The organism is Stenotrophomonas sp. PAMC25021, from assembly GCF_004795795.1.
GTDB classification, from domain to species: Bacteria; Pseudomonadota; Gammaproteobacteria; order Xanthomonadales; family Xanthomonadaceae; genus Stenotrophomonas; species Stenotrophomonas muris.
This window is the reverse complement of the sequence record NZ_CP039255.1, coordinates 3,282,384-3,512,296: the sequence shown is the minus strand read 5'-3', so window position 1 is coordinate 3,512,296 and position 229,913 is coordinate 3,282,384. Positions and strand designations below refer to the sequence as shown.

200 protein-coding genes, 2 tRNA genes, 1 pseudogene and 1 riboswitch (2 of these 204 cut by a window edge) are annotated in these 229,913 nt (G+C 67.4%); of the genes and pseudogenes, 85 read left to right on the top strand and 118 right to left on the bottom strand.

The genetic code is table 11. The annotated features are described in order from the left end of the window. The 10 genes from nuoF to E5790_RS16165 all read right to left on the bottom strand — a co-directional run. On the bottom strand, positions 1 to 147 hold the 5' end (the start) of the coding sequence (gene nuoF, locus E5790_RS16210; RefSeq protein ID WP_014647866.1) for an NADH-quinone oxidoreductase subunit NuoF. Its footprint begins 1,194 nt before the window's first position; the window shows 147 of its 1,341 coding nt (coding positions 1-147); the start codon lies at positions 145 to 147; its stop codon lies beyond the left edge, outside the window. 4 nt (positions 148 to 151) lie between these two features. Next, a complete protein-coding gene (gene nuoE / locus E5790_RS16205) occupies positions 152 to 679 on the bottom strand; it encodes an NADH-quinone oxidoreductase subunit NuoE (protein WP_014647867.1) in 528 nt (175 codons plus the stop codon). A gap of 97 nt (positions 680 to 776) precedes the next feature. After that, positions 777 to 2,084: an NADH-quinone oxidoreductase subunit D gene (locus E5790_RS16200; RefSeq protein WP_014647868.1), complete on the bottom strand. Its 1,308-nt coding sequence runs from the start codon at positions 2,082 to 2,084 to the stop codon at positions 777 to 779. After that, a complete protein-coding gene (locus E5790_RS16195) occupies positions 2,081 to 2,830 on the bottom strand; it encodes an NADH-quinone oxidoreductase subunit C (protein WP_014647869.1) in 750 nt (249 codons plus the stop codon). Before E5790_RS16195 ends, E5790_RS16200 begins: the two co-directional genes overlap by 4 nt. A 33-nt stretch (positions 2,831 to 2,863) precedes the next feature. Further along, positions 2,864 to 3,418: an NADH-quinone oxidoreductase subunit B gene (locus E5790_RS16190; protein WP_005417936.1), complete on the bottom strand. Its 555-nt coding sequence runs from the start codon at positions 3,416 to 3,418 to the stop codon at positions 2,864 to 2,866. Further along, positions 3,409 to 3,765: an NADH-quinone oxidoreductase subunit A gene (locus tag E5790_RS16185; RefSeq protein ID WP_008265012.1), complete on the bottom strand. Its 357-nt coding sequence runs from the start codon at positions 3,763 to 3,765 to the stop codon at positions 3,409 to 3,411. Before E5790_RS16185 ends, E5790_RS16190 begins: the two co-directional genes overlap by 10 nt. A gap of 111 nt (positions 3,766 to 3,876) precedes the next feature. Beyond that, positions 3,877 to 3,961: transfer RNA gene (locus E5790_RS16180), tRNA-Leu, on the bottom strand. 51 nt (positions 3,962 to 4,012) lie between these two features. Further along, positions 4,013 to 4,450: a preprotein translocase subunit SecG gene (gene secG, locus E5790_RS16175; protein WP_014647871.1), complete on the bottom strand. Its 438-nt coding sequence runs from the start codon at positions 4,448 to 4,450 to the stop codon at positions 4,013 to 4,015. A gap of 31 nt (positions 4,451 to 4,481) precedes the next feature. Continuing rightward, positions 4,482 to 5,237, bottom strand: coding sequence for a triose-phosphate isomerase (gene tpiA / locus E5790_RS16170; protein WP_014647872.1), 756 nt, complete (start codon positions 5,235 to 5,237; stop codon positions 4,482 to 4,484). 780 nt (positions 5,238 to 6,017) lie between these two features. After that, entirely contained in the window at positions 6,018 to 6,953 is a 936-nt protein-coding gene (locus E5790_RS16165; protein ID WP_032956201.1) for a 2-oxoglutarate and iron-dependent oxygenase domain-containing protein, read from the bottom strand. A gap of 194 nt (positions 6,954 to 7,147) precedes the next feature. Between E5790_RS16165 and E5790_RS16160 the strand changes: the two genes are divergently transcribed. From E5790_RS16160 to E5790_RS16150, 3 genes are read left to right on the top strand one after another with little or no spacing between them, the layout of a single operon-like run. After that, positions 7,148 to 9,025: a sulfatase-like hydrolase/transferase gene (locus tag E5790_RS16160; RefSeq protein WP_111206986.1), complete on the top strand. Its 1,878-nt coding sequence runs from the start codon at positions 7,148 to 7,150 to the stop codon at positions 9,023 to 9,025. 20 nt (positions 9,026 to 9,045) lie between these two features. Beyond that, positions 9,046 to 10,191, top strand: coding sequence for a glycosyltransferase family 4 protein (locus tag E5790_RS16155; RefSeq protein ID WP_014647875.1), 1,146 nt, complete (start codon positions 9,046 to 9,048; stop codon positions 10,189 to 10,191). Further along, positions 10,184 to 11,041: a polysaccharide deacetylase family protein gene (locus tag E5790_RS16150; RefSeq protein WP_049407821.1), complete on the top strand. Its 858-nt coding sequence runs from the start codon at positions 10,184 to 10,186 to the stop codon at positions 11,039 to 11,041. Before E5790_RS16155 ends, E5790_RS16150 begins: the two co-directional genes overlap by 8 nt. 78 nt (positions 11,042 to 11,119) lie before the next feature. On the opposite strand, the gene glmM is transcribed toward E5790_RS16150, so the two are convergent. The 5 genes from glmM to trpB form a co-directional block, all read right to left on the bottom strand. Then, entirely contained in the window at positions 11,120 to 12,481 is a 1,362-nt protein-coding gene (gene glmM, locus E5790_RS16145) for a phosphoglucosamine mutase (RefSeq protein ID WP_014647877.1), read from the bottom strand. Next, complete coding sequence (gene accD / locus E5790_RS16140; protein WP_111206985.1) at positions 12,481 to 13,356, bottom strand: acetyl-CoA carboxylase, carboxyltransferase subunit beta; 876 nt, start codon at positions 13,354 to 13,356, stop codon at positions 12,481 to 12,483. Before accD ends, glmM begins: the two co-directional genes overlap by 1 nt. Before the next feature lie 261 nt (positions 13,357 to 13,617). After that, positions 13,618 to 14,427 (bottom strand): tryptophan synthase subunit alpha, encoded by an 810-nt coding sequence (gene trpA / locus E5790_RS16135; RefSeq protein WP_111206984.1) that lies wholly within the window; start codon positions 14,425 to 14,427, stop codon positions 13,618 to 13,620. Between the two features lies 1 nt (position 14,428). Continuing rightward, positions 14,429 to 15,109, bottom strand: coding sequence for a hypothetical protein (locus tag E5790_RS16130; RefSeq protein WP_111206983.1), 681 nt, complete (start codon positions 15,107 to 15,109; stop codon positions 14,429 to 14,431). After that, positions 15,106 to 16,323 (bottom strand): tryptophan synthase subunit beta, encoded by a 1,218-nt coding sequence (gene trpB / locus E5790_RS16125; protein WP_032957499.1) that lies wholly within the window; start codon positions 16,321 to 16,323, stop codon positions 15,106 to 15,108. Before trpB ends, E5790_RS16130 begins: the two co-directional genes overlap by 4 nt. Positions 16,324 to 16,420: 97 nt before the next feature. Between trpB and E5790_RS16120 the strand changes: the two genes are divergently transcribed. Further along, positions 16,421 to 17,308, top strand: coding sequence for a LysR family transcriptional regulator (locus E5790_RS16120; protein ID WP_111206982.1), 888 nt, complete (start codon positions 16,421 to 16,423; stop codon positions 17,306 to 17,308). A 71-nt stretch (positions 17,309 to 17,379) separates the two neighbouring features. Here E5790_RS16120 and E5790_RS16115 read toward each other — a convergent pair whose 3' ends face one another. From E5790_RS16115 to prmB, 13 genes are all read right to left on the bottom strand, one after another. Beyond that, positions 17,380 to 18,489, bottom strand: a complete 1,110-nt coding sequence (locus tag E5790_RS16115) for a toxic anion resistance protein (protein ID WP_014647882.1) — start codon at positions 18,487 to 18,489, stop codon at positions 17,380 to 17,382. A gap of 44 nt (positions 18,490 to 18,533) precedes the next feature. Continuing rightward, on the bottom strand, positions 18,534 to 19,235 hold the full coding sequence (locus E5790_RS16110) for a hypothetical protein (RefSeq protein ID WP_014647883.1): 702 nt from the start codon (positions 19,233 to 19,235) through the stop codon (positions 18,534 to 18,536). 2 nt (positions 19,236 to 19,237) lie between these two features. Next, positions 19,238 to 24,625 carry a DNA repair ATPase gene (locus tag E5790_RS16105; RefSeq protein WP_111206981.1) on the bottom strand — a complete coding sequence of 1,796 codons (5,388 nt, stop codon included), beginning with the start codon at positions 24,623 to 24,625 and terminating at the stop codon, positions 19,238 to 19,240. An 85-nt stretch (positions 24,626 to 24,710) separates the two neighbouring features. After that, positions 24,711 to 26,729: a hypothetical protein gene (locus E5790_RS16100; RefSeq protein WP_014647885.1), complete on the bottom strand. Its 2,019-nt coding sequence runs from the start codon at positions 26,727 to 26,729 to the stop codon at positions 24,711 to 24,713. Beyond that, entirely contained in the window at positions 26,726 to 27,400 is a 675-nt protein-coding gene (locus E5790_RS16095) for a hypothetical protein (protein ID WP_014647886.1), read from the bottom strand. The genes E5790_RS16100 and E5790_RS16095 overlap by 4 nt, the downstream gene beginning before the upstream one ends. Before the next feature lie 168 nt (positions 27,401 to 27,568). Continuing rightward, positions 27,569 to 28,225: a phosphoribosylanthranilate isomerase gene (locus tag E5790_RS16090; RefSeq protein WP_014647887.1), complete on the bottom strand. Its 657-nt coding sequence runs from the start codon at positions 28,223 to 28,225 to the stop codon at positions 27,569 to 27,571. Further along, positions 28,222 to 28,992 carry a tRNA pseudouridine(38-40) synthase TruA gene (gene truA / locus E5790_RS16085; protein WP_014647888.1) on the bottom strand — a complete coding sequence of 257 codons (771 nt, stop codon included), beginning with the start codon at positions 28,990 to 28,992 and terminating at the stop codon, positions 28,222 to 28,224. The genes E5790_RS16090 and truA overlap by 4 nt, the downstream gene beginning before the upstream one ends. Before the next feature lie 32 nt (positions 28,993 to 29,024). Further along, complete coding sequence (locus tag E5790_RS16080) at positions 29,025 to 29,387, bottom strand: VOC family protein (protein ID WP_014647889.1); 363 nt, start codon at positions 29,385 to 29,387, stop codon at positions 29,025 to 29,027. Between the two features lie 26 nt (positions 29,388 to 29,413). Next, positions 29,414 to 31,426: a FimV/HubP family polar landmark protein gene (locus E5790_RS16075; protein ID WP_111206979.1), complete on the bottom strand. Its 2,013-nt coding sequence runs from the start codon at positions 31,424 to 31,426 to the stop codon at positions 29,414 to 29,416. 145 nt (positions 31,427 to 31,571) lie between these two features. Continuing rightward, a complete protein-coding gene (locus E5790_RS16070) occupies positions 31,572 to 32,600 on the bottom strand; it encodes an aspartate-semialdehyde dehydrogenase (RefSeq protein ID WP_014647891.1) in 1,029 nt (342 codons plus the stop codon). Positions 32,601 to 32,690: 90 nt separating this feature from the next. Further along, on the bottom strand, positions 32,691 to 33,728 hold the full coding sequence (locus E5790_RS16065; RefSeq protein WP_041863663.1) for a D-glycerate dehydrogenase: 1,038 nt from the start codon (positions 33,726 to 33,728) through the stop codon (positions 32,691 to 32,693). Then, positions 33,721 to 34,824 carry a chorismate synthase gene (aroC, locus tag E5790_RS16060; RefSeq protein WP_014647893.1) on the bottom strand — a complete coding sequence of 368 codons (1,104 nt, stop codon included), beginning with the start codon at positions 34,822 to 34,824 and terminating at the stop codon, positions 33,721 to 33,723. The genes E5790_RS16065 and aroC overlap by 8 nt, the downstream gene beginning before the upstream one ends. Beyond that, positions 34,821 to 35,750, bottom strand: coding sequence for a 50S ribosomal protein L3 N(5)-glutamine methyltransferase (gene prmB / locus E5790_RS16055; protein ID WP_111206978.1), 930 nt, complete (start codon positions 35,748 to 35,750; stop codon positions 34,821 to 34,823). Before prmB ends, aroC begins: the two co-directional genes overlap by 4 nt. A gap of 123 nt (positions 35,751 to 35,873) precedes the next feature. Here prmB and E5790_RS16050 point away from each other — a divergent pair, with 123 nt between their 5' ends. Both E5790_RS16050 and asd read left to right on the top strand, forming a co-directional pair. Continuing rightward, complete coding sequence (locus tag E5790_RS16050; RefSeq protein WP_014647895.1) at positions 35,874 to 36,524, top strand: SCO family protein; 651 nt, start codon at positions 35,874 to 35,876, stop codon at positions 36,522 to 36,524. After that, positions 36,521 to 37,363: an archaetidylserine decarboxylase gene (gene asd / locus E5790_RS16045; RefSeq protein WP_111206977.1), complete on the top strand. Its 843-nt coding sequence runs from the start codon at positions 36,521 to 36,523 to the stop codon at positions 37,361 to 37,363. Before E5790_RS16050 ends, asd begins: the two co-directional genes overlap by 4 nt. 111 nt (positions 37,364 to 37,474) lie before the next feature. On the opposite strand, the gene E5790_RS16040 is transcribed toward asd, so the two are convergent. Then, entirely contained in the window at positions 37,475 to 37,822 is a 348-nt protein-coding gene (locus tag E5790_RS16040) for a ribonuclease E inhibitor RraB (protein WP_046431838.1), read from the bottom strand. Positions 37,823 to 37,845: 23 nt separating this feature from the next. After that, the gene (locus tag E5790_RS16035; protein ID WP_014647898.1) at positions 37,846 to 39,456 is read right to left on the bottom strand and encodes a transglycosylase SLT domain-containing protein; all 1,611 of its coding nucleotides are present in this window, start codon (positions 39,454 to 39,456) and stop codon (positions 37,846 to 37,848) included. Positions 39,457 to 39,578: 122 nt separating this feature from the next. On the opposite strand from E5790_RS16035, the gene E5790_RS16030 reads away from it, so the two are divergent. Beyond that, positions 39,579 to 41,084 (top strand): helicase HerA-like domain-containing protein, encoded by a 1,506-nt coding sequence (locus E5790_RS16030; RefSeq protein WP_046431840.1) that lies wholly within the window; start codon positions 39,579 to 39,581, stop codon positions 41,082 to 41,084. 125 nt (positions 41,085 to 41,209) lie between these two features. Further along, positions 41,210 to 41,716 carry a transcription elongation factor GreB gene (gene greB / locus E5790_RS16025; RefSeq protein ID WP_014647900.1) on the top strand — a complete coding sequence of 169 codons (507 nt, stop codon included), beginning with the start codon at positions 41,210 to 41,212 and terminating at the stop codon, positions 41,714 to 41,716. A gap of 87 nt (positions 41,717 to 41,803) precedes the next feature. Here greB and E5790_RS16020 read toward each other — a convergent pair whose 3' ends face one another. The 11 genes from E5790_RS16020 to E5790_RS15970 form a co-directional block, all read right to left on the bottom strand. Beyond that, entirely contained in the window at positions 41,804 to 42,628 is an 825-nt protein-coding gene (locus E5790_RS16020) for a DUF3025 domain-containing protein (RefSeq protein ID WP_111206020.1), read from the bottom strand. Then, a complete protein-coding gene (rimO, locus tag E5790_RS16015; protein ID WP_049407526.1) occupies positions 42,625 to 43,986 on the bottom strand; it encodes a 30S ribosomal protein S12 methylthiotransferase RimO in 1,362 nt (453 codons plus the stop codon). The genes E5790_RS16020 and rimO overlap by 4 nt, the downstream gene beginning before the upstream one ends. 188 nt (positions 43,987 to 44,174) lie before the next feature. Next, positions 44,175 to 44,390: a hypothetical protein gene (locus E5790_RS16010; protein ID WP_069116148.1), complete on the bottom strand. Its 216-nt coding sequence runs from the start codon at positions 44,388 to 44,390 to the stop codon at positions 44,175 to 44,177. Between the two features lie 87 nt (positions 44,391 to 44,477). Beyond that, entirely contained in the window at positions 44,478 to 52,766 is an 8,289-nt protein-coding gene (locus E5790_RS16005; RefSeq protein WP_111206021.1) for a host specificity factor TipJ family phage tail protein, read from the bottom strand. Continuing rightward, a complete protein-coding gene (locus E5790_RS16000) occupies positions 52,757 to 53,152 on the bottom strand; it encodes a hypothetical protein (protein ID WP_014647904.1) in 396 nt (131 codons plus the stop codon). Before E5790_RS16000 ends, E5790_RS16005 begins: the two co-directional genes overlap by 10 nt. Next, on the bottom strand, positions 53,152 to 53,613 hold the full coding sequence (locus E5790_RS15995) for a DUF1833 family protein (RefSeq protein WP_014647905.1): 462 nt from the start codon (positions 53,611 to 53,613) through the stop codon (positions 53,152 to 53,154). The genes E5790_RS16000 and E5790_RS15995 overlap by 1 nt, the downstream gene beginning before the upstream one ends. Next, positions 53,610 to 53,963 carry a hypothetical protein gene (locus E5790_RS15990; RefSeq protein ID WP_014647906.1) on the bottom strand — a complete coding sequence of 118 codons (354 nt, stop codon included), beginning with the start codon at positions 53,961 to 53,963 and terminating at the stop codon, positions 53,610 to 53,612. Before E5790_RS15990 ends, E5790_RS15995 begins: the two co-directional genes overlap by 4 nt. Then, entirely contained in the window at positions 53,960 to 56,275 is a 2,316-nt protein-coding gene (locus E5790_RS22195) for a phage tail tape measure protein (RefSeq protein ID WP_069116152.1), read from the bottom strand. Before E5790_RS22195 ends, E5790_RS15990 begins: the two co-directional genes overlap by 4 nt. 94 nt (positions 56,276 to 56,369) lie before the next feature. Next, positions 56,370 to 56,612 carry a hypothetical protein gene (locus tag E5790_RS15980; protein ID WP_227864145.1) on the bottom strand — a complete coding sequence of 81 codons (243 nt, stop codon included), beginning with the start codon at positions 56,610 to 56,612 and terminating at the stop codon, positions 56,370 to 56,372. Between the two features lie 80 nt (positions 56,613 to 56,692). Further along, positions 56,693 to 57,037 (bottom strand): hypothetical protein, encoded by a 345-nt coding sequence (locus E5790_RS15975; protein ID WP_014647908.1) that lies wholly within the window; start codon positions 57,035 to 57,037, stop codon positions 56,693 to 56,695. Continuing rightward, positions 57,037 to 57,495 (bottom strand): hypothetical protein, encoded by a 459-nt coding sequence (locus tag E5790_RS15970; RefSeq protein WP_014037992.1) that lies wholly within the window; start codon positions 57,493 to 57,495, stop codon positions 57,037 to 57,039. Before E5790_RS15970 ends, E5790_RS15975 begins: the two co-directional genes overlap by 1 nt. A gap of 365 nt (positions 57,496 to 57,860) precedes the next feature. Between E5790_RS15970 and E5790_RS15965 the strand changes: the two genes are divergently transcribed. The 3 genes from E5790_RS15965 to E5790_RS21935 are packed head-to-tail and all read left to right on the top strand — an operon-like array spanning position 57,861 to position 59,134. Further along, a complete protein-coding gene (locus tag E5790_RS15965) occupies positions 57,861 to 58,532 on the top strand; it encodes a dienelactone hydrolase family protein (RefSeq protein ID WP_032957503.1) in 672 nt (223 codons plus the stop codon). Continuing rightward, on the top strand, positions 58,529 to 58,951 hold the full coding sequence (locus E5790_RS15960) for an HIT family protein (protein ID WP_014647910.1): 423 nt from the start codon (positions 58,529 to 58,531) through the stop codon (positions 58,949 to 58,951). The genes E5790_RS15965 and E5790_RS15960 overlap by 4 nt, the downstream gene beginning before the upstream one ends. Positions 58,952 to 58,966: 15 nt before the next feature. Further along, the gene (locus E5790_RS21935; protein ID WP_005418011.1) at positions 58,967 to 59,134 is read left to right on the top strand and encodes a DUF5668 domain-containing protein; all 168 of its coding nucleotides are present in this window, start codon (positions 58,967 to 58,969) and stop codon (positions 59,132 to 59,134) included. A 106-nt stretch (positions 59,135 to 59,240) separates the two neighbouring features. On the opposite strand, the gene dcd is transcribed toward E5790_RS21935, so the two are convergent. Further along, positions 59,241 to 59,813, bottom strand: a complete 573-nt coding sequence (gene dcd / locus E5790_RS15955; RefSeq protein WP_014037995.1) for a dCTP deaminase — start codon at positions 59,811 to 59,813, stop codon at positions 59,241 to 59,243. 78 nt (positions 59,814 to 59,891) lie between these two features. Continuing rightward, positions 59,892 to 60,746, bottom strand: coding sequence for an iron-sulfur cluster carrier protein ApbC (gene apbC / locus E5790_RS15950; RefSeq protein ID WP_014647911.1), 855 nt, complete (start codon positions 60,744 to 60,746; stop codon positions 59,892 to 59,894). Between the two features lie 213 nt (positions 60,747 to 60,959). Between apbC and E5790_RS15945 the strand changes: the two genes are divergently transcribed. The 7 genes from E5790_RS15945 (at position 60,960) to E5790_RS15915 (ending at position 76,013) form a co-directional block, all read left to right on the top strand. Continuing rightward, the gene (locus E5790_RS15945) at positions 60,960 to 63,749 is read left to right on the top strand and encodes a TonB-dependent receptor (protein WP_111206022.1); all 2,790 of its coding nucleotides are present in this window, start codon (positions 60,960 to 60,962) and stop codon (positions 63,747 to 63,749) included. Between the two features lie 387 nt (positions 63,750 to 64,136). Beyond that, on the top strand, positions 64,137 to 67,115 hold the full coding sequence (locus tag E5790_RS15940; protein ID WP_014647913.1) for a TonB-dependent receptor: 2,979 nt from the start codon (positions 64,137 to 64,139) through the stop codon (positions 67,113 to 67,115). Between the two features lie 94 nt (positions 67,116 to 67,209). Next, complete coding sequence (locus E5790_RS15935) at positions 67,210 to 69,237, top strand: prolyl oligopeptidase family serine peptidase (RefSeq protein ID WP_111206023.1); 2,028 nt, start codon at positions 67,210 to 67,212, stop codon at positions 69,235 to 69,237. Positions 69,238 to 69,409: 172 nt separating this feature from the next. Then, entirely contained in the window at positions 69,410 to 71,512 is a 2,103-nt protein-coding gene (locus tag E5790_RS15930; RefSeq protein WP_111206024.1) for a M13-type metalloendopeptidase, read from the top strand. Between the two features lie 215 nt (positions 71,513 to 71,727). Beyond that, a complete protein-coding gene (locus tag E5790_RS15925; protein ID WP_111206025.1) occupies positions 71,728 to 73,734 on the top strand; it encodes a M13 family metallopeptidase in 2,007 nt (668 codons plus the stop codon). A gap of 124 nt (positions 73,735 to 73,858) precedes the next feature. Further along, the gene (locus E5790_RS15920) at positions 73,859 to 74,353 is read left to right on the top strand and encodes a VOC family protein (protein ID WP_014647917.1); all 495 of its coding nucleotides are present in this window, start codon (positions 73,859 to 73,861) and stop codon (positions 74,351 to 74,353) included. 76 nt (positions 74,354 to 74,429) lie between these two features. After that, the gene (locus E5790_RS15915) at positions 74,430 to 76,013 is read left to right on the top strand and encodes an NAD(P)/FAD-dependent oxidoreductase (RefSeq protein ID WP_111206026.1); all 1,584 of its coding nucleotides are present in this window, start codon (positions 74,430 to 74,432) and stop codon (positions 76,011 to 76,013) included. 50 nt (positions 76,014 to 76,063) lie between these two features. On the opposite strand, the gene E5790_RS15910 is transcribed toward E5790_RS15915, so the two are convergent. From E5790_RS15910 to E5790_RS15880, 7 genes and pseudogenes are all read right to left on the bottom strand, one after another. After that, positions 76,064 to 76,735: a rhomboid family intramembrane serine protease gene (locus E5790_RS15910; RefSeq protein WP_014647919.1), complete on the bottom strand. Its 672-nt coding sequence runs from the start codon at positions 76,733 to 76,735 to the stop codon at positions 76,064 to 76,066. 93 nt (positions 76,736 to 76,828) lie between these two features. Further along, positions 76,829 to 77,167: an MGMT family protein gene (locus tag E5790_RS15905; RefSeq protein ID WP_227864151.1), complete on the bottom strand. Its 339-nt coding sequence runs from the start codon at positions 77,165 to 77,167 to the stop codon at positions 76,829 to 76,831. Beyond that, on the bottom strand, positions 77,164 to 78,084 hold the full coding sequence (locus E5790_RS15900) for a DMT family transporter (protein ID WP_014647921.1): 921 nt from the start codon (positions 78,082 to 78,084) through the stop codon (positions 77,164 to 77,166). Before E5790_RS15900 ends, E5790_RS15905 begins: the two co-directional genes overlap by 4 nt. Positions 78,085 to 78,243: 159 nt before the next feature. Continuing rightward, entirely contained in the window at positions 78,244 to 79,602 is a 1,359-nt protein-coding gene (gene gorA, locus E5790_RS15895) for a glutathione-disulfide reductase (protein WP_049442360.1), read from the bottom strand. A 14-nt stretch (positions 79,603 to 79,616) separates the two neighbouring features. Continuing rightward, positions 79,617 to 79,760 (bottom strand): annotated as a pseudogene (locus E5790_RS15890) (amino acid dehydrogenase); the annotation flags it as partial. 26 nt (positions 79,761 to 79,786) lie between these two features. Continuing rightward, positions 79,787 to 81,031: a DUF418 domain-containing protein gene (locus E5790_RS15885; protein ID WP_041863671.1), complete on the bottom strand. Its 1,245-nt coding sequence runs from the start codon at positions 81,029 to 81,031 to the stop codon at positions 79,787 to 79,789. A 99-nt stretch (positions 81,032 to 81,130) separates the two neighbouring features. Beyond that, positions 81,131 to 81,613, bottom strand: coding sequence for a peptidylprolyl isomerase (locus E5790_RS15880; protein WP_014647924.1), 483 nt, complete (start codon positions 81,611 to 81,613; stop codon positions 81,131 to 81,133). 111 nt (positions 81,614 to 81,724) lie between these two features. Between E5790_RS15880 and E5790_RS15875 the strand changes: the two genes are divergently transcribed. Next, positions 81,725 to 82,264, top strand: a complete 540-nt coding sequence (locus E5790_RS15875; RefSeq protein WP_026347086.1) for a C40 family peptidase — start codon at positions 81,725 to 81,727, stop codon at positions 82,262 to 82,264. A gap of 197 nt (positions 82,265 to 82,461) precedes the next feature. Continuing rightward, entirely contained in the window at positions 82,462 to 83,169 is a 708-nt protein-coding gene (locus tag E5790_RS15870; RefSeq protein ID WP_223224737.1) for a C40 family peptidase, read from the top strand. Positions 83,170 to 83,385: 216 nt separating this feature from the next. On the opposite strand, the gene E5790_RS15865 is transcribed toward E5790_RS15870, so the two are convergent. Next, positions 83,386 to 84,720 (bottom strand): dicarboxylate/amino acid:cation symporter, encoded by a 1,335-nt coding sequence (locus E5790_RS15865; RefSeq protein WP_014647927.1) that lies wholly within the window; start codon positions 84,718 to 84,720, stop codon positions 83,386 to 83,388. Positions 84,721 to 84,874: 154 nt separating this feature from the next. On the opposite strand from E5790_RS15865, the gene E5790_RS15860 reads away from it, so the two are divergent. From E5790_RS15860 to E5790_RS15840, 5 genes are all read left to right on the top strand, one after another. Next, positions 84,875 to 86,581: an alkaline phosphatase gene (locus tag E5790_RS15860; protein WP_014647928.1), complete on the top strand. Its 1,707-nt coding sequence runs from the start codon at positions 84,875 to 84,877 to the stop codon at positions 86,579 to 86,581. Then, a complete protein-coding gene (locus tag E5790_RS15855; protein WP_032960809.1) occupies positions 86,578 to 87,117 on the top strand; it encodes a WG repeat-containing protein in 540 nt (179 codons plus the stop codon). The genes E5790_RS15860 and E5790_RS15855 overlap by 4 nt, the downstream gene beginning before the upstream one ends. A gap of 530 nt (positions 87,118 to 87,647) precedes the next feature. After that, complete coding sequence (gene tilS / locus E5790_RS15850) at positions 87,648 to 88,934, top strand: tRNA lysidine(34) synthetase TilS (protein ID WP_229653714.1); 1,287 nt, start codon at positions 87,648 to 87,650, stop codon at positions 88,932 to 88,934. 36 nt (positions 88,935 to 88,970) lie between these two features. Next, positions 88,971 to 89,231, top strand: a complete 261-nt coding sequence (locus tag E5790_RS15845) for an exodeoxyribonuclease VII small subunit (protein ID WP_014647931.1) — start codon at positions 88,971 to 88,973, stop codon at positions 89,229 to 89,231. Then, the gene (locus E5790_RS15840) at positions 89,221 to 90,099 is read left to right on the top strand and encodes a farnesyl diphosphate synthase (protein ID WP_014647932.1); all 879 of its coding nucleotides are present in this window, start codon (positions 89,221 to 89,223) and stop codon (positions 90,097 to 90,099) included. The genes E5790_RS15845 and E5790_RS15840 overlap by 11 nt, the downstream gene beginning before the upstream one ends. A 76-nt stretch (positions 90,100 to 90,175) precedes the next feature. Here the strand turns inward: E5790_RS15840 and E5790_RS15835 are convergent, their stop codons facing one another. After that, a complete protein-coding gene (locus E5790_RS15835) occupies positions 90,176 to 90,547 on the bottom strand; it encodes a DUF4870 domain-containing protein (RefSeq protein WP_014647933.1) in 372 nt (123 codons plus the stop codon). An 87-nt stretch (positions 90,548 to 90,634) separates the two neighbouring features. Beyond that, positions 90,635 to 92,002 (bottom strand): metalloprotease PmbA, encoded by a 1,368-nt coding sequence (gene pmbA, locus E5790_RS15830; RefSeq protein WP_014647934.1) that lies wholly within the window; start codon positions 92,000 to 92,002, stop codon positions 90,635 to 90,637. Between the two features lie 68 nt (positions 92,003 to 92,070). Between pmbA and yjgA the strand changes: the two genes are divergently transcribed. After that, positions 92,071 to 92,658: a ribosome biogenesis factor YjgA gene (yjgA, locus tag E5790_RS15825; protein ID WP_014647935.1), complete on the top strand. Its 588-nt coding sequence runs from the start codon at positions 92,071 to 92,073 to the stop codon at positions 92,656 to 92,658. Between the two features lie 41 nt (positions 92,659 to 92,699). Here yjgA and tldD read toward each other — a convergent pair whose 3' ends face one another. The 4 genes from tldD to E5790_RS15805 are packed head-to-tail and all read right to left on the bottom strand — an operon-like array spanning position 92,700 to position 100,180. Continuing rightward, positions 92,700 to 94,145 (bottom strand): metalloprotease TldD, encoded by a 1,446-nt coding sequence (tldD, locus tag E5790_RS15820; protein ID WP_014647936.1) that lies wholly within the window; start codon positions 94,143 to 94,145, stop codon positions 92,700 to 92,702. A 58-nt stretch (positions 94,146 to 94,203) separates the two neighbouring features. Continuing rightward, entirely contained in the window at positions 94,204 to 98,061 is a 3,858-nt protein-coding gene (locus tag E5790_RS15815) for a YhdP family protein (RefSeq protein ID WP_049442356.1), read from the bottom strand. A 30-nt stretch (positions 98,062 to 98,091) separates the two neighbouring features. Next, a complete protein-coding gene (rng, locus tag E5790_RS15810) occupies positions 98,092 to 99,579 on the bottom strand; it encodes a ribonuclease G (RefSeq protein WP_005418079.1) in 1,488 nt (495 codons plus the stop codon). Beyond that, the gene (locus E5790_RS15805; RefSeq protein ID WP_032961948.1) at positions 99,572 to 100,180 is read right to left on the bottom strand and encodes a Maf family nucleotide pyrophosphatase; all 609 of its coding nucleotides are present in this window, start codon (positions 100,178 to 100,180) and stop codon (positions 99,572 to 99,574) included. The genes rng and E5790_RS15805 overlap by 8 nt, the downstream gene beginning before the upstream one ends. Positions 100,181 to 100,309: 129 nt before the next feature. Between E5790_RS15805 and E5790_RS15800 the strand changes: the two genes are divergently transcribed. The 4 genes from E5790_RS15800 (at position 100,310) to E5790_RS15785 (ending at position 106,499) form a co-directional block, all read left to right on the top strand. Then, on the top strand, positions 100,310 to 101,047 hold the full coding sequence (locus E5790_RS15800) for an SIMPL domain-containing protein (protein ID WP_049442355.1): 738 nt from the start codon (positions 100,310 to 100,312) through the stop codon (positions 101,045 to 101,047). Between the two features lie 219 nt (positions 101,048 to 101,266). After that, positions 101,267 to 101,917, top strand: coding sequence for an energy transducer TonB (locus tag E5790_RS15795; protein WP_100450431.1), 651 nt, complete (start codon positions 101,267 to 101,269; stop codon positions 101,915 to 101,917). A gap of 197 nt (positions 101,918 to 102,114) precedes the next feature. Then, on the top strand, positions 102,115 to 104,910 hold the full coding sequence (locus E5790_RS15790; RefSeq protein WP_014647941.1) for a TonB-dependent receptor: 2,796 nt from the start codon (positions 102,115 to 102,117) through the stop codon (positions 104,908 to 104,910). A 167-nt stretch (positions 104,911 to 105,077) separates the two neighbouring features. Continuing rightward, complete coding sequence (locus E5790_RS15785) at positions 105,078 to 106,499, top strand: basic amino acid/polyamine antiporter (RefSeq protein ID WP_032961961.1); 1,422 nt, start codon at positions 105,078 to 105,080, stop codon at positions 106,497 to 106,499. A gap of 49 nt (positions 106,500 to 106,548) precedes the next feature. Here E5790_RS15785 and E5790_RS15780 read toward each other — a convergent pair whose 3' ends face one another. The 9 genes from E5790_RS15780 to E5790_RS15740 form a co-directional block, all read right to left on the bottom strand. Then, positions 106,549 to 107,589 (bottom strand): alpha/beta hydrolase, encoded by a 1,041-nt coding sequence (locus E5790_RS15780; protein ID WP_136191775.1) that lies wholly within the window; start codon positions 107,587 to 107,589, stop codon positions 106,549 to 106,551. 2 nt (positions 107,590 to 107,591) lie between these two features. Next, a tRNA-Asn gene (locus tag E5790_RS15775) sits at positions 107,592 to 107,668 on the bottom strand. Positions 107,669 to 107,690: 22 nt separating this feature from the next. Beyond that, positions 107,691 to 108,161 carry a 23S rRNA (pseudouridine(1915)-N(3))-methyltransferase RlmH gene (gene rlmH, locus E5790_RS15770; RefSeq protein WP_014647944.1) on the bottom strand — a complete coding sequence of 157 codons (471 nt, stop codon included), beginning with the start codon at positions 108,159 to 108,161 and terminating at the stop codon, positions 107,691 to 107,693. 66 nt (positions 108,162 to 108,227) lie between these two features. After that, positions 108,228 to 108,638 (bottom strand): ribosome silencing factor, encoded by a 411-nt coding sequence (rsfS, locus tag E5790_RS15765; protein WP_005418109.1) that lies wholly within the window; start codon positions 108,636 to 108,638, stop codon positions 108,228 to 108,230. Positions 108,639 to 108,696: 58 nt separating this feature from the next. After that, complete coding sequence (gene nadD, locus E5790_RS15760; protein WP_014647945.1) at positions 108,697 to 109,362, bottom strand: nicotinate-nucleotide adenylyltransferase; 666 nt, start codon at positions 109,360 to 109,362, stop codon at positions 108,697 to 108,699. A gap of 3 nt (positions 109,363 to 109,365) precedes the next feature. Next, positions 109,366 to 110,403 (bottom strand): DNA polymerase III subunit delta, encoded by a 1,038-nt coding sequence (holA, locus tag E5790_RS15755; protein WP_032961944.1) that lies wholly within the window; start codon positions 110,401 to 110,403, stop codon positions 109,366 to 109,368. 12 nt (positions 110,404 to 110,415) lie between these two features. Continuing rightward, positions 110,416 to 110,991, bottom strand: coding sequence for an LPS assembly lipoprotein LptE (lptE, locus tag E5790_RS15750; RefSeq protein ID WP_041863673.1), 576 nt, complete (start codon positions 110,989 to 110,991; stop codon positions 110,416 to 110,418). A gap of 137 nt (positions 110,992 to 111,128) precedes the next feature. Next, entirely contained in the window at positions 111,129 to 113,771 is a 2,643-nt protein-coding gene (gene leuS, locus E5790_RS15745; RefSeq protein WP_046431889.1) for a leucine--tRNA ligase, read from the bottom strand. Between the two features lie 105 nt (positions 113,772 to 113,876). Next, positions 113,877 to 114,476, bottom strand: coding sequence for a DUF998 domain-containing protein (locus tag E5790_RS15740; RefSeq protein ID WP_075076259.1), 600 nt, complete (start codon positions 114,474 to 114,476; stop codon positions 113,877 to 113,879). Positions 114,477 to 114,799: 323 nt separating this feature from the next. Here E5790_RS15740 and trxA point away from each other — a divergent pair, with 323 nt between their 5' ends. The 5 genes from trxA to E5790_RS15715 all read left to right on the top strand — a co-directional run bounded on the left by trxA (position 114,800) and on the right by E5790_RS15715 (position 120,368). Further along, positions 114,800 to 115,657 (top strand): thioredoxin, encoded by an 858-nt coding sequence (gene trxA / locus E5790_RS15735; protein ID WP_014038035.1) that lies wholly within the window; start codon positions 114,800 to 114,802, stop codon positions 115,655 to 115,657. A gap of 107 nt (positions 115,658 to 115,764) precedes the next feature. Continuing rightward, complete coding sequence (locus tag E5790_RS15730) at positions 115,765 to 117,462, top strand: FecR domain-containing protein (protein WP_111206951.1); 1,698 nt, start codon at positions 115,765 to 115,767, stop codon at positions 117,460 to 117,462. Then, positions 117,459 to 119,084 (top strand): CHASE2 domain-containing protein, encoded by a 1,626-nt coding sequence (locus tag E5790_RS15725; protein ID WP_111206952.1) that lies wholly within the window; start codon positions 117,459 to 117,461, stop codon positions 119,082 to 119,084. Before E5790_RS15730 ends, E5790_RS15725 begins: the two co-directional genes overlap by 4 nt. Before the next feature lie 67 nt (positions 119,085 to 119,151). Further along, positions 119,152 to 119,604, top strand: coding sequence for a DUF4442 domain-containing protein (locus E5790_RS15720; protein WP_111206953.1), 453 nt, complete (start codon positions 119,152 to 119,154; stop codon positions 119,602 to 119,604). Between the two features lie 47 nt (positions 119,605 to 119,651). Further along, positions 119,652 to 120,368, top strand: coding sequence for a hypothetical protein (locus tag E5790_RS15715; RefSeq protein ID WP_111206954.1), 717 nt, complete (start codon positions 119,652 to 119,654; stop codon positions 120,366 to 120,368). Between the two features lie 8 nt (positions 120,369 to 120,376). Here E5790_RS15715 and E5790_RS15710 read toward each other — a convergent pair whose 3' ends face one another. Then, complete coding sequence (locus tag E5790_RS15710; RefSeq protein WP_111206955.1) at positions 120,377 to 121,693, bottom strand: hypothetical protein; 1,317 nt, start codon at positions 121,691 to 121,693, stop codon at positions 120,377 to 120,379. A gap of 76 nt (positions 121,694 to 121,769) precedes the next feature. Here E5790_RS15710 and E5790_RS15705 point away from each other — a divergent pair, with 76 nt between their 5' ends. The 9 genes from E5790_RS15705 (at position 121,770) to rnfB (ending at position 130,912) form a co-directional block, all read left to right on the top strand. After that, positions 121,770 to 122,453: a DUF502 domain-containing protein gene (locus E5790_RS15705; RefSeq protein ID WP_014647956.1), complete on the top strand. Its 684-nt coding sequence runs from the start codon at positions 121,770 to 121,772 to the stop codon at positions 122,451 to 122,453. Then, positions 122,450 to 123,235: a queuosine precursor transporter gene (locus tag E5790_RS15700; RefSeq protein WP_032958685.1), complete on the top strand. Its 786-nt coding sequence runs from the start codon at positions 122,450 to 122,452 to the stop codon at positions 123,233 to 123,235. Before E5790_RS15705 ends, E5790_RS15700 begins: the two co-directional genes overlap by 4 nt. 94 nt (positions 123,236 to 123,329) lie before the next feature. Continuing rightward, positions 123,330 to 125,270 carry a DUF885 family protein gene (locus tag E5790_RS15695; RefSeq protein ID WP_111207089.1) on the top strand — a complete coding sequence of 647 codons (1,941 nt, stop codon included), beginning with the start codon at positions 123,330 to 123,332 and terminating at the stop codon, positions 125,268 to 125,270. A 16-nt stretch (positions 125,271 to 125,286) separates the two neighbouring features. Beyond that, positions 125,287 to 126,357: a serine hydrolase domain-containing protein gene (locus E5790_RS15690; RefSeq protein WP_046431895.1), complete on the top strand. Its 1,071-nt coding sequence runs from the start codon at positions 125,287 to 125,289 to the stop codon at positions 126,355 to 126,357. Then, positions 126,354 to 126,758 (top strand): VOC family protein, encoded by a 405-nt coding sequence (locus E5790_RS15685; RefSeq protein WP_014647959.1) that lies wholly within the window; start codon positions 126,354 to 126,356, stop codon positions 126,756 to 126,758. Before E5790_RS15690 ends, E5790_RS15685 begins: the two co-directional genes overlap by 4 nt. A 418-nt stretch (positions 126,759 to 127,176) precedes the next feature. Continuing rightward, positions 127,177 to 127,620, top strand: a complete 444-nt coding sequence (locus E5790_RS15680) for a DUF2147 domain-containing protein (RefSeq protein ID WP_032958676.1) — start codon at positions 127,177 to 127,179, stop codon at positions 127,618 to 127,620. A 102-nt stretch (positions 127,621 to 127,722) separates the two neighbouring features. Further along, positions 127,723 to 129,804, top strand: coding sequence for a methionine--tRNA ligase (metG, locus tag E5790_RS15675; RefSeq protein ID WP_014647960.1), 2,082 nt, complete (start codon positions 127,723 to 127,725; stop codon positions 129,802 to 129,804). Between the two features lie 78 nt (positions 129,805 to 129,882). After that, a complete protein-coding gene (locus tag E5790_RS15670; protein WP_032958670.1) occupies positions 129,883 to 130,473 on the top strand; it encodes an HAD family hydrolase in 591 nt (196 codons plus the stop codon). 25 nt (positions 130,474 to 130,498) lie between these two features. Next, complete coding sequence (rnfB, locus tag E5790_RS15665) at positions 130,499 to 130,912, top strand: Rnf electron transport complex subunit RnfB (RefSeq protein WP_111207090.1); 414 nt, start codon at positions 130,499 to 130,501, stop codon at positions 130,910 to 130,912. A 50-nt stretch (positions 130,913 to 130,962) separates the two neighbouring features. On the opposite strand, the gene E5790_RS15660 is transcribed toward rnfB, so the two are convergent. Next, a complete protein-coding gene (locus E5790_RS15660; RefSeq protein WP_005418155.1) occupies positions 130,963 to 131,310 on the bottom strand; it encodes a RidA family protein in 348 nt (115 codons plus the stop codon). Positions 131,311 to 131,502: 192 nt separating this feature from the next. On the opposite strand from E5790_RS15660, the gene mprF reads away from it, so the two are divergent. Next, positions 131,503 to 134,067 (top strand): bifunctional lysylphosphatidylglycerol flippase/synthetase MprF, encoded by a 2,565-nt coding sequence (gene mprF / locus E5790_RS15655; protein ID WP_014647963.1) that lies wholly within the window; start codon positions 131,503 to 131,505, stop codon positions 134,065 to 134,067. 124 nt (positions 134,068 to 134,191) lie between these two features. Here the strand turns inward: mprF and E5790_RS15650 are convergent, their stop codons facing one another. From E5790_RS15650 to E5790_RS15635, 4 genes are all read right to left on the bottom strand, one after another. Further along, entirely contained in the window at positions 134,192 to 135,538 is a 1,347-nt protein-coding gene (locus E5790_RS15650; RefSeq protein ID WP_032958666.1) for an AcvB/VirJ family lysyl-phosphatidylglycerol hydrolase, read from the bottom strand. Between the two features lie 78 nt (positions 135,539 to 135,616). Next, positions 135,617 to 136,234: a DUF998 domain-containing protein gene (locus E5790_RS15645; RefSeq protein WP_014647965.1), complete on the bottom strand. Its 618-nt coding sequence runs from the start codon at positions 136,232 to 136,234 to the stop codon at positions 135,617 to 135,619. Further along, positions 136,231 to 136,404, bottom strand: coding sequence for an oxidoreductase-like domain-containing protein (locus tag E5790_RS15640; RefSeq protein ID WP_032958663.1), 174 nt, complete (start codon positions 136,402 to 136,404; stop codon positions 136,231 to 136,233). The genes E5790_RS15645 and E5790_RS15640 overlap by 4 nt, the downstream gene beginning before the upstream one ends. Positions 136,405 to 136,453: 49 nt before the next feature. Continuing rightward, a complete protein-coding gene (locus E5790_RS15635; RefSeq protein ID WP_014647966.1) occupies positions 136,454 to 137,056 on the bottom strand; it encodes a hypothetical protein in 603 nt (200 codons plus the stop codon). A gap of 229 nt (positions 137,057 to 137,285) precedes the next feature. On the opposite strand from E5790_RS15635, the gene E5790_RS15630 reads away from it, so the two are divergent. Next, positions 137,286 to 138,437: a tetratricopeptide repeat protein gene (locus tag E5790_RS15630; protein WP_111207091.1), complete on the top strand. Its 1,152-nt coding sequence runs from the start codon at positions 137,286 to 137,288 to the stop codon at positions 138,435 to 138,437. A 7-nt stretch (positions 138,438 to 138,444) separates the two neighbouring features. Here the strand turns inward: E5790_RS15630 and E5790_RS15625 are convergent, their stop codons facing one another. Further along, the gene (locus E5790_RS15625) at positions 138,445 to 138,780 is read right to left on the bottom strand and encodes a zinc ribbon domain-containing protein YjdM (RefSeq protein WP_049442344.1); all 336 of its coding nucleotides are present in this window, start codon (positions 138,778 to 138,780) and stop codon (positions 138,445 to 138,447) included. A gap of 192 nt (positions 138,781 to 138,972) precedes the next feature. On the opposite strand from E5790_RS15625, the gene E5790_RS15620 reads away from it, so the two are divergent. The 3 genes from E5790_RS15620 to E5790_RS15610 all read left to right on the top strand — a co-directional run bounded on the left by E5790_RS15620 (position 138,973) and on the right by E5790_RS15610 (position 141,053). Beyond that, positions 138,973 to 140,334, top strand: a complete 1,362-nt coding sequence (locus E5790_RS15620; protein WP_032958655.1) for an Hsp70 family protein — start codon at positions 138,973 to 138,975, stop codon at positions 140,332 to 140,334. Between the two features lie 273 nt (positions 140,335 to 140,607). Continuing rightward, complete coding sequence (locus tag E5790_RS15615; RefSeq protein ID WP_005410565.1) at positions 140,608 to 140,859, top strand: YkgJ family cysteine cluster protein; 252 nt, start codon at positions 140,608 to 140,610, stop codon at positions 140,857 to 140,859. Between the two features lie 11 nt (positions 140,860 to 140,870). Next, the gene (locus E5790_RS15610; protein ID WP_005410566.1) at positions 140,871 to 141,053 is read left to right on the top strand and encodes a hypothetical protein; all 183 of its coding nucleotides are present in this window, start codon (positions 140,871 to 140,873) and stop codon (positions 141,051 to 141,053) included. A gap of 49 nt (positions 141,054 to 141,102) precedes the next feature. Here E5790_RS15610 and E5790_RS15605 read toward each other — a convergent pair whose 3' ends face one another. From E5790_RS15605 to E5790_RS15595, 3 genes are read right to left on the bottom strand one after another with little or no spacing between them, the layout of a single operon-like run. Next, positions 141,103 to 141,984 carry a DUF4097 family beta strand repeat-containing protein gene (locus tag E5790_RS15605; protein WP_032958651.1) on the bottom strand — a complete coding sequence of 294 codons (882 nt, stop codon included), beginning with the start codon at positions 141,982 to 141,984 and terminating at the stop codon, positions 141,103 to 141,105. An 11-nt stretch (positions 141,985 to 141,995) separates the two neighbouring features. After that, positions 141,996 to 142,529, bottom strand: coding sequence for a hypothetical protein (locus E5790_RS15600; RefSeq protein ID WP_046431913.1), 534 nt, complete (start codon positions 142,527 to 142,529; stop codon positions 141,996 to 141,998). After that, the gene (locus tag E5790_RS15595) at positions 142,526 to 143,104 is read right to left on the bottom strand and encodes a sigma-70 family RNA polymerase sigma factor (protein ID WP_032958649.1); all 579 of its coding nucleotides are present in this window, start codon (positions 143,102 to 143,104) and stop codon (positions 142,526 to 142,528) included. The genes E5790_RS15600 and E5790_RS15595 overlap by 4 nt, the downstream gene beginning before the upstream one ends. A 126-nt stretch (positions 143,105 to 143,230) precedes the next feature. On the opposite strand from E5790_RS15595, the gene E5790_RS15590 reads away from it, so the two are divergent. Next, entirely contained in the window at positions 143,231 to 143,410 is a 180-nt protein-coding gene (locus tag E5790_RS15590; RefSeq protein WP_014647972.1) for a hypothetical protein, read from the top strand. Between the two features lie 35 nt (positions 143,411 to 143,445). Then, positions 143,446 to 144,039, top strand: coding sequence for a mechanosensitive ion channel family protein (locus E5790_RS15585; protein ID WP_080469282.1), 594 nt, complete (start codon positions 143,446 to 143,448; stop codon positions 144,037 to 144,039). Positions 144,040 to 144,245: 206 nt separating this feature from the next. Here E5790_RS15585 and E5790_RS15580 read toward each other — a convergent pair whose 3' ends face one another. After that, complete coding sequence (locus E5790_RS15580; RefSeq protein WP_014647974.1) at positions 144,246 to 144,512, bottom strand: DksA/TraR family C4-type zinc finger protein; 267 nt, start codon at positions 144,510 to 144,512, stop codon at positions 144,246 to 144,248. A gap of 170 nt (positions 144,513 to 144,682) precedes the next feature. Then, entirely contained in the window at positions 144,683 to 145,240 is a 558-nt protein-coding gene (locus E5790_RS15575) for a DUF2058 domain-containing protein (RefSeq protein WP_111207092.1), read from the bottom strand. Between the two features lie 62 nt (positions 145,241 to 145,302). Between E5790_RS15575 and E5790_RS15570 the strand changes: the two genes are divergently transcribed. The 3 genes from E5790_RS15570 to E5790_RS15560 all read left to right on the top strand — a co-directional run bounded on the left by E5790_RS15570 (position 145,303) and on the right by E5790_RS15560 (position 148,250). Further along, on the top strand, positions 145,303 to 145,803 hold the full coding sequence (locus tag E5790_RS15570) for a M48 family metallopeptidase (protein WP_111207093.1): 501 nt from the start codon (positions 145,303 to 145,305) through the stop codon (positions 145,801 to 145,803). A 47-nt stretch (positions 145,804 to 145,850) separates the two neighbouring features. Continuing rightward, positions 145,851 to 146,549, top strand: coding sequence for an RNA pseudouridine synthase (locus tag E5790_RS15565; protein ID WP_111207094.1), 699 nt, complete (start codon positions 145,851 to 145,853; stop codon positions 146,547 to 146,549). Positions 146,550 to 146,657: 108 nt separating this feature from the next. Next, on the top strand, positions 146,658 to 148,250 hold the full coding sequence (locus E5790_RS15560; RefSeq protein ID WP_049404698.1) for a phospholipase D family protein: 1,593 nt from the start codon (positions 146,658 to 146,660) through the stop codon (positions 148,248 to 148,250). A 3-nt stretch (positions 148,251 to 148,253) separates the two neighbouring features. Here E5790_RS15560 and E5790_RS15555 read toward each other — a convergent pair whose 3' ends face one another. Next, positions 148,254 to 149,330, bottom strand: coding sequence for an HDOD domain-containing protein (locus E5790_RS15555; RefSeq protein WP_046431919.1), 1,077 nt, complete (start codon positions 149,328 to 149,330; stop codon positions 148,254 to 148,256). Positions 149,331 to 149,608: 278 nt separating this feature from the next. On the opposite strand from E5790_RS15555, the gene E5790_RS15550 reads away from it, so the two are divergent. After that, positions 149,609 to 150,706 carry a Glu/Leu/Phe/Val dehydrogenase dimerization domain-containing protein gene (locus tag E5790_RS15550; protein ID WP_008264553.1) on the top strand — a complete coding sequence of 366 codons (1,098 nt, stop codon included), beginning with the start codon at positions 149,609 to 149,611 and terminating at the stop codon, positions 150,704 to 150,706. A 47-nt stretch (positions 150,707 to 150,753) separates the two neighbouring features. Here E5790_RS15550 and E5790_RS15545 read toward each other — a convergent pair whose 3' ends face one another. Next, positions 150,754 to 153,597 carry an autotransporter serine protease gene (locus tag E5790_RS15545; RefSeq protein ID WP_126411241.1) on the bottom strand — a complete coding sequence of 948 codons (2,844 nt, stop codon included), beginning with the start codon at positions 153,595 to 153,597 and terminating at the stop codon, positions 150,754 to 150,756. Between the two features lie 182 nt (positions 153,598 to 153,779). On the opposite strand from E5790_RS15545, the gene E5790_RS15540 reads away from it, so the two are divergent. From E5790_RS15540 to E5790_RS15530, 3 genes are all read left to right on the top strand, one after another. Continuing rightward, positions 153,780 to 154,955: a thiolase family protein gene (locus E5790_RS15540; protein ID WP_111206839.1), complete on the top strand. Its 1,176-nt coding sequence runs from the start codon at positions 153,780 to 153,782 to the stop codon at positions 154,953 to 154,955. Positions 154,956 to 155,079: 124 nt separating this feature from the next. Then, positions 155,080 to 155,421, top strand: a complete 342-nt coding sequence (locus E5790_RS15535) for a hypothetical protein (protein ID WP_005418203.1) — start codon at positions 155,080 to 155,082, stop codon at positions 155,419 to 155,421. A gap of 156 nt (positions 155,422 to 155,577) precedes the next feature. Continuing rightward, positions 155,578 to 155,988, top strand: a complete 411-nt coding sequence (locus E5790_RS15530) for a hypothetical protein (protein ID WP_014647982.1) — start codon at positions 155,578 to 155,580, stop codon at positions 155,986 to 155,988. 112 nt (positions 155,989 to 156,100) lie between these two features. Here E5790_RS15530 and E5790_RS15525 read toward each other — a convergent pair whose 3' ends face one another. Further along, the gene (locus E5790_RS15525) at positions 156,101 to 157,738 is read right to left on the bottom strand and encodes an acyl-CoA dehydrogenase family protein (RefSeq protein WP_046431928.1); all 1,638 of its coding nucleotides are present in this window, start codon (positions 157,736 to 157,738) and stop codon (positions 156,101 to 156,103) included. A 113-nt stretch (positions 157,739 to 157,851) separates the two neighbouring features. On the opposite strand from E5790_RS15525, the gene E5790_RS15520 reads away from it, so the two are divergent. The 4 genes from E5790_RS15520 to pdeM are packed head-to-tail and all read left to right on the top strand — an operon-like array spanning position 157,852 to position 163,541. Continuing rightward, positions 157,852 to 158,850 carry a ligase-associated DNA damage response exonuclease gene (locus tag E5790_RS15520; protein WP_046431930.1) on the top strand — a complete coding sequence of 333 codons (999 nt, stop codon included), beginning with the start codon at positions 157,852 to 157,854 and terminating at the stop codon, positions 158,848 to 158,850. Beyond that, complete coding sequence (locus E5790_RS15515) at positions 158,847 to 160,454, top strand: ATP-dependent DNA ligase (protein WP_014647985.1); 1,608 nt, start codon at positions 158,847 to 158,849, stop codon at positions 160,452 to 160,454. The genes E5790_RS15520 and E5790_RS15515 overlap by 4 nt, the downstream gene beginning before the upstream one ends. Then, positions 160,451 to 162,910, top strand: a complete 2,460-nt coding sequence (locus E5790_RS15510; RefSeq protein WP_111206838.1) for a ligase-associated DNA damage response DEXH box helicase — start codon at positions 160,451 to 160,453, stop codon at positions 162,908 to 162,910. The genes E5790_RS15515 and E5790_RS15510 overlap by 4 nt, the downstream gene beginning before the upstream one ends. Then, the gene (gene pdeM, locus E5790_RS15505) at positions 162,900 to 163,541 is read left to right on the top strand and encodes a ligase-associated DNA damage response endonuclease PdeM (protein ID WP_032959004.1); all 642 of its coding nucleotides are present in this window, start codon (positions 162,900 to 162,902) and stop codon (positions 163,539 to 163,541) included. Before E5790_RS15510 ends, pdeM begins: the two co-directional genes overlap by 11 nt. A 1-nt stretch (position 163,542) precedes the next feature. On the opposite strand, the gene E5790_RS15500 is transcribed toward pdeM, so the two are convergent. The 9 genes from E5790_RS15500 to rlmD form a co-directional block, all read right to left on the bottom strand. Beyond that, the gene (locus E5790_RS15500) at positions 163,543 to 163,812 is read right to left on the bottom strand and encodes a hypothetical protein (protein ID WP_014647988.1); all 270 of its coding nucleotides are present in this window, start codon (positions 163,810 to 163,812) and stop codon (positions 163,543 to 163,545) included. 180 nt (positions 163,813 to 163,992) lie between these two features. Then, a complete protein-coding gene (locus E5790_RS15495; protein WP_111206837.1) occupies positions 163,993 to 165,261 on the bottom strand; it encodes an NAD(P)/FAD-dependent oxidoreductase in 1,269 nt (422 codons plus the stop codon). 125 nt (positions 165,262 to 165,386) lie between these two features. Continuing rightward, on the bottom strand, positions 165,387 to 165,593 hold the full coding sequence (locus E5790_RS15490; protein WP_005410590.1) for a cold-shock protein: 207 nt from the start codon (positions 165,591 to 165,593) through the stop codon (positions 165,387 to 165,389). A gap of 88 nt (positions 165,594 to 165,681) precedes the next feature. Further along, a complete protein-coding gene (locus E5790_RS15485) occupies positions 165,682 to 166,428 on the bottom strand; it encodes an S-methyl-5'-thioinosine phosphorylase (RefSeq protein ID WP_111206836.1) in 747 nt (248 codons plus the stop codon). Between the two features lie 82 nt (positions 166,429 to 166,510). Beyond that, positions 166,511 to 167,065 (bottom strand): hypoxanthine-guanine phosphoribosyltransferase, encoded by a 555-nt coding sequence (locus E5790_RS15480; protein WP_014038078.1) that lies wholly within the window; start codon positions 167,063 to 167,065, stop codon positions 166,511 to 166,513. Continuing rightward, positions 167,065 to 168,072, bottom strand: coding sequence for a beta-N-acetylhexosaminidase (gene nagZ / locus E5790_RS15475; protein ID WP_014647990.1), 1,008 nt, complete (start codon positions 168,070 to 168,072; stop codon positions 167,065 to 167,067). The genes E5790_RS15480 and nagZ overlap by 1 nt, the downstream gene beginning before the upstream one ends. A gap of 159 nt (positions 168,073 to 168,231) precedes the next feature. Further along, on the bottom strand, positions 168,232 to 168,927 hold the full coding sequence (locus E5790_RS15470) for a DsbA family oxidoreductase (RefSeq protein ID WP_014647991.1): 696 nt from the start codon (positions 168,925 to 168,927) through the stop codon (positions 168,232 to 168,234). A gap of 115 nt (positions 168,928 to 169,042) precedes the next feature. Next, the gene (locus tag E5790_RS15465) at positions 169,043 to 169,528 is read right to left on the bottom strand and encodes a CYTH domain-containing protein (protein ID WP_100450446.1); all 486 of its coding nucleotides are present in this window, start codon (positions 169,526 to 169,528) and stop codon (positions 169,043 to 169,045) included. Between the two features lie 34 nt (positions 169,529 to 169,562). After that, a complete protein-coding gene (gene rlmD, locus E5790_RS15460) occupies positions 169,563 to 170,897 on the bottom strand; it encodes a 23S rRNA (uracil(1939)-C(5))-methyltransferase RlmD (protein WP_032959001.1) in 1,335 nt (444 codons plus the stop codon). 127 nt (positions 170,898 to 171,024) lie between these two features. Between rlmD and E5790_RS15455 the strand changes: the two genes are divergently transcribed. Further along, a complete protein-coding gene (locus tag E5790_RS15455; protein WP_014647994.1) occupies positions 171,025 to 171,753 on the top strand; it encodes a response regulator in 729 nt (242 codons plus the stop codon). Between the two features lie 517 nt (positions 171,754 to 172,270). On the opposite strand, the gene recO is transcribed toward E5790_RS15455, so the two are convergent. From recO to rpoE, 9 genes are all read right to left on the bottom strand, one after another. Beyond that, on the bottom strand, positions 172,271 to 172,990 hold the full coding sequence (recO, locus tag E5790_RS15450) for a DNA repair protein RecO (RefSeq protein WP_014647995.1): 720 nt from the start codon (positions 172,988 to 172,990) through the stop codon (positions 172,271 to 172,273). Positions 172,991 to 173,008: 18 nt separating this feature from the next. Then, complete coding sequence (gene era, locus E5790_RS15445; protein WP_005410599.1) at positions 173,009 to 173,905, bottom strand: GTPase Era; 897 nt, start codon at positions 173,903 to 173,905, stop codon at positions 173,009 to 173,011. Then, a complete protein-coding gene (gene rnc / locus E5790_RS15440) occupies positions 173,902 to 174,582 on the bottom strand; it encodes a ribonuclease III (RefSeq protein WP_046431951.1) in 681 nt (226 codons plus the stop codon). Before rnc ends, era begins: the two co-directional genes overlap by 4 nt. After that, a complete protein-coding gene (locus E5790_RS15435) occupies positions 174,572 to 174,955 on the bottom strand; it encodes a DUF4845 domain-containing protein (protein WP_014647998.1) in 384 nt (127 codons plus the stop codon). The genes rnc and E5790_RS15435 overlap by 11 nt, the downstream gene beginning before the upstream one ends. 52 nt (positions 174,956 to 175,007) lie before the next feature. After that, positions 175,008 to 175,802 carry a signal peptidase I gene (lepB, locus tag E5790_RS15430; RefSeq protein WP_014038087.1) on the bottom strand — a complete coding sequence of 265 codons (795 nt, stop codon included), beginning with the start codon at positions 175,800 to 175,802 and terminating at the stop codon, positions 175,008 to 175,010. Between the two features lie 55 nt (positions 175,803 to 175,857). Next, a complete protein-coding gene (gene lepA, locus E5790_RS15425; protein ID WP_032958997.1) occupies positions 175,858 to 177,651 on the bottom strand; it encodes a translation elongation factor 4 in 1,794 nt (597 codons plus the stop codon). Positions 177,652 to 177,831: 180 nt separating this feature from the next. After that, on the bottom strand, positions 177,832 to 179,364 hold the full coding sequence (locus E5790_RS15420) for a DegQ family serine endoprotease (protein WP_014648000.1): 1,533 nt from the start codon (positions 179,362 to 179,364) through the stop codon (positions 177,832 to 177,834). Between the two features lie 74 nt (positions 179,365 to 179,438). Beyond that, positions 179,439 to 180,320 (bottom strand): sigma-E factor negative regulatory protein, encoded by an 882-nt coding sequence (locus tag E5790_RS15415; protein ID WP_111207079.1) that lies wholly within the window; start codon positions 180,318 to 180,320, stop codon positions 179,439 to 179,441. Further along, a complete protein-coding gene (rpoE, locus tag E5790_RS15410) occupies positions 180,317 to 180,937 on the bottom strand; it encodes an RNA polymerase sigma factor RpoE (RefSeq protein WP_014038091.1) in 621 nt (206 codons plus the stop codon). Before rpoE ends, E5790_RS15415 begins: the two co-directional genes overlap by 4 nt. 235 nt (positions 180,938 to 181,172) lie before the next feature. Here rpoE and E5790_RS15405 point away from each other — a divergent pair, with 235 nt between their 5' ends. The 4 genes from E5790_RS15405 (at position 181,173) to E5790_RS15390 (ending at position 186,317) form a co-directional block, all read left to right on the top strand. Next, positions 181,173 to 183,236: a 3-hydroxyacyl-CoA dehydrogenase NAD-binding domain-containing protein gene (locus E5790_RS15405; RefSeq protein WP_111207078.1), complete on the top strand. Its 2,064-nt coding sequence runs from the start codon at positions 181,173 to 181,175 to the stop codon at positions 183,234 to 183,236. 720 nt (positions 183,237 to 183,956) lie between these two features. Beyond that, the gene (locus E5790_RS15400) at positions 183,957 to 184,820 is read left to right on the top strand and encodes a pirin family protein (protein ID WP_005410608.1); all 864 of its coding nucleotides are present in this window, start codon (positions 183,957 to 183,959) and stop codon (positions 184,818 to 184,820) included. 121 nt (positions 184,821 to 184,941) lie between these two features. Then, complete coding sequence (aqpZ, locus tag E5790_RS15395; RefSeq protein WP_049441926.1) at positions 184,942 to 185,661, top strand: aquaporin Z; 720 nt, start codon at positions 184,942 to 184,944, stop codon at positions 185,659 to 185,661. Positions 185,662 to 185,858: 197 nt separating this feature from the next. Continuing rightward, positions 185,859 to 186,317, top strand: coding sequence for a hypothetical protein (locus E5790_RS15390; RefSeq protein ID WP_049441929.1), 459 nt, complete (start codon positions 185,859 to 185,861; stop codon positions 186,315 to 186,317). A 128-nt stretch (positions 186,318 to 186,445) separates the two neighbouring features. On the opposite strand, the gene E5790_RS15385 is transcribed toward E5790_RS15390, so the two are convergent. Next, positions 186,446 to 187,297 carry a pirin family protein gene (locus tag E5790_RS15385; protein ID WP_014648005.1) on the bottom strand — a complete coding sequence of 284 codons (852 nt, stop codon included), beginning with the start codon at positions 187,295 to 187,297 and terminating at the stop codon, positions 186,446 to 186,448. Between the two features lie 215 nt (positions 187,298 to 187,512). Between E5790_RS15385 and E5790_RS15375 the strand changes: the two genes are divergently transcribed. Continuing rightward, the gene (locus tag E5790_RS15375; RefSeq protein ID WP_014648006.1) at positions 187,513 to 189,594 is read left to right on the top strand and encodes a carbon starvation CstA family protein; all 2,082 of its coding nucleotides are present in this window, start codon (positions 187,513 to 187,515) and stop codon (positions 189,592 to 189,594) included. Next, complete coding sequence (locus E5790_RS15370; RefSeq protein WP_032958992.1) at positions 189,594 to 189,818, top strand: CstA-like transporter-associated (seleno)protein; 225 nt, start codon at positions 189,594 to 189,596, stop codon at positions 189,816 to 189,818. Before E5790_RS15375 ends, E5790_RS15370 begins: the two co-directional genes overlap by 1 nt. A gap of 117 nt (positions 189,819 to 189,935) precedes the next feature. On the opposite strand, the gene E5790_RS15365 is transcribed toward E5790_RS15370, so the two are convergent. Then, the gene (locus tag E5790_RS15365) at positions 189,936 to 191,186 is read right to left on the bottom strand and encodes a DUF819 family protein (protein WP_053496043.1); all 1,251 of its coding nucleotides are present in this window, start codon (positions 191,184 to 191,186) and stop codon (positions 189,936 to 189,938) included. 157 nt (positions 191,187 to 191,343) lie between these two features. Here E5790_RS15365 and E5790_RS15360 point away from each other — a divergent pair, with 157 nt between their 5' ends. After that, entirely contained in the window at positions 191,344 to 191,733 is a 390-nt protein-coding gene (locus tag E5790_RS15360) for a VOC family protein (RefSeq protein ID WP_014648009.1), read from the top strand. 86 nt (positions 191,734 to 191,819) lie between these two features. Here the strand turns inward: E5790_RS15360 and E5790_RS15355 are convergent, their stop codons facing one another. Then, the gene (locus E5790_RS15355; RefSeq protein ID WP_032958989.1) at positions 191,820 to 193,106 is read right to left on the bottom strand and encodes a HAMP domain-containing sensor histidine kinase; all 1,287 of its coding nucleotides are present in this window, start codon (positions 193,104 to 193,106) and stop codon (positions 191,820 to 191,822) included. Next, positions 193,093 to 193,806: a response regulator transcription factor gene (locus tag E5790_RS15350; RefSeq protein WP_014648011.1), complete on the bottom strand. Its 714-nt coding sequence runs from the start codon at positions 193,804 to 193,806 to the stop codon at positions 193,093 to 193,095. Before E5790_RS15350 ends, E5790_RS15355 begins: the two co-directional genes overlap by 14 nt. 131 nt (positions 193,807 to 193,937) lie before the next feature. Between E5790_RS15350 and E5790_RS15345 the strand changes: the two genes are divergently transcribed. The 4 genes from E5790_RS15345 (at position 193,938) to E5790_RS15330 (ending at position 200,728) form a co-directional block, all read left to right on the top strand. Then, on the top strand, positions 193,938 to 195,641 hold the full coding sequence (locus E5790_RS15345; protein ID WP_050483544.1) for a glycosyltransferase family 39 protein: 1,704 nt from the start codon (positions 193,938 to 193,940) through the stop codon (positions 195,639 to 195,641). Between the two features lie 111 nt (positions 195,642 to 195,752). Continuing rightward, positions 195,753 to 196,520 (top strand): phosphatase PAP2 family protein, encoded by a 768-nt coding sequence (locus tag E5790_RS15340; protein WP_041863683.1) that lies wholly within the window; start codon positions 195,753 to 195,755, stop codon positions 196,518 to 196,520. Next, positions 196,517 to 198,166: a phosphoethanolamine--lipid A transferase gene (locus E5790_RS15335; protein ID WP_014648014.1), complete on the top strand. Its 1,650-nt coding sequence runs from the start codon at positions 196,517 to 196,519 to the stop codon at positions 198,164 to 198,166. The genes E5790_RS15340 and E5790_RS15335 overlap by 4 nt, the downstream gene beginning before the upstream one ends. 597 nt (positions 198,167 to 198,763) lie before the next feature. Beyond that, complete coding sequence (locus E5790_RS15330) at positions 198,764 to 200,728, top strand: M2 family metallopeptidase (protein WP_032960031.1); 1,965 nt, start codon at positions 198,764 to 198,766, stop codon at positions 200,726 to 200,728. A gap of 119 nt (positions 200,729 to 200,847) precedes the next feature. On the opposite strand, the gene E5790_RS15325 is transcribed toward E5790_RS15330, so the two are convergent. From E5790_RS15325 to E5790_RS15315, 3 genes are all read right to left on the bottom strand, one after another. After that, the gene (locus E5790_RS15325) at positions 200,848 to 201,240 is read right to left on the bottom strand and encodes a hypothetical protein (protein ID WP_014648016.1); all 393 of its coding nucleotides are present in this window, start codon (positions 201,238 to 201,240) and stop codon (positions 200,848 to 200,850) included. 83 nt (positions 201,241 to 201,323) lie between these two features. After that, complete coding sequence (locus tag E5790_RS15320) at positions 201,324 to 202,217, bottom strand: siderophore-interacting protein (protein WP_111206464.1); 894 nt, start codon at positions 202,215 to 202,217, stop codon at positions 201,324 to 201,326. A 140-nt stretch (positions 202,218 to 202,357) separates the two neighbouring features. After that, positions 202,358 to 203,584: a multidrug effflux MFS transporter gene (locus E5790_RS15315; protein ID WP_032960036.1), complete on the bottom strand. Its 1,227-nt coding sequence runs from the start codon at positions 203,582 to 203,584 to the stop codon at positions 202,358 to 202,360. A gap of 299 nt (positions 203,585 to 203,883) precedes the next feature. Continuing rightward, a riboswitch (glycine riboswitch) is annotated at positions 203,884 to 203,986 on the top strand. 62 nt (positions 203,987 to 204,048) lie between these two features. On the opposite strand from E5790_RS15315, the gene gcvP reads away from it, so the two are divergent. Further along, positions 204,049 to 206,916: an aminomethyl-transferring glycine dehydrogenase gene (gene gcvP, locus E5790_RS15310; protein ID WP_046431972.1), complete on the top strand. Its 2,868-nt coding sequence runs from the start codon at positions 204,049 to 204,051 to the stop codon at positions 206,914 to 206,916. A 91-nt stretch (positions 206,917 to 207,007) separates the two neighbouring features. Here gcvP and E5790_RS15305 read toward each other — a convergent pair whose 3' ends face one another. From E5790_RS15305 to E5790_RS15295, 3 genes are all read right to left on the bottom strand, one after another. Then, positions 207,008 to 207,418 carry a VOC family protein gene (locus E5790_RS15305; RefSeq protein ID WP_005418291.1) on the bottom strand — a complete coding sequence of 137 codons (411 nt, stop codon included), beginning with the start codon at positions 207,416 to 207,418 and terminating at the stop codon, positions 207,008 to 207,010. Between the two features lie 138 nt (positions 207,419 to 207,556). After that, positions 207,557 to 208,924 carry an amino acid permease gene (locus E5790_RS15300; protein WP_111206462.1) on the bottom strand — a complete coding sequence of 456 codons (1,368 nt, stop codon included), beginning with the start codon at positions 208,922 to 208,924 and terminating at the stop codon, positions 207,557 to 207,559. Positions 208,925 to 209,006: 82 nt separating this feature from the next. Then, the gene (locus tag E5790_RS15295) at positions 209,007 to 209,729 is read right to left on the bottom strand and encodes an AraC family transcriptional regulator (RefSeq protein WP_014038112.1); all 723 of its coding nucleotides are present in this window, start codon (positions 209,727 to 209,729) and stop codon (positions 209,007 to 209,009) included. Between the two features lie 114 nt (positions 209,730 to 209,843). Here E5790_RS15295 and E5790_RS15290 point away from each other — a divergent pair, with 114 nt between their 5' ends. Next, positions 209,844 to 211,934, top strand: coding sequence for a catalase (locus tag E5790_RS15290; RefSeq protein WP_111206460.1), 2,091 nt, complete (start codon positions 209,844 to 209,846; stop codon positions 211,932 to 211,934). Positions 211,935 to 211,956: 22 nt separating this feature from the next. Beyond that, a complete protein-coding gene (locus E5790_RS15285) occupies positions 211,957 to 212,460 on the top strand; it encodes a hypothetical protein (RefSeq protein WP_111206458.1) in 504 nt (167 codons plus the stop codon). An 8-nt stretch (positions 212,461 to 212,468) separates the two neighbouring features. Here the strand turns inward: E5790_RS15285 and E5790_RS15280 are convergent, their stop codons facing one another. After that, positions 212,469 to 213,089, bottom strand: a complete 621-nt coding sequence (locus E5790_RS15280; RefSeq protein ID WP_229653784.1) for an alpha/beta hydrolase — start codon at positions 213,087 to 213,089, stop codon at positions 212,469 to 212,471. A gap of 214 nt (positions 213,090 to 213,303) precedes the next feature. Here E5790_RS15280 and E5790_RS15275 point away from each other — a divergent pair, with 214 nt between their 5' ends. Continuing rightward, positions 213,304 to 213,591 (top strand): hypothetical protein, encoded by a 288-nt coding sequence (locus tag E5790_RS15275; protein WP_032960023.1) that lies wholly within the window; start codon positions 213,304 to 213,306, stop codon positions 213,589 to 213,591. Positions 213,592 to 213,677: 86 nt separating this feature from the next. Here the strand turns inward: E5790_RS15275 and E5790_RS15270 are convergent, their stop codons facing one another. Beyond that, positions 213,678 to 215,801, bottom strand: a complete 2,124-nt coding sequence (locus tag E5790_RS15270; protein ID WP_049441935.1) for a methyl-accepting chemotaxis protein — start codon at positions 215,799 to 215,801, stop codon at positions 213,678 to 213,680. Positions 215,802 to 216,034: 233 nt separating this feature from the next. Between E5790_RS15270 and E5790_RS15265 the strand changes: the two genes are divergently transcribed. The 3 genes from E5790_RS15265 (at position 216,035) to E5790_RS15255 (ending at position 219,853) form a co-directional block, all read left to right on the top strand. Next, positions 216,035 to 218,038 carry a CARDB domain-containing protein gene (locus tag E5790_RS15265; protein WP_049441936.1) on the top strand — a complete coding sequence of 668 codons (2,004 nt, stop codon included), beginning with the start codon at positions 216,035 to 216,037 and terminating at the stop codon, positions 218,036 to 218,038. Positions 218,039 to 218,208: 170 nt separating this feature from the next. Next, positions 218,209 to 219,171 carry a murein L,D-transpeptidase gene (locus tag E5790_RS15260; RefSeq protein WP_172601369.1) on the top strand — a complete coding sequence of 321 codons (963 nt, stop codon included), beginning with the start codon at positions 218,209 to 218,211 and terminating at the stop codon, positions 219,169 to 219,171. Between the two features lie 4 nt (positions 219,172 to 219,175). Beyond that, positions 219,176 to 219,853, top strand: a complete 678-nt coding sequence (locus tag E5790_RS15255) for a M23 family metallopeptidase (protein ID WP_111206450.1) — start codon at positions 219,176 to 219,178, stop codon at positions 219,851 to 219,853. Here E5790_RS15255 and E5790_RS15250 read toward each other — a convergent pair. From E5790_RS15250 to hflK, 5 genes are all read right to left on the bottom strand, one after another. Next, complete coding sequence (locus E5790_RS15250; RefSeq protein ID WP_049407584.1) at positions 219,783 to 220,445, bottom strand: hypothetical protein; 663 nt, start codon at positions 220,443 to 220,445, stop codon at positions 219,783 to 219,785. The genes E5790_RS15255 and E5790_RS15250 overlap by 71 nt on opposite strands. Before the next feature lie 116 nt (positions 220,446 to 220,561). Next, positions 220,562 to 221,854, bottom strand: a complete 1,293-nt coding sequence (locus E5790_RS15245; RefSeq protein WP_014648029.1) for an adenylosuccinate synthase — start codon at positions 221,852 to 221,854, stop codon at positions 220,562 to 220,564. A gap of 971 nt (positions 221,855 to 222,825) precedes the next feature. Next, a complete protein-coding gene (locus E5790_RS15240; RefSeq protein WP_005414170.1) occupies positions 222,826 to 223,011 on the bottom strand; it encodes a DUF2065 family protein in 186 nt (61 codons plus the stop codon). A 66-nt stretch (positions 223,012 to 223,077) separates the two neighbouring features. Next, a complete protein-coding gene (locus tag E5790_RS15235) occupies positions 223,078 to 223,941 on the bottom strand; it encodes a protease modulator HflC (protein WP_014648031.1) in 864 nt (287 codons plus the stop codon). After that, entirely contained in the window at positions 223,938 to 225,071 is a 1,134-nt protein-coding gene (gene hflK / locus E5790_RS15230; protein WP_005418335.1) for an FtsH protease activity modulator HflK, read from the bottom strand. The genes E5790_RS15235 and hflK overlap by 4 nt, the downstream gene beginning before the upstream one ends. A 153-nt stretch (positions 225,072 to 225,224) precedes the next feature. Between hflK and E5790_RS15225 the strand changes: the two genes are divergently transcribed. Further along, entirely contained in the window at positions 225,225 to 226,220 is a 996-nt protein-coding gene (locus tag E5790_RS15225; RefSeq protein WP_049441256.1) for a YhdH/YhfP family quinone oxidoreductase, read from the top strand. 88 nt (positions 226,221 to 226,308) lie between these two features. Next, positions 226,309 to 226,680 carry a twitching motility response regulator PilH gene (gene pilH, locus E5790_RS15220; RefSeq protein ID WP_014648033.1) on the top strand — a complete coding sequence of 124 codons (372 nt, stop codon included), beginning with the start codon at positions 226,309 to 226,311 and terminating at the stop codon, positions 226,678 to 226,680. Between the two features lie 98 nt (positions 226,681 to 226,778). Here the strand turns inward: pilH and E5790_RS15215 are convergent, their stop codons facing one another. Next, complete coding sequence (locus E5790_RS15215; RefSeq protein ID WP_012511838.1) at positions 226,779 to 227,666, bottom strand: DnaJ C-terminal domain-containing protein; 888 nt, start codon at positions 227,664 to 227,666, stop codon at positions 226,779 to 226,781. 260 nt (positions 227,667 to 227,926) lie between these two features. Between E5790_RS15215 and E5790_RS15210 the strand changes: the two genes are divergently transcribed. Beyond that, on the top strand, positions 227,927 to 228,409 hold the full coding sequence (locus tag E5790_RS15210; protein WP_111206448.1) for a peroxiredoxin: 483 nt from the start codon (positions 227,927 to 227,929) through the stop codon (positions 228,407 to 228,409). A 29-nt stretch (positions 228,410 to 228,438) separates the two neighbouring features. Then, complete coding sequence (locus tag E5790_RS15205) at positions 228,439 to 229,014, top strand: ferritin-like domain-containing protein (RefSeq protein ID WP_014648036.1); 576 nt, start codon at positions 228,439 to 228,441, stop codon at positions 229,012 to 229,014. 117 nt (positions 229,015 to 229,131) lie between these two features. Here the strand turns inward: E5790_RS15205 and pbpC are convergent, their stop codons facing one another. Continuing rightward, on the bottom strand, positions 229,132 to 229,913 hold the 3' portion of the coding sequence (pbpC, locus tag E5790_RS15200) for a penicillin-binding protein 1C (protein ID WP_111206446.1). It continues 1,600 nt past the right edge of the window; the window shows 782 of its 2,382 coding nt (coding positions 1,601-2,382); its start codon lies off the right edge, out of view; its stop codon occupies positions 229,132 to 229,134.

Here is a 229,913-nt window from a genome sequence, read left to right as displayed (position 1 = left end):
GAGGATCTTGCGCAGGGCGGCGTAGCCACCGGTCTTCAGGTAGCTTTCGTACGACCACGGGGTGTCGTAATGCAGGGTGGTGTAGACCACCTGGTGCGGCAGCGGCGCGGGGCCGACCGGACCCTTGGATTCGTGGTGATGTGCCATGCCCTTACTCCAGCCCGTCCAGCAGCTCGTCGACCTTTTCCAGGGTCAGACGCTCATGGTAGTGACCGTTGATGACCATCATCGGCGCGCCGCCACAACCGGCCAGGCACTCTTCCTCGCGCTTGAGGTAGACGCGGCCATCCGGGGTCGATTCACCGTGCTTGATGCCCAGCTTCTTCTCGCAATGGCGGACGATGTCCTCGGCGCCATTGAGCCAGCAGCTGATGTTGGTGCAGATGGCCACGTTGTTGCGGCCCACCTTCTCGGTCTCGAACATCGAGTAGAAGCTGGCGACCTCGTAGGCCCACACCGGCGGCAGGTCGAGGTACTTGGCGACGGCGGCGATCAGCTCGTCGGTCAGCCAGCCCTGGTTCTGCTCCTGGGCCGCATGCAGGCCCTGCAGCACGGCAGAGCGCTTGCGGTCCGGCGGGAACTTGGACAGCCAGTGATCGATGTGAGCGCGGGTCTTGTCGCTCAGCACCACCATCGGGTCGACGTCGCGCGCCGCCTCGAAATTACCTGTCGCCTTCATCGGCCGACCTCAGCGAAATGCATAACGTGAAATTCCAGAAACTGCGGCGCCGGCTTGCGCCGGCTGCCTGCAGCGGGCGTTGGCGTGGCGGACGGCATTACCGGTCAACCTCGCCGAACACCAGGTCATAGGTACCGATCATCGCCACCACGTCGGCCAGCATGTGGCCGCGCACGATCGAATCGATCGAGGACAGGTGGGCGAAGCCCGGTGCGCGCAGGTGCACGCGGAAGGGCTTGTTGGCGCCATCGGAGACCAGGTAGCAGCCGAATTCGCCCTTGGGCGCTTCCACGGCCGCATAGGTTTCACCCGCCGGTACGCAATAGCCTTCGCTGAACAGCTTGAAGTGGTGGATCAGCGCTTCCATGTCGTCCTTCATGTCCTCGCGCTTGGGCGGAGCGACCTTGAAGTTCTTGACCATGACCGGGCCGGGGTTGGCCTTCAGCCACGCCACGCACTGCTTGATGATGCGGTTGGATTCGCGCATTTCGGCGACGCGGACCAGGTAGCGGTCGTAGCAGTCGCCTTCCTTGCCCAGCGGGATGTCGAAATCGACAGCATCGTACTTGGCGTACGGGCGCTTCTTGCGCAGGTCCCAGGCCACGCCCGAGCCACGCAGCATCACGCCGGTCATGCCCCACTGGTGCGCCAGTTCCGGAGTGACCACGCCGATGCCGACGGTACGCTGCTTCCAGATGCGGTTGTCGGTCAGCAGGGTTTCGTATTCGTCGACGCGCTTGGGGAACTCGACGGTGAAGTTCTCCAGGAAGTCCAGCAGCGAGCCTTCGCGTGAAGCATTGAGCTGCTTCAGCGCCTTGCCCTTGTGCCAGCGCGATTCCTTGTACTTCGGCATGTGGTCCGGCAGGTCGCGGTAGACACCGCCCGGGCGGTAGTACGCCGCGTGCATGCGCGCGCCGGAGACCGCTTCATAGCAGTCCATCAGCTCTTCGCGCTCACGGAAGGCATACAGCATCACGGCCATCGCACCCAGGTCGAGCGCGTTGGAGCCCAGCCACATCAGGTGGTTGAGGATGCGGGTGATCTCGTCGTACATGGTGCGGATGTACTGCGCACGCTCCGGCGCCTCGATGCCCATCAGGGTCTCGATCGCGCGCACGTAGGCGTGCTCGTTGCACATCATCGACACGTAGTCGAGGCGATCCATGTAGCCGATCGACTGGTTGAACGGCTTGGACTCGGCCAGCTTCTCGGTGCCACGGTGCAGCAGACCCACGTGCGGGTCGGCACGCATGATGGTTTCGCCGTCCATTTCCAGGATCAGGCGCAGCACACCGTGAGCGGCCGGATGCTGCGGGCCGAAGTTCATGGTGTAGTTGCGGATTTCCTGCCGGCTTTCGGCGGCGTTGCTGGCGAACGCTTCGCCGGCCTGGTGTACGTGGCTCACTTCACTGCCTCCTGCGCGCGCTCACCGGCTGCGGTCTGCAGACGGGCGTCGTCACGGATCACGCGCGGCACGCCGACACGCGGCTCCACCGAGGTGACCGGTTCGTAGATCACGCGCTTCTTTTCTTCGTCGTAGCGGACTTCGACATTGCCGATCAGCGGGAAGTCCTTGCGGAACGGATGGCCGACGAAACCGTAGTCGGTCAGGATCCGGCGCAGGTCCGGGTGGCCTTCGAAGATCACGCCGTACAGGTCGAACGCTTCGCGCTCGAACCAGTTCAGGCCCGGCCACACGCTGGTCAGCGAGGACACCACCGGCAGCGCTTCGTCAGGGGCGAAGCAGCGCAGGTGCATCATCAGGTTGTGCTGGTACGAGCGCAGCTGGGCGACCACGGCGAAACGCTGGGTCGGCATGTGCTGCGGGCGGGCACCGTCGGCACCGTTTTCCTCGGTGGGGAACTCGCCCCACGCGAAGCGGCCCTGGGCCTTGCCTTCGACGCCACGGCTGAAGCCCTGCGAGGACACGTCGGCGGTGTCCCATTCGTCGGAGCCATAACCGAGGTAGTCGACGCCGCACAGATCCACGGCCTGCTCGAAACCAAACTCGTCACGCAGCGCCAGGGCGGTGGCGTGCCACTCGGCGGCAGGCACTTCCAGCGTCACTTCGCCGCGGGGTTCGACCACGATGACCTTCGCACCAGCGAAACGTGCGGAGAGTCGGTCGATGAAGGATGCTTGCTCTGCCATGGGGGCTTGGCGCGCTCTTGTCAGGTGAAGGGGTCAGCGGGCGATGGTCTGTGTACGCCAGATCTTCTTCTGCAGCTGCAGGATCCCGTACACCAGCGCCTCGGCGGTCGGCGGGCAGCCCGGGACGTAGACGTCCACCGGCACCACGCGATCACAGCCGCGCACGACAGAATAGGAGTAGTGGTAATAGCCACCACCGTTGGCACAGCTACCCATCGAGATGACCCACTTCGGGTCCGGCATCTGGTCGTAGACCTTGCGCAGCGCCGGGGCCATCTTGTTGACCAGGGTACCGGCCACGATCATCACGTCGGACTGACGCGGCGACGGGCGGAACACCACGCCGTAACGGTCAAGGTCCAGGCGCGCGGCGCCGGCGTGCATCATCTCGACCGCGCAGCAGGCCAGGCCGAAGGTCATCGGCCACATCGAGCCGGTGCGCGCCCAGTTCAGCAGTGCGTCGACGCTGGTGGTGACGAAGCCCTTTTCCAGCAGCGGGTTGTCGCCTTCCGGCCGCAGGATGTCATCAACCCGGCCTTCCGGCGACGGATTGTTCATGAGGCCATCGAGAGTCTGAATCACTCCCATTCCAGCGCTCCCTTCTTCCAGACGTAAATGAAACCGAGGAACAGCATGCCGACGAACAGGCCCATGGTGATGAGCGAACGGGCGCCCAGCTCCATGAAGACCTGGGTCCACGGCACGATGAAGATGATTTCCAGGTCGAAGACGATGAACTGGATCGCGATCAGGTAGTAGCGCACGTCGAACTTCATGCGCGCGTCTTCGAAGGCCTCGAAGCCGCACTCGTACGGCGACAGCTTTTCCAGATCGGGGCGGCGGGGACCGAGGAATCGACCAACCAGCATCAGCGTAATGCCGATACCGGTGGCAACGATCAGAAACAGCAGAGAAGGCAAATATTCGGCCAGCACAGCGATTCTCTCTTGCCTCTGCCGCCGCGCCTGCAGGCGCTTTGGCATGGGGGAGTGGACGGGAACCTGCCTGGCGCATTGCGCGCCAGGCGAACCCGCTTTACTTACAAATGGTGCCCAAGAGGGGACTCGAACCCCTACGACTTGCGTCGCTACCACCTCAAGGTAGTGCGTCTACCAATTCCGCCACCTGGGCAAACGATCACATCAGACTATCTTCCCGATGCGCCGCGTATTGTAACCGGCTTCAGTGTTTCTGGGAGCCTTCCGAAGGCTTTTCTTCACCAGAAACCGAAGATTCCGCCTGAGCCGGCACATTCGCCGCCGGAACCGGGGCGGCCGGGACCGGATCGGCCTTCGGAACGGCCGGCAGTTCGCCCGCCGGAGCCGCCGGCGCGCTGGCCGCCGGGGCGGACATCAGGCCCAGGTCCTGGTCGGCCGCCGGACGGGTGCCGTGACCGGCATACCAGGCCATGAAGAGACTGATGCCGAAGAACACGACTGCCAGCCACTTGGTCGACTTGGACAGGAAGTTCGAGGCGCCACGCGCACCGAACACCGTGCCCGAGGCGCCGGCACCAAAGCCCGAACCCGCCGCCGCACCCGAGCCACGCTGCATCAGGATCAGCGCGATCATGGCCACAGCGACCAGCACGTAGACGACATTGAGGATCAACATCAGCATTGGAAACCGCCCTCGGACAATACTTCTAGGATTAGTTCGCGGCCGCCGCCCGTGCGATGGCCAGGAAGTCCGCGGCCACCAGGGAGGCGCCGCCGACCAGCCCACCATCGACATCCGGCTGCGCGAACAGTTCCCCGGCATTGTCGGGCTTCACGCTACCGCCGTAAACAATGGGCAGTGAATCAGCAATTCTAGCATCGAAGCGCGCAACTTCGCCACGGATGAACGCGTGCACCTGCTGTGCCTGCTCCTTTGTAGCGGTACGGCCGGTACCGATGGCCCAGACCGGCTCGTAGGCGACCACGGCCTTGGCAAAGCCGGCCGCGCCGACCAGTTCAAGCACCGGCGCCAGCTGGCTGGCGATGACCGCTTCGGTCTGCCCGGCCTCGCGCTGCTCCAGGGTCTCGCCCACGCACAGCACCGGCACCAGGCCGGCATGCTGGGCGGCGGCGAACTTGCGCGCGACCAGCTCGCTGCTTTCATGGTGATACTGGCGGCGCTCGGAATGGCCGACCAGGCCATAGCGGGCCCCGACCTCGACCAGCATGGCCGCGCAGACCTCGCCGGTATAGGCGCCCTTCTCGTTGCTGCTCACGTCCTGCGCGCCGAAGGCCAGGCTGGTCTCGCCGAAGTCCTCGACCAGCTCGCCCAGGTACGGCAGCGGCGGCAGGATCACCACGTCCACCCCCTCCAGCGGCAGCCCGGCAGCCACCTGCCCCAGCAGTTCATTGGCGAATTGACGGCTGCCATGCAGCTTCCAGTTTCCGGCGACGATCTTGCGGCGCATGAGCGGGTGGCTCCTGTGTGAAGTCAGCCGGTCATGATACCCGTTGCGGCAAAATCCGTTTCATTGTAAGCGGTTACATGGATTTTCAGCCAACGGCGCAGCCCCTCGTGGCGGAGGGGGGGGCGGGGTTTGGTTGGTCGCGGAGAGCCCGGCTAGATCTGGGGCTTGGCCGGGCGGGTGGGACTGCGCAGGGGGCGCTGCAAGTACGTCCATGTAAGCTCGATCGCCGCTTGCTCGTGTGCGCTGTCCTGCGCACACGGCAAGACCGGGATTGGGCGTCCTGCCCAACCCGCCCGAGGCATGCCTCGGGCCCATGCGGCTCACGCCCCTGCGCAGCCCCACCCGCCCGGCCTCTGACACAGTCCGGCGGTTCCGCCCGCCACGGGAAGAAAAAAGAAGAGCAAGAGCAAAAGACAAAAGCTGCATTCCGGGTTGATGCTGGCTGGACCAACCCCCTACCCCACTTCGATCCGAGAGATCTCATCCACGCATGGCGTGGATCTACCGTGTCGAGCAAGGTCGACACCCACCAACCGTCACCGGGAAACTGTCGAAGGCGGGGAGGTGTCGGATGGCGGGGTGTCCGCGGCATGGATGCCGCGGCCAAGCCCCCAGGGATGGGTTTACGGCGTCCCCGCCATCCGACACCTCCCCGCCTCCCCACGGAACACCCCAGAGCCGCTTTGGCTTTGGACTTGCCGGCCAGCGGCCGGCACTACCGCGGGTGCAGGGTGCAACCCTGCAAAGAAAAAGGCCGCCTTTCGGCGGCCTCACTTTTCTTTACTTCAGCTTGATCTCGCGCAGGCGTTCCTCGAGGAAGCCGTGGGCGGTGATCGCCTCCGGATACCGGCTCGGGTTCTCCGGAGTGATGCACGAGGGCAGCACGTCGATCAGGAAGTCCGGGTTCGGGTGCAGGAAGAACGGCACCGAGTAGCGCGGCTGGCGCGCCAGGTCACCCGGGGGGTTGACCACGCGGTGGATGGTCGACGGATACACGTGGTTGGTCAGGCGCTGCAGCATGTCGCCGATGTTGACCACGATCGTGTCCGCATCTGACGTAAATGGCACCCACTCGCCGTCATGCGACTGCACTTCCAGGCCTGCGGCACTGGCGCCGACCAGCAGGGTGATGAAGTTGATGTCGCCATGGGCACCGGCACGCACGTTCGGGATGTCGTCAGTGGTGATCGGCGGGTAGTGGATCGGGCGCAGGATCGAGTTGCCGAAGTTGGTCTTGTCGGCGAAGAAGTCTTCCGGCAGGCCAATGTGCAGGGCCAACGCGGACAACACGCGCGACCCCAGGTTGTCCAGCGCCTGATACAGGCCGTAACCGCGCTCACGGAAACCTTCGACCTCGGCCGGCCACAGGTTCGGCGCCATCACGTCCCGGTACTTGGAATCGTCGGCGATCTCGCGGCCGATGTGCCAGAACTCCTTCAGGTCGAAATGCTTGGAGCCCTTGGCGGTTTCCACGCCGAACGGGGTGTAGCCGCGGGCGCCGCCGCTGCCGGCCACGTGGTACTTGCGCTTGACCTCTTCCGGCAGGGCGAAGAAAGCCTTGAAGGCATCGTAGGCCGCGTCGATGTCGGCCTGCGGGATGCCGTGGTTACGGATGCCCGCGAATCCCCATTGGCGGTAGGCCGCGCCCAGCTCGGCCACGAAGGCCTCGCGGTCGCTGTCGAAACGGGTGATGTCGAGGGTAGGGATCTGGCTCACAGCGGTTCCTGGCTTGTCGTTGGGTCTGAGGGGGCCAACGCATTCATGGCCCGCCTGAACATTGTGACAGATCGCCCGGGGGACGCCACTCGATACACGGAAACAAACCGATACAATGCGCGACCCGCGCGCGGAGCAACGCTTCCGTCACGTTGGCCCCGCCCCTCTCCTGCACCCCCTGAACCTGCCCCACCATGCCCGCAGCTGCCCCTGCCGCCCCTGCCATTGAAGGTTCCGCCCGGCGCTGGCGGCGGCTGGCCTGGTGGTCGCTGTTCATCGCCGGCAATGCGGTACTGGCCGCGGCGATTGCGCTGGGCAATGTACCGCTGCGTGACAATCCGGGCGGCGGCGCCGGCCTGGCCTATCTGGCGGTCGCCCTGCCCGGCCACCTGCTCGCGTTCGGTGCGCTGGCCGGCCTGCTGCCGCTGCTGCTGGGCCTGTGGCCACGCAGCGCGCGTACGCTGAGCATCAGCGCGGCCGTGCTGCAGGGCCTGTGGCTGTGCCTGCTGCTGGTCGACGCCAAGGTCTTCACCCTGTACCGCTTCCACCTCAATGCCATGGTCGTGAACATGGTGTTCGGCGGCGCCCTGCAGGACCAGGTTGCCCTGTCCTGGAAGACCTGGCTGCAGGTCGGCCTGCTGGTTGCCGCGGTCTTCACCGCCGAGGGCCTGCTGGCCTGGGCGTGCTGGAAACTGCTGCCGGCCGCGCCGCGCCGTCGACGGGTGCTGCAGGCCTGGGCGGTGGTCGCGCTGCTGATGGCCGGCGGCCAGGTCGCCACGGCCTACTACGACGCCCGCGGCGACCGTGATGTGATCGCGCAGTGGAACTACCTGCCGTGGGCGCAGCCGATCACGGCCAAGAGCTTCATGCGGCGCCTGGGCGTGGTCAGCCAACAGCACGCCGGCCTGCCCGACCCGCGCCATGCGCAGCTGCTGTACCCGCTGCATCCGCTGCGCTGCCAGAGCCCACATCGTCCCAACGTACTGATGGTGGTACTGGAGTCGCTGCGCCACGATGTGCTGACACCGCAGCTGATGCCCAACACGTCGACGCTGGCGCAGGATGCGCGCGTCTTCGACCACCATTTCAGCACCGGCAATGCCACCCGCTACGGCCTGTTCGGGCTGCTCTACGGCCTGCCCGGCGGCTATTGGCCGAGCATGCTTGACGAGCAGCGTGGCTCGCAGCTTTTCCAGGTGCTGGGCCAGCAGGGCTACGACCTGCACCTGTACGGCAGTGCGCCGTTGTACAGCCCGGAGTTCGATCGCACGGTGTTCGCCGATGTCCGCGACCAGCTGCACCAGGGGCCGGCAGCGCTGAAGTCAGACGGCCGCGACCGCGCGATCATCAGTGCGCTGCAGCAGGACATCCGCGCCAGCCAGGCCGCGCAGCGCCCGTGGTTCGGCTTCGTGTTCCTCGACTCCACCCATGCGCCCTACCACATGCCCGAGGGCTATCCGGCGGTGGCCACACCGATGGCCGCCGATATCGATTTCCTCAAGTTCGGCCCGGAGCATGACCCGACGCCGGAACTCAACCGCTACCGCACCGCCGTGCACTATGCCGACAGCCTGATCGGCTCGCTGCTGGACGACCTGCGCGCACAGGGCCTGGCCGAGGACACCATCGTGCTGGTCACCGGTGACCATGCCGAAGAGTTCAACGACCTCAAGCTGAACTACTGGGGCCACAACGGCAACTTCTCCGACTATCAGCTGCAGGTCCCGTTCGTGCTGCATTGGCCGGGCAAGGCCGCTGGCCACGACGCACGCACCAGCTCGCACGAAGACTGGGTGCCGACACTGATGCGCCACGCACTGGGTTGCGAGAACGCACTGGCCGATTACAGCACCGGCCAGGACCTGCTGGCCGAGCCGCAGGGCACGCGTGCGCTGGTGGTCGAAAGCTGGTCGCAGCGCGCGGTGCGCCATGGCGATGCCATCTATGTGTTCGACAAGTTCGGCAACGCCACCGCCCTGGACCTGCGCTACCGGCCGCTGCCACAGCAGGCGCCCGATGCGGCCGCCGTACGCACTGCATGGGAAGCGCTGACCCGCTTCCGCAACCGCTGACCCTCAAGGATCGATCCTGCATGAACCGTCCGCTGCGCATCCTGCACACTGAAGCCGCCAAGGGAATGGGCGGGCAGGAGATCTACATCTTCCGCCACATGCAGGTGATGCGCGCGCGTGGCCACGAGGTGGCGCTGCTGTGCCAGCCCGAAGCGCGACTGGCCCAGCTGGCACGCGATGATGGTTTCACCGTGCATACCCTGCGCATGGGTGGCCTGCTGCGCCTGCTGCGCGGCATCTGGTCGGTCTCGCGCCTGGTGCGCCGCGAACGCTATGACGTGGTCAACACCACCAGCCGCCGTGACGCACTGATCGCCGCCGCCGGTGCACGCCTGGGCGGCACGCCGCTGGTGGTGCGCTCGCGCCACCTGATGAGCCCGGTCAACTCGCTGCTGACCTATACCGGCCTGCCGCACCGGGTGCTGACCGTCAGCAGCTTCGTCAAGCAGTTGCTGGCCGCGCGCGGCATTCCGGCCGAACACATCGGTATCGTGCCGCCCATCGCGGTCCCGCCGCGCTGGAGCGAAATCCGCAAGGACGACCCCTGGCAATGCCTGCAGGAGGTACGCGCGGACGTGCGCGCCGAACTCGGCTTCGGCGAACAGGACATCGTGGTCGGTTGCGTGGCGGTGCTGCGCGAACCCAAGGGTCATGCCGACCTGCTGCAGGCGATGGTACCGCTGTGCAAGACGCACCCGAACCTGCACCTGGTGGTGGTCGGCGATGGCCAGCCGGTCATGGACCGGCTGCAGGCGCTGCGCGACGAGCACGGGCTGCAGCAGCAGGTCCATCTGCTTGGCTATCGCGATGGCGCATGCCGGCTGATGGCTGGCTTCGACATCTTCGCGCTGGCATCGCACAAGGAAGCGGCCGGTACCGTCTTCCTGGAGGCCGCCTATGTCGGGGTGCCGATCGTGGCCACGCGGGTGGGTGGCGTGCCGGAGATGGTGGTGGATGGCAGCAATGCGATCCTCACCCGGCTGGGCGACAATGCAGCCCTGACAGGGGCCCTGCGCCTGCTGGTGGACGATCCGGAACGGCGGCGGCAGATGGGCCGCGCCGGGTGGGACTGGATGCGCAGCGCGCACCGGTTCACTCCCGACGGCCACGGTGAGACCACCGAACACTATTACCACCAGTGGCTGAAGGAGCTGGGACATGGCTGATGCCCGAACCGTACCGGTGCTGATGCACCACCACGTCAGTCCGTCGCCGGGCATGATCACCGTGTCACCGGAGAATTTCGAAAGCCAGATCGCGTGGCTGGCCGGCAACGGCTGGACGTCGCTGACACTGGACCAGTACGCCGGCTTCCTGGCCGGCAAGCCGGTGCCGCGCAAGTCGATCGTGATCACCTTCGACGATGGCTACCTGGACAACTGGGTGTATGCGCACCCGATCCTGCAGAAGTACGGCATGCACGCGGTGGTGTTCGTGGTCACCGGCTGGATGGGCGAAGGCCCGGAGCGGCCCCACGCCGGGCTTGCCGGGGCAACGTTGCCTGCCACGCCGGACCATCGCGGCTGCGAAGCGGCGATCTACGAGCAGAACCGCAGCGACGACGTGATGATGCGCTGGAGCGAAGCGCGCGCGGCCATCGCCGCCGGCACCTTCGAAGTGCATTGCCATACCCATACCCACACCCGCTGGCTGCGCCGCGACGACCTGGACCGCGCACAGCGCCGTGCCGGCCTGAGCCACGACCTGGCAGTCTCGCGCGACGTCCTGCAGGACAAGCTTGGCGAGGTGTCCGATACGCTGTGCTGGCCCTACGGCGATTTCGACCAGGACCACATCGAGGTGGCGCGCGAGCACGGCTTCCGCTACCTGCATACCACCCACCCGTTCGGACGCAATGTGGTGGGCGGCGACCCGGAGCGCATCTATCGTTTCGCGATCCGCAACCGCCCGGCCAGCTGGCTGCGAAAGCGCATCGCACAGAGCTACAACCCGCTGATCGCACCGCTGTTCAATGGCTTCAAGGCACGCCAGAAGAAGATGGTGCCGGGGCCGTAGGCAACCCACCGCCCTGCCCCTTCAACGAAAACGCCCCGGCATTCCGGGGCGTTTTCGTTGGGCGGATGTGCAGCGGCCTCAGGCGGCGGCTTCACGTACCGCCGCGGACAGTCGATCCAGCGTGTCCTGCATCAGCGTCGCATCATCGGCCTCGACCGTGACCCGCACCACCGGCTCGGTACCGGACGGGCGCAGGAACGCACGGCCACGACCGGCCACCGACTGCTGCGCGACAGCCAGCGCGGCCTGCACGCTGCCGGCCTGCACCGTGGCCTTGGCCGAGACATTGCCCAGCCGCACGTTGACCGTCTTCTGTGGCACCCGCACCAGTCCTTCCAGCGCCTGGCGCAGGGTCTGCCCGCTGTTGCGCAATGCCACCAGCACCTGCAGCGCGCTGACGATGCCGTCGCCGGTGGTGGCCCGATCCAGGCACAGCAGGTGGCCGGAGGCTTCACCGCCGAGCACGCCGCCGCCTTCCATCAGCGCCTGGTGCACGTAGCGATCGCCGACATTGCTGCGCACGAACGGAATCTGCAGGTCGGCAAATGCCTTCTCGACGCCGTAGTTGCTCATCAGCGTGCCGACCACCGGGCCGCGCAGGCGGCCTTCGGCTTTCCATGCACGGGCCAGGATATACAGCAGGTCATCGCCGTCGACCGGGTTGCCCTGGTCGTCGGCCATCAGCACGCGGTCGCCATCCCCATCGAAGGCGATGCCGAGATCGGCGCGGGTTTCGCGGACCTTGGCCGCCAGGTTGTCGATGTGGGTGGAACCCACGCCGGCGTTGATGTTGACGCCGTTGGGCTCGGCACCAATGCCGATCACCTCGGCGCCCAGTTCACGGAACAGCAGCGGCGCGATCTGGTAGGTGGCGCCGTGCGCGCAGTCCAGCACCAGGCGCACGCCACGCAGGTCGAACGCGCGCGGCACGCTGGCCTTGCAGAACTCGATGTAGCGGCCGACCGCTTCGCGCGCACGCGACGCCTTGCCCAGCTTTTCCGATTCGGCGGTGGTGAACGGGATGTCCAGCGCCGCTTCCAGGGCCAGCTCGGTGGCATCGTCGAGCTTCTCGCCCTGGGCGGAGAAGAACTTGATGCCGTTGTCGTAGTGCGGGTTGTGCGAGGCGCTGATGACGATGCCAGCGTCCACGCCAAGCGTACGGGTCAGGAACGCCACCGCCGGGGTCGGCATCGGCCCCAGCAACTGCACGTCCGCACCGGCGGCGACCAGGCCGGCTTCCAGTGCCGCTTCGAACATGTAACCGGAGATGCGGGTGTCCTTGCCGATCACCACGATCGGCCGGCGCCCGTCCTGGCCGCGCTGGTCGACCAGGACACGGCCCAGGGCGTTGCCCAGGCGCAGCACGAAGTCGGCCGAGATCACGCCCTGGCCGACCCGTCCACGGATGCCATCAGTACCGAAGTACTTGCGGCCTCCCATCAAGCCACCTCCGGCGCCGGCTGACGGCCCAGCAGTGCCAGCAGATCGGACAGGCGGTCGCGCATTTCGCGACGGTCGCAGATCTGGTCGATGGCGCCGTGCTCCAGCAGGAATTCCGAGCGCTGGAAGCCTTCCGGCAGCTTCTCGCGCACGGTCTGCTCGATCACGCGCGGGCCGGCGAAGCCGATCAGCGCCTGCGGCTCGGCGATGTTGATGTCACCCAGCATCGCGAAGGAAGCCGACACGCCGCCGGTGGTCGGATGGGTCAGCACCGAGATGTACGGCAGGCCGGCTTCACGCAGCTTGCCCAGCGCGGCCGAGGTCTTGGCCATCTGCATCAGCGAGAACAGGCCTTCCTGCATGCGGGCGCCACCGCTCTGCGAGAAGCACACGTAGGGCGCACCGATCTCGACCGCGGTTTCCGCGGCCAGTGCGAAACGCTCGCCGACCACCGAGCCCATCGAGCCGCCCATGAAGGCGAAGTCGAACGACGATGCCACCAGCGCACGGCCCTTGAGCAGGCCGCGCATGGCGATCAGCGCGTCGTACTCGCCGGTGTTCTTCTGCGCGATCTTGATGCGCTCGCTGTACTTCTTCTGGTCCTTGAACTTGAGCAGGTCGGTCGGCCCCAGGCGCGCACCGATCTCGGTGGTGCTGTCGGCATCGAACAGGGCGGCCAGGCGCGCACGCGCACGGATCGCCATGTGATGGCCGCACTTCGGGCAGACTTCCAGGTTCTCTTCCAGTTCCGGACGGTACAACGCGCTGCCGCAGTTGCTGCACTTTTCCCACAGGCCCTCGGGGACACTGCGCTTCTTGCTGGGGGTGTTGTCGGTGCGGATGCCGGACGGCATCAACTTGCTGAGCCAACTCATGCGGGAGGACACTTCCGTTCAGGGCGGCCCGGGGGCCGCAAAGGCGGACAGTCTAGCTCCGCTTTCCCCGCCCGTGCACCCCCTTGCCAGCCACGGGGCAGCCGGAAAAAACCATGCTGGGACGTACGTTTAGGTGCTGGGGCGGTGCCCGCCGCTGGCCGGCAGCCCTTGCGTGCAGACCGATGGGTAGTGCCGGCCGCTGGCCGGCAGCCCTTGCACGCGAGCCCTCAGGAGGATGCCGGCCAGCGGCCGGCACTACCGTTACGCGTCCAGCGCCTGCCGCAGCGGGGCGAGGAAGGTCCGGGCGTGCTGCGCGGCCTCTTCCGCCGAGCCCGCTTCGGCCAGCGCCGCCACCAGCGCGCTGCCCACCACCACGCCGTCGGCCTGCCGGGCCATGGCCGCGGCACTGGCGGCATCCTTGATGCCGAAGCCCGCCACCACCGGCACCGACGCACGCGCGCGCAACGCCTGCAGGCGGGCACTGGCGGCATCGCTGTCCAGGCGCTCGGACGCGCCGGTGACACCGGCAAAGCTGACGTAGTAGAGATAGCCACGGGCCAGCGCCAACAGCTTGTCGGCTCGCGCCTCACTGGTGGTCGGCGACGCCAGCAGTACCAGCGCAAGGCCGGCTGCGTCGAACGCCTGCTGGGCGTCGCCCGCTTCTTCCGGCGGCAGGTCGACCAGCAGCACGCCGTCCACGCCGGCGTCGACGGCGGCCTTGGCGAAGGCCGCGTAACCGTGGATCTCCACCGGGTTCAGGTAGCCCATCAGCACCACGGGGGTCTGCGCATCGCGCTCGCGGAACTGCGCCACGGCCTGCAGGACGTAGCGGCTGCCGGCGCCGCGCGCCAGCGCGCGCTCGGAGCTGCGCTGGATGGTCGGGCCATCGGCCATCGGGTCGGAGAACGGCACGCCCAGTTCAATCACGTCGGCGCCGGCGTCGACCAGTGCGTGCATGACCGGCACGGTGGCCTCCAGCGAGGGATCACCGGCCGTGACGAAGGGGATCAGCGCCTTGCGCTGCTGTTCGCGCAGACGCAGGAAACAGGCATCGAGTCGGGATACGGGCATTTCAGGCACATCCTTCAATCAGTTCAATCGCATCGCTGGTTCCCCAGTACATCTGGGTGACCCGCCCTTCAAACAGTTCCACGCGGATACCCAGGTCCGAACCCGGGTCCTGCCAGGTGAGGTACTCGCCCTGGTCACCGTCGTAGGCATGCGGGCTGGATACCGGCGGCTTCGGGAACTGGGCCATGGCCTGGGCGCGGGTCATGCCGACACGCAGGCCGAACGGACCGGGCTGCTGGGTCGGCGCCCCGCTGTCCGGATCCAGGCCGAGATCGAAACGGACGACGCGATCTTCATCGGTCATCATCGACACGCCGGGCGGCAGCCCCTTGCCGTCGTAGTACTCGCAACTGCCGCCGATGGCTTCGACCGCCCCTTGCGCGGTCCACGGCCCGAGTGCCTTCAGATCGCTCATGTGCTGGCCGATCAGCACCTCGCCGGCATGGTCCAGCGCCACCGAGACCACCGCGGGCGCGCCATCGCTGTCCATATCTTCCGCGGACGGCGGATCGACGATCGGCGCACGTGCCATCGGGTCGAGGTCATCATTCGCGGCCGCCTGCTGTGCCGGCTGCGTGGTGGCCTTGGCGGCCGGTGCCAGCAGCGGCGGCTCCGGCGGCTGGCACGCGGCCAACCCCAGCGCCAGCAGCAGCACGCCACTGTTGCGCAGCAGCGCGCTCACAGCACCAGCCCTTCGCGCGCGGCGATGGTATGCACATCCTTGTCGCCACGGCCGGACAGATTGCACAGCACGATCTGGTCACGCGGACGCTCACGCGCCAGCTTGATCGCCTGCGCCAGCGCATGGCTGGACTCCAGCGCCGGCAGGATGCCCTCGGTATGCGCCAGCAGGTGGAAGGCCTGCAGTGCTTCGTCATCGGTGATGCCGAGGTAGCGCGCGCGGCCGGTATCGGCCAGGAATGCGTGTTCGGGGCCGACGCCCGGATAGTCCAGGCCGGCCGACACCGAATGGGTCTCGATGATCTGGCCGTCGTCGTCGCACAGTACATAGGTGCGGTTGCCATGCAGCACGCCCGGGCGACCGGCGGCGATCGATGCAGCATGGCGACCGGTGCTGATGCCATCACCTGCGGCCTCGGCGCCGACGATCTCGACCTGGCGGTCGTTGAGGAAGGCATGGAACAGGCCGATGGCATTGCTGCCGCCGCCGACGCAGGCAGTGATCGCATCGGGCAGGCGGCCGTACTCGGCCAGCATCTGCTCGCGTGCCTCGCGGCCGACGATGGCGTTGAAGTCGCGCACCATGCGCGGGTAGGGATCCGGACCGGCGACCGTACCGATGATGTAGAAGGTGTCCTGCACATTGGTCACCCAGTCGCGCATCGCTTCGTTGAGCGCGTCCTTCAAAGTGGCCGAACCGGAGGTGACCGGCACCACCGTCGCGCCGAGCAGCTTCATGCGGTAGACGTTGATCTTCTGCCGCTCGATGTCGGTGGCGCCCATGTACACCACGCATTCCAGGCCCAGCCGCGCGGCAACCGTGGCGCTGGCCACGCCGTGCTGGCCGGCACCGGTCTCGGCGATGATGCGCTTCTTGCCCATCCGCGCCGCCAGCAGCGCCTGGCCGATGGTGTTGTTGATCTTGTGCGCGCCGGTGTGGTTCAGGTCTTCGCGCTTGAGCAGGATCTGCGCGCCGCCGACATGGTCGCTCAGCCGCTGGGCGTGGTAGATCGGGCTCGGCCGGCCCACGTAGTGGGCCAGGTCGCGGTCGTAGGCGGCCTGGAAGGCCGGATCCTGGCGGGCCTGGTCATAGGCCTGGGCGAGTTCCTGCAGCGGGCCGACCAGGGTTTCGGCAACGAAGCTGCCACCGTAGCGGCCGAAATGGCCCTGGGCATCCGGGAAGGCGTGGTAGTCGGCAATGGGGGAGGCAGACATGGAAGCGACCGCTGGTTCGAGACAGGTGGATACTCTAGCGCACGGGTCGTGACCGGATAATGGATATTATCTGGCATATACCGTCAGGAAATCTCACATGAGCCGTTCGATGTTGCCACCGCTCAATGCGCTGCGCGCGTTCGAGGCCACCGCCCGCCTGGGCGGGGTTGGCCGCGCCGCGCAGGACCTGCACGTGACCCACGGCGCGGTCAGCCGCCAGCTGAAGCTGCTGGAAGACCACCTCGGCCTGGCGCTGTTCCAGCGGGCCGGTCGCGGCCTGCGCCTGACCGCTGCGGGCACGCGCCTGCAGGCAGCGTGCAGCGAGGCCTTCAGCGGCATCGAAGACTGCGTGCGCGAACTGCGCCGGCCGACGGCGGCCCCGGCGCTGGTGCTGGGCTGCAGCGGCAGCGTGCTGGCGCGCTGGATGATTCCGCGCCTGCCCGCACTTCAGGCCGCCCTGCCCGGCGTACGCCTGCAGTGGTCGGCGCTGGATGGCAGCTTCACCGAGGCGCAGGCCGCACTGGACGCGGTGCTGCTGCTGGCGCAGGGGCCGTGGCCCCGGGGCTGGCAGGTGCGTGAGCTGGCGCCGGAACGGGTCGGCGTGGTGGTGGCCCCCTCGCATCCGGCCGCGCAGCGCCTGCGGCACGTGCCGCCCTCGGCGCTGCTGCAGGAGACGCTGCTGCACACCAGCTCACGGCCGCAGGCATGGCCGGCGTGGGCGCAAGCGCACGGTCTGGACACCTCGAAGCTGCAGCTGGGTACTGCCTTCGAACACCTGTACTACCTGCTGGAGGCAGCGGTGGCCGGGCTGGGCCCGGCGATCGCACCCGAGCCACTGGTGGCCGAGGACCTGGCCGCCGGGCGACTGGTCGCGCCGTGGGGGTTTGCCGCCACCGGTGGCTTCTGGGTGCTGGCGCGACCGGATGGACCGGCAGATGGGCGCGTGGATGCGCTGGCCGACTGGCTGGGCCAGCAACTGCGCTGACAACAAAAAGGGGACGGAGGGGATTAAGTCGCAAGTGGCACAAACGACTTAATCCCCTCCGTCCCCTTTTTTCAGCTGGCAGTCGGGGTGGCCAGTCGCTGCTGCAGGTCTTCGCGCAGGCGCGACAGCTCGACTTCGGCCTGCTGCCGCTGCTGCATTCCTTCGCGATGGATGCTGCGCACTTCCTCGACCGTGGCGATCAACTGGTCGTGCACGTGGCGCAGCGTCGCCACGTCGATCACGCCGCGCTGGTTGCTGCGCGCGGTATCCACCGAGGCCTGGCGCAGCAGGTCGGCGTTGCGGCGCATCAGCTCGTTGGTGGCATCGTCGATGGCGGTGGACAGCTCGACCGCGGCCTTCTGCTCACCCAGCGAAAGCTGGATGGCGAACTGGCGCTTCCACGACGGGATGGTGATCTCGCGCACCGTGTTGAACTTCTCGATCAGCTGCAGCGCGTTGGCCTGGATCAGGCGGATCATCGGCAGCGACTGGTCGGCCGCATGCTGCATCAGCTGCAGGTCGGACACGCGCTTTTCGAGGAGGCGGATCGCGTTGTCGACTTCGCTCTGGCGGATGCGCTGCTGCGGATCCTCACTGCCCTGCCCGGCCTGCTGCTCGGCCTGCAGTTCGGCCAGGCGCTGCTTGCCGGCCGCAGCATACAGGCCCAGCGCATGGCGTTCTTCGCGGACGATGTCATGCATGCGGTCGAACTCGCCCACGCGCTTGCCCATCAACGCCTGCTGCACACCGACATCACCCAGCAGCTGCTCGATCTGCGCATTGGTGTCGCTGAACTTCTGCACCAGCTCGCCCTTGGATACGCGCAGGCGGTCGATCAGGCCACCGATCACCGGTACCTTCGACCGCTGCGCGAAGCCGTCCAGCTTCAGGCTGCGTGCGATGCGCACCACTTCGCCCAGTTTCTCGCCGCTGGCATCGAGGTCACGATTGCGCACCTGGTCCAGCAACTGGCTGGAAAACGCCGCGGTGCGCGTGGCCGCTTCGCGACCGAAGACCTGCAGGTTGCCCGGGCGCAGGTCATCCAGCTCCAGACGGATCTCGGCGATGCGCGGCAGATCCTCGCGGACCAGGCCAAGCGCCTGCAATGCGCCTTCATCGAGCGGAACGGCGGTAGTCGTGCCGGGCACGAGGGCACCGGGGGTCTGGCTGTCCTGGGTCATCGGGCAGTCTCCTTGCAGTTGGGTAAGCGGCAGCGGCGGCCGGCTCAAGGCAGTCTAGCCTGAGCCGCCGCGACCTCGTCATCGATCTGTGCGTGCAGCGTGGCGGCCTTCGCCGCCAATGTGGCGCCGGCCGCGGCCTGGCCCGCCGCGGCGGCCTGCCGCCAGGCTGGCAACAGGACGTCATGGATGCGCGCGAAGCGTTGCAGCAGCACGTTGTCCTGGTCCTGCAGGAGCTGCCACTGGCCGGCCTCGAGACGGCGCAGCGTGGCCAGCCGGCGCAGGTGATCGAGCCGTTGCGACAGCGCGGCCTGGCCGGCGGTATCCAGCGACGCCAGCCGCACCGCTGCCAGCTCGACCCAGGCGTCCAGCGCTGCGGCCGCCGCTGAATGTCCGGCGATGGCCATGGCCCGCAGCTGCAGCTGCTGCTGCAGCTGCTGGGCCTGCTCGCGCGCCTGCAGGGCCAGCACGCCCAGCTGCGACTGCAGCGCACGTCCTTCCGCCTCGCGATCGACATCGCGCCCCAGCAGGCGGCCCCACCAGCCCGCCTGCTGCCGGATCTGCGCCGGGTTATCGGCCTGCAGGGCCAGCGCGATGCGTGCCAGTGCGGCCACCAGCCCTGCGCCCGCGCCCGGCGGCAACGGTGTTTCGCGCCGTGCCAGCGCCTGCAGCAACGGCGCACCATAGTCGGCCAGCGCGGCGACATCGGCCGTGTCCGGCAAGCTCGGTGGCGGCAGTGGCGCCTGCATGGTCACGGCAGCGGCGGCGGCTTCGGTGTCGTCGCTGGAATCTCCTCACCGTCGTCCGGCGGCAACGACTCGCCGTAGAAGTGACGCATCAGCGCCTCATCCAGCGCGCGCTCCTCCGGCGTCGTGGCACGGCGCACACGCGCACGCTGCGCCACCGCACTGTTCGGCACCCCACGCTCGACCTGCTGCCGCGCCCAGCCGGCGAACGCGGCCAGGGTCTGCGACACCTGTGCCTGCTGCGCCTGCGATGCCGCCAACAGTTCCACCAACGGTGCCAGGCCAGCCTGCAGGTCGTCGGCCAGGACCGTCGTCGGCACACTGGCGGCTGCCGCGACCGGCACCGGCGCGGCGGCCGGACGTGTTTCAGAAAGACGATGCAGGGCCTCCAGCAACGCCGGCCACGGTGCCGGGTCGGCAACGGCAATCGGTTCCGGCGTCGGCGGTGGAAGCTGCAGGGCGGTGGCGATGTCGGCCAGCTGCGCGACCACGCGCCCGCCGACATCGCTGTCGTCGGCCCCCATGGCCTTGTTGCGCAGGAAGTCGCGCTTGATCTGCGTCCAGCGTTGCGCCTGCGTGTCGTCCAGCACGCCGCGCAGCTCGGCCAGCTTCAACAGGTTTTCTTCGGCGCCGGTGGTCAGCAGCTGTGCCTCGCCCAGGTAGTGGTCGGAGATCAACTGCTGCAGCTCGTCCTCGTTCATCACCGGCGAGATCTTCTCGGCCAGCTTGTTCATGTTGCGGTAGCTACCCTGCAGCCGGAACGGCGGCTCGGTGCGGTAGCGATCGTCCTGCGCGGCACTGGCGATGTACTGCTGGTTGACGCGGTAGACCACGTCGCGCACGCGCAGCATGCGCTGCAGGGTGGCGGTGATTTCGTTGATCTCCGCGCTGCTGTAGGCGTGGCTGAGGCCGTTGGTCGAGACCTCCTTGCCCATCGCCCGGTCGACCAGCGTGTACAGGTCAGCCATGTCGCGCGTAGCCAGCGGCGCCAGCACCGGGTTGGAAGTCAGGCTGTTCTCGATGTAGCTGAGGGTAAAGGCCGCCTCCATGCCACCGAGCACATCACCCAGGTTGTAGATGTCGGCACGGTTGGCCAGCATGTCCGGAATCTTGAACACCTCGCCGGACTCGGTATACGGGTTGCCGGCCATCACCACGCAGAATTTCTTGCCGCGCATGTCGTAGGTGCGGGTGCGACCGCGCCACACACCTTCGATACGGCGGGTGCCATCGCACAGCGAGATGAACTTCTGCAGGAACTCCGGATGGGTGTGCTGGATGTCGTCCACATACAGCATGGTGTTGTTGCCCATTTCCAGCGCCAGGTTGAGCTTCTCCAGCTCCTGCCGCGAGGTCGCGTCCGGTGCCTGGGCCGGGTCCAGCGACCGCACCTCGTGACCCAGCGCCGGGCCGTTGATCTTCATGAAGACCAGGCCCAGGCGGTGCGCCACGTATTCCATCAGCGTGGTCTTGCCGTAGCCGGGCGGCGAAATCATCATCAGCAGGCCCATCAGGTCGCTGCGCTTGTTCTCGCCGACCGTGCCCATCTGCTTGGCCAGGTTGTCACCGATCACGCCCAGGTAGACATCATTGATCAGCTTGTTGCGTACGAACGAGGACAGCGGCCGCGCCTTGAACTCGGAAAGCCGCAAGGTCTCGCGCTCGCGGCCGATGATGCCCTGGCGCAGCGCCTGGTAGGCATGGAACGCTGGCACGAAATGACGCAGGTGCTGCTTCAGGCGCGCCAGGAAATCATCCAGCGATACCACCAGCGTGCCGTTGCTGATGCGTGCGTGTTCACCCAGCAGGCCACTGACCTCCGCCTGCAGCGCGGCGTCGCTGGCACGGGTACGCAGCTGGCGCTGCACCAGCAGCAGTGCTGCAGCCTCGTCGACGTAGCCGGCATGCGGGGCATGCGCCGGCATCCGCGCCAGCGCCCGCAGCCACTGACCGGCCAGCGCCCAGCGCGTGGCCAGCGGATCCTGGCTGCGCTGCAGGGCGCGTTCGACCGCCTCGCGTTGCCCGGCCTGTTCCAGCTGCCGAGCCAGTGCCTCCAGCAGCGCTACCGCATGGCGGCTGCTGCTGAACACCGGTTCGCCGGCCGCCAGTTCCTCGCCCAGATAAGCGGCCGCGGCCTCTGCGGCATCGGCATCGAACGGCAACGCGTGGGATTGCGCATACGCCAGCAGTGCCTCGGCCATTTCCGCACGCAACGCCAGGCGCCCTTCGTCGGACCCCAGCAGGCGTGCCAGCGCTTCAGCACCCATCTGGCGGGCCGGCCATTGCGCCACCGCTTCGCGCCGCTGCTCGGCAGCCCAGAACAGCACCGCCAGCGCACGCACCCGTGGTGCATGCCGCAGGCTGCCGGCCGCCTGCTGCAAGGGCAGCAACGCACGCAGGATCAGCGCGGCATCATGGTCATGGATGCCGCGCTCGTAGCCTTCGCGGTAGCGCGGTGCGGCAAACGCACGCACGCGCTGGTCCAGTGCTTCGGGCGTGGCGACGTCGTGCTGCAGCGTGGCCAGGTCAAGCCCGTCGCTCCCCTCCTGCGCGGCCATCAACAGGCTGCCGGCAAGATACTCGCCGCGATACAGTGCAGGTGATTCGGAGTCCAGGGTGACCGGCCAGAACGGCTTCAGCGCATCCAGCTCCGGATCGTGCAGGGTCTCCAGGAAGTCGGTGCCGGTCAGATGGATCGCCAGCGTGTCACCACGCGGCAGCAGGGTCAGGTCCAGCGCCTGGGTGTTGACGCTGAAGCGATGGCGCGGCCCCAGCCGCACCACGTTGCCGCCCGCCTCGTACAGATCACTGCGGTCACGCAGCTGGCGCACCGCCTGGTCACGCACGCCCTTCAGGCGCGCTTCGATGTCGTCGGCCTTGACGTTGTCATGCAACGCGCGCAGGCGTTCGGCCAGCTCACGCAGCTTGAGGATCAGCGGATCGCCGGCAAAGAACGCATTGAGCTCATCGGCGGTGGCGAAGCGCTCGGTGCGCTTGGCCAGGCCATCGAGGATGCGGCTGGCCGCATCCAGCACCGAACGTGCCTTGCGCTGGCGGTCATCCAGCAGCGCCTGCTTGTGCGTTTCGAAGGCTTCAACCAGCTCTTCGCGCTTGCTCAGGATGTCGCCGAGGAACTGCTCGTGTTCGCCGAACTGGCTCTCCAGCTCCTCCAGCTGCACCAGCAGGCGCGACAACTGCTCGTCGGCACGCTCCGGGTCCGTGGCCAGCGCCAGCGCGCTGGTGATCGACTGCGAGAACAGCGCGAACTGCGCGGCGAACTGCGCCACGGCCTCGGCTGAGCCGAGCGACCTGCGGCGCTGATCGGCACGCGCGCGGGCCTGGTTGAGGCGGCCGTACAGCACCGAAATGGACTCGACCACGCGGGTGCGGGCGGTGGCATCGTCCACCTTCAGGCCGGCCATCAGTTCAGACAGCATATCCAGATCGGCCGCCATCCCGCGCAGCCCCTCCAGCTGCTCATCCAGCTGGCGGGCACTCTGCGCCTGCTGCGCAGCTTCATCCAGCGCCTGCAGGCGCGTGGTCAGCGGCACCAGCGCGGCATCGCCGGCGAGGAAGTCACCCGTGGCGGCGCCGACATGATCCTGCGCCTCCACCAGCTCGGCCGTCATCGTCTCGATGCGCGCGGTGTCGATGTAGCGCAGCTCGCGGATGGTCAGCAGCCGTCCGCGCAATGCGGTGACCGCATTGAGGGCCTCGACGAAGGCCTGCACCTCGCTCCAGTTCTGCGGCTGCAGCCGGCCCAGCAGCGCCTTGTGCGCGGCCTCTGCCTCGACCATCGCCTGCGCCGACTGCTGGCGGATCGACTGCACCTTCTCGTACTCGTCCAGCACCGATTCGCCGGTGGCGCTGATCTGCCGCAGCAGCGCCTCGGCGCCATCGCAGGCCGCGTCGCCCAGCCAGTGGTGGGCATCGAACAGGCGCCGGGTGTCGGCCACCAGGCGCTGGTAGCGCTGCACCGACACGTCCTGGCCATCGATCTCGCGCGCCAGGTTGAACAGGTTGGAGATGCCCCGCACCAGTTCGGCGTTGCCGATGCGTCCCATGAAGGTGTTGCCGGGTGGCCGGCTTGCAGCAAACTCGTCACTGCTGAACGGGGTCTGCCAGACCTGCATCGGATGGATGCGGGTCGGTTCGCTGCCTTCGGCATGGAACAGCACCATGCGCCCGTCCTGCATCAAGGCGTAGCCATGGCCGAACACCGGGTTCTGCAGCACGCGCTGGATGGTGTTGTAGACGAACAGCGCCGAGCGCCCGCCTTCGCGCTCGTAGAAGATGTACAGCACGTCCTCGCCGTTGGGCGAACGGATGCTGCGCTTGAACTGCATGCCGGCCATCGAGGCGTCGAACGCCTTGTGCTCGCCGCCCTGCAGGTAATAGCCACCCGGGAAGATCACGCCGTGGTCTTCGGGCAGCTGCACGCAGGCCTGCACGATCGCATCGTTGCGCACGATGCCGCCGGTCAGCGTGTTGTAGATCAGCCCGCGCCACTCCGTCTCGCGGTACGGCAGCACTTTCAGCAGCACCAGCGAGCCGACCCGGGCGAACTCGAACTGGGCGTCGTCCAGCGACTGCGTGCTGTCCTCCACCGGTTCGCTGTAGATGCCCTGCCCTGTCTCGGTGTTGTTCTCGACCTTGATCGTGAGGTCGCCGCCGGTGGTCTCCACGAACAGGGTATCGAGGATGTTCAGGTGCGAATGGCGGCCATTGACCGCCAGGTCGCGGGTCGCCCGGGTCCATTCGAAGTCGAACGGCGGCGGCAGTGCGATATCGCGCTCACCGCGCGCATCCAGATAGGTCAGTTCCCCATCGCGCGACAGCGCCCAGCGGAACACGCGCACGTCGCTGCTGCGCTCACCGATCTGGAACGACGCCAGCAGCTTGTCCCCCACCACGATCAGCTGCAGCAGGCGCGCGTGCTTGTAGTAGGCGTACAGCTCGTTGAAGTCGTGCACGAAGCCGGGCTGGTCGAGGAAGCTGCCCTTCAGCTCCAGCGCCGCCACGTCGTAGCCGTCGCTGCCCTGCACCAGCCGGTACAGGCCGAACACGTCCTCGATGCGGGTCTGGGTCTTCAGCCCGATGAACACGTTGTAGCCGAACAGCAGGCGGTCCGGCCCGACCTGCACGATGTCACGGCCGACGCAGTTGTTTTCGCTGCGGATGCGGAAGCGCCCGACCACCTCCAGGCGGCTGTCGCCGAACTCGGCCAGGCGCTGGCGGTTGAGCGTTTCGGCCAGGCCCTGCAGGCGCTGGCCCTGCTCGGCCAGGCGGCGGCGCAGGACTTCATAGGCACCGCCCTGGGCAACGGCTTGGTCGACGGTAGTGCCGCCGGCCTCCGGTGCAGTGGATTCGGCGGACGGATGGGTATCAGACATCAGCAGGCTTCCGGCTCACGGGCGGACGGCCGCGGTTGCGGCCGGCGCGGGCGGGCGATGGCCGCAGCAGCCATCGCCCGATGCATCAACGGGCGCTGTCGACCACGGTGGCCGACACGGTCGGCACCGCTTCGGCATCCTCGGCGATCTGGCGCGGCGCCGGTTCGGCCACGGCCACGCCCAGGTAGCGCTGCATCAGCTCCTGCACGATCGGGCTCTTGCCGGCAAAGCCTTCGATCGACTTGCCCAGCGACACCGCCTTGACCAGGTTCTCGAACATGCCGCCGTCGCCACCGACCAGATCGATATCGGCGTTGCGCAGCGCGCTGGCGATGACGTTGGCGTTCTCGCGCGAGACTTCCTTGCCGGCTTCGATCGAGGCCAGCGCCTGCTTCAGGCTGTTGTCCAGCATCATGCGGAACTCTTCGTGGCCACGTGCCTGGTCGCTCAGCGAAGCGATCGCTTCGAACTTGCGCACCAGGCCTTCGGCCTCGGCCAGCAGCTTCTTCTGCACCACGCCGGCTTCGGCGTTGCCCAGCGATTCGGTGGCGGTGGCACGGGCCAGGCCCATCTTCTCCTCACCCTGCGCCTGCGCCTGCAGGGTCTCGGCCAGCACGCGGGCTTCGTTGCTGCCCTGCTTCAGGCTGGCTTCGGCCTTGGCTTCGATCACGCGGGCCTCGGCGATGCCGACCTTCTCGATGGCCAGTGCCGAAGCTTCACGCACCTGCGCTTCGGCCAGGCCCGGTGCGGCCTGCTCGGCGCGCAGCGCGTCGGCCAGCAGGCGCTTGGCTTCGGCCTGCTTGCCGGCTGCTTCGTGTTCGGCCTGGGCCAGCGTGGTCAGTTCCACTGCGCGGTGCTTGGAAGCGGTCTCGCGTGCCTGCGCTTCCTTTACCTCGCGCACCAGCGATTCCTGCGCCTTGGCCTCGGCTTCCAGGATCAGCACCTGCTTCTGGCGGTCGGCCTCGGAGACCTCGCGCACTTCCTTGATGCGCTCTTCCTCCTGCGCCACGGTCTTGTCGATGGAGATGCGTTCGCGGGTGATGTTGGCCACGTCCATCTTGCCCTGCTCGACCACCTTGTCGCGCTCCACGCCCTGCAGCTGCACTTCGCGGTCGGTGGTGACCTGCTCAAGCTGGCGTGCGCGCTCCACGCGCTCGGCCTCGATGGCCACGGCGCGCTGGCGGTTCTGCTCGGCCACTTCCACTTCGCGCAGGCGGTTCTGGTCGCGGATCTCGATCAGCTGCTGTGCTTCGATGCGGGCGTTCTCGGACAGCTGGCGCTGCTCTTCCTGCACCTTGGCGGTCTCGGCCTCCTCGCGCGCGCGGATGGTCTCGATCTCGCGCTTCTGGCGTGCTTCGGCTTCGGCCTGCTGGCGTTCCAGCGCCAGCAGCGCTTCACGCGCTTCCACGTTCTTCTTGGTGATGGCGAGCTTCTCGTTCTGCTCCAGCTCGTTGGTCACCACGTTCTGCGCGGCGGTCAGCTCGGTGATCTTGCGGATACCCTGCGCGTCAAGGATGTTGAACTGGTCCAGCAGCGCCTTCGGGGTCTGCTCCAGGTAATCGATCGCCACGTCTTCCAGCACATAGCCGTTGAGGTCGTTGCCGATCACCGCGATGATCTCGTCGCGGAACTCCTGGCGCTTCTCGAACAGTTCGGTGAAGTCGAACTTCTTGCCGACCGTCTTCAACGCTTCGGAGAACTTGGCGTTGAACAGCTCATCGACGGCATGCTTGTCCGACGCACGGTCGGCACCGATGGCCTTGGCCACGCGCAGCACGTCGGCCTGGGTCTCGTTCACCCGCAGGTAGAAGGCCACGGCGATGTCGGCACGCATGTTGTCGCGGCAGATCAGGCCTTCCTTGCCACGGCGGTCGATCTGCAGGGTGATCAGGCTGATCCGCATCAGCTCGGCGCGGTACAGCACCGGGATGATCAGCGCGCCGGTGAAGTGCACCTTGGGCGTGGAGCTCATGTCGTTGACGATCAGGGCCACGCCCTGGTCGACCTTGCGGTAGAAGGCCTTGAACAGCCCGGCCACGCCCAGCAGCAGGACGAGCAGGCCGCCGGCGACGGCCAGGAACGGTAAGAGGGATGCCAACGTCATTGATGAGTCTCCTTGTTGCCCGGAAGCAGGTTGTCCTGGAAATCGAGGGCGATCGCGTCGGCGCGGACCACCCGGTAATAGTGTTGTTCGGCCATGTGCTCGACCAGCACGATGCGCTCGCCACGCTGCAGTTCGATGTCGCTGCGGATCTGCAGCACCAGCCCGGCGCCGCCATCATCGACCGTGGCATGACCGCTGCGTGCGTCCACCTTCGGCGATGCGACCACGCCGGCCCGGCCGAGCAGCGATGCCTGCGGCACCGGCCGCAGGCGCAGCAGGAAGCGCCGGACCGGGCGCAGGATCAGCGCGATGAGCGGTACCGCTGGCAGCGGTGCCAGCACCGCCACGAGCGTACCCAGGCCCCAGCGCAGCAGGTCCGGCAGCGGCAGCAGTACGAACAGATGGATGAAATAGGTGATGAGCCAGCCGAACAGGCTCAGCAGGGTGACCACCACCATGATCGGGACGCCACCCAGGCCCCAGCGCGCCAGCATGGCTGACAGGCCACTGAGGTCGGTCCCCGCCTCGAGCGCGCCATCGGCGCCGAGATTGCCAAAACCGTCATCGACCAGGCCGAACGCCGCAACCGCCCAATACATCACCGACACCAACAGCAGAATGCTGTACGGCAGCGTCGGGTAACCGAGTACGACGGTGAGAAACTCCTGCATCGCTTGCCTTCCTGGGCTGTGGGCGGCGGCCGCCCGTTCGGGGCGCGCCGCGCGCGTCCCGTCGATCCCCGCGCCAGCCCTCATGGCAGGCGCGCTTGGGACCATCCTATGTGAAGAATGCGTGCAGGCTCAAATCCAGGTCCAAATCACGGCAAATAATGACGCCACTCACTCGAGAACCGTGCAATCGGCGCGGCGCACTTCCTCGACGAAGGTGCGCATCTTGTAGCCGTCCTTGATGCCCGGCTCCAGTTCGATGCCACTGGAGACATCCACGCCCCACGGCAGGGTACCCAGCACCGCGTCGTAGACGTTTTCCGGGTTCAGGCCGCCGGCCAGCAGGAACGGGCGATGCAGGCCGGTCGGGATCCGGCCCCAGTCAAAGGCCACGCCGGTGCCGCCACCGCCACCCGGCGCGTGGCTGTCGAACAGGAAGCCGGCGGCGCTGGGATAGCGCAGCTGCAGGGTGCGGGCGTTGATCTCTTCACGGCCGCCCATGGCGATCGCCTTCAGGTACGGCATGTTGAAGCTGCGGCAGAAGCTCTCGTCTTCCTCGCCGTGGAACTGCAGCAGGGTCGGTCGTACCGTGCGCAGCACCTCGCGCACTTCTTCCTTGCTGTTGTTGCGGAACAGCGCCACCACGTCGACCATGGGCGCGATCGCCTGGCGCATCGCGCGTGCCTCGGCCGGAGCGACCCGGCGGCTGCTTTCACGGGCGAAGATGAAACCCACCGCGTCCACGCCCAGCTCACCGGCCAGGCGGACGTCGCCGGCCCGGGTCATGCCACAGAACTTGATGCGCGTGCGGTAGTAGGAGCGGCTCATAGCGTGACCTCGGCGGGCAGATGCCAGTTGTCGGGGTACAGGGGCCCAAGGAACACCAGGCCCTGCGGCGGTGCGGTGGGACCGGCTACGGTGCGATCGCGCCCGGCCAGCAGTTCGGCGATCCATTCCACCGGCTTCTCGCCACTGCCCACCAGGATCAGCGATCCGACGATATTGCGGACCATGTGATGAAGGAATGCATTGCCCTGCACGGCGACCTCGATCACCTCGCCCTGGCGGCTGACCTGCAGTGACTGCAGTTCACGCCGTGCATGCAGCGCCTGGCACTGCACCGAGCGGAACGCGCTGAAGTCGTTCTCGCCTAGCAGGGCCTGGCCGGCGGCATGCATCAGGCCCGCGTCCAGCGCACGGCGCTCCCAGCTGAGGGTCTGCCGCTGCAGCGCCGGCCGCACTTCGCGGTTGAGCAGGCGATAACGGTAACGGCGTGCCCGCGCCGAGAAGCGGGCGTGGAAATCATCGGCCACGGGCACGCACCAGCGCACCGCGATCGAGCGCGGCAGGCGGGTGGTGGTGCCCAGCATCCAGGCGCGCGGATCGCGCACCACGTCGGTGTCGAAATGCACGACCTGGCACTGGCCGTGCACGCCGGCATCGGTGCGACCGGCACAGACCACCTGCAGCGGCGCATCGGCCACCGACGACAGGGCCTGCTCAAGGCTGGCCTGCACGCTGGGACCACCCTCGCCCAGGTTCTGCCAGCCCCTGAAATCGCTGCCGTCGTACTCGACGCCAAGCGCGTAACGCATGTGCTACCTCGATGTTGCGGGAGGGGCGGCGCTCAGGCCGGATCGCGTTCGGACCAGACCGCCAGTTCGTTGCCACCGGGCTCGACGAACTGGAAGCGGCTGCCACCGGGGAAAGAAAACACCGGCCGTACGATCTCGCCGCCAGCGTCGCGCACCGCTGCCTCGATGGGCGCCAGCTGGTCGGCATACAGCACCAGCAGCGGCGCGCCGCTGTCACTGGCTCGTTGCGGCTGGCCGCGGAAGAAGCCACCCTGCAGGCGGCCATCGTCGAAGGCGGTGTAGTCGCTGCCATAGTCGACGAACGACCACCCGAACACCTTTTCGAAGAAGGCGCGGCTGTCGGCCGGGTCACTGGAGGCGAATTCAACGTAGTCGATACGGCGCTCGCGGCTCATGGCACGGTCCTTGTCGGCGGGTTCGGTCACGGCAGGCGGGCCAGCAGTTCGCGAGCCTGGGCCTGGCAGTGCAGGTCGCCGCCCTCGGCCACTTCCAGCAGCAACGTCCGTGCGGTCTGCGCATCGCCCAGGTCGAGGTAGGCGATGGCCAGTTCCAGGCGTTCCTGCCCGGCGCGCGGCGCCCAGCCGGCATCGCTGGCCGGCGCGGCAGTACCGTCTTCATGCGCGGCCGCGGCCAGCGCGTCGTGCGGCGCCGCGCTCGAATCCCCGCCGTCATGATGCTCGGCCGGCAGGTCGAACACGCCGCGGAACTGCGGCTGCTGTTCGGCGTGCAGCGCGTAGTCCGGTACTGCGATCTCGTCAGGGACCGCCTGCGCGGGCGGCTCATCCTGCACGGGGGTGTCCTGCATGGCCACCGGCTCGTCCCAGCGCGGCAGGTCGGTCACGGCCCCGGGCAGCTCCACCACTTCGTCATCGCGCAGCGTCTGCGCCTGCCAGTCAGTCTGGGCGGCGACGTCGGCGACCGCTTCGGCAGCCACGTCATCCTGCACCTCGGCTTCGGTCGCCCAGGCAGGCATCGCCGGTTCCTGGCGGCCACTGTCGGACACCGCCGTCGACCACGAAGACTGCTCGGCCAGCGTATCCAGCGCCGCGCCGGCCGGTACCGCAGCGGCCAGGCCGGCGGCGTCGCCTTCCTCGCGCAGCGGCGGCAGTGGCGACGGCTTGCGACGACGCAGCAGCCAGGCCGCGCCGGCCGCCAGCAACAGCACCGGCAGACCCAGCCAGTACCACGGCGTTGCCGCATCGCGGGCAGCCGGTGCCTGCGCCAGGCGCTGCTGCGCCGCGGCCAGGTCGTTGTCCTTCATCGCGATCAGCGACTGCTGCTGTTCCTTGAGTTTTTCCAGGTCGGCCACCCGCTGCTTCAGCTCGCCGATCTCGGCATCGCGGGTCGCGATGTCCTCGCGTGCCTGGCGCAGTTGTTCGTTGCCCAGCATGTCACCCTCGCTGCCGGCTGCAGTGCCGGTGGTTGTGCCCGCGTGCGCGGCGTCGGAGGCCAGCGCCGGAGCGATTTCAAGTCGTGCCCCAGTGGCCGCAGCCGGGGAAGAAGCGTTCGTGGTTCCCGCCGTGGCGACCGGGGCGACAGTACCCGCCGGTTGCGGCACGGTGCGCGCCTGACGCCACTGTGCGGCATGCTCGCGCACCAGCGCGGCGGCCTCGGCGGCATCGACCGCCGCCAGTGCATCGCTGCCGGGCATGCGCAGCACGGCGCCCTGCTTGAGCAGGTTGACGTTGCCACGGATGAAGGCCTCCGGGTTGGCCCGCAGCAGCGCAATCATTGCGCGGTCGCGGCTGACCTGGTTGCCGCGGGCCACCACGCTGGCGATCTGCGACAAGGTCTGCCCACGCTGGACAATAACGCTGCCATCGGCTGCCGGTGCGGCAGCGGGTGCAGCCACTGCACGCGGGCGAGCCGGTGCGGGTGCCGGCGTGGTGGCGGTGGACGGCGCAGGCGCGCTCACGCTCTCCGCGGCGGCGGGCGCCGGGGCGGCCTCACGGGCGATGGTGTTGGAGAGCGTACCTGCGGGTGCAACGATTTCCGGCTCGGCCACGGCCAGTGCGCTGGACGGTGCATCGACCAGCGCCGAGTACTCGCGCACCAGGCGGCCCTGGCCCCAGTCCGCCTCGATCAGGAAGCTCAGCGACGGGGTCTCGACCGGCGTCTGCGAGGTCACCCGCACCACTGCCCTGCCCTGCGCATTGCGGGTCAGTTCGAACTGCAGTTCGCCGACCAGCCCGGTCGGCCGCTGCAGGCCGACGCGCTCGAAGGTGACCGGTGAGGCCAACGCGACACGCAGGTTCTCCAGCTCGGACGGATCGGCCGAGACCACCGGGATTTCGGCCAGCAGGGGCTGGCCCGGCTTGGACAGGACACGGATGTCGCCCAAGCCCAGGGCAAGCGCCGAACTGCTGGCCAGGGCCAGCAGCGCGGTGGAAAGATAGAGGAGGGGGCGCTTTGCGCCCCTGGCCCGTTTATTCATGGCGACACTATAAAGCGTGCGGACCGCGGTCCGCACCCACCCATGGGGACCTTCGGTAGTGCCGGCCGCTGGCCAGCAGATACGCACGTGCCATCACGGCAATGCCGGCCAGCGGCCGGCACTACCGGTGAGGCAACCGCTGTGATCAGCGCTGCTCGGCGGCGACCAGCTCGGCCAGCTGCACGGCATTCAGGGCGGCGCCCTTGCGCACGTTGTCCGATACGATCCACAGGTTCAGGCCGCGCGGGTGCGACAGGTCCTCACGGATGCGGCCGACGTACACCGCGTCGGTGCCCGAGGCGTGGGTGACAGGGGTCGGGTAGCCACCGGCCTCGTGGCGGTCCACCACTTCGATGCCCGGCGACTGCTCCAGCAGCGCACGTGCTTCGGCCACGGTGACCTTGTCGCGGGTTTCGATCGCCACCGACTCGGAATGGCCGTAGAACACCGGCACGCGCACTGCGGTCGGGTTCACCAGGATGCTGTCGTCGCCGAGGATCTTGCGGGTCTCCCAGATCAGCTTCATTTCTTCCTTGGTGAAGCCGTTGTCCTGGAAATCGTCGATGTGCGGGATCAGGTTGAAGGCGATCTGCACCGGGAAGCGCTGCGGATCGATCTCCTGGAAGCTCAGCAGCTGGCCGGTCTGCTTGCCCAGCTCCTCGGTGGCCGAACGACCACCGCCGGACACCGACTGGTAGGTGGAGACGTTGATGCGCTCGATGCCGTACTTGCGGTGCAGCGGCGCCAGCGCCACCAGCATCTGCATGGTCGAGCAGTTCGGATTGGCGATGATGCCGCGCGGACGGTTGGCGACCTGTTCCGGGTTGACTTCGGACACCACCAGCGGCACGTCATCGTCGTAACGGAAGGCCGAGGAGTTGTCGATCACCACCGCACCTGCGGCGGCGAACTTCGGTGCGTATTCCTTGGACACGCTGCCACCGGCCGAGAACAGCGCGATCTCGACGCCGGCCGGATCGAAGGTGGCCAGGTCCTGGACCGTGACCTTCTGGCCGTTGAACTCGATCTCGCCACCGGCCGAACGCTCGGAGGCCAGGACGCTCAGGGTACCGACCGGGAAATCACGCTCGGCCAGGATCGACAACATGGTCTCGCCGACGGCGCCGGTGGCACCGACGACGGCGACGTGGAAACTGCGCTGTGCATTGCTCATGGGGGAACTCTCACGAAAACGGGAATGGGGAAAAACACGCACGACAGCTGGGTTCGGGGAACCTCCTCAAGCGGGGCGCGCGGAGGTTCCCTATCGTTTCCCGGTTTTTTTGCCCAGCGTCACGCGCGCGGCCATCGCCGCGTCAGCGTTGATCGCGCTCGGCATCCGCGACGGGCCGCCGTCCAGGCCGAGCCCGGCAAGCAGATTATCCACGGCCAGCTGTACCATCGCCGTGCGCGTGGCCAGCGAGGCGCTGCCGATATGCGGAGTGAGCACGACGTTGCGCAGCGCCAGCAGTTCCGGGCGTACCGTTGGCTCGCCTTCGTACACATCCAGACCCGCCGCAGCCAGGCGACCGTTGGCCAGCGCATCGGCCAGCGCGATCTCATCGACCAGGCCACCGCGGGCGATATTCACCAGCGTCGCCGACGGCTTCATCTTCGCCAGTGCGGCGGCATCGATCAGATGATGCGAGGCCGGCGTGTACGGCAGCACCAGCAGCAGGTGGTCGGACTGTGCCAGCAGCGTATCCAGGTCCACATAGGTCGCGCCCACTTCCGCCTCGGTCGCCGCCGGCAGCTGCGACCGGTTGTGGTACAGCACCTTCATGCCGAAACCGTGCGCGCCGCGACGGGCGATGCCCTGGCCGATGCGGCCCATGCCAAGGATGCCCAGCGTGCTGCCGTGGATATCGGCACCGAGCATGGTCTGGAACGACCACTGCTGCCACTGCCCTTCGCGCAGCCAGCGCTCGGACTCGGTGATGCGGCGCGCGGTGGCCATCAGCAGGGCGAAACCGAGATCGGCGGTGGTTTCGGTCAGGACGTCCGGTGTGTTGCTGGCCAGGATGCCGGCCGCGCTGAGCGCGTCGACGTCCAGGTTGTTGTAGCCCACCCCGACATTGGCGATCACCCGCAGCTGCGCGGCGCCGGCCACCTGGGCCGCGCCGATGCGCTCGTTGAGCGTGATGATCGCGCCGTCGGCGCTGGCCAGTTGTCCGGCGATCTGGTCCGGGGCCCAGGCGGTGACGGTGTCGGTGCTGCGCAGCTGCACGCGATCGCGCAGCGGCGCGATGGCCGCGTCGATCAGCGGCTGGCTCACCCACACGGTCGGCCGCGTGTCAGCCATCGATCTGCCCGGGAATGCGCGGGGTGATCGTGCCCACATCGCCGCACTGCGCGCGGTGACGCAGCGCCTGGTCCATCAGCACCATCGCTACCATCGCCTCGGCGATCGGGGTGGCGCGGATGCCGACGCAGGGGTCGTGGCGGCCGGTGGTGACCACCTCGACCACGTTGCCGGACGTATCCAGCGACGGGCCCGGCAGGCGCAGGCTGGAGGTCGGCTTCAACGCGATCGAGGCGACCACCGGCTGGCCGGTGGAAATGCCACCGAGGATGCCACCCGCATGATTGCTGGCGAAGCCCTGCGGGGTCAGCAGGTCGCGGTGTTCGGTGCCCTTCTGCGCGGCGCTGGCGAAACCGTCGCCGATCTCCACGCCCTTCACTGCGTTGATGCTCATCAGCGCGGCAGCCAGTTCACCGTCGAGTTTGCCGTAGATCGGCTCACCCCAGCCCGGCGGCACATTGTCGGCGACCACGTCCACGCGCGCGCCGACCGAATCTCCGGACTTGCGCAGCGCGTCCATGTACGCCTCCAGTTCGGGCACCTGTGCAGCGTGCGGCCAGAAGAACGGGTTGTCTTCCACCGCCGACCAGTCGAAACCGGCCGGGGTGATGTCGCCCAGCTGCGACAGGTAGCCACGCACGGTGACGCCGAAGCGCTCGGCCAGCCACTTCTTGGCGACCACGCCAGCGGCCACGCGCATGGTGGTCTCGCGTGCCGAGGAACGGCCGCCACCGCGCGGGTCGCGGATGCCGTACTTGTGCCAGTAGCTGTAGTCGGCATGGCCCGGCCGGAACTGCTGGCCGATGTTGGCGTAATCCTTGCTGCGCTGGTCGGTGTTGCGGATCAGCAGCGCGATCGGGGTGCCGGTGGTCAGGCCCTCGTACACGCCGGACAGGATCTCGACCTCGTCGGCCTCGCGCCGCGCCGAAGTATGCCGGCTCTTGCCGGTGGCGCGGCGCTGCAGGTCGTGGGCGAATTCGGCCGCGTCCAGCGCCAGCCCCGGCGGGCAGCCATCGATCACGCAGCCGATGGCCGGCCCGTGCGACTCGCCGAACGTGGTGACGGTGAACAGCTTGCCGAACGAATTGGAGCTCACGGGCGCTGCGCCGCCAGTTCGGTGATGCGTGCGCTGTGGGCGATCAGCTCGCGGCATTCAACCGCGAAGATACCCATCTGGCCGACCTTGAATTCGATCCAGGCGAAATCGACTTCCGGCAGCAGCTTGACCAGATGCTGCTCGGATTCGCCCACTTCACAGATCAGCAGGCCATCCTCGCTCAGGTGCAGCGGGGCATCGCGCAGGATCTTCAGCACCAGGTCCAGGCCGTCGTCGCCGGCACGCAGGCCCATCTCCGGCTCGTAGGAGTATTCCTGCGGCAGGGCATCGGTCTCGTCGTTGGTGACGTATGGCGGATTGGTGACGATCAGGTCGTAGTGGCGGCCGGACAGGCCGTGGAACAGGTCCGACTTGATCAGGGTGACGTTGTGCGCCTGCAGGCGCTCCTTGTTTTCTTCGGCCAGCGACAGTGCATCGTCGCTCAGGTCGACGCCGTCCACCTGCCAGTTCGGGTAGTAGTGGCCCATGGCGATGGCGATGCAGCCCGAACCGGTGCACAGGTCCAGTGCACGGTACACGTCGCGGCCGGCCAGCCACGGCTCGAAGCCGCATTCGATCAGTTCGGCGATCGGCGAGCGCGGTACCAGGGCGCGCTTGTCGCTCTTGAAGCTCAATCCTGCAAACCAGGCCTCACCGGTCAGGTAGGCGGCCGGGATGCGTTCATCGATGCGGCGCTGGAACAGCTCCAGCACGCGCAGCTTTTCGGCCTGCAGCAGGCGCGCCTGGCCGTAGGCCGGGCCGAGGTCGTGCGGCAGGTGCAGGCTGTGCAGCACCAGCTGGGTGGCCTCGTCCAGCGCGTTGTCGTAGCTGTGCCCGAAGGTCAGCCCGGCTTCGTTGAAACGGCTGGTGCCGTAGCGGATCAGATCGATGATCGTGTGGAGTTCGGCGGCCGTTTCAGCGGTCATGGCGGTACTGCGGGCAAAGTGGCCCCCGATTATAGGGGCTGGCGCCCGTGGCGGCATCCGTTGCGGCGGAAACGATTCGGGCCACAGCCGGTATGATGGGGCCCACTTCGCGCGGGAGCCCCCATGTTCAATCGCAACGCCGGCATCATCCTGCTGATCGCCCTGGCGGCGGGTCTCGGCCTGCTGGCCGCCCAGCAGGTGTTCGCGCCGAAGCCGCCGGCCAATGCCCCGGCCACCGAAGCGATCACGCTGTACCCGCAGCCGCGCGAACTGCCTGACTTCAACCTGGCCCAGTCCGACGGCACCCGCCTGATCCCGGGCGAACTGAAGGGCCACTGGACCCTGGTGTTCCTGGGCTTCACCTTCTGCCCGGACGTCTGCCCGACCACGCTGGCCGCGCTGGCCGGCGCGCAGAACCAGTGGGAAGCCCTGCCCGACAGCCTGCGCCCACGCGTGCTGTTCATCTCGGTCGACCCCGACCGCGACAGCGCCACCCGGCTGGGCGAGTACGTGCACGGCTTCCACAAGGACACCCTGGCCGCCACCGCTGACGTTCCCTCGCTGGAGCGCTTCGCCACCTCGTTGGGCTTCGTGTTCCAGAAGGTGCCGGGCAAGCATTTCGACGAGAACCCCGAGGATTACACCGTCGAGCATTCGGCCAGCCTGGCCGTGCTCGACCCGCAGGGCCGCCTTGCCGGCCTGGTACGCCCCCCGTTCAACGCGCCGGCGATCGCCCGCGACCTGCAGAAGCTGACCGAGAAAACCGCCCCATGAGCCTCACCACCGCCCTGACGTATGCCCTGCCCCACCGCCTGCTGTCCTCGATGGCGCGTTCGCTGGCGTACTCGGACGATCCGCGCGTGTCGCGCTGGCTGATCGACACGGTCACCCGCAAGTTCAACGTCAACCTGGACGAAGCGGCCAACCCGGACCCGCGCAGCTATTCGACCTTCAACCAGTTCTTCACCCGTGCGCTGAAGCCGGGCGCACGCGTGGCCGATGCCGATCCGCGCAGCCTGGTGATGCCGGCCGACGGCCGCATCAGCCAGCTCGGCAGGATCGAGGCCGGCCGCATTTTCCAGGCCAAGGGCCAGTCGTTCACCGCCGCCGAACTGCTGGGCGGCGACGAGGATGCCAAGCCGTACAACGACGGCCTGTACGCCACCGTGTACCTGTCCCCGCGCGACTACCACCGCGTGCACATGCCCTGGACCGGCACCCTGCGTGAAACCGTGCACGTGCCAGGGCGCCTGTTCAGTGTCGGCCCGGCGGCCGTCAACGGCGTACCGCGCCTGTTCGCACGCAACGAACGCCTGGTCTGCCATTTCGATACCAGCTTCGGCCCGATGGTCAGCGTGATGGTCGGTGCACTGCTGGTGTCCGGCGTGGAAACCGTGTGGAGCGGCGAGGAGATTCCGCACTACGGCGACCGCATCACCCGCAAGGACTACCGCGGCCAGGGCATCAGGCTGGAGCGCTTCGCCGAGATGGCACGCTTCAACTACGGCTCGACCGTGATCGTGCTGCTGCCGCCGGGCGTGGCCGAATTCGCCCCGCAGCTGGGCGCCGAAAGCCCGGTACAGCTGGGCCAGGCCCTGGCGAAGCTGCGCTGATAAAAAGGGGACGGAGGGGATTAAGTCGTTTATGCATAAACGACTTAATCCCCTCCGTCCCCTTTTCCACAACGGGATGCCGGCCAGCGGCCGGCACTACCGGTACGCGCGTTACTGCAGGGCCGGGGCCGGGCCGACGTCCATGCCGTCGTAGTCTTCCACGCCCTTCTCCGCGGCCAGCGCTGCGAATTCCTGGTTGCGACGGTCCAGCGAGGCTTCGTCGTGGATCTCCACGCGCTCCACATGCAGCACGTGGAACGGCGCGTCACCCTCTTCCGGATCTTGTTCGAACAGTTCCACGAAGGTGTAGCCCTGCGCCTGCAGGTGCTCTGCCAGTGCCTGCAACGGCTCAGCAGTGGAGTGCACGAAGAAGTACCCCCACAGCAACGGGCCGTTGATGTCCCAGTCGGTGTTTTCGCGGAGGTTGGCGAACAGGTTGCGGGTGTCTTCGAGATCCATGCGGGTTCCAGGGGTCGGGGGAATTACTTGTCGCAGCCCTGCAGCTTCAGCGTCTGGCCGTGACGCAGGCTGTAGGCCGGGGCCTTCAGGCCGTTGGCGCGGGCCAGGGTCGGCACGTCGCACTGGAACTTCGCCGCGATGGCGCCCAGGGTCTCGCCCTTGCCCACCTTGTGGCTGCGCACCGGCTTCGGGCGCGCGGCCGGCGCCGGGCGAGGCGTCGCCACCGCCGCCACCGGCGTGGTCGGCACACTGGTGGAGGCCGCAGCGTCGGCCACCGGCACCACGCCGCCCACGGCGACGCTGCCGGTGTAGCTGGCCGCGGTCGGGCGCTTGATCGCCGCGTTCAGATCGGCGGTGATCAGGGTGCGGGCCAGGTCGGCACGCGGGCCACTGACGCAGTTGCGCTGGTACAGCCCGGCGATGCGGGTGGTGGCGTTGATCAGGGTGCCGGCCGGAATCCAGCCATCGGCTTCATAGCGCGGGTTGAGGTTGCGCAGCGCGCGCATGTAGCCATCACGGGTGCCGTGGCTGCCCAGGCAGATGGTCAGTTCATAGATGGTGGTGGACTTGGCCAGGCGCAGCGTGGCCGGCTGCGCGCTGATCTTCGGGAACTCCACGCCATACTGCTGCGGGTGCAGGAAGATCCAGGCCGCGGCAATCACCATCGGCACATAGTCCTTGGTCTCGCCCGGGAACTGGTTGTAGACACTGTCGGTCCAGAAGCTCTGGCCGGCGCTCTGCTTGAACACGCGTGCGGCACGGCCTTCGCCACCGTTGTAGGCGGCCACCGACATTTCCACGTTGTTGTTCAGTTCGCGCAGGCGTTCGTTGAGGTAGCTGGCGCTGGCCTCGGCGGCGCTGCGCGCATCGAAGCGCGTGTCGAAGCCGGTGCCATCCGGGCCGAGGCCGAAGCGACGGCCAGTGGCCGGCATGAACTGCATCAGGCCGGCGGCGCCGGCACGCGAGGAAGCGTGCACGCGGCCGTTGGATTCCTTGGCCATGATGCCGAACAGCAGCGCCTCGGGCAGGCCACGCTTCTCCCACTCCGGCCACATCACCGCGCGCAGGTTCTGGTAGTTCTCGTAGCTGGTCAGCAGCGCAGGACGCATGTCGGTCAGCCAGCGACGGATGCCGGCCTGCACCGCCGGGTTGTACTCGACCATGCTGTCGAAGGCGTGCCGCTTGTCGTTCAGCAGCGCGGCAGCGCGCGCGGCCTCGGGCACATCCGCGGTCAGCGGGCCGATGTGATCCGGGTCGGCTTCCAGGCGGTCACCCCCCTCGTCGGCCACGTCATCGCTGGCAGCGGCATCGGCGTCGTGCTTGAGCAGGCGCTTGTAGCTGGCCAGCAGGGTGCCCATCTGGCAGCCCTTCTGCTTCACGCAGTCGTTGAGGACATCTTCCATGTCCTCCAGCGCGGCGTCGGCCTCGTTGCTGCCCTTGGGGTCGGCATTGGCGACCAGCAGCAGGGCGTCGCTGTAGCGCTTTTCGGCGACGGTCATGCGCTGCTGCAGCGCATCCACCTTCACCTTGTCCCGGGCCGAAACCCGCTGCGCATGGGCGTCGGGCGCCAGGGAAACCAGGCCGGCCAGGGCCAGCAGCGGCCAACCGCGGGAAATCAGGACAGGAACGGGCATTGATGGCACTGTGTGCGAAACAGGCAGGCAGAGTAGCGGCGCCGCCAAGGTCCGGGCAAGCCGACCTTCGGACCGTCACTGCCGGCGGTTAACATTGGGCTATTCATCACAAGGGCTGGACCATGGATCCGATTCTGCTCGGCAAAGGCATTACCGACGATATTGCCGTCACCCTGCTGCCGAAACTCGGCAACCGCCACGGCCTGGTGGCCGGCGCCACCGGTACCGGCAAGACCGTGACCCTGATGACGCTGGCCGAGGGCTTCTCGCGACTGGGCGTGCCGGTGTTCCTGGCCGATGTGAAGGGCGATGTCTCCGGCCTGGCCGTGCCCGGCAGCGGCGCCGAGAACCTGCTCCAGCGTGCCGCCGAGATCGGCGTGGCCGACTATGCGCCGGCCGCCAGCCCCACCCTCTTCTGGGACCTGTACGGCAAGCTGGGCCACCCGGTGCGCACCACCGTCAGCGAAATGGGCCCGACCCTGCTGGCGCGCATCCTCGAGTTGAACGACACCCAGTCCGGCGTGCTCGACATCGTGTTCAAGCTGGCCGACGACCGCGGCCTGCTGCTGCTGGACATGGACGACCTGCGCGCCCTGCTCGGCCTCGTCGCCGAGGAGCGCAAGGACATCTCCACCGAGTACGGCCTGGTCAGCGCGCAGTCGATCGCCGCGATCCAGCGTTCGGTGCTGCGCCTGGCGCAGGACGGTGGCGAGCACTTCTTCGGCGAACCTGCGCTGGAGCTGGCCGACATCATGCGCGTCAACCACGACGGCCGCGGCATGATCGGCATCCTCGCCGCCGACCAGCTGGTACTCAAGCCCAAGCTGTACTCCACCTTCCTGCTGTGGCTGCTGTCGGAGCTGTTCGAGCAGCTGCCGGAAGTGGGCGACCTGGACAAGCCGAAGCTGGTCTTCATCTTCGACGAGGCACACCTGCTGTTCGACGATGCGCCGCCATCGCTGGTGCAGCGCATCGAGCAGGTGGTGCGCCTGATCCGCTCCAAGGGCGTGGGCGTGTATTTCTGCTCGCAGTTCCCCGACGACGTGCCAGGCAACATCCTCGGCCAGCTCGGCAACCGCGTGCAGCACGCACTGCGCGCGTTCACCCCGCGCGACCAGAAGGCGGTGAAGACCGCGGCCGAAACCTTCGTGCCGAACCCGAAGCTGGACGTGGCCAAGGTACTGAGCCAGCTCGGCACTGGTGAGGCCCTGGTCTCCACGCTGCAGGACAAGGGCATCCCGATGCCGGTGCAGCAGACCATGATCGCGCCGCCACGCTGCCGGATGGGGCCGATCACCGAAGCCGAACGCGCCCAGGTGCGTGCCGGCAGCCCGGTCGGCAGTCGCTACGACACCGCGATCAACCGCGAATCGGCCGCCGAACTGCTGGCCCAGCGTGCACAGAAGACTGTCGAACAGGCGCAGGCGCCGGCCGCGCGCAGCCGCGAGCAGGACGAAGCGCAGGAAGGCGGTTTCGGCCAGGCGATCAAGGATGCGATCTTCGGCACCAAGCGCCGCCAGGGCATGATCGAGACGATGGCCAAGCAGACCACGCGCACCGTCGGCACCAAGCTGGGCAACCAGATCGTGCGCGGCATCCTGGGTGGCATCTTCGGCGGAAAGCGTTGATCTGCCACGGCCGGGGTCAGAGCCCTTTCCGCTGGAAAGGGATCTGACCCCAGGGTCGGATCCCCCCGCCAGGGAGGGCTCCGACCCCGCTCCCCGTTCGTCATCCAGAAAAGAAGTCGTATTGCATGTCGCGTTGGCGTCCCCCCGCAGAAAAAAGCACGGCCCTGATCACCGCCTCCGGGCATGCCCGGCTGAAGGCCGAACTGGATGAGCTGTGGCGTGTGCGCCGCCCGGAGGTGGTGAAGGCACTGGCCGCGGCCGCCGCGGAAGGTGACCGCTCCGAGAACGCCGAATACACCTATCGCAAGAAGCAGCTGGGCGAGATCGATCGTCGCGTGCGCTACCTGACCAAGCGGCTGGAATCACTGCGCGTGGTCGACACCACGCCGACCGACCCGCTGGCGGTGTTCTTCGGCGCATGGGTGGAACTGGAGAATGTGGACAGTGGCGAGACCAGCCGCTATCGCATTGTCGGGCCGGATGAGACCGATGCCGGGCTGGGCTGGATCAGCATCGATTCGCCGTTGGCGCGGGCGCTGCTGAAGAAGCGACTGGATGACGAATTCTCGGTGGAGCTGCCCGGCGGGCAGTTCACCTTTGCGGTGATCGGGGTGGAGTACGCGCCGTTGTAGAGTCGAGTCATGCCCGACCTCGCTGCCGTTGTAGAGCCGAGCCCATGCTCGGCTGATGGGCAAACGCAGCCGAGCATGGGCTCGGCTCTACAACGGCGGCGGGTATGTGCGCCCTGCGCGCAACGGGCGGAAATACCCGGCATTGCGATAGAAGGCGGAATCCTGCACGCCGTGCCAGCCAGGAACACCGGCCAACGGCAGGGGCCGCAGCTGCAGCGGATCGGTCACTGCCCTGCCTTCGGCAATGGCCGCAGTCACCGCGTCGACGCAGGCAGCATCGGCATCCCCCTGCACCACCACGCACTTGCCCACCAGCAATCGCCCCGGCAGCAGTGCCTGTTCCATCAACGCGTGCCCGAATACCGTGGCAATGGCGATGTCACCGCTCTGCCAGCGCGTTGGCTCGAACAACGCAGGCCAGTCATGCCCATCCCACGCGCGCAGCAACGTGACATCATCCACACGCACGATCACGCCGGTTTCGTCGAACTGGGTCAAGGCGGCCTGCGCGCGGTTGCGCTGGCCGGGTGGCATGGCTTCGATATGCCGGCACTGCTGCACGTTGAGTGCCCGCTTGAGCTTTGGGTGGGAGGCCCACACCAGCGCGTTGAACAGGTCGTGCCAGTTGTCGGCACGGGTGGCGATGCGCCCCTGCGCGATGCGGGCCTCGTAGTGCAGGCCATCGGCCAGCAACGCGGCATCCTGTTCGACCAGCTGCCAACCCGGCAGGGACAGGCGTGCGTCAAGCGCCGCGATGGACGGCCAGTGGGAGCCAACCAGCAGATCACGGAAATCCTGCAGCCCGGCAAACAGCGGCTGCGCGAACACCTGCGGATCGATCGCCGCACGTGGCGGCGGTACGAAGCGCCGGACGCCGCCCCCGTCATTGGCGGCGGTCGTCGCTGCGGTCACAGCATCTTGAGGTCGAATGCCGGGCGGGTAGCGGCGGGCAGCGCGTCACCGTACAGGTCGTGCTCGTCGCTCTCGGTGATTTCCACGTCGACGAATTCGCCCACGCGCAGCGGCACCTGGTCGGCGTTCTGGATGTGCACCAGTCCGTCGATCTCCGGCGCATCGGCCCTGGAACGGGCCACGGCGATATCGCCTTCGATGGCGTCGACCAGGCACTGCTGCACGGTGCCGATCTTGGCCTCCAGGCGTGCGGCGGAGATCTGCGCCTGCTTCTCCATGAAGCGGGCCAGACGCTCCTGCTTCACTTCCTCCGGCACAGCATCGGGCAGATCGTTGGCGGTGGCCCCCTCGACCGGCGAATAGGCGAACGCGCCCACGCGATCCAGCTGCGCTTCGTCGAGGAACGACAGCAGTTCTTCGAACTCGGACTCGGTCTCGCCCGGGAAGCCGACGATGAAGGTCGAACGCACGGTGATGTCCGGCGCGATACGGCGCCAGTTCTGCACGCGCTCCAGGGTCTTCTCGACCGCACCGGGGCGCTTCATCAGGCGCAGGATGCGCGGACTCGCATGCTGGAACGGGATGTCCAGGTACGGCAGGATGCGGTTCTCGGCCATCAGCGGCACCACTTCGTCCACGTGCGGATACGGGTAGACGTAGTGCATGCGCACCCACGCATCCAGCTCGGACAGGCCTTCGCACAGCGCCTTCAGGCGGGTCTGGTAGGCCTTGTCGCGCCACATCTTCTCGGCGTACTTCACGTCCACGCCGTAGGCCGAGGTGTCCTGCGAAACCACCAGCAGCTCACGCACGCCACCACGCACCAGGCGCTCGGCTTCGCGCAGCACCTCATCCACCGGGCGCGAGACCAGCTTGCCGCGCATCGACGGAATGATGCAGAAGCTGCACTTGTGGTTGCAGCCTTCGGAAATCTTCAGGTAGGCGTAATGGCGCGGGGTCAGCTTGATGCCGTAGTCGGGCACCAGATCCACGAACGGATCGTGCTTGGGCGGCAGTGCTTCATGCACCGCTTCCATCACGCTCTGGTAATCCTGCGGGCCGGACACCGCCAGCACGTTGGGGTACGCCTCGCGGATCTGCTCAGGGCGCTTGCCCAGGCAGCCGGTGACGATGACCTTGCCGTTCTGGTTCATCGCCTCGCCAATGGCATCCAGCGACTCGGTCACCGCCGAATCGATGAAGCCACAGGTGTTGACCACCACCACGTCGGCCGAATCGTAGGACGGGACGATGTCGTAGCCTTCCGAGCGGAGCTGGGTGAGGATGCGCTCGGAATCGACGAGGGCCTTCGGGCAGCCAAGGCTGACGAAGCCGACTTTGGGGTTCAGCTGGGACATGGAATCGCGGGACTCTGGGGGCCTGGGCCCCTGCCGGCATGGCAGGGGTTCCTGGGGGCCGGGGCCTGAAAGGGCGCCAGTATACCGGGCTTCGGGCCAGCGCCCTGAATCGCCGCTGCCGCCTGCGGCGCCTGGCCCGTGAAGGGTCAGTACCCGGTCATATCCAGCACCACTGCAACCGCCCGGTCTCAGCCAGCGGCTGTTTCAATGGGCAGCGCTTCTTCCACCTCGATCGCCTCGAACCGGTACAGTGCCCCGAACTTCAAGGCATACGCATCCAGCGGCGATACCGGGATCACCATCTGCGGAAGAAGGTTCTCGCCCTCCGGCCGGAAATGCAGATTGACCACCCCCGACTGCTCCACTGCGCGGGTCAGCAGGACAAGACGTGCGTTGAACTTCATGTTGGATCTCCAAAAAAAGGGCCGCATCCACCGGCGGCCCGAACGGTTTTCATGCAGGGCACCCACCGCGACGGGCAGGTGCACGGGTCACCACACGCCCATGCGCACGCGCAGGCGTCCGGCTTCGTCATAGACCCGCCAGTTGCCATCGCTGTACTCGGTACGACGCCCGCCACCGGGGGCACTGACACTGAACGCGTCGGCCACCACATCGAAACGCGAGACCTGGCCGCTGGACGCCAGTTGCACGCCCCCTACCCGGCCATCTGCACGGACGTTGACCGACCACTGCGCAGAAGACTCGGTGCCTCCGGCCGACCAGGTGGGCGGGGCGGTTGCTGCCGCGTCCACCTGGCTGAGCATCGGGCGGAACATCCAGAAATAGGGCGTGTTTCCACCGGTGCCGATCACGATCACGCGAAAGCGAGCGAAGGTCGCCGTGGCGGGCGCCTTGGTGATCAGGAACGTGCGCGTCAAGCGGTCGAGCGTGATCGGGGTTCCGGTATCGCTCCTCACGCCCGGGCTGTGCACCAGCCCCAGGTGATTGCCGGCCGCATCGAAGAACGTCATCTCCAGCTTGGCTTCCACGCGATGGGTATTGATCCAGGCGGACGCGCAATAGGTCTTGCCGCCTTCGATGGCGATGTCGTACTCGGTTCCCCACCATGCCATTTCGCCTGCTGCGACGACGCCGGGCGTCACCGCGCCCAGCCCGAAGATCCCCTGCGGATGCCAGTTGTCATCGCCGGTGGGGTTGCCCAGTTCGGTCCACCGCCCGTTCGGATTACTGCCCCAGCCCCACCCCGAGCGCTGCCAGAAGGGGAACGTGGTGTTCATCAGCAGGTTGCCACCGGCGCCCAGATTCTTGACCTGCGCCTGCATGCTGGTGACCACGGCTGCATCCGCCTTGCCACCCAGTGAGGCCTGCACGCCATCGATCCGCCCGGACAGCGCAGTCAGTTGCCTACCCTGCTGGCTGACCTGGCTGTTCAGCTGCGAGAAGCCGCTGGCCGATACATCGCCCACCTGGGTCTTGAGCTGGGTCAGGTCACGCGCGGTGGTGTCCAGCTTGGTGCCCTGCTGGCTTACCGAGGTGCTCAGCCCCGTGATGGCCGAGGCATTGGCATCGTTGGCCACCTGGTCGGTGATGTCATAGACCTGGACGCTGTCCACCCGCACCTGACCGTTGTCGGGATGAACATAGAGGTTCAAGCGCCAGGCATCGATGCCGCTGTTGAAGGCATCGAAGTCGAACGATCGGGTCTCGAACGCCTCCACCGCGAACACGGCACGCAGATCCTGGTAGGACTGCTGGCCTGCCGCATTCTTGCGATACATCCGCACCAGCAGATTGTTGGCGCCGCCAGCACCGCAGGCGCGGACGATCACCCGCAGGCGGCGCGCGCCGTTGATCGGCACCCATTTGCCACCGTTGGCCTGCAGGGTCGGATTCACGTTCGTGTAGCGGTTGAGCAGCACACCTGGGCGTCCGTCGCCGTTGACCGTACTCCACACCGCCCCATTGGCCGCCGCCGATGCCGTCCACCCCCCCAGCCCTTCGGCGAAGTCGGGATTGGGCAGCAGGCCGCTTCCGGTGTTGAGCACGCCCTTCAGCCCGCTGGACAGGTCGGTGAGCTGCTGCGCCTGCGCGTCGACCTTCGTGCCCTGCTGATCGACTTTGGTGGTCAGCGCGGTCACCGCGGTGGCCGTGGCAGCGGCGCTCTGCTGCGCGGCGTAGGCGTCGGTGACATCGATCATGCGGATGTCGTCCACCTGCACGCGCACGCCCACTTCGCGCGCACCACTTCCTCCCGGAATGCTGACCAGCATCCGCCACTTCGCCGCAGACGCGGCGGTGTCCAGGTAACCGCTGACCTTGGTCCAGCCATCCTTGCGCAGCGAGGCCAGTGCGTAAGCCTGCAAGGGCCACGAATTCTCCGCGTTGGCTTCGTTGGTGGTCTGCCAGCCCACCCGGATGGAACCACCGGTCGGCTGGATACTGTCCGGATGCAGGCGGGCGTAGTACTCCACATAGATGCGGCGATTGCCGGTGATGGGGGTCCACTGCCCGAAGTACAGGTCCGCATTGGTGTTCGGGCTGGTGTTGGCCGCAACGTTCACATCCAGACCGCGCTCACCGGTCCGGCGAGCATCGGCGCGGACGGTGTAGATCGTGCCCGCCGCACTGCCCAGCAGCTGGCCATCCTGGAACGTTTCGAACGCACCCAGCGGGAACAGGCTGTCGCTGCCATTGAGGACCGACTGCACGTCCGACTGCAGCTTGAGCACACTGGACGCACTGCTGGTGACACGATCGCCCAGCTGCACCACGTCGCTGCGCAGGTTGGCGATGGCCGTCGCGTTGCCGGCGATGTCCTGCGCATCGGTGATGTCGTAGAACTCGATCCGGTCGAACAGCACCTTGCCGCCGGCGTTGGTCAGATGCACCTGCGGCATGATCTCGTTGCGATCCTGCGCGGCAGACCATTCGGCCGTGTAGGTTTTCCAGGACGCATCGGACAGGTTCAGCGTCACGTCGGCATGGCTTTCGCCTGTACCCGTGGTTCGCACGCGCAACCGGCAGACCAGGGTCGCCGTGGCTTCATCAAAGGCGCGAGCCACCATCACCAGTCGGTACCGGCGCGACCGCCCCGCAACCACCGGCAACCACCGCGCGTCATTGGCCGTGATGAAGGGGTTCTGCCCGGCCTGCGGCCCATGCGTCATCAGCAACGCATCACCACTCTGGCCCGATGCCTTCACCCACTCCACGGTGTTGGCCGACACGGTACGGGTCAGCGTCCACCAGGCGGCACTGCCAGCAAAGTTACTGTTGCGCAGCACGTTGTCGCTGCTGGTCACCGAGGTGTCGACCCGCGCGGTCAGGCTGGTCAGGCTGTCGGCGGCGGACACCAGGTCGGTACCGAGCTTGCTGACGTCGGTGCGCAGCCCGGTCAAGGCGTCCGCATTGCTCCGCGCCGTACGATCGAGCATCGACGAATCCTGCGATCCGGTCGGCACGCCATTGAGCACGGTGACGGTCATTTCCACCCACATGCCAGTACGGCCGGTCTCCGGCAAGGGCGACAGGATCTGCCTGCCACCGCCGGCACCACTCCTGCGCCGCCCGATCATCACCAGCATCCGCGACCCCGACAGGGCCGCCAGGTTTTCCTGTGACAGGCCCGCGTCCAGCAGGCGGGTGCGCAGGCCACTGGTGTCGCTGTTGCTGGCACTACTGATCGCCCCCACTGCATCGGACGTATAGGCAATGAAGTACTGGTTGTCCTTCAGCGTCTGGTCGTACCAGGTGTTGAAGCGGGCCGACTCGGTCTGCAGATTGCCATGGGTATCGAACACCGCCGTATCGGTGATGCTGTTGTCCGCATTGATGATGCCCACCCGCAGCCCCCGGTTGGCGCCCATGCCTGGCACGATGCTGCCATTGGCACGGTACACACCCGATGCACGGGGGCCACCGGTGGGCCAGGCGAGGATATGTGCGTTGGCGATGATGTTGTAGGCCACCATGTTGCCGATGCCCGAGGCCAGCCGGGTGACGTCCTCGGCGGCACTGCTCAGCTTGCCATCGATCTGTTCCACCCTGGTCGACAGGCCACTGACCGCCGCAGCGTTCGCGTCGACATCGGTCACATCCTCCACCCACAGATCGTCCAGCCACAACGTGCCGGCCGTGCCATTGCGATTGATCGTGACCTTGATGCCCTGCACCGTGCCGGTAGGCGGCAACGTCACGAAGGTCTCGGTCTTGACCCAGTCCGCCGATTTCGGGAACGACTGCGTGGCGCCGCCCATCAGGTTGCCGTTGTGGTCGGCGACGCGCAGCTTGGTATTGTCGGCGGTGCCGTCGAAGTCCTCGCTGGTCCGCGTCCAGCACGACACTCGATAGCGACGGCCGGCGGTCAGGGTGATGACGCGCCCCTCATTGACCGCGGCGCTGACCACCGTATTGCTTCCGCCCGCATAGGGCTCCGCCTTCCAGCACAGGCTGTTGCCGCGGCCCTCGCGCACCACCGATGCTGCGGTGGTGTTGAAGAACGTCCAGCCGGTGCCAGCGCCCAGGTTGAAGTCGCCATTGAGCGCGAGGTTGCTGCCCGCGCCCATCACCGCTTCCATGCGACTCTTCAGCTGCACCAGGTCCTGGCTGCTGCTGGTAACCCGGCCATCGAGCTGCCCGACTTCGGTCTTCAACGCATTGAAGGCGCTGGATCCGATCTTGTCCCCCATCGTGGCATCGAGGCTGTCCACGCGCCGCCCCAGCGCGGTGTCAGCGGTCACCATCGCCTGCTGCAGGCTGCTGACACTGGCACTGGTGGCCAGCGCGTCGGTGCCTGCGGGCATCCGTGCCTGGAGTGCCTGGATCGACTGCGCGTTGACCTGGTCGCCACTCAGCCGTGCGGTCTTCTCGGCCGCGATCAGGCCCTGGCTGACCCCTGCCAGGTCACCGCCCTCGTAGCTGCCGCGCAACTGCACGGCCAGCGACTCGCGCCGGCCCGCTTCGCTGCTGTCTGCTGCGACGCGTGCAGTGGCTTCGTCCTGCAGCATGGCCACCGACGCACCCGGCGTCGGGCGACCGATCGCCACCCAGTCCAGCAGGAAGTAGTCGGCATCGGTCTGCGCCTTGGACAGATCCAGGCGGATCTGGTCGACGATGGTCCCGTTCCATGGAATGTTGTCCACGTCCAGCGTCGCGATGCCGTTGCTGTCATAGCTTGGCTCCGCGAACTGCACCATGCGTGCGTTGTCCCACGACTGGCCGGGACCATTCCACAGCAGGCGCCCGTCCCAGGCAGGACTGCCCACCTTGCGGATGCGCAGCTTGACGAAGCGGTGCGCCGCGCCCTGGACATCCTGGCCGCGCGGGCTCGTCACGAAGGCGTCGCTGGCATGGTTGGCCGGGCGCAGCCAGCCCTCCACCAGCGTTGGACTGCCGCCATTCGCGCCCCAACCTTCCACGCTGCTGTCGAAGTACCAGATGCGCTTGCTGTCGAACTGCACGCCACTGCCTGCCGACAGCTGGCTCACCATGCGGGTCAGGTTCTCCACATCCGACCGGCGCTCGCTGGTTTCGCGGGTCACCGCCGTGGTCAGCTCGGTGCGGGTATTCAGATCGCCGGCAGCACGGTCCAGCACTTCGCGCGCCAGGCCATCGGTGTTCGCCTTGAGCGCCTGCGCCTGCTGGTCCAGCCGTTCGGCCTGGCCGGCAAGTCGTTGGGCGCTGGCGGTGATCTGGTCCTGCAGGCGCAGCGATTCGCTACGCAGCGCCTCGGCTGCACGGGTGGCGGCGGCCAGGTCGCTGTCGATGCGGGCGTTGATTTCCTTGCCCAGGTCCTGCTTGACCGATTCGACCACACCGCCGATTCCCTCCAGCGTCTGCCCGGTATTGCGCCCCAGCGAGCGTCGCAGGTAGCGGGCACCGACGGACAGCACGCCAGCGGTGTTGCGACTGCGGCACGCAAACGTCCAGCTGCCCGCCTCTGGCAATACGGCTTCGATTGCGGAGGTGAAGAAGCCACCGGCATCGCCCAGCGGGGTCATGTGCTCCCACAGCGGGTTGTCGATACTGCCGGCGGTATAGCGGATTTCCACGCCGGCGAAATCAGCCGACTGCACGGTGTCGCCGGAGAAGCCCCACACATACCGGCGCACGCCACCGCTGAGCTCTTCGATGTCGAACAGATCGACCAGGACCGGCGGCGCATCGGCACCCAGCGTGGTGTACTGGGTGGACACGGCAACGCCGGCACGGCCATCGGGGCTGTACGGACGAACGACCACCGGATAGGTACCCGCTCCGGGAATCGCCCAGCTCGCTGATCGCGTGCTGGTGCGTGCCACTTCCTCCAGCGCGGCATTGCCGTCTGGATCGGACAGGACCCGCGTTTCGCCGGTGGGTCCACTGATATCGAAGCTGGCCTGCAGTTCGGTATGCACGCTGCCACCCCGGCTGACCTGGCGCTCGACCACCTTCAGATTGCTGGCCACCGGCCGGGTCTGCAGCGAGGATTCATTCGACGGCGGCACATACTGCCCGGTCCGCACGTAGTGCCAGAACTCGGGCCCCTCCTGCACCACCTCCACAGCGGCGCCCTTCAGGTCACCTTCCGGGCGGATGCCGGTCACGCGCACGCGGGTACCCGGCGTCTGCTTGAAGTCGTAGATCCAGATCGTGTCGTGTGCAGGATTGCCGTCGTTGTGGCCCGGCAGCGGTGCATCTGCCGGCCACGGATCGGCCAGCACCAGCCTGTCACTTGGCTCAGCGCCCGGAACCACGCGCAGTACGCGGTAGACACGCTCGCCTGGAATACGCAGGCCGATGAACGCACTGCCCAGCGAAGGTGCCGGGACCGTCTCGTCCAGTTGCAGCGTGGCAACGCCTGCAGCGTCGACGGCGGCATCGATCAGGCGGCCACCAAAGCCCCACTGGGTAAGGTCGTGCTGCAACGCCAGCACCGACAACCGCGAGTAGGCCAGGTGCTCGATGTCGGTGCTGTAGCTGATCGACTTGTATTGATAGACGCTCTGCGCCAGATGCCAACGCGCCAGCATCGCGGCATGGGCTTCGGAGCTGACGCCCTCACCGGTGATCTTGGCCGGATTGAGCATCACCTCCACGCCCGGCGCCGGCACGCGCAGCGTCGCCGCCTTCCAGGTGCGGCGGTCCAGGTAGCTGTACTCGATGCCGTCGGCAGCGTTGGCCAGGGTGTAATCGACCTGGAACTGGCCCTTCTTGATCGTGGCCATGTTGACCACGCCGGACAGGGGCTGCTCATCGGCCGCCCAGGCCACGCCCAGCCGGCCCTTGGCCCAGGTCACCTGGCCGAAGCCGGCCAGCGCGATGGCGTCGAGCACTGCCTGGTGGCTGCGCACCTCGGTCAGCCAGTAGTCGTAGCCCAGCGCGTTGTCCGCGCAGTGCAGCATGAAGGCTTTCAGGCTTTCGATATCGATGCGCCGGTCGGCCATGCCCAGGCCGGCGATGCGCTTGCCGTTCTCATCATGGATGCCACGCGCGTAGGCCAGGATCTGTGCGCCCGGGTTGCTGGTTTCCTCGGTCACCCAGCCGGCCGCTTCACCCTTCCACACCGGAATCGGTCGCGCATGAGCCACGCAGCGGATCTCATCCGGGGTGCCATTGAGCTGGCCGGACGCCTTCATCTGCAGGCCGATGGCAGGAATGCCGGCATGGCTGGCGTCGTCGCGCTGCACGCTGACCAGCGTGGTCCAGGTGAAATTCGCCTGCGCGCCACTGCCATCGGTGTTCTGCCCGGCCACGCGTACGCGCACGTCGTACTGGCCCAGCTCCACGTCGCGGCCGTAGCTGACGCGGCGCGCCTTCTGCGTGCGTCCCACGACGCTGTAATTGCCGAACGACTGCCAGGCATCGGAGCCGACCGGCCGGTACTGGATCTGGATCTGCTCGCGGTTGTCCTTGTCCTTGCCCTTGGACGTGGTATCCCACAGCCGGAACTCGATGTTCACCTGCAGGCGCAGAGAGTCAGCGGAGCTGGTGCGCTCCACCCACGGGCTGGCCACGTGCTTGGCATCGCTGCCGGTATCGAGCAGCTGCGCGCCTTCAATCACATCCGCGTTGCTGTACAGCGGAATCGCTTCGTCGGGCATCTGCGGGAAGCCGCGGAACCAGGTGCGCACGCCTTCGTAGCTGGACAGCGCTGAATCACCGTTCTGCAGGGCCTCCACCCGGCCAACGTTGATGCCCGGGCTGAGGGTCAGGCCGACGTACTGCTCATCGCCCTCGAACCAGGTATAGGGGCGGCTGATCAGGTCCGGAGCGAGGCGCGTGGAACCGAACAGCAGGCCCAGCGGTTCATAGGCGCGCACACGGTTGCGCGGCGCTGCCAGGGAATACGCAGTGTCGGCGACACCGCCACCGCCACCTGCACGGGGAGGCTTCGGGCCCAGCACCTTGTTGATCAGCACGCTGCCGGCAACATAGACCGCCGACGCCAGCGCGGTGCCGTAGGTGGCGCTGAGCCCCGCAACGGCGCCTGCGCCCCACGCGGAACCGGCCACCAGCGTGCCGATGCCGAAGGTGAAATAGGTCAGCGCGATCATCGCCACCAGCGGAATCACCGCCTTGCCCACCACGCTGCGCACTTCGATCAACTGGCCATGGCGCGGTCGCGTGTGCATCCACTGCTCGCGCGGCACCTCCAGCCCGTCAACGCAGACCTGCCATGCGCGGCCATCGAGCCCGTCTACATGGCGCATGAGGAATGCGTACAGGCTTTCACCCGGGCGCAGTTCGACCGGCACGTTGCGCTGGCCATCCAGCAGCACCGGGTGCGGGGTGATGATGAGGCGGCCGTCGACCGCCGGTTGTGGTGTCAGTTCCATGCGTAGTATCCCTCGATCCTCAGCCCAAATCCGGGTAGGTCACGAACGCGGTGCAGCACGCTGCAGCCGTTCGTTTCGTTGCTGTGCAAGACCCAGCCCTCATGAGCCAGGAAAAAGAAAACCCCGGCGTGGCCGGGGTTGTGTTGTCCGCGTTCGATCATCAGTACCAGGTCGCCGTCCTGTGGAGGGCCCTCGCGAGGTACCGCCTGCGCGCGCGACAATGCGCCCAGCTCGGCCGAGCCGCGCCGCCCGCGCGGCCGGCGTCCGGGCAGTGCCACTTCACGGGCGAACAGCGCCCGCTGCACCTGCATCACCAGGTCGGCGCAGTCGCACGCTGCTTCGTCATAGGGGATGCCCACCCATCGCTCGACGTCGACCAGGCGCATCAGAAGATTCCCGGCAGCGTGAACGGATTGGCATGCAGCAGCACGGCCTGCTGGCGCATCAGGAAGTCGACACCACACTGGGCACTGACCGTGCGCGTGTTGACCGACACCTGGGTCATCGGCAGGTCGTACTCGGCCTCGATGGCATCCGGATCGGCGCGATCGGTCAGCATCAACCGTGCGGTCACCATCTCTCCGGGGGCAAGCCCTTCCAGGTCCTCGGTGAGTGCGCGGCCGATGTTGTCGATCACCAGCTGCGCGCGCGGTGCCTGTCCACTGACATCGTCGGGAAGCTGGAAGCCGAACGGTGCGGCAATGAACTCCTTGCCGTTGCTGGTCCAGTTGACGTTGTCGTTGACGATCCGCAACACCTCCGGCATCGACGGCGCCGACACTTCCAACAGCATCAGCGGTCCCTGGGTGTCGGCCAGGCGCTGGCGGCGCTCATGGAAGGAACTCATCGCATGTACTCCAGTACAAGATCGCGCTTGGAGAAGCGGAACCGGGTGTTCAGTGGCACCAGGCGGCCGATGCCCTGCGGGAAGCGGGCGCTGATCGGCTGCCCGGTCCGCGGGTGCTCCATCGTGAACCAGCCGACGCGACCGACATCGTGCAGGTACCACGCTTCGAATGCCTCGGCGTCAGCCGCGGTGCGGAACTGCACCGAGGCGTACACGTTCTTCATCACCCGGCTGTTGAGCGCGCGCATCTTGCTGGGGCCGCGCTCCATCTCGGTCCGCTCTTCCGAAGCGACGATCTCCTCGCCGTAATCCGCAAAGCGGATTTCTGCATATTCTGGCCAACTGCTCATCCCACTGCCTCCGTCCATCCGTATCGGGCCCGTCCAATGGCGCCCAGCTCACCACCGTTGAGGCTGTCGCCCACGATGTCGATCACCAGCCGCCGTACTTCGCTGCCATCGGGCATGCGCTGCCGCTCTTCCCGGGTGTTGACCCGGCTTTCGCCGTAGTTGTTGATTTCCACATTCATCCCACCCTCGCCGGCACGGGCGATCGGTACCTGCACATAACCCCCGCTATCACCACCGGACAGGCCATTGCCGGTTCGCAGCGAAGTGCGCAGGGCGAAGAATGCCGATGGGCCGCCGAGCGCAGCCATGTCTTCCTGGCTGAGCACGCCCTCGCCCTTGTGGACGATGCCGGCCGGCTCGTACTTGCCCCCTGGGCCCGTGTACCCGCCGATGGAAAAGCCGGTGATCTTCGGCCCGAACATCTGCCCGATCGAACTGATCAGCCCACTGACCATCTGTTTGGCTGCCACGCGCGCCAGATCGGCGATGATCGAGTCGGCGAGGTCGGAGAAGGACAGCTTTCCGGTCTGGGCAAACTTGACCAGACTGTCTTCCAACCCGCCCAATGCATTACTGAAGACGCCGTGGCTCAACTCGGCGGCATTGGCCGCGGCATCGGCATAGTCCTCGAACGCCCGCATTGCGCCGTTCTTCCAATCGGACTGGTATGCCTTCTTGTTCTCCTGGAACTCTGCCTCGCGTTGCAGTGACTGTTCATGGAATGCATCGAGCTCGGCCAGCCGGGCTCTGTAGCGCTCCGACTCGATGACCTTACCGTCCTCACCACGCGACTCGTCGTCCAGCGCGCGCTTTCGATTGTCCCGATCCTCATCCAGAGCGGAACGGCGTTGCATGCGATCCACGCTCGCTGCGCCATGGCCGATGCCGAACAGCGCCTGGTCGTTGCCGCGCTGCTGTGCATGCGCCGCCTGCTGGAGCTCCCGCTGCAGCTTCAGCAGATCCTGCTGGGCCTTCTTCGACGCTTCAGCGGCTGCCGCTTCCTTGGCCAGGGCCACCGCGGCGTCCAGCGAGGCCTTCACCCGCAGTTGCTTCTGCTCGCTGAGCTTCTTCTCGGCATGCTCCATCTCGTCAAGGAGGGTGACCTGCAGCTTTTCCGCCTCTGTCATCCCCTCCTTCAGCTTCTGCCGCACCCGGTCCTGGGCGATCTGCTTCTCGATGCGATCCATCAGCCCGGCGTACGCATCAGCCTGCTCGTGCACGCCCCTGACCGACTGCTGGGCGGCCTGCTGCTGTTCGCGGAACTGGGCCTTGCGTTCGATGTCGGCCTTCTTGCGCGCGGCATCCCTGTTGAACTCTGCGCGCTGGGCCGGGTCCATCTTGTCCGGGCCGCCCCTTGCGTTGATCTCCGCGCCGCGTTCAGCCATCCAGGCCGCGTACTCGCCACGGGTCAGCCGGATCCACTCGACCTCGTCCCGCCACGCCTCTCCGCGCATGGCGCCCAGCATGCCGTTGAAGGCATCGGTCGCCTTCAATGCGTTCCATTGCGTCGCACCCAGAGACGCGATGAGCTGGTCAAGCGTCTGGTTGTCCACGTTCTGGATGGCCGCGGCAATCGCATTGAACAGCTTCTCGTCGAGGGCGCCCCTGATCGTTTCTTTCAGGCCCCGGAACTTCTCCTGGACCGGCGCGACCTCCGCCTGGAACGCTTCCAGGTTCGCCCTGGCCTTCTCCAGCTCGGCGTAGTCCGAGGCTGCACTCAGGCCCGCCCCTTCCCGTCCCGATCGCTGGCCATGACTCACTCGGCCTTCCCAATGGACGACCGAGCCCTGCAGCGCCTTCTCGCGTGCCTCCAGCTCGCGCAGCGCCCTGGCCTGCTCATGCAGCGTGGCGACCGCCTGCTCCAGGGGCAGCGTGCCCGCGCCCATGCCCAGGCCGGCCTGGTCCATCGAGAACGACATCTGCTGCAGCGACTGCATCTGCTCCTTGTACTCGCTGCGCGCACGTTCGGACGCCTTGACCATGTCCAGGTACGCTTCGCCCAGCTTCTGCACCGACGCGATGGCGATGCCCCATGGGCCACCGGCGGCCGTCAGCAGGCCGCTACCAAGCTCCTTCAAGCCGCTGCCGAGCACATCGCCGCCGACGTTGGCCTTTGCCTTTGTCGCGGCCTTGCCCGTTGCGCCCTCCGGTGCCGCATGCACGCGCGCCAGCGCGGCGGCCGTCCGCTCGGCCTCCGCGCGCAGTGTCTTGAGATTCTGCGTTGCCAGGCGGCTGGCCTCCGCCATTGCGGTACGGAAGCCCGTCGTGTTGACCCGCAGTACTACGTCTAGATTCTGGTTAGTGGACGCCATACGCGTTCCTCCAAGAATGATGAGGGGCCCCGCAGGGCCCCAGGTTCGATTGCATGCCACGCATCGGAGAAGCAATGCCCTGCCCCGCCCGGAATCACGCCGCAGCGTTGCGCCGCGATGCGCTGCCGAACAGTTCCAGCAGCTGCTGCGAGCGCTCCTTTGCCGCCCTCTCCGGCGACGCACGCGGTCGCACCAGCAGGAAGTCGTCGGCAGTGGTCGTATTGCCGTGCACCTGCGCCAGCACACTGGTCAGCTGGGCGAGCATCCCCTGCAGGGGCTGGTCCAACGGCTCCAGGCGTGCGAACGCATACATCTCCGAGAGCTGGCGGGAGGTCACTCCCGCCAGCAGGTGGTCCGGATGCGGGAGGCCCAGCCTCCACGCGATCCGGAACTGAAGCCGGCGCTCAGGCCGGCGGATCAGTTTTTTTCCAGCTCTCCCACGGCCGCATCGCCGAGCGCATTGAGCGTCTGCGCGACACGGAACACGCGATCCAGCGCCGCGGCCGATTTCGTGCCCAGCTGGGCCACCTCATGGTCGGAGAACAGGCGCTCGCCCATTTCATCGACCAGGCACAGGCCGACGAATCGCGCGCGGAAGTCATCCACCTTGGGCGTGTCACCGCCATAGGTCTCCTGCTCCCAGCGATCACGGTCACGCGCCGACATCATCGCCACGCGCACGCTGCCGCCCCATTCGGGTACGGCGACGTCCTCGTGCCGGCGATCCTGCGCGTCCAGGATCTGCTGCTTGCCCAGCAGCATCACGGGGTGCCGCCAGCGGCCACGGTTACCAGCGCGAACTCACGCGGCAGCAGGTCCGCAGTGAACGTCAGCACCTGGTTGGTGCCCGGGGCCACGTTGAAGGCGGCGACCTTGGCGACGAAGGTAGCGGCATCGCCGGTGGGCAGCACCATCAGGAAGTGCAGGTCGGCATCCGGATCGGCGTCGCGCAGGATCTCCTGGCCTGCCGAGCTGCCGACCGGCCAGCGGTGGCCGGACACCTGCACGGCCTGGCCGCCGGACAGACCCGCAATGTTCTCCATCTGCTTGGAACGCAGGTTGGTGGCATCAAGGGTGTTGGCCTGGCCGCGGCCGAACGGGAAGGCGGTCAGGCCGTCGATTTCGGTATAGCCGGCCGGATTGTTCGGCGCGGTCGGGGCGGTACCGGCCTTCACGTACAGCGCGGAGTCCTGGGCGGAAATGGCTTGATTGATGGACATGGTGTTGAATCTCCTGGAAATGAAAAAGCCGCCTTGCGGCGGCTGGGGTTCGGGGTGATCAGGCTCGGGGCTGCCTGCAGTGGGTCATCGTGGCTGGCCCGTCACAGCCACCGGTTGCGCGTTGCGACCCGCAACACGCGGACAACAAAAAAGCCCCCGGCTCGCGCCGGAGGCTTGTATGTCATCGTGGCTGAAAGCTTAGGCTGCGGGTGTGCACCGGTCAATGCAGAAACAGCCCTCTGCACCGCCTTGGGAACGCACTGCCGCAAACCCGCAGCCGCCCGATCCGGCACAGCCGCTGACGCCGCGCTAACCGGCGCAGCGCCGACAATGCAGCTCTGTTCCCAGCAACGAGGAAGATGACGATGGCCGAGTGGATCACCCTGGATACGCATCACGGCCCGGTACGGGCCTGGCAGGCCCTGCCGGACGGCACCGCGCGCGGCGGCCTGGTGGTGGTGCAGGAAATCTTCGGCGCCAATCCGCACATCCGCAGCGTGGCCGAGCGCTTCGCAGCCGAAGGCTATGCGGTGCTGGCGCCCTCGTTCTTCGACCTGGTCGACGGCCCCGACGCCGACCCGGATGCGCTGCCCTACGACGCCGAGGGCGTGAAGCAGGGCCTGGAACGGGTCGGCGCGCTGGGCATGGAACGGGCGCTGGAGGTCGTGCGCGCGGCGGCCACCCGACTGGCGCCCTACGGCAAGGTCGGCACCGTCGGCTACTGCTGGGGCGGCACGGTGGCGATGCTGTCCGCACTGCGCCTGGGGCTGCCGTCGGTCAGCTACTACGGTGCGCGCAACGTGCAGTTCCTCGACGAGGCGCCCAAGGCCCCGGTGATCTTCCACTTCGGCGCCCAGGACCGCAGCATCCCGCCGGAAGCGGTCCAGGCCCACCGCGAGAAGCTGCCGCAGATGGCCACCTACGTCTATCCGGCCGATCACGCCTTCAACCGGGAGGTCGGACATGCGTATGATCCAGACAGCGCCGCCCTGGCGCTGCAACGCACCCTGGACTTCTTCTCGGAGCATCTTGGATGAGCGAATTCGAACTCGATTCACGCCTGGCCACCGATAGCGTGCTGGTGGCGGAAGGACCGTTGTCGCAAGTGCGGCTGATGAACGACGAACGATTCCCCTGGCTGGTGCTGGTACCGCGCCTGGCCGGGGTGACCGAGTGGATCGAGCTGGACGGCGAGCAGCAGGACAAGCTGCGCACCGAGCTCAACCGCGCCTGCAAGGCCCTGAAGGGTGCCGACGGGGTGGAGAAGATCAACATCGGGGCGCTGGGCAACATCGTGCGCCAGCTGCACTTCCATGTCATCGGCCGCCACGACGGTGATCCGGCCTGGCCGGGCCCGGTCTGGGGCAGTGGCCCGGCGCACCGCTACGAGCCGGCGGCGCTGGACCAGCATGTCGCCTACTGGAAGGAACGGCTAGGATATCCGGCCCAGTCCTGAGCCTTCGCCGACCCGATGCGATTCAACCTCGTTGCCGCCGTCCTGCTGATCCTGATCGGCCTGTTCATGCTCGCCAGCAATCTCGGCTGGACGCACCTGAACCTGTCCAAGCTGCTGTTGACCTGGTGGCCGGTGGCCCTGGTTGGTGTCGGCATCGCGATGCTGTTCGGTCGCGGCAAATAAGGAAGGCGGCGCATTGCGCCGCCTTCCCTCATGTAGAGCCGAGCCATGCTCGGCTTCAATGCAGGGCAGCCGAGCATGGCTCGGCTCTACAAATCGCCTGCAATCGTCAGGTCCGCGGCAGGGTCACGCCGGTCTGGCCCTGGTACTTGCCGCCACGGTCGCGGTAGGACGTCTCGCAGACGTCGTCGGCGGCCGCCTGGAAGAACAGCATCTGTGCCACGCCTTCGTTGGCGTAGATGCGCGCCGGCAGCGGCGTGGTGTTGCTGAATTCCAAGGTGACGTGGCCTTCCCATTCCGGCTCCAGCGGCGTCACGTTGACGATGATGCCGCAGCGCGCGTAGGTGCTCTTGCCCAGGCACACCACCAGGGTATCGCGCGGGATGCGGAAGTACTCGACGGTACGCGCCAGCGCGAAGCTGTTCGGCGGGATGATGCATTCGTCGGCGGTGATGTCGACGAAGCTGCCCGAGTCGAAGTGCTTGGGATCGACGATCGTCGAGTTGATGTTGGTGAACACCTTGAACTCGCGCGAGCAGCGCACGTCGTAGCCATAGCTGGACGTGCCATAGCTGACGATGCGCTGGCCGTTGGCCTGCTTCACCTGCCCGGCCTCGAACGGCTCGATCATGCCGTGCTGCTCGGACATGCGGCGGATCCAACGGTCACTCTTGATGCTCATGCTTTGTCCTGGGGGTACGAGGGGGCGCGAGGATTCTAGCAGGGGCCCGGCCTCGGCCGGCGGCCCCTGCCCCGGCCCTTACAGCAGCGACGACAGGATCGGGATCGAAGCCCGCGGGCGCCTGCCCACTTCCTCGATCAGGCGCTGTGCGGCATGGCGGTAGGCCTGGGCCGGCGCCGAATCCGGCTGGGCGACGGTGATCGGGGTGCCTGCATCGCCCTGTTCACGGATGCCGATCTGCAGGGGCAGAGAGCCCAGCAGCGGCACGCCGTACTGCGCGGCCATGCGCTCGCCGCCGCCCTCGCCGAACAGGTGCTCGATGTGCCCGCAACTGCTGCAGGTGTGCACCGCCATGTTCTCGACGATGCCCAGCACCGGCACCTCGACCTTCTCGAACATCTTCAGCGCTTTCTTCGCGTCCAGCGTGGCGATGTCCTGCGGCGTGGTGACGATCACCGCACCGGCCAGCGGAATCTTCTGGGTCAGGGTCAGCTGGATGTCACCGGTGCCCGGCGGCAGGTCGATCAGCAGGAAATCCAGGTCGTCCCACAGGGTGTCGTTGAACAGCTGGGTCATCGCCGAGGTGGCCATCGGGCCCCGCCAGATCATCGGCGTGTCCTCTTCGATCAGGTAGCCGATCGACATGGTGTCCACGCCAAAGGCACGCAACGGCTCGATGCTCTTGTTGTCCGGGCTTTCCGGGCGACCGGACAGGCCCAGCATGGCCGGCACGCTCGGCCCGTAGATGTCCGCATCGAGCACGCCCACGCGCGCACCGAGCTGCTGCAGCGCCACGGCCAGGTTCACCGAGGTGGTGGACTTGCCGACGCCGCCCTTGCCCGAACCGACCGCGATCACGTTGCGGATGCGGGCATGCGGCGTAAGTCCCTTCTGGACCTGGCTGACATGGGGACGGCGGGGAGAACTGTTCACAACGGGCACCGGCGGGGTCAGGGGGATAACCCGACATCATACAAGCTGGATGCAAGCTGACTGAAATTCAGGAATGCGACAGATTCGTGCACAGATTGTTAAGTTCATGTTACGTTCGATGAGCACTGTTTTGAGCTGCGGAGCCGGATATTCCAGCCCGCGCGATGGCGCATGCGCAGTGCCGTTTTTGTTTTTGCTCTCCAATGGAATTACATGAAACACGTCAGCAATACCGCACGTCGCAACACGCTCGCCGTCGCCCTGATGTCCGCTCTGATGGCCGCCGCCCCGGCAATGGCCCAGGACAAGGCGACCAACCTGGACAAGATCACCGTCACCGGTTCGCTGATCCCGCAGACCCAGGTCGAAACCCAGACCCCGGTGATGTCCATCACCGCCGAAGACATCCAGACCCGCGGCTTCAGCAGCGTTGCTGAAGTTCTGCAGCAGTCGTCGCTGACCACCGGCGGCCTGCAGGGTGGACAGACCTCGGGTGCGTTCACCCAGGGCGCCGAAGCCGCCGGCATGTTCGGCCTGAACCCGGGCTACACCAAGTACCTGATCAACGGCCGCCCGATGCTCTCGTATCCGGCGCTGTACAACGGCAGCGAGTCGTTCAACAACATCAGCGGCATTCCGATCGACATCGTCGAGCGCATCGAGGTCCTGCCGGGCGGCCAGTCGTCGCTGTACGGCTCGGACGCGATCGCCGGCGTGGTCAACATCATCCTGAAGGAACGCATGGACGGCGGCACGATGTCGATCCGTGGCGGCACCTACACCGAAGGTGGTGGCAGCAACATCCGCTTCAGCGCCGCCAAGGGCTTCAACGCATTCGACGACCGCTTCCACGCGCTGGTCAACGTGCAGATCGAAAACGGCAGCCCGATCTGGGGCTACCAGCGTGACATCACCAAGCAGAACAACCCGGTCGGCTATACCGCACAGCTGCCGTCGAACGACTTTGCCGTCATCGGCAACGCCGACAACAAGCTGTACATGATGGACCCGACCCGCTGCGCCAACGTCGCAGGCCTGTACGACGGCACCACCACCGTCGGCAAGCGTGCATCGGGCGAATCGTGCGGCTCGGTGTACAGCGCCGGCTACAAGACCCTGAAGAACGGCAAGAACAGCGGCCAGTTCTACTCGTCGATGACCTTCGACGTGAACGACAACTTCCAGCTGTTCGCCGATGTGCTGTACAGCAAGGAAAAGACCGAGTTCACCTCCGGCTCCAGCGCCCTGTGGTGGGGCACCAAGTCGGTGATGGGCGGCTTCTACGACCAGGGCCTGGGCAAGGTCGTGAACCTGCAGCGCGCCTTCGCACCGGAAGAAATCGGCCCGGGCCACTACAACAACATCCTGAACTCCGATGAGAGCCGTTCCTACCAGGTCACCCTGGGTGGCAAGGGCATGGTCGGCGACTGGGACTACAGCGCCAGCTTCACCCGCGGCGAATACCGCCTGGACCAGAACCGCTTCGCGCGCTGGAAGGACAAGATCGAAGGCTTCTTCGGCGACACCGTGCTGGGCCCGCGCCTGGGTACCACCGCTGATGGCTTCGGCATCTACAACCCGGACTACGCCGCGTTCTACTCGCCGATCACCCCGGACCAGTTCGCCAGCTTCACCGGCTATGGCACCCACCGCAGCAAGACCTGGCAGAACCTGGGTCGCGTGCAGGTGACCAACGGGTCGCTGTTCTCCCTGCCGGGCGGCGACGCCGGCCTGGCCGTGGTGCTGGAAGGTGGCAGCGAAGGTTGGGATTACTCGCCCGACCAGGCCTTCGTCGATGGTAACGCCTGGGGCGCCACCGCCGTGGCCGGTGCCGGCCACCGCAGCAACTACGCGGTGACCAGCGAACTGCGCATGCCGGTGTTCGAGTCGCTGACCATCAGCGCCTCGGGCCGCTACGACGCCTTCAAGATCGCCGACAAGACCGTTGACAAGGCCACCTACAGCATCGGCCTGGAATACCGCCCGGTTGAGAGCCTGCTGCTGCGCGGCAAGTACGGCACCGCATTCCGTGCGCCGACCCTGTCCGATGCCTTCCAGGGCATGAGCGGCTCGTTCGCCTCCGGCCAGAACGACTACTACCGCTGCAGCCAGATGGGCTACGCGCTGCGTGACGAAGCCTGCTCGTTCTACAAGACCACCTCGGTGTACAGCGAAAAGTCCGGCAACCCGGACCTGAAGCCGATCACCGCCGACGTGTGGAGCGCGGGCGTGGTGTGGGCCCCGGTGAGCAACTTCTCGCTGTCGGTCGACTACTACAACTGGAAGATCAAGAACGAGGTCAAGACCCTGAGCACCGACCAGCTGCTGCTGGCCGAGTACCAGTGCCGCAACGGCCTGCCGAACAACACCTCGGCCAGCTGCCAGAACGTGACCGACTGGGTGTCCCGCGACGCCGGTGGCAACCTGGCCCGCGTGTACACCCCGAAGCTCAACGTGGCCAGCCAGAACCTGGAAGCGGTGACCGTCGGCGCCAAGTACCAGCAGGACCTGGGCCGCTTCGGTTCGCTGATGTTCTCGGGCAACTACACCAACATGCTGAAGCGTGAAGTGGTGCCGCTGCCGGGCGCACAGAAGCTGGATCTGCTGAGCGATCCGTACAACATGTGGTACTACGACAACTTCGCCAAGGTGCGCGGCGATGTGTCGGTGGGCTGGGCCATCTCCAAGTTCACCACCACCCTGTACGCCAACTACGTCGGCAGCACCCCGAACTACCTGGCCTACACCGGCCGCAGCTATGACTACTTCCACTCCTCCGGCGCCAAGGCCGGCAAGTGGGGCTCGTACACCACCTACAACATGAGCCTGAACTACCAGGCGCAGGACGATCTGACCCTGTCGCTGATGGTCAACAACGTGTTCAACAAGCTGCCGGAAGGCCAGCGCTACAACTACCCGGGCAACGAATCGACCCCGTTCAACGACGGCTTCTACAGCGTCTACGGCCGTCAGATCTCGGCCCAGGTCAAGTACGACTTCTGATCCCGTCGTATTCCGGACTGCGTGTCTGGACCAGGCCCCGCTTCGGCGGGGCCTTTTTTTGTCCGTCGCACAGCACGGCCACATCCCGTTCACGGTTCAGACACGTTTGACATGAACCGAAACAAATCAATACATATCAATGAGATGAAGGAGAAATGGGCGCTCCTGTCACTGCAAGGCGCGCCCATCACCCACAGCTTCATGACTCCCTCGTGAACGTTTGACAGGCTCGGTTAATGTCGTGTTAATCTCGGGTCATCGGCACGTGAAGCCGGTACCAGCGCCGGGTGGCAGCACGCTGCCGACCCCGGGCAAGGGGCACACGGAGACGCCGACAAGGACCTGTCCCGGTGTACGACGCAATCATTCGATTCAAGGGGATTTCAGATGATCAATCGCAAGTCGCTCAGCAAGCACCCGCTGAGCTTCGCCCTCGCCTCCGCCGTGCTGCTCGCTGCGGCTGCCCCGGCGATCGCACAGGACGCCTCGGGCTCGACGCAGACCACCGAAGAGGCATCCAAGTCCAAGGCCACCAATCTGGATACGGTGACCGTCACCGGCTCGCGCATCAGCCGCGACGTGTTCAACTCGGTCTCGCCGGTGCAGGTCGTCACCCGTGAAGAAACCACCCTGGCCGGCTTCAACTCGACCACGGCGGCCCTGCAGAGCACCGCGGTCACCGCCGGTGCGGCGCAGATCAACAACGCCTATGGCGGCTACGTCACCGACGGTGGCCCGGGCGCCAACACCCTGGGCCTGCGCGGCCTCGGCCCGACCCGCACCCTGATCCTGCTCAATGGCCGCCGCGTGTCGCCGGCCGGTACCCGCGGCTCGGTGGGCTCGACCGACCTGAACGTGCTGCCGAACTCGATCGTCGACCGCGTCGAAATCCTGAAGGACGGTGCGTCCTCGATCTACGGCTCCGACGCCGTTGCCGGCGTAATCAACATCATCACCAAGAAGAAGGTCGATGGCGTCAGCTTCGAAGCACAGCACAACGCCACCGATGGCGGCGGCGGTGAAGAGCGCCGTTACTCCATCATGTTCGGTGCCACCGGCGAGCGCTCGCACTTCTCCGGCTCCTATGAGTACTACACCCGCAACGAGCTGACCCTGGCCGACCGCAGCTGGGCCGGTGGCTGCCCGACCGACATGTACCGCGACATCGACGCGGGCGACTATTGGGGCAGCGGCGACTTCATCGACCCGCTGACCGGCAAGCCGAAGTGCTGGTCGCTCGATGCCGGCGGCACCACGCTGAACACCATCGGCACCAACACCCGTACCGGTGTTGCGGCCCCGGGCGGCGCCGGCACCCGCTTCAACCGCTGGCGCCCGAATGCGGCCATCACCACCGGCCTGGTGGGCTACGAAGGCGTGGACCTGAACACCCGCGACACCTTCGATCCGGCCATGCGCAACCAGTCGCTGATCTCGCCGACCAAGACCCACACCCTGTACCTGCAGGGTGGCTTCGACCTCAACGCACTGGGCGATGCCGAGCTGTACTACGAGTTCCTGGGCAACAAGCGCAAGTCGACCCAGACCGGCTATCGCCAGCTGACCCTGGACTATGCCGTGGGCAGCCCGCTGATCCCGGCCAACCTGCGTGACAGCGTTGCCGGTGCTCCGACCGACCAGACCAGCGGCAAGAACCTGGGCGTGCGTGCGTTCATCGGTTTCGGCAACGACACCAACAAGCAGAACGTCGACTTCCTGCGCTTCAATGCCGGCCTGCGTGGCCACCTGAGCTCGGAGTGGAACTATGACTTCAACGTCATGCACTCGCGCAGCGACGCCGACTACACCTTCGAGAGCTTCCTGACCAGCCGCCTGCGCCAGAGCCTGGACGTGGTCTCCAACGGTGCCGGTGGCTATGTCTGCCGGGACGGTTCCAACGGCTGCATCGCCGCGCCGGCGCTGAACACCAACACCATCGGTGGCAAGCTGCCGCAGGACTGGAAGGACTGGGTGTTCGTGCCGGTCACCGGCAACACGCTGTACAAGGAAACGACGGTCAACTTCAACGTCAACGGCCCGCTGTTCGACATGCCGTACGGTTCGGCCGGTGGTGCATTCGGCGTCGAGTACCGCAAGGCACGCATCGACGACACCCCGTCGCCGTACTCGATCAATGCCGACCTGTACAACCTGACCAACGCCACTCCGACCCGCGGTTCGGACTCGGTGTTCGAAGCCTACGGCGAACTGGAACTGCCGCTGCTGTCCGGCGTCACCGCTGCCGAGGAACTGACGGTCAACCTGTCCGGCCGCTACACCGACTACAAGTCCTACGGCTCGGATGAGACCTACAAGATCGGCGCGCTGTGGACCCCGGTGAAGTGGCTGTCGTTCCGTGCGTCGTACGGCACCTCCTACCGCGCACCGGCGCTGTTCGAACAGTTCCTGGGCGGCACCACCGGCTTCCTGAGCAGCAGTGCCGACCCCTGCAACGAGTATGGTGATCGCAACCCGAGCTCGCCGCGTTACCAGAACTGCGCATCGCTGGGCCTGGCACCGGACTACCTGGCCACCCAGGGCGTGACCGTGGTCACCCAGGGTGGTGCCGAGGCCGGCCTGGAAGCCGAAACCTCCAAGGCCAAGACCCTGGGCGTGGTGATCCAGCCGGAATTCGGCAGCGGCTTCGGTGACCTGTCCTTCGCCGCCGACTACTTCGACATCGAAGTGAAGAACGGCGTCGACAGCGCGGGCGGCGCGAACATCCTGTCGCGCTGCTACGACAGCGGCAGTGCCGACTTCTCCTCCGGTTCGGGTCTGTGCCGCCTGGTGGCCCGCAACCCGGTCAACAACCAACTGGTGGTGACCAACGGCTTCATCAACCTGTCCACCGACAAGGTCCGTGGCCTGGACTTCACCACCCGCTATGTCCGCGAAATCGGCCCGGGCACCCTGCGCACCACGCTGCAGTTCACCCACTACCTGGAACAGGCCAGCAAGGTCTTCTCCGACGATCCGCTGGTGGACTACAACGGCATGCTGTCGCGTCCGGAGAACACCGCCTCGCTGGACCTGAGCTACAAGTGGAAGAACTGGCAGGTGCGTTACGGCCTGGACTGGATCGACAAGATGGACAGCTACGCGTACTACGAGGAGCGCAACCCGGGTGACTTCGATCCGGCCACCTCGGCGTACAAGCTGTACACCCCGAACTACTTCCTGCAGGCCATCTCGGTGAAGTATGAAGCGGACAAGTGGTCGGTCACCGGTGGCGTGCGCAACTTCGCCGACCGCAAGCCGCCGACCATCTCGCAGGGTGTCTACAGCACCGTCGGCAACGCGCTGCTGTACAGCGGCTTCGACTACTTCGGTCGCAGCTACTTCCTGAACATCACGCGTTCGTTCTGATCCTGCTCCCTGCAACCGCCGCCCTTCGGGGCGGCGGTTCCATTTCAGGCACCGGATTCTCCGCAAGCCGGTGCCAACGCATTCCGAGGTTGCAATGAAGCGAGCCCTGCTGCTGGCGGCCCTGGCCAGCCTTTCACCGTTGCTGCACGCCAAGCCTGTGGCGCCCACCATCGAACAGATGGCCGCCTTCCCGGCCATCTCCAGCCTGTCGTTGTCACCAGACGGAAAACACATCGCCGGCCTTCGCGCCGATGGCGAGGAGCGCGTGATCGTGGTTTGGCGGACCGATGCACTGGACAAGCCACCCACGGTGATCGGCGCCAACCGCATGAAGTTCCAGAGCGTGTCGTTCATCAAGAACGGACAGCTGGCCGTCGTGCTGTGGCAACCCTACGACCTGCGCGCCGACCGGGTGACCAAGACCTTCGTCAGCAAGTTCTTCATCACCGACATCGAAGGCAAGCAGTGGAAGGAGCCGATCACGCCGCCGCGCGCCTCCAGTCGCAATGAAGAGCTCGAGCAGGCACTGGCCAACGCCACGGTGCTCGACACCCTGCCCAACGATCCCGACCACATCCTGGTGGTCAACGGTTCGGGCAGCAGTTCCGGTGACGTCTACAAGGTCGACCTGCGCAACTTCACCTCCCAGCGCATCCAGAAGACCGAAGAGCGCGTGGCGGGCTATCTCACCGACCTGGACAGTGAACTGCGGGCACGCCTGCGGCAGGACGTCGACGGTACCGGCGCCTACGTCGCCACCGAGTTCCGCTCGCCTGCCAACGGTGCCTGGGAGGAGCATTTCCGCTCCTACGTGAAGAACCGCGACGTTAACCAGGTGATCGGCTTTGCCGATGATCCGAACATCGCGTTCGTACTCAGCAATGTCGGCCGCGACAAATCAATCGTCTACGAGTACGACATCACGGCCCGCAAGCAGAAGGAAGTGCTGTTCGAGCACAAACTGTTCAACGCCGGCTCGATGCTGATCAACCGCCACCGGAGCGGTGCGGTACCCTTCGGCGAGATCATGGGAATCGGCTACGCCGGTCCGCGCGGCGACGACATCCAGTGGACCTCTCCGCGCATGAAGGCCCTGGACCAGGGGCTGCGCCAGGCGCTTGGCATCCGCCAGGAGCCGCTGGCGATGGTCGATACCGCGAACGGCCAGCGCTACACCGCCAACTACGATACAGGCCTGAGCTACCGCATCGTCGACTACACCGCCGATCTTTCCAATGTGCTGGTGGCTACCTCCGGCCCTTCCAACCCGCCCGAGTATCACCTGCTGCACGACGGCAAGCTGACCCTGCTGGCCAAGACCTATCCGCAGATCCAGCCAGCCGCGCTGGGCACCACCCGGCTGGTCTACTACAAGGCACGCGACGGGCTGGACATTCCGGCATTCCTGACCACGCCCAGCACCGAGCTGTGCGGTGCCGGCCCGTGGAAAGCCGTGGTGCATCCGCACGGCGGCCCGTGGGCGCGCGATGGCATGGACTTCGACGGCTCGATGTGGGTACCGCTGATGGCATCACGCTGCATGGCGGTCCTGCGCCCGCAGTTCCGCGGCTCGGCCGACTGGGGCCGCAAGCTGTGGATGGCCGGTGATGCCGAATGGGGCCAGAAGATGCAGGACGACAAGGACGATGGCGCGCAGTGGATGATCGACCAGAAGATCGCCCAGCCCGGCCACATCGCCATGTTCGGCTTCTCCTATGGCGGCTACTCGGCGTTCGCGGCTTCGGTGCGTCCCAATGGCCTGTACAAGTGCGCCATCGCCGGTGCCGGCGTTTCGGACATCAAGAAGATCTGGTCGCGCTTCTATACCAACCCGTTCTTCCGCCAGGCCCAGGCGCCGACCGTGGCCGGCCTCAACCCGGTCGACAAGGCCGGTGAAATGAAGATTCCATTGATGGTCTACCACGGTGACCGCGACCGCACGGTGCCGATCGAGCAGTCGGAGTGGTTCGTGAACAAGGCCAGGGGTTCGGGGCAGCCGGTCGAGTTCCACGCCATCGCCGACTACGCGCATGGTCCCGCCTGGACCCGCGCGATCATGGGTGACCAGCTCAGGCTGATCGACGACTACCTGGGCAAGGGCTGCGGCGGCGGCGGCCTGTAAGCCGCACCGCTTCCTGCAAGGGCGCCCACGGGGCGCCCTTGCACGTTCTGGCCCTTGCGCCCGGACATGACCTTCGACACCCTTGCAGGCCAGGCCGGCGGCGTATCGTTCGGCCCACGGCCGTACCTGCGGCTTCTCCCTGACTCACTCGGCCTGGAGGCCAAGAATAGTGATGACGCGCACTCCCAAGATCGTCCTGCTCAGCCTGGCCGTGTCGGCCGTGCTGGCCGGCTGCGGCAAGAACGAAACCCCGGCCAAGGATGCCGCGACCCCCGCCCCGGCCACCGCCGAAGCCACCACCTACAAGCTGGACGACAGCAAGCTGCCGGCCTACAACGCCTTCCAGCCGAGCGACCTGGACACCACCAAGGACGCGTGCACCGCCTTCGGCGACTACGTCAACAGCAAGTGGCTGGCCGCCAATGAAATCCCGGGCGACCGCACCAGCTGGGGCGCGTTCACCATCCTCGACGAACGTTCGGTGGCCGTGCAGCACCAGCTGGCCGAACAGGTTGCGCAGGTCAAGAATCCGAACCACATCGAGAAGATCGTCGGCGACCTGTGGGCCACCGGCATGGACGAAGCCAAGATCAACGCCCAGGGCATCGAGCCGCTGAAGGCCGACCTGGCTGCGATCGACGGCCTGCAGGACAAGGCGGCCATCGCCAACTACCTGCGCACCAGCGCCGCCAAGGGTGACAACCTCCTGTTCGGCTTCGGCGCTGAAGCCGACTTCAAGAACTCCGGCGTGAACATGGCCTATGCCAGCCAGGGCGGCCTGGGCCTGCCGGATACCACCTACTACACCGATGCCAAGAACGCCGACAAGCTGAAGGCCTATCAGGCGCATGTCGCCAAGGTGCTGGAGCTGTCCGGCGTGGCCGCGGCCGATGCAGCCAAGCAGGCCGAGGACGTGGTCAAGTTCGAAACCCGCCTGGCCAATGCCTCCAAGTCGCGCGTGGAGCTGTCGCGCAACGTCGAGCTGTACTACAACCCGGTCACCCTGGCCGACGCCGACAAGCTGACCCCGAACTTCAGCTGGACCGAGTTCTTCAAGTCGCAGGGCGTGGCCGCGCCGGAGAAGTTCTCGCTGGCCATGCCGGCCTTCCATGAGGAAGTGAGCAAGTCGCTGGCCGACACCGATCCGTCGGTGTGGCGCGCCTACCTGCGCTTCCACACCGTGGACAGCGCCTCGCCGTACCTGGCCGATGCCTTCGTGCAGGAGAACTACGAGTTCTACGGCAAGACCCTCAACGGCCAGAAGGAGCAGAAGCCGCGCTGGAAGCGTGTGCTGGGCACCATCGAAAACGATGCCGGTGAAGCCTTCGGCCAGCTGTACGTGAAGGTGGCCTTCTCGCCGGAAGCGAAGGCGAAGATGGAAGAACTGGTGAAGAACCTGGCCGCCTCGCTGAAGGACCGCATCCAGGGCCTGAGCTGGATGAGCGAGGAAACCAAGGCCAAGGCCATCGCCAAGTGGGAAACCTTCACCCCGAAGATCGGTTACCCGGACAAGTGGCGCGACTGGTCGGGCCTGCAGACCCAGCGCGACAGCTACCTGGGCAACGTGCGCGCGGCCAACGAGTTCAACTACAAGTTCAACCTGTCCAAGATCGGCAAGCCAGTGGACAAGACCGAGTGGGGCATGACCCCGCAGACCGTCAACGCCTACTACAACCCGCTGCAGAACGAGATCGTGTTCCCGGCCGCCATCCTGCAGCCGCCGTTCTTCGATCCGAAGGCCGACGACGCGCTGAACTACGGCGGCATCGGTGCGGTGATCGGCCATGAGATGACCCACGGTTACGACGACCAGGGCGCACGCTTCGGGCCGACCGGCAACATGGAAGACTGGTGGACCCCGGCCGACAAGAAGAACTTCGAAGGCCTCACCGGCAAGCTGGTCAAGCAGTTCGACCAGTACAAGGTCGACGGCCAGGCAGTGAACGGCCACCTGACCCTGGGCGAGAACATCGCCGACCTGGGCGGCCTGGCCACCGCCTACGACGCCCTGCAGAAGGCGACCGCCGGCAAGGAAGATGCGAAGGTCGACGGCTTCACCCGCGACCAGCGCTTCTTCTTCAACTGGGCCACCGTGTGGCGCACCAAGTACACCCCGGAAAACGCCAAGGTCCGCCTGGCCACCGACCCGCACGCCCCGGCGCAGTTCCGTGCCATGGGTGCGCCGTCGAACCTGCCGACCTTCGCTGCCGCGTTCCAGTGCAAGGCCGGTTCGCCGATGGCCCGCACCGGCGAGCAGCAGGTGGTGATCTGGTAAGCCACGGCTGACGCTGCGGCAGACCTGCAAAGGCCCGGGAATCCCGGGCCTTTGTTTTTCACAGCGCCCGTCATCCACGCATGGCTCAGGCCGTTGGTAGATGCCGACCCTGGTCGGCGCACGGCCCAGCGGCGCCACCGTGACGCGTGCATGCCGCGCCCATGCACAGCTTGCTATAGTGCGCGCGCCCTCAATCCATCACGGATTCGTTCCACATGCCCAATTTCCGTCCGCTTGCCATCGCCCTGGGCATCAGCCTGGCGACCCTGGTCCCGACCCACGATGCGTTCGCCGCCAAGAAGAAGGCCGCGCGCGCCCCGGCCGTCAGCGCCCAGTGCAGCGACTTCTACGACGCCACCAATGCAGGCTGGCTGAAGGCCAACCCGGTGCCGCAGACCGGTGCCACCACCGCGCTCGGCCAGCTGGTCGAGCGCAGCCGCCAGCAGCAGCGTGAACTGCTCGACGCAGCGATGAAGTCGCCGCAGGGCAACGTGCAGAAGCTGCTGGGCGACTTCTGGGCCAGCGGCCTGGACGAAGCCGCCGTGGAAGCGGACGGCTCCAACCCGATCGCGCCGCTGCTGACCCGCATCAACGCCATCAAGAAGGCCAAGGATGTGCCGGCCTCGATCGCCGCGCTGCACCAGGTGGGCATCCCGGTGGCCTTCAACTTCGGCCCGGACGTCGACCTGAAGGCACTGGACCGCCACATCGGTTACTTCATGCAGGGCGGCATGGGCCTGCCGGACCCGGCGTTCTATACCCGCACCGACGCCGATACCGTGGCGCTGATGGGGCGCTACCGCAACTACGTCAAGCAGATCCTGGCGCTGACCGGCACCCCGGCGGCCAGGCTCGATGCCGAATCGCAGTCGGTGATCGCGCTGGAGACCGAGCTGGCGCGCAATGCGCAATCGCTGGCCGGCATCAACAACCCGTTCAACAACTACGCGCCGATCTCCACCAAGGAGCTCAACAGCCGTTACCGCAACCTGCAGCTGGACGCGTTCCTGAAGGCACAGGGCGTGGACGACGACCTGGTCTCGCTGGCCGACCCGGGCCTGTTCAAGCAGCTCGATGGCATGGTCACCAAGCTCAAGCCGGACCAGTGGAAGGCCTACCTGCGCTGGCGCGTGGGCGACTCGATGGCACCGTACCTGTCCAAGGCCTACCGCGACGCGGAGTTTGAATTCCGTGGCCGCGTGCTGCGTGGCGAAACGCTGCCGCCGCAGCGCTGGGAAGACGTGCTGGAGGCGATCAACGTGGCCGCCGGCCCGATGGTCGGCCGCGAATACGCGGCCCGTTACCTGTCGGCCGAAGACCGTCGCCAGGCGGCGTGGATCGTCGACAAGCTGCGCGAAGTGCAGATCGAGGCGGTCAAGAACAACAGCTGGATGAGCGCCGAAGCCAAGACCGAAGCGCAGGCCAAGCTGGCTGCGCTGAAGATCGAGATCGGCACCCCGTTGCGCGACCTCGACTACAGCGTGCAGCCGATGGGCCGCGGTTCGTTCGGCGGCAACATGCTGATCGCGTCGACCTGGCGCCACCGCGAGGAAATGAAGCGCATCGGCAAGGGCAACGCCGACCGCCGCTGGGACGTGCTGCCGCAGCAGCCGTCGCTGGCCTACGACCTGGCACAGAACCGCCTGATCGTTACCGCGGCGATCCTGCAGGGCCCGGTGTTCAATGCCAAGGCCGACGCCGCCGACAAGTTCGGCAGCTTCGGTGGCCTGGTCGGCCATGAGCTGACCCGTGCGATCGACGCCAAGGGTGCACTGGTCGACGCCAAGGGCGAACTGCGCAGCTGGTGGACCCCGGCCGACAAGACCGCCTGGACCCTGCTTGGCAACCGCGTGGCCGCGCAGTACAGCGCCTACGATTTCCCGGGCGTGAAGGGTGCCAAGGTCAACGGCACGCTCACCCAGGAAGAGAACCTGGCCGACATCGCCGGTCTGGAACTGGCCTGGGCGGCCTATACCGCGCAGGAGCCGAAGGCCAAGCCGGCACAGCAGCAGGGCTTCTTCCGCGCCTGGTCGGCGTTGTGGGCACAGCAGCTGTCGCCGAACGAGGCCGTGCGCCGCCTGACCGCCGACATCCGCGCGCCGGGCCTGTGGCGCAGCAACGGCACGCTGGCCAACCTGCCGGCATTCGGTTCCACCTTCAGCTGCAAGGCCGGCCAGCCGATGCAGCGCAGCGAAGCCGACCAGATCAAGGTCTGGCGCTGAGCCACGCGCACTACCCGTAGTACAGGGGGCGCCTTCGGGCGCCCTTTTTTTGCGGGTGCAGCACGATCCCGGGTTAACACCGCGCGTGCTATCGCTGCGGCTTCGTCCATCGCGGAGCCCCGACATGGCACACAAGAACACGATCTGCCTCTGGTACGACAACGGCGCGCTCGAGGCCGCCACCTTCTACGCCAGCATCCTGCCCGACAGCGCGGTGATCGCCGTGCATCACGCCCCCGGCGACTTTCCGGATGGCAAGGAAGGCAACGTGCTGACGGTCGAGTTCACCGTCTGCGGCATTCCCTGCGTCGGCCTCAACGGCGGCACCGCGTTCAAGCACAGTGAAGCGTTTTCCTTCCAGATCCAGACCGAGGACCAGGCCGAGACCGACCGCCTGTGGGATGCGATCGTCGGCAACGGTGGACAGGAAAGCCAATGCGGCTGGTGCAAGGATCGCTGGGGCATCTCCTGGCAGATCAGCCCGCGCATGTTGATCGAAGCCGTGACCAGCAAGGACAAGGCATTGGCCAAGCGCGCCTTCAACGCGATGATGCCGATGAAGAAGATCGACATCGCCACCATCGAAGCGGCAATCAAAAAAGGGGACGGAGGGGATTAAGTCGTTTCTCCCCATGCCCCGTGTGCAGATGCAGATTGCGACTTAATCCCCTCCGTCCCCTTTTTGCGAGGTGTTGATGTCCTGGGATGCGATCGTCGTTGGTGGCGGCCACAACGGCCTGGTCTGCGCGGCCTATCTGGCGCGCGCTGGAAAGAAGGTGCTGGTGCTGGAACGTCGTGGCGTTCTCGGCGGTGCCGCAGTCACCGAGGAATTCCATCCCGGCTTCCGCAACTCGGTGGCGTCGTACACGGTGTCCCTGCTGCAGCCCAAGGTGATCGACGACCTGCAACTGCATGCGCATGGGCTGCGCATCATCAATCGCCCGGTCAACAACTTCCTGCCGATGGAGGATGGTCGTTACCTGCTGTCGGCACCGGGCCGCACCCAGGCAGAGGTCGCGAAGTTCTCCGAGCGGGATGCGCAGCGGCTTCCCGAATACGAAGCGCGCCTGGAGATCTTCGCCGATGTGCTGCGCGCGTGGGCCCTGCGCGCGCCACCGGATGCCGGCGTTGCCGGTGGTTGGCGCGCGTTGCCTGCGCTGTGGCAGATGGGTCGTCTTGGTCGTGAACTGGCCACGCTGGATGCCTCGCTGCGGCAGGAGCTGCTGGACCTGTTCACGCTGTCGGCAGCCGAGTATCTGGATCGCTGGTTCGAAAGCGAACCGATCAAGGCGCTGTTCGGCTTCGATGGCATCGTCGGCAACTACGCAAGCCCCTATACACCGGGCAGTGCCTACGTACTGCTGCACCACGTATTCGGCCAGTGCAATGGCGTGAAGGGTGCGTGGGGCCATGCGATCGGCGGCATGGGCGCGATCAGCCAGGCGATTGCAGCCTCGGCACGCGAGGCCGGGGCGGAACTGCGCGTGGAGGCCGGCGTGCAGCGCGTGCGAATCGAACAGGGCCGCGCGGTGGGCGTCGAACTGGCCAACGGCGAGATCCTGCGCGCACGCACGGTGGTCGCCAACGTCAATCCGAAACTGCTGTACGAACAATTGCTGGAACCGGCACAGGTACCCAACGCGACACGCGAACGCATGGCGAACTGGCGCTGCGGTTCCGGCACGTTCCGGATGAACGTGGCGCTGTCGCGGCTGCCGGAGTTCCGCGCCCTGCCCGGGCCCGGCGATCACCTCGGCGCCGGCATCATCATGGCACCCAGCCTGGATTACATGGACCGCGCCTGGCTGGATGCGCGCCGCGACGGTTGGGCGCGCGAACCGATCGTGGAAATGCTGATTCCGAGCACGCTGGACGATTCGCTGGCGCCGCCCGGGCAGCACGTGGCCAGCCTGTTCTGCCAGCATGTGGCGCCGGTGTTGCCTGAAGGCCGCCATTGGGACGATCACCGGGAGACCGTGGCCGACCTGATGATCGCCACCGTCGAACGGCATGCGCCCGGCTTCACCGCCAGCGTGCTCGGTCGGCAGGTGCTGTCGCCGCTGGATCTGGAACGCACCTTCGGCCTGGTCGGCGGCGACATCTTCCACGGCGCACTGAGCGCCAACCAGCTGTTCTCGGCACGGCCGATGGTCGGCCAGGCCGGCTATCGTGGCGCCCTGCCCGGGCTGTACCTGTGCGGTTCGGGCACACACCCCGGCGGTGGCGTCACCGGTGCACCGGGGCACAACGCGGCGCAGGTGGTGTTGCAGGATCTGTAGAGGCGTGCCGACCAACGGTCGGCACCTGCAGCGTCAAATGATCCTTCGGATCATTTGACGCTGCGCAGATGGTTCGGGCGCTTCGGTGGGCCGGGCGGGCGGCGCTTGAACGGCGGCTGCCCGCGCCAGTAGCGGATCAGCAACCAGCCGAACAGCATGCCGCCGAGGTGCGCGAAGTGGGCCACGCCCGGCTGCCAGCCGGTCATGCCCAGCACCAGCTCGCCCACACCGAACAGGATCACGAAAGTGCGCGCCTTCATCGGGATCGGCGGGAACAGCAGCATCACCCGCTGGTTCGGGAACAGCATGCCGTAGGCCAGCAGCAGGCCGAACACGCCGCCGGAGGCGCCCAGCACCGTGGCAGGGTTTTCCAGCAGCGTACCCACCAGCAGCTGGCAGACACCGGCACCGGCCACGCACACCAGGTAGTACAGCAGGAAGCGCTTCTCGCCCCAGGTCTGCTCCAACGGCGCGCCGAACATGAAGACCGCCAGCATGTTGAAGAACAGATGGCCGAAGCTGCCATGCAGGAAGCCGTAGGTCAGCAGCTGCCAGGGCTGGAAGTTGCCGCCCGGCGAGAACGCGTCGAAGCCCTGCTGCAACGGTTGCAGCATGAACGGCTCGAAGGTCTGCATGCCGAGCAGGAACGGCTGCTGCAGCAGGAACAGGATCGCGTTGGCGATCAGCAGGGCCTTGGTGACGGTTGGCAGTCGCGGGAACATGGGAGCACCGGCATGGAACGGCCTCCATCATAGCCGCAGCATCGTGTCTTGTTGGCGACCCGCAGGTCCGGCCTGTTCAGTCGCCAGCGGTGCTCAGCCCGGGCCCCACACCGCTGCGTCCAGCGCCGCCGCCGGATCGGTCGCCGGCATCCGCACCCGGCCGTTCTCCACCCGCACACCCTCGGCGCGCAACCGTTGTGACTGCTCGCGCCAGCCGGCCGACCCTTCTTCCATGGCAATGCGCCCGTCCGAGCGCAGCACGCGGTGCCAGGGCAGGTCCGGGTCGTCGTTCTGGCCCAGGATGCGTGCGGTCAGGCGTGCACGCCCGGGCAGGCCCGCGCGCATCGCCACCTGGCCGTAGCCCATCACCTGCCCCGCCGGGATTGCGCGGATCACCGCCAGGATGCTCGCACGCGCCTGCTCCGGCGTCAGCGCCGCAGGCGGGTCACCAGCAGAACGCCGATCAGCACCAGCACGGTGCCGGCGATCTGCGCCGGCCCCATCGGTTCGTCGAGCAGCCATAGGCTCATCACGATGGTGGAAACAGGGCCCAGCATACCGACCTGCGCGGCCAGCGACGAACCCACGCGCTGCACCGCCAGCATGATCGCCAGCACCGGCAGCACCGTGCACACGGTGGCATTGACCAACGACAGCCACTGCACCGGCGCCGGTGCCTGCCACAGCAGCGGCAGCGGATGGGTCACCGCGAAATGCAGCAGCACCAGCACGCTGGCCACGCAACTGGCATAGGCGGTCAGCCGCACCGCACCGATGCGCGCGACCACCTGCCCACTGCCGAACAGGTACAGCGCATAGCTGAGGGCACTGCCCAGCACCAGCAGGCTGCCGACGATGATCTGCCCACCCTCGCGCTGCAAATCGTGGCCGAAGGCCAGCAGCACGCCGAGGTAGCTCAGCACCAGCGCACCGATCTGCCAGCGGCCCGGCCGCTGGCGCGCCAGCAGCACGTTGATCAGCAGTACCAGGGTCGGGTTCAAGTACAGGATCAGCCGCTCCAGGGTCACGCTGATGTACTGCAGTCCCTGGAAGTCGAGCAGGCTGGACAGGTAGTAGCCGGTGAAGCCCAGCCACAGCACGCGGGCACGGTCGGCCCAGGACAACGGCTCGGCCCGGCGCGCGGCCCACGCTGCCATCAACGCGAACAGGGGCAGCGCCATCAGCATGCGCAGGGCGAGCAGCGTGGTGGCATCGACGCCGTGGCGCAGGCCGAGCTTGACGATGATCGCCTTGCCCGACGCGGCGATGGCGCCGATCGCGGCCAGGCCGATGCCGCCCAGCGCAATGCGTGGGGAAGCAGTGGCAATGCGGGAAGCGGGAGTGGACATCAGGACGACGGCGGGCCGCGCAGAGCGGCCCGGCAAGGCGTGGGGTCGCTCATTGTCGCATGGGGGCGCCCGCTGCCCTGTAGAGCCGAGCCTGCGCTCGGCGTCGCCAGGCCGGTGCGAAAGGCTGCCGAGCAGGGCTCGGCCCTACAACATCCCGGCTCAGCGCATCAGCACCACTTCTTCGGCCGAGGTCGGGTGGATCGCCACGGTGTCGTCGAACTGGGCCTTGGTCGCGCCCATCTTCACCGCCACCGCAAAGCCCTGCAGGATCTCGTCGGCCGCTTCGCCCAGCAGGTGGATGCCTACCACGCGTTCTTCCGGGCCGGCACAGACCATCTTGAACAGGCTGCGCTGGGTACCATTGGCCAGCGCCTGCAGCATCGGGCGGAAGCGGCTGTGGTAGACGCTCACCTGGTCGAAACGCCGGCGCGCTTCTTCCTCGCTCATGCCCACCGCGCCCAGCGGCGGATGCGAGAACACCACGCTGGCCACGTTCTCGTAATCCATTTTGGACTGCGGGCGCCCCCCGAACAGGCGGTCCATCAGCCGCCGCGAAGCGGCCACCGCCACCGGGGTCAGGCCGACCTTGCCGGCGATGTCACCGACCGCGTGCACGCTCGGCACGCGGGTGGTCTGCCACTCGTCCACCTGCACCTGATCGTGCTCGCCGATGTCGATGCCGAGCGCTTCCAGACCCAGGCCACGGCTGTTGCCGCGGCGGCCGGCAGCGAAGAACACCGCATCGAACACACTGTCGATCGGGCCGTCATGGCCGAACGCCCGCACGCGCTCGCCATCGCGCTGCAGTTCGCGCAGGCGATAGTCGAAATGGATCCGCACGCCCTGCTGTTTCAGGTTCTCGGCCAGCTGATCGGTCAGCTCGTAATCGAAGCGCTCCAGCAGGCGCTTGCCGCGCACCAGCAGGCTCACGCGGCTGCCGAGCGCCTGCAGCAGGCCAGCCAGCTCCACCGCGATGTAACCGCCACCGATGATCGCCACCTCGGCCGGCGCCGCACGCAGGTCGAAGAAATCGTCGGAGACCAGGCCCAGCTCCGCGCCGGGAATATCCGGACGCAGTGGATGCGCGCCAGTGGCGATCAGGATGTGTTCGGCGCTGTAGTGCACGCCATCACTGCAGGCCACGGTGTGCGCATCAAGCAGATGGCCACGTGCCGGAATGCGCACCACGCCGGTTTCGTCCAGGCGCTTGTGGTAGCTGGTGTGGATGTTGCTGATGTAGGCCTGGCGATGGATCACCAGTTCCTTCCACGACAGCGCCGGGCGTGCCTCGACATCGAAGCCCATCGCATTGGCCAGGCCGATGCGCTCGTGCAGGTCGGCCGCCAGCCACATCGCCTTCTTCGGCACGCAGCCGACATTGACACAGGTTCCGCCCAGTTCGCCGGGTTCCAGCATCGCCACGCGCTTGCCATGCTGCGCGGCGCGGATCGCACCGGCCAGGCCGGCGGAGCCGCCGCCAAGGACGATCAGGTCGTAATCATAGGATGCAGTGCTCATCGGAATCGCTCGGGTCAGTAAGGGGCAGGATCGATCGCTGGCGTGTGGCCGCAGACGAGATCGGCGATCCGCTGGCCGATGCCGGCGCTCATGCTGACGCCGAGCATGCCATGCCCCGCTGCAGGCCAGACGTGAGGATGCGCGGGCGCGCGGCCGATCAGCACAGCGCGTGCGCGCTCATCGCTCACCCCTGCTTCGTCCTGCGCCGCATCGGTGGCCACTGCCGGTAGGTCATTGCACGCCACAGCCATTCCATCGGACCAAAGCGGAAGCGCGCCAGCCACGCGTGCGAAACAGCCACCTGCACGGCAAACAACAGCAGCGCGAACAGCAGCTGCACGCTGCGCGGCATCATCTCGAACCTGCCCAGCCCGTAGTGGTAGAAGGTCCAGGTACACAGCAGCGACTGGCCAAGATAGTGGGTCAACGCCATGCGCCCCACCGGCGCCAGCCACGCCAGCCGCGTGCGCCAGTGCACGATCCACGCCAGGTAGCCCAGGCACATCGGCAGCCCGCCAACCGTGACCAGGGCCATCGCCGCGGTCACCGGCAGGTTGTAGGCGCCGGGTGCAAGGTAGGGTTTCCAGGCAACCCCCAGCAGCGTGACCAGCAGCCCCAGCGGCAGTGCGATCCAGCGCAGCGACGCGTACAGCCGCGGGAAGCGCTCCGGCGTCGCCAGCGCGCCACTGCCGGCGAACCAGCTGCCGAGCAGGAACATGCCCAGCACTTCCGGGCCGCTGATCAGCAACGCGCCCATCGAGGTGCCGAACTCGCTCAGGCGCTGCACAGTGGCCTGCGCCCAGCTGCCCTGCCCGTACACCTGCCGCTGCAGGTCGATGCTCTGCTGCGCCTCGGCAAGCATGCCCTGCACCTCTTCGGCCGACGCCATCGACACCATCGCACCCACCAGCAGCATCATCGCTACACCGCCGAGGTAGACGATCACGCCCATCCACGGCAGCCAGCTGCGCGGCGCCTCGCGGCAGGCCAGCAACGGCAACGAGACCAGCGCATACATCACCAGGATGTCGCCGGACCAGACCAGCAGTGCATGGCACAGGCCGATCAGCAGCAGGCCGGCGCTGCGGCGCAGGTAGAACGGGGTGAAGTCGCGCCCGGCCACCTCGGCGCGTTGTGCCATCACCGCAAAGCCGGCACCGAACAGCAGCGAGAACAGGGTGAAGAACTTGCCCTGCACGAACACATAGACGAAGGCGTCGGCCCAGTAATCGATGCCCCGCCAGTGCACGTCAATGCCGGTGAAGGCCAGGTCCAGCGGGCCGCTGAAAGCCTCGATGTTCATCAGCAGGATGCCCAGCAGCGCAGCACCACGCAGCACGTCCAGCACGGCGATGCGTTCGCCGGAAGCCACCGGCTGCAGGGAAGGAGAAGCGGCGTTCACGGGGCGTCCGTCAGGCAGGTCCGCCATTATGCCGCCGGCCCGTGCACCATGGATGGCCGCGGCGTGTTCCAGAAACGCAACGGCCCGCCGAAGCGGGCCATTGCTGCCATCACGATCGCGCTGCGATCAGTGCTGGTGACCGCCGTCGCCGTGGACGTGGCCGTGGTCCAGCTCTTCCTTGCCGGCTTCGCGCACGTCGACGATTTCGACGTCGAAGTGCAGGTCCTTGCCAGCCATCGGGTGGTTCAGGTCAACGTCGACGACGCTCATGCCGACCTTCTGCACGGTCACCGCACGCGGGCCGAAGTTGGTCTGCAGCACGACCTGCTGGCCCGGCGCCAGCTTGGTATTGCCGAAGTGCTTCTTCGGCACGCGCTGGGACAGGCCCTCACGACGCTCGCCGTAGGCATCGGCCGCCTTGACGTCGACGTTGAAGGTCGCGCCGGCTTCCTTGTCCATCATGGCGTTTTCCAGGCCCGGGATGATGTTGCCGTGACCGATCAGGATCGCCAGCGGCTCGCCGCGGTCCTTGGACGATTCGATCGGCTCCTGGCCGACTTCGGAAACGGTGTAGTGGAAGCGGACAACGCGGTCTTTTTCGATCTTCATGCGCAACTCTGTCTGGATCTGCCGGAGGCAGGCGGGTTGGGGCGGGTTGTCGCCCGGCGGGGACGCCGCCATCATGACGGCCAATCCAAGGTGGCGCATTATCCGGAGATCATGCACATCACGCCAGTTTCGTCCGGCCAGCGCCGGTTTCTCGCCCCGGCCCTGCTGCTGGCCCTGCCCCTGTTGATGACCGCCTGTGGCGGTGGCAAGGCCACCCGCCCGGCCCCGCCCCCGCCCACGGCGAACTGGCCAAAGACCGTGCCGGACAACCCCGAGGCTGCCAACTCGGTGCTGATGCGCGCCATCAGCCTGGTCGGCACGCCCTACCGCTATGGCGGCAACACCCCGGATTCGGGCTTCGACTGCAGCGGCTTGGTCGCTTATGTCTATCGCGAGATGCTGGACCTGCGGCTGCCGCGCACCTCCCGCGACCTGGCGGCGGTGCAGGGCCCGAAGATCGACCCGCAGCGCCTAGCCACCGGCGACCTGGTGTTCTTCGGCAGCCGCGGCAGCGTCACCCACGTCGGTATTTATGTAGGTGAAGGGCGTTTCGTGCATGCGCCGAGCACCGGCGGCACCGTGCGCCTGGACTCGCTCAGCGGTCCCTACTGGAAGGACCACTACACAGGGGCGAAACGCGTCCTTCGCTAAAATGAACAGGCGATATATTCAAAACTGTGACGAACATCACTGTGCAACTAACGAATTACTAACGGAATTTTTAACTTATCCGCGCTTTTACAGGGCATGATGCCCCATCGTTTTTTTCCTGTGACCGACGCGTGACGACTGACGACCTGAAAAGCGAAGGCCAGACTTCCGTATCTTCACGTAGTGCCCGCCCGCTGTTGCTTGGCCTGGCACTGTGTCTGACCAGCCTTCCGGCCTGGTCGCAGACTGCTCCGAACCGTTCCGATGTGACCCCGGCCCCGGTGGCCGAGAGCACCGCCCGACCGGCCGCCAAGGCCGAGGCTGCCGCTCCGCAGCGCAGCCGCGTCGATGCCGCCGCCAGTGCCACGCTGGCCGCCCTGCTGCCGCACCTGGCCGCCAACGACACCATTCCGCTGATGGACCGCTCGGCCGTGGTGGCCGGCGACCTCAGCCGCCTGCTCGCCAACTACGACACCAGCAGCGCCGCCAATGGCAGCGTCGTCGGCACCGCCGCCGACAACGGCAAGGTGCAGTCGCTGCTGCGCCGCGCGATGACCCTGCTGGGCACCCCGTACCGTTGGGGTGGCAGCAACCCGGACAGCGGTTTCGACTGCAGCGGCCTGGTCGGTTATGTGTTCCGTTCGGCCCTGGGCATCGAACTTCCGCGCGTCTCGCGCGAGATGGCCCACGATGACAATGCGGAACTGATCAACGACCGCACCGCGCTGGCCGCGGGTGATCTGGTGTTCTTCGGCCGCAAGGGCCGCGTCGACCACGTCGGCATCTACGTCGGCGATGGCCGTTTCCTGCATGCGCCGAGCTCGGGCAAGGACGTCCGCGTGGACACCCTGCTCAGTGGCTACTGGGGCAACAAGTTCATGCAGGCCCGCCGGGTCGACCTCTGACCGGCTGGCGTCACAGCGCCGCCTGATACGCAAAGCAAAGCCGCTGCCCTGCAGCGGCTTTTTTGTTGGGCCCGCGTAATGGTGGGTAGCTGCCGACCTTGGTCGGCACCGCCTCCATTCAGGCATGGCGTGGATCTACCACGGCCGGCAGCGCGTCAGCCATCTCCCAAACGAAAGGCCCGCCGGTCAGGGCGGGCCTTTCATCTCCACGCAACCTCAGCTGCGTGGCGGTGTCGGGTCAGGATCGTCCACGCCCACGTTGCTGGACGGATTGTCATACACCGCCTGGTCCAGCAGCCCGGTTTCCTTGGCCACGATCACCGGCACCAGCATCTGGCCGGTCACATTCGTCATCGTGCGCATCATGTCGAGGATGCGGTCGATGGCATACAGATAGCCGATGGTCTCCAGCGGCAGGTTGGCTGCGCTCAGCACCACCGTGGCCATGATCACCGCGGTACCCGGCACGCCGGCCGTACCGAAGCTGCCCAGCACCGAGGCGATCAGCACCACCACGTACTGCTCCGGGGTCAGCGGCACACCGCTGTACTGCGCGATGAACACCGCGCACAGCGCCGGATAGATCGCGCCGCAGCCATCCATCTTGATGCTGGCGCCCAGCGGCACCGCGAATGAACCGTAGTCCTTGTTCACGCCCAGGTTGTGGGTGATCGAACGCAGCGCCACCGGCATCGCGGCGAAGCTGGACGAGCTGACGAAGGCCACCTGCATGCCCGGCGCCGCGCCGCGGAAGAACTTCAGCGGGTTCAGGCCGTGCGCCAGCAGCAGCGCGCTGTAGACCACCACGATGTGCAGGGCGCAGGCCACGTACAGGGCCAGCACGAAATGGCCCAGCGGCAGCAGCTTCTCGAAGCCATAGCTGCCGACCAGGCCGGCGATCAGGCCGAAGGTACCGATCGGGGTGACTTCCAGCACGAAGCGGGTCACCTGGATCATGATGTCGCTCATCTGGCCGACCAGCTTGCGCGCCTCGGTCACCTTCTCGCCCAGCTTGACGATGGCAAAGCCCACCAGGCCTGCGAAGAAGATCACCGGCAGGATCGAGCCGCGACCGGCCGCCAGCACAGTCTCACCGGCCGCATTGACCTTGGTACCGATGCCGGACAGCGCGTAGAAGACATTGGCCGGCACCACGTCCAGCAGCACCTGCACCACACTGGGCACTTCGCGCGGCACGTAGTTGCTGGCCATTGTCAGCTGCAGCCCGCCGGCACCGGGCTGCAGCACGGTCCCCACGCCCAGCCCAACGCATACCGCCAGCGCCGCGGTGATCACGAACCAGAGGAAGGTGCGGCCACTGAGCGCGGCGACCGACTTCTGCCCGTGCAGCGACGAGATTGCGTTGATGACCGCGAAGAACACCAGCGGCACGGCGATCATCTTGATCAGGGTGACGTACAGCTCACCGAGCGGGCCGAACCACGTTTCCGCGGCCGGGCCAAGCGCCCAGCCGGCCAGCGCGCCGAGCACGAAGCCACCGACCACGCGCTGCCAGAATGGAATCCGCAGCCAGGCAGAGACCAGCTTCATAGGCAATCCAGAGGGGAAGGAAGGGATGCTGGCACGATAGCCCAAGGCGGCCCGCAGAACGACCGCCCGGCCGGCAAATCAGTGTGTCATCGGCGTGCCTTGCAGGGGCGGGCATAATGAACGTCCCGTTACAGTTTGTGAGATCCCAGCGTCCATGCGCCGTTCCGTCTCCCTGTTGGCCGCCTGCGCCACCACCCTGCTGCTGGGCGCCTGCGCCAGCACCACCCCCGCCTCTGCCCCGGCCGGCCTGAAGGTCGCCGTCGACCCGGTCGCCCATCCGGCCGGCGAGACCCCGCAATGGTGGTACCGCAGTGGCGCCGCCCAGGCCGCCGCCAACGGCGCGATGTCCGGCAAGGCGAAGAACGTCATCCTGTTCCTCGGCGACGGCATGAGCCTGACCACCGTGGCCGCCTCGCGCATCTACGAAGGCCAGCAGAAGGGTGGCTCGGGCGAGGAGAACCTGCTGTCCTGGGAGCGCTTCCCGGCCACGGCGTTCAGCAAGACCTACAACACCGATTCGCAGACGCCGGATTCGGCCGGCACCATGACCGCCATCACCACCGGCGTGAAGACCCACATGGGCGCGATCGGTGTCAGCGCCGGCAGCCGCACCGACTGCGCCGACAGCCTGTCCAAGGGCCTGCTGACCTGGCTGCAGCTGGCCGACAGCGCCGGCCTGGCCACCGGTGTGGTGTCCACCGCGCGCCTGACCCATGCCACCCCTGCTGCCACCTATGCGCACTCGCCCGAGCGCAACTGGGAAAACGACACCGACCTGACTGAAGCGGCCAAGGCTGCAGGCTGCAAGGACATCGCACAGCAGCTGCTGTCGACCTCGCGTTATGGGCGCGGCCCGCTGGTCGCTCTCGGCGGCGGTCGCGGTGAATTCACCACCGTGGAAGAGCGCGATCCGGAATACGACGACAAGGTCGGCCAGCGCCTGGATGGCCGCAGCCTGGTGCAGGAATGGCAGCAGGCGCACCCGCAGGGTGCCTACGTGTGGAACAGCAAGCAGCTGGCGGCGGCCGCCAATGCGCCGGCCATCCTCGGCCTGTTCGAACCGGACCACATGCGCTACGAATACGAGCGCCCGCAGGATCCGGGCGGTGAGCCGAGCCTGGCCGAACTGACGGCTGCAGCGATCAGGAATCTGGCCAGGCACCAGGAAGGCTACGTGCTGATGATCGAAGGCGCGCGCATCGACCACGCCAACCACAGCGGCAACGCCTACCGTGCACTGACCGAGACCGTGGCGCTGTCCGACGCGGTGCGCGTGGCCAACGAACTGACCTCGGCCGACGACACCCTGATCATCGTTACCGCCGACCACTCGCATACGCTGAACTTCGTCGGCTACCCGGCACGTGGCAATCCGATCCTGGGCAAGGTGAAGGACAAGGGCGGCGAAGATGGTGCCGGCAAGCTGGACTACGCGCTGGACGGCACGGGCCAGCCGTACACCACGCTGAGCTATGCCAACGGCCCGGGCCATACCGGCAGCAGCAACCAGCAGCCGGCCGGCCCGAAGCGTTACCCGCACAACCCGAGCAGCTTCGAACCGGCCAACGGCCGCCCAAACCTGCGCGAGGTCGACACCGAGCATCCGGACTACATGCAGGAAGCACTGGTGCCGATGAAGTCCGAATCGCACGGTGGTGAGGATGTCGGCATCTGGGCGCGTGGCCCGGGCAGCAAGGCGATCCGCGGCACGCTGGAACAGAACGCGATCTACCACATGATCGTGCAGGCCACCCCGGCCCTGCGCGAGCGCCTGTGCCAGGCCGGCACCTGCGATGACAAGGGCGTGCCGGTGCAGCTGCCGGCACCGACGGCCTTCGAGCGCAAGGCCGAGGCCAAGTGATCGTGCGGCAGGCCCGCCTCGACCGCGGCCGCTTCGCGCGGTCGCTGGTCCTGCTCGGCGTACTGGCCGGTTCCAGCGCGCTGGCGCAGGCGCCGGCCTGCAAGCTGCTGACCGACGAACACGGGTTGTGGCCGCTGCCCAACTGCGAGGTGGTCGATCACCGGCCGAAGATCAGCGCCGATGCGCTGAAGGACCTGAACTACGACGACCACGGCCTGGCCGTGGTGTATGCCGACCAGGGCTTCCACTACGTCGACCGCAAGGGCCGCAGCCTGCCTGTGCTGACCTGGGACAACGGCCCGGAAACACCGCAGGAAGGCCTGCTGCGCGGCCGCGTCGGCAACCGCGTCGGCTACTTCGACCTGACGTTCCGCCAGGTGGTGCCCGGCACCTACGATTTCGGGTGGCCGTTCCAGGATGGCGTGGCCGAGGTCTGCAACGGCTGTCGGCGCGGCACGCCGGATGCCGATGGCCACACGCCGATGGAAGGCGGGGAGTGGTTCCGCATCGACCGCGCGGGCCGTCGGGTGAAGTAGGTTTTTCGGCAGGGCTGCGCCCTGCACCTGCCGATGCAACGGCAACGGCCGAAGCAACAGCAACAGCGTGCATTCCGTGGGATGGCGGGGCGGCCGGCAACCACGGCGGTTGCTGTTGCTCCTGGTAGGTGTCGAGCTTGGTCGACACGATTTTTCTCTCAGATATCGAATTGAATCCGGGGTCAGATCCGTTTTCCGCAGGAAAACGGATCTGACCCCAAGAGCCATTCCGACAGTTCGCAGGAAACTGTCAAAGGCGGGATGGGTCCGGTTGCGGGAGTGTCCGCGGCATGGATGCCGCGGCCAAGCCCCCATGGGTGAGGGCGCTTTGCTTGCGAAGCACTGCTTCGCAAGCGCCCGAACGCACAGCCGCCAGCGGCTGGGCCGGCCTGGGGGTTTACGGCGTCTCCCGCAACCGGACCCACCCCGCCTCCCCTCAGGAAACCAGCTTCTGCTGTTGCCGTTGCCGTTGCTCTGGATCGTAGCGGGTGCAGGGCGCAGCCCTGCCGAGCAACCCTATACTTGCCGCCGTGACTGCCTTCCCTGCCCTCGTTCCGCTGGATGCGCCACTGCTGGTGGGCTACAGCGGCGGTGTCGACTCGACCGTGCTGCTGCACTGGCTGTGGCGCTGCGCCAAGGCCTCCGGCACGGCGCTGCGCGCGGTGCATGTGCACCATGGCCTGCACCCCGATGCGGACGACTGGGTGCTGCATTGCCAGCACCAATGCGCAGCGCTGGGCATCGAACTGGCCGTGCATCGCGTGCAGATCGACCCCACATCGGGCCTGGGCGTCGAAGGCGCAGCACGGCAGGCGCGACGCGCCGCGTTCGCCACCGAACTGCGCGACGGCGAAACACTGGCGCTGGCGCAGCACCTGGACGACCAGGCCGAGACCTTCCTGCTGCGTGCCCTGCGTGGCTCCGGCGTCGATGGTCTTGCCGCGATGTCCGCAGACAGCCGCGTAGGCGAACACCGTGTGTGGCGACCGCTGCTGGCGGTGCCGCGCCGTGCGCTGCTCGATTACGCGCACCAGCACGCGCTGCGCTGGGTTGAAGACCCCAGCAACGCCGACGACCACGCCGATCGCAATTTCCTGCGCCTGCAGGTGCTGCCGTTGCTGCGCCAGCGCTGGCCGCAGACCGCCGCGGCATTGGCGGGCAGCGCCCTGCATTGCCGGCAGACCCGCGAACTGCTGGACGAGGAGGACGCCGAGCTGATCGTGCATCTGGAGGTGGCACCGCGTGTGCTGTCGCTGCAGCTGCTGCGCCAGGTGTCACCGGGCCGCGCCGCGCGCGTGCTCCGTGCCTGGGTGATCGGCCATGGGGCCGCCCCACTTCCGGCCACGGTGCTGCAGCAGGCGCTGGACGAGCTGCTGCCAGCCGGCAACGATCGCCAGGCGCGGGTGCGCTGGCACGATCATGCCATCCAGCAATGGCGCGATCATGCCTATCTCCTGCCCGCGCAACTGCCGGCGCTTCCCCATGATTGGCAGGCCGGATGGGATGGACGCGCGCCATTGGCGCTGCCCGATGGCGGTCAGCTGCACCTGCACGGCGCCGAGGCCTTCGAACGGCCGCTCCAGGTCCGTGCGCGTGTGGGCGGCGAACGCATCCTGCTGCCCGGTCGCCAGCATTCGCATGCGCTGAAGGACTGCCTGCAACGCGAACACCTTGCCCCCTGGCGACGCGCCCAGCTGCCGCTGGTCTTCGATGGAGCGCAGCTGCTTGCCGCCGCCGACGTGGTCATCGCAGCTCCCCTGCAGGCCTGGTTGCAGGCCCACGACGCGCAGCTGCAGTGGCGTCCGGGCGGCTGGTGAATTGACCCCCGCGCGCAGCCCGTCCACACTTGCCGCATGGCCAAGAAGTCCCCCGAAAACGCCTCCCCGGTCGCCCAGTTCGAGCAGTCGCTCGAATCGCTGGAGCAGCTGGTGGAGCAGATGGAAACCGGCGAGCTGAGCCTGGAAGCGTCGCTCAGTGCTTACGAACGCGGTGTCGGTCTGTACCGTCAGTGCCAGCAGGCGCTGGAGCAGGCCGAATTGCGCGTGCGCCTGCTCAGCGATCCGGCCCAGCCGGAAACGGCCGAGCCTTTCGATCCGCCCAACCATGACGGCTGAAGCCCTGTTCGCGCGCTGGCGCGACCGTATCGAAAGCCAGCTCGATGCCGCCCTGCCCTCGCCCGCCGAAGCACCGCAGCGCCTGCACCAGGCCATGCGCTATTCGGTGCTGGGCGGTGGCAAACGCATGCGCCCGCTGCTGGTGTATGCCAGTGGCCACCTGTTCGGCGCGCAGCCGGAACAGCTGGACGCGGCGGCGATGGCTGTCGAGCTGATCCACGCCTATTCGCTGGTGCATGACGACCTGCCGGCGATGGACGACGACGCCCTGCGCCGCGGCAAGCCGACCACCCACATCGCCTTCGACGAAGCCACCGCGATCCTGGCCGGCGACGCCCTGCAGACGCGTGCCTTCGGCCTGCTGGCCGATGCGCCGCTGCCGGCCACGCTGCGCGTGGCCTGCCTGCAGACCCTCGCTCACGCGTCCGGCGCCTCCGGCATGTGCGGTGGCCAGGCGCTGGACATCGATGCCACCGGCCAACAGCAGACCCTGGCGGCACTGACCCGCATGCATGCGCTGAAGACCGGCGCGCTGATCCGTGCAGCGGTGCGCATGGGGGCGCTGTGCGGCCAGGCCCACGAGCCGCAGCTGGCCCAGCTCGACAGTTTCGCCGATGCACTCGGCCTGGCCTTCCAAGTCCGCGATGACATCCTCGATGTCGAAGCCAGTTCCGAACAGCTGGGCAAGACCGCCGGCAAGGACGAGGCGCAGGACAAGAGCACCTTCCCCGCGCTGCTCGGCATGGACGGCGCGAAGGCGCAGCTGCGCGAACTGGCCGCACGCATGCAGGCCACGTTGGCCGGCCATGGCGAAGAGGCCGATGCGCTGCGCGCGCTGGCAACGCTGGCGGTGGAACGCGATCACTGATCGCCGCCGGTGACGCTGCCCTCAAACAGGAACGCCCGGCAATGCCGGGCGTTCCTGCTTGCGCATGCGGCCGGTATTACTTGATCAGGCGCAGGGTGAACGGGTAGCGATAGGCTTCGCCGTTGTTGGCCTTGACTGCGGCAATGATGCAGAACACCAGGTTGATGATGCCCACGATCGGCGCCAGGATGCCGCCGATGATCACCACCATCAGGATGATGCTGATGACCATGGCGATGGTCACGGTGATCTGGAAGTTCAGCGCTTCCTTGGCCTGGTCGGTCACGAAGGCCTTGCTGGCGTCATCCTTGTTGATCAGCCAGATGATCAGGGCGCCGATGAACCAGGTGAAGATGCCCAGCAGGTGCGCAGCCAGCGCCATGGTGCGCTGGTCGGCCGGGGCATCGGTGGTTGCCGGCGGCGGCGGGACGTTATCGAATTCGCTCACGACAAAACTCCTTTTCATTGGGTGGTCTTGACCCACCAGCACCAAGCTGGTTGCGTCAGGCGCGCATAGCTTACGTCATCAATGCCATCAATCATTACCGGCGACGGTCATCCGCCCCAGCAGGATCGAACCGGTCCGGATGTGCGAGCGCGGGTCGACGTCGCTGCCGACCGCCTCGATGCTGCTGAACATCTCGCGCAGGTTGCCGGCGATGGTGACGCCGTCCACCGGGTACTGGATCTCGCCGTTCTCGACACGGAAGCCGCCCGCGCCTCGTGAGTAATCGCCGGTCACCCCGTTCACGCCCTGCCCCATCAGCTCGGTCACCAGCAGGCCGTCACCCATCTGCCGGGCGATCTCTTCCAGCGGGCCGGCATTGGCCGCCAGCTGCAGGTTGTGCACGCCGCCAGCATTGGCGGTGGTCTGCAGGCCCAGCTTGCGCGCCGAATAGCTGCCCAGCACGTAGCGCTGCAGTACGCCGTCTCGGACCAGCGCCGAACTACGGGTGGCCACGCCGTCGCCGTCGAAGGCGGCCGAGCGCAGGCCACGGCGCAGGTGCGGCAGCTCGTCGATCTGCATCCATTCCGGGAACAGGCGTTGGCCGACGCTGTCCAACAGGAAGCTGGCCTGGCGGTACAAGGCGCCGCCGGACACCGCCGACAGCAGGTGGCCGACCAGGCTGCGCGCCACTTCCGGGGCGAACAGCACCGGCATGCTGCCAGTAGCCAGTGAACGCGGCTGCAGGCGGGCCACGGTGCGCTCGGCGGCACGACGGCCGACCAGGCCCACGTCTTCCAGGTCCTCCCGGGCAAGCGCGCTGGTGTACCAGCCATCGCGCTGCATGCCATCGCCCTGCCCGGCGATCAGCGCGCAGCCGACCGAATGGTGGGTGCCGCGCTCACGACCAAAGAAACCATGCGAATTGGCATACACCGACAGGCTCTGCATGCTCGACACCGATGCGCCGTCGGAATTGCGGATCTGCGCGTCGGCCTCGCGACCGGCCGCCTCGCAGGCCAGGGCCAGGTCCACCGCCTCATCGGCCTGCAGCGCCCACGGGTGCCAACCGTCCAGCTCCGGGAAGTCGGTGGCCATCAGTGCGGCCTCGGCCAGGCCGGCAGCCGGGTCATCCTCGGTATGCCGGGCAATCGCGCAGGCCTGCTCGACCGTAGCGGCCAGGCTGGCCTCGTTCAGGTCACCGGTGCTGGCACTGCCCTTGCGCTGGCCGAAATAGACGGTCACGGCGATGCCGCGGTCACGCGTGGACTGCACGGTCTCGACCTCGCCGAGGCGGACATTGACCTCCAGTCCGCGGTCCTCGCTGCAACTGACCTCGGCCTGGCTGGCGCCCAGCGCGCGGGCGCGGTCGAGCAGCTGCTGGGAGAGGTCGGCCAGCCGTTCCAGCCGGGCCGGGCTGTCGTCGCCGACGGCCACTTCAGGGGCGATCACGTTCAATGCTTTATCCTGTACAGGTTGGGCCCGGCATCACGCCGGGCGACTTTTTTTGAGATCAGGTAGGGACGATGCGCGGACGCGACGAAGAAACCGGTGAATTCCACGACAAGAGCCGCAGCCAGAACCGGCGCGACGCGCTCGACGTCCTGGCCCTGGGCGAGAAGCTGGTGTCGTTGACCCCGGCCCAGCTGGCGCGCCTGCCGATCCCGGAAGACCTGCTGCCGCATATCGCCGAGTGCAAGCGCATCACCGCCCACATCGCCCACAAGCGCCAGCTGGCGTTCCTGGCCAAGCACATGCGCCGCGAGGACGAGGCAACGCTGGACGCGATCCGCGATGCGCTGGACGCCAACAGCGAGACTGGCCGCCGCGAAGTGGCGATGATGCACCGCGTGGAAGACTGGCGCGACCGCCTGTTGGCCGACGGTGACAAGGCGCTGGCCGCCCTGCTTGACGACTACCCGCAGGCCGACCGCCAGCAGCTGCGCACCCTGGTACGCAACGCGCAGGCCGAAAAGGCGAAGAACAAGCCGCCGCGCGCCTACCGCGAGATCTTCCAGGTGCTGCGTACGCTGATGCTGCCGGCGGCGCTGGGCTTGAAGACGGCGGGCGACGAACACGCCGGCGATCCGGTCGACGAGGCCGACGAGGACTGAGTCCGCGCCGGCCCGGGCGGTGGCCGCGGCCATCGCCACGCTCAGGCCTGCGTACCGCCGACGGTGATGCCCTCGATCAACAGCGAGGGCTGGCCGACACCCACGGGCACACTCTGCCCGTCCTTGCCGCAGATGCCCACGCCCTCGTCCAGGGCCAGATCGTTGCCGACCATGCGCACCTTCTGCATGGTCTCCGGGCCGTTGCCGATCAGGGTCGCGCCCTTCACCGGGGTGGTGATGCGGCCATCCTCGATCAGGTAGGCCTCGGTGGCCGAGAACACGTACTTGCCGCTGGTGATGTCGACCTGGCCACCGCCGAAGTTCACCGCGTACAGGCCCTTCTTCACCGAACGGATCATCTCCTGCGGGTCGTGCTCGCCGGCGCGCATGTAGGTGTTGGTCATGCGTGGCATGGTCAGGTGCGCGAACGATTCGCGGCGCCCGTTGCCGGTCGGGGCCATGCCCATCAGCCGCGCGTTGAGGCTGTCCTGCATGTAGCCGACCAGGATGCCGTCCTCGATCAGCGGGGTGCACTGGCTCGGGTGGCCTTCGTCGTCGATGTTCAACGAACCGCGGCGACCGTCGAGGGTGCCGTCGTCGACGATGGTCACCCCCGGTGCGGCGACGCGCTCGCCGATGCGGCCGGCGTAGACGCTGGTGCCCTTGCGGTTGAAGTCGCCTTCCAGGCCGTGGCCGACCGCTTCGTGCAGCAACACGCCCGGCCAACCCGGGCCGAGCACCACCGGCATCATGCCGGCCGGCGCCGGCACCGCGTCCAGGTTCACCAGCGCCTGGCGCAGCGCTTCCTGGGCCAGGGCTTCGGGGCGGCCGCTGGCGAACAGCGCTTCGTAGCCATAACGGCCACCACCACCGGCGTAGCCGGACTCGCGACGGCCGTTGTGTTCGACGATGACCTGCACGTTCAGGCGTACCAGCGGGCGCACGTCGGCCGCCAGCACGCCGTCGCTGCGGGCGATCAGCACCGTATCGACGCCGCCGGACAGGCTCACCATCACCTGCTTCACGCGCGGGTCGGCGGCACGCAGGTAGCCATCCAGGCGCTTGAGCACCTCGACCTTGGCCTCGTTGCCGATGCCGTCGATCGGGTCCAGCGCCGGGTACAGCGCGCGCGCATTGCCGCGCAGCAGCGAACGTCCGGTCTGCGCACCGCCCTCGCGCGAGATCGCGCGCGCCGACTGCGCCGCCGCCAGCAGCGCATCGGCATGGATGTCATCGGAGTAGGCGAAGCCGGTCTTCTCGCCGGAAATCGCCCGCACGCCCACGCCCTGCTCGATGGAATGGGCGCCGTCCTTGACGATGCCGTCTTCCACGCTCCAGCTCTCGCGGCGGGCGTGCTGGAAATAAAGGTCGCCGAAGTCGACACCAGGGCCGAGCAGCTGCCCGAAGGTGCGCTCCAGGCCGGCGGTATCCAGGCCGCCGGGGCGCAGCAGGCGGTCTTGGGCAAGCGTCAGGGCGATATCAGTCATGGTTTCGATCTGGGGGTGCGGGGGCGCTCAGGCAAGCCCCGTGAACAGGAAGCCGTGCTCAGCGCGAGCGCGGCAGGTCGGTGACGGTCGGCGGAATGGCCGGTGCAGGTGCCGGCACGGGCGGTGATGGGGTCTTGTCGCGGCTGCGCTCGATCACTTCCACCTTCGGCTCCTTCCATGGACCGGTCACCTTGTAGGTACGGGCGCCAATCTCGCCCAGCGGCTTGGACAATACCGCATTGGTGGCCGCGCCCAGCGCCGCCCCCACCGGGCCGCCGGCCACCGCACCGACCACGGTCAGCAGGTTGCCCGCGCGCGGGTTGACGTCGATGGTCTGGTCGAACTGCTGGTTGCGCAGGTCGGCCTGGCCACGGATGGTGATGTTGGCCGCCGGGCCTTCGATCAGCACCTTGTCGGTGCGCGCCATGCCCTGACCGAACTGCATGCTGCCCTCGATCTGGTTGAACGCGAAGCCCTTGGAGAAGAAGTCGCGGAAATCGAACATCAGCCGCCGCGGCAGCTGCGCGACGCTGAGCAGGCCCAGCACGCGGCCGGCGCCCGGCTCCAGCTCCAGCAGCTGGCCATTGCGCGCATGCAGGTCGAGGCTGCCCTGCAGGTTGCCCAGCTGGAAGTCCGACGGCCCCCCGCTCCAGGCCGCCTGCAGCTGCGCCTGGCCGGAACCGCCGCGCAGCTGGCCGCCGTAATCAAGGTTCTGCATCAGCCCGCCCAGGTCCTCGCTGCGCACCTGCGCGGTCAGTTCGGTACGGGCGCCGCCCGTACGGCCGAGCCAGCGGCCGGTGATGTCGATTTCCTGGTCCGGCGCGCGGAAGCGCAACGCGTCCACGTTCAGGCCGTTGGCCAGCGGGCGCGTGCGCAGCACCGCCTGGCCCAGCACCACCTTGCCGAACTTCAGGTCGGCGATGTCCAGCGCGAACGGCGGCAGCTTGGCCGGGTCCATGTCATTGGCACCGGCCTGTACCCGCGCCGGCACGACGGCCGCACCCGGTGCCATCGGCAGTGACTGCCAGTGCACGCGGTCAAGCTGGCCGCTGATGGTGCCGCCGTCGGCGTTGGGTACGGTCAGGCGGCCGGCCAGCGACGGCCCGTCCAGGCGCACGTCCAGTGCCTGCGGGCCCGGGTGCAGCTGCAGCCGGGTCTGCTCGAACACTCCGCCGATCAGCTTGAGCTGGCCGACCTGCACGTCGACCGCGCGCAGCGGCATCGCGTCGTCGTCACTTCCACCGCGCGCCAGGCTGATCCACTCCAGCGCATCCAGGGTCGGGCTGCGGCCATTGACCGTCAGTCCGCTCGCCGGCGGCTCGCGGTCGACATGGTCGCTGCCCAGCGTGACCTGCACACCGGTCTGGTTGTTGTGGCTGCGCGCGGCCAGGGCCAGGCGCTGGCCGAACGCCACATCGATTCGGCCGGCGCCCATCGGCAGCTGCGCGGCCACCGTGGTCGCCAGCGGCTCGGCGGCCGGCTTGTCCAGCGGCGCCGGCAGGTCGAGCCGGGTGCCGACCAGGTCCGAACTCAGTCGCAGCTCGCTCGGCGGCGCAGGCGCGCCGGGCGCCACCTTGGGCAGGTTGACGCCGATGGTCCAGGCCGAATTGCCGTTGATGTAAGGCTTGAGCCAGGCCATCTCGGGAGCACGGTCGATCAGCACGCTGGCATCGAGGCGGGCGGTCAGCTGCGACTCGAAGGCGCGCGTGCTGTCATGCACGTAACCGCCGGCACGCAGGCTCAGCCGTCCTTCCTGGCCGAGGTGGCGCACCGCCAGGTCCTCGGCGCCGAAACCGCCATTGCTGTAGCGCGCCTGCCCGTGCATGTTGTCAAAGGTCAGCTGGAAGCGCTTGTCGACCAGCTTCACGCCGGCCAGATCGACCGTGCCCTGCAGGTGGCCCTCGCCCTCGTCCTGATGCAGCGGCTGCAGCAGATCGAAGGTCACATGGGCCGGACCACTGGCGACCAGATTGTCCAGCGTATCGCCGTAATCCTTGTGCAACGGGCTCTGGCGCAGCATCGCCAGCAGCTTGCCGGCCTCGCTCGGCGCGTCGGCACGTACGTACAACGGCTGGTGCCCGAAGTCCGGAATGCCCGCTTCGAATTTCTGTACCGCCACGCCGGCAAGATCACCCCGTCCACGCATGTCGAAGCCAGGGCCGATGAATGCGATGTCGGCGTCGACCTGGCTCATCAGCGGCCAGTCGTGCTGGAAGCGGATGTCGCCATTGGTGATGTGGCCGGTGGCCTCGAAGCGGCCATCATTGTTGTCGAACGGCCAGTCGTCCAGGTCACCGGTGACCAGGCCGACGCCATTGCGCACCTGGCCGCCAGCCAGCGCCATGTCCAGCCAGTCGGTGGCGCCCTTGCTCATCTTGGAGTGGATCCAGAAGCGCTTGGCCGCCGTCATCGGCACGTCGTCCAGCTTCGCGGCCAGCTGCAGCCACGGCCGCGTGCCGTCGCCCTGGAACCAGACCCCGCCGCGCACGTCGGCCGCGTAGTCGGTGCCTTCCACACGCATCGCCGGCGTCCCGATCCGCCAACCACCGCCCTCGTCGCGCCAGCCCACGATCTGTCCGGCCAGGTGCAGGTCATGGCGCACGCCGAAGCCGGTCGGCCAATCGAACTGCAGCTGCCGTTGCGGTTGCAGCTGCAGGCTGAAGCCGTCGGCGTCGCCTTCAAAGCGCCCGCCCAGGCCGCGCAGGCCGGGCGAGTTGCCCACGCTGGCGAAACCCAGCGACTGCAGTTCACCCTGCGCCCACAGGGGGCCATCGCGTTCGCCCGACAGCTGCAAGGCGCGCACGTCCAGCTGCGGCCTGGACAGGAACAGCCAGCGACGCAGGCCCGGCTCAAGGCGATCACTCAGGGCCAGCGCACGCAGTGCGATGCCGGCCTGCACTTCACCGGAACGGACCTGCAGCTGTTTGCCGACCTGCAGCTGCAGGCCATCGAGGCGCTGCTCGCCGTCTTCATTCTTCAGCCGCAGCTGCGGTACCTGCAGCGCCCAGCCCTCGGCCTGGCGCTGCCAGCGCAGGCGGGCCTGCAGTCGCTGCAGCTGCAGCTGCGGCGCCGCCATGCCGGGTATCGGTGCGCCATCGATACGCACGTCGCGCAGGTCCGAATCCGTGGTCAGCGCCACCGGCGCGAAATCGCGCAGGGTCAACCACAGGTTCAACTCGCCCTTGCCCTCGCGCAGGCGCACGCCGCCAGCCGCCAGCAAGGGCGCCCAGGCGTGGAAATCGACCGGGTCGGCGCCCAGCCAGGCCTCGCCGTTGCCGCGCGCACGGTCCACGTCCAGCACCGCGGTCAGCGGCAGCGCTTCGGGCTGCGCCCAGGCGCGTACGCCCACGCGCAGGCGATCGCCATTGACCCGCATGCGCAGGTCGATGCGCGGCAGCGTGGTGTCGATGCCCAACGTCGGCGCGTGCACGCCCAGGCGCCCTCCGATCACCTGCAGCTCGCCCAGCCGGCGCAACGCATCCAGCGGATCGCCGCCGTTGTCCGATTGCGGCAGCCCGCGCACCGTCCAGCGTCCGTCCTCGCCCTGCTGCAGATCCAGCGCCAGGCCACGCAGGCGCAGCTCGGTCAGCGAGCGCCCGGGCAGCAGCCCGCTGTACATCGATACCAGCACCTCGGCCTCGCCGATCGCCAGGCCCTGCCCGGCGCCGATGCGCAGGCCTTTCAGCTGCAGCAGCGGGCCACGACGGGTCCAGGCGGTCTGCAGCTGGTCGAAACGCACCGGCTGGCCGGCACGCTCGCTCAGCCAGGCGGCGATCCTGTCAGGATGACGCTCGGCCAGCGGCAGCAGCTGGCTGAGCGTGCCCACCAGCAGTGCAAGCCCGACCAGGCCCACCGCACAGGCGGCAATGAAATGACGGCGGATCCTTCGCAGTCGCAGGCGCGGCGGCGCGCTCATCGGCCACCGCCGGCCTGCAGCCGGCGAGGATCAGAGCAGAACGACATCGAATTGCTCCTGCAGGTACTGCTCGTCCGCCTGGAAGCGGATGCTCTTGCCGAGGAACTCTTCCAGCTCGGCCACCGCCGAGGATTCCTCATCGGTAATGCGCGCGACCACCTTGGTCGAGGCGATCACCAGCAGGCGCGCAGCATCGAACTGGCGCACGGCACGGGTGATCTCGCGGAAGATCTCATAGGTCACCGTCTCGGTGGTCTTGATGCTGCCGCGGCCGCTGCACTGCGGGCAGGTCTCCGACAGCTGGCGCTCCAGGCTTTCCACCGTACGCTTGCGGGTCATCTCCACCAGGCCCAGCGGCGAGAAATCATAGACCGTGGTCTTGGCATGGTCGCGGGCCAGCGCCTTTTCCAGCGTGCGCAGCACCTGGCGACGATGCTCCGCATCATCCATGTCGATGAAGTCGATGATGATGATGCCGCCCAGGTTGCGCAGCCGCAGCTGCCGCGCCACCGCCTGCGCCGCTTCCAGGTTGGTGCGGAACACCGTTTCTTCCAGGTTGCGCTGGCCGAGGAACGAGCCGGTGTTGACGTCGATGGTGGTCATCGCCTCGGTCTGGTCGATCACCAGGTAGCCACCGGATTTCAGCGGCACCTGCTTGTCCAGCGCGCGGCCGATCTCGTCCTCCACGCCGAACATGTCGAAGATCGGGCGGTCACCGGAGTACAGCTCCAGCTTCTCGGCCAGCACCGGCATGTACTTGGCGACGAAGGCCTGCAGTTGGCCGAAGGTCTCCTTCGAGTCCACCTTCACCTTGTCCACGTCCTTGCGGATCAGGTCGCGCACCGACCGCAGCGGCAGGCTCAGGTCTTCATAGATGATGCTGCACGACGGCGCTTCGCGGCCGCGGCGCTCGACCACGTTCCACACGCGCGACAGGTAGGCGATGTCCTCGGCGATGGCCTCGGCCGGCTGGCCTTCGGCGTTGGTGCGCACGATGTAGCCGTAGCCGCCGTGCTGCGCCGACAACTCGGTCACCAGCGCCTTCAGGCGGGCGCGCTCGGTTTCATCCTCGATGCGCGCGGACACCCCCACCACCTTGGACTGCGGCAGCAGCACCATGTAGCGCGAGGGAATGCTGATCTGCGTGGTCAGGCGTGCACCCTTGGTGCCGATCGGGTCCTTCACCACCTGCACCACGATGTCCTGGCCGTCACGCAGCAGCTCGACGATCGGCACGCTGGCCGGCGGCGGCAGGGTCGTGTTCTCGGTGTCGGCACTGGCCACCGGGGCCGGGCGCACCACGTCGTTGGCGTGCAGGAACGCGGCGCGCTCCAGGCCGACCTCGACGAACGCGGCCTGCATGCCGGGCATGACCCGCTGCACCTTGCCCTTGTAGATGTTGCCGACCACACCCCGGCGCCAGCCGCGCTCGATGTGCAGTTCCTGCAGCATGCCGTTCTCGATCACCGCGACCCGGGTTTCGCGGGGGGTCACATTGACCAGGATTTCCTCAGACATCGGCAGCCTCCCTGGCGGCATCGGCAGTGGGGGCCGGCACGCCACAGCGCGCCAGCAGACGATCGGTATGCAGCAATGGCAGCCCCATGACGCCGGAGTAGCTGCCGGAAAGATGTTCGATCCAGCGCTCGGCCCCGCCCTGGATGGCGTAGGCCCCGGCCTTGTCCAACGGCTCGCCGGTGGCGACATAGGCGGCGATGTCGGCGGCGGCGATCGGGGCGAAGGTCACTTCGGAAATGACCAGTTCGCTGTCCAGCCCGTCGGCGCCGACCACCACCACCGCAGTCATCACCTGGTGGGTGCGCCCGGCCAGGCGCGCCAGCATCGCGCGCGCGCCGGCGGCGTCGGCCGGCTTGCCGAACACTTCACCGTCCAGCACCACCTCGGTGTCCGAGCCGAGCACCCGCGCCTGCGGGTCTTCGGCCAGCACCCGGGCCAGCCCGGCGCGCGCCTTGTCGGCGGCGACCCGGCACACATACTGTTCGGCACTCTCGGTCGCGGCGCGCTGCTCGACGACCTCCAGGTCCAGGGCCTGGAAGGGGCGTCCGAGTCGGGCCAGCAACTGGTTGCGTCGGGGGGAGCGGGAAGCAAGATAGAGCATCGGCACAGCATAACCTGAGCCCGTCACCTGAATCGTCGGCAACCCGTTACGGAACGCGTACAACCCCTTACAGGCTCACAGCGCGTTCATCGCTACGACACCACCCTCACCGCACAACAAGGAGATCCCATGCGCCTGACCGCCACCCCGCTGCTGCTCGCCCTGTCCCTCGCCCTTGGAACCTCGATGACTGCCCATGCTGCTCCGTCGTCGCCGTCGATCGCCGCCGCGGCCGAAGGCACCCTGCTGAACATTTCGGCCAACGCCGAGGCCACCCGCGTGCCGGACGTCGCCACCCTGTCGGCCGGCGTGGTCACCCAGGCCGCCGACGGCAACAGCGCCATGCGCCAGAACGCCCAGCAGATGGACAAGGTGCTGGCCGCGATCAAGGCCGCCGGCATCGCCGAGCGCGACGTGCAGACCAGCGGCGTCAGCCTCAACCCGCAGTACCGCTATGCCGACAACGAGGCGCCGAAGATCACCGGCTACCAGGCCAGCAACACGGTCAGCCTGAAGGTCCGTGACATCGCCAAGCTCGGCAAGGTGCTCGATGCGCTGGCCGCTCAGGGCGCCAACCAGATCAACGGCCCCAGCTTCGAGATCGACCAGCCGGAACCGGTCTATGACGAAGCCCGCCTGGCCGCGCTGAAGAAGGCCCAGGCCCGCGCCCAGACCTATGCCAAGTCGCTGGGCCTGCAGGTGCGCCGCATCGTCAGCATCTCCGAGAACAGCAGCGGCGGTTTCCGCCCGATGCAGATGATGCGCACCATGGCGGCCGGTGCGGCGATGGACAAGGCCACCCCGGTCGCACCGGGCGAATCGACCGTCTCGGTCAACCTGGACGTGGTGTTCGAACTGGGCCGCTGATCGCGTCCGCCGCGGTCGACGACACAGGCGGGTCCCGCAGGGGGCCCGCCTTTTTCGTGCCCTCCGCCGACACTGGCTGAAGGCCAGCCCAACGATCATGCCCCTGCCTCTAGGCAGTAGCCGTCGTGCCGCGCTACTGATGGACTGCCAGCCGCGTGCGGCAACCCCGCCACGGGCCCTGGTGCGTTGAGGACTTCGTCACTGGCATGGAGGTGGATCATGGTTCGTACGTACCCCGTTGCATCCCTGCATTTCGACCCCGCCCGGGTGGCCGCCTGGAGCGCGGCGATCGCCCTGCACCTGCTGGCCTTCCTGTTGCTGCTCATCCCTGCGACCTACCAGGCCGTGCAGGTCCCGCGTGAAAAGACGCCGGTCCGGCTGATCGAGAAGATCCCGCCACCGCCAACGCCGCCGGTTCCGGTCCCGCCCAGGGAGATCGTCCAGGTGGTGCCGAAACCGCGAACGCAGCCGGTGGTACCGCCACTGCCGGCGCCCACCGCGACCGTGGAGGAGACCCAGGGCATCGCGCTGCCGGCCGCCGAACCGGCTCCGCCGCAGCTGGCGCCCAGCATCGACACGTCCACCCCTCTGGCCGGCGCCCAGCTGCAGTACCGCAGCGCCCCGCCGCCGACCTACCCCATCCAGTCCCTGCGCAACCACGAACAGGGAACAGTGCTGTTGCGGGTGGAAGTGGACAGCCATGGCCAACCGGTCGCGGTCAGCGTCGAGCGCAGCAGCGGCTCGCGCAACCTGGACCAGGCCGCCCGCCAGCAGGTGCTCCGGCACTGGCGCTTCGAGCCTGCCCAGCGTGACGGCGTGGCAGTTCCGGCCATCGGCCTGGTACCGGTACAGTTCTCGCTGCCCGACTGAGCCCCACCACCGGCCCGGCCTCGCGCCGGGCCGGTCCCTGCCGCTGCCCGGGAAATGCGGACAGGCCAGGGACCAAGCGTTACCGATTAAGCAAAATTTCACGACTTCGTCACCTGCAGGAAACCTAGATTGGCGCGTCCCGGTATCGATCCGGCGACAGCCCTCAACGCTACGGTTTTCCAGTTAGGAGAGAAGCTGTGAAACACCCGATCCAACGGCCCGCCAGCCGCCGCCGCAGCACCCTGGCATCGTCCATCACCCACATCCTCACCGGCGGCGCCCTGCTGCTGGCCGGCGCCGTCGCTTCCTCCTCCGCCTTCGCGCAGGAAAAGGCCACCAACCTCGACCGCATCACGGTCACCGGCTCCAACATCCCGCGCACCAACACCGAGACACCGTCGCCGGTGCAGGTGGTGACCCGCCAGGAAATCGACCGCACCGGCAAGACCTCGCTGGCCGAGTACCTGCAGACCATCACCGCCGATGGCGCCGGCTCGATTCCCAAGACCTTCGGCAACGGTTTCGCCGGCGGTGGTGCCGGCATTTCGCTGCGCGGCCTGGGCGCCGGCTCGACGCTGGTACTGTTGAACGGCCGCCGCATGGCCACCTATGGCCTGGCCGATGACGGACAGAAGGTCTTCACCGACCTCAGCACCATTCCGCTCGATGCCGTCGAGCGCGTGGAAGTCCTGAAGGACGGCGCTTCGGCGATCTACGGCTCCGATGCCATCGCCGGCGTGGTCAACATCATCCTGCGCAGCGACTTCCAGGGCGCCATCCTGCGTGGCTCCTACGGCCTGTCCGGTGACAGCGATGGCGACGCCCGGAAGGCAACCCTGACCGCCGGTACCGGCGACCTGGCCACCGATGGCTGGAACGCCTTCTTCAGCCTGGACGTTGGCAAGACCGACGCGATCAAGATCAGCGACCGCAAGAACCGCAAGTGGATCGGTACCGGTGACACCCGCCCGTGGGGCTATGACAAGACCGCCCAGTTCCTCGGCGGTGCCTACACCCGTGGTGGCACCTCCGGCGGTTCCGGCCCGAACGGCTCCTACCTCGACGCCACCGGCCATCTGGTGCCGCTGCCGGGTTGCGCCGGCCTGACCACCATCGGTGGGCAGACCCCGGCCAGCATCGCCGCCGATGGCTGCCTGTGGGATCCGGCGCAGCAGTACCGCGACCTGATTCCGGAAGAGAAGTACGTCAACGTGTTCGGTCGCGCCAGCTTCGCCTTCGGTGAAGGCGGCGAGATCTACACCGAGATCGGCTACTCGAAGAAGGAAACCATCTTCAGCAACACCCCGTCCGGCGTGTCGGGCGGCTGGGGCTATCCGGGCGGCCCGGTCAATGCCAACAGTGGCCCCGGTGCCACCGTGCTGGGCCCGAACCATCCCGACAACCCGACCCCGGGCACGGCGCGCCGCGTGCGTTACTCGGCCTGGGATGTCGGCCCGCGCGTGACCGACAACACCAATGAGTTCAACCGCTTTCTGGTCGGCATCAAGGGCAACTGGGGCGACTGGAGCTACGACACCGCCTACCTGCACTCGGGCACCGACCTGACCAACAAGCGCACCGGCTTCCTGCGCTACAGCGCCGTCCAGTGTGCACTGGGCAATGCCAACTGCGCCGGTGGCGTGTGGCGTATCGGTGATGATGCCGGCAAGAACTCGCAGGCGCTGTACGACTACATCTCGCCCACGATCAGCGCCCGCGCCAAGTCCAGCCTGGACATGTTCGACTTCACCGTCTCGCGCAGCCTGATGGACCTGAAGGGTGGTCCGCTGGGCCTGGCGATCGGTACCGAGTGGCGCAAGACCAGCAACAGCCTGACCCCGCAGACCTACACCGACCAGGGCGACATCATCGGCCTGGGCTACTCGGCCTATGACGGCACCCAGAACGTCTACGCCGGCTACGTCGAACTGTCGGCACCGGTGCTGGAACAGCTGGAACTGTCCGGCGCCCTGCGTTACGACAAGTACGAAAGCGGCGAAGGCAAGGCTACGCCGAAGCTGGGCGTGAAGTGGACCCCGGCCGACTGGATCGCCCTGCGCGCCAGCTACGCCGAAGGTTTCCGCGCGCCGAACCCGGCCGAGAACGGTGACGGTGGCCTGGCCGCCTTCTCCACTGCGGTCGACCCGGTGCGTTGCCAGATCAGCGGCGGCGCTGCCAGCGAATGTGGCGCCAATTCGGTGGCGATCATCACCAAGCCGAACAAGCTGCTGAAGCCGGAAGAGTCCAAGAGCTACTCGGTCGGCATCGTGCTGCAGCCGACTTCGACCACCTCGATGACCGTCGATGCCTGGCAGATCAAGCGTACCAACGAGATCGTGCAGGGCAGCACGGCGGCGGCGATCCTGGCCGGCAACGTGCTGCGCGACAGCAACAATCTCAATGGCGTGGCCAACAGCGGCACCATCCTGGCGGTCAACACCGGCTACGTGAATGCCAGCTCGTCGCGCGTGCGCGGTATCGATACCGATATCCGCCAGACCTTCGAGATCGGCCCGGGCCAGCTGGAGCTGGACCTGCAGTGGAGCCACATCCTGAAGTTCGAGCGCACCGAAGGCGGCGACACGGTTGATTACGTGGGTACCCACGGCAACTGCGACGTCACTAACTGCATCGGTACGCCGAAGGACAAGGTCAACTTCGGCACCACCTGGAAGCAGGGCCCGTGGAGCGTCAGCGGCATCGTCAACTACATCAGCAAGATGGACAACATCGACAGCCGTGGTGGCAGCTACCTGGCCTTCTACGCTGACGGTACGCCGGTGAAGAAGATCTCTTCGTTCACCACGATGGACCTGTCCGGTCGCTGGAGCATCAACGACTCGTTCGAACTCAACGCCTCGGTGGCCAACGTGTTCGACCGCATCGCCCCGCTCGATCCGACCACCTACGGCGCGGTGAACTACAACCCGATGCACTTCTCCGGTGCGCTGGGCCGTTACTACACCGTCGGCTTCAAGTACACGTTCAAGTAAGACCGGTTGCAGCGTCACCTTCGAAGGCCCGGGCCGTTGCCCGGGCCTTCGTCGTTTTCACGCGGGCCGGTTCCTGCAGGCTGGCGCTTGCCCGCTGGCTCTTGCGGACATGTTCACGAGGACATGGCTACCGTATGCTCGCGGCATTCGCGCCGCAGGGGATCTCCATGGCCGCGACATCGCAACGGCTGGGCCTGCCCGCGTTGACTGCACTGGTAGTCGGCTCGATGGTCGGCGCCGGCATCTTTTCACTGCCGCAGAACGTCGCGCGCAGCGCCGGCCCGGCCGCCGCCTTGATCGGCTGGGCGGTCAGTGGCGCCGGCATGCTGATGCTGGCCTTCGTGTTCCAGGCCCTGGCCAATCGTCGCCCCGACCTGGATACCGGCATCTACGCCTATGCGCGCGAAGGCTTCGGCAACTACATCGGCTTCTCCGCGGCGTGGGGCTACTGGGTGGCGTCGGTGCTCGGCAACGCCAGCTTCTTCGTACTGATCTTCAGTGGCCTCGGCCACTTCGTGCCGGTCTTCGGTGAAGGCAATACACCCGCCGCCGTAGCCGCTTCATCACTGCTGCTGTGGACCGTGCACCTGCTGGTGCTGCGCGGCCTGCGCACGGCCGCCATCGTCAACGGCCTGGTGACGGTGGCCAAGCTGCTGCCCATCGCGTTGTTCCTGATCCTGGCGGCGGGCGCGTTCCGCATGGACGTGTTCCGCGCCGATTTCCTCGGTACGCCCGCACTCGGCGACCTCGGCCAGCAGCTGCGCGGCATGATGCTGGTGACCGTGTGGGTGTTCATCGGCATCGAAGGGGCCAGCATCTATTCGCGACGTGCCGCGCGCCGTGCCGACGTCGGCCGTGCCACGGTGATCGGTTTCCTCGGGGTCTGGCTGCTGCTGGTACTGGTCAGCCTGCTGTCGATGGGCGTGCTGTCGCAGGCCGAACTGGCCGGGCTGCCCAATCCGTCGATGGCCTACGTGCTGCGCGCCATCGTCGGCGAATGGGGCGCGACGGTGATCATCATCGGTTCGATCGTCTCCGTACTCGGCGCATTGCTGGCCTGGGTGCTGCTGTGCGCCGAAGTGCTGTATGCCGCCGCCGGTGACGGCACCATGCCGGCCTTCCTCGGCCGCGAGAACGCGCGTGGCGTGCCGGCCAATGCACTGTGGTTGAGCAATGGCCTGATCCAGTTGTTCCTGCTGATGGTGCTGGTCAGTTCGGGCAGCTACACCGGGCTGGTGCTGCTCGCTGCGTCGATGAGCCTGGTGCCCTACTTCCTGTCCACCGCGTTCGGCGTGCAGCTGGCCTGGCGCGGGCAGGCCTACACCGGCGAACCAGGCGTGCGCTGGCGCGATTTCGGGGTCGCACTGCTGGCCAGCGCCTATGCGCTGTGGCTGGTGTATGCCGGCGGCCTGGACAACCTGCTGCTGTCGGTACTGCTGTACGTGCCCGGCGTGGTGTTGTTCGCTTTGACCCGGCGCCAGCGCGGCGAGCGGGTATTCACGCGCTGGGAGTGGGTACTGTTCGGCGCGATCCTGGCGGTGGCGATCGCCACGCTGGTGGCCTTCTGCAGAGGTGAGCTGGCACTGTAGAGCCGAGCCCGCGCTCGGCTTCACACAGGCAGCCGAGCATGGCTCGGCTCTACAACTGGCGATCCGCCAGCATGCCGATATCCTGCATCCAGCGCTCGGCCAGCTGCGGCCACGCCGCGACCGGTGCATCCTTCATGCGCAGCCCGAATGCGTGGCCGCCGCGTGCAAACAGATGCATTTCCACCGGCGCGCCCGCGTCCGCCAAGGCACGGTAATAGGCCAGCGATTCGCGCACGTCATCGGTGCGATCGTCGGTGGCCTGCGCGATGAACGTCGGCGGCACCTTGTCATCCACGGTGATGTCCCTGACCAGCGACAATCCCTTCCCGTGCCCTGCCCACAGGTGCCCGGAATACATCACCATCGCGAAATCGGGACGGCTGGGTTGCTTATCCGCAGCATCGACCGGCGCGTAGCTGCGCAGCGCGTGCGTGCTCAGTCCCGCCACCACGTGACCACCGGCGGAAAAGCCGATCGCCCCGATCCGCTTGGGATTGATTGACCAGCGCTCGGCCTGTGCGCGCAGCAGGCCCATTGCACGCTGTGCATCCTGCAGGGCCATCGGCACTTTCGGAATGTCGCGGCAGTTGCACTCGGGGTCCCAGTTCGGGCCAGAGGCTGGCACCCGGTACTTCAGCAATGCACAGGTGATGCCCTGTGCGGTCAGCCAGCCGCAGATCTCGCTGCCTTCCAGGTCCATCGCCAGCACCCGATAGCCTCCGCCAGGCACCACCATCACTGCGGTGCCGGTGGCCGGTCCCTTCGGTGGAAACACGGTGAGGGTCGGCGCAGCGACGTTCTGCAGCATCATCCAGTGTTCGCCACTGGCTTCGGAGATCACTTCGCTGACCTGCTCGGGCCCCTTCAACTTCGGCGGCGCGATCACCGTGCCCTGCGGCCACAACGGAAGCTCGGTGGTGCCCTGTGGCGGATGCCAGGTGGAAGGCGCGGCCTTCGTTGTGGCGAACGGCACCATCGCCAGCAGCAGGAAGCTCGAGGACAGCAGCACGCGCATGATCGGCATCCATGGTTGCAGCAGCAGAGTGTAGCGACAAAAAAAAACCTGCATCTTGCGATGCAGGTTTCTCAAGGTGGCGCCCGAAGTTGGACTCGAACCAACGACCCCCTGATTAACAGTCAAGTGCTCTAACCGGCTGAGCTATTCGGGCAGACGACTAGTATAACCACTCTTCACGCGCGATGGTAGGGGTGATTGGCAATCATTGCGGCGGCCCGATACAGCTGCTCGGCCACCACCAGGCGCACCAGCATGTGCGGCAGCGTCAGCGGTCCGATCGACCACTTCTCATCGGCCAGCGCGGACACCTCCGGCGAATGCCCTTCCGGGCCACCAATCAGGAACGCCAGGTCGCGGCCCTGCCCGCGCCAATGCTCCAGGCGCTGTGCCAGCTGTTCGGAACTCAGCTGTCGTCCTGGCACATCCAGTGCCACCACATAGGCGTTCTTCGGCAGCGCAGCGATGACCCGCTTGCCTTCCTCTTCAGTGGCGCGGCGCGGATCACGTCCCTTGCCGCGCAAGCCGGGCTCGATTTCCACCAGCTCGAACGGCAGCCAGTGCGACAGCCGCTTCTGGTACTCGGCGAAGCCCTGCGCGACCCAGCTGGGCGCGCGTTCACCGGTGGCGATCAGGCGGGCTTTCATCTACACGGTCCTCCAAAACGTCGACGGCGCCATCGGCGCCGTCGAAGGGATGCATCAACGTGCGGCTCAGGCCACTTCGTCGTCGCTGGACGGCGGCTGGTCGCCAACGGTCCACAGGCGCTCGAGGGCGTAGAACTCACGCACGCGCGGCAGCATCACATGGACGATCACGTCGCCCAGATCGACCAGCACCCACTCGGCTTCGCGCTCGCCTTCAACACCCAGCGGCATCACGTCGATGTTCTTGGCGAAGCGCACGACTTCATCGGCGATCGACTTGACGTGGCGGGTCGAGGTGCCCGAAACGACGATCATGTAGTCGGCAACGCTGGACCGGCCGCGCACGTCGATCTCGACCAGGTCCTTGGCCTTCAGGTCTTCGGTGGCTTGGCGGACGCTGGCCAGCAGTTCCGGCACGGACGGCGGCGGGCTGGGCAGATCGACCTTGATGGTCTGGGGCTGGGTCTGGTTGCTCAAAATGGATCGACTCGATAAACGTGGGGGCGATTATACGGGGATGGCACGGCGGCGCCATTCACGCTGTGGCCGGGCGGTACAGCCCGTGTGCAGCGACGTAGTCCGCGACAGCCGGCGGCAGCAGGGCGCGCCAGGGGCCACCGGCGGCGATCTGCGAGCGCACGGCGCTGGCCGATTCCTCGCGCAGCGGGTGGTGCAGGCGCAGGATGCGTCCGGCCGGGCTGGCGAACAGGGCCTGTTCGTTGTCGGCCCAGCGCCCCTGCAGGGCACGCCCCAGTTCACCGTCGATCGACGCCTGCAGCGGGCTGCCCGGCCGCTCGGCCACCACGAAGTGGGCCAGCCCGAACAGGGCCTCCCATTCGTGCCAGCCGGACAGGCCCAGCAGGCTGTCGGCGCCCACCAGCCAGGCCAATGGCCGGCTTGGGCCCAGCTCGCCACGCAGCTCGCGCAGGGTATCGACGGTGTAGGACGGACGACCGGGATAGCGCGTGGCACGGTCCAGTTCACGACGGTCCAGCAGCAGGCCCGGTTCGTCGCCGATGGCCAGCGACAACATGGTGCAGCGCTGCTCGGCGGTAGCGCCGGGCACCGCACGGTGCGGCGGATCGCCTGCCGGCAACATGCGCACGGCCACCTGCAGTTCGTCCCGGGCGGCTCGCGCGATTGCCAGATGCCCCAGGTGCACCGGATCGAAGGTGCCCCCGTAATAGATCCGCAGGCTCATCGCTCAGGCCCGCGCCAGCAGGCGCACGGCACGCGGTTCGGCCACGGCCACCAGCAGGCGCTCCAGCGCCAGCCAGGCATCGCCGTCGGCCCTCCCCTTGGCGATGCGGTCGACCAGCCCGGCTTCGGCCACGAAGCGTTCCCAGCGCTTGCCTTCCGGGTGCCGCTGCAGCGCGCGCTTGTAGGGCGCCTGCCGTGATTCCCAGATGCCACGCGATTTCATTTCGGCGGCCAGGTTGCCGCCACGGGCCTGCACACGGGCCAGGCCGGCACCGGCCAGCAGTTCACGGATCACGATCGGCATCAGTGCGGCCACCGCTTCGCCTTCGCCGCGCAGGCCAGCCAGCATGCGCAGCACGGCCGGCGGCTGGCCGGAGAACGTCGCCTCCACCAGCCGGAACACGTCGTAGCGGGCAGCGTCAGCCACCAGCGATTCCATCCGCTCCACATCCAGCGGCTGGCCATCGGCCAACAGCGCCAGCTTGTCGATTTCCTGGGCGGCGGCCAGCAGGTTGCCCTCCACCCGCTCGGCCAGGCGTTGCACGGCGGCCGGGTCGGCACGCAGGCCCTTGCCGCGCAGGCGGCGCTCGATCCAGTCCGGCAGCTCGTGCGGCTTGATCGCCCAGGCCACCGACAGCACGCCGATGCGGCTGACCGCCTCGGCCCACTTGCCCTGATGGGCCTTGCTCCATTCATTGGCGGTGATCATCAGCACCACGTCCGGCGCCGGATTGGCGCAGAACTGGCTGATCACTTCGGCGCCGTCCTTGCCGGGCTTGCCGCTGGGCAGGCGCACCTCGACCAGGCGGCGGGCGCTGAACAGGCTGGGCGCATTGAAGCTGGCGTCGAGCTGGTTCCAGTCGAAATCCCGCCCGTCGGCGTCGAACACTTCGCGTTCGCCGATGCCGGAGGCGCGCGCGCGCGCGCGGACGGCATCTGCCGCCTCCAGCACGCGCAGGGTTTCCGGGCCTGCGATCAGGTACACCGGCGCCAACGGGGTGTCAGCGCCCTGGCTGGCCAGCTGCTCCGGACGCAGTTCCATCGTCGCTGCCGCTCAGTGCTTGGCGTCGGCGGCCGGCACCGCACCCTCGATCGGCTTGGCCTTCGGCGCGGACAGGCTGCCGCCCTTCTCGATCTCGGCGCGGACCACGCTGTCGATACGGCGGATGATCGAGGCGGACATTTCCCGGCGCAGCTCCGTGGCCAGGATTTCGCGTTCGGTGGTGGTACCGGTGGCGTCGGTCGGCGGCGACACATAGTCGCGCGACAGTTCGATCACCTGCTGCGGCACCAGTTCGCTGCCATCCTCGCGACGGAAGATGAAGATCACCGCGTAGCGCAGGCTGTATTCCTGTGCGCGGCCCTGCGAGTCGATGGCGATCGGCAGGTCACCCCAGCGCTCGGACAGCACCTGCAGCTGGGCGTTGGGTCCCTTGCTGTCCTCATCGGCCAGCTTGGCACCGGAGGCCAGCAGGCTGCGGTTGAGCAGCTTGACCAGTTCACTGTACGGGGCGGTGGAGACCACCTTCACCGGGGCAGTGTCGGTCGGCAGCATCAGCTTGTTGCGCAGATGGAAACCGCAGCCGGCGAGGCCGAGGACAAGAACGAGGGCAAGCAGGATTCGGGTCATGGAGACAGTCTGGCGGAGCCGGGCGATCACGGCAACACACAGCGTGCCCGAAGCCGCGTGAATGCAGGGCCATCAGGCGCCCGGCCCTGCTCATGAAATGGCACCGGCCACCGCGCGGGTGACCGGTGCCGGGGACATCAGGCAGCGACGATGTTCACGATCTTGCCCGGGACGATGATGATCTTGCGCACCGTCAGGCCTTCCATGAACCTGGCCGCGTTGGGCTCGGCCAGGGCCAGCGCCTCGACCTGCTCGCGCGCGGCATCGGCCGCCACCTCGATGGTGCCACGCAGCTTGCCGTTGACCTGCACCGCCAGGGTCAGCGCATCGCGCACCAGCGCGCTGCTGTCGGCCTGCGGGAACGGCTGGTCTTCCAGCAGCGTCTCGCCATGACCCAGCACCTGCCACAGGGCGTGGCTGGCATGCGGGGTGATCGGGTTGAGCAGCAGCACGATCGCCTGCAGCGCTTCCTGGCGCACCGCGCGGCCCTGCTCGCTGCCATCCTCGAACTTGGCCAGCGCGTTCATCAGCTCCATCACCGCAGCGATCGCGGTATTGAAGCTGTGGCGGCGGCCATAGTCGTCACCGACCTTGCCGATGGTTTCATGGGTCTTGCGGCGCAGCGCCTTCTGGTTGGCATCCAGCGCCGCGGCATCCAGCGCCGGGGCGGCACCGTCGGCAGCGTGCTTCTGCACCTGGGCCCAGAGGCGGCGCAGGAAGCGGGCCATGCCGTCCACGCCGGCTTCGTTCCACTCCAGCGACTGTTCCGGCGGTGCGGCGAACATCGAGAACAGGCGCACGGTATCGGCGCCGTACTTGCCGACCATCGCCTGCGGGTCCACGCCGTTGTTCTTCGACTTGGACATCTTCTCGGTACCACCGACCACCACCGGCTGGCCGTCGGCGATCAGGGTGGCGCCGGTGATGCGGCCGCGCTCGTCGCGCTGCACTTCCACGTCGGCCGGGTTGATCCAGTCCTTCGAGCCGTCCGGGTTCGGGCGGTAATAGGTTTCAGCGATCACCATGCCCTGGCACAGCAGGTTGCGCGCCGGTTCGTTGCTGTCCACCATCCGCGCGTCGCGCAGCAGCTTGTGGTAGAAGCGGAAATACATCAGGTGCAGGATCGCGTGCTCGATGCCACCGATGTACTGGTCCACCGGCAGCCAGTAGTTGCCGCGCTTGTCGACCGCATCACGGGCACCCGGCGAGGTGTAGCGGGCGTAGTACCAGCTCGACTCCATGAAGGTGTCGAAGGTGTCGGTCTCGCGCTCGGCCGCGCCGCCGCAATCCGGGCAGGTGGTCTTGCGCCATTCCGGGTCGGTCTTGATCGGCGAGCCGGTACCGGCGAAGGCCACGTCTTCCGGCAGCACCACCGGCAGCTGCTCTTCCGGCACCGGCACCGCGCCGCACTTGGCGCAGTAGATCACCGGAATCGGGCAGCCCCAGTAGCGCTGGCGGCTCACGCCCCAGTCGCGCAGGCGGTAGTTGACGCGGCGCTGGCCCTGGGCCTTGCGCTCGAAACGTTCGGCCAAGGCTTCAAAGGCGCCCTGGAAATCCAGGCCGTCGAACTCGGCCGAGTTCACCAGCTCGAAGGCACGGCTCTTGTCGCTGTACCAGTCCTGCCAGCGGCTACCGTCCCAGTTGCGCTCCTCTTCGGTGCGCGCATCCTTCAGGGCGATGACCTGCTTGATCGGCAGGCCGTACTTGTTGGCCACTTCGTTGTCGCGCTGGTCATGGCCCGGAACGGCCATCACCGCGCCGGTGCCGTAGCCCATCAGCACGAAGTTGGCGACCCACACCGGCACCGGCTCGCCGGTGACCGGATGCAGCGCGCGCAGGCCGGTGTCCATGCCGCGCTTTTCCTGGGTTTCCAGTTCAGCCTCGGACACGCCACCCTGCTTCAGGTCGGCCAGCATCGCCGCCAGCTCCGGGTTGTTCTTCGCCGCATGCAGCGCCAGCGGGTGCTCGGCGGCGATCGACACGAAGGTCACGCCCATCACCGTGTCCGGGCGGGTGGTGAACACGCGCAGCGGGTCCAGCGCGCTGCCATCGACATCGCGCACATCGAACTGGATCTCCAGGCCCTCGGAACGGCCGATCCAGTTGCGCTGCATGGTCTTGACCGATTCCGGCCAGCCGTCCAGCTCGTCCAGGCCGTCCAGCAGTTCCTGGGCGTAGTCGGTGATGCGCAGGAACCATTGCGGGATCTCGCGCTTCTCCACCAACGCACCGGAGCGCCAGCCGCGGCCGTCGATGACCTGCTCGTTGGCCAGCACGGTCTGGTCGACCGGGTCCCAGTTCACCACCGCGTTGCGGCGGTAGGCCAGGCCCTTGCGCATCAGGCGGGTGAACATGCGCTGCTCGTGGACGTAATAGTCCGGACGGCAGGTGGCGAACTCGCGCGACCAGTCGATGGCATAGCCCAGCGACTTCAGCTGGCTGCGCATGTGATCGATGTTCTTGTAGGTCCACGCCGCCGGCGCGGTCTTGTTCTTGATCGCAGCGTTTTCCGCCGGCAGGCCGAACGCGTCCCAGCCCATCGGCTGCAGCACGTTGTGGCCGGTCATGCGCTTGTAGCGGCTGATCACGTCGCCGATCGTGTAATTGCGCACGTGGCCCATGTGCAGCGCACCGGACGGGTACGGAAGCATCGACAGGCAGTAGTACTTCGGCTTGTCCGAAGTCTCGTCGACCTCGAAGGCACGGGTGGCGTCCCAGTACTGCTGGGCGGCGGATTCAACCTGCTGCGGGTCGTAGGCGTTGGTTTCAGCGCTGGTCATGGAACACGCGGATGCGGCGGCAAAGCGGTACAGCGTACCGCAGTGCGGCAAATGGCTCCAATCCTGCCTGCCGGACGCCGGCGCCGCGGCGCTCGGGGAGGCGTCTCAGCGCGGACGCGACAGCGGCAGGGCCGCCGCCAGCCAGACCAGCCAGCAGGCGAACGCGAGCCGTTGTGCCATCGGCGCCGGCAGTGTGCCCTGCAGGGCGAACGCCGCCAGTGCGGCCAGCACGCCGCAGCCCAGGGCCACTGCGCCCAAGGCCCGGCCATGCGCCTGGCGCAGATGGGACACGCCCAGCAGCACGGTGCCGGCGACGAAACCCAGTACCCAGATCATCCAGGCGCTGGCATGCAGCTGGCTGGCGGGCCCATGCAGGTCATCCACGTCCAGTGGCAGCAGCCCCATCGCGGCAAAGGCCAGACCGGCCAGCAGCAGCATCTGGCTGCCGACCCGTGGCGCCCAGCCAGCAGTGGCCGGCAGACTGCGGCGCAGGCGTTCAGCCACCGCCACCGCCAGCACGCCGGGCAGCACGAAACCCAGCAGATTGAAGGCCAGCGCATGCGGTACACCGCGCGCACCCAGCAGCGCCACCGGGTGGCGAGCCTGGGCATAGCCGTCCAGGCCGGCACCGAAGCCGGCCACGGCCAGGACGAATACGACTGCCGCAAGCAGCCCCAACCAACGATCAAGCCGGACCACGGACATTGCGCGCAATCACCTGGAAAGGAATGGACCACGGCATTGTCGCGGCAGCGGCGCGATGCGCCAAGCGCGGCGCATTCCAGAGCACTTCAATATCCGCCTGCTGCGCCTACCGTGATGCTCGAGGCATGGCAGTTCCGCCCTGTCGCAAGCGCGCCTCCCCATCGAAGCCTGTCGCCTCCGGCTAGTGGGTGATCCACACGCTGCACTGCGCCCCTGCCGGCCCGCCAGCACCACTCGAGGGCGTACTCCGTGATGGCAGGGTTGAGACCGACATCGATCGTCACCATAGAATCGGTCTCCAGATGCCAAGCGATGCCTCCCCCATGACCGAGACGACCTACGTATTCGACGCCACCACTGCGACCTTCGAGGCCGAAGTCCTGCAGAAGTCGCTGCAGACGCCGGTGCTGGTCGACTTCTGGGCCACCTGGTGCGGGCCGTGCAAGACCCTGGGCCCGATGCTGGAAAAGCTGGCTGCCGAGTACAACGGCGCTTTCGAGCTGGCCAAGGTCGATGTCGACAAGGAACAGCAGATCGCGGCAGCCTTCCAGATCCGCTCGGTGCCCACCGTGTTCCTGGTCAAGGGCGGCCAGCTGGTGGACGGCTTCCCCGGCGCCATTCCGGAAGGCCAGCTGCGTGAATTCCTGGCCCAGCACGGCATCGTGCCGGCCGATGTCGGCGATGCCGCCCCTGAAGATGACGCCCCGCTGGACCCGCAGGCGCAGGTCGACGTACTGCGCGCGCAGATCGCCGCCGAGCCGGACAAGGATGAGCTGAAGCTCGACCTGGCCCTGGCCCTGCTGCAGATCGGCGGCGTGGACGAGGCCGGTACCCTGATCGACGGCCTGCCGGCCAATCTGGCCACCGACGACCGCGCCGTGCGCGCCCGTGCCCGCTTGGCCTTCGCCGCTGCGCTGAAGGATGCTCCGGCGGCCGAGGTGCTGGAGGCCCGCATCGCCGCTGATGGCAAGGATCTCAAGGCCCGCCACCTGCGCGGCGTGCAGCTGCTGCTGGGCGGGCATGACGAGGCCGCCCTGGCGCAGTTCCTGGAAATGCTGCGGATCGACCGTGGATTCGAGGAGGGCCTGCCACGCAAAGCCTTGATCGACGCCTTCAATGTGATCTCCGACGAGGACCTGGTGGGCCAGTACCGCCGCAGGATGGCGTCGCTGCTGTTCTGAACGGAAGCCCGCTCCGTTCAGAATCCCTGCACTGAACGCGGGCAATAATGCGCGCGCTGGCGGCCTTGCGGTCGCCACGATCCGTTCGGGGGGATGAGGTCGGGGCCATGGGGTCTTGCAGCTGCACCCCCGCATTGCCGGGATTGCAAACTGTGACCGTCGTCCGCTCTCTGTCGTTCGCCATGCGTTTAACGGGCGCCCTGCTCTGCGCCCTCCTCCTGCCGCCTGCCATCGCCGGCGCCCAGGACTGGAACTACCGGGTCCGGCCCGGCGACACCCTGTGGGACCTGGGTGGGCTGTACCTGAAACCCTCGGTACGCTGGCAGCAGCTGCAGCAGCACAACCGCATCGACAACCCCTACCAGTTGCCGCCGGGCCAGCTGCTGCGCTTCCCGATCAGCTGGCTGCGCACCGAACCGGCGCCGGCCCGGGTGCTGTCGGTGCGCGGCAAGGTCGAGCTGTCCGGTGCCGATGGCACGGCGACCCGTGCGCTCCAGGCCGGCGAGCAGCTGCATATCGGTGACACCGTGGAAACCGAGGGCGATTCCAGCATCACGCTGGAATTTGCCGATGCCTCGCGCCTGCAGCTGCGCGAATACTCGCGCCTGCGCCTGGACCAGCTCAGCCGCTATGGCCACACCGGCATGGTCGACACCCGCTTGCGCCTGCAGCAGGGGCGTGCCAGCAACCGGGTGACGCCGGCGCGCGGCCCGGCCTCGCGCTACATCATCGATGCGCCCACCGCGACCAGCAGCGTGCGCGGCACGGTGTTCCGGGTCAGCGCCGGGGATACCGGGCACGTCGGCGCCACCGAGGTCCTGCAGGGCAAGGTGCAGGTCGGCAACCCCCATGGCCAGCGGCTGGTACGGCCGGGGCAGTCCACCCGCAGCAGCGCCGATGCGGCCCCCGCCGCGGTCTCGGCCCTGCTGCCGGCGCCGGCGCTGCGCAATGACGCGCTGCGCCTGGCGCCGCTGCCGACCCTGCTTGCCTGGGAACCGGTCACTGGCGCCGATCACTACCGGGTGGAAGTGGTGCAGGCGGCAACGCCGGAGATCCTGCTGTTCGCCACCTCCACCGCCGACACCCGGTTGGCGATCGGCGACCTGCCGCCCGGCCAGCTGCGCCTCCTGTTGCGCGCGGTCGACGCACAGGGCGTCGAAGGCATGGATGCGAGCGCCGATTTCGAGCTCAGTGACCAGCCACCGCCGCCGCTGACCGTATCGCCGCTGCATGGGCAGACGATCAACAGCGACCGCCCGCGCTTCCGCTGGAGCCAGGCCCCCGGTGCACGCAGCAGCGTGCTGCAGATCGCCGCCGAACCCAGCTTCCGGCAGCCACTGCAGGAGCAGGCTACCCATGCGACCGACCTGCGCCTGGCGCAACCGCTGCCGCCCGGACAGTACTACTGGCGCGTGGCCTCGCGCGATGCCGAAGGCCACCAGGGCCGCTATGGCCAGGCGCTGCCGCTGCAGCTGAGCAACGAGCCGGTGGACCCGGCACTGCAACCGCCCGAGGCCGCGCACGGCGAGCTCACCCTGCGCTGGCAGGCCGGCAGCGAAGGCCAGCGCTACCGGGTGCAGGTGGATCGCCGCGGTGACTTCAAGGCCCCATTGATCGATGAAACCGTGGCCCAGCCGCAGGTGAGCTTCAAGCGCCCGTGGAGCGGCACGCTGCACGTGCGCGTGCAGTACATCGACGATGACGGCCACGCCGGCGAGTTCTCCCCTGCCCAGCAGATCCCGTTGCCATGCCGCCTGTGCTACGGCGCCGGTGGCGGTGCACTGCTGCTCTGGTTGTTGTTGTGAGGCGCTCGCCGCTGCCATGGTCGAAGCGGATCCTGCTGGCCCTGCTGGCCGGCGTGCTGACCATCGTGGCCAGCCAGGGCCAATGGCTGTGGCGGCAGGACGAGGCGGCCTATGACGCACTGGTCGGCAACTGGGACTACCGCCCCGACCCCAGCGTGCTGATCGTGGCCATCGACGAAGGCAGCCTGCAGCGTATCGGCCAGTGGCCCTGGCCGCGCTCGGTGCATGCCCGCCTGCTGGACCGCCTGACCGATGCCGGCGCCGAACGCGTTGCGCTGGACCTGATGCTGTCCGAACCCGACCGTCGCGACAGCCGCCAGGATGATGAGCTGGCGGTCGCGATCCGACGCAACGGCCGGGTGGTGCTGCCGGTGCTGGCGGCACCGGCGGCCGGCGACCGCATGGCCGAGGAAATGCTGCCGATCCCGCAGATCGCCGCCAGTGCTGCCGCGATCGGCCACACCGATGTCGAGGTGGATGGGGACGGCGTCGCCCGCGGCGTCTATCTGCACGCCGGTATCGGACGGCCGCACTGGCCGGCACTGGGCCTGGCACTGGCCGACCTGCCGGCGGGTGCGGTACGCGGCCTGCCCGACCCCGACCCGGCGCTGGGCTCGCCCTATCAATGGCGTCGCGATGATTACGTGCGCGTGCGCTACGCCGGCCCGCCCGAGCGGCTGCCGCAGGTGTCCTATGCGGACGTGCTCGATGGGCACGTGGATGGAGCGATGCTGCATGGCCGCCGCATCGTGGTCGGGATGACGGCCAGCGGCATCGCGCCTCGCCTGCTGACCCCGACCACCCGCGAGTTCTGGATGAGCGGCAGCGAGTACCAGGCCAACATCACCTCGATGCTGCTGCAGCACAAGCAGATCGACGTGCTGCCGCACGCCTGGCAGCACGCCATCAGTGGCGTGCTGGTGGCGCTGTGCGTGATCCTGCTCGGCCTGCGCCTGCCGTGGCTGGTCGCGCTGTGTTCGCTGCCGATGCCGCCGCTGCTGAGCTGGCTGCTGCTGCGCACCGGTGACCTGTGGTGGGCACCGGCCAGCGCGATGCTGGGCGTGGTGCTGGCACTGCTGGTCTGGGCGGTGTGGCGGATCTCGGCCTGGCACCGCCTGGCCAACCGCGATGCCCTCACCGGCCTGGGCAACCGCCTGCGCTTCGAGCAGTCACTGCAGCAGGAATGCGACGCCGCGCGGCGCAGTGGCAAGCCATTGAGCCTGGCGCTGATCGACGTCGACCACTTCAAGCGCCACAACGACCGCCATGGCCACCAGGTCGGTGACCGCGTGCTGCGTGATGTCGCCCGCCTGATCGGCGCGCATGCCCGTCGCCCGCGCGACATGGCGGCGCGCTACGGTGGCGACGAATTCGCACTGGTGCTGCCGGATACGCCGGCCGAGGGCGCGCGCCGGGTGATCGAGGACCTGATTGCCTGCGTGCGTGCACTGCCGGCGCCGGGCGATGGCAGCGATGACGGCGTCACGCTCACCATCGGGGTATTCACCCGCGTGCCCGACGGTGACCTGCAACCGCACCATTTCGTGGAAGGCGCCGACACCGCCCTGTACCAGGCCAAGGCCAACGGCCGCGACGGGTTCATGATCGACGGCGGGACGTGACTCCCGGGGTGCAACATACGCATGCGAATGGTTAGACTGGGCACCTCGCCCCGCGCCCCGGACCCGCATGAACGCCCGCCTGTTCCGCTTCGGCATCAACCTCTGGCCGCCGTTCCTGTTCACCGGCATCCACGTCACCCGGATCACGTCCGATTACCGGCAGATCGACGTGGCACTGCGACTGCGGCCGTGGAACCGCAATTACGTGGGCACGCATTTCGGCGGCAGCCTGTTCGCGATGACCGATCCATTCTGGATGCTGGGCCTGCTGCACATCCTCGGCCGTGACTATTACGTGTGGGACCGGGCCGGTGCGATCGATTTCCTCAAGCCTGGCCGGGGCACGGTGCGCACTTCGTTCCGCATCGATGATGCACTGCTGGCCGAACTGCGTGCCGAAGCGGCCGGCGGCGAAAAGGTGCTGCGCTGGTTCAGCAACGATGTCGTCGACGAAAGCGGCGAAGTGGTCGCCCAGGTACGCAAGCAGGTGTACCTGCGGTTGAAGCCGCACGCACGCTGATCCAGCACGCGCGCGCTATCCTCGGCCTCCCTGCCATGGAGGCTCCGATGCGCCCGTATGCGCTTGCCACACTGCTGACCCTGCTGTCCTTCACCACCCACGCCCTCGACCTGCCACCGGTGCAGTATCCGACGCTGCCGGCCCAGGCGGCCAATGCCGCCGGTTTCGTCCCCCAGGGCTGGGCACTTGAATCGAGCGTCGAAGGCGATCTCGACCAGGATGGCCGCGCGGACCTGGTGCTGGTGCTGCGTCAGCAGGCGCCACGCAACGTCATCGAGCACGATGGCTTGGGTCCCTCGCCGTACGACAGCAACCCGCGCATTCTCGCCGTGGCGTGGTCGCGCCCGTCAGGCTACGTGCTGGCGGTGCAGGACCACCAGCTGATACCACGCCCGGACAATCCGGTGATGAGCGACCCGCTCGAAGACGGCGGCGTCAGCATCCAGCGGGGCACCCTGAAGGTCGCACTGTTTTCATTCGCCAGCGCGGGCAGCTGGTCAATGGGCACGACCGCCTTTACCTTCCGTTGGCAGGACGATGCCTTTGCGCTGATCGGCTACGACCAGAATTCGGTGATGCGCAATTCCGGGCAGACCGAGTCGGTGAGCGTGAACTTCTCCACCGGCAGGGTAAAGCGGAGCGAAGGCAGCATCGAGGACGACAAGGACAGCGTGCACTGGGAGCCCCTGCACAGCCGCCGCCGCTGGACGCTGCAGACCATCGGTGATGGCTGGGCATTCGATCCGCTGGCGGGCAGCGACTGAGACGCTGCTCAATCGCGCGCAGCAGCGGCCGGGGCGTTCTCCATCACCAGCGGCACCGACAGCCATGGGCTCTCGTCGGTGCTGCGCGACGGTGAACGCCGCGGCACCTGCAGACGGCGGCCATCGGCCGACAGCTGCGGTGCCCGCACCGGCGAGCGGAACTGCGCAGGCAGGCGCTGCAGCGCATCCACCGGATCCTGCGCCTGCTGCCGCAGCCAGCGCTGCGCGCCGATCAGCCGCACCATCGCGGCGGCATCCTGGGTCCGTGACGAATAGGCCGGATAGACCGGGCGGGCAATATCGGTCAGCACGCACCCCAGGATGTTCGACAGGCAGCCAAAGTCATGCTGCGGCGGTGCCGGCACCGGCAGCGGGCGATCCGCTTCCAGCGCCGCCATCGCCGCCGCGCCGCAGGCCCAGCCCAGATTGCCCGCCGCGCGCGCCAGGGTGCTGCTGCGATCCAGGACCAGCACCCCGCCGAATTCCTGCGCCGAAGTTTCGATCGCAGCCCGGCTCATCGCGTACTCACCCTGCATCGCACGGCACAGGCTCTGTTCGGCGGCCAGCATCGGCTGCATTGCCTGATCGCATTCCGCTGGCAACGGATGGTCGGCCGGCAGTTCGACCAGCATGTCGGCCAGCAGTTGGGCATTGGCCTGCACCAGGCTGGCACCGATGGTGCTCTCCACCAGGTAACTGCCGCCCGTCACCAGCCGCCGGCCCAGCTGAAGCCCCCTGCAACTGCCACGCAGCGCACCGTCGATATCGCCCTGCACATAGGCCAGCGCGCGTGCGCTGGTGGCATCGATCATCAGGCCATAGGTCGGCATCGGCACCAGGATGCCGTCGCCCTTGGGCCGGAATGGCGACACGAAGTGGTCCGCATCGGCCAGCTGGTCCAGGCGCGCATGCAGCTGCTGGTGGCCAGCGTGGGCATCGACGAAGCGCTGCGGGTCGGCGCGCACCTGGCCCAGGCAGTCACTGGCGGTCGGCCCGCAGCTGGCCGCCGGTCGTGATCGCAGCGCGTCATGGTCCTCCGCCAGCTGCGGTCCGGCGCCGCCATTGCCGCGCGGATCGGCCTCCCAACGCTGCACGTCGCGGGCCAGGGCCTGTTCGCGCTGGCGCGCGTCCAGATCGTCGAACGCGAGCGTCCACAGCAGCGCAAAACCGTTGTGGCCGTGGACGGGCAGGCGGGCCTGCAGGCGCTGCTGGGCCTGTAGCCGCGATTCCGGCACCGGCCACATGCGCGAGGCGCACCACACCACGATGGCCAGCACCAGAAGGCCTGCCAGGGTCCAACCCAGTCCGCGCAGAATCTTCAACACAGCTTCCCTTCCATGTGCCGTTGCCGCAGTCGATTCTCCAGCGTAATCGACCGGCCGTGACCGCTACAATGCGCACATGTCGCTCGAAGCCCCCGCCCTGGTCCCCCGCCCCTCCCTGCAGCGCCTGTTCCTGACCGGCCTGCTGACCCTGCTGCCGATCTGGCTGACCTGGGTCGTGGTCAAGTTCGTGTTCGTGCTGCTGTCGGGCATTTCCAGCCCGTTGGTGGTGCCACTTTCCGAGCAGATCGCGACAAGCTTTCCGCACTACCTCGGCTGGGTCCGGGCCGAGTGGATCCAGAACACCATCGCCCTGCTGGCCACCCTGCTGGTGATCCTGGCGGTGGGCGTGGCCAGCCGCCGCGTGCTGGGCCAGCGCCTGCTGCGCTGGGTCGGCGCGGTCATCAAGCGCATTCCGCTGGCCAGCATCATCTACGACAGCGCCAAGAAGCTGCTGGACATGCTGCAGACCGAACCGGGCAGCACCCAGCGCGTGGTGCTGATCGACTTCCCGCACCGCGACATGAAGTCGGTCGGGCTGGTCACCCGCGTGATCAAGGAACACGGCACCGACCGTGAACTGGCCGCGGTGTACGTGCCAACCACGCCGAACCCGACTTCGGGTTACCTGGAAATCGTGCCGGTGGAACTGCTGACCCCGACCGACTGGACCGTCGACCAGGCCATGAGCTTCATCATTTCCGGCGGCGCCGTCGCGCCGTCCAGCGTTCCGTTCACGCGCGCCGGCGATCGCAGCGAATGACCGCGGCGCCGATCGAGCGCCCGTTGCAGGACCGCGCGGTCCTGCTGTTCATCGTGCTGGCTGCGTTCTTCTGCGGCAATGCGGTGCTGGCCGAACTGATCGGAGTGAAGATCTTCGCGCTGGAAGACACCCTCGGCATCGATCCGCTGAACTGGAACCTGTTCGGCCAGACTGGTTCGCTCAGCTTCACCGCCGGCACCCTGCTATGGCCGGTGGTGTTCATCATGACCGACACCATCAACGAGTTCTTCGGCAAGCGCGGCGTGCGCTTCATCTCGTGGCTGGCCGTGGTCCTGATCGCCTATGGCTTCCTGTTCGCCTTCGCGGCGATCTCGCTGGCGCCGGCCAGCTGGTGGATCACCTCCATGGACGGGCACGGCGTGCCGGACTACCAGGCCGCATTCGCAGCGGTGTTCGGCCAGGGCATGTGGACCATCGCCGGTTCACTGGTGGCCTTCCTGCTCGGCCAGCTGATCGACGTGGCGGTGTTCCATCGCATCCGCCAGGCCACCGGCGAGCGCCACGTATGGCTGCGTGCGACCGGGTCCACCGCGATCTCGCAGGTGGTGGACAGCTTCGTGGTGATCTGGATCGCCTTCGTGCTCGGCCCGCAGCACTGGCCGACCTCGCTGTTCCTGGCCGTCAGCAGCGTCAACTACATCTACAAGATGGGCTTTGCAATTGCCCTGATTCCGCTGCTGTACCTGATGCGGCGTGCGATCACCCGCTATCTGGGCGCAGACAGGGCCGCTGCGCTGCGCGCGGCGGCGGCGGCTGACTGAAGCCCCAGCGGCGGCAAGCTGACTGCGCCTTCACGCTGGCCGTACGCGGCCGGATCGTGCAAGCTCCACGGTCTGTGTTCCACGGAAGCTCCTGATGCCGCATCCCACCCGCGCCCTGGCCGCCGCCATCGCCGCGTTGTTCCTGTTCAGTGCCGTGCCGTCGGCCGAAGCAGCGAAAAAGAAGGCCAGCCGCCCTGCCGCCGCGCAGACCCGCCAGGCTGCCAAGCCCAAGGCCAGGCCCGCCCGCGCCACCGCACCGGCGCGTGGCAGCTCGGCACGCCGCGCCGCGCCGCGTCCGGTGGCGCCGGCCCGTGCCGTACCCAAGCAGGTACAGCTGGAGCGCCTGTACGACGAGTACTGGGATGCCTCGATGCGGTTGAACCCGCTGCAGGCCACCTTCCAAGGCGAATCCCGCTACAACGACCAGCTGCCCAACATCCTGTCCGCCGCCTGGCGCCAGCAGTCGCACGACTTCACCACGCAATGGCTGGGCAAGGTCGAGAAGCTCGGCAGTGATGGCCTGCAGGGCCAGGACCTGCTCAGCTACGAGATCTTCGTGCGCGACGCACGCGCCTCGCTGGCCGCCGAGCGCTACCCGAGCTGGATGATGCCGATCAGCCAGTACTACAACATCGGCAGCATCATGGCGATCCTCGGTGCCGGTGCCGGCGCGCAGCCATTCAACACCGTGCAGGACTACGACACCTGGTCGCGCCGTTCGCTGGGCATTCCCGAACTGTTCGACCAGGCCATCGACAACATGCGCCAAGGCATGAAGGCCGGCGTGGTACAGCCGCGCGACCTGATGGAAAAAGTGCTGCCGCAACTGGATGCGGTGATCAAGCCGACCGCCGAAGAGAGCATCTTCTGGTCGCCGATCCGCACCATGCCCAACACCATCCCGGCCGAGGACAAGGCGCGCATCAGCGCCGAGTACAAGCGCATGATCGAACTGCGCATCATGCCGGCCTATCGCGCCCTGCGCGGCTTCATCGCCACCGAATACCTGCCGGCCACGCGCGCCAGCAGCGGCCTGGGCGCACTGCCCGATGGCCAGGCCTGGTACGCCAGCCTGATCGTGCAGACCACCGCCAGCGACCAGACCGCCGCGCAGCTGCACGCGCTGGGCGAACAACGCGTGCAGGAACTGCAGGCGCAGATCGCCACGGTGATGAAGGATGCCAAGCTGCGCGGCACCCCCACCAAGCTGCTGCGCAGCATGCGCAACGACCGCCAGTTCCAGTACGGCGATGCCAATGCGCTGATCAACCGTTACCGCCAGGTGCAGCAGCAGGTCAACGCACGCCTGCCGCAGGTGCTGGATACCTTGCCCAAGGCGCCGCTGGACGTACGCGCGGTGGAACCGGAGCGTGCGCTCACCGCCGCTGCCGCTGCCTACCAGCCAGCACTGCCCGGGCAATCCGCGGTGCTGTACGTGAACACCCGCGACCTGCCCGGCCGCAAGCGCTGGACCGTGCCGGTGCAGTACCTGCATGAAGCGATCCCCGGCCACCACGTGCAGCTGGGCCTGCAACAGGAGCTGGCCAAGCTGCCGCGCTTCCGCCGCCTCGGTGGCGATCTCGCCTTCGTCGAAGGCTGGGGCCTGTACGCCGAAACGCTGGGCGAGGACCTGGGCATCTACACCGATCCCTACGACCGCATCGGCTACCTGTACTCGCGCCTGCTGCGCGCCGCCCGCGTGGTGGCCGATACCGGCGTGAATGCCCAGGGCTGGAGCAAGCAGCAGGCTGTCACCTACCTGCAGAAGACCGTGGACATGAGCAGCGACGATGCCAACGCCGAAGTCGAGCGGGTCATGGCCCAGCCTGGCCAGGCACTGTCGAACGTGGCCGGCCTGACCACCATTGTCGCCCTGCGCGACAAGGCCAGGGCGCGCCAGGGCGCCGCCTTCGACCTGCGCCGCTTCCACGCCGAACTGCTGAAGGACGGCTCGATGCCGCTGGACGTGCTGGACCGCAAGATGGAACGCTGGATGGCCCAGCCGGCCAGCGCCACGCCCGCCCCGTCACCCTGAGCCTTCCGGAGCCGCCATGCGTCCTGCCGTCGCCCTGTTCGCCGCCGTGCTGGGCCTGCTGCCGCTGGCCACCGTTGCCGCACCGGTGCTGGCCCCACCGGATGCGGGCATCGACGGCCTGATGCAGGCCTACGACGGCCAGGTGCCCGGCGCCGCCGTACTGGTGCTGCATGACGGCAAACCGGTATTCCGGCGCGGCTATGGCCTGGCGGTGGTGGAGGACGGCACGGCGGTCACCGCGGCCAGCAACTTCCGGCTGGCCTCGGTCAGCAAGCAGTTCACCGCTGCGGCGGTGTTGCTGCTGGTGGAAGATGGCCGGCTCGGGCTGGACCAACCTGCCCGGCAATGGCTGCCCGAACTGCCCCCGGCTGCGGCCGCCATCACCATCCGCCAGCTGCTCTCGCATACCGGTGGCCTGCCCGACTACGAAGACCTGATGGACCCGGCTGATGCTCGGCAGGTGCATGACGCCGATGTGCTGACCCTGCTGTCGCGCCAGGACCGGCTGAACTTCGCGCCCGGCACGCAATACCACTACAGCAACAGCGGCTATGCGCTGCTGGCACTGATCGTCGGCCGCGCCTCCGGCCAGGATTTCGCAGCCTTCCTGCAACAGCGCATCTTCCGCCCGCTGGGCATGGCCCACACCGTGGCCCATCAGGACGGCATCGATACCATCGCCGCACGCGCCTATGGCTACAGCTGGATCGATGGCCGTTGGCGGCGCACCGACCAGAGCACCACCAGCGCCGTGCTCGGCGATGGCGGCATCTATTCCTCGCTGGACGACCTGGCCCGCTGGGATGCGGCGCTGTACGACGACCGCCTGCTGTCGAAGGCCTCGCGCCGCGCGATGTTCAGCCCCGCCACATCGACGCCCGAACCGGATGTACCGCACTACGGGTTCGGCTGGCGGCTGAATGGCCCCGTGCAATGGCACAGCGGCGAGAGCATCGGCTTCCGCAACGTGATCGTGCGCCACCCGGAAAAACACCTGACCGTGATCGTTCTGACCAACCGCAACGACCCCGAACCCTATCCGCTGGCGCTGAAGATCGCCCAGCGCTGGCTGGACACCCTGCAATGACCGCCGATTCCGGTGCCCTGCTGGGCATCCACCACGCCGCACTGATCTGCAGCGACTACGCACGTTCAAAAGACTTCTACGTGCGCATCCTCGGCCTGCGCGTGCTGGCCGAGAACCACCGCGCCGCGCGCGATTCCTGGAAGCTGGACCTGGCCCTGCCCGACGGCGGCCAGCTGGAACTGTTCTCCTTCCCCTCGCCGCCGCCCCGTCCCAGCCGCCCGGAAGCCCAGGGCCTGCGCCACCTCGCGTTCCGCGTGGCCACGCTGGAACCCTTCATCCAGCGCCTGTCAGCGCACGGCGTAGTGTGCGAACCGATCCGCGTGGACGAGTACACCGGCCGCCGCTTCACCTTCTTCGCCGACCCCGACGACCTGCCGCTGGAGCTGTACGAAGCCGGTTGACGTCCCCGGGGGTCAGATCCCTTTTCCGACGGAAAAGGGATCTGACCCCATCGCCGCCACCGGAAACGTCATCCACGCATGGCATGGATCTGTGTCGACCAAGGTCGACACCCACCAACCGCACCAGCACCGGCAGATCGCCGGAAACTGTCGAAGGCGGGGCATTGTGGGTTTGCGGGGTGTGAGCCGCATGGATGCGGCGACCAAGCCCCCAGGGACGGGTTTACGGCGGCCCCGCAAACCCACAGTGCCCCGCCATCCCTCAGCAAGTCCGCTTTTGCTGTTGCTCCGGCTGTTGCGGCTGCCTCCGCAGGTGCAGGGCGCAGCCCTGCAAAGCCCCCCTTCCCCATACCCCGCCGAATGGGTATACAGTCGACCCATGCCGGCACCGTGCCGGAATGAACCCTGGGAGGGGACCATGCGCAACACCTTCAAGACCCTGCTGCTGGCACTGCCGCTGTGCCTGGCCGCCCTGTCGGCCCAGGCCGCCGACGGCGCCGCCGGCCGCTGGAAGACCATCGACGACAAGACCGGCAAGGTGAAGTCGATCGTCGAGATCAGCCAAGCCGCCAACGGCACCCTGACCGGCAAGGTGGTCGACATCCTGCACTCGGACAAGGGCCCGAACCCGGTCTGCGATGGATGTGAAGGCGCCAACAGGAACAAGCCGGTGAAGGGCATGACCATCCTCTGGAACCTGAAGGCCGATGGCGCCAACAAGTGGTCCGGCGGCACCATCCTCGACCCGGCCAACGGCAAGACCTACAAGTCGAAGATGGAGCTGCAGCCGGGTGGCACCAGGCTGGACGTGTCCGGCTGCATCGCCTTCATCTGCCGCGCGCAGACCTGGCAGCGCGAGTAAGCGCCCCGGCCCCCGCTTCATCCCCGTGACCCGGCCCCGGCCGGGTCACGTCGTTGCGGGCATGCGATACTCTGCGGTTCCCCTCGGCTTCACCCCGCGACCATGACCCGTACCGCGCTCGTCACCACCGCCCTGCCCTACGCCAACGGCCCGCTGCACCTGGGCCACCTGGTCGGCTACATCCAGGCCGACATCTGGGTGCGTGCGCGGCGAATGAGCGGCGGCAAGGCCTGGTTCGTCTGCGCCGACGACACCCACGGCACGCCGATCATGCTGGCCGCGGAAAAGGCCGGGGTCACCCCGGAAACCTTCATCGCCAACATCCAGGCCAGCCACGAACGTGACTTCGCCGCCTTCGGCGTGGCCTTCGACCACTACGACTCGACCAACTCGGCGGCCAACAAGGCACTGACCGAGCAGTTCTACCTGAAGCTGGAAGCGGCCGGCCACATCAGCCGCCGTTCGGTCGCCCAGTTCTACGACCCGGCCAAGGGCATGTTCCTGCCCGACCGCTACGTCAAGGGCATCTGCCCGAACTGCGGCAGCCCCGACCAGTACGGCGACAACTGCGAAGTCTGCGGCGCGACCTATGCACCGACCGACCTGAAGGAGCCGCGTTCGGTCATCTCCGGCGCCACGCCGGAAATGCGCGATTCGGAGCACTTCTTCTTCGAGGTGGGCCACTTCGATGCATTCCTGCGCGAATGGCTGGCCGGCGATGTCGCCCTGCCGGGCGTGAAGGCCAAGCTGGGTGAGTGGCTCAACGCCGAAGGTGGCCTGCGCGCGTGGGACATCTCGCGCGATGCGCCGTACTTCGGTTTCCAGATTCCCGGCCAGCCGGGCAAGTACTTCTATGTCTGGCTGGATGCGCCGATCGGCTACCTGTCCAGCTTCCAGACCCTGTGCGGCAAGCTCGGCGAAGACTTCGAAGCGCACCTGCGCGCCGGCACCGCCACCGAACTGCACCACTTCATCGGCAAGGACATCGTCAACTTCCACGGCCTGTTCTGGCCGGCGGTGCTGCACGGTACCGGCCACCGCGCGCCGACCCGCCTGCACGTCAACGGCTACCTGACCGTGGACGGTGCCAAGATGAGCAAATCGCGCGGCACCTTCGTGATGGCGCGTACCTTCCTCGATGCCGGCCTGGAGCCGGAAGCGCTGCGCTACTACTACGCCGCCAAGTCCGGCGGTGGCGTCGACGATCTTGACCTGAACCTGGGTGATTTCATCGCCCGCGTCAACGCCGACCTGGTCGGCAAGTTCGTCAACCTGGCCAGCCGCTGCGCCGGCTTCATCAGCAAGCGCTTCGACGGCCAGCTGGCCGCGCAGCTGCCCGACGCGGCGCAGTACCAGCGCTTCGTCGACGGCCTGGCGCCGATCCGTGAAGCCTACGAGCGCAACGACCCGGCTGCGGCGATCCGCCTGACCATGACCCTGGCCGACGAAGCCAACCGCTACATCGACGACGTCAAGCCGTGGGTCATCGCCAAGCAGGAAGGCGCCGACGCGCAGCTGCAGGCCGTGTGCAGCCAGGGCCTGAACCTGTTCCGCGTGCTGGTCACCGCACTGAAGCCGGTGCTGCCGGCCACCGCCGCGCAAGCCGAGGCCTTCCTGGCCGCGCCGGTCAATGACTGGACCGAACTGGCACAGCCGCTGCTGGGCCACCGCATCACCGACTACACCCCGCTGTTCACCCGTATCGACCCGAAGAAGATTGACGCCATGATCGACGCCTCCAAGGACACCCTGCAGCCGGCCGCCGCTGCCGCCCCCGCCGCCAGGACCGACGCCGCCAAGCCGGCCACACCGGCCCCGGCCAAGGACGACGCGAAGAGCGCCGATGCTCCGGCCTATATCGGCATCGACGATTTCGCCAAGCTCGACCTGCGCATCGGCAAGGTGCTGGTGTGCGAGTTCGTGGAAGGTTCGGACAAGCTGCTGCGCTTCGAACTGGATGCCGGCGAACTGGGCAAGCGCCAGATCTTCTCCGGCATCCGTGGCAGCTACGGCGAGCCGGAAGCCCTGGTCGGTCGCAGCGTGGTGTTCATCGCCAACCTGGCCCCGCGCAAGATGCGCTTCGGCCTGAGCGAAGGCATGATCCTGTCGGCCGGTTTCGACGGCGGCGCGCTGGCGCTGCTGGACGCCGACAGCGGCGCGCAGCCGGGCATGCCGGTCCGCTGATGCCTGCAGCGGGCGCGGCCACCGCCGCGCCTGCCGGCAGCATCGGCCAGCGGAGGCAACGCGATGGGAAGCAATGGAATGGAACTGGCGCTGTTCGACTTCGACCACACGGTGACCACCTGCGATACCTATGGCCGTTTCCTGCGCCGCGTGGCCACCGCCGAACAGCTGGCGCAGGCGTGGTGGAAGGTCGGCCCGTGGCTGGCCGCATACAAGCTGAAACTGATCTCGGCCGAACGCATCCGTGCACGCGTCACCCGCCTGACCTTCAGCAACCGCCACAGCGATGACATCGCCACGCTGGCCGCAGGCTTCTCGCGTGAGTTCCTGCCCGAGGTGGTGCGCCCGGAAATGCTGGAGCAGATCCGCTGGCACAGGGAACAGCAGCATACCGTGGTGATCGTGTCCGGCTCGCTCGACCTGTACCTGCGGCCATGGTGCGAGCAGCTGGGCCTGCAGCTGATCTGCAACCGGCTGGAAAGCCAGGACGGCCGCCTGACCGGTCGCTATGCCGGTGGCGACTGCGGCCCGCGCAAGGTCGAGCACATCCGTCGCCAGTTCGATCTGTCCCGCTACGTGCGCATCCATGCCTACGGTGACAGTTCCGAAGACAAGCCGATGCTGGCGCTGGCCCACGAGCGCTGGTTCCGTGGCAAACCCCTGAAGTAACCCCGACGCGCAGCCTTCGCCACGCATGAGCCTGATCCCGCCCCTGACCGAACGCCTCGACCGCCTGCTGCCGCAGACCCAATGCGGGCAGTGCGGCTACGACGGCTGCCGCCCGTATGCGCAGGCGATGGCGCGCGGCGAGGTGGGCGTGGACCGCTGCCCGCCGGGCGGCGATGCCGGCGCGCGCGCGCTGGCGCAGGTACTGGGCGTGCCTGCCATTCCGTTTGATCGTTCGCGTGGCGAACACAAGGTGCCGCAGGTGGCGCTGATCGTGGAAGCCGACTGCATCGGCTGCACCAAGTGCATCCAGGCCTGCCCGGTGGACGCCATCGTCGGCGGCGCCAAGTACATGCACACGGTCATCGCCGATCTGTGCACCGGTTGCGAGCTGTGCGTTCCGCCGTGCCCGGTGGACTGCATCGAGTTGCTGCCCCTGTAACAGGGGTCGGATCCCTTTCCGCGGGAAAGGGATCCGACCCCATCCCGCAGTTACGGCACGGCCGCCGTCACCACGATCTCGACCTTCCACTCGGCGTGGGCCAGCTTGGCTTCGAAGGTTGCGCGGGCCGGGGTCGCGCCCTCGACCACCCACTCGTCCCACGCCTTGTTCATGCCGTCGAAGTCGGCGATATCGGCCAGGAACACTTCCGCGCGCAGCACGTGCTGGCGATCACTGGCGACCAGTGCCAGCAGCTTGTCGATCTCCGCCAGCACCTGCCGGGTCTGCCCGGTGATGTCCTGGCTGGTGTCTTCCGGAATCTGGCCGGAGAGGTAGGCGACCTTGTTGTACACGGTCATTTCGGACATGCGCGGTCCGACGTCGTAACGCTCCATCATGGGCGTGGCTCCTGCGGGTGATCAGGCCTGCATTGTCCTCCAATCCGGTCGACGGTGGGTGCACGGGCACCTTCCGCGACACGTCACTACCGGGCTCCGACGGTCCCACTGGTCAAATGACGATGACAGGCGCACGATGCGCCACGCCCGCGTTGACACCGCCCTCGCCCCTCCTGCCGCACCCTTGCGCCGATGACCGTACCCGTCGATTCCACCACTGCCCCTTCCACGCCAGCCTGGAAGCGGGTTGCCACCATCGTCATCCCGCTGCTGATCCTCGCCCTGGCCCTGCACGGCCTGGCCAACGAGTTCGACGAGCACGGCTACCGGGCCATCCGCCAGGCGTTCCGCCAGCTCAGTGGCATGCAGATCGCGCTCACCGTGGTACTCGGCCTGGCCAGTTACGCCTGCCTGATCGGCTTCGATGCCATCGGCCTGCGTCGCAGCGGCATCCGCGTGCACCCTGCGCGAGTCGGCATCACCGCGTTCCTTGCGCACACGCTGGGCCAGACCGTGGGCTTTGCCGCGTTGACCGGCGGCGCGGTGCGCCTGCGTGGCTACCGCAGCGCCGGCCTGGACCTGGCGCAGATCGGCCAGGTGGTGCTGATGAGCACGCTCGGCTTCGTGTTCGGGGCATGGCTGCTGATCAGCGTGGCACTGTGCATGGAACCTGCAGCGGCAGCGTTGGCATTGCCATTGAATCCCGATGCCGTGCGCATCGTCGGCATCGTCGCCCTGCTCGCATATCTCGGCACCGTGCTGCTGGTCGGCCGCGATGGACGGCAGTTCAGCGTGTTCGGCCATGCGTTGTGGCTGCCCGACCGCCGCACCATGATCGGCGTCACCGTGCTGAGCGTGATCGAACTGGTGCTGGCCAGTGCCGCGTTCTACGTGCTGCTGCCGGACTCCACGCCGACCGGACTGCCCGGCTTCGTCGGCCTGTACCTGGTGGCCGTGCTGGCCGGCCTGGTCTCGACCGTGCCCGCCGGCCTTGGCGTGTTCGAGTGGAGCCTGCTGAAGCTGTTGCCGCAGGTGGCACCGGCGGCGGTGCTGGCAGCGGCGCTGATCTACCGCGTCACCTACTACGTGCTGCCGCTGGTGCTGGCCACCCTGCTCGCCCTTGCGCCCGCCCTGCGCCAACCGCTGCAGGCCAGCGCCGGTGCAACCCGTGCGGGCTGGAACGCGCTGCGCCCGTGGCTGCCGCAGATCATCGCGCTGGCGGTGTTCAGCATCGGCGCCGCACTGGTCATCGACGGCACGCTGCCGACGCCACGCCGTCACCTGGTCAATGCCTCGCTGCCGATCCTGGAGACCTCGCACCTGATCGGCAGCCTCAGCGGCGTCGCACTGCTGCTGATCGGCCAGGGCCTGGCCCGGCGCAGCCACGCCGCGTGGGTGCTGGCGATGGCAGTGTGCGTGATCACCCCACTGCCGCTGTGGCTGCGGGGTGGCCAACTGTTGATCGCCGTCTCGGCAGTGCTGGTGGCGATGGCACTGTGGGCCGCACGTCGCGAGTTCTACCGCCAGGGCGCGCTGCTGGACGAAGCCTGGTCATGGCCGTGGCTGCGCAACCTCGGCCTGGTGCTGGTCGCGGTCACCTGGCTGCTGTTCTTCACCTACAGCCATGTCGAGTACCAGAACGAGCTGTGGTGGCAGTTTGCGATATCCGGCAACGCACCACGCGCGCTGCGCGCGTTGCTGGTCGTGGCGATCGCGCTGGTGATGTTCGGCCTGGCGCGGCTGCTGCACAGCACGCGCAGCCCGCTGCCAGCCGCCGACGAGGCCACGCTGCAATCACTGGCGCCGGTACTGGCCGGTGCCACCGATACCCAGGCCTGCCTGGTGCTGACCGCCGACAAGGCGGTGCTGCGCGACGAGGCGAAACAGGGCTTCGTGATGATGCAACGCTACGGCGGTTCGCTGATCGCGATGGGCGATCCGGTCGGCCCGCCGGAGGTCGCCCGCGCATTGATCTGGCGCTTCCGCGAGGAAGCCGACCGGCTCGGCCTGCGCCCTGTGTTCTACCAGGTCGGCGAGTCCTACTGGCAGACCTACCTCGACCTGGGCCTGGGCCTGGTCAAGCTGGGCGAAGAAGCGATGGTGCCGCTGCACGATTTCGGCCTGGAAGGCCGCGAACGTGCGGACCTGCGCCAGGCCTGGAACCGGGGCAAGCGCGGCGGCCTGTCCTTCCGTGTGGCACCGGTGGAGGAAATTCCCAGCCTGCTGCCGCGCCTGCACGCGATCTCCAACGCGTGGCTGGAAGACAAGGCCGGCGACGAAAAGGGCTTTTCGCTGGGCAGCTACGACCCGGATTACCTGGTGCGGTTCCCGGTGGCACTGGTCGAAGCCGAAGGCCAGATCGTGGCGTTCGCCAACCTGTGGCAGGCGCCGGCCGGTGCCGAGCTGTCGGTGGACCTGATGCGCCACGTCAACGAGGCGCCGAAGGGCACGATGGACTTCCTCTTCATCGAGCTGTTCCTGTGGGGCCGCGCGCAGGGCTATGCACGCTTCTCGCTGGGCATGGCGCCACTGTCCGGGCTGGCGCAGCATCGCCTGGCCGGCCGCTGGAACCGCCTGGCCGGCCTGCTGGCGCGGCATGGCGAACGCTTCTACGGCTTCAGTGGCCTGCGCCGCTTCAAGTCGAAGTTCGACCCGCAGTGGCGGCCACGCTATCTCGCTGCGCCGGGCGGCATGCACCTGCCAGCCGCACTGCTGGATGCCACGCGCCTGATCTCGCTGGACCCGCGGCGCAACTGACGCCCCGTACCACCAGGCATACCCGGCGCCACCTGCCGCCCGGTAGGTGTCGACCTTGGTCGACACGCTCATCCCCAAGGCGCCCTCAGCCCCAGCGCCGACCAAGGTCGGCGTCTACCAAGCGCTACATACCGCCCTTGAGGATCACCTCGGCCAGCCGATCATAGTCACCACCGAAATGGTGGTCACCCGGCAGCTTCACCTTCTTCACACCGTCATTGGCCGGCAGGTCCGGGCACAGTGCGTCCTCATCCTTGTCGCCGTACACGCACAGCGTTTTCTCCGCCGGCAGTCTGGCCACTTCCGGCGCGATCGGCAGGCCGTCGCCGCCGCCGCCCAGCCAGTTGCTGACGTGGAACTCGAAGTCGGCCTTCTTGCCTACCGACAGCAGCACGATGCGGTCCAGCGCTGCACGGGTATCGGCATCGAGCTGGTTGATGGTCGCCGGCAGCACGTCGGCCCCCTGCGAGAAACCGATCAGCATCACCTTGTCGCGGTGCCACTGCTGGCGGTAGTGATCGATGATCTTCTGCAGGTCAGCAGCGAAGCCCTTCGGCGTGCGCTCGCTCCAGAAGTAGCGCAGCGAGTCGATGCCGACCACGGCCACGCCGTGCTCGTTGAGCGACGACGCCACGTCCTTGTCCAGGCCGGCCCAGCCACCATCACCGGAGACGAACACGGCCAGCGTGTCGCCGTTGCCGGTCGACGGTACTTCCACCACCGGCAGGCCCTTCAGCGCGGCCGGCGGCGGTGCCAGGCTGACGCCTGCCTGCGCACCCATCACCCGCGCTGCAGCCACCAGGCCCGGTGAGGCATCACCACGCGCCGTGCGCTTGAACTCGCGCGCCATCGCCACCTGCTGCACGAAACCGCTGGCCTCGCCCGCCTTGCAGCCGTGATCACCGGCTGCACTCAACCACGGGAAGTTCAGTTCGGCGGGTTGCAGCGTGTTGCGCTTCACGCCATCGCCGCAGACCATGCGCTCGTGGTTGTGGTCCGGGCAGAAACCAGTGGTGAGCAGGCCGGCGAACACCTGCGTATCGGCCTGCGCAGCCAGCGCATAGGCCATTTCAGCGCCTTCGCCATCGCCGCCGACCAGCGGCAGGTGGTACCCGGGCAGATGCAGCGAGGCCTGCAGCCAGCGCGAGAAATTCTCGACATCGCCGGAACCGAACGAACAGGTCGGGTTGCCTTCGCGCTTGAGCACGCCGCGCAGGTGCGCGATGTCCACGGCGGCGACCATCGCACCGTCGGCACGCAGGGCCTCGATCGGCAGACGGCTGGTATCGCCACCGGGAGTCGGTTCGTGGAACCAGATCACCACCCGCTGCGGGGTACCGGCCGGCATATGCACCGGAATCTGTTCGAACCGCCCGTGGCTGAACTGCTGCACGGTCGCTGCCGCGGTTGCCGGCAGTGCGGCCAGCGCCAGCACCACGCCCATTACCCTGCCCAGCCCTGCACGCTTCATATCGCAGCCCCGATGGAATGCGCACACGATACGCTGCCTCCACGTGCACGGCACGTACCGGTGCAGGCCGTTGGGGTTTCAGCAGGCTGCGGCGCGACGACTGCGCCGATACAGCGCCAGCGCCAGATACAGCAGCCAGCCCACGATCACCACGATCACCACTTTCTGCCCCAGCCCGCGCGGCGGCCCGCCACGCCACAGCACGTGCAGCCACAGCAGCACGAAGGCCAGCCAGGCCCAGCCCCAGAGCAGGCCGGCGGCGGATTGCCAGCCCGGTTCGCGGCGCAGGTACCAGGCCTGCAGCAGCATGCCGACGCTGGCACACAGGAACGCAGTGTTGGCCGCCAACCCGTGGATGAACGGTGCCAGCAGCGGGGTTGCTTCGGGCAGCCAGCTGTCACCGATGGCGACCGTGGCCAGGCCCAGCGCCGAGACCGTGAACAGCAGCGGCGCCGCCGCGCTGCGCCGCGGGCCGATGCTGCCGCGATAAAGGGCGATGCCGAGCAGGGTGATCGCCAGTGCCAGCAGGCAGTACGCCGCACGCAACGCCAGCCCCCACGGCCCGTGCAGATAGAGGCTGAGCGTGGCCCGCACCCAGTCCAGGTCGGTGCGTGCGAACTGGGTCCACAGCGCGGTAACCAGGAACAGAACCAGGGCGGCCAGCGCCAGCAGCGCCGCCGGACGCGCGCGGCTCATGCGGAGGCTTCCGGGTGCCGCGCCTGCCATTCGGCCAACGCCTTGCGATAGCGCTGCAGCTCGTCGGCATACAGGTCCAGCACGCACAGCGGGCAACCGCTGCCACAGCATTCGTTGGGACCGGGCTCTTCCGGCGGCAGCGGACGGGGATCGGGATCAGGGACGGACACGGTTGGAAGCGGCAATCGGTGGAAACGGGCCCCAGTGTAGCGGGCTGGCTCAGCGACCCAGCTGCCGCCGCAGGTTGTCGCGCGCGGCCGCGTCGAGGCGCTGGTGGAAGAACTCGCTGAGGAAGATGCGCGGTGCGCGCAGCAGGCCCTGCAGGAAACGGCGGCGGCCAGCGCGATACAGGAAGCCCGGCACCACGCCCTTGTACTCTTCGGCCACGCCCCGGTCATAGGCGGTGAACACCGGTTCCGGCGCGGCCAGGATCGCCATGTCGCAGTCCAGGAACAGCGCGGCCTCGGCATCGACATCGTCCGGGCCGAGCGCGCCATGGCGGGCGGTCAGCAGGATCAGCTGCTCGACCCGGGCGGCATCGACAGCGGCGAGTTCCGGCGCCTGCGTGATCGCCTGCAGGGCCATCTGCGCCGAACGTGCTTCGTTGTCCTTTCGCCCCGCCACGTAGATCGCATCGTGGTAGAGCACGGCCAGGTAGACCTCGGCCGGCTGCTGCCAGCCGGGGCCGTCGGCAACCTCCTGGCAGTGCTGCAGCACCGCGCGCACGTGGCCGAAGTGATGGTAGGCGCGTGGTGGCGTTGCATAGCTGTCCTGCAGCGCCTGCCACTGCGCCGGAGCGAGCGTCAGCGGGGAAAAGTCCATGCCCGGATCATCCCGCCTGCGCGGTTGACGGGCAAGCTGTCGCTTTTTTCACCACGTCCTCACAACGCCCTTCGCACTAGGCCGCAACGCGGTTGTCCACAGCTTTCCCGAGCGCTGGTCCACACCGGTTGTGGATGAACGTGCGGACCGACCAACGGTCGCTGCAGCGGTGCGCGCACAGGTCTACACTCGCCTCAGGCGGGAGCGCCCGCCGCTGCCGGGAGCCGTCATGTACCGTCCTGCCGCCCGATTCGTTCTGCTCGCACTGGCCGCATTGGCAGCACCGTCCGCGATCGCACAGGATCATCCGGGAACGGCCGCGCCGCTGGCCGTTGCCAGCACCGCCACTCCGGCGATGCCGACGCCGCAGCAGGTGTTCGCGATTCCAGCGGCGATGCGCGACATGCTGCGCACGCAGGTGATCAATCACAGTTACTCCCGCGAGCAGCGCCTGCAGGCGCTGGTGGAGATGATCTTCGACCGCCACGGTCTGGACCTGCAGTACGACGCCGATGCGACCTTCACCGTCAGCGAGATCTGGCAGCAGCGGCGCGCCAACTGCCTGGCCTTTACCCTGATGTTCGTCGCGCTGGCACGCGAAGCCGGCATCCAGGCACGCGTGCAGGAAGTCGGCCAGGTCGTGTCGTGGTACCAGGACCAGGCCCAGGGCCTGGTCTACAGCGTCGGCCACGTCAATGCCGGGGTCGGCTTCGCCGGCCGCTTCGCCACCGTCGATCTGGATCGCAACGTGCTGTACGACCGCCGCGGGCCGCTGCCGATCAGCCAGGCACGGGCATTGGCACACTTCTACAACAACCGCGGCGCCGAACGCATGGCCAGCGGCGATCTGGTGGGTGCACGCACCTTCTTCAATGCCGCGCTGGCACAGGACAACAGCTTCGCCGCCACCTGGAACAACCTGGGCGTGCTGGAAAACCGTACGGGCGATACCGCCGCCGCGCGCCGGGCATTGGAAACGGCGCTGCGACTGGACGGCCGCCAGGACGCTGCACTGACCAACGCCAGCGCGCTGTACCGGAAGCTGGGCATGGTCATGCAGGCGCAGGCGCTGGAGCAGCGCCTGCAGTCGGTGCAGCGCGAGGATCCGTTCGCGCAGTACATGCTCGGCGCCGAGGCCGAACGCGCCGGCCGACTGGATCAGGCGATCCGCTATTACCGGCAGGCCGTGCGCCTGTACGACACCGCACACCAGTTCCACTTCGGGCTGGCGCGGGCCTATTTCCTGGCCGGCCAGCTCAGGCGCGCCGATCGTGAACTGCTGCGCGCGCAGGCGCTGGGCGGTGCCCCGCAGCAGGCGCGCTACCAGGCCAAGCTGGACAGCCTGGCCCGCTGGCGCGCACAGCAGCAGGCCAGGCGCTGAAGGCCGGTCAGGCCTTCTTGAGGAAGCAGGTCTTCAGGACCAGGCCCTTGATCTTCTCCGAGTTGCCTTCGATGTGCTCGGCATCGTCCTCGACCAGGCGGATGTTGCGGATCACGGTACCCTGCTTGAGCGGGATCGAGGAACCCTTCACCTTCAGGTCCTTGATCACGGTGACCGTGTCACCGGCCTGCAGGGTATTGCCGTTGCTGTCACGCACGACCAGGGTCGAACCGGCACTTTCCTCGGCGGTCCATTCGAAGCCGCAGTCGGCGCAGATCCACAGCGCGCCATCGGCATAGGTGTTTTCCAGGGTGCACTGCGGGCAGGCGGGGGCAGAAGACATCAGCAAGTACCTCAAAGTGAATCAACAGCCGCCATTGTAACCGCCCGGCTCGCCTGCCCTTTTCCGGGCGGCGCCCGGCTCCCGGCTTGACCCGATCCGGCCTCCCGATACGGAATGGGAGGCCGCAGGAACTTGCAGTCGGCGGCGAACTGCAGCAGAGTGCGCGGCCCCTGATCGCCCCCGGAACTCCCCATGCGCCTCGGCATCGACTTCGGTACCAGCAACTCCGCCGCCGCCATCGTGCATGAGGGAACACTGCTGCCGATCCGCTTCGGCGACGCCGAGCAGTTCCGCACCAGTGTGTACTTCCCCGGCGTGGTGCCCGACCCGGACGACTTCCAGCTCGACGACGGCCAGGAACACCAGCTGCAGCAGATGATCGACAGCGCCGCGCGCGCGGCGCGCGCCGCCGGCCAGGAACGCACGCCGCAGGCGCTGCGCCGCGAAGCCCTGCGCGCGCTGCGCCGGGAATGGATGGAAGCCCGCGCCGGCAAGGAACGCAGCGCCAACGACCTGCTGCAGAACGCGGTCTACGGCGACGAAGCGCTGGAAGCCTATTTCGAGGAACACGAAGGCAACCTGGTGCAGAGCCCGAAGTCGATGCTCGGCTACAACCTGCACCCGCGCGCGAAGCAGACCATCACCGGCATCGCCGCGCACATCCTCGAACACATCCGCCTGACCGCCAGTGCCCAGCTCGGCCGGCCGCTGCGCGCCGCCCTGCTCGGGCGCCCTGTGCAGTTCCGCAGTTCGATCGGCGCAGCCGGCAACGACCAGGCGCTGGACATCCTGCGTGAAGCGGCCACCCAGGCCGGCTTCGACCAGGTTGATTTCCTCGAGGAGCCAGCCGCGGCGGCCATGCATTACCACGCCGAAAGCCGCGAGCGGCACCAGGCGGTGATCGTCGATATCGGCGGCGGCACCACCGACATCGCCCATGCCGAAGTCGGCGGCGACGACGCCCCGCGCATCCACCGCGCCTGGGGTATCGCCCGCGGCGGCACCGACATCGACCTGGCGCTGAGCCTGTCCAGCTACATGCCGCTGTTCGGCCGCGGCATCACCCGCGTGCCGGCCCACCACTACGTGGAAGCGGCCACCGTGCAGGACATGACCCGCCAGCGCGAATTCCGCCTGCACAAGTACGACCATGTCGACGCGCCCTGGGGCGAGCGCCTGCAGGCCCTGCAGGACACCGGCAACACCGCCCGCCTGTACCGTGACGTGGAACGCGCCAAGATCGCCCTCAGCGCTGCCAGCGAGCACCGCAGCACGCTGGACTACATCGCCCGCGACCTGCATGCCGACAGCAGCGCCGACGGCCTGGCCGCCGCCGCCCATGGCTACCTGGAGCAGATCCGCGAGCTGCTGGCCCAGGTCCGCAGCGACATCGGCGGCGACCCGGATGCCGTGTTCCTGACCGGTGGCATGTCCCGCGCCGGCTACCTGCGCCAGGCGGTGGCGGCCGCCTTCCCGGGCGCCCGCATGGTCCACGGCGAGCCCTCGCTGGGCGTGGTCCAGGGCCTTGCGCTGGCGGCAGCCAGCCAGGATTAACAAAACGTTACGCGGTCTAAGTTACTCTTGGTCGGCTAGAACCCTGCTGCCCCTTCCACCGGCCATGCCGGTGTGTGTGTCCACGGTGCAGCCTGGCCCGCCCAGCGGGCCTAGCGGCCATGCCTTCCTGGCTCGTTCATGGTCCGCGCAGCACCTGAGCCGCCATTGAGACCCGCTTTGGGCACCCGCCAGGCCCCTGAGGCCTTACAACCTGACGCAGCACCTGCACCCATCGACTGCCGCCGTTGTGACGCGGTCTGTTGCCGGTTGCCCGTGCTGCTGCAGCCCGGCGACCACGTGCCCGGCCAGTTCCTGTCACGCGACACCCACGGCCGTGCCGTGATGGCGCGCAACGAGGAAGGCTGGTGCGCGGCGATCGATCCCTATCACCTGCGCTGCACGATCTATTCGCAGCGCCCGGCGATCTGCCGCCAGTTCTCGATGGGCGGCGATGACTGCCGCCGCGAGCGGCAGGACTACCTGCGCCAGGCCGATGCCTGGGCGCTTTCCTCCCCTTCCACCTGACAGGAGCAACCATGCCCCGCAAGGCAAAGACCCCCGCGAAGGCCAGCAACAGCATCCGCAGCGAACGCAAGGGCGCGGCCGCCAGCACCGTGGTCAGCAGCGATTCGATCGCTTCGGACCTGGCAGCGTTCCGCAAGGCCGGTGGCAAGATCGAAGTCCTCGGCACTACCTGGGCGCTGAAGAAAGCCAGCTGACCCAGCTCCGACCGCGGCGGCGCTGCCGCCGCGGCCTGCCGGACCGCGCTCAGCGATCCAGGCGTACCCGCACACTGCCCGAATGCGACTGGATGCGGATGTCACCGTCGCCATTGCCGAGCCGAGTATCGAGATGGCTGCCGGGGCCGTAGCGCGGCCGTTCCACCTGGCCGGCGTCGCTGTTGATCGACCCGCTGAAGCTGTTCACCGACAGCTGCGCCGAAACCGTGCGTGGCAGGCGCAGGTTGACCGACGCGCTCACCGATTCGACATTGATACGGCCCCCCGGCGCCAGCCCGGCCGCCGACAGGTCGATGCTGCCCGACACGGTTTCCACCGCCAGCCGCTGCACCCGCCCGGCATCGACCTCGACCCGGCCGGATACCGTCTGTGCACCGATGTCACCGGACACGCCGCCGCCGGCTTCGATGCGGCCACTGACCGTGTTCACGTCCAGCTTCGGCGTCTGCAGGCGCGCGATGACACCGCCGCTGACCGTATTGAGCTTGCTGTCGCCGCTGCGACCGGAGGCGCTCAGGCTGCCGCTGACCGTGTCGGCCTGCAGGCGGCGCACATCGATGCCGCTGATGTCCTGGCTGGCACTGACCGTACTCAGCAGCAGTTCCACCGAGCGCGGCACGTTCAGCACCAGCGTCGCGCCGCCGTTGTTGTTGCGACGCGGATACTCGATCTCCCAGCGCACGCGGTTGGCACTCTTCTCCTGGCGCAGCTGCAGGCCATCGCTTAGCGTACCGGTGAGCTGCACGTCGTTGCGGTCCCAGCCACGCACGCTCACTTTGCCGGCCACGTTGCTCAGTTCGATGCGGCCGCCGGCGGCCAGGTTGTGGCGCTCGTCGATCCGGGTGTCAGCCAGGGCCACCGCGGGCAGCAGCAACAGCGCGGCGCAGCAGGTCATCAGGGTTCGTGTCATCGGGGGTCTCCTCAGGTCGTCAGGCCGGACTCGGCGGCATAGGCCGCCTGCCGGGTCAATTCCAGCCGCAGCGCATAGGTGCGCTTGAGCTGGCCAAGCAGATGCGGCGCGCGTGGATCCTGCGCCAGCGCGGCCCGGATCTGTGCCGCGCTTTCATCGAGTTCGTGCAGCGCCGGCTGCCATTCCGGCGCCCGGCCTGCGGGCAACGAGGCCACTGCCTGCTGGTACTGCTCGGTCATCGCCGCGGCCTGCAGTTGCAGGGTAGACGGCACCGGCGCGTCCGGTTGCGCATGGCGCCACGGCGCCACCGCGTAGAGCGCCAGGCTTGCGGCCAGTGCGGCCCCCACCGGCAACCACCAGCGCCGGCGCGAACGCCCCGGCAGCACCACCACGTTGCCGGTCGGCGCAGGCGCCGCCTGTGGTTCACGCGGCGGCAGCTGCGCCGACAACCGCGCCCAGCCATCGGCGGGCAGGCCGCGTTCGGAAGGCAGCGCGCGCAGTCGGGCCACCAGATCGTGGTCGGAATCGTGTTCGTGTGTACTCATGTCATGTCTCCCAGCCGTGCGCGCAACAGGCCGCGCGCACGATGCAACTGTGCCTTGGAGCTGCCGACGGCCATCTGCAGCTGCGCGGCGATCTCCTGGTGTTTCCAGCCCTCGATGTCATGCAGCACCAGTACCGCGCGCGCCCTCGGCGGCAGCGTCGCCAGCGCGCGCTCCAGGTCGCGCTCGGTACCGGCGCAGCGGTCGTGTACGGCCAGTTCCTGCAGTCCTCCGTCCACATCATCAAGACTGTCGTGGTCCTGCCCGGCGGCGCGCCCACGCAGTTCCATCAGCGCAGCGTTGACGCCCAGGCGATGCAGCCAGGTCGACAGGCTGCTCTCGAAACGGAACCCCGGCAGCGCCTTCCACGCCTGCAGGAAGGCTTCCTGCAAGGCGTCTTCGGCACGCGCCTGCTGGCCCCCGCACAGCCGCCACAGCACGGCGAACACGCGCGGTGCATGCCGCCGGTACAGCAGTTCATAGGCCGAGGTATCGCCGGCGGCGGCCGCCCGCACCAGGGCGGGTTCATCGACGGCGTCGTGGGCGGCAGGCGGCGCGGGCATGGTGGTGTCGAGCATATCGCTTGGATGCGGCGGCCCGGGAAAAGGTTTAGAGCCGGACGACGATCACTGCCGTGCAACCTTTTCGACACCTGCTGCATCCATGGAAGGTCCTTCGCGAAATTGCCGTCCAGGAGTCCTGCCATGTCCAGCCCAACCTGCGCCGCCCTGCTGGTGATCGCCGCCTGCGTCGTGCTGCAGGCACTGGGCCTGTCGCTGCAGCTGCACCCCGGTAACGGCCGTGCCTGCCTGCAACAGCACCGCCAGGCGCTGGTGTGCCTGGCCTGGGCCCCGGCGGTCGAATCCCCGGCACGCGCCGGGTAACATCGAAGGTCGTTATTGCCACCTGTTGTCGCCCCATGATGTTGTCGCTGAAGGATCACCTGCCGCCCTGGACCCACCCGTGGTTGAACTACGCCGGCGTCGCCCTGCAGATCGTAGTGGTGCTTCTGGTCGCGTGGCTCCTGCGCGTGCTCGCCCGGCGCCTGATCCGCCGCTTCGCCGAGCACTACACGTTGCCGCCCGAGATGGTGATGGGCGCGCGCCGGATCACCAGTTTCGTGGTCTATTTCAGTGCCCTGCTGTACATCCTCAGCCTGCTCGGCGCGAAGCCCTCGGTGCTGTGGACCGCGTTCACCGGCTTCGCGGCCGTGGGCGCGGTGGCCTTCTTCGCGGCCTGGAGCGTGCTGTCCAACATCTTCTGCACGCTGCTGATCTTCACCACCCGCCCGTTCCGCCTGCACGACTACATCGAGGTGCTGGAGAACGGCGAGAAGCCGGGCCTGAAGGGCCGGGTGATCGACGTGAACCTGATCTACACCACGCTGCAGGAGACCGGCGAGGGCCACGAGGGCACGGTGCTGCAGCTGCCGAACAACCTGTTCTTCCAGCGCACGGTACGGCGCTGGCGTGACCCGGCGCAGGCCCCCGGCGGCATCCAGGGCGACGGTTGAGGGTGGAGTTTTCGGCAGGGCTGCGCCCTGCACCTGCAGAGGCCGAAGCCGAAGCCGAAGCAAGATCAAGAGCGGCATTCCGTGGGATGGCGGGGCGGTGTGGGTCCGGTTGAGGGGGGCCAGATCAGTGAGCGCCATGGATGGCGCCTTTGATGTTGACGTTGCTTCTGCAGGTGCAGGGCGCAGCCCTGCAATAAAACACCCCTTTACCTCAGCTGGCTGTCCTTGCTGCCACGCCGGTTGTACCCGGCATGCGCCTGGTCTTCGTCGTCCCGCGCCTGCTGGCACGCAACGCACAACCGCACACCAGGCACAGCCTGGCGCCGCGCCAACGGGATCGGCGCGTCGCATTCCTCACAGTGTTCCAGACCGGGTCCCTCGCGCAGCTGGCGCCGCGCGCGGGCGATCGCGTCGTCGACGGTGGCGTCGATCTGGTCCTGGACCGCGCCGTCTCCTGCCCAACCGGTGGCCATGGCTATCCTCCGCAGGTGTGTCGCCCGATATGGGGACGATACACCCCGGCAAAAAGGAAGGCCTTCATGTAGAGCCGAGCCATGCTCGGCTGCTTTTCAGGATGCCAAACAGAACGCCGACGGATCCGATCAGGCCGATTGCGGCTTAATCCCCTCCGTCCCCTTTTTGCTTACCAGACCAGGTCGTCGGGCACCTGGAACTGCGCGTAATAGGCGTCGTCTTCTGCGTTGCCGGTGGAGATCTCGGCGGTCGAGCCCGGCTGGCCGTGGTCGACGATGATTGCTTCGGGTGCGCGTTCACGCACCTTTTCGGCGGCGGCGCGGGGCAGCAACACATAGCCCTCGCCGTGGGCGACGATGACCAGCACGCCCACCGACAGCGCCTTGCGCAGCTTGGGGTCGATCAGCAGGGTACGGATCGCCGCGCCATCGCTGAAGCGGTACTCGTCGTCGCCCTTATGGGGTACGGCATGGGCCGTGATGATCTGCCTGGCCTGGGCCTTCTGTTCAGCCTGCCTGGCCTGGGCATTGCGTTCGGCGGCCAGTGCGCGGTCGCGCTCGACCTTCTCGGCGCGGGCACGTTCAGCCTCGCGCTGGACCTCGGCCGAGGTCGATTCGGCCTTGCCCTGGCGGGCCTTGGCCTGCTCGCGTGCGGCGGCGCTGGCCTGCGACTTCTTGGCCAGGCCGGCCTTGAGCAATTGTTCCTGCAGCGCGTTGGGCTTTGCCATGGTCGGTGCGTACCGCGTGTAATCTTGGATGCCCCATTCTACCGACGCCCCGCCGGCCCTGCATGGCAGTCCTGAAGTACCTCACCGGTTATCCCGAACCCCTGGTTGCCCAGGTCAGCGAGCTGCTGGCGCAGGGCAGGCTCGGCCCCTGGCTGCAGCAGCGCTACCCCGACCCGCACGAGGTGCGCAGCGACCGCCAGCTGTACGACTACACCCAGGAGCTGAAGGACCGTTACCTGCGCAAGTCGGTGCCGCTCAACAAGGTCTGCTACGACAATACGCTGGAAGTGATCAAGCACGCGCTGGGCACCCACACCGCCATCTCCCGCGTGCACGGCGGCCGCCTCAAGGCCAGCCGCGAGATCCGCATCGCTACCGTGTTCCGCCAGGCACCCGCGGCGTTCCTGCGCATGATCGTGGTGCATGAGCTGGCCCACCTGAAGGAAGCCGACCACAACAAGGCCTTCTACCAGCTGTGCCAGCACATGGAGCCGGAGTACCTGCAGCTGGAGTTCGATACCCGCCTGTACCTGACCGAGCTGGCCAACCGCGGCCAGCGCTGACCGGCCGCAGCAGCTACACTGCGCGCCCCCTGCCCGACCTGCCTGCCATGGAACCGATCCGTCTCGACAAACGCCTGTCCGCCCTGCTCGGCATCCCGCGCGGCGAAGCGCGGCGCTACATCGAAGGCGGCTGGGTCACGGTCAACGGCGACGTGGTGGAACAGCCGCAGCGCCCGGTCGATGGCAGCGCGGTGATCGTGGTGGCCGAACAGGCCAGCGATGAAAAGGCCGAGCGGGTCAGCATGCTGCTGCACAAGCCGGCCGGTGTCGCCGCCGAAACCCTGTGTGCCCTGGTCAGCAGTGACAGCCGCAGCGAACTTGATGCCAGCGACCTCCGCCCGTTGCAGCGTCACTTCCACGGCCTGCAGCTGGCCGCCTCGCTGCCGGCCAGCGACAGCGGGCTGGTGGTGGTCAGCCAGGATCCGGCCACGCTGGCCCACCTGCAGCGCAACCTGGGCCGTACCGAGCAGGAATACCTGATCGAAGTGGCCGAAGGCGGTCCCGAGCGCGGGCCGTGGCTGATGGCGCGGCTGCAGCAGGAATCGGGCGGCGCCAAGGTCAGCTGGCAGAGCGAGCAGCGCCTGCGCTTCGCCGGCAAGGGCCTGACGGCCAAGGGGCTGCGTGTGGCGGTCAGCGCCGCCGGCCTGCAGGTCACGGCCGTGCGCCGCCTGCGTATCGGACGCGTGGCGCTGGGGCCGCTGCCGCCGGGGCAGTGGCGCTACCTGGGCAGCGACGAGCGGTTCTGAGGTGTGCGGGTCAGGGCCCTTTCCCGTGGAGAGGGATCCGGGGGTCGGATCCCGTGCCGAAGGCAGGGGCTCTGACCCCCTGTCGATCCTGCAGGCATTCCTTCACGCATGGCGTGGCTCTACCATCGGGGCATGAGCCTGCCCAAGCCGCTGTGGCGACGCCTGCTGCGTGTTGCTGCGATCATCCTCGCCGTGCTGGTGCTGCTGGTCCTGTCCGGGCTGCTGCTGGCCGACCATCTCACGCCGCAGGCGCATGGCGCGCCTTCGCACGTGCTGCCGCTGCAGCCGGCACAGACCCGCATCGACCAGCAGATCGTGCCGCTGCAGGCGGCCCATCCCGGCCAGTCGGGCGTGGCCTTCCTCAGCGATGGCATGGATGCCTTCGCCGCCCGCGCGATGATCACCACCCAGGCCGGCCGCAGCCTGGACCTGCAGTACTACATCTGGCACGACGACCTGATCGGCCACCTGATGGCCAAGGCGCTGTATGACGCCGCCGAGCGCGGCGTGCGCGTGCGCATCCTGCTCGATGACATGAATGCCAAGGACAAGGACGCGCTGATGATGGCGCTCGATGCCCATCCGAACATCGAGATCCGCCTGTACAACCCGTTCCGCAACCGGACCGGCATCCTGCGCATGGTGGAGATGGTGCAGCGCTTCTTCAGCGTGAACCACCGCATGCACAACAAGAGCTGGATCGCCGATGGCCGCGTCGCGATCGTCGGTGGCCGCAACATCGGCGAGGAGTACTTCAGCGCGCGCACCGACGTGAACTTCCAGGATCTGGACCTGCTGGTCGCCGGCCCCGCCGTGGAGCAGGCCAACCGGATCTTCGACGACTACTGGAACAGCGAAACCGCCATCCCGGTATCCGCGCTTGCCTTCCATACCGACGCACAACTGCGCCTGCTGGTGCGCGAATCGGACCACGAGGCGCAGCGGGACGTGGCCCGCCCCTACCTTGCGCGCGTGGCCGAATCACGCCAGCGGCAGCGCCCGAGCCCCGAGCCGTTGCACTGGAGCGGTGCCGTGCGCATCGTGTCGGACCCGCCGATGAAGCACCGCAGGGATGATCGCGCCACCTGGCTGGTGTCGACCCTGATCAGCGAGCTGCAGGCCGCCCGGCACAAGGCCCTGTTGATCTCGCCCTACTTCGTGCCCGGCAACGAGGGCCTCGATGGCTTTTCGGCAATGGCCGGGCGGGGCGTGCAGGTGGGCGTGGTCACCAACTCGCTGGCCGCCAACGACGTCGCCGCCGTGCACGGGGGCTACATGGGCTACCGCGTGCCACTGCTGGAAGCCGGCGTCCACCTGTACGAGCTGAAGGCACAGGGTCAGTCGGGCGATGCCGGCGTGTTCGGCAGCAGCGGCGCGAGCCTGCACACCAAGGCATTCCTGATCGATGACCGCCGCGGTTTCGTCGGCTCCTTCAACCTGGACCCGCGCTCGGCCTACCTGAACACTGAAATGGGTGTGCTGTTCGACGATCCGGTGCTGGGTACACAGCTGCGGGACGAATACCTGCGCCTGGCTGACCCCAGGCACAGCTGGTGGCTGGCACTGGACGACCGCCGCCGGTTGCGCTGGCTGGAGCGCGAACCGCCACCGCACTGGGTGGAGGCCGAGCCAGGGGCAACGGCGCGCAAGCGCTGGTTGTCGCGGGTGATCAGCTGGCTGCCGGTGGAATCGCAGCTGTAGCGCTCAGGACGCCGGAGTGGCCTCATCCTGTCCGGCCTCGTCCAGCGTTTCCACGTTGCGCCCATGCAGGCGCCGCCAGATCCAGCGCAATGCATGCGGCGGTGCCGAGGGCAGCTGCTCCAGCAGGGCCAGCATGCGGCTCTGGCTGGCATGCCCATGGCGGCACAACAGGCTGGCCGCTGCGGCCGCGCTCGCCAGGCGCAGGCTGTCGGCCAACGATCCTTCCGCATCCACCGCCAAGGCCTGGTGAACCGGCTCAGGCAACTCCCATGCGGCAGCGACCCGCTGCGCCAGCGGCAACGACCACTGCTGCAACAGCTGCAGGGCCAACGCCGGCTCCACGGGCTCGCCACGGGCCTGTGCCTCCTGCAGCAGCTGGCGCATCACCAGCGCCGCACCCAGCCCCTGCACCAGGCCCAGCCACTGCGCGGCGAAGGCATCGCCGAAGGTGACCGTGCGTGCGTGGTCGGCCGCTGCACGCGATGCCAGCAGTGCGTGCTCCCAGATGATCGCGCTGAACTGCGGGAACACCTCGCATTGCACCTGCATCACCGGCTGCACCAGTACCGCACTGATGATCTGGCGCACGCCCTCGGTGCCGACCAGGGTCACCGCCCGCTGCAGGCTCTCTACCGGGCGCTCGTGGACCTTGTAGGCCGGGCTGTTGGCGATGCGCAGCAGGTTGCCGGTCAGCACCGGGTCCTGGCCGATGATCGCGGCCATCACCCGGGCCGAGGCGGCATCGTCGTTGACGGTCTGGATCAGCTGCGGCAGCAGCTGCGGCCGGCGGGGCAGCTGCCTGGCCGCCCAGTCGCGGTCCTGCAGCGCGCGCGCCACCGCCTCGCCCAGGCCTGGGTCCTGCACCGGCGTTGGCTCGCCGGCCAGCCGTGGGTACAACGCAAGCGCATGCAGCCCGCGTTGCAGGTGAGCGGCGATCTCCGGCGACGGCAGCGCCTCGCCCTGCAGGCTTGCGGCTGCGGCGGCCACCGCCTGGCGGGATGCGGCAACCAGCCGCGCCGGTGCCGTCCCGGTCGAACGTGTCAGCCAGCCGCGCAGCGATCGCCACCATGCCGCTGTCATCGCCGCCCGTCCTGTCGTTGTGATGCCCTTGCCGTCACTGACCGCCCTGCCTCTTCACGCCCATCCGGCCACCCGCCGTCGTCGCAGCATCGGCCGCACTTTCATCTTCTTTAACCTGACGGCCGCCTACGTCGACGGCAACGGCCGGGCGAATGGACTAGAATGGCGCCGCGCGACCCGTCCCCCAGCCATGACGACGTCGCTTTTTTTGTTTTGGGACCCTACCGTTCACTGGCCGTTCGCTGCAGTTCGCCGCTGTTCGCGCCATCGGAGACGCCATGCTATTCGAAACCCTCGCCACCACCGGTCACGAACAAGTGGTGTTCTGCCACAACCACGATGCCGGCCTGAAGGCGATCATCGCCATTCACAACACCACCTTGGGCCCGGCCCTGGGCGGCGTGCGCATGCGCCCCTACGCCAGCACCGACGAGGCACTGGCCGACGTGCTGCGGCTGAGCCGGACGATGACCTACAAGAATGCGCTGGCCGGCCTCAACGTCGGTGGCGGCAAGGCGGTGATCATCGGCGACCCGAAGGTGGACAAGACCGAGGTGCTGTTCCGCGCCTTCGGCCGTTACGTCGACTCGCTGGGCGGCCGCTACATCACCGCCGAAGACGTCGGCACCGACGTCAACGACATGGAGAACATCTACCTGGAGAGCCAGTTCGTGACCGGCGTTCACCAGGTCCATGGCGGCTCCGGCGATCCGGCCCCGTTCACCGCCTACGGTGCGCTGCAGGCGCTGATGGCGGCGATGCGCTTCAAGTTCGGCCACGAGGAAGTGGGCAAGACCAGCATCGCGGTGCAGGGCCTGGGCCACATCGGCATGGAGCTGGTGAAACTGCTGCGCGACCGCGGTGCCAAGCTGTATGTCACCGACCTGGACAGCGCACTGGTTGATCGCGCGGTCAGCGATTTCGGCGCCGAAGCGGTCAAGCCCGACGAGATCCACGAAGTGAACGCCGACGTGTTCGCACCGTGCGCGCTGGAAGGCGCCATCAACGCCGACACCCTGCCGCGGATCAAGGCCAAGATCATCTGCGGTACCGCCAACAACCAGCTGTCGAGCCTGGAAATCGGCGATGAACTGCACGCGCGCGGCATCCTGTATGCGCCGGACTATGCGGTCAACGCTGGCGGCGTGATGAACGTGTCGCTGGAGATCGATGGCTACAACCGCGAACGCGCGATGCGCCTGATCCGCAGCATCTATCACAACCTCACCCGCATCTTCGAACTGTCGCAGCGCGAGAACATCGCGCCGCAGCGTGCGGCCGACCGCATCGCCGAAAGCCGCATCCTGTCGATCGGCAAGCTGAAGATGCCGCTGGGCCGCAGCACCCCGCGCCTGGGCAACCTGCGCGGCGGCTGAGCCTGCCGATGTCGCGCCGGAGCTGACGTCCCGGCGCGACCTCCCGCTCAGAACCCGGTGCTGTAGCGCAGCGCCGCCTGGCGCGCGCCCTCGCCACCGACGCGCTGGTCGAAGCCCAGGCTCAGGCGGCCATTGCGGCCCCACCACGACTCCAGCGCCACGCCGAACAGCGCACTGCCACGCGGTGCGTCCCATCCCGCCAGGGGTGCCCAGGCATCGACACCAACGAAGCTGGCCTGCCAGTCCGCATCGGCACCGTCGAGCCGTTGCTGCCACTCGGCGTGCCCGCGCAGCGTCCAGCGCCCCCAGCCGCGCTCGCCGCGGATACCGGCCAGCATCTGGCTGCGCTGCACGCGATTGGCGTCGCCACGCAGGCCGAAGCCGAAACCACCCAGCTCATTGAAGGCATCGGTATCCACGCGCGTGGTGCTGGCACCCAGATACGGTGTCAACGACGCGCCCGCGCGGCCGAAACGATAGCCGCCTTCGACGCTGGCACTGCTGAAGCGTCCGCCGTAACGTGCGGAAACACCATAGGCACCGGCGCCCAGCAGCAACTGGCGATCCAGCGCACGGGTGAACTGGCCGCTGCCGACCTGCGCCAGCGCATAGCCCCGGCCCAGGTTCCAACCGGCGTACAACTGTGCCTGCGCCTGGCGATCACGCCCACGATCGCCGCCGAAGCTGCTGCCACCATTGCTGCGGGTCTCGCCAAAGGCCACGCCCATCAGCCCATTGCTGCCCAGCGGCAGGTCCTGGCCGGCCATCCAGCCACGGCTGTCGGCGGCATTGCCGGCAAAACTGCCCTGCCCGGCCTCACCGAGCGCGCTCTGCCAGGCCCCGCGCAGGCGCGGCGCCGCCTGCACGCGATCGAAGCGCTCGGCGATCGCACGGCGCGACATGTCGATGCTGTCGAAGGTGGCCGACTCGGCCCGCGCATGCGCCTGCCCGGACAGGCTCTGCAGGCTGGCTGCCAGGCCCTCGCTGCCACCGCCGGTCCACTGCAGCGCACCGGCCGCCGTGCCGAAGGCCGAGCCCTGCAGCGCAGGACTGCCATCGAGTGCGCTGAACGCACCTTCCAGTCGTTGCGCCGCGGACTGCGCCGAGGCCGCGAGCCCGGTCGCCGCCGCCGTCACGCTCACCTGGGTCAGGTTCAACCAGGCAGTGTTGCTGTCATAGCCATAGCTGCTCTGCAGCAGCGACAGGCCCTGCAGGCCGCTGGAGGAGGCCGGGCTGCTGAAGGTGCCGCTCAGGCCACCGGCCGCATGGACCAGGTCCTGGCGGCTGCCGTTCTGCGGCACGTAGCCGGAGACGAAGCCATGCACGCGCACGCCACCATTGATCGAGGCCGTGCCGGTCACCTGCAGCGCATTGGCACCGAGCGCGACCATCAACTGGCCACCCGCCTGCTGCGTGTAGTTGCCCTCGATGGTGCCGGTGGTGCTGCCGGTGGTCAGGAACACGCTGCTGCCGTTGACCACGTTGCCGATCACGCGCGGCGTGCCGCCATTGAACTGCAGGCCGGTCGAATCCGGGTCGGGCTGGCCGAGGATGGTCACGTTGGAACGGATGACACCGCCGTTCTGCAGCGACAGGATGCCGCGTTCGATGCGGGTGGCGCCGCTGTAGCTGTTGTTGCCTGCGAGCACCAGGGTGCCCCCGCCCTGCTTGACCAGGCCGCCGCTGCCGACGATGTCGTTGCTCCACAGCGAGCCGCTCGATGGCGCATCGACATTGGCCACTACATCACCCCAGTCGAAGCGGCCCGGGCCCTTGATCGCCCGCGAGATGTCGAGCAGGCCGTAGCCGAACACCGCATCCACGCCGGGCGCGCCGATGTCCTTGGCCGTGCCCAGCAGGGTCTGCCGCACCAGGTTGTTGTCGAAGTACGGGTAGCGCTGCCAGACCAGCGCGGCGGCGCCGGAGATCAACGGGGCGGCGAAGGACGTCCCGTAGTTCCAGTAGTAGGTGCTGCCATTGGCATCGGGATAGACCGCGCTGCCCGGCGCCGCCAGGCAATAGCGCGCCGCCTGCCCGCAGGCATTGGCGTAGCTGGCCAGCGTGCCCGGTGCATAGGGATCCACTGCGGTCGCCACCAGCCAACCGCGCTCCAGGTCGGCCGCCGGCAGCGAGCCGGCAACGCCCAGCTGGCTGGGCAGGGCGGCCAGGCTGCTCGGTTCGGTGCGCGCATCGTTGCCGGCCGCGAACACCACCAGGCCGCCATGGTTGATGACGAACGGACGGTACTCGGCCGCCACCTGCGCGGTGGTTGGCAGGTCGGTCCAGTACAGGCCGCCCCACGAGTTGTTCATCACCTTCACGTTGTAGCTGATCAGGTCCTGGTGGACCTGCGCCACGCCCAGCGGACCGCTGAAGGAATTGCCCTTGCCGCTGCCGTCATCGACCGGCGGCTTGTCGGCGATGATCCGCGCCGAAACGATCTGCGCACCGGGGGCGATGCCGCCCGGCCAGGTTCCCACCGGCGCGCCGGCGGCCAGGCTGGCTACCGCCGTGCCGTGGCCCACCACGTCGTCCACCAGCAGGTTGTTGCGCGCCGGATCGATGTAGTTGAGGTTGCCCACCACCCGCCCGTTCAATGCCGCTGCGTTGCGCTGCACGCCCGAGTCGACGATGCCGATGCGCACGCCCTGCCCGGTCAGGCCGGCGGCCTGTGCGGCACGCGCATTGGTCACTGACAGGTGCGCGTCGAAGGCCGGTTCCTGCGGCTTGGCCGGAGGCGGTGCCGTCGGAGGGGGCGTCGTTGGGGGTGTGGGGGTGGTCGGAGGGGGATCGATGCGGACATTGCCGCCGCCTCCGCCGCCGCCACATGCCGTCATTGCCATCGCCAGCGCCGTTGCCAGCGCGGACCTAACCATCGTCGTGCGTTCCATCGATTCCTTCCCATGAACGTTGACCTGCCTACATCCCGGCAGGCGTGCGGTGCCGCCCAGCGGCGGCCCTCCCCGACCCTCTATACTTGGGCCGACCCCCACGCAGTCTGCCGGGAAACCGGGGCGCTTCCAACGTCCGCGGTCTCCTTTCCGAACATTGCTTACGCATCAACGAGATTGCCATGTCCAACATCGTCATCGCCGCCGCCAAGCGCACCGCCATCGGCTCCTTCCTCGGCCAGTTCAACGGCGTGCCGACCCCCACCCTCGGCGCGGCCGCCATCGCTGCCGCCCTGGAACAGTCGGGCGTACCGGCCAGCGACGTCTCCGAGGTCCTCATGGGCTGCGTGCTGCCGGCCAACCTCGGCCAGGCGCCCGCCCGCCAGGCGGCGATCGCCGCCGGCATTCCGCTGTCGGCCGGCGCCACCACCCTCAACAAGGTGTGCGGCTCGGGCATGAAGACCATCATGCTCGGCCATGACCTGATCAAGGCCGGTTCGGCCAGCATCGTGGTCGCCGGTGGCATGGAATCGATGTCCAACGCCCCGCACCTGCTGCCGAACTCCCGTACCGGCAACCGCTTCGGCAACTTCCAGGCGGTCGACCACATGGCCCACGACGGCCTGGTCAACGCCTATGACGGCAAGGCCATGGGCGAATTCGCCGAATGCGCCGTGGACAAGTACCAGTTCAGCCGCGAGGAGCAGGACGCCTACGCGATCGAATCGGTCAAGCGCGCGCAGGCCGCACAGGCCAACGGTGCGTTCGCCGACGAGATCGTCGCGGTGAAGGTAGCCACCCGCAAGGGTGACGTCGAGGTCGCCACCGACGAGCAGCCGGGGCGCTCGGATATCGCCAAGATCCCGAGCCTGCGTCCGGCCTTCAAGAAGGACGGCAGCGTCACCGCCGCCAGTTCCTCCAGCATCTCCGACGGCGCCGCCGCGGTGGTCCTGCTGACCGAGGAAGACGCGGCCGCCCGTGGCATCACTCCGCTGGCCCGCATCGTCGGCCACGCCACCCATTCGCAGGAACCGGAGTGGTTCACCACCGCCCCGATCGGCGCGATCCACACGCTGCTGGCCAAGACCGGCTGGTCGCTGGACCAGATCGACCTGTTCGAGATCAACGAGGCCTTTGCCGTGGTGGCAATGGCGCCGATGCGTGAGCTGGGCATCCCGCACGACAAGCTGAACGTGAATGGCGGTGCCTGCGCGCTGGGTCATCCCATCGGTGCCTCCGGTGCACGCCTGGTGGTGACCCTGGTCAACGCCCTGCGCACGCGCGGTGGCAAGCGCGGCATTGCCACCCTGTGCATCGGTGGCGGCGAAGCAACGGCAATCGCCATCGAATTGATTTAAAAAGATTTAACGATGATTTCGCAAAAATGAATGCGGGATCGCTTGACACCCAATCTTGGCTTGTCATCATGTTGTCGGCGCGCAGCATGCGCGTTGCCTAATTCTAACGACGAGGATTTACACAATGAGCATCAACAAGCTGCTGGTCGCGATGTCCCTGGCTCTGGCCCTGGCCGCCTGCTCGAAGCAGGAAGCTGCCCAGGACGCCGCTGCTTCGGCCAACGAAGCCGCCACCGAAGCCCAGGCTGCTGCCGACCAGGCCGCCGCTGCCGGCGCCCAGACCGCCGACGCTGCCCAGCAGGCTGCCAACACCGCCGCCACCGCTGCTGACGCTGCGACCGACGCTGCTGCCAACACCGCTGCTGCCGCGACCGACGCTGCTGCTGGCGAAGCCAAGGACGCTGCCAAGGCTGCCGAAGCTACCGCTGAGCAGGCCAAGGACGCTGCTGAAGAAGCCAAGAAGTAATAACTTCTTTCTTCACGCTGTTCCGGAAAAGCCGCTGGTTCGCCAGCGGCTTTTTCTTTGCGCCACTGCGACCTCGCGGCGCGGGCATCGCGACCCCGCCTTCACAACGGCATGAATAGGCTGGCGTCCCCATCCATTGCAGTACCGGAGACCGCCATGAAGATTCGCCCGATCACCACCACCCTGCTGGCCGCCTCCCTGCTGCTGGCCCTGGCCGCCTGCAAGGGCCCGGAAGCCGAACAGGCCAAGCAGGACGCGCAGCAGGCCGCTGACAGCGCCGGCGCGGCTGCCCGCGATGCCGTCGACAAGGCGGCAGAAGCTACCCGTGACGCCGCCGACAAGACCGCTGCAGCCTCCGAGCAGGCCGCCGCCGATACCCAGCAGGCGCTGGACAAGGCTGCAGACGCCACCGCCAACGCTGCCGACAAGGCCAAGGACGCCGCAACCGACGCCGCCGCACACGCCAGCGACGCGACTGCCAACGCCGCACAGAAGGTGGCCGACAAGGCCCGCGATGTTGCCAATGACGCGAAGGCGAACGCCGCCAAGGAAGAAGCCAAGCACTGAGGCGTACCGGCAGCCAGGCATGGGCCCGGCGCTACAGGAAAAGCCGCGGCACTGCCGCGGCTTTTCTGCTTTTCGCTTTGCGTTTTTTCCGTTGATTCCGTGGTGGGCGCTCCTACGGCAGCGCGCGCACCAGCATCGCCGACAGATCCACGCCCGTCGGCAGGGTCCCGAACACCAGCCCATGCTCCGCTTGCAGCCGGCTGCGCACGAACGCCTCTGCCATCGGACTTTGCGCACGCAACAGCAGCGCGGCCTGCAACAACAGCACTGTGCGCTCGCAGAACAGCCGCGCCTGCGACTCATCCGGTGGCGGTGCTGCTGCCCACCGCTGCAAAGCCGCTGCGTAGCGCGCATCACGATCGGCCACCGCCGCCAGTTCAGCGCGCAGCGCCGCCAGCGCCTCCGGTTCGCGCGCCAGCGCGCGCAGCACGTCCAGACACTGGATGTTGCCGCTTCCTTCCCAGATCGAATTCAACGGTGCCTGCCGGTACAGCCGCGGCAGCATCGATTCCTCCACATAGCCCGCGCCGCCCAGGCATTCCTGTGCTTCATTGACGAAGGCCGGCGCGCGCTTGCACAACCAGTACTTGCCCAGCGCCGTCCCCACACGCGCCAATGCGGCTTCGTTGGCATCCACGCCGGCCCGGTCCACCGCACGCGCGATGCGCATCGACAGCACTGTGGCCGCTTCCGACTCCAGTGCCAGGTCGGCCAGCACATTGGTCATCAACGGGTGCTCGACCAGCAGCTTGCCGAACGTGCGGCGATGACGTGCGTGATGCAGCGCCTGCGCCAGCGCCATGCGCATTTCCGCCGCCGCGCCCAGCATGCAGTCCAGGCGGGTCATCATCACCATGCCGATGATGGTGGCCACGCCCCGCCCCTCCTCGCCCACGCGCCACGCCTGTGCCCCGCAGAACTCGACTTCGCTGGAGGCATTGGCCCAATCGCCAAGCTTGTCCTTCAAGCGCATCAACCGGAATGCGTTGCGGTCGCCGTCGGCCAGCCGGCGCGGCATCAGCAGGCAGGTCAGTCCTCCCGGCGCCTGCGCCAGAACCAGGAAGCCATCGCACATCGGTGCGGAAAAGAACCACTTGTGACCGACCAGGCGATAGCGCTCGCCATCGATCGGTTCAGCGCGCGTGCTGTTGGCACGCACATCCGAGCCTCCCTGCTTCTCGGTCATGCCCATGCCCAGCGTGATGCCGGCCTTGTCCGCCACCGGTACATCGCGCGGGTCATAGACCGGCGCTGCGGCCTTGCGCGCCCACTCGGCCAGGTGCGGCTGCGTGTGCAGCACTGCAACTGCCGCATGGGTCATCGTCAACGGGCAACTGGTGCCAGCCTCGGCCTGGTGGTGCAGGTAGCTCAACACCGCGCGCGCGACATGCCCGCCCGGTTGCGGCTCGTGCCAGGACAACCCGGCGACCCCGTGCGATTTCGCTGTGCCCATCAACTGGTGATAGGCCGGATGGAACTCCACCGTATCGATGCGATGGCCCTGCGCATCATGCGTGCGCAGGCGCGGCCGATCGCGGTTGGCATCGAAGCCGAGCCGGTACAGTTCGTCACCCGCCAGCGCACCATAGACCGCCAGCCGCGGCGCGAAGCCGCCAGCGCCTTCGCGCTGCACCGCCTCCATCAGCGCCACGTCATCGGTCCACAACTGGCGCCCCGCGAACGACGGCGGCTGGTTCAGCACCACATGGGTTTCGTAGGGCGCATTGCTGCTGAAGCTGGGTCCACTCATCCGGTCCGTCCTGGCGGCAAGAGATCTGCGGTTCGATTGTGCCGCATCGCCTGCCAAGCCCGTGTTCAGGCCGATTCTCACCCTGTGCACGAGCGGCCGGCCACAGTGACCGCATGGCAGTCAATGACGATCTGGTGGTCCTGCGCCCAGAAGGGCTGTACTGCGCCGCCGGTGATTTCCACATCGATCCCTGGCGACCGGTCCCGCGCGCGGTTATCACCCATGGCCACGGCGATCACGCACGCCCGGGCATGGGCGAGTACCACTGCAGCGACGGCAGCCTGCCGATCCTGCGCTGGCGCCTGGGCGATGTGCCGGTGCAGGCGCATGCCGAGGGCGTGCCGTTCCGCCTGGGCCGGGTGCAGGTATCGCTGCATCCCGCCGGCCATGTACTGGGGTCTTCGCAGGTGCGCATCGACGACGGGCAGCAGGTCTGGGTGGCGTCCGGCGACTACAAGCGCCAGCCTGATCCAACCTGTGCGCCGTTCGAAGTGGTGCCCTGCGATACCTTCATCACCGAGGCCACCTTTGCCCTGCCGATCTATCGTTGGCCGGACACGCCCACCGTCGCTGCGGAGATCGTGGCGTGGCGCCGCGAATGCGAACAGCGCGGCGAAGCTGCCATCCTGCTGTGCTATGCACTGGGCAAGGCGCAGCGGGTACTGGCCGAACTGCTGCCGCTGGACGATCGCCCGGCCTGGCTGCACGGTGCCATCGCCAATGGTGTGGAGGTGTATCGGCAGGCCAACGTGCCAATGCTGGAGACGCTGGCGGTGGCCGAGCAGGGTCGCCAGCCGGATGCCGCCGGCCAGTTGATCCTCGCCCCGCCCTCGGCCGCCGGCACGCCGTGGATGCGCCGCTTCGGCCGCTACCAGCTGGGCTTCGCCTCGGGCTGGATGCAGCTGCGCGGCAACCGGCGTCGCCGCAACGTCGATCGTGGCTTCGTCATTTCCGATCACGCCGATTGGCCCGCACTGCTGCAGACCATCGAACAGACCGGCGCGCAGCGGGTGATCGCGACCCATGGCAATACCGATGCGTTGATTCCCTTCCTGCGCGAGCGCGGCGTAGCGGCTGAAGCCTTCCGTACCGATTTCGGGAGCGAGGAATGAAGGCCTTCGCGGCGCTCTACCAGCGCCTGGACCGCAGCACCGCCACGCTGGACAAGCGTGCGGCATTGATCGATTACTTCCGCCAGGCAGGCGCGCACGATGCGGCGTGGGCGCTGTACCTGCTCAGCGGTGGCAAGGTGGGCGGCGCACGCCGCAAGATCGCCGCCAGTGGCGAACTGCGCGCCTGGATTGCCGAAGAATCCGGCTTGCCGCCATGGCTGGTGGAAGACAGCTATGCGCAGGTCGGTGACCTGGCCGAAACGTTGACCCTGCTGCTGGATGATCCATCCCAGCCCGCCGCCGACCGTGCGTTGGCGGATTGGATCGAACAGCATCTGCTGGCGGTGGCCAACCAGCCCGAAGCGGTACGCCGTGCGGCGGTCGTCGCGGGCTGGCAGCAGCTGTGCAGCAGCGAACGCCTGGTGTTCAACAAGCTGCTGACCGGCGCCCTGCGCGTTGGCGTCTCGCAGCGGCTGGTGCAGCAGGCACTGGCGGAGTGGTCCGGGCTGGACATCGCGCGCATCGCCCAGCGCATGCTTGGCGAGTGGGTGCCCTCGCCCGCACTGCTGGGCCAGCTGCTGTCGCCGGATGAGCTGCCACTGGACCGGCAGCAACCCTACCCGTTCTTTCTCGCCTCACCACTGGAAGGCGATCCTGCCGAACGCCTCGGCTCCATCGAAGATTGGCTGCTGGAATGGAAGTGGGATGGCATCCGCCTGCAGCTGCTGCGCCGGCGCGGCGAGGTCGCATTGTGGTCACGCGGCGAAGAGCGGCTGGATGGTCGCTTCCCCGAAATCGAACAGGCGGCGATGGCGCTTCCCGATGGCTGCGTGCTGGACGGAGAGCTGCTGGCCTGGGACGAAGCCACGGACCTGCCGCGTGCATTCACCGCGCTGCAGACCCGCATCCAGCGCCGCAAGCCCGGTGCGGCTACCCTGCGCAACACGCCGGTGCGCGTGCTCGCCTATGACCTGCTGGAACACGATGGCGCGGACCTGCGTGAGTTGCCGTTGCGGGAACGGCGTGCACGGCTTGCCGACGTCGTCGGTGCCCTGGGTGATGCACGGATCCAGCTCTCACCCGACGTTGCCGCCGAAGACTGGCCGCAGGCGGCGGCGATGCGCGATGTGGCACGCGAACGTGGCGTGGAAGGGCTGATGCTGAAACGTCGTGCCTCACCCTACCAGGCCGGGCGACGCCGCGGTGACTGGTGGAAATGGAAGGTCGATCCGCTCACCATCGATGCAGTGCTCCTGTACGCGCAGGCTGGCCATGGGCGGCGCAGCACGTTGTACACCGACTACACCTTCGGCGTCTGGGACGGCGACACGCTGGTACCGGTGGCCAAGGCCTATTCGGGCCTGGATGACAAGGAGATCCTCGCGCTTGATCGCTGGATCCGCGCCAATACCCGCGAGCGCTTTGGCCCGGTGCGCAGCGTACGCCCCGAACACGTCTTCGAACTGGGCTTCGAGGCGGTCAACCGCAGCAGCCGGCACAAGTCCGGTATCGCCGTACGCTTTCCACGCATCCTGCGCTGGCGCCACGACAAGCCAGCCAGCGAGGCCGATCAGCTGGCTACCCTGCAGGCGCTGGCGCGATGAACCGCAGCCAGGCACTACGCCGGCTGGAAGACTGGTTCGCGTCGAAAGGCTGGCGCTCGTTGCCGTTCCAGCGCGCGATGTGGCGGCACTATCTCGCCGGCGGATCCGGGTTGCTGCACACGCCCACAGGCAGCGGCAAGACACTGGCGATGTTCGGGGGACCGCTGCTGCAGGCCATGATCGACCCACCGCCTTCGCCCCGCCGCGCCAGTGCGGTACGCCCGCTGCAGGTGCTGTGGGTGACGCCCTTGCGCGCGTTGGCCAGCGACACCGCGCGTGCGCTGCAGGCCGTGGTCGATGGGTTGCAGCTTGGATGGCGTGTCGGCCTGCGCAGCGGTGACGCCAGCAACCGCGAACGACGACAGGCACGCGAGGGCCGCATCGACGTACTGGTCACGACGCCGGAATCGCTGGCGCTGCTGTTGAGCTATCCGGATACGCTGCCGCGCATGCGCCAGCTGCGCTGCGTGGTGGTGGACGAATGGCACGAACTGCTGGGCAACAAGCGCGGCGTCCTGCTGCAGTTGAATCTGGCCGTGCTGCGCGATGCCGCGCCTGCATTGCAGCTGTGGGGGCTGTCGGCCACGCTGGGCAATCTGGATGAGGCGCGCGACGTGCTGCTGCCCGGACAGCCCGACGCGCCGATCGTGCAGGGCGTGCGCCCGCGTGCGACCACGGTGCGCAGCCTGCTGCCCGAACCCGGTGAACGCTTTCCCTGGGCCGGGCACCTGGGCCTGGCCCAACTGCCGCGGGTGCTGGACGCATTGATGCAGGCACGCAGCAGCCTGCTCTTCACCAACACCCGTGCACAGGCAGAACTGTGGCATCAGGCGCTGGCGTCGGTTTGGCCCGAGGAACACGACACGCTCGCGCTGCACCACGGTTCGCTGGATCCGGCGCTGCGCCAGCAGGTGGAGGACGGGCTGCGTGCAGGAACGCTGCGCTGCGTGGTCGCCACCTCCAGCCTCGACCTCGGCGTGGACTTTCCCGAGGTCGAACAGGTACTGCAGCTGGGCAGCCCGAAGGGTGTCGCCCGCCTGCGCCAGCGCGCCGGACGTGCGCGCCATCGTCCCGGTGCCAGTGGCGCGATCCTCTGCGTGCCGAGCCATGCGCTGGAACTGGCCGAGTACGCAGCCGTGCGTCGCGCACTGGCCGAAGGCGTGGTCGAAGCACGCAGGCCACCGATGCTGTCGCTGGACGTTCTGGCCCAGCATGCGGTCAGCCGTGCCCTGGCCGGTGGCTTCCACGGTGATGCGCTGCTGGCGCAGGTCCGGCGCACCCATGCGTTCGCATCCCTGGCCGAGGACCAGTGGCAGGCCGTGCTGACTTTCATCGTGCAGGGAGGCCAGGCCCTGGCCCAGTACCCTGACTTCCACAAGGTCGTGCAGGACGCCGATGGCCGCTACCGGATGCACGACCGGCGCCAGGCACTACGCCACCGGCTGTCGATCGGCACCATCAGCAGCGATGGCAGCGTGCGCGTGCAGTTCCTGCGCGGGGCCGGCCTCGGCGCCGTGGAGGAACAGTTCGCCAGCCGCCTGCGCCGCGGAGACCGCTTCCAGTTCGCCGGGCGCCTGCTGGAGCTGGTGCAGCTGCGCGACATGACCGCCTTCGTGCGGCTGGCACGAGGGCGCGGTGAAGGTGTCGTGCCCCGCTGGCAGGGAGGCCAGCTGCCGCTGTCGATGGCACTCGGCAGCGAACTGGAGTCGGTGCTGTCAGGCGCCGACGACAGTGCGGAAGCGCGCTGGCTGGCACCGCTGCTGGCACTTCAGCAGCAGGTGTCGGCGCTTCCCGGCTCGGACCACGTGCTGCTGGAAGACGTACGCCGCCGCGAAGGCCAGTTCCTCTTCGTCTATCCCTTCGCCGGACGCCACGTGCACGAGGCGCTGGCCGCCCTGTTGGCACTGCGCTGCACCCGCCAGCAACGCAACAGCATCGGCTATGCCGTGAATGATCACGGCCTGGTGCTGGCACCGGCGCAGGCGATCGACCTGGACGCGGCGCAATGGCATGCGTTGTTCACCACCGATCAGCTGCTGGACGATCTGCGTGCGGCGGTGAACCTGGGCGAGCTTGCGCGGCGCCAGTTCCGTGGCATCGCGCGCGTCGCAGGCCTGCTGGTACCCAGCCTGCCGGGGGGCATGCCGCGATCGCTGCGCCAACTGCAGGCCTCGGCGGGCCTGCTGTATGACGTATTGCGCGAGCATGACCCCGAGCACCTGCTGCTGGCGCTCGCCGAACGCGAAGTGCTGCATGACAGCCTCGACCTGCCGGGGCTGCGCCAGGTGCTGGTCCGGATCGGCGCGCGACGCATGTCGATGCAGCGCCCTGCATCGCTGACGCCCCTGGGCTTTCCACTGTGGGCCGAACGCCTGCGCGGGCAGTTCAGCAACGAGGACTGGCGTACCCGCGTGCAACGCGCGGCCCAGCAGCTGGAACGTCGCCATGGCCGATGAAATACCGCTGCTGCTTGCCGGCGAACCGGTGACCCTGGCGGGCGCACGCGCACTCTACTGGCCGGCGCGGCAGGCGCTGCTGATCGCGGACCTGCACCTGGGCAAGGCCGATGTGTTCCGCCGCGCCGGCATCGCGCTGCCCAGCGGCGGAACCGGCGAAGACCTGCAACGCCTGCAGGGTCTGCTGGACAGGCATGCCTGCCGCGAGCTGTGGATCCTGGGCGACATCCTGCATGGGCCGGCGCATCGCGCCGCCTGGTACCAGCAATGGCTCGGCTGGCGCGAACGCAACACCGCACTGGACGTGCATGTCCTGCGCGGAAATCATGACCGGCAGCTACCGCATGCCCAGCTGCAGGTGCAGATCCACGAGGAGGTGCGGCTGGCGCCGTTCCTGCTGCGCCATGAACCGTGCGCAGACCCGGCGTGGCACGTGGTCGCAGGCCACCTGCATCCGCAGGTCGCACTGCCCGCATTGCGCCGGCGCTTCCCGGCCTTCTGGCTGCGCGAGCGGATGACGGTCCTGCCGGCCTTTTCCGCGTTCACCGCCGGAATCGTGCCTGCTCCCGCCAGCGGCGAACAGATGATCGCCTGCGTGGAAAACGGCCTGGTGGAACTGCCAGTGGCTTGAATCAGGCCGGACGAATGTCCAGCTGCGGCATCAACTGGAACTCAGGCGTGTCAACTTCACGTCGCCGCGGCAAGGCCTGGATTGCCGCCAGCATCTCCTGTGCGCAGGCGCGGATGCGTCCGTGGTGCTCCGGCGATGCATGACTGATCAAGCTGCCCACATGGAATTCGAACACGTCCTCCAGTACGTCGGGCTGGTCCTCGTGCAGCATCTGCAACAGTCCGCGCAGCTTGCAGATTTCCGATTCCAGCTCCTCGACCGCGAACCACATGGCGTCCTCCTCTTCAACAACAGGCGGCACGTCCGGGCCGCGACAGGCCGCAACGGCAGCGCCGCCCGGGCCACGCGCGATGTCAATCACGGAAAGGAAAACGGGCGACGCGCAATCGCGTGCAACCTACTTCTCGCATATACACGGTGAGGCAACCGTTAATTCGCGTGACAGCGCGCTTCACGCATTCGCAGTGATCGCGCTGATGCCAGGCATCTGCGCCCTTGCAGCCAACGCGTCGACAAATGCCGGATCCAGCGCAAGCGAACCGAACCAGCCATGCTGGGTACCGCTGAGCACGCGCAGCATGTGGCCACGCCCACCCGGCAGGCGCCCCATCGGCCCGAGCAGCACGTCGCGCGCCTTTGCCCAGGCATCGCGATCAGACTGGAACAGCGGCGTCAGCCAACGGCTCCAGCGCTGGTAGACCGCAACGTGCGCCCTGCGCTGCGCCTGGTAGGCCTGCAATGCAGCGCCTCCCCCGCCATGTGCGCGCACGGCATCGCGCAATGCCAGCGCATCGAGCAGCGCCATGTTCACGCCCTGCCCCAGCTGCGGGCTCATCGCATGTGCGGCATCGCCGGCCAGCACCATGCGGCCGCAATGCCAGCGCGTCATCACGGCGTCACGGTAGACCGCGCGCGCCAGCTGGCCGGCATCATGCAGATGCGCAAAGCGCGCGCTGGCCTGCGGCCACAGCGCGTGCAGCTCGTCCAGCCAGGGCGTCATGCCATCGGCCTGCCATCGTTCGAAGTCGGCGCGTGGCAGGCTCCAGAAGAAGCTCAGGCGCGGCGTGTCATCACCTGGCCGCGTACCGACCGGCAGCAGCCCGATCATCTTGCGCGCGGCCACGTAGCGCTGCCGCAGCTCCTGCAGGTGCGGCCAGTCCTCGGCCGGCAGCAGGCACCACAGTGCGCCCCAGGGATACACGCGGTCCAGCCCGGTGCCGCCTTCGATCGAGCCGCGCAGCGTCGAAGCCGCACCATCGGCGGCCACCACCAGGTCGAACGGCCCATGCATGCGGCCCTCACTGTCATGCAGGCGGCCCTGTGCGGCATCCACTGCGGCGATGGTGACGCCGGCATGCAGCTGGCCCGCACCCGCACGCGCCCCGTCCAGCAGCGAGAACAGCGCCCCACGCTGCATGCCGAGGCCGTGCAGGCGCGCGTCCAGGCCGTCATAGCGCATGTCCATCACCGTGCGCTCGCACGGTGTATCGCCATAAAGACGGTGCACCGGCGCCGCATGCGCGCGCACGGCATCAAGCAGGCCCATCTGCCACAGCACCTGCAGGCCGCTGGGCTGCAGCAGGAAGCCGGCGCCAACCGGCCCCGGCGAGGGCACGCGTTCGAAGATCTCCACCTCGTGGCCATCACGAGAGAGCAGGATGGACAATGCCTGTCCAGCGGTGCCGTAGCCGATCACGGCGATGCGCAGTCGTTCCTTCATCGGCGCATTGTGCCCGAGCGCAAATCCGGATGGCCACCTGGAACCCTGTCCACAGCGCCGCAATGCCCGTCGCGACGCAAAAAAAACCCCGCCGAAGCGGGGTTTTCAACGCACTGTCGAGTGGATCACTCGGCCGGCGTGATGTTCGAAGCCTGGGCACCCTTCGGGCCCTGGGTCACGTCATAGGTGACACGCTGGCCTTCCTGCAGGCTGCGGAAGCCCTTGGAGTTGATGGCGGAGAAGTGCGCGAACACGTCGGCGCTGCCATCCTCCGGCGAGATGAAGCCAAATCCCTTGGCGTCGTTGAACCACTTGACGGTACCGTTCGGCATGGTGATGCGAGACCTTATGCAATGAATGGGTGGTGTACGCTGAACCCGCGCACAAGCTGAGTATGCAAAGCTTGCTCGGGGAAGACAATCACCCCCGCGCCAATTCGCCCACCAGTTCCGGAAGTCCGTTGCTGGCCGCCTGCACGTTCGCCAGTACTTCGGCCATCGTAATCTCCTCGCCATCACCGCAGCCGGCGGCCCAGTTGGCGATGATTGCCAGGCAGGCGTAATCCAGCCCCAGCTCGCGTGCCAGCGCGGCCTCCGGCATGCCGGTCATGCCTACCAGGTCGCAGCCGTCATGGCGCATGCGGGCGATCTCGGCGATGGTCTCCAGGCGCGGGCCCTGCGTCGCGCCGTAGCAGCCACCGTCATGGACCGTGACGCCGGTCACTTTCGCTGCCGCCAGGATCTTGCTGCGCAGCATCGGCGTATAGGGGTGGCCGAAATCGACGTGGACCACGTCGGTGCCTTCTTCTTCACAGATCGTGCTGATGCGGCCCCAGGTGTAGTCGATGATCTGGTCCGGGCAGGCCAACACGCGCGGGCCGAAGTCTTCGGTGATGCCACCCACCGTGTTCAATGCCAGCACGCGCTGCGCGCCCAGCTGCTGCAGTGCGGCCAGGTTGGCGCGGTAGTTGATCTTGTGCGGCGGCAGTGAGTGCCCCTCGCCATGCCGCGCCAGGAACGCCACGCGATGGCCGAGCAGCGTGCCCACGCGCACCGGGCCGGACGGGCGGCCAAAGCGGGTGTCGACCTCGTGGGTCTGCACGTCGTCGAGCTTGGCCAGGTTGTAGACACCGGTACCGCCGATCACGGCCAGGGCGATCTGTTGCATTCAAAGCACTCCATGGAAAGACGAACGCCGGCACCCGAGGATGCCGGCGGTGGAAGAAGACGCGCCGCAGGCAGCTGCGCCGTTACTCCTTCATTGCGTAGATCGCCGGCACGCAGCGCAGGGTCTCGTTGACGTCCATGCCGAAGCCGAACACGTAGCGGTCCGGCAGCTCGATGCCGGCGTAGTCGGCGGTCACGTCCGGCAGTGCGCGGTCGTGCTTCTTCACGGTCATCGCGGCGATGCGCACGTCGGTCGCGCCCTGCTCCAGGCACCAGGTGCGGACGCCCTGCAGGGTGTAGCCCTCGTCGAGGATGTCGTCGATCAGCAGCACGCGGCGGCCGAACAGCGAGGTGGCCGGCTTGTGCTTCCAGACCAGGTCTCCGCCGGTGGTTTCACCGCGGTAGCGGGTCGCGTGCAGGTAATCGAACTGCACGTCCTGGCCGCGCGCGCCCAGTTCCAGCGCCAGCTGGCCGGCGAACGGCAGCGCACCATGCATGATGGACAGGAACAGCGGCACCTCGCCCTTGTAATCGCGCGCGATGGCGTCGGCGATACCAGCGATGGCCTTGTCGATGGTGGGGCGGTCGACCAGCAGGTCAGCCTGGGCCAGGGCCTGGGAAATGGTGAGGTTGGGCATCAGACGGTTCTTCCAAGGGTTTCAAGCAGACGGGATTGGGTGTCGCCATGGCGGGCGTCGGCCAGCAGGCCGTCCCAGCCGAGCGCGCCGCGGCCAAGCAGGCCCAGCAGCGCAGCAGTATTGAGGGAGCGTCCCTGCACCGCGTGCAGGGCTTCATCGACCAGTTCCGGGTGGCAGACCAGCACCACGTCGCAGCCGGCATCCAGGTGCGCGTGCACGCGTGCCGGCACGCCACCGGCACTGTGCGAGGCGGCCATGCCGATGTCATCGGAGAACACCACGCCACGGAAGCCGAGCTCGCCACGCAGGATGTCCTGGATCCAGCGCGGGGAATAGCCGGCCGGCTCCGGCGCCACCTGCGGATAGATCACGTGCGCCATCATCACCGCATCGGCACCGGCGGCGATGCCGGCCTGGAACGGCACCAGGTCCTGGGCGCGCAGTTCGTCCAGCGCGCGCGGGTCGATCGCGGTATCGACGTGGGTGTCTTCCAGCACGGTGCCGTGGCCGGGGAAATGCTTGAGCGTGGCGGCCATGCCGACCGCATGCATGCCGCGCACATAGGCGGCGGTGAACGCGGCCACCACCTGCGGGTCTTCACTGAAGGCACGGTTGCCGATGGCGCGGTTGCCGCGGCCAAGGTCGACCACCGGCGCGAAACTCAGGTCGAGGCCGCTGGCACGTACTTCGCTGGCCATCAGCCAGGCATGCTGCTCGGCCAGGGCCAGCGCCTGCTGCGGGTCGGCGGCGTACAGCGCGCCGATGTCCTGCAGCGGCGGCAGCGCGCTGTAGCCCTCGCGGAAACGCTGCACACGGCCGCCTTCCTGGTCCACGCAGATCAGCTGCGGGCGCGGGGCGGCGGCACGGATCGCCGCACTCAGATCGGTCACCTGCTGGCGCGAGGCGAAGTTGCGCTTGAACAGCACCACCCCGGCCACGGCGTCGTGCTGCAGCCAGTCACGTTCCTGGGCGGTCAGTTCGGTGCCGGCAACGCCGATCAGCAGCATGGTCGATCTCCACAACGCGCGCCCGCATGGCGCAGTGCCGCATTGTCGCAGAACCGGCCGACAGGCGCAGGGGTCAGACGAAGGGGAGTGTGGGGTCAGAGCCCCTGCGGGGATCTGACCCCGGGGTCGGATTCCCGCGGGGGGCTGCCCCCGGTCTGCTCAGACCTTGCAGCCGTCCGGGCCGCAGGCCTCGTCGCCGTCAGCCGAAGCTGCCGGGGCGCCCTGTTCGGCTGCGATCTGGCGAAGGGCGTTGGCGAAGGCCTCTGGCGGCTGGGCCCCGGAAATGGCCCACTTCCCATCGATGACGAAAGTCGGCACCGAGGAAATGCCCAGTGCATGGGCCTGCGCCAGCCTGGCTTCGACCTCGGCCAGGCCGCGGTCGGAGCCCAGCATCTGCGCGATTTCAGCACCGTCCAGGCCGCCAGCCACGCCGGCCTTCACCAGCACTGCAGTATCGGCCAGATTCTGGCCATGCTCGAAGTGGGCACGGAAAAGTGCTTCGCCGACCGCATCCTGCACGCCGTGCTGGCCGGCCAGCCACAACACCCGATGGGCCGGCAGCGTGGTCACCCGCACCTGGCCCTGGCTGAAATCCATCGGCAGGCCCTCGGCCCGCGCGGTGGTCTGGGTCTGGCCGAGGATCTGCTCGGTGCGCTCGACGCCACCGAACTTGCGCACATAGGCCTCGCGCAGCGGCACCGGGGTGGCGTCCGCGTCCGGGTCCAGCTGGAACGGCTGCCAGTGGATATCGAGTTCAGGCGCATTGGCGCCGAGCAACTGCACACCCTGCTGGAAGCGATGCTTGCCAATCCAGCACCAGGGGCAGACCACGTCGGAGTAGATGTCGATTCTCATCCCCACCACATGGGGCCCGCCTCCCTCGAAAAAAGGGGACGGAGGGGATTAAGTCGTTTCCAGCACAGCTGGGGTAAAGACGACTTAATCCCCTCCGTCCCCTTTTTTGGGGGCTTCACCACTGTGAATAGGGGTGACTGGCCAGTGCGACGTTGTAGTAGCGCGCGTCGTCGGTGACTTCGGCACCCACCCAGTCCGGCAGTTCGATCGCCTGGTCGGCGCTGTCCAGCTCGACTTCGGCCACGACCAGGCCGGCGTTGTCGCCGAGGAACTCGTCCACCTCCCAGGTCAGGCCGGCGTGTTCGACCAGGTGGCGGCGCTTGTCGATCAGGCCACCGACGCACAGCGCCAACAGGGCGCGCGCATCCTCCACCGGGATCGGGTAGTCGAACTCCTGGCGGGTATGGCCGATGGTGCGCGACTTCAGGTTCAGCGCGGCGTGGTCGCCTTCGATGCGCACGCGCACCGAGGCGTTCTGGGTGCCGCGGTCGAGCGCGCCCATGTCGTTGATGTAGCCCTGCGCCATCGGGATCACCCGATGCGCGGCGGTGCGCCAGCCATCACTGCTGACGAGGAATTTGCGTTCGATTTCGATGCCCATCGCGCCATTATGCGCGATGGGTGATGACAACCTGTCAGCGCTTCTCGAACACCGCGATGCTTTCCACGTGCGCGGTATGCGGGAACATGTCCATGGCACCGGCGCTGACCAGGGTGAAGCCCTGTTCGTTGACCAGATAGCCGGCATCGCGCGCCAGCGAGCCCGGGTGGCAGCTGACGTAGACAATGCGCTTGAACTGCTTCAGCGGCAGCTGCTGCAGCACTTCGATCGCACCCGAGCGCGGCGGGTCCAGCAGCAGCTTGTCAAAGCCCTGGCGCATCCACGGGGTGCTGCGCTGGTCCTGGGTCAGGTCGGCGCTGAAGAACTGCGCGTTGGCCAGGCCGTTGCGCTCGGCGTTCTCACGCGCACGCGCCACCAGGCCGGCATCGCCTTCCACGCCAACCACCTCGCGCACGCGGCGCGCCAGCGGCAGGGTGAAGTTGCCCAGGCCGCAGAACAGGTCCAGTACACGCTCGTCCTCACCCGGTTCCAGCAGGTCCAGGGCGTGGGCGATCATCTTCTCGTTGAGCTTGGCATTGACCTGGATGAAGTCCAGCGGGCGGAACGCCAGCTCGACATCCCACGGCGCCAGACGGAACGACAGCGGCACACCCTGCCCGTCCAGCGGCTGCACGGTATCCACGCCGCCGGACTGCAGGTAGATCACGAAGCCATGCTGCTGGCCGAAAGCCGCCCAGGCCGCGCGGTCGGCATCGCTGAGCGGCTGCAGATGGCGAACGGTCAGGACCACGGCCTGGTCACCGGCGATGAATTCGATCTGCGGGATGTCACGCTTGCCATCGAGTGACTCGATGAAGGTGGACAGCGCCTCGACCTTGGTGCCGATCTCGGGGATCACGGTCAGGCACTGGCTGAGGTCGGCGACGAAGCGCGGATCCTGTTCACGGAAGCCGACCAGGGTCTTGTCCTTCTTTTCGACCCGGCGCACCGAGAAGCGGCCCTTGCGGCGGTAGCCCCAGCTCTCGCCGACCAGCGGCGCGAGCACGGTGCCCGGCTTCACATGGCCGATCCGCTCCAGGTTGTCCATCAGCACGCGCTGCTTGGCCACGATCTGCTGGTCTTCGTCCAGGTGCTGCAGCACGCAGCCGGCGCAGGTGCCGAAATGAGGGCACTTGGGGGTCACCCGCTGCGGCGAGGCCTGCAGCACCTCCAGGGTGCGCGCCTCGTCGAAATGGCGGCTGCGGGCAGTCTGCTCAGCCATCACCACCTCGCCGGGCAGCGCGCCGCTGACGAAGGTGACCTTGCCGCCCTCGCCTTCACGGCGGGCGACACCGCGACCATCATGGCTGAGGTCGAGGATCTCGGTCTGGAATGGGGTACGGTCAGTGCGGGAACGGGATCGGGCCACGTGGCAACAGGCTGCGGGCAAAAATGGGGGCGTATTGTCGCAGATCCTGACCGACGGGGCCTGGACCCGCTTGCGCCCGTGGCCGTCGTGCTTGATGATTGGGCCAGCTGACATGGAGGCAGCCCTGATGCAGATGACCCCGCGGGCCGCACGGCCCCGCTTCCTGCTTGTCGAGGACGACATCATCAGCCGCGGTTTTTTCAAGGCGGCGTTGGAAACGTTACCGGCGGATGTGGATACCGCAGATTCGCTGGCCAGTGCCCTGGCCAGTGCCGAACCCGGCGCGCATGATCTGTGGCTGATCGACGTCAACCTGCCGGATGGCAATGGCGCGCAACTGCTGCGTGAGCTACGCCGCTCACATCCCGACACACCGGCGCTGGCACATACGGCCGACGGCGATACCTCCATCCACGCCCGCCTGCGCGAAGCCGGTTTCAGCGACACCCTGGTCAAGCCGCTGGGCCGCGACCAGCTGCTGAAGGCCGTGCGCCGTGCGCTGGTCAACAGCCCGGCGGGAATCTTCGTGGCACAGGCCCCGGCCGCGGTCGAGCTGGCCGTTCAGGACTGGGACGAGACTGCGGCATTGGCCGCGCTCAATGGCCAGCGCAACCACCTGATCGCACTGCGCGAGCTGTTCCTGGCCGAGTTGCCCGGTGTGCGCGACGCGGTCGAGCAGGCGGTGGACCAGCACGACGAGCGCCAGCTGCGCAGCCAGCTGCACCGGTTGCAGGCGAGCTGTGGCTTCGTGGGGGCGGCACGGTTGGGCCGGGCGGTGCGCCAGCTGCATCATGCACCCGAGTCCGGGCAGGCCCAGGACGGGTTCCGCGCCGCGGTAGCTGCCCTGCTGCATTGAGGGTTTTTCGGCAAGGCTGCGCCCTGCACCCGCAGAGGCTTCAAGCCAAGCCAAGGCAACAGCAACAGCAACGGCATGCATTCCGTGGGTTGGCGGTGCGGTATCGGAGGGCGGGGACGCCGTAAACCCGTCCTTGGGGGCTTGGCAGCCGCATCCATGCGGCTGACACCCCGCCCTCCGATACCGCCCCACCTCTTACAGTTTTCCGCGATCGGGTAGATCCACGCCATGCGTGGATGAATTTCTGTCAGATATCGAAATCAATCTGGGGTCGGATCCGTTTTCCTGCGGAAAACGGATCCGACCCCACGCCGTTCCGACAGTTCGCGGAACACTGTCGAAGGCGGGGTGGGTCCGGTTGCGGGAGTGTCCGCGGCATGGATGCCGCGGCCAAGCCCCCAGGGACGGGTTTACGGCGTCTCCCGCAACCGGACCCACCCCGCCTACCCACGGATAGCCAGCTTTTGCCGTTGACGTTGATTCGGCAGGTGCAGGGCTGCAAGCCCTGCCGCCCCCCCTACCTGCGCGGCGCAAGCTGCTCGAGCATTTCCCAGGACTTCAGCCCGCGCGCGCCCAGGTGATGGGCCAGCACCCGCCGCATCGGCAGGCGCAGGCTGGCCAGATCGGCGGCATCCGGTTCTTCGTCGGCCGCAAGGGCCAGCAGCGCCGAGCCAGTGGCCGCCGCCCGGCGCTCCCCGCCACGCTCGCTCAGCAGGCGCTGCGCCCCTTCCTGCGGGTCCAGCTCGTAGCGCGCCGCCGGGTCGATCGGCTGGCCATCACTGGCACTGTCCAGCTCGAAACCCAGGCCCAGCGCGGACAGCAGTTCGCGCTCGAAACGGCGCAGGGTCCAGGCCAGGCCGGCACCGACCGCCAGCCGCGCGCGTGCCTCACCGTAGGCAAGGTACAGCTCCGGCAGCGGGTCCTGGCGCGGGGCCAGGCGCAGGGTCAGTTCACTCAGGTAGAAGCCGGCCAACATCGCCTGGCCGACCAGGCGTGGCGCGGCATCCAGCGCCTCGGCACCCCGCAGCTGGGCCAGTTCACCCCGCTGCTGGGCACTGAAGCGGATCCACTGCAACGGCTGCAGGGCGGCGCGCAGCACCTGGCCCTTGGCGGTGGAAACGCCACGCGCCAGCAGGCCGATACGGCCATGCTGCGCGCTCAACACTTCGACCAGCAGGCTGGTCTCGCGGTAGGCCCGTGCGTGCAGCACGAAGCCGGTGTCGTCCTCGATCATCATCGAAGCGACCGTCGCGGCTTATTCGTAGCCGAAGGCCTTCAGCGCGGCCTCGTCGTCGGACCAGCCTTCACGCACGCGCACCCAGGTTTCCAGGAACACCTTGGCCCCGAACAGACGCTCCATCTGCAGGCGGGACTTGGCGCCGATCTCCTTCAGGCGGGCGCCGCCCTTGCCGATCACGATGGCCTTCTGCCCCTCGCGCTCGACCCAGATCACCGCACCGATGCGCAGCAGGTTGCCATCCTCGGTGAAGCGCTCGATCTCGACGGTGGTTGCGTACGGCAGTTCCTCGCCGAGCTGGCGCATCAACTGCTCGCGCACCAGTTCACCGGCCAGGAAACGCTGGCTGCGATCGGTGATCTCGTCCTCGCCGAACATCGGCGGGGCTTCCGGCAGCAGCTTCAGCACGTCGCGCACCAGCGCTTCCAGGCCGTTGCGCTTCTGCGCCGAGATCGGGTGCACGGCGGCGAAATCACGACCTTCGGTCACCTGCTGCAGGAACGGCAGCAGCGCGCCCTTTTCCTTCAGGCGATCGATCTTGTTGACCACCAGCACCACCGGGATGCCGGCGTCGCGCAGCACGTTGAACGCCAGGCTGTCCTCTTCATCCCAGCGACCGGCTTCGATCACCAGCAGGCCGGCATCGACGCCTTCCAGCGAGCCACGCGCGGCGCGGTTCATCACCCGGTTCATCGCCCGCTTCTGCACCTTGTGCAGGCCGGGGGTGTCGACCAGCACCAGCTGGCCTTCCGGATAGGTGGCGATGCCCAGCAGGCGATGGCGCGTGGTCTGCGGACGGTTGGAGACGATGCTGACCTTGGCGCCGACCAGGGCATTGGTCAGGGTCGACTTGCCCACGTTCGGGCGGCCGATGACGGCCACGCTGCCGCAATGATGGGGAGTTTGTTCGCTCACTTGGAATCCAGTTGTTCTAGGACGGCCGCAGCCGCCTGTTGTTCGGCAAGCCGCCGCGAGGCGCCTTCGCCCTCGGTGCTGGCGGCCGGGTCGGCTACGTTGCAGCGTACCCGGAAGTGCTTGGCGTGGTCGTCACCGGATTCTGACACCAGTTCATACTGCGGCAACGCCTTCTGTCGGGCCTGCAGCCATTCCTGCAGGCGGGTCTTGGGGTCCTTCTCGGGCCGGCCGGAGGCCGGCAGTGCCTCGATCGAAGCGCTGAACCAGGGCAGTACCACCGCCCGGCAGGCCTCGAAGCCGGCATCCAGGTAGATCGCAGCCACCACGGCTTCCACCGCGTCGGCCAGGATCGAATCACGACGGTGGCCGCCGGACTTCATTTCTCCCGGACCCAGGATCAGTCGATCGCCCAGTTCCAGGGTGCGCCCGATCACCGCCAGCGCGCCTTCACGCACCAGCTCGGCGCGGGCACGGGTCATCGCGCCTTCGTCAGCCTTGGGCCAGCGCTGGTACAACGCCTCGGCCGCCATCATGTTGACGATGCTGTCGCCCAGGAACTCCAGGCGCTCGTTGTGTGGCGCACCGGCACTGCGATGCGTCAGCGCCTGCTTCAGCAGCGCCGGGTCGCGGAAGGGATGACCGATCAGGTCACCACGTTGGAAAGGTTTATTCGGCACCGCTTCGGGTCAGGTCCTGGGATGAATCGAATTTGCCAACCACGTCCAGGTTGCCGACCAGCGGACGGCGCACTTCGTAGTTGACCTTGAGGGTCCAGCCATTGTCGCGGCGGTCGAACTTCACGTTGGCCGGCTTCACGTTTTCCGAGTAGTTGATGTACAGCCGCTTGAAGAACAGATCCTGGATCCGGGCCGGTTCCATGCTGCCCACACCCGGCTCGTTGGCCAGGCTCTTCATCGCCGAGCGCACCGCGTAATACTCCTGGTACATCGGGAACAGCTTCATGCCGATGTAAAGGAAGAAACCGACCACGATCAGGACCGCCAGGAACGAGGTCAGGGTCATGCCACGCTGCGTGTTCATCGTCTTCATTGCGTTCTCCCCAGATACGCGTTGGATGTGAAAATACTCGGTTGATGCCCGATCAGTTGATGCTCGAGCCGATCCGCGACGGCTCGAAGCCATCCTTGCAGAACCAGCCCTGGCAGTTCAGCCAGATCAGGAAGGCCTTGCCGCGCAGGTTTTCTTCCGGCAGCAGGCCCCAGAAACGGCCATCGTCGCTGTTGTCACGGTTGTCGCCCATCACAAGGTACTTGCCGGCCGGCACGGTCCACTGGCCCTGGCCACGCGGATAGTCGGTCTCCAGCACGGTGTGGGTACGACCCGGCAGGTGTTCGACCAGCAGGTTGGCACCCTCGCCCTGGCCCTTGTGGCCTGCATAGATGCCCTTGTTGTCGTACTTCAGCGGTTCGCCGTTGAGGATCACGCCGTCGCCTTCGAAGACCACGGTGTCGCCCGGCACGCCGATGACGCGCTTGATGAAGTTCTCACCCTTGGCCGGATCGTTGTCGCTGTGGCCGGGGAAGTGGAACACCACCACGTCGCCGCGCGACGGCTCGCCGAACGGCACGATCTTGGTGTTGCTGATCGGCAGGCGCAGGCCGTAGGAGAACTTGTTGACCAGGATGAAGTCGCCGATCAGCAGGTTCGGCATCATCGAGCTGGACGGGATCTTGTACGGCTCGGCGATGAAACTGCGCACGATCAGCACGATCGCCAGCACCGGGAAGAACGCACGCGAGTAATCCACCAGCACCGGCTCGGAGTCGAGCAGGCCCGCGCGCTGGGCGCGACGCTTGGCGAGGTACAGCTTGTCCGCGAGCAGGATCAGGCCCGAGGCCAGGGTCAGCACGACCAGGAGGATCTCAAACAGTTTCATTCAGGGTCCTTTGCAACGTCACCAGACGACCGGCCCCGCAGGGCCGGTGCGGGCCTTACTTGTTGTCCATCTGCAGGACGGCCAGGAACGCTTCCTGCGGAATCTCCACGCGTCCGACCTGCTTCATGCGCTTCTTGCCTTCCTTCTGCTTTTCCAGAAGCTTCTTCTTGCGCGAAACGTCGCCACCATAGCACTTGGCCAGCACGTTCTTGCGCATGGCCTTGACCGTGGTGCGGGCGATGATCTGCGAGCCGACGGCGGCCTGGATGGCCACGTCGAACATCTGGCGCGGGATCAGGTCCTTCATCTTCTCGCACAGCTCGCGGCCACGTCGGTCAGCGTGGCTGCGGTGCACGATCAACGACAGCGCATCGACCTTGTCACCGTTGATCAGCACGTCCACGCGCACGAACGGGCCTGCGTCGAAGCGCACGAAGTGGTAATCGAGCGAGGCGTAGCCGCGGCTGACCGACTTCAGCTTGTCGAAGAAGTCCAGCACCACCTCGGCCATCGGCAGCTCGTAGCTGATCTGCACCTGGCTGCCCAGGTAGTTGATGCCGATCTGGCTGCCGCGCTTTTCTTCGCACAGCTTGATGATGTTGCCGATGTACTCCTCGGGGGTGAGCACGTTGGCGCGGATGATCGGTTCGCGGATTTCCTCGACCTGGTTCACCGCCGGCAGCTTGGCCGGGTTGTCCATGTTGATGATCGAGCCATCGGTCTTCAGGACCTCATACACCACCGTCGGCGCGGTGCTGATCAGGTCCAGGTTGTATTCGCGCTCCAGGCGCTCCTGCACGATTTCCATGTGCAGCATGCCCAGGAAGCCGCAGCGGAAGCCGAAGCCCATCGCTTCGGAGCTTTCCGGCTCGAAACGCAGCGCGGCATCGTTCAGGCGCAGCTTGTCCAGCGCTTCGCGCAGGTCCGGGTAGTCTTCGGCATCGACCGGGAACAGGCCGGCGAACACGCGCGGCTGCATTTCCTGGAAGCCCGGCAGCGGCTTCGGCGCCGGGTCGCCGGCCAGGGTGAGGGTGTCGCCGACCGGCGCACCATGCACGTCCTTGATGCTGGCGGTGACCCAGCCCACTTCACCGGCACGCAGCGCCGGCAGCACCTTGCGCTTCGGCGTGAACACGCCGACGTTGTCGACCTGGTGGTTGCGGCCGGTCGACATCACCTGCAGCTTGTCACCGGCCTTGATCTCGCCCTGCATCACGCGCACCAGTGACACCACGCCGAGGTAGTTGTCGAACCACGAGTCGATGATCAGCGCCTGCAGCTTGTCGGTGTCGCGCGGCGCCGGCGGCGGGATGCGGTGCACGATCGCTTCCAGCACGTCCTGCACGTTGAGGCCGGTCTTGGCACTGACCGGCACGGCGTCGGAGGCATCGATGCCGATCACGGCCTCGATCTCGGCCTTGGCGCGCTCGATGTCGGCGGTGGGCAGGTCGATCTTGTTGATCACCGGCACCACTTCCAGGCCCTGCTCCACGGCGGTGTAGCAGTTGGCCACCGACTGGGCTTCCACGCCCTGCGCCGCATCAACCACCAGCAGCGCGCCTTCGCAGGCGGCCAGCGAGCGGCTGACTTCATAGGAGAAGTCGACGTGGCCGGGGGTGTCGATGAAGTTCAGGTGGTAGGTCTGCCCGTCCTTGGCCAGGTACGGCAGTGACACCGACTGCGCCTTGATCGTGATGCCACGCTCGCGCTCGATCGGATTGGAATCGAGCACCTGCGCTTCCATCTCGCGGGCCTGCAGGCCACCGCAGAGCTGGATGATGCGGTCGGCCAGCGTGGACTTGCCGTGGTCGACATGGGCGATGATGGAGAAGTTGCGGATGTTCCGCATCGAATCAGAAGACATAGGTGGCGGCGGCGCGCGGCGTCGTCAGGGTAACGGTCGATTATCGCACGCCCAGCGCCCGGCCGCTAAAACCGGCTGCCGGGCACCGGCCCGGAACGACCGAAGCCCCGCCGGGGCGGGGCTTCGGGGGAGGCCCAGGGGCCGCCGGAGCGGCCCCGGCAGGCCCTACTGGCCGGCCTTGACCGCCACGAAGGCGCTGTTGCCGTTGGCCGTGCGGACCAGCAGCATGACCACGTCGTCCTTCTTGAAGCTGGACAGCGCCCGGTTCAGGGCATCCACACTGCCGACCGCGACGCGGCCGACCTGCAGGATCACCATGCCCGGCGACAGGCCGGCATCACGCGCCGCCTGGCCCTTGACCCCGGTGATGCGCACGCCTTCGTTGCCGTTGAGCCCGAACTGCTTGCGCTGAGCCGCGCTCAGGTCGCTCACGTCCAGCCCCAGCAGGGCATTGGCCCCGGTCTGCGGCGCCGCCTCGGCACCGCCGGCCGACGGCCCGCGGGCACTGGCCTGCCCGTCTTCACTCAGGGCGGTCAACGTGGCACTGAGGTCATGCGGCTTGCCGTCGCGGTACACCACCAGGTTCACCTTGCTGCCCGGCGCCATCGCACCGATCAGCGGCGGCAGGTCGGACCAGCTGTTGACCGGGCTGCCGTTGACCGAGCGGATGACGTCGCCCACCTGCACGCCGGCCTTGGCGGCCGCACTGCCGGCCACGATCTGGTTGACCAGGGCGCCACGGCTGTCCGGCAGGCCCAGGCCCTGCGCCTTCAGCGAATCGATCGGCTCCACGACCGCGCCGAGCTGGCCGCGGGTGACCTTGCCGCTCTTCTTGATCTGCTCCACCGCGCTCATCGCAAGGTCGATCGGGATCGCGAAGCTGATGCCCATGTAGCCGCCGGACGCGGAGAAGATCTGCGAGTTGATGCCGACCACTTCGCCGCGGGTGTTCAGAAGAGGGCCACCGGAATTGCCCTGGTTGATCGCCACGTCGGTCTGGATGAACGGCACATAGCGCTGGTCGGGGCCGCCCGTACTGCGGCCGACGGCGCTGACCACGCCGGCGGTGACAGAATGGTCGAGGCCGAACGGCGAGCCGATCGCGACAACCCACTGCCCCGGCTTCAGGCTGTTGGAGTCACCCACGCGCACGGTTGGCAGGTTCTTCCCGTCGATCTTCAGCAGGGCGACGTCGTACTGCTGGTCGCTGCCCACCACCTTGGCGGTGAACTCACGGCTGTCGCCCAGCTTGACCTTCACGTCACTGGCGTCGGCCACCACGTGGTAGTTGGTCAGCACATAGCCATCGGGCGAGATGATGAAGCCCGAACCCATGCCACGGCCCTTGATGCTGGGGCCACCGTCTGGCCCACCCGGCCCCTGCCCCGGCATCGGGAAGTCGGGACCAAAGAAGCGGCGGAAGAACTCCGGCATGTCATCGTCGCCCATCGGGCCGCGCGCGGCCTGGCGGTTGTTGCGGACGATGGTGGTGTCGACGTTGACCACGCCCGGGCCGACCTGTTCGACCAGGTTGGTGAAGTCGGGCAGGCCACTGACCAGCGGCTGCGCCGGTGCCCGCGCGGCCGCGGCTGGCGCGGGCTGGGTCTGCGCGACGGGCGCCGGCGCCTGTGCGCAGGCCACCAGGGGAAGGGTCAGGGCCAGCAGGCCAATGGCCTGCGTGCGGAGTCGGGGAGTCATCGGACGGCAACCTCCGGGTCGGGTGGAAAGAGGAATACGGGCCCCGCCGACGGCGGGGCGTGAAGGCGCCCGGCTCAGTCGCGCGGGCGCGGCGGCACCGGCAGCTCATCCTGCAGGCGCGGCTCGAACGGATAGAACGCGGCACTACCGGCGTGGGCCGGGAAGCTGGCATTGAGCGCGCCGCCAGCGGCGGGCGCCAGGCTGGAGCGCGGCCATGGCCGGGCCTGCAGCCCGCTGACCTCGCCGAACGGCAGGTTGCGGTTGGCGTTGGCCGGCACGGTCGGGGTCAACGGTGCCTGCACGGCCGCGATGGCGCGCTGCGAAGTGTCGTCGCGCTGGGCGGCACGCGCGGCCTGCTGGCTGCGCGTAGCGCTGGCACGGCGGGCGTCCTGGCGGCGGCCCGCCGCGGCCATCGCTACGGCCGGCGCAGCAGCCACGGCCACTGCGGCCGTGTCCACCGAAGCCTCGGTGACTGGGGTCGGCGCGGCCGGTGCCGGCGTCAGTTCCGCCTGGCTGGCGATCACCTGCGGCGCCTGCGGTTCACCCGGCGTCGCCTCCTTCAATTTCTCGCCGCCGATGAACAGGGCGACCGCGGCCACAGATGCGGCCAGCGCAGCACCGCCGCCCCAGGCGCGCCAGCCACTGCGACGCACCTGGCGACGCGGCTCGGCCTGCGGCGTCGGCTCTGCCGCAATGGCGGCCGCAACGGCGGCACTGAAGCCGGCCGGTGCCAACGCCGGGGCCTGCCCGCGCATCACGTCGCCCAGCAGCTGCCAGCGCTCCTGGCAGCCGGCCAGTTCGGGGTCGTGTTCCATCCGGCGCAGCAGGAAGCGCGCTTCATCGGCACCCAGCTCGCCATCGACCAGGGCCGACAGCTGCTCGCGATGGCGCTGGTCCAGGCGCTGCCCGGCGGGCGATTGATGGTTCTGCGATTCGTTGAACGGATTACTGGTCATACGCGGCTCTTCTCACGGGTGGCGCTGCCGATGTCCAACAGCGGCCGGAGTTCGGTGTCGATCGCCTCGCGCGCCCGGAAGATCCGGGAACGCACGGTGCCGATCGGGCACCCCATCTTCTGCGCGATATCCTCGTAGCTCAGGCCTTCCACCTCGCGCAGGGTGATCGCCGACCGGAGTTCCTCCGGCAGCGCGTTGACGGCCTTCATGACCGTCTGTTCCAGCTCCTGGCGCATCAACTCGCGCTCGGGCGTGTCGGTGTCCCGCAGGCGGGTACCGCTGTCGAACTGCTCGGCGTCACCGATGTCGATGTCATCGGTCGGCGGACGACGATTGTGTGAAGCCAGGTAGTTTTTGGCGGTATTCACGGCGATTCGATGCAACCAGGTTGAGAACTGGGCATCGCCACGGAAACTCCCGATCGCGCGGTAGGCACGGATGAAAGTGTCCTGGGCGACGTCCTGACATTCGCTCCAGTCGGCGATGTAGCGACCGACCAGGGCCACGACCCGATGCTGGTACTTGCGCACCAGGACATCGAACGCGGCACTCTCGCCGTGCTGCACGCGCCGGACCAGCTCCAGATCCAGCTCCTGAGGTGTATCAACATCGGCCATGAGGGGCCGCACTCCTGTCAGCCCAACCGACGTCGGGCAATGAGACTGCCAATCCCGGGAAAAGTTCAGTCGCCGATCACCTGGCGCCGCACCAGCTTTTAACCACCATTCGGTTAGCGTCCCGATCCACGGCCATGGATCCGGGGGCGCCACTCCCCTGCTATTGGGATTTGACGCGGGGGAAACAACCTCTGGATCATAGCCGCTTCTCCATACACAACCGGATGGAACGTCCATGCTCTCAGGCTTCGATGGTCTCCGCTTCAGCCACTGGCACCCCGAGATCCGCGACGACGGCGTGGTGGTTCTCTCCCTGGATCGCCAGGACAGCAGCGTCAATGCGATGTCGCAGGACGTGCTGCTGGAACTGGGCGACCTGCTTGAGCGCATTGCCCTGGACCCGCCCAAGGGCGTAGTCATCCAGTCGCTGAAGAAGGCCGGCTTCATTGCCGGTGCCGACCTGAAGGAGTTCCAGGAATTCGACCGTCGCGGCACCGTCAACGACGCGATCCGGCGTGGCCAGGCCACCTACCAGAAGCTGGCCGAGCTGCCCTGCCCGACCGTGGCGGCCATCCACGGCCACTGCCTCGGCGGTGGCACCGAGCTTGCCCTGGCCTGCCGCTATCGCGTGGCCTCCAATGACAGCAGCACCCGCATCGGCCTGCCGGAAACCCAGCTGGGCATCTTCCCGGGGTGGGGTGGCAGCGCCCGCCTGCCGCACCTGGTGGGCGCCCCGGCAGCGATGGACATGATGCTGACCGGCCGCACCCTGTCGGCCTCGGCCGCGCGTGGCATCGGCCTGGTCGACAAGGTGGTGGCACCGGCGGTGGTGCTCGACACGGCCGTTGCACTGGCGCTGTCCGGCACCACCCGCCCGTTCAAGCAGCGCGCCACGGCTTGGGCCACCAACACCTGGCTGGCACGCACGCTGCTGGCACCGCAGATGGTCAAGCAGGTCGCCCGCAAGGCGAAGAAGGACCAGTACCCGGCGCCGTACGCACTGATCAGCACCTGGCAGCGCAGTGGCGGCAAGCCGATCCAGGCCCGCCTGGACGCCGAGCGGCGTGCCGTGGTGAAGCTGGCCAGTACTCCGACCGCGCGCAACCTGATCCGTATCTTCTTCCTGACCGAACGCCTGAAGGGCCTCGGTGGCGGTGATTCCGGCATCCGCCACGTGCACGTGGTCGGCGCCGGCGTGATGGGCGGCGACATCGCCGCGTGGGCCGCCTACAAGGGCTTCGAGGTGACCCTGCAGGACCGCGAGCAGCGCTTCATCGACCCGGCCATGGAACGCGCGCAGGCGCTGTTCGCCAAGAAGGTGCGCGACGAGAGCAAGCGCCCGGCCGTGGCCGCGCGCCTGCGTGCCGACCTGGAAGGCAACGGCGTGGCCGAGGCCGACCTGGTGATCGAGGCAATCATCGAGAACCCCGAAGCCAAGCGTGCGCTGTACCAGACGCTTGAGCCGAAGATGAAGCAGGACGCCCTGCTGACCACCAACACCTCGTCGATTCCGCTGGTGGAACTGCGCGACCACATCCAGCGCCCTGCGCAGTTCGCGGGCCTGCACTACTTCAACCCGGTAGCGCAGATGCCGTTGGTGGAGATCATCCATCACGACGGCATGGCGCCGGAGACCGAGCGCCGCCTGGCCGCGTTCTGCAAGGCGCTGGGCAAGTTCCCGGTGCCGGTAGCCGGCAGCCCGGGCTTCCTGGTCAACCGCGTGCTGTTCCCGTACATGCTGGAAGCGGCCACCGCGTATGCCGAGGGCATTCCGGGCCCGGTGATCGACAAGGCCGCGGTGAAGTTCGGCATGCCGATGGGCCCGATCGAACTGATCGATACCGTGGGCCTGGACGTGGCCGCCGGCGTCGGCCGCGAACTGGCGCCGTTCCTGGGCCTGCAGATCCCGGCCGCACTGCAGACGGTGGAACCGGACAAGCGCGGCAAGAAGGATGGCCAGGGCATCTACACCTGGGAGAACGGCAAGCCGAAGAAGCCGGACGTGGCCAGCGACTACCAGGCCCCGGCCGATCTGGAGGACCGCCTGATCCTGCCGCTGTTGAACGAGGCGGTGGCCTGCCTTCACGAGGGCGTGGTGGCCGACGCGGACCTGCTGGATGCCGGCGTGATCTTCGGCACCGGTTTCGCACCGTTCCGCGGCGGTCCGATCCAGCACATCCGTGCGGTCGGTGCCGATGCGATCGTCGAGCGGTTGAAGGCGCTGCAGCAGCGCCATGGCGACCGTTTCGCGCCGCGCCCGGGCTGGGACAATCCCGCCCTGCGCGAACCGGTGATTTGAGTTCATCGGCCGGGCCTGCGGCCCGGCACCCGCAGAGGCAACGTCAAGTTCCACAGCAGAAGCCAGAGCCAAAGCGGCTCTGGCTTTTCTGTTTGTTGGTCGGGGCGGTGTCGGGTTGCGGGGACGCCGTAAACCCGTCCTTGGGGGCTTGGCCGCGGCATCCATGCCGCGGACACCCCGCAACCCGACACCGCCCCACCCCTGACAGTTTCCCGGTGACGGTGGGTGAACTGAACTGCGATGGCTGTAGGTGTCGACCTTGTTCGGCACGGATCATTACGAACTGGTGGGTGTCGACCTTGGTCGACACCAGGAGCGAAGCGACCGGCGTTTGATTTTGATTTTCTTTTTTCTTCTCCGTGGCTGGACGCACACGGAAACTGTCAGAGGCCGGGCGGGTGGGTGGCGCAGGACCGTTGGCGCCATGGATGGCGCCATCGAGCCCCCATGGGTGAGGGCGCTTTGCTTGCGAAGCACTGCTTTGCAAGCGCCCGAACGCACAGCCGCCGGCGGCTGGGCCGGACCGCGGAGCGGGGTTTACGGCGTGTCCTGCGCCACCCACCCGCCCGGCCAAGCGCGGCTTTTGCTTTACGCGACCAAGCAACCAGCCACGAGGGGCTGCGCCGTTGGCTGGAACACCCTGTTACCCATACGGGGCATGTGCCCGTCACAGCTGCATGCGATGCTCATCACCTGATCCCTGCCAGCGAGAACGCCCGCATGACCACCATCATCGCCCCGCGCGTGCACGACATCGGCGGCCTGGAAGTCCGTCGCGCCGTCCCCACCCTGCAGGCGCGCAGCATCGGCTCGTTCGTGTTCGTCGACCAGATGGGCCCGGCACTCATGCACCCCGGCACCGCCATCGACGTGCGCCCGCATCCGCATATCGGCCTGGCCACCGTCACCTACCTGTGGTCGGGCGCGATCGGCCACCGCGACACGCTGGGTTCGGATCAGGTGATCCGTCCCGGTGACGTCAACTGGATGACCGCCGGCCGCGGTATCGCCCATTCCGAGCGCACGCCGCAGCCGGACCGCGATCACGACAACCCGATCCACGGCATGCAGACCTGGGTCGCGCTGCCGAAGTCGCATGAAGAGATCGAGCCGGCGTTCTACCACCATGCCGCTGCCACCCTGCCCGAGCAGCGTCGCAACGGCGCGTGGCTGCGGGTGATCGCCGGCCGTGCGTACGGCGAGGAATCGCCGGTGAAGGTGTTCGCCGACACCCTCAACGTGGCAATCGATCTCGACCCCGATGCGGAAATCGATATCGACGACGGCCACCGCGAGCGCGCGTTGTACATCCTCGAGGGCGACGCGCAGCTGGATGGCGTGGATATTCCCGCGCAGCACCTGGTGATCCCCGAAGCCGGTGCACGCGGCCGCCTGCGCGCGAAGACGCCGGTGAAGGCGATGCTGTTCGGTGGCGAGCCGCTGGATGGCCCGCGCCACCTGTGGTGGAACTTCGTGTCGAGCTCGAAGGAGCGCATCGAGCAGGCCAAGCACGACTGGGAAGCCGGCCGCTTCGGCACCATTCCGGGCGACGACAAGGAATTCATCCCACTTCCGCAGTACTGAACATCGCGTGTTGCACACATCTGAAGGTGTATCCCTGCACCCGGCGTTGACGCTACAGTCACCCGCTGATCATTGAAATGTGACATAAATCACACTTTCGACCGTCAAAGGAGTGCAACACATGAGCATGGGTAAACGCTTGTCCGCCGAGTTCCTCGGCACGTTCTGGCTGGTTCTGGGTGGCTGTGGCAGTGCGGTGCTGGCCGCCAAGTTCGGTGGCGACGGCAATCCGCTGGGTATCGGTTTCCTCGGCGTGGCGCTGGCCTTCGGCCTGACCGTGGTGACCGGCGCCTATGCGTTCGGCCATATCTCCGGCGCGCACTTCAACCCGGCAGTCAGCGTCGGGCTGTGGGCCGGTGGTCGTTTCCCGACCAGGGATCTGGTGCCCTACATCATCGCCCAGGTTGCCGGCGGCCTGCTGGCCGGCTTCATCCTGCTGCAGATCGCCTCCGGCGCCACTGGCTTCGCCATCGATGGCAGCCAGGCGGGTGCGTTCGCCAGCAATGGCTATGGCGCGCTGTCGCCCGGCGGCTACAGCGTGGCAGCCGCCTTCCTGTGCGAAGTGGTGCTGACGGCGGTGTTCCTGATCGTGATCATGGGTTCCACCCACGGCAAGGCACCGGCCGGTTTCGCCCCGCTGGCGATCGGCCTGTCGCTGACCCTGATCCACCTGATCAGCATTCCGGTCACCAACACCTCGGTTAACCCGGCCCGCTCCACCGCCGTGGCCTTCTTTGCCGGCAGCGGAGCAGTCAGCCAGCTGTGGCTGTTCTGGGTCGCTCCCCTGCTGGGCGGCGCGATCGGCGGCCTGATCTACAAGTGGATCGGCAGCGACCGCTGATCCTCGCGACTCCCATTGCGGCCGACCCTCGGCCGCAATGGTTACTTCTGTAACCGCGAATTGTGCGATTGCTCACGTTCCGTTAAGGTTGAGTTGACCGTCCGTGCACATGCCGGATGGGGCGGCATCCGGGGATGGGATGCCATGGCCGCCGGCCCTGCTGGCGGAGCCAAACAACTCATCACCTTGGGGGATGCATGAAGTTCGTGCCTGTCATGTTGTCGAGCCTGCTGTTCGCTGCGGCCCAGGCCGCCGCGCAGGCGCCGTCCGAATGTCCTTCGCTGCCAGCCAGCAGTGGCCTGCAGTGGCAGCAGCAGGTGCAGGCCGATTTCCTGGTCTGCCGCGCCAGCACCCCTGATGGCCGCGAAGTACTGAGCCTGATGCTCAGCGCGCGTGACCCCGCCATTCCGCTGAGCCGCTCGCTGCGCCAGGAAAAAGGCAGCTTCGGCGGTGAATCGCTGTACTGGTACCAGCCCGACCTGGGCGGCCAGCAACCGCCGGGTTACGCCGAACGGCGCATCAGCGTGGTCAAGATCGACAAAGGGCGTTACGCGCAGATTGCGCTGTATCCGGACAGCGCGCAGGAGCTGAGCTCACTGCAGCAGCTGGCGCAGGGCATGAGCCTGACCCCTTCGGCCGTGGCCGCCGGGCGCTGAAGGTGACGGGGATGACTGCCTGGCAGCATCCCCGCAATGCACCTCGATCGGCAGGTAGTGCCGGCCGCCGGCCGGCAAACCCTTCGGTCCTGATCAAAAGCAGGTGCCGGCCGGCGGCCGGCACTACCTCAGAACCTGCCTTCCTGGAAATCGACGAAGGCCTGCATCAGTTCCTGCCGCGTGTTCATCACGAACGGGCCGTGCCGCATCACCGGCTCGCGCAACGGACGGCCGGCCACCAGGATCAGCCGCGCGCCTTCGCTGCCAGCCGAAACATGCAGCTGTTCGCCGCCGCCCAGCACCGCCAGCTCCTGGCGCGCAACATCACGGGCGGCGTCCTGTTCACCCACCGTCAGTCCGCCTTCAAATACATAGGCAAAGGCGTTGTGGCCTTCCGGCAGCGTGTAAGTCCAGGCCCGGTCGGGCGCCAACGTGATGTCGAGATACAGCGGCTCGGTGGCCGGCTGCACGATCGGGCCGCGGGTGCCGTCGACCGAGCCGGCGATCACCTTCACTTCCACGCCGGCTGCCGGCTGCACCACGGGAATGCGCTCGGGCGCGAACTCCTGGTACTTCGGCTCGGTCATCTTCTCCTTCGCCGGCAGGTTCACCCACAGCTGGAATCCACGCATCTGCCCGCTTTCCTGCTCGGGCATCTCCGAGTGCACCAGGCCGCGGCCAGCGGTCATCCACTGCACGCTGCCCGGGGTCAACAGGCCTTCGTTGCCATGGTTGTCGCGATGCCGCATGCGTCCGTCGAGCATGTAGGTGACGGTCTCGAAACCGCGGTGCGGGTGTTCCGGGAAGCCGGCGATGTAGTCCTCGGCCCGGTCGGTGCCGAATTCATCGAGCAGCAGGAACGGGTCCAGGTCCGGCAGCGTCGGGCCGCCGATGACGCGGGTCAGGCGCACGCCGGCACCGTCGGAGGTGGGCATGCCACGGATGGTGCGCAGCACGCGGACCGGTTCGGGAAGGCTCATGGCGACTCCTGTGGGATGGATGCCCCTGAAGATGGACGCCACATGGCCGTACGCCAATGGATGGCACCGCAACCAATTGTTCCATCCCTGATGTTGGCTGCACGTCAGCGCCACCGTCGTACGACCAAAGTACTACCGCCGATTCGTCCTGTGCCAATTGACCCTGTCGTGGGCAAGCAGGACTCTTTGACTGTCTTTCCGGGAGAGAGCACCTCATGAAAGGGTTTTCCAAACTGGGCTGGGCGGCACTCGCCCTGCTCGGCGCATTCTGTCTGGGCACCGTCGCCCTGCGCCGCGGCGAGCACATCAACGCACTGTGGATCGTGGTGGCCGCGGTCTCGCTGTACCTGGTCGCCTACCGCTTCTACAGCCTGTTCATCGCCAACAAGGTGATGCAGCTGGATCCGACCCGGGCCACCCCGGCGGTGATCAACAACGATGGCCTCGACTACGTGCCGACCAACAAGCACGTGCTGTTCGGCCACCACTTCGCCGCCATTGCCGGCGCCGGCCCGCTGGTCGGCCCGGTGCTGGCCGCGCAGATGGGCTACCTGCCCGGCCTGCTGTGGCTGGTGGTGGGCGTGGTGCTGGCCGGCGCAGTGCAGGACTTCATGGTGCTGTTCCTGTCCAGCCGTCGCAACGGCCGCTCGCTGGGTGACCTGGTGCGCGAGGAGATGGGCCAGGTACCCGGCACCATCGCCCTGTTCGGTGCGTTCCTGATCATGATCATCATCCTGGCGGTGCTGGCGATGGTGGTGGTCAAGGCGCTGGCCGAAAGCCCGTGGGGCATGTTCACGGTGATCGCGACGATGCCCATCGCGATCCTGATGGGCGTGTACATGCGCTACATCCGCCCCGGCAGGATCGGCGAGATTTCGGTGGTTGGCCTGATCCTGCTGCTGGCCGCGATCTGGTACGGCGGCAAGGTCGCCGCCGACCCGGTGTGGGGGCCGGCGTTCACCTTCACCGGCACCCAGATCACCTGGATGCTGATCGGCTACGGCTTCGTCGCCTCGGTGCTGCCGGTGTGGCTGCTGCTGGCCCCGCGCGACTACCTGTCGACCTTCCTCAAGATCGGCACCATCATCGCGCTGGCCATCGGCATCCTGGTGGTGATGCCGGAACTGAAGATGCCGGCGCTGACCCAGTTCGCCGCCAGCGGTGATGGCCCGGTGTGGAAGGGCGGCATGTTCCCCTTCCTGTTCATTACCATCGCCTGCGGTGCGGTCTCCGGTTTCCACGCACTGATCTCCTCCGGCACCACGCCGAAGCTGCTGGCCAATGAAGCGCACATGCGCTACATCGGCTACGGCGGCATGCTGATGGAATCGTTCGTGGCGGTGATGGCGCTGGTGGCGGCCTCGATCATCGATCCGGGCATCTACTTCGCGATGAACAGCCCGGCCGCCGTGATCGGTGCCGATGCAGCCTCGGCGGCGCACTACATCACCAACACCTGGGGCTTCACCATTACCCCCGAGCAGTTGACCGCGACCGCGGCCGCCATTGGTGAACCGACCATCCTGCACCGCGCCGGTGGTGCACCGACGCTGGCGGTAGGCATCGCGCAGATCCTGCACGAAGCGATTCCCAGTGGCAGCGACGCGATGATGGCGTTCTGGTACCACTTCGCGATCCTGTTCGAAGCCTTGTTCATCCTGACCGCGGTGGACGCCGGTACCCGCGCCGGGCGCTTCATGCTGCAGGACCTGCTGGGCAACTTCGTGCCGGCCCTGAAGAAGACCGAGTCGTGGACCGCCAACATCATCGGTACCGCCGGCTGCGTGGCGCTGTGGGGCTACCTGCTCTACACCGGCGTGGTCGATCCGTTCGGCGGCATCCAGACGCTGTGGCCGCTGTTCGGCATCTCCAACCAGATGCTGGCTGGCATCGCGCTGATGCTGGGCACGGTGGTGCTGTTCAAGATGAAGCGTGACCGCTATGCGTGGGTCACTGCGGTACCGGCGGTGTGGCTGCTGATCTGCACCACCTACGCCGGCTTCATCAAGATCTTCGACAGCAACCCGGCGCAGGGTTTCCTGGCGCAGGCACACAAGTTCCAGGCCGCGCTCGCCAGCGATACGATCACTGCACCGGCCAAGTCGGTGGCGCAGATGAAGCAGATCGTGGTCAACGCCTACGTCAACACCGGCCTGACCGCGCTGTTCCTGCTGGTGGTCGGCGCGGTGCTGGTGTATTCGATCAAGACCATCCTGGCGGCACGCCGCAACCCGCAGCGCAGCGACCGCGAGACCCCGTACGTGGCGCTGAAGCCGCATGAAATGGTGGATCTGTGATGAGCACGCAACTGGTTCCCGCCGGCCAGTACCAGGCGCACCGCCGCATCTGGCGGCGCCTGGTGCAGACCGCACGACTGTGCTGTGGCATTCCTGATTACGACAATTACGTCCGGCACATGCTGGATAAGCACCCGGACCAGGAGCCGATGGATTACAAGACGTTCTTCCGCGAGCGCCAGGAAGCGCGTTACGGCGGGCGCAACGGCGGGCGCTGCTGCTGAGGGCCAGGCCTGCCTTTCAGCAGGCAAAAGAAAGCCGAGCGCGGGCTCGGCTCTACACGGGCAGAGCGGGTTCGCGGCGCACGCCGCGAACCCGCAACAGGATCGTCCGGCCAGGACTCAGGCGCCGGCCATCCACTTCAGGATCAGGCCGGTGACATACGCCAGCCCGGTGCCGGTGGCATAGCCCACCGTACCCAGCAGCACGCCCACCGGCGCCAGCGTCGGATGGAAGGCTGCGGCCACCACGGGGGCCGAGGCGGCCGCGCCGATGTTGCCCTGCGAACCGATCGCGAAGAAGAACAGCGGCGCGCGCAGCAGCTTGGCTACCCCCCACAGCACCAGCACGTGCGTGGCCATCCAGATCGCGCCAAGCAGGAACAGCCACGGCCGATCCAGCAGCGACAGCAGGTTCATCTGCATGCCGATGCAGGCGATCAGGAAGTACAGGAACACCGTGCCCAGCCGCGAAGCGCCTGCGGCTTCCAGCCGGCGCGCACGGGTGAAGCTCAGGCCCAGGCCCATCGCCGTGGACAGCAGGATCACCCAGACGAACTGGCTGTCGAGGCTGAACTGGCTGGCCCAGCTGACATTGGCCTTGAACCAGCCCGACAACGGCGCGGCGATGGCATGGGCCAGGCCGACGCCACCCAATGCCACGCCAACGATCACCATCAGGTCGGTCATGCTGGGAATGCGCGCGTTCTGTGCCTCGTAGGCGCTGATGCGTGCCTTCATCTCGTCGATGGCGCGGGTGTCGGCACCGTTGCGGGTATCGATCTGCTGCGCGCGGTTGGCCAAAAACAGCAGGATCGCCATCCACAGGCTGGCGCAGGCCACGTCGACCACCGCGAACTGGCCAAAGGTGGTGGCATCGGTGCCGAACACCTCGCGCATGGCCACCATGTTGGCGCCGCCACCGATCCAGCTGCCGGCCAGCGCGGCCATGCCGGCCCAGGTATCACCGGCCACCGTTTCCGGATGGATCAGCTTCATCAGCTGGAACGAGACGATGGCGCCGAGCATGATGCCGGCGGTACCGGCACAGAACACGATCAGCAGCTTTGGGCCGAGCTTGATGACGCCTTTCAGGTCGATCGACAGTGTCAGCAGGACCAGCGCAGCGGGCAGCAGCACGTCGCGCGCGACCGGGTTGTAGAGCGAGGTGTTGTGGCCATCGATGACACCGGCGGTGTTGTAGATGGCGGGGATGAAGTAGCACAGCAGCAGTGCCGGCACCCAGGCGAAGATCTTCTTCAACAACGGGGTCGGACCACTGGCGGCCCAGAAGATCAGGGCCAGGGTGGCGGCAATCAGGCCCAGTCCAACGATGTCGTTGCTGATCAGGGCGGTAGCGGGTTCGGTCGGCATGGGATCCTCTGTCGATCGAAAGAGCGGAGAAAAAAAGCGCCGCATGAAGCGGCGCAGGTCGAGATTAACATTGTCTTCACGCCTGGTCATGCTGCGCTGCTTGTCGCCTTCCCCTGCATTGACGACGATTGCGGCATCACCGTTGTGGAGCAGGCCCATGCAGCTTGGTGCGTTCTCTGTCAGCCTGTCCGTGAAGGACCTGGCCGCCTCCCGCGCGTTCCACGAAGCCCTCGGGTTCTCGGTCACCGGTGGCGATCCCACGCAGAACTGGCTGGTAATGCGCAGCAACGGCACGGTCATCGGGCTGTTCCAGGGCATGTTCGAGGGCAACCTGCTGACCTTCAACCCCGGCTGGGACCAGCACAGGCAGGAGCTGCCCCACTTCCAGGATGTGCGTGAACTGCAGGCGGAACTGGATGCCAAGGGCATCGAACTGGCAGTCCGCACTGACCCCGATGGCCAGGGGACCGGCTACCTGCAGCTGGCCGATCCCGACGGCAACGTGATCCTGATCGACCAGCACGTGGCGCGGCCGAACGGGCGGTAATGCGAACAGCCATTGCGTGGGTAGGCGTCGACCTTGGTCGACGGGCCGCATGCCAACCAAGGTTGGCATCTACCAGGACGGCCGGTTCAGGCCGGGCGCGAGGCACTGAAATCGAGCGTGACACGCGTTCCGCGCGGTTCGCAGGGCTGCAGCTGCAGGGTCCAGCCCAGGTGTTCGCACAGCCGCGCGATCAGGTCCAGGCCGATGCCGCTGCCACGATCGGCGCGTCCGCCACGGGCCATGCGCGCGTGGATGGCGGCAATCTCCTCCGGGCTCATGCCATGCCCTGGGTCCTGCAGCGTCAGCACCGCCGACGCACTCAACTGCAGCTCGATATGGCCGCGGCCGCTGTTCTCGATGGCATTGCGCAGCAGGTTGCCGATCGCCGCCTGCACCACTGCCATCGGCGCAACGATATCCACCGGCGCCGCCTGGATGCCGATGCTCAGGTCCTTGTCACCGAGCAGGTGGCGATGGTCGTCGACGATCTCCGGCAGCAGCTGGTCCAGGGCGATGCGCTCGGCACGCGCGGCCAGGCGTGCCGGATCACGCGCCAGCACCAGCAGCAGCTCGATCAGCTGCTCCACGCTCTGCGCTGTGCGCAACACCCGCTGCATCTGCTGGCGGGCGCGCTCGGGCAGGCCCGGTTGCTCCAGCGCGAGCTCGGCAGCACCGGTCATCACCGCGATCGGCGTGCGCAGTTCGTGGCTGGCGGTGCTGATGAAGACCCGCTCGCGCTCGACGAACTGCTCGTTGCGGTCCAGGTAGTCGTTCAACGCACCGGCGATGGTATGCAGCTCAGCGCTGCCGCGCGGATCGACTTCGATACGCTGGCCCTGCACGCCCGGCCGCAGCCCGGCAATGTGCTGTGCCAGCAGGCTCAACGGACGCACCATCCGCTCCATGCCGAACGACGCCATCAGCACGGTGACGAAGATCATGATCACCCCGGCCAGCATCACCCAGCGCGTGGCGAACTGTTCCAGGTCATGGAAATCGGAGATGTCAAGCGCCAGCGCCACCCGTCCCATCGACTGCGTTTCACGGACCATCACCGCCGTCTCGCGGCCCTTGACCATCACTCCGTCATGCAACCCAGGATGCAGGGAGCGCAGGCTCTCTGGCAGATTGACTGCGTCAAAGCGGTACAGGCTCAGCGTGTCCGAGTCCTGCCAGCGATAGTGAGGTTCGTGCTCGACATGCTCGACGATGCTGTCCAGTTCGGAATTGAGCAGCGCGCGCCACGCGGCGTGCTCGGCGTGTTCGTGCACGTAGTTGCCGACACTGAATACTGCAATCGACAGCAGTGCCAGGTACCCGAGCAACCACCACACCACCCGCCGGTACAGCGGCCCCGGCTTACGCGCCCTCATCAGCATTCCTGCCTGCGTCGGCAGCGTCCATCAGCGCCAACCGATAGCCCACCCGCGGCAGCGTATGGATCAGCTTGTCGGCAAACGGGCCGTCGACGCTGCGGCGCAGCTCGTAGACATGCGAGCGCAGCAGATCGCCATCCGGTGGCTCGTCGCCCCACAGGGCGAACTCCAGCTGCTGGCGGGTGACCGCACCGGGGCTGGCGCGCATCAGCACTTCCAGCAGCTTGCGGCAGGCCGGGTACAGGTGCAGCACCTGGCCACCACGCTGGGCTTCCAGGGTCGCCAGGTCCAGCACCAGGTCGCCCACCTGCAGGCGCTTGCGCGGATTGCGGCCCTGCGCGCGCAGCAGCAGCGCCTCCAGCCGCACTTCCAGCTCGGGCAGGGCGAACGGCTTGGTCAGGTAGTCGTCGGCACCGGCGCGGAAGCCGGCGATCTTGTCCGGCAGCTCGTCGCGCGCGGTCAGCATGATCACCGGCACCTCCGACGCGTGCTCGGCGCGCAGGCGACGCAGCACCTCCGGCCCCTCCATGCGCGGCAGCATCCAGTCCAGGATCACCGCATCGTAGGGGTGGCTGCCTGCCAGGTGCAGGCCGGTGATGCCATCCGGGGCCACGTCGAGCACGTGCCCGCGCGACTCGAAATAGTCGAACAGGTTGGCCACCAGCTGGCGGTTGTCCTCGATCACCAACAGACGCATGCACGAAAGATCCACGGAAGTCCGTACCATGGTAGCGCCGACCATGTCGGAATGCGGTCGCCCTGCGCCCGCTCCGACGCCTTTCCTACCCCAGCCACGTCAGAGTGGCGGTTTTGCTCCCGGAGCCTGCCGTGCCCGTAGCCCTGCCCCGCCGTTGGCGCCTGCCCCTGTTGTGGCTGCTGATCATCGCCGCGTTGGCCGCCGGTATCGGCCTGCGCCAGCCGCAGCCGCCGGACGAGCCGCGCTTCGTGCTGGCGGCCCGTACCATGGTCGAAAGTGGAGAATGGCTGCTGCCGCACCGGGGCGTGGAGCTGTACGCGGAGAAGCCGCCGGTCTTCATGTGGCTGCAGGCGGCCGCTTACGAGGTGGTCGGCAGCTGGCAATGGTCGTTCCTGCTGCCGTCGCTGCTGGGCGCCCTGCTCAGCCTGTGGCTGGTGTCGGACCTGGCACGGCGGCTGTGGTCGCCGCGGCATTCCCTGTACGCCCTCGCGGCGCTGTTCTGCACCCTGCAGTTCGGCCTGATGGCCAAGCGCGCGCAGATCGACATGGTGCTGGTCGGCATGACCACGGTGGCCCTGTGGGGATTGATGCGCCACCTGTGCGAGCGCCGCAACCTGCCCGCGCTGTGGCTGGCCGGTTTCGCCGCTGGCCTCGGCACGGTGACCAAGGGCGTGGGGTTCCTGCCGCTGCTGATGGTGCTGCCGTGGTTCGGCTGGTGGCTGTACCAGCGCCGCCGCGGGCGCAGCGTGGACGGTCCGCACCCGGCAACGCTGCTGTGGCTGATCCCGGCCTTCCTGCTGGGCGTGGCGGTGTGGCTTGCCCCGCTGGGCTGGGCATTGCTGCATGAGCCCAGCGCGTCCCTGCAGTCCTACGCCCACGAACTGCTGTTCAAGCAGACCGGCACCCGCTACGCCAACGCCTGGCACCACCGCCAGCCGGTCTGGTACTACCTGCAGGTGATCCTGACCTTGTGGCTGCCGGGCAGCCTGTTGCTGCCGATGCTGTTCAAACCCTGGTGGCGCCGCATCCGCCGTGGTGACTGCCGGCAATGGCTGCTGTTGGGCTGGGCGCTGCTGGTGCTGGTGTTCTTCAGTGCCAGCCCCGGCAAGCGCGAGGTCTATGTGCTGCCAATGCTGCCGGCGATGGCGCTGGCGGTGGCCCCGCTGTTGCCTGGCCTGCTGCGACGGCTTTGCGTGCGGCGCTACCTGTTCGGCTACACCGTGGTGCTGATGCTGGCCACCGGTGTGCTCGGGGTGATGCTGATGACCGAACATCCGTGGGCCCTGGCGCAGCTGGAACGGCGGGCGATGCCCGATTCGCTGCTGCCGGTGCTGGGAGATGGCCTGCTGACCTTTGCCATTGCCCTGGCCACGTTGATCGTGTGGCTGCGGGTGCGACGTGCCGCAACGCTGGTGTTGCTGACCCACGGCATGCTGTGGATGCTCTACGGCCTGGTGCTGATCCCGGCGCTGGATCCGTACGCATCAGCGTCGGCGGTGATGCGCCGGGTGGGCGCGCGGATCGGCCCGGATGCGGAGCTGGCACTGGTCGCCTGGCGCGAACAGAACCTGCTGCAGGCAGATCGGCCGGTGCGCGAGTTCGGCTTCAAGCGCCCGTGGGCCGAACAATGGCATGACGCCGGCCCGTGGCTGGCCGAGGCGCCGGGCAAGCGCTGGGTGCTGGTGCTGGACGATGCGATGAGCCCCTGCGTGGACCCGGCCAAGGTGATCGACATCGGCATTGCCAACAGGAATCGTTGGCAACTGCTTCCCGGTACGGCCTGGGACCCGAAGTGCCACGCCGAGCGGACCGGATCGACCGCCGAAGAAGACTGAACGGTGACGCGCGCCGGGGACTCATTAACCCGGCGCGAACGGGCGTCCGACCCTTCTCCGACATCGAGGTGACGAGCATGAGCGCGGATTCCCGAACCGCCCCTTCCCAGCATGCCCGTTCGTCCCATTGATGCGGCAGCGCCGCTTGCGACATCACCACTGGCGTCAAGATTCGCCGTAACTCACTTCTGGCTGCCTGTCGCAATCGGTCTGCCCGTGTTTACGCTGCTGATGGGTTTCGGCGGTGATCAATGGGTGGCCGATCACCTGTTCCGCCTCGAAGGTGGCCACTGGGCGTTGCAGGACGCCTGGGTCACCCGCACGGTGGTGCACAAGGCCGGCAAGTGGCTGAGCACGTCGGCGGCGCTGGTGGCGATCCTGTTGTGCGTGCACCACTGGCGCAAGGGGGGCGATCGCACCCTGCGATGGGCGCTGCTTTATGTCGTAATTGCCATGGCGCTGGGTACGGGCGTGATCTCCCTGCTGAAGACCCTGGTGCCGATGGAATGTCCCTGGGACCTGCTGCGCTACGGTGGCCATCAGCCCTATATCGGGCTTTTCACGCAGCGCCCGGCCGGCATGGCCGCACAGGCCTGCTTCCCTGCCGGCCACGCCAGCGCAGGCTATGCGTGGCTGTGCCTGTACTATTTCGCCCTGCTGTGGCGCCCGTCGTGGCGCTGGGCAGGCTTGTGGATCGGCCTCGGCACCGGCCTGGTGTTCGGCATCAGCCAGCAGCTCCGGGGCGCGCATTTCCTTTCGCATGATGTTGCCACCGCGTTGATATGTTGGCTGCTGTCACTCGGCCTGTACCTGATCGTCAAAGGCATCCTGATCCGCCGTCAGCTGGACCGTCCCAACCGCCAGGAGGCAAACGCATGAGTGCATCGGTCCAACGCCCCGCCCGCCCTTCCGCGCTGGCGGGTCTTCGCCACTGGCGGCCACAGCTGTCCACCGAAGCACTGATCGCGTTCACCAGCCTGTTCTTCGCGGTGGCCGGCAACGGCCTGTTCTGGCACAGCGCGATGGCCAGCCATCCGGGCAGCCTGCGCTACGCGCTGTCGCTGCTGCTGTTGCTGCTGGGTGCGCACGGCGTGCTGCTGGGCATCCTGGTCTGGCGCTGGAACGCCAAAGTGGTGATCAGCCTGCTGCTGCTGGTGACCGCATTCGCCGCACACTACATGAGCCGCTACCACATCTACCTGGATGCGGACATGCTGCGCAACGTGCTGGCGACCGACCCCAAGGAAAGCCGCGAGCTGATGACGGTATCGCTGCTGTGGCCGGTACTGCTGCTGGCAGTGCTGCCGATGGTGGTGCTGTGGCGCGTGCAGCTGCGCCGCCGCAGCTGGGGCCGCAGCCTGCTCTGGCGCGTCGGCTTCCTGGTGGTGGCGGCAGTGACGGCTGTCGGCGGCGCGTTGATCTCGTTCCAGGATGTCTCGGCACTGATGCGCAACCAGCGTGAAGTGCGCTATCTCGCGACACCGGCCAATGTCCTGTTGGGCATGCCGCGTGCATTGCGTGGCGACAATCCGGTGCAGCGCGCGCCGAAGCTGCCGATCGGCACCGATGCCAAGGCCACCCCGCGCGCGCCGGCCAGCAAGCCGCGCCTGCTGGTGATCGTCATGGGCGAGACCGTGCGTGCGCAGAACTGGGGCCTCAACGGTGGCCGCAACACCACCCCGGAACTGGCGCAGGCCAGCGTGATCAATTTCCCGGACATGCATTCGTGCGGCACCAGCACCGAGGTTTCGTTGCCGTGCCTGTTCTCGCCGTGGGGCCGCCATGACTACGACGAGAAGAAGATCCGCGCGCACCAGTCGCTGCTGCACGTATTGAACCGTGCCGGCATCGCACCGTTGTGGCGTGACAACCAGTCCGGCTGCAAGGGCGTGTGCGAAGGCCTGGACTTCCAGTCCCTGTCCGATGCCACCACGCCGGGCCTGTGCGCCGATGGCCGCTGCATGGACGAGATCCTGCTGCAGGACCTGGCCACCCAGGTACGCGCCAGGCCCGGCGACCGGGTGGTGGTGCTGCACCAGCTGGGCAACCACGGTCCGGCCTACTTCGAGCGCTATCCGCCCGCATTCCGCCGTTTCACCCCGACCTGCGATACCCGTGACATTGGCCGTTGCTCGCGCGAAGAGATCACCAACAGCTACGACAATGCCGTGCTGTACACCGATCACTTCCTGACAAAGACCATCGGCACGCTGCAGGGCATGCAGGATTACGACACGGCGATGATCTACCTGTCCGACCACGGCGAGTCGCTGGGCGAGAAGGGCCTGTTCCTGCACGGCGTGCCCTACGCCATCGCCCCGGCCGAGCAGACCCGGGTACCGATGACGATGTGGTTCTCGCCAGGCTTCGCCAGCAGCCGTGGGCTGGACCTGCAGTGCGTGCGCAAGCGTTCGGCGGCGTATACCGACCATGACAACCTGTTCCCGTCGGTGCTGGGCCTGATGCAGGTGAAGACCTCGCTGTACGAACGCGACCGCGACGTGTTCGCCAACTGCGAGAGTTGAGGGGTGTTCGGCAGGGCTTGCAGCCCTGCACCTGCCGGGGCAACGGCCGAAGCAACAGCAACAGCGTGCATTCCGTGGGATGGCGGGGTGGGCCCGGTTGCGGGAGACGCCGTAAACCCATCCTTGGGGGCTTGGCCGCGGCATCCATGCCGCGGACACTCCCGCCACCGGACCCACCCCGCCTTCGACAGTTTTCCGCGATCTGTTGGAACGATCTTGGGGTCAGATCCGTTTTCCGGAGGAAAACGGATCTGACCCCATTTTGATTGTCGATACCTGACAGATGTGTCGACCAAGGTCGACACCTACCAACAGCCGCCACGATCTGTCAGAGGTGGGGCGGTGTGGGCTTGCAGGACCGTTGGCGCCATGGATGGCGCCATCGAGCCCCCATGGATGGGTTTACGGCGTGTCCTGCAAGCCCACACCGCCGCGCCATCCCACGGATACCCCGCTGTTGCGGTTGCTTCGGCGGTTGCTGTTGCTTGTGCTCTGGCCTCTGCGGGTGCCGGGCGCCGCCCGGCCGACTTCCGCCACTTGCGGAGGCAGCGGCTGCCCACTAGCCTTCGGCCGTCGTTCACCACCCAAGGACCGCCCGTGAAACACCGTCATCTCCTGCTGGCCTCGGCAATCGCCGCCGCCACGCTGGCCCTGGCCGCCTGCAAGAAGGAAGCTGCCCCAGGCACCGATACCGCCAGCAGCAGCGCCCCGGCCGGCGAAACCGCCGACCAGTTCGTGGCCCGCATCAATGCCGAGTTCAAGGCCGCCTACCCGGAGATGACCTCGGCGCAGTGGCTGTCCTCCACCTACATCAACAGTGATTCGGAACGCATCGCGGCCAAGGCCAACGAGCGCTCGCTGACCCAGCTCAACAGCTGGATCGAACAGGCTGCGAAGTTCGACGGCAAGCCGATGAGCGAGGACAGCAAGCGCGCCATCCACCTGCTGAAGCTGATGTCGTCGATGCCGGCACCGCGCGACCCGGCCAAGCTGGCCGAGCTAACCCAGATCGCCACCCGCATGGAAGGCAGCTATGGCGCCGGCAAGTACTGCACCGATGCCAACGATCCGAACTCCTGCCGCCAGCTGGGCGAGCTGGAGCAGGTGCTGGCACGCAGCCGCGACTATGACAAGCAGCTCGACGCCTGGCAGGGCTGGCACAGCACCACCAAGAACATGCGCGGCGACTACCAGAAGTTCGTCGGCCTGGTGAACGAAGGCGCCAAGGGCATGGGCTTCACCGATGCCGGCCAGATGTGGCGCAGCGGCTATGACATGCCGCCGGAGCAGATCGGCCCGGAAACCGACCGCCTGTGGGAACAGGTCAAGCCGATGTACGAGCAGCTGCACTGCTACGCACGCGGCAAGCTGGACAAGACCTACGGCAAGGACAAGGCCGAAGTGGGCAACGGCCTGATCGCCGCGCACCTGCTGGGCAACATGTGGCAGCAGGACTGGTCGAACCTGTGGGACCAGCTGGAACCGTACCCGGGCGCCGGCAGCCTGGACATCACCGCGGCGCTGGAGAAGCAGTACCAGACCAACCTGAGCGCGGCGCTGGCCAAGGCCGGCAAGGATGCCAACGTGGCCGCGCAGTACAAGGCGCAGCGCGAGGCCGAACTGCGCACCGCCAAGCAGATGACCGAACGCGCGCAGGACTTCTACGTGTCGCTGGGCATGCCGTCGCTGCCGCAGTCGTACTGGGAACGCACCCAGTTCATCAAGCCCGATGACCGCGATGTGGTCTGCCACGCCAGCGCCTGGGACATGAACATGGAAGGCGACGTGCGCACCAAGATGTGCATCAAGCCGAACGAAGAGAACTTCACCACCATCTACCACGAGCTGGGCCACATCTATTACGACCTGGCCTACAACCCGCTGCCGCCGCTGTTCCAGGGCGGTGCCAACGATGGGTTCCATGAAGCGATCGGCGACACCATCGTGCTGGCGATGACCCCCAAGTACCTCAGCTCGATCGGCCTGGTCGATGCGCCGACCGAAAGCCGCGAAGCGGTCATCAACAACCAGATGCGCATGGCGCTGTCGGGCGTGTCGTTCCTGCCGTTCGGGCTGATGATCGACCGCTGGCGCTGGGGTGTGTTCGATGGTTCGATCACCGCCGACAACTACAACAAGGCATGGTGGGACCTGAAGGCCAAGTACCAGGGCGTGGCGCCTGCCAGTACCCGTGGCGAGGAGTTCTTCGATCCGGGCGCGAAGTACCACGTGCCAGGCAACACCCCGTACACCCGCTACTTCCTGGCGCGCATCCTGCAGTTCCAGTTCTACAAGGGCCTGTGCGACGCGGCCGGCTACAAGGGCCCGCTGCATGAGTGCACCTTCTACGGCAACAAGGAAGCCGGCCAGAAATACTGGGCGATGCTGAGCAAGGGTGCCAGCCAGCCGTGGCAGGCCACGCTGAAGGAGCTGACCGGCACCGACAAGCTCGATGCCGGCCCGATGATCGAGTACTTCACGCCGGTCAACGAGTGGCTGAAGCAGCAGAACGAAGGCCAGATGTGCGGCTGGCAGGCCAACGCGGCCCCGGCGGCAAAATGAAAAAAGGGGCGGGTCCGCAAGGATCCGCCCCTTCCTGGTAGTGCCGGCCGCTGGCCGGCAACTACGCGATGAAGACCCCGCGGGCAGCCGGCCAGCGGCCGGCTCTACCGGAATGCCTGTCAGCTGTCCTTCTTCGCCGCCATCGCCGCGGCCAGGTCCGCCTTGAACTCCTCGAAGGTCTGGCCCTTTTCCTTCGCTTCGGCCTGTGCGGCGTCGCGCAGCGCATCGGAGTACATCAGGCGCACCGGCGTGCCGTTGCGCTCGTGCAGTTCACCGGCCTGCATGATCAGCGCCAGTACCTGCGCGGCGGAGTCACTGTGGCCGGCGATACGGCCGTCCATGCCCAGCACCCATTCGCCATCGCGGCGCACGACACCGGCCAGCAGGGTGCGCTGCGCGTCGCGCAGTTCCGCATGTGGCTCCACCGGCGAGGCCTGGGCAGCGGCCTTGTTGGCGGCCTGCTTTTCCTGGCGACGGCGCTGGTCGCGGCGGGTCTTGGAGCTGGTGGACATGGTGCGGTACCGCTGCGAAAGGGGGCGCAAGGATAGCGCACCCCACGCGCAGCACCGCTTCACGCGCGCTCGATCCAGCAAGGTCAGTCCAGCACTTTCCCGTGCCGCCAGTAACCCATGAAGGTGATCGTGCGGCGGTCCAGCCCGCACTCGCGGACCAGATGGCGACGGATCGCCATCACCGCTCCCGCCTCGCCTGCCACCCAGGCATACAGCGGCCCGGCCACGCTGGCATCGGCCTGTTCCCAGAGAATCTGCGCGTCAACGTCGATCTCTTCCAGTTCTTCGCCAGCGACCACGCTCGAGGCGGCCAGGCGCGCCTGCACCGCCTGCAACAGGGGCGCCCCGTACGCCGCCCGCCCGCGCGGCAGCCAGACAAGCTCGGCGGTAGCCGGCGCCTTCAGCGGCACGGCGTCGCCGGCCTGCGCCACTTCCAGCAGGGCCAGCGTACGTGGCGGATCCACCCTGGCCGCCAGTTCCTCAAGAATGCCGGCCACTGCCGGCAGCGCGGTCTCGTCAGCCACCAGCAGCACCTGGCCAACGCCGGCCGGCGGCTTCCATTCCCAGCCCTCGCTGCTGTCGGCGCAGTCGGCATCCGGGGCCAGCAGCACCACGCGGTCGCCCGGCCGTGCATGGATGGCCCATCGCGAGGCCGGCCCGGTCTCGCCATGCAGCACGAAATCAACATCGACCTCGCCCTGCTCTGCACGCAGCTGGCGGAGGGTGTAGGTGCGCATCGGCGGGCGCTGATCGTCCGGCAGGGCCCGGTAGCGCGGGTACCAGTCCTCGCCGCTGGGGACCTGCGGCGCCTCCTGGCCGGGCAAGGGGAAGAACACCTTGATGCGCTGGTCCGGCCCTCCGGTCGTCATCCGCGCCACGTCGGCACCGGTGAACACCATGCGGTCCAGGGAAGGGGAAAGAACGCGGCGCTCCTTCAGCGCCACCTCGAACAGGCGGTAGGTCTGCTGCGCAGCCATGGGGAACCTCATGCAACGACAGTGGATCGGCTGGCTGTCGTGCACCTGTGCACCGGCTGGCTGGAGTGCCCAGCCTAGTCCGGCGGTTTCCCGTCGCAAGCGTTGCGGGCGTCGTAGCCTGCCCTACCCCTGCGCGCTGCTCAGTGACCCGTGCAGGCTGCCTGCGCCGCGCGTTCGCGCCGGTGTTCCCAGTACCAGAACACGAAGCCGGCGCCGAAGAACCCAGCCTGGCCCAACGCCAGGTGCAGCGGGCTGGCGCTGAGCAGCGGCGACACCACGCCGGCCACCACGGTGCTGATCATCAGCTGCACGAAGGCCTGCAGCGACGAGGCCAGGCCGCGCTGGTGCGGGTACATGTCCAGCACCGCCAGCGCCAGGATCGGGAAGATCAGCGCCATGCCCATGCCACCCAGGAAGATCGGCAGCACCGCCCACGGCAGCACGAACTGCGGCGCCAGCGCCACGTAGCCGACGTTCAGCAGCACCGACAGCGCGCACAGGCCGAAACCAATGGATACCTGGCGGGTGGGCGTGGTGTGCCCGGCCATGCGCCCGGACAGGAACGAGCCGGTGGTCATGCCGCCGATGGTGGGGATGAACAGCCAGGCGAAACCGCCCTCGCCCAGGTGCAGGTGTTGCATCACGAACACCGGTGCCGAGGAGATGTACAGGAAGATGCCACCGAAACCGATGCTGCCGGCCAGCGCCAGGCGCAGGAAGCGCGGATTGAAACCGATGCGCACGTAATCACGCATCAGCACCCGCGGCGACAACGGAACGCGCGCTTCGAGCGGATGGGTCTCCGGCAGGTAGCGGGCGGTGGCCGCCAGCAGAACCAGTGCGAACACCACCAGGAACCAGAAGATCAGCGGCCAGCCAGCACCGCTGAGCAGGATCCAGCCACCGATGATCGGCGCGATCGCCGGGGCGATGCCGAACAGCATCGACACCTGGCTCATCAGCCGCTGCGCGTCGTGACCGTGGTACAGGTCGCGGATCACCGCGCGGCCGACGATCATGCCGACGCCTGCGGACAGGCCCTGCAGGGCGCGGAACCCCAGCAGCGTGGTCAGATCGGTGGACAGCGCACAGCCGACCGAGGCGCCGACGAACACCACCAGGCCGCCGAGGATCACCCGCTTGCGGCCCCAGGCATCGGACAGCGGGCCGTGTGCCAGGCTCATCAGGCCGTAGAACAGCAGGTACACGCTGATGGTCTGCTGCACCGCCACCTCGTCCACCGCCAGGCGCTGGGCCAGCTGCGGGAACGCTGGGAAGATGGTGTCGATCGAGAACGGACCGAACATGGCCAGGCCGGCGAGCAGCAGGGCCATGCGGCGGGTGGAAGGAGCAACAGCGGCGGTCATGGAGAAGGCGTCCGGCAGGGCCATGCGCGGCACGCACGGCGGGCGCCAGTCCCCTGCAGCAGGGACGGCGCCAGATGAATTCGGGTATCCGCCCATCATAGGTGGGGATTGCGCCTGATGCCATGCAGCAGTGCACAAAACGCACGGGCGGGCCATCGGCCATTCAGGCGCCGCGGCCGGGCCCGCAGGCGGCTGGCGCGCCCGCAACGGGCTATAATCGGCGGGCAACACGGTGGGAGAAGCGGAACACCGCTGCCGAAGGCGCAACGCCCGTAATCGCTCAGGCCCGATACCACCCGTAACACAACTCTGGAGAGACCGGTTCGATCCGGCGCCGAAGGGGCACGAAGCCGCGGTTTTCCGCGCTTCCAAACTCTCAGGCAAAAGGACAGAGGGGCGCCCCGCAGACCGCCGACCGGCGGCTTGTGCCCGTGCGTGTGCCCTTTCCTGACGGATCCTTCGCCATGTCCCAGAACACCCCTTCCCTGCGTGAGCTCGAGCACCACAATGCGTTCGTCGAGCGCCACATCGGCCCCAACGATGCCGAGATCGCGCAGATGCTCGACGTCGTCGGCCACGCGTCGCTGGATGCGATGACCGATGCCATCGTACCGGCCAAGATCAAGTCGCCGGCGCCGCTGGCACTGCCGGAATCGATGACCGAAGTGCAGGCACTGGCGAAGATCCGTGCGATCGCCGACAAGAACACCGTGCTGCGCAGCTTCATCGGCCAGGGCTACTACGGTACCCACACGCCGAACGTGATCCTGCGCAACATCCTGGAAAACCCGGCCTGGTACACCGCCTACACCCCGTACCAGGCCGAGATCTCGCAGGGCCGCATGGAAGCGCTGATCAACTTCCAGACCCTGTGCGCCGACCTCACCGGCATGGAAATCGCCAACGCCTCGCTGCTGGACGAAGCCACCGCCGCAGCTGAAGCGATGACCCTGGCCAAGCGTTCGGCCAAGTCGAAGTCGGACACCTTCTTCGTGCACGACGCCGTGCACCCGCAGACCCTGGAACTGCTGCGTACCCGCGCCGAGCCCATGGGCATCGTGCTGCGCGTCGGCACCCCGGCCGAGGCACTGGAAGCAGAAGCCTTCGGCCTGCTGCTGCAGTACCCGGACACCTTCGGCCAGATCGGCGACTACAAGGCGCTGGTCGAGGCCGTGCACGCGCGCGGCGGCCTGGTGGCCGTGGCCACCGACCTGCTGGCGCTGACCCTGCTGGCCGCCCCGGGCGAATGGGGTGCGGACATCGTGGTCGGCAACAGCCAGCGTTTCGGCGTGCCGTTCGGCTTCGGCGGCCCGCACGCCGCATTCATGGCCTGCCGCGACGCCTACAAGCGCTCGATGCCGGGCCGCCTGATCGGCGTCTCGGTCGATGCCCAGGGCAACCCGGCCTACCGCCTGACCCTGCAGACCCGCGAGCAGCACATCCGCCGCGAGAAGGCCACCTCCAACATCTGTACCGCACAGGTGCTGCTGGCGGTGATGGCCTCGATGTATGCCGTGTACCACGGCCCGGAAGGCCTGACCCGCATCGCCCGGCGCACCCACCGCCTGGCCTCGATCCTGGCCGCCGCGCTGCGCGAGGCCGGCGTGCAGGTCGGTGGCGACTTCTTCGATACGCTGCACATCACCGGCGTGCATGCCGATGAGATCCACGCCAAGGCACGCGCCGCCGGTTACAACCTGCGCGCGATCGACAGCGACTCGGTCGGCATCAGCCTGGACGAGACCGCCACCCGCGCCGACGTGGTCGCACTGGCCGCCGTGTTCGGTGCGCAGGCCGACGTCGACGCGCTGGATGCCAGCACCGCCGATGCGCTGCCGGCCGGCCTGCTGCGCCAGTCCGCATTCCTGACCCATCCGGTGTTCAACACCCACCACAGCGAGCACGAACTGCTGCGCTACCTGCGCTCGCTGGCCGACAAGGACCTGGCGATGGACCGCACGATGATCCCGCTGGGCTCGTGCACCATGAAGCTCAACGCCACCGCCGAGATGATCCCGGTGACCTGGCCGGAGTTCTCGCAGATCCACCCGCTGGTGCCGGCCGACCAGGCGCTGGGCTACAAGGAACTCATCGACACGCTGGAAGCGATGCTGGTGGAATGCACCGGCTATGACGCGGTCAGCCTGCAGCCGAACTCCGGCGCGCAGGGCGAGTACGCCGGCCTGCTGGCGATCCGCGCCTACCACCGCTCGCGCGGCGAAGGCCACCGCGACATCTGCCTGATCCCGGATTCGGCGCACGGCACCAACCCGGCCTCGGCGCAGATGTGCGGCATGAAGGTGGTGGTGACCAAGACCGATGCCAACGGCAACGTCGACGTCGAGGACATCCGCCTCAACGCCGAGAAGTACAGCGACCGCCTGGCCGCGATCATGATGACCTACCCGTCCACGCACGGCGTGTTCGAGGAAGAGGTGGTGGAGATCTGCGAGATCATCCACAAGCACGGCGGCCAGGTGTACACCGACGGTGCCAACATGAATGCCCTGGTCGGCGTGGCCAAGCCGGGCAAGTGGGGGTCGGACGTTTCGCACCTGAATCTGCACAAGACCTTCTGCATCCCGCACGGCGGTGGCGGCCCGGGCGTCGGCCCGTGCGCGGTCAAGGAGCACCTGGCCCCGTTCCTGCCGGGCAAGCTGGGTGACAACGGCCCGGTCGGCATGGTCAGCGCGGCCAGCTTCGGCAGCGCCTCGATCCTGCCGATCAGCTGGATGTACATCGCGATGATGGGCCGCGACGGCCTGCGCAAGGCCACCCAGGTCGCGCAGCTCAACGCCAACTACATCGCCAAGCGCCTGGCCCCGCACTTCAAGACCCTGTACACCGGCCGCAACGGCCTGGTGGCGCACGAGTGCATCCTGGACGTGCGCCCGCTGGAGAAGACCAGCGGCATCGGTGCCGAGGACGTGGCCAAGCGCCTGATCGACTTCGGCTTCCATGCCCCGACCCTGAGCTTCCCGGTGGCCGGCACGCTGATGGTGGAGCCGACCGAAAGCGAATCGCTGCACGAACTGGATCGCTTCATCAACGCGATGATCCAGATCCGCGAGGAGATCACCGCGATCGAAGACGGCCGCCTCGACCGCGAGGACAACCCGCTGAAGAACGCGCCGCACACTGCCACCGCAGTGACCGCCAGCGAGTGGACCCACGCCTACCCGCGTGAACTGGCCGCCTTCCCGCTGGCCAGCCTGAAGCAGAGCAAATACTGGCCGCCGGTGGCGCGTGTCGACAACGTGTACGGCGACAAGAACGTGATGTGCGCCTGCATCCCGGTCGATGCCTACAAGGATGATGAAGTCGAGGCGTGATTCCTCACTGCATCGGTAAAGAAAACGGCCCGCGCAAGCGGGCCGTTTTCATGGGGCGTGTGGACCAAGGCCCACACCCACAAGCATCCGATCACGGGTCCGGCATCTGCCCCAGGCTCAACTGCCACGACACGCCAAAGCGGTCCTGCACCCAGCCGTAGCGATTGCTGAAGTCATAGTCGCCCACCGGCATCAACCAATGGCCGCCCTCACCCAGCACGCGTGCCGCGCGCTCGAACTGCTCGGCACCGGAACACTCGACGAACAGCGAGATCGACGGCGAGAAGGTGAAATCGTGCACGTCCAGGCTGTCGAAGCACAGGTAGTGGGTGCCACCGAGCAGGAAGATGGCCTGGCGGACCTGCCCCGGCACGCCGGCGCCGGCCCCCTCGGGATGGCGTTGCAGGGCCAGCAGCCGGAAATCGGCAAAGGCTTCGGCGTACAGGGCCAGCGCGGCCTCGGCCTGGCCGGTGAACATCAGGAAGGGACGGCTGCGCAGCATGCGGTACTCCTGGTCGACGGGCCGATGACGGCCTGCCTGCACAGTGCCACGCGGAGTGTGTGCCTGTTGTAGAGCCGAGCCCATGCTCGGCTGGCGATCGCGCAAACAGCAGCCGACCGCAGGGTCGGCTCTACAGAATCACGCCCGGCGCATGCGCCGCGCGATGGCACTGCTGGCGGCGATCGTGGCGGTCAACGCCACCATCGACAGGAACTGCAGGCGGGTGTGCGGCTCACTCAGCAGCAGGCCGAAGATCAGCGCAAGGATCGCCAGTGCACAGCAGGTCAGCCACGGGAAACCGGCCATGCGGAACGGCAGTCGGGTACCCAGACGATCCGCGCGACGACGCAGCACCAGCTGCGAGACCAGCGACAGCGTCCACACCAGCAGGCAGGTGGAACCGACGATGTTCAGCAGCACCGGCAGCACCCGGTCCGGGAACAGCAGTTCCATCACCGTGGCGGCAAAGCCGAACAGCACGCTGGCCAGCACGGCGATCACCGGCACCTGGCGCGGGTCGGTCCAGCCAAGCACGGCCGGCGCTTCGCGACGCTGCGCCAGCGAATACATCATGCGCGAGGCGCCGTAGAGGTTGGCATTGAGCGCCGACAGCAGCGCGATCACGGCGATCAGCGTGATGGCGGTACCAGCGCCCGGGATGCGGGCGATGTCCAGCACGGCGGCGAACGGCGACTTCAGCGCCTCGCTGGTCCACGGCACCACGGCGATGATCACGCTCAGCGAGCCGATGTAGAACACCAGGATGCGCCAGGCCACGGTGCGGATGGCACGGGCAATGCTGCGCTCGGGGTCTTCGGTTTCGGCCGCCGCCACGGCCACGATCTCGGTGCCGCCGAAGGCGAACACCACCACCAGCAGCGCCGCGCCGATCCCGGCCAGGCCCTTCGGCGCAAAACCACCGTGTTCGGTGAAGTTGCTCAGGCCCGGGGAGGTCACCTGCCGCAGCCATCCCATCAGCAGCGCCACGCCAATGGCGATGAACGCCAGGATCGCCGCGACCTTGAGGATGGCGAACCAGAATTCGAACTCGCCGAAGTTCTTCACTCCGAGCAGGTTGATCGCGGTGAAGAACAGCATGAACGCCAACGCCGCCATCGGTACCGGTATTGCCGGCCAGACCGTGGCCAGCAGCCCGGCCGCACCCACCGCTTCGGCGGCGATCACGATCACCAGCTGCACCCACCACAGCCAGCCCACGGTTGCACCGGCGGTAGCGCCCATGGCGTCGGCTGCATACACCGAGAACGCGCCGCTGGTGGGCTTGGCCGCCGCCATCTCGCCCAGAGCGTTCATCACGATGATCACCAGCGCTCCGGCGACCAGATACGACACCAGGACCGCCGGACCGGCCGCCTGCACACCCACGCCCGAGCCGAGGAACAGCCCGGCGCCGATGGCGCTGCCCAGGCCCATCATGATCAGCTGGCGGGGCTTGAGCGAATGTCCGAGGCGGGACGGCGAAGCGGTCGGAATCGAGTTGGGCATCGGCGGGGCTGGCGGCGGGCTACAGGGGCGACACCTTACCCTGTCCCGTGCCCACGGGGATAGGCACAGCGCAGCAGGCCGCTCAGGCCAGCGCCGGCTCGCCGACGTTCCCACCGATACGGGCACGATAGGCACGCGGCGAGAAACCGGTTTCAGCCTTGAACTTGCGGGTGAAGGCACTCTGGTCGCTGAAACCGCAGGCCTGGCCGATGCAGGCGATGCTGTCGTCGCCATGCAGCAGATGCATGGCCATCTGGATCCGCAGCCGGGTCAGCACCTGCTGCGGGGTCATCTGGAACACCTTGCGGAAGCTGCGCTCCAGCTTGGACAGCGAAAAGCCGGTGATGTCCAGCAGGGTCTGCATGCGCACGTTCTCGGCGTAGTGCGCGTTGAGGTGGGCCAGCGCCAGCCGCAGCTGCTCGTACTGGGTGCCGAGGCTGTCCTTCTGGCCAAGGTCGCGGGAAATGCCGATCAGGCCCTCGATGGCCCCGTCGACCACCAGCGGGCGCTTGCAGGTCAGGCACCAGCCCGGTTCGCGGTTGGCGAACAGGTGCAGCTCCATCAGGTTCTCGATCACCTCACCGGACAGCACACGGGCGTCCTGGTCAACGTAGTCCGCACTGAGGCCGGTCGGGTAGATTTCGGCCGCCGTACGCCCGATCACGTCCTTGCGCGCGCGCAGACCCAGCCGCCGCAGCATGGTCTGGTTGACGTGGGTGTAACGCCCCTGGCGGTCCTTGATGAAGAACAGCACATCCGGGATGGCGTCGAACAGGGCTTCGATGTCGGCGGGCTCGACTCGCATGCGGCAAGCATACCCGAGCCTGCTTTTGCCCGTACGTTCACCTTTGCCGGACCGTGGTTTAACGGGGCTGGTTCCAGTGTCGTGGTTCCTTTTGATGATCCGGAGCCAACGTCCATGGCCGCCAGCAAGCCGACCGGCAAGCGCGCAACCGTCCCTGCCGAAAGCCACCGCCGGGGCGATGGCGATGAACTGCACCAGCAGGCCGGGGGCAGCCATCCGGCAATGACCACCGACCAGGGCATTCCGGTGGCGGACAACCAGAACTCCCTGCGGCAGGGACCTCGGGGGCCCACGCTGCTGGAGGACTTCATCCTGCGCGAGAAGATCACCCACTTCGATCACGAACGCATTCCCGAGCGCATCGTGCACGCACGTGGCAGCGCAGCACACGGCTACTTCGAGCTGACCCGATCACTGGCAGCCCATACCCGCGCACGCATCCTGACCGAGGTCGGCGTGAAGACGCCGGTATTCACCCGCTTCTCGACCGTGGCCGGTGGCGCAGGCTCGGTGGATACCCCGCGCGACGTGCGCGGCTTTGCGGTCAAGTTCTACACCAAGGAGGGCAACTGGGATCTGGTCGGCAACAACATCCCGGTGTTCTTCATCCAGGACGCGATGAAGTTTCCGGACCTGGTGCACGCAGTGAAGATGGAGCCGGACCGCGCCTTCCCGCAGGCCGCGTCGGCCCATGACACGTTCTGGGACTTCATTTCGCTGATGCCCGAATCGATGCACATGATCATGTGGGCGATGAGCGACCGCGCCATCCCGCGTTCGCTGCGGATGATCGAAGGCTTCGGCGTGCACAGCTTCCGCCTGCTGAACGAGGCTGGCGAGTCGACGTTCGTCAAGTTCCACTGGCGGCCCAAGCTGGGCATTCAGTCCACGGTCTGGGACGAAGCGTTGAAACTGCAATCGGCCGACAATGACTTCCATCGCCGCGACCTGTTCGAGGCCATCCAGCGCGGCGACTTTCCCGAATGGGAGCTGGCGGTGCAGCTGTTCACCGAAGAAGACGCCGACGCATTCCCGTTCGACCACCTGGATCCGACCAAGATCATTCCCGAATCGCTGGTGCCGTTGCAGGTGATCGGGCGCATGGTACTGGACCGCTGGCCCGACAACTTCTTCGCAGAGACCGAGCAGGTGGCGTTCTGCCCGGCCAACGTGCCGCCCGGCATCGACTTCAGCAACGACCCGCTGCTGCAGGGCCGCCTGTTCTCCTACCTGGACACCCAGCTGCTGCGCCTGGGCGGCCCGAACTTCCACCAGATCCCGGTGAATGCACCGCAGTGCCCGTTTGCCAATCATCAGCGCGACGGCCACATGCAGATGCAGGTGCCCAAGGGCCGCGTCGCCTACGATCCCAGCTCGCTGCAGGACGACACCCCGCGCGAGACGCCTGCCGGATTCCGCAGCCATGCCAGCGCCGACGATGGCCGCAAGGGCCGCACCCGCGCGGAGAGTTTCGCCGACCACTACAGCCAGGCCCGGATGTTCTTCCGCAGCCTGGAAAAGCCGGAGCAGGCGCACCTGGCATCGGCGCTGGTGTTCGAGCTGTCCAAGGTGGAAACGCTGAAGGTGCGGGTGCGCACCGTCAGCCACCTGCGCAACATCGATGACGCGCTGGCGCAGCGCGTGGCCGATGGCCTGGCCCTGCCTGCGCTGCCCGACCCGGCCCCAACCGCCACGCCGGTGCGGGACATGCCGCCCGCTCCCGAGGTGCGCGTGATCGGGCGTAACAAGCCGACCCTGCAGGGTCGCTGCATCGGCATCCTGTTCGACGAAGGCTCCGACGCGCGCGTGATTGCCAGCCTGAGCAAGGCCGCCCGGAAGGCAGGTGCAGACGTGAAGCTGGTCGCGCCAAAAGTGGGAGGCGCCACGCTGAGCGATGGCGCATTGCAGGCGGCAGATGGGCAGCTGGCGGGCACCCCGTCAGCCGTGTTCGATGCAGTAGCCGTGGTGCTCAGCCTTGAAGCCGCGAAGGCCTTGTCGAAAGAGAGTGCAGCCGTCGAATTCGTCAGCCAGGCGTGGGCACACCTGAAGGCCATCGCCAGCGACGCGGGCGGCCAGGTGCTGCTGAAGGCGGCGCGCGTCGGCAACGACCCCGGCATCGTCGAAACAGAAGACGCCAAGGCATTCCTGGCGGCGGCCGCCACCCGCCAGTGGGCGCGCGAGCCCAAGCTGCGCCTGCTGGCCTGACCACAACGACAGGAGAATCGTCATGCCCCGTGGTGACAAATCCGCATACACCGAAAAGCAGAAGCGCCAGGCCGAGCACATCGAGCAAAGCGAACGTGATCGCGGCGCGAGTGAAGGCACCGCCGAGCGCATTGCCTGGGCCACCGTGAACAAGCAGGACGGCGGCGGCAAGCGCGCCGGCAGTGCCCGCAAGGGCGCGAAGAAGGCGACCAGCAATAAGGCTGCCAAGAAGGCGCCTGCCAGGAAATCGGCCACAAAGAAGGCCGCAACCAAGAGGACGGCGGCGAAGAAGGCACCTGCGAAGAAGGCAGTGGCGAAGAAGGCTGTGGCGAAGAAGGCACCGGCTCGCAAGACCGCGACAAAGAAGGCCGCAAAGAAGACGGCGAAGAAGGCAGCGGTAAAGAAGACGGGTACGGCCGCCGCGCGGAGCGCCGCCGCGAAGAAGGCAGCCAAGACGCGGGCCGCGAAGAAGACCGTGCGCAAGGCGGCGGCGAAGAAAGCCGCGCGCACGCGTGCACGCGGCTGAGTCTTCGATCAGGAGGGGAGCGCCCTCATCCATGCGGCAACTTCGGCTGCGGCTGCCTCGGCACGGGCCTGCAGCAGTAGATGCGGCCCTTCCAGCGACACGTGCCGGGCATCGGGCAACAAGACCTGCAGCTCGGCCACGCTGGGCGGCCACAACAGGTGGTCCTGTCGTGCATGCAGGCATAACGTCGGCAGCGTGAGCTTCGGCAACTGCGCGCGGACATCGATCTGCAGTGTCGCCGCAGCGCGCTGCCGCAGGATCGCGGTCGGTACCGCAGCGATCGCATGCCGCAGCTCGCGAAGGTTCATGCGTGTCCGCCAATGCCCCAGCAGAAGCCGGGCCAGCAACGCCAGCGGCGGCGGTGGCCATGCAGGGGCTAGCAAGCGTGCGCTCGCCGCTGGCAGCGGCACCGGTCGCCGCGCGAAGGTCGTACTCAGTATCAATCCGCGCAATCCCGGCGGTGAAGCCACCGCCAGTTCGATAGCCAGCGGCCCGGCAAACGATTCAGCCAGCAGCACAAAGGGAGAGATGGGAAGCTGCGGGCGCAGGATCGACGCCAATGTAACGTAGTCCTGTGGCCCGTGCATGGGCAGCGGCAGCACCTGCACGGTAACCCCCTGGTCCTGCATCGCTTCCACGAAGCATGTCGACAGCAGGCCGCTGCCATCCAGCCCGGGCAGCATCACGATCGGGAGCATCACGGCGTTCATCACATTGCTCACTTCTCAGGTCCCTTCGCACGACTCGCTGCCGCGCAGCTTCGCTTATCGGCTCGACCCAGGGAAGTGCACGCCGCTGGTCGCGGCGCTACCCTGATGGCCCCGGACAGACGAGGAAGGCGGCATGCGCAAGCCACGCTGGCTCAGCTGGACCGGCATTGCCCTATGCGCGCTCTATCTCGCGCTTACCACCTGGCTGGTGCTCGATGCCCGGTCCAACAGCGACCCCAAGAGCGCCTACATCCTCATGCAACTGCCGGTGATGCTGCAGACCGCAGCACTCAACGTCATCGGCGTGGGACGCTGGCTTTCCGGAATGACCTGGATCACCGTCTACCTTCTGGTGATTCCTCCCACGCTTGGCGTGCTGTACGTGCTTGGGGCCATGCTCGGCAGCGTCCTGGAGCAATGAGGGCGATCCTCCCTGCTGCCTGAGCGGGCAATGCAAATACGGCCGCTCAAGGCGGCCGTATTCCTGTCACGGGGTCAGCAGCCTGCTCAGGCTGCATGGCGCGGCGCGGCCGAAGCCCCTGCGCCTTCCACCTTGAATACCGCCACCGACGTGGTCAGCGCATGCGCCTGTTCTTCCAGCGCGCGGCTCGCCGCAGTGGCTTCTTCCACCAGGGCCGCGTTCTGCTGTGTCACCTGGTCCATCTGCACCACCACCTGGTTGACCTGCTCGATGCCGGCGGCCTGTTCCTTGCTGGCCGCTGCGATGTCGCTCATCAGCTGGGTGGTGCGCGAACTGGCCTGGGCCACGCGTGCGATCGCTGCTTCCGATTCAACGGTCACCGCCAGGCCACTCTTCACCTTGGCAGCGGCGTCTTCGATCAGCTCCTTGATTTCCTTGGCCGCGACGCCGGCGCGCTGCGCGAGCGTGCGTACTTCGCTGGCGACCACGGCAAAACCACGGCCCTGCTCGCCCGCGCGCGCGGCTTCCACCGCAGCGTTCAGCGCCAGGATGTTGGTCTGGAACGCGATGCCGTCGATAACGGTGGAGATTTCCGAGATGCGTGCCGAGGACTGATCGATCTCACCCATCACCGAGGCCATCTGCGCCATCGCCTGCTCGGTCTCGCGTACGGCGGCACCGGCGGCATGCGCTTCGCTGTCGGCCTGACGCGCCAGCTCGGCGTTCTGGCGCACGGTGGAGGTCAGCTCCTCCATCGACGCGGCAGCTTCCTCCAGGTTGGCCGCCTGCTGCTCCGTGCGGCGCGACAGGTCGTTGTTGCCGGCGGCCAGTTCCTGGGCCGCGTTGTTGATGCTGTCGGCAGCCACCTGGATGCCCCGCACAATGCCCGTCAGCTGCGCGGTGGTGGTATTGGCGTCGTCGCGCATGCGCGCGAACACGCCGTCGTACTCACCGTCCATGCGTGCGGTCAGGTCACCGTGCGAGATCGCGCGCAGCACGTCGGAAACATCGGCAATGCTGGCCTGCGAACTGGCCATCATGCCGTTGAGGTGTTCGACCATCGCCTTGAACTGGTACTGGAACGCAGCAGCATCGCCACGCATGCTGAAGTCGCCGGCGCGAGCCGCACGGGCCAGTTCATCGATCTGCGCGTTGATCGCCATCAGGCTCTGCTTTACCGCGGCCAGAGTGCGGGTCAGCGTGCCCTTCTCGCCCGGGTAGTCCGGCAGGTCACGGCTGAGGTCGCCGATCGCGTAACGCTGCATCACTTCGGCCATCAGCAGCTCCACCTGCACGTGCGATTCGACCAGGCTGTTGGTGGCCTGCACCATGCGGCCGAAATCACCGGGGAAGGCACTGTCGTCCATGCGATAGCGGATCGCACCCGCTTCGTGCTGCTCAGCCATCTGCAGCTGCGCGCCGATCGCCGCCTGCACGCTCTGCCGCACACTGGCCATGGCCTCGCCCAGCTGGGTCAGTTCATCCCGGCCACCGAGGCGGAACTCCTGGTCCAGCTGGCCCTTGGACAGCCGCTCGGCCAGGTTCACCGCGCGCGCCAGCGGGCCGGTCAGGCTGCGGCCGATCATCACCGAGGCGCCGATGCCGGCAAGCAGCGCGACGCCGCCCAGCACCAGCAGCTGCAGCAGGCTGCGTTCGCCCAGGCGGATCGCTTCGGCGGCAGCTTCACGGCTTTCCTTCTCCTCGAAGTCCACGCCATCGGACAGCGCCTTGTTCCAGCCGTTGGCCGCTTCCTGCACCGGGCCCAGCGTCAGCGCCACGGCGCCAGGGTAATCACCCTGCTCCATCAGTTCGCTGGTCTGCTTGTTGAGCGGGCGCGCAACGGCACGCTTGGCCGCGATGGTTTCCGCGATGGTCTTGCCCTGGGCATCGCTGGGCAGCGCCTGGTAGGCGGTCCAGCTGGCCTCATAGCGCTTGACCAGGTCGGCGATGCGCTTCTCGTCGCTGCCGCGGTCTTCGCCCTGACGGATCAGCATTTCGCGGCGTACGACCATCATCTGGTTGTTGGCATCGAGCATCTGCGACAGCAGGCGCACCTTGGCCACGCTGACGTCGACCACCTGCTGCATCGCGCGCTTCTGCACGACACTGGCAGTGGCGCCGGTGGCCACCACGGCGGCGACCAGCAGCAGCAACAGGCCAAAGCCCAGCCCAAGACGCCAGGCAACCCTGACGTTCCTCAAGTAGTTCATGGGGGTATCCAATACGGGGGGATGTGGCCTTATCGGCGGCCTCATGCTGGGTCTTGACCCGTAAATTCTGAACGCTTCGGGCGCGGTTCACGTTTGCATCGCCATTGCCAGCAACGAATGCGCAGCATCTCCGTAGGCGGTCTGATCCACGCAGTTGTTGCCGTTATGCTGGGCCACCGCTGATCTGCAAGATGCCAGACCTCGGCCACCCTCGCCATCGTACAAGGACGACCATGAGGCATTATCTCAGTGCACTTCCGCTCCTGCTTGCCTGCATGACAAGCCCACAGTCCGCGCACGCCCAGGACGCATACACCGGAAGCAACTTCAAGTTCCTCTACGCGTACAACATCATCGGCAATGCTGACCCCGCAGTCCGCTCCCAGCTGACCGAGCTGCACAATGCCGGCGCGAATGTGATTCCCGTGACAGGATGGAATACGGGTGAACTCAGCTCCCGTTTGCAGGCGCTGCGGCAGGACCCGCTGTTATCCAGATTCAAAGTGCTGCTCCAGTTCAACGGACCCGTTCACGACGCCTGGTACGCAGATCCCGGCAGTGCCTGCTCTCCTGGCAACGAGCGTCTACCAGACTGGCTTCAACAGGAGCTTGACGCTGTTGCTGCACTTGCCCTGCAGAACTCAGACATCGTAGTTGGTTACTACACTTTTGACGAACCAGCTCTGCCACAGACACCACAGAACCTTGGTATCTGCAAGCGCTTCCAGGAACTGGTCTACGAAAGGCTTCGGCAAGCGGATCCCGATGCATCCGCGCGCCCGGTGATCATCGCCAATCTGATGGGCACGTTGAGCGATGTCCAGATCCAGTACGCAATGAGCCCACACGCACAGGATGTCGTCTTCGTTGACCAGTATCAGAACACCGTCAACGAACAGGTCGCTCAGTACCAGAAATGGAAACGGCACGGATTGCTGGGAGGTGGAATGGTTCCGGTCCTTCCTGCTTTCAACTACACCAGCTGCAATGACCCCGGACTGCGCACCAGCTTCCGGGTGAAACTCGAAGCTTCATTGCAAGCCGTGTATGGAGCGGACCGCCCTCGCAACCTAGGCAGCGCCTACTTTGCGTTCTGGCCGGGTGCACGCCCTGATTTTCAGTTCGACGGGCAGAACTGCCCTGCCATCTTCAACTCAATGATCGATGACCTCACGCATCAACCGGACCTTCAGGTCACGCGGATCGACACGATTCCAAGCCAGTTCCGGGCAGGGGAGCCAGTCCGTTTCCGGGCAACCATCCGAAATGCCGGCAATGCTCCGTCTCCCATGAATCACCACAGTGTCCTCGTCCATGAGGAGGGACAGTGTTTCGAGGGAGGATGCCAATGGGGGATCTTGACCATCAGTCTGGCCCCTGGTCAACAGGCCACCATAGATCTGAACCAGGGACCCAGCTGGACACCTTCGGCAGGGCTGCATGCGATGACCGTGTTCGCTGATGACGCGGACCGCATCAAGGAACTCGACGAACACAACAACGAGTTGACCCGGGAAATCATGGTGGGGGATCTGCCCGATCTGCAGCCATACCTGATCGAAACGATTCCAGCCAGTTTCAAGCCAGGCGATGCAGTGACATTCCGCACGGCGGTAACCAACCGCGGATCAATGCCCGCACCTGCGGGTTGGCTCGGAGCGGTCTATCTGGTAAACGGCGCGTGCCCAGCCAGTGGCTGCCCCTGGAGTGGCCTGACAACGGCCTTGGCGCCGGGCGAATCCGTATGGTTGAGCCCCGCAGGCCCCGTTTGGCCAGCCGCGGGTGGCCAGCAACAGATCACCTCCATTGTTGACGACCAAGGGCTGATCCAGGAGTCGAATGAGGGCAACAACCAGCTGGCTCGAATCATCCAGGTCTCGGACAAGCCAGACCTTCGGATCACCAGCGCCCATTCACAGCCGCTGCGTCCGAAATCCGGCGATGCAACCTCGTTCACCGCAACCATCGAGAATGTCGGCTCGGTCGCCGCCAGCGCGCCTTGGATTGGGCTGATGGCCATGAAGAACGGGCAGTGTTTCATTGAAGGTTGCGTATGGGGCGGCCTCCAGAACTACACCCTGGCACCCGGCGCCAGCGTCAATGTCAGGACTTACAACGACGTCTGGCGCCCGACCCCAGGGGTGCACTCCATCCAGCTGCTGGTTGACGATCAGAACACCGTGAGCGAGTCACGGGAGGACAACAACAGCATCGACATCATGGTTACTGTGGATTGAACATCAGGGCAGGCGGCGACGGATCCGTGGTCGCCTGCCCTCGTTGCTTTCCATGTGCAGACGCGGCCCCACAAGGGATGGTCACGTTGGCACCACTCATCCCGGCGTCAGATTCTTTTCACATCAGTCCTGCATTGCGCACAGGCATGGTAGTTCCGTGAATGCCGGAGATGCCCATGCGTGTACCCCATCCTGTACTGTTCGTCCTGTCGCTACTGATATCACCCGCCTTCGCGCAGTCCCCTGCGCCCAACCTGCCCGCCCCCATTGCCGAGAAGGCCGGCCCGGACACCGCAGTGCGCTCCGCACTGCATGCCCAAGTGCTGCTGGATCGCGCGAATTTCTCGCCTGGCCAGATCGATGGCGAAGTGGGCAGCAACCAGCGACGCGCGGTGGCGGGCTTCCAGGCCGCGCATGGGCTGACCGCGACGGGTGAGCTGGACGACGCCACCTGGAAGGCCCTGCAGGCTGATACGGTGGGGCCGCTGGCCAGCTACACGCTGACTGCCGAGGATGTTGCCGGCCCGTTCCAGGCCACACCGAAAGGACCTGCCGCACAGGCCAAACTGAAATCGCTGGGTTTCAGCAGCGTGGAAGAAGCCCTGGGCGAGCGCTTCCACGCCTCGCCGGAGTTGCTGAAGGTGCTCAATCCCGGCGTGGATCTGACCAAGGCTGGCAGCCGCATCCAAGTGCCCAACATCGCACCAGCGGCATTGCCGAAGGCGGCGAAGATCGTGGTCGACAAATCCGACTCCACCCTGCAGTTGCTGGATGCGCAGGGCAAGCTGATCGCGCAGGTGCCGGTGTCGTCGGGCAGCCAGCACGACCCGTTGCCGATCGGCGAATGGAAGATCCTGGGCGTGTATCGCGACCCGCCGTTCCACTACAACCCGAAGTTGTTCTGGGATGCGCGCAAGGGCGAAAAGAAAGCGACGCTGCCGCCGGGCCCGAACAATCCGGTCGGCCGGGTCTGGATCGACCTGTCCAAGCCACACTACGGCCTGCATGGCACGCCCGAACCCAGCCATGTCGGCAAGACCGAATCGCATGGCTGCGTACGCATGACCAACTGGGATGCGGTGCGTGTGGCCGACGCAGTGGATACCTCGGTACCCGTGGTGATGCAGGAGTGAACCGATGCGTCTTTCGCAGCTGATCGTATTGGGCGTACTGCTGGGACTGGGGGCAGGTTGGTGGCTGCGTCGCGATGGGAGTGAGCCGGTAGCCGCCTCGCTGCCGGCAGCGCCATCGGCGGTGTCCGCCGCGCCGGTGGTCGAACCAGCGCCACGCGCAACGGCCCCACCCGCCACCACCGCGCCGCCGGCCGCGCAGGCTGCGGATGCACCGTCCGGCCTGCTGCTGCCGGTGCAGGGCATCCTGGCCTCGCAGCTGCGCGATACCTTCACCGATGCACGCAGCGAAGGCCGCGTACACGATGCCATCGACATCATGGCCGATGCAGGTACTCCCGTACTCGCGGTGGCTGATGGCACGGTGGAAAAACTGTTCGACAGCGAACGCGGCGGGCTGACGATCTACCAGTTCGAGCCCAGCGGACGCTGGTGCTACTACTACGCGCACCTGCAGCGCTATGCCGATGGCCTGGCCGAGAAACAGGCGATCAAGCGCGGGGATGTGATCGGCTACGTCGGCAGCACCGGCAATGCCAGCGCCGAGGCCCCGCACCTGCACTTCGAAGTGCATGTGTTGGGGCCGGAGAAGCAGTGGTGGAAGGGAGAGTCGATCAATCCCTATCCCTTGCTGAAGTCGGCGGCACCGATGCCCGGCGCTGCTGGCGCCGCAACGCCACAGTGAAGACAGTCAACGCAGCCCCCGGAATCAGCAGGAACAGCGCCGCCATCTTCCAGAAAAAGAACGGCCACAGCCAGAGGTAGTCCAGGTCGGTCAGCTTCAGCAGACCCAGCGGCGGCTGCAGCTCGATGTCTGCAGTGCGTCCCGCCAGCGCCGGATCCACCTCCAGCACGGTTACCCGCAGCCATGAGCGGCCGCGTGGCAATGCGTCGCCGCGACCGTAACCAAAGTAGGAGGCCATGAGGCCGCTGGACTCAACCGATACCAGCGCGCGGTCGATGCCCTGCCCGGCCACTCCCCAACGCTCCCCTGCGCGGAAGTCTCCATGTTCGGTGGGAGTCTCGATGCGCAGCAGCACTTCAGGGTCAGCCTCTGTACCGTCCGCGGCATAGCGCAGGCGCAGCCGAAGCTGGTCATCGATGAGGCGGTAGACGGTGATCTGGGCGGTTGCGCCAGGGCGCAGCACCAGCGGCACCGTCTGCGTGCGCGAAGCCAGGGCATTGGCGGCTGCACCCAACACAAGTACCAGGCCGGCCATGCACCACAGGCTCCACGACACCCACAGGGTGACCCGCACTACCGTCCCGCCTTTCACGTTGACATCCTGGTCATCGCGTCGCTTCCCCGCTGGCCTGGCGACACAGTAACGAAAAAGCCCCGCGTGCGCGGGGCTTTTCCTGTCACCAACGCCGGGCATGGCCCGGCGCCACCTCAGGCGAACGGATCCTGCAGGACCATGGTGTGGTCGCGGTCCGGGCCGGTGGAGACGATGCTGATCGGGCAGCCGGCCAGCTCTTCCAGCGAACGCAGGTATGCGCGTGCGGCCGGCGGCAGGTCGTCCCACTGGGTGATGCCGTGGGTGTTCTCGCTCCAGCCCGGGAACTCCAGGTACACCGGGGTGCATTCTTCCCAGCCCTGCGCGTCCAGCGGCGCGTACTCGGTGCGCTTGCCGTTGTATTCGTAGGCGATGCAGACCTTCAGCTTTTCCATGCCGTCGAGCACGTCCAGCTTGGTGATGCACAGGCCGCTGATGCCGTTGATGGCCACGGCGCGCTTCAGCGCGACGATGTCCATCCAGCCACAACGACGCGGACGGCCGGTCGACGCACCGTACTCGGCGCCGCGGTCACGAATGCCCTGGCCGACTTCGTCGTCCAGCTCGGTCGGGAACGGGCCACCGCCTACGCGGGTGGCGTAGGCCTTGGCGATGCCCAGCACGTAGTCGATCGAATCAGCGCCGACGCCGGAACCGGCCAGCGCACCACCGACGGTGGTGTTGGAGCTGGTGACGTACGGGTAGGTGCCGTGGTCGATGTCCAGCAGCGCACCCTGCGCACCTTCGAACAGCACGCGCTTACCCTGCTTGCGCAGGTCGTGCAGGATGCCGGCCACGTCGGACTTCATCGGCTGCACGTATTCGCCGAAGGCCAGTGCTTCGTCGAAGGTCTTCTGGAAGTCGACCGCATCGGTGTTCAGGTACTTGGTCAGCACGAAGTTGTGGTAATCCAGCGCGGTGCGCAGCAGTTCTTCCAGCTGCTTCGGGTAATGCAGGTCGGCGATGCGGATGCCGCGACGCGCCACCTTGTCTTCGTAGGCCGGGCCGATGCCACGGCCGGTGGTGCCGATCGCCTTGCCGCCGGCTGCGCGCTCGCGCGCCTGGTCCAGGGCGATGTGGTACGGCATGATCAGCGGCGCGGCCGGGGAGATCTTCAGGCGCGAACGCACTTCCACGCCGGAGGCTTCCAGCTCGGCGATTTCCTTCTGCAGCGCGGCCGGCGAGATCACCACGCCGTTGCCGATCAGGCACAGCGCATCGTCACGCAGGATGCCCGACGGGATCAGGTGCAGGACGGTCTTCTTACCGTTGATGACCAGGGTGTGGCCGGCATTGTGGCCGCCCTGGAAGCGCACGACGGCGCCGATTTCCTCAGTGAGCAGATCGACGATCTTGCCCTTGCCTTCATCGCCCCACTGGGCACCCAACACTACGACAGACTGACCCATGACGGGCTCCTCGGTTTGTTGCGGCCATCGGGGCCGCGGACGGGTAAACCGTGGCGGGGCTGGCCAGCACCTGGAGGGCGGCTCCAAACGGGGAGCGGCCGGCGATGGAGGGCCCAGACACGGAAAAAGCCGAACGGGGAGGCCCGTCCGGCTTTTGTGCATTATCCGGGTTTCCGGGGTCCGCTGCCACCTTTCCGACGGACGGCTTCACCGGCCGGTCAGCCGCCCCGCCCGGTCGTGCCGGCCGCTGGCCGGCAATGCCAACCAAGGTTGGCATCTACCAGAGCCTGGCCACGCAGGTGCAGGTCGGTCAGCTGCCCCACCCGGTCGTGCCGGCCGCTGGCCGGCAATGCCAACCAAGGTTGGCAGCTACCAGAGCCTGGCCACGCAGGTGCAGGTCGGTCAGCTGCCCCGCCCGGTCGTGCCGGCCGCTGGCCGGCAATGCCAACCAAGGTTGGCAGCTACCAGGGCCAGGCCACGCAGGTGCAGGTCGGTCAGCCGCCCCACCCGGTCGTGCCGGCCGCTGGCCGGCAATGCCAACCAAGGTTGGCATCTACCAGGGCCTGGCCACGCAGGTGCAGGTCGGTCAGCTGCCCCGCCCGGTCGTGCCGGCCGCTGGCCGGCAATGCCAACCAAGGTTGGCAGCTACCAGAGCCTGGCCACGCAGGTGCAGGGCGGTCAACTGCCCCGCCCGGTAGTGCCGGCCGCTGGCCGGCAATGCCAACCAAGGTTGGCAGCTACCAGAGCCTGGCCACGCAGGTGCAGGGCGGTCAGCTGCCCCACCCGGTCGTGCCGGCCGCTGGCCGGCAATGCCAACCAAGGTTGGCAGCTACCAAGGCCAAGCCACGCAGGTGCAGGTCGGTCAGCCGCCCCACCCGGTAGTGCCGGCCGCTGGCCGGCAATGCCAACAAAGGTTGGCATCTACCAAGGCCAGGCCACGCACGTAGTCGCAGGCGGCCGCGCCGGGGCGTCTAGTGCCGCACCCACCACAGCAGGCTCAGGCCGGCCAGCAGCACCAGTCCGCCGAAGCTGCGCAGGGCCGGGCTGGGCAGGTCCAGCAGGCGTTCGGCCATGCGCTTCCAGGCGAACGGCGCGACGAACAGGAACAGGCCTTCCAGCACCGCGACCAGGCAGACGGCGGCGAACAGATCTTTCATCGGAACTCCGGAAAAAGCACGGGGCCCGGCAGTTGGCCGGGCCCCGTGGGGTAATGCCCTGCGACCTCAGCGGTCGTTCTTCAGGTACTGCAGGAACGGGTCGTTCTTGTCGAGCACGATCACGCCGTTGCCGTCGGTCATGGAGCCGCGGTACGCCTCCAGGCTACGGTAGAACGCGTAGAACGATGGGTCAGCCGAACCGGCCTTGCCGTAGATGCGGGTGGCTTCCGCATCACCTTCACCGCGCAGGCGCTGTGCATCGCGCTCGGCCTCGGCGATCAGCACGGTGCTGTCACGGTCGGCCTGGGCGCGGATGGTCAGCGACTGTTCCTCGCCTTCCGCGCGCAGCTTGGCGGCTTCCTGCTTGCGCTGGGCGCGCATGCGCTCGTACACATCGTTGATCACCTGGCTGTCGGTGGGCAGGTCCACCTGCTTGATGCGCAGGTCGATCATCTGCATGCCCAGGCCGGCCACGGCCTCGTTGATTCCCTTCAACTGCTCGGCGATCAGCTCACTGCGGTCGCCGGACACCAGCTGCTGCAGGGTGCGCGAGTTGATCTGGTTGCGCAGCGAATCGGTGATGATCGGCGCCAGGCGGGCGTTGGCCACGCGCGGGTCGCCGCCGGTGGCACGGAAGTAGTCACCCACGTTGGAGATGTAGCCGATGGCGAAGAAGTCGACGCTGACGTCCTTCTGCTCGGCGGTGAAGTAGCGCGCCGGCGCGGTGTCGAGCACCTGGAAGCGGCGGTCGAAGACCTTCACCGTTTCCACCACCGGCACCTTGAAGTGCAGGCCTGGCTTGATGTCCGACCGCACCACCTTGCCCAGGTTCAGCACCATGGCGGTCTGGTCCTCACGGACCACATACACCGAGCCGAGCAGGCCCAGCACCACCGCCACGATCACGGCGATCCAGATAGGACTCTTCATCGGCTGCCCTCCTCACGGCCGCTCGGTCGCCCGGTCGGGCGGCCCACCGGCCGGCCCGGATCACGGGAAGCTTCCACCGCTGCGCCCGGCAGCGACGGCATGACCACGTCCGGGTTTGCCACTGCGGCCGGGGCCGACGTGGTGGGACGGGTGTCGCCGGTCATCGGCACGTAGATCAGCTGGCGGCCATCGCCGCCGATCACCTTGCGGTTCTCGCTCAGCACCTGCTGCACGGTCTCCAGCCACAGGCGCTTGCGGGTCACTTCCGGCGCGTCCTTGTACTGGGCCTGCAACAGGCTGAAGCGCTGCGCGTCACCCTCGGCCTTGGACACCACCGCCTGCTTGTAGCCTTCGGCGGTGGTACGGGCGCGCGAGGCCTGGCCTCGGGCTTCCGGCACGACCTTGGCGGCGTAGGCCTGGGCTTCGTTGATCAGGCGTTCCTTGACCTGCTGGGCACCATTGACCTCGTCGAAGGCCGGCTTCACTTCCTCCGGCGGACGGGCGTCCTGCAGGGTCAGGCCGGTCACGGTCAGGCCGGTCTTGAACGCCTTCAGCAGCGCCTGCAGGCGCTCCTCGGCGGCCACGGCCAGCGGGCCACGGTTGTTCAGCACGGCATTGAGGTCGGCGCGGCCGACTTCCTCGCGCACCGCGCTCTGCGCCGACTGCTCCAGCACCTGGTTGGCATCGACCGTGCCGAACAGGTACTGCTGCGGATCGTCGATGCGGTACTGGACGTTCAGCGAGACGTTGACGATGTTCTCGTCACGGGTCAGGACCGGCACCTGGATCGAGAAGGTCTTGATCTCGGTGGCGTTGACCTTGGTGACCGACTCGATCGGCCACGGCAGCTTGAAGTTCGGGCCGGGCTGCAGGATGCGCGAGAACTGGCCGAAGCGCAGGACCACGCCACGCTGCTGCTCACCGATCAGCTGGAAGCTGGAGAACAGCACCAGCAGCACCACGGCCGCCACCACCCAACGCACGATGCCGCCGTCGAACAGGTCCTTCAGCGGCCCGGGCAGTCCGCCCCAGCCACCACCATTGCCACCGCCGCGCGACCCGAACGGCCCGCGTCGATTGTCCTCGGGGCCTTGTCCGCCCTTGTTGCCGCCGGGTGTATTCCAGGCCATGCACGCTCCATCAAGATGTGGGCTGCGGCGCGGGCCCTTCCCGCGGCGCCAGCCGTGAAACCATTACCGATCATACAAGATGGGGCGGATCGGCAGGATCGAAAGGGCGACGACGGGGTAAGGTGGCGTTTTCCTCGAAGTCAGGCAACGCCGATGGCCCCCACCACCCCGTTCACCGCCTTCCGCATCGAAAACGACGACGCCGGCTATCGCAGCGGCCTGACCCGGCTCGGTGTCGACGACCTCAACCCCGGGCAGGTACTGATCCGCGCCCACTGGTCCTCGGTCAACTACAAGGATGCCTTGGCCGGCACCGGCAAGGGGAAGATCCTGCGCCGCTTCCCGCTGGTCGGCGGCATCGACGTGGCCGGCACCGTGGTCGCCAGCACCGACCCGGCCTGGCGTGAAGGCGACGCGGTGCTGGCCACCGGCTGCGGCCTCAGCGAGACCCGTGACGGCGGCTACAGCCAGTATGTGCGGCTGGAGTCGCGTGCGGTGATTGCACAGCCGGCCGGGCTGAGCCCGCGCGAGGCGATGGTGCTGGGCACCGCCGGCTTCACGGCGGCGCTGGCGCTGCTGCGCATGCAGGACAACCGCCAGACCCCGGCGCTCGGCCCGCTGGCGGTCACCGGCGCCAGCGGCGGCGTCGGTGCGCTGGCGCTGTCGATCTTCAGCCGTGCGGGCTACACCGTGCACGCGGTCAGTGGCAAGCCGGACCAGACCGACTTCCTGCGCGACATCGGTGCCAGCGAGGTGCTGCCGCGCGAGGCGCTGGCCGACACCGGCCCGCTGCAGTCGGCGCGCTTCGGCGGGGGCCTGGACAATGCCGGCGGCGCCATGCTCGCCAGCCTGCTGGCGCAGACCGTGCCCTACGGCAGCGTGGTCAGCGCCGGCCTGGCGGCCAGCCCGACGCTGGACATGACGGTGATGCCCTTCATCCTGCGCGGTGTGTCGCTGCTCGGCGTGTCTTCGGCCAATGCGCCGCGCCGGCTGCGCGAAGAGGTGTGGTCGCGCCTGGGCGGTGAGTGGAAGCCGCAGCACCTGGACCGCATCTGCACCGCCGAGGTCGGCCTTGATGGCCTCCGGGCAGTGTTCGAGCGGATGCTGGCGGGTGGATCGCTGGGCCGCACGGTGGTGCGGATCGACTGAACGTCGCAGGCAGGCGACGGACGGCAGGTGCCCCCCTCCCGCCGGTAATGAGCCCGCACTACACTGCGGGCATTACATGGGGAACAACATGGCACGCATTCTGATCGTCGACGACTCACCGTCGCAGCTGTTGGGGATACAGCGCATCGTCGAGAAGCTCGGGCACCAGATCCTGACCGCCACCGATGGCGCCGCCGGGGTCGAAACCGCCAGGGCCGAGCTGCCCGACCTGGTCCTGATGGACGTGGTGATGCCCAATCTCAACGGCTTCCAGGCCACCCGTACCCTCGCCCGCGACGAGGCGACCCGGCATATCCCGGTGATCCTGGTGACCACCAAGGACCAGGACACCGATCGCATGTGGGGCATGCGCCAGGGCGCCAAGGCCTACATCACCAAGCCGTTCTCGGAAGACGAGCTGTCCGAGGTGCTGGAGCGGGTGTTCGCCGGCCAGGGCTGAGACGCGCGTGGTCGTGCCGGCCGCTGGCCGGCAACCACGCATCACCGTCCCAGGTCATGAAATTGCCGGCCAGCGGCCGGCACGACCGCAAGGCGTGCTCAGATCGACTCGCCGAAGGCCTTGGCCAGATTGCGGTAGGCCTTCTTCTGCGCCTCGTCGGTCGCGGCCGGGGCCACGATCTCGATTTCAACGATCTGGTCGCCGTCCGGGCTGCCCGGCAGGCCCCGGCCACGCAGGCGCAGTTTGCGGCCGGCATCGGAGTCGGCGGGGATCTTCAGCTCCACCGCACCGCCCAGGGTCGGCACGCTGATGCTGGTGCCCAACGCGGCCTGCCAGGGCGTGACCGGCAACGTATAGAGGATGTTGCGGCCATCGACCTCGAACTGCGGATGCGCGGCGTACTCCACTTCCAGCAGCAGGTTGCCGCCATGGTTGCCCTGCCCTGCCAGGCGGATCACCTGGCCCGGACGGATGCCCTTGGGCACGCGCACGTCCAGCTGCTTGCCGTTGACGGTGATGCGCAGGCTGTCGCCGCTGTAGGCCGCTTCCAGCGGGACCGACAGCTTGGCGCGGGTGTCGCGGTTGGGTGCGTGGCCCTGGCTGCTGAAGCCCGGGCCCGGACCGGCACCGCCACGCTGGCGCGCGAACAGGCTTTCGAAGAAGTCGCTGAAGCCGCCGTTGGGGCCACCACCGCCGAATACTTCCTCGAAATTGAAACCGCCGGCGCCGCCGTAGTTCGGCGGCACGTTGAACTCCTCGCCCGGGCGATAGCCCTGCGCGCGCAGCTGGTCGTAGGCTGCGCGCTTTTCCGGATCGCGCAGCGCCTCGTAGGCCTCGTTGACCGCCTTGAACTTGTCTTCGGCCCCGGCCTCCTTGCTGACGTCCGGGTGGTACTTGCGTGCCAACCGGCGGTAGGCGGTCTTGATCTCCGCCTCGCCCGCGCTCGGTTCCACCCCCAGGGTGGCGTAGTAATCCTTGAATTCCATCCAGCTACCTCGATCTGCTTCGGCCGCGCCGGTGGCGCCGCCCCGGGTTCATTCTACGCGCCGGCGATGCTACGCCGCCCCTCGTGCGGCCCCGGTGAGGCCGACTGATCCTGCGCAATGCCGCTGCCATCCCGATGCCCCAGGCTGTGGCTGGAAGCCCCCGCCGCAACCCTGAAGATGGGGCCTGCACACGGGTTTTCCAATGTCTTGACGCCCCTGTCCCATCCGGCCCACTAGCCTGCCCCAGCAAGGAGTTCCCCATGACCATCCATGTCGGCGACCGCATTCCGGAAGTGACCCTCAAGCGCATCCGCGAGGGCATCGAAACGCTTGATACGCATTCGCTGTTCGACGCCCGCAAGGTCGTGCTGTTTGCGGTGCCCGGCGCGTTCACGCCCACCTGCTCGGCCCGCCACCTGCCCGGCTACGTCGAAAAATTCGAGGCCTTCCGCCAGCGCGGCATCGATGTCTACTGCATGGCGGTCAACGACCCGTTCGTGATGAAAGCCTGGGCCGCCGACCAGAAAGTGCCCGACGGCCTGCTGATGCTGTCCGACGGCAATGCCGAGCTGACCCGCGCGCTCGGCCTGGAGCTGGATGCCAGCGCCTCGGGCATGGGCATGCGCTCGCGCCGCTTCGCGCTGTACGTGGTCGATGGCGTGGTGCGTGCGGCCTGGATCGAGCAGCCGGGCCAGTTCGAGGTGTCTTCCGCCGAGTACGTGCTGGAGCACCTGCCTACCTGATTCCCCACCGCAGAAGGAAACGGCCAGCAATGTCCAGCAAGCCAGCCAAAGCCAGCAAGCCCGCCGCCGGGATTCCCGGCATCAGTGACCGTCAGACCCTGCGCGAGCGTGCCCGGCATAACATCGAAGACGGCGCGATCACCGACAGCTACAGCGCCGACCGCAAGGTGGTGATCAAGCTGCTCAACGATGCCCTCGCCACCGAGTACGTGTGCGTGCTGCGCTACTACCGGCACTATTTCATGGCCAAGGGCATGCTGGCCGACGCGGTCAAGGCCGAGTTCCTCGAGCATGCGCAGCAGGAACAGGCGCACGCCGGCAAGCTGGCCGAGCGCATCGTCCAGCTTGGCGGCGAGCCGGACCTGAACCCGGATACGCTGACCACGCGCTCGCATGCCGAATACAAGGAAGGCAGCGACCTGCGCGACATGGTGCGCGAGAACCTGGTGGCTGAACGGATCGCCATAGACAGCTACCGCGAGATGATCAACTTCATCGGCGACCGCGATACCACCACCAAGCGCATCCTTGAAGAGATCCTGGCGCAGGAGGAAGAACACGCCGACGAGTTCGCCGACCTGCTGGACGGGTGGATCGGGGAATAGCGGCCCCGCAAACGCCTTGGTAGATGCCCACCTTGGTGGGCGCATTTATCGCGTGCCAACCAAGGTTGGCACCTACCAGAGCATGGATGCGTCGGGTCGACGGGCCATTCCCAGCACCTATCGCAGGACGTTGAACCGCACCTGCGTCCACGCGCCGTCGGCTGCCAGCGCGGTCAGGGTGTGTGCGCCCGGATCGGCGAACTCGCGCTGCATCAGCTGCGCGCCGTGGGTCTGTGCAATCCAGCGTCCATCCAGCAACCAGTCCACCGCCTGTTCGCTGCCCAGCGCGCGCAACTGCAGGCGCACGCCGTGTTCGGAATTCGGCGCGCGCGCCAGCGTGGCGCCGTCATTGAGCCCGTCCACGTGCAGCGCGACGCTGGCCTCACGCCCGTCGTCGCGGCAGTCCGGCGACAGCGCCGGCAGCTGCGAAGCCTCGCGCGTGGCCTTCGGCAGCCACGGCGACAACAACGCCGGCCAACGCGCGATCTCCCGCGCGACTTCCTGATGCGGCAAACGGCAATCAGCGGATACACGCAGACCGGTCCGCGCGTCGGCCAGGTAACGCTGCCGCCCCGGCTGCCAGCGCCGCGCCTCGCGCTCGGGGAAGGTCGGCGGTGCCGCACCGTCCAGCAGATAGGCCGACATCCGCCGCTGGCACAGCGCCGCTGGCAGGCCCTCGGCACGTTCGCCGGTGGGCCAGCAGACGTCCTCCTGGCTGACACTGGCCGGCATCGGTGCAGCAGCTGAATCACCGCGCTGGCGAGGCAGGCTGTCCACCACCTCGAACATCAGCGGCAGCGCGGTCACCGCGCCGTACTGGCCCGGCAACGGGGTACCGTCCGGCCGCCCCACCCACACGCCCACGGTGTAGTGGCGGGTGCTGCCGATCGCCCACGCAT

Bases quoted from the DNA above. Each gene is read 5' to 3' on its own strand.
- nuoE (WP_014647867.1), bottom strand. From the start codon at position 679: ATGAAGGCGACAGGTAATTTCGAGGCGGCGCGCGACGTCGACCCGATG.
- E5790_RS16195 (WP_014647869.1), bottom strand. From the start codon at position 2,830: ATGGCAGAGCAAGCATCCTTCATCGACCGACTCTCCGCACGTTTCGCT.
- E5790_RS16190 (WP_005417936.1), bottom strand. From the start codon at position 3,418: ATGGGAGTGATTCAGACTCTCGATGGCCTCATGAACAATCCGTCGCCG.
- secG (WP_014647871.1), bottom strand. From the start codon at position 4,450: ATGCTGATGTTGATCCTCAATGTCGTCTACGTGCTGGTCGCTGTGGCC.
- tpiA (WP_014647872.1), bottom strand. From the start codon at position 5,237: ATGCGCCGCAAGATCGTCGCCGGAAACTGGAAGCTGCATGGCAGCCGT.
- E5790_RS16160 (WP_111206986.1), top strand. From the start codon at position 7,148: ATGCCCGCAGCTGCCCCTGCCGCCCCTGCCATTGAAGGTTCCGCCCGG.
- E5790_RS16155 (WP_014647875.1), top strand. From the start codon at position 9,046: ATGAACCGTCCGCTGCGCATCCTGCACACTGAAGCCGCCAAGGGAATG.
- E5790_RS16150 (WP_049407821.1), top strand. From the start codon at position 10,184: ATGGCTGATGCCCGAACCGTACCGGTGCTGATGCACCACCACGTCAGT.
- glmM (WP_014647877.1), bottom strand. From the start codon at position 12,481: ATGGGAGGCCGCAAGTACTTCGGTACTGATGGCATCCGTGGACGGGTC.
- accD (WP_111206985.1), bottom strand. From the start codon at position 13,356: ATGAGTTGGCTCAGCAAGTTGATGCCGTCCGGCATCCGCACCGACAAC.
- trpA (WP_111206984.1), bottom strand. From the start codon at position 14,427: ATGCCCGTATCCCGACTCGATGCCTGTTTCCTGCGTCTGCGCGAACAG.
- trpB (WP_032957499.1), bottom strand. From the start codon at position 16,323: ATGTCTGCCTCCCCCATTGCCGACTACCACGCCTTCCCGGATGCCCAG.
- E5790_RS16120 (WP_111206982.1), top strand. From the start codon at position 16,421: ATGAGCCGTTCGATGTTGCCACCGCTCAATGCGCTGCGCGCGTTCGAG.
- E5790_RS16115 (WP_014647882.1), bottom strand. From the start codon at position 18,489: ATGACCCAGGACAGCCAGACCCCCGGTGCCCTCGTGCCCGGCACGACT.
- E5790_RS16110 (WP_014647883.1), bottom strand. From the start codon at position 19,235: ATGCAGGCGCCACTGCCGCCACCGAGCTTGCCGGACACGGCCGATGTC.
- E5790_RS16105 (WP_111206981.1), bottom strand. From the start codon at position 24,625: ATGTCTGATACCCATCCGTCCGCCGAATCCACTGCACCGGAGGCCGGC.
- E5790_RS16100 (WP_014647885.1), bottom strand. From the start codon at position 26,729: ATGACGTTGGCATCCCTCTTACCGTTCCTGGCCGTCGCCGGCGGCCTG.
- E5790_RS16095 (WP_014647886.1), bottom strand. From the start codon at position 27,400: ATGCAGGAGTTTCTCACCGTCGTACTCGGTTACCCGACGCTGCCGTAC.
- E5790_RS16090 (WP_014647887.1), bottom strand. From the start codon at position 28,225: ATGAGCCGCTCCTACTACCGCACGCGCATCAAGTTCTGTGGCATGACC.
- truA (WP_014647888.1), bottom strand. From the start codon at position 28,992: ATGCGTTACGCGCTTGGCGTCGAGTACGACGGCAGCGATTTCAGGGGC.
- E5790_RS16080 (WP_014647889.1), bottom strand. From the start codon at position 29,387: ATGAGCCGCGAGCGCCGTATCGACTACGTTGAATTCGCCTCCAGTGAC.
- E5790_RS16075 (WP_111206979.1), bottom strand. From the start codon at position 31,426: ATGAATAAACGGGCCAGGGGCGCAAAGCGCCCCCTCCTCTATCTTTCC.
- E5790_RS16070 (WP_014647891.1), bottom strand. From the start codon at position 32,600: ATGAGCAATGCACAGCGCAGTTTCCACGTCGCCGTCGTCGGTGCCACC.
- E5790_RS16065 (WP_041863663.1), bottom strand. From the start codon at position 33,728: ATGGCTGACACGCGGCCGACCGTGTGGGTGAGCCAGCCGCTGATCGAC.
- prmB (WP_111206978.1), bottom strand. From the start codon at position 35,750: ATGACCGCTGAAACGGCCGCCGAACTCCACACGATCATCGATCTGATC.
- E5790_RS16050 (WP_014647895.1), top strand. From the start codon at position 35,874: ATGTTCAATCGCAACGCCGGCATCATCCTGCTGATCGCCCTGGCGGCG.
- asd (WP_111206977.1), top strand. From the start codon at position 36,521: ATGAGCCTCACCACCGCCCTGACGTATGCCCTGCCCCACCGCCTGCTG.
- E5790_RS16040 (WP_046431838.1), bottom strand. From the start codon at position 37,822: ATGGATCTCGAAGACACCCGCAACCTGTTCGCCAACCTCCGCGAAAAC.
- E5790_RS16035 (WP_014647898.1), bottom strand. From the start codon at position 39,456: ATGCCCGTTCCTGTCCTGATTTCCCGCGGTTGGCCGCTGCTGGCCCTG.
- E5790_RS16030 (WP_046431840.1), top strand. From the start codon at position 39,579: ATGGATCCGATTCTGCTCGGCAAAGGCATTACCGACGATATTGCCGTC.
- greB (WP_014647900.1), top strand. From the start codon at position 41,210: ATGTCGCGTTGGCGTCCCCCCGCAGAAAAAAGCACGGCCCTGATCACC.
- rimO (WP_049407526.1), bottom strand. From the start codon at position 43,986: ATGTCCCAGCTGAACCCCAAAGTCGGCTTCGTCAGCCTTGGCTGCCCG.
- E5790_RS16010 (WP_069116148.1), bottom strand. From the start codon at position 44,390: ATGAAGTTCAACGCACGTCTTGTCCTGCTGACCCGCGCAGTGGAGCAG.
- E5790_RS16005 (WP_111206021.1), bottom strand. From the start codon at position 52,766: ATGGAACTGACACCACAACCGGCGGTCGACGGCCGCCTCATCATCACC.
- E5790_RS16000 (WP_014647904.1), bottom strand. From the start codon at position 53,152: ATGCGCCTGGTCGACGTCGAGCGATGGGTGGGCATCCCCTATGACGAA.
- E5790_RS15995 (WP_014647905.1), bottom strand. From the start codon at position 53,613: ATGAGTTCCTTCCATGAGCGCCGCCAGCGCCTGGCCGACACCCAGGGA.
- E5790_RS15990 (WP_014647906.1), bottom strand. From the start codon at position 53,963: ATGAGCAGTTGGCCAGAATATGCAGAAATCCGCTTTGCGGATTACGGC.
- E5790_RS22195 (WP_069116152.1), bottom strand. From the start codon at position 56,275: ATGGCGTCCACTAACCAGAATCTAGACGTAGTACTGCGGGTCAACACG.
- E5790_RS15975 (WP_014647908.1), bottom strand. From the start codon at position 57,037: ATGCTGCTGGGCAAGCAGCAGATCCTGGACGCGCAGGATCGCCGGCAC.
- E5790_RS15970 (WP_014037992.1), bottom strand. From the start codon at position 57,495: ATGTCCATCAATCAAGCCATTTCCGCCCAGGACTCCGCGCTGTACGTG.
- E5790_RS15965 (WP_032957503.1), top strand. From the start codon at position 57,861: ATGGCCGAGTGGATCACCCTGGATACGCATCACGGCCCGGTACGGGCC.
- E5790_RS15960 (WP_014647910.1), top strand. From the start codon at position 58,529: ATGAGCGAATTCGAACTCGATTCACGCCTGGCCACCGATAGCGTGCTG.
- E5790_RS21935 (WP_005418011.1), top strand. From the start codon at position 58,967: ATGCGATTCAACCTCGTTGCCGCCGTCCTGCTGATCCTGATCGGCCTG.
- dcd (WP_014037995.1), bottom strand. From the start codon at position 59,813: ATGAGCATCAAGAGTGACCGTTGGATCCGCCGCATGTCCGAGCAGCAC.
- E5790_RS15945 (WP_111206022.1), top strand. From the start codon at position 60,960: ATGAAACACGTCAGCAATACCGCACGTCGCAACACGCTCGCCGTCGCC.
- E5790_RS15940 (WP_014647913.1), top strand. From the start codon at position 64,137: ATGATCAATCGCAAGTCGCTCAGCAAGCACCCGCTGAGCTTCGCCCTC.
- E5790_RS15935 (WP_111206023.1), top strand. From the start codon at position 67,210: ATGAAGCGAGCCCTGCTGCTGGCGGCCCTGGCCAGCCTTTCACCGTTG.
- E5790_RS15930 (WP_111206024.1), top strand. From the start codon at position 69,410: ATGACGCGCACTCCCAAGATCGTCCTGCTCAGCCTGGCCGTGTCGGCC.
- E5790_RS15925 (WP_111206025.1), top strand. From the start codon at position 71,728: ATGCCCAATTTCCGTCCGCTTGCCATCGCCCTGGGCATCAGCCTGGCG.
- E5790_RS15920 (WP_014647917.1), top strand. From the start codon at position 73,859: ATGGCACACAAGAACACGATCTGCCTCTGGTACGACAACGGCGCGCTC.
- E5790_RS15915 (WP_111206026.1), top strand. From the start codon at position 74,430: ATGTCCTGGGATGCGATCGTCGTTGGTGGCGGCCACAACGGCCTGGTC.
- E5790_RS15910 (WP_014647919.1), bottom strand. From the start codon at position 76,735: ATGTTCCCGCGACTGCCAACCGTCACCAAGGCCCTGCTGATCGCCAAC.
- E5790_RS15900 (WP_014647921.1), bottom strand. From the start codon at position 78,084: ATGTCCACTCCCGCTTCCCGCATTGCCACTGCTTCCCCACGCATTGCG.
- gorA (WP_049442360.1), bottom strand. From the start codon at position 79,602: ATGAGCACTGCATCCTATGATTACGACCTGATCGTCCTTGGCGGCGGC.
- E5790_RS15885 (WP_041863671.1), bottom strand. From the start codon at position 81,031: ATGGCGGACCTGCCTGACGGACGCCCCGTGAACGCCGCTTCTCCTTCC.
- E5790_RS15880 (WP_014647924.1), bottom strand. From the start codon at position 81,613: ATGAAGATCGAAAAAGACCGCGTTGTCCGCTTCCACTACACCGTTTCC.
- E5790_RS15875 (WP_026347086.1), top strand. From the start codon at position 81,725: ATGCACATCACGCCAGTTTCGTCCGGCCAGCGCCGGTTTCTCGCCCCG.
- E5790_RS15865 (WP_014647927.1), bottom strand. From the start codon at position 84,720: ATGAAGCTGGTCTCTGCCTGGCTGCGGATTCCATTCTGGCAGCGCGTG.
- E5790_RS15860 (WP_014647928.1), top strand. From the start codon at position 84,875: ATGCGCCGTTCCGTCTCCCTGTTGGCCGCCTGCGCCACCACCCTGCTG.
- E5790_RS15845 (WP_014647931.1), top strand. From the start codon at position 88,971: ATGGCCAAGAAGTCCCCCGAAAACGCCTCCCCGGTCGCCCAGTTCGAG.
- E5790_RS15840 (WP_014647932.1), top strand. From the start codon at position 89,221: ATGACGGCTGAAGCCCTGTTCGCGCGCTGGCGCGACCGTATCGAAAGC.
- yjgA (WP_014647935.1), top strand. From the start codon at position 92,071: ATGCGCGGACGCGACGAAGAAACCGGTGAATTCCACGACAAGAGCCGC.
- tldD (WP_014647936.1), bottom strand. From the start codon at position 94,145: ATGACTGATATCGCCCTGACGCTTGCCCAAGACCGCCTGCTGCGCCCC.
- E5790_RS15815 (WP_049442356.1), bottom strand. From the start codon at position 98,061: ATGAGCGCGCCGCCGCGCCTGCGACTGCGAAGGATCCGCCGTCATTTC.
- rng (WP_005418079.1), bottom strand. From the start codon at position 99,579: ATGTCTGAGGAAATCCTGGTCAATGTGACCCCCCGCGAAACCCGGGTC.
- E5790_RS15805 (WP_032961948.1), bottom strand. From the start codon at position 100,180: ATGCTCTATCTTGCTTCCCGCTCCCCCCGACGCAACCAGTTGCTGGCC.
- E5790_RS15800 (WP_049442355.1), top strand. From the start codon at position 100,310: ATGCGCCTGACCGCCACCCCGCTGCTGCTCGCCCTGTCCCTCGCCCTT.
- E5790_RS15795 (WP_100450431.1), top strand. From the start codon at position 101,267: ATGGTTCGTACGTACCCCGTTGCATCCCTGCATTTCGACCCCGCCCGG.
- E5790_RS15785 (WP_032961961.1), top strand. From the start codon at position 105,078: ATGGCCGCGACATCGCAACGGCTGGGCCTGCCCGCGTTGACTGCACTG.
- rlmH (WP_014647944.1), bottom strand. From the start codon at position 108,161: ATGAAAGCCCGCCTGATCGCCACCGGTGAACGCGCGCCCAGCTGGGTC.
- nadD (WP_014647945.1), bottom strand. From the start codon at position 109,362: ATGAGCCTGCGGATCTATTACGGGGGCACCTTCGATCCGGTGCACCTG.
- holA (WP_032961944.1), bottom strand. From the start codon at position 110,403: ATGGAACTGCGTCCGGAGCAGCTGGCCAGCCAGGGCGCTGACACCCCG.
- lptE (WP_041863673.1), bottom strand. From the start codon at position 110,991: ATGACCCGAATCCTGCTTGCCCTCGTTCTTGTCCTCGGCCTCGCCGGC.
- leuS (WP_046431889.1), bottom strand. From the start codon at position 113,771: ATGACCAGCGCTGAAACCAACGCCTACGACCCGCAGCAGGTTGAATCC.
- E5790_RS15740 (WP_075076259.1), bottom strand. From the start codon at position 114,476: ATGTCCGTGGTCCGGCTTGATCGTTGGTTGGGGCTGCTTGCGGCAGTC.
- trxA (WP_014038035.1), top strand. From the start codon at position 114,800: ATGACCGAGACGACCTACGTATTCGACGCCACCACTGCGACCTTCGAG.
- E5790_RS15730 (WP_111206951.1), top strand. From the start codon at position 115,765: ATGGGGTCTTGCAGCTGCACCCCCGCATTGCCGGGATTGCAAACTGTG.
- E5790_RS15720 (WP_111206953.1), top strand. From the start codon at position 119,152: ATGAACGCCCGCCTGTTCCGCTTCGGCATCAACCTCTGGCCGCCGTTC.
- E5790_RS15715 (WP_111206954.1), top strand. From the start codon at position 119,652: ATGCGCCCGTATGCGCTTGCCACACTGCTGACCCTGCTGTCCTTCACC.
- E5790_RS15705 (WP_014647956.1), top strand. From the start codon at position 121,770: ATGTCGCTCGAAGCCCCCGCCCTGGTCCCCCGCCCCTCCCTGCAGCGC.
- E5790_RS15700 (WP_032958685.1), top strand. From the start codon at position 122,450: ATGACCGCGGCGCCGATCGAGCGCCCGTTGCAGGACCGCGCGGTCCTG.
- E5790_RS15695 (WP_111207089.1), top strand. From the start codon at position 123,330: ATGCCGCATCCCACCCGCGCCCTGGCCGCCGCCATCGCCGCGTTGTTC.
- E5790_RS15690 (WP_046431895.1), top strand. From the start codon at position 125,287: ATGCGTCCTGCCGTCGCCCTGTTCGCCGCCGTGCTGGGCCTGCTGCCG.
- E5790_RS15685 (WP_014647959.1), top strand. From the start codon at position 126,354: ATGACCGCCGATTCCGGTGCCCTGCTGGGCATCCACCACGCCGCACTG.
- E5790_RS15680 (WP_032958676.1), top strand. From the start codon at position 127,177: ATGCGCAACACCTTCAAGACCCTGCTGCTGGCACTGCCGCTGTGCCTG.
- metG (WP_014647960.1), top strand. From the start codon at position 127,723: ATGACCCGTACCGCGCTCGTCACCACCGCCCTGCCCTACGCCAACGGC.
- E5790_RS15670 (WP_032958670.1), top strand. From the start codon at position 129,883: ATGGAACTGGCGCTGTTCGACTTCGACCACACGGTGACCACCTGCGAT.
- rnfB (WP_111207090.1), top strand. From the start codon at position 130,499: ATGAGCCTGATCCCGCCCCTGACCGAACGCCTCGACCGCCTGCTGCCG.
- E5790_RS15660 (WP_005418155.1), bottom strand. From the start codon at position 131,310: ATGATGGAGCGTTACGACGTCGGACCGCGCATGTCCGAAATGACCGTG.
- mprF (WP_014647963.1), top strand. From the start codon at position 131,503: ATGACCGTACCCGTCGATTCCACCACTGCCCCTTCCACGCCAGCCTGG.
- E5790_RS15650 (WP_032958666.1), bottom strand. From the start codon at position 135,538: ATGAAGCGTGCAGGGCTGGGCAGGGTAATGGGCGTGGTGCTGGCGCTG.
- E5790_RS15645 (WP_014647965.1), bottom strand. From the start codon at position 136,234: ATGAGCCGCGCGCGTCCGGCGGCGCTGCTGGCGCTGGCCGCCCTGGTT.
- E5790_RS15635 (WP_014647966.1), bottom strand. From the start codon at position 137,056: ATGGACTTTTCCCCGCTGACGCTCGCTCCGGCGCAGTGGCAGGCGCTG.
- E5790_RS15630 (WP_111207091.1), top strand. From the start codon at position 137,286: ATGTACCGTCCTGCCGCCCGATTCGTTCTGCTCGCACTGGCCGCATTG.
- E5790_RS15625 (WP_049442344.1), bottom strand. From the start codon at position 138,780: ATGTCTTCTGCCCCCGCCTGCCCGCAGTGCACCCTGGAAAACACCTAT.
- E5790_RS15620 (WP_032958655.1), top strand. From the start codon at position 138,973: ATGCGCCTCGGCATCGACTTCGGTACCAGCAACTCCGCCGCCGCCATC.
- E5790_RS15610 (WP_005410566.1), top strand. From the start codon at position 140,871: ATGCCCCGCAAGGCAAAGACCCCCGCGAAGGCCAGCAACAGCATCCGC.
- E5790_RS15605 (WP_032958651.1), bottom strand. From the start codon at position 141,984: ATGACACGAACCCTGATGACCTGCTGCGCCGCGCTGTTGCTGCTGCCC.
- E5790_RS15600 (WP_046431913.1), bottom strand. From the start codon at position 142,529: ATGAGTACACACGAACACGATTCCGACCACGATCTGGTGGCCCGACTG.
- E5790_RS15595 (WP_032958649.1), bottom strand. From the start codon at position 143,104: ATGCTCGACACCACCATGCCCGCGCCGCCTGCCGCCCACGACGCCGTC.
- E5790_RS15590 (WP_014647972.1), top strand. From the start codon at position 143,231: ATGTCCAGCCCAACCTGCGCCGCCCTGCTGGTGATCGCCGCCTGCGTC.
- E5790_RS15585 (WP_080469282.1), top strand. From the start codon at position 143,446: ATGATGTTGTCGCTGAAGGATCACCTGCCGCCCTGGACCCACCCGTGG.
- E5790_RS15580 (WP_014647974.1), bottom strand. From the start codon at position 144,512: ATGGCCACCGGTTGGGCAGGAGACGGCGCGGTCCAGGACCAGATCGAC.
- E5790_RS15575 (WP_111207092.1), bottom strand. From the start codon at position 145,240: ATGGCAAAGCCCAACGCGCTGCAGGAACAATTGCTCAAGGCCGGCCTG.
- E5790_RS15570 (WP_111207093.1), top strand. From the start codon at position 145,303: ATGGCAGTCCTGAAGTACCTCACCGGTTATCCCGAACCCCTGGTTGCC.
- E5790_RS15565 (WP_111207094.1), top strand. From the start codon at position 145,851: ATGGAACCGATCCGTCTCGACAAACGCCTGTCCGCCCTGCTCGGCATC.
- E5790_RS15560 (WP_049404698.1), top strand. From the start codon at position 146,658: ATGGCGTGGCTCTACCATCGGGGCATGAGCCTGCCCAAGCCGCTGTGG.
- E5790_RS15555 (WP_046431919.1), bottom strand. From the start codon at position 149,330: ATGACAGCGGCATGGTGGCGATCGCTGCGCGGCTGGCTGACACGTTCG.
- E5790_RS15550 (WP_008264553.1), top strand. From the start codon at position 149,609: ATGCTATTCGAAACCCTCGCCACCACCGGTCACGAACAAGTGGTGTTC.
- E5790_RS15545 (WP_126411241.1), bottom strand. From the start codon at position 153,597: ATGGAACGCACGACGATGGTTAGGTCCGCGCTGGCAACGGCGCTGGCG.
- E5790_RS15540 (WP_111206839.1), top strand. From the start codon at position 153,780: ATGTCCAACATCGTCATCGCCGCCGCCAAGCGCACCGCCATCGGCTCC.
- E5790_RS15535 (WP_005418203.1), top strand. From the start codon at position 155,080: ATGAGCATCAACAAGCTGCTGGTCGCGATGTCCCTGGCTCTGGCCCTG.
- E5790_RS15530 (WP_014647982.1), top strand. From the start codon at position 155,578: ATGAAGATTCGCCCGATCACCACCACCCTGCTGGCCGCCTCCCTGCTG.
- E5790_RS15525 (WP_046431928.1), bottom strand. From the start codon at position 157,738: ATGAGTGGACCCAGCTTCAGCAGCAATGCGCCCTACGAAACCCATGTG.
- E5790_RS15520 (WP_046431930.1), top strand. From the start codon at position 157,852: ATGGCAGTCAATGACGATCTGGTGGTCCTGCGCCCAGAAGGGCTGTAC.
- E5790_RS15515 (WP_014647985.1), top strand. From the start codon at position 158,847: ATGAAGGCCTTCGCGGCGCTCTACCAGCGCCTGGACCGCAGCACCGCC.
- E5790_RS15510 (WP_111206838.1), top strand. From the start codon at position 160,451: ATGAACCGCAGCCAGGCACTACGCCGGCTGGAAGACTGGTTCGCGTCG.
- pdeM (WP_032959004.1), top strand. From the start codon at position 162,900: ATGGCCGATGAAATACCGCTGCTGCTTGCCGGCGAACCGGTGACCCTG.
- E5790_RS15500 (WP_014647988.1), bottom strand. From the start codon at position 163,812: ATGTGGTTCGCGGTCGAGGAGCTGGAATCGGAAATCTGCAAGCTGCGC.
- E5790_RS15495 (WP_111206837.1), bottom strand. From the start codon at position 165,261: ATGAAGGAACGACTGCGCATCGCCGTGATCGGCTACGGCACCGCTGGA.
- E5790_RS15490 (WP_005410590.1), bottom strand. From the start codon at position 165,593: ATGCCGAACGGTACCGTCAAGTGGTTCAACGACGCCAAGGGATTTGGC.
- E5790_RS15485 (WP_111206836.1), bottom strand. From the start codon at position 166,428: ATGCAACAGATCGCCCTGGCCGTGATCGGCGGTACCGGTGTCTACAAC.
- E5790_RS15480 (WP_014038078.1), bottom strand. From the start codon at position 167,065: ATGCCCAACCTCACCATTTCCCAGGCCCTGGCCCAGGCTGACCTGCTG.
- nagZ (WP_014647990.1), bottom strand. From the start codon at position 168,072: ATGCTGCTGATCGGCGTTGCCGGCACCGAACTGACCGCCCAGGAACGT.
- E5790_RS15470 (WP_014647991.1), bottom strand. From the start codon at position 168,927: ATGAGAATCGACATCTACTCCGACGTGGTCTGCCCCTGGTGCTGGATT.
- E5790_RS15465 (WP_100450446.1), bottom strand. From the start codon at position 169,528: ATGGGCATCGAAATCGAACGCAAATTCCTCGTCAGCAGTGATGGCTGG.
- E5790_RS15455 (WP_014647994.1), top strand. From the start codon at position 171,025: ATGCAGATGACCCCGCGGGCCGCACGGCCCCGCTTCCTGCTTGTCGAG.
- recO (WP_014647995.1), bottom strand. From the start codon at position 172,990: ATGATGATCGAGGACGACACCGGCTTCGTGCTGCACGCACGGGCCTAC.
- E5790_RS15435 (WP_014647998.1), bottom strand. From the start codon at position 174,955: ATGAAGACGATGAACACGCAGCGTGGCATGACCCTGACCTCGTTCCTG.
- lepB (WP_014038087.1), bottom strand. From the start codon at position 175,802: ATGAAACTGTTTGAGATCCTCCTGGTCGTGCTGACCCTGGCCTCGGGC.
- lepA (WP_032958997.1), bottom strand. From the start codon at position 177,651: ATGCGGAACATCCGCAACTTCTCCATCATCGCCCATGTCGACCACGGC.
- E5790_RS15420 (WP_014648000.1), bottom strand. From the start codon at position 179,364: ATGACTCCCCGACTCCGCACGCAGGCCATTGGCCTGCTGGCCCTGACC.
- E5790_RS15415 (WP_111207079.1), bottom strand. From the start codon at position 180,320: ATGACCAGTAATCCGTTCAACGAATCGCAGAACCATCAATCGCCCGCC.
- rpoE (WP_014038091.1), bottom strand. From the start codon at position 180,937: ATGGCCGATGTTGATACACCTCAGGAGCTGGATCTGGAGCTGGTCCGG.
- E5790_RS15405 (WP_111207078.1), top strand. From the start codon at position 181,173: ATGCTCTCAGGCTTCGATGGTCTCCGCTTCAGCCACTGGCACCCCGAG.
- E5790_RS15400 (WP_005410608.1), top strand. From the start codon at position 183,957: ATGACCACCATCATCGCCCCGCGCGTGCACGACATCGGCGGCCTGGAA.
- aqpZ (WP_049441926.1), top strand. From the start codon at position 184,942: ATGAGCATGGGTAAACGCTTGTCCGCCGAGTTCCTCGGCACGTTCTGG.
- E5790_RS15390 (WP_049441929.1), top strand. From the start codon at position 185,859: ATGAAGTTCGTGCCTGTCATGTTGTCGAGCCTGCTGTTCGCTGCGGCC.
- E5790_RS15385 (WP_014648005.1), bottom strand. From the start codon at position 187,297: ATGAGCCTTCCCGAACCGGTCCGCGTGCTGCGCACCATCCGTGGCATG.
- E5790_RS15375 (WP_014648006.1), top strand. From the start codon at position 187,513: ATGAAAGGGTTTTCCAAACTGGGCTGGGCGGCACTCGCCCTGCTCGGC.
- E5790_RS15370 (WP_032958992.1), top strand. From the start codon at position 189,594: ATGAGCACGCAACTGGTTCCCGCCGGCCAGTACCAGGCGCACCGCCGC.
- E5790_RS15365 (WP_053496043.1), bottom strand. From the start codon at position 191,186: ATGCCGACCGAACCCGCTACCGCCCTGATCAGCAACGACATCGTTGGA.
- E5790_RS15360 (WP_014648009.1), top strand. From the start codon at position 191,344: ATGCAGCTTGGTGCGTTCTCTGTCAGCCTGTCCGTGAAGGACCTGGCC.
- E5790_RS15355 (WP_032958989.1), bottom strand. From the start codon at position 193,106: ATGAGGGCGCGTAAGCCGGGGCCGCTGTACCGGCGGGTGGTGTGGTGG.
- E5790_RS15350 (WP_014648011.1), bottom strand. From the start codon at position 193,806: ATGCGTCTGTTGGTGATCGAGGACAACCGCCAGCTGGTGGCCAACCTG.
- E5790_RS15340 (WP_041863683.1), top strand. From the start codon at position 195,753: ATGCCCGTTCGTCCCATTGATGCGGCAGCGCCGCTTGCGACATCACCA.
- E5790_RS15335 (WP_014648014.1), top strand. From the start codon at position 196,517: ATGAGTGCATCGGTCCAACGCCCCGCCCGCCCTTCCGCGCTGGCGGGT.
- E5790_RS15325 (WP_014648016.1), bottom strand. From the start codon at position 201,240: ATGTCCACCAGCTCCAAGACCCGCCGCGACCAGCGCCGTCGCCAGGAA.
- E5790_RS15320 (WP_111206464.1), bottom strand. From the start codon at position 202,217: ATGGCTGCGCAGCAGACCTACCGCCTGTTCGAGGTGGCGCTGAAGGAG.
- E5790_RS15315 (WP_032960036.1), bottom strand. From the start codon at position 203,584: ATGACCGCCGCTGTTGCTCCTTCCACCCGCCGCATGGCCCTGCTGCTC.
- gcvP (WP_046431972.1), top strand. From the start codon at position 204,049: ATGTCCCAGAACACCCCTTCCCTGCGTGAGCTCGAGCACCACAATGCG.
- E5790_RS15305 (WP_005418291.1), bottom strand. From the start codon at position 207,418: ATGCTGCGCAGCCGTCCCTTCCTGATGTTCACCGGCCAGGCCGAGGCC.
- E5790_RS15300 (WP_111206462.1), bottom strand. From the start codon at position 208,924: ATGCCCAACTCGATTCCGACCGCTTCGCCGTCCCGCCTCGGACATTCG.
- E5790_RS15295 (WP_014038112.1), bottom strand. From the start codon at position 209,729: ATGCGAGTCGAGCCCGCCGACATCGAAGCCCTGTTCGACGCCATCCCG.
- E5790_RS15290 (WP_111206460.1), top strand. From the start codon at position 209,844: ATGGCCGCCAGCAAGCCGACCGGCAAGCGCGCAACCGTCCCTGCCGAA.
- E5790_RS15285 (WP_111206458.1), top strand. From the start codon at position 211,957: ATGCCCCGTGGTGACAAATCCGCATACACCGAAAAGCAGAAGCGCCAG.
- E5790_RS15280 (WP_229653784.1), bottom strand. From the start codon at position 213,089: ATGCAGGACCAGGGGGTTACCGTGCAGGTGCTGCCGCTGCCCATGCAC.
- E5790_RS15275 (WP_032960023.1), top strand. From the start codon at position 213,304: ATGCGCAAGCCACGCTGGCTCAGCTGGACCGGCATTGCCCTATGCGCG.
- E5790_RS15270 (WP_049441935.1), bottom strand. From the start codon at position 215,801: ATGAACTACTTGAGGAACGTCAGGGTTGCCTGGCGTCTTGGGCTGGGC.
- E5790_RS15265 (WP_049441936.1), top strand. From the start codon at position 216,035: ATGAGGCATTATCTCAGTGCACTTCCGCTCCTGCTTGCCTGCATGACA.
- E5790_RS15260 (WP_172601369.1), top strand. From the start codon at position 218,209: ATGCCCATGCGTGTACCCCATCCTGTACTGTTCGTCCTGTCGCTACTG.
- E5790_RS15255 (WP_111206450.1), top strand. From the start codon at position 219,176: ATGCGTCTTTCGCAGCTGATCGTATTGGGCGTACTGCTGGGACTGGGG.
- E5790_RS15245 (WP_014648029.1), bottom strand. From the start codon at position 221,854: ATGGGTCAGTCTGTCGTAGTGTTGGGTGCCCAGTGGGGCGATGAAGGC.
- E5790_RS15240 (WP_005414170.1), bottom strand. From the start codon at position 223,011: ATGAAAGATCTGTTCGCCGCCGTCTGCCTGGTCGCGGTGCTGGAAGGC.
- E5790_RS15235 (WP_014648031.1), bottom strand. From the start codon at position 223,941: ATGAAGAGTCCTATCTGGATCGCCGTGATCGTGGCGGTGGTGCTGGGC.
- hflK (WP_005418335.1), bottom strand. From the start codon at position 225,071: ATGGCCTGGAATACACCCGGCGGCAACAAGGGCGGACAAGGCCCCGAG.
- E5790_RS15225 (WP_049441256.1), top strand. From the start codon at position 225,225: ATGGCCCCCACCACCCCGTTCACCGCCTTCCGCATCGAAAACGACGAC.
- pilH (WP_014648033.1), top strand. From the start codon at position 226,309: ATGGCACGCATTCTGATCGTCGACGACTCACCGTCGCAGCTGTTGGGG.
- E5790_RS15215 (WP_012511838.1), bottom strand. From the start codon at position 227,666: ATGGAATTCAAGGATTACTACGCCACCCTGGGGGTGGAACCGAGCGCG.
- E5790_RS15210 (WP_111206448.1), top strand. From the start codon at position 227,927: ATGACCATCCATGTCGGCGACCGCATTCCGGAAGTGACCCTCAAGCGC.
- E5790_RS15205 (WP_014648036.1), top strand. From the start codon at position 228,439: ATGTCCAGCAAGCCAGCCAAAGCCAGCAAGCCCGCCGCCGGGATTCCC.